Genomic DNA, 182,048 nt, shown 5'->3' with positions numbered 1-182,048 from the left:
AAGTAGCCGGTGCCGTAAGCGTCGCAGACGCGAACATATTCAACCGGTTCCGGCTCAGCAGCAACAATAGCGTCAGCTGCAAGAACCGGCGTCGATGCAGCAAATGCTGCTGCTGATGCGAGCAAAACCATTCTGATGTTCATTTACCAATCCATTCCTTTGTCGATCGGGGCTGACGTCTCGTCGGGTAGTCAATTTGAAGCCGGCCCAGTTTGAACAGCCATCTCGGCGTGCGGATCGATCGAACCGCCAAACCGTCATCACATAGAAGGCTCTATCAAGCAATTCTCGATACATGTGAGAGGGGTTCGCCGGAGCAACTTTCGCCAGCAACGTGATTTTTATACAACAATTTCAAATATTAAGCGAATAACGCACAAAAACGGCCTCGCAATGGAAACCTCCATCGCAAGCCGCACGCGCTTCGCCCCATCTCAAATTCTTCACCATCCGACCCCGTCGAACATTATGGTGAAGCATATAAATTCTACCGCCGACAAATGAACATATACACGGTAGCGGTGTAGAACATGGTGTTCTGAATTCGATATCAATGAGTCAAAATGATGACAAAGCGCTCACTGATGCCACAGATCATAGTCCCGCAATCGTTACCAGGCTATATATTTTTCCACTTTTTTGGTGAAATTGGAGCTTATTTTTGCGATTTTTCCGACTTTTCCCGCAGCCGACGCCGCATTCTTCTGAAAGCCGCATTTCGACGGCCATTGCGGCAAGCGGCCGAATCGCCTCAGACGGCCGGCCTTCCGGACGAGTTAGATGACTGCTGCCCAAGCTTCGAACGCAACCTGTTGGCGACACCCCTGGCGATCGCAGATCGCACACCCGAGCGTCAATCCTCGTTGGATTTGGCGTTCTCAAGAATCATGTAATCGAGCGGCAGCTGCGTCGAATACTTGATCTGCTCCATCGCAAAGGCGGAGGAGACGTCGCGAATCTCGATTTTCGCGATCATCCGCTTATAAAAGGCGTCATAGGCTGCAATGTCGGGCACGACGACTCGCAGGAGATAGTCGACATCACCGCTCATTCGATAGAATTCGACCACTTCGGGGAATTCGGCGACCACCTCGGAAAAGCGGCGCAGCCACTCGATCGAATGAGTAGCCGTGCGAATCGACACGAAGACCGTGACCTTGGTATTGACCTTCTCTGGATCGAGGATGGCGACCCGACGCTTGATGACGCCATCTTCCTCCATTTTCTGGATCCGCCGCCAGCATGGCGTCGTCGAAAGCCCCACCTTTTTGGCGAGGTCGGCAACGGCAAGCGTCGAATCTTCTTGCAGCAGACGCAGTATTTTTCGGTCGAGGCGGTCCATGCGCACGTCAGTCCTTTCGAATTATTTTCTTTGTATAACCCGATTCCGCGCGAGGAAAAGAATTTTGTTTCAGGAAAGTAGCACTTTCACCCGCTCCTGCAGGTAAGGAAGCAATTCGTGCTCGAACCAGGAATTGCGCTTCAGCCAGCCGCTGTTGCGCCAACTCGGATGCGGCAGCGGCAGCACCTCCGGCAGCCGGCCGGACAGGAGGCTCTCACGCCACGCCCGCACCGTCTCGGTCATATTGCCTCGTCCTTCGCCAGCCATATGCCAGGCCTGCGCATATTGGCCGATAACCAGCACCAGTTCGATCTGCGGCATCACCGACATTACTCTTTGCCGCCAGAACGGTGCACATTCGCGACGCGGCGGCAGGTCCGCGCCCTTGTCGTCGTAGCCGGGAAAGCAGAAGCCCATCGGCACGATGGCGAATCGCTTGCGGTCGTAGAAGCTTGCTCTGTCAACGCCGAGCCATGATCGCAGCCGGTCGCCCGAGGCATCGTCGAATGGGAGACCGCTCTCATGCACCCGAAGGCCAGGCGCCTGCCCGGCGATCAGAATACGTGCGCTCGACGAAATCACCGCCACCGGCCGCGGCTCGTGCGGCAGCCGGTGCTCAGGCCCTTTCGCCGGGGCGTCGCGGCAGATGCGACAGGCGGCAATTTCCCGCCGCAGATTTTCCAGCTTGGCTTCGTCGGTCATCGCTTTACTCCCACCCAACGATTCGCCCGATGAAGCGCAGCGCGTCGCTGTAACCGGTTTTCTGGCGGGCATGATCGCGCACATCGCGCGGCTGCTCGAAAGTCCCAGCCCACAGCCCCGCCTTCGCTCCCCTCGCCTCCATCTCTTCCCTGCCGTAACCACCATAGGAAACGGCCATGCCTCGGCGCACCATGTCGGCATTGATGTCGCCGCCCGTCCCACTCCGACAGACGACAAGCAACCTGTCGTAGCGGTCGCGCCGGTTGCCTTGGCAAAGCGTTCCCGATGCCCGCACCATCTCCTGCAGCGCCTCTCGCGCCAGGCGTCCGCAAGCCCAGGCCTTTCCAGCACGTTCGCAGCTCTGATCAAGCTCAGGCGCATCAATGCCTTCCAGGCGAAAGCGCTCCCTGCCCAATGTCAGGCTATCGCCATCGGCAGCATGAAAGGCGCCCGCACGCTTGATTGTTGCGCTATCGTTGATCTTGGCGGTAATCAGCGCCAGGAGGGCCAACAGGGCAAAAGCGGTCACGCCGTCACGAATCAGGCGCAGGCCCCGTGTCACGCTTTCGCCTCCTTAAAAAACAAATCCTTGGCAAAGATGGCAAACATCTTCTTAAGAATTGCCGGTTAAGCTCTTATCCACCCTGGGATGAAGTTTCAACGTGCACATGAGTACCGGCGTAAGCACATCGACCGACAAGATTATCGTCGACAGGTCGCGCAGCCACCGCAATAAGCCCGTTTCCAAGGCTGTGCGGCAGACGCGCGAACGCCTGCAGTCCGGTCACGCGTCCAATTCCGCCTTCGACCGTGACGTACTCAAGATGTATATAGCGTCAATGATGCAGGGCGCGACGATCATGCCGCTCTTCATCGTCATCATCACCGCACTCGGCGTCTATTTCACTCAAGATACCCAATTACTGTTATGGGCGCTGCTGACGCTCACCTGTCACGCCGGCAACATCCTGCTCGCCCGGCGCGCGCGCAGGCAGGAGATCACCTCCGAGAGCGCCCGCAAGTGGCGCCGGCTGCTGCTGCTCGGCCAATTCCTGGTCGGCTGCTGTTGGGCCGTGTTCGCGCTCCAGGGGTGCGACACCTGCGAGCCGTCGAGCTTCATTCTCTATAAGGGCGCAACATTGCTGATTGCGCTCTCCGTCACGGCGATGTCGAACTTCATGTTGACGCCAGCCGTGCTGGTCGCATTCGCACCGGCGGTCCTGGCGCTTGGCGCCAAGAGCGGTCTGTCACGCGACCTTCTCGAAATCAGCCTGACCGGGGTCTTCACCACCACTCTCCTCTTCTTCAACTACATCAGCGACCGGCTCTTCAAATCGAACCTCAGGATCCTCTCCTATCAGTCGGAGAAAGACGACCTGATCGCCGAACTGGAAGTAGCGAAATCGATGTCTGACGAGGCACGCCGCCGCGCCGAAGAGGCAAACCTCGCTAAGTCCCGTTTCCTTGCGTCCATGTCGCACGAGCTCAGGACTCCGCTGAATGCCATCCTCGGCTTCTCCGAGGTCATGTCGGCCGAAGTCATGGGCCCGCTTGCCAATCCGACCTACAAGGAATATGCCGGCGATATCCATCGTTCTGGCCAGCATCTGCTTGATCTGATAAACGAAATCCTCGACCTGTCGCGCATCGAGGCCGGCAAATACGAACTGAGCGAGGAAGCGATCTCGCTGCTCGATATCACCGAGGATTGCATTGGCATGGTCCAGTTGCGAGCCCGCGCCAAGAACATTGCCATTTCGGATCAATTTGAGCGGCAGCTGCCGGCTATCTGGGCGGACGAGAAGTCGATGCGCCAGGTAGTGCTCAACCTCCTCTCCAATGCCGTCAAGTTCACGCCCCAGGGAGGCGAGATCCACGTCAAGGTCGGCTGGACGGCCGGCGGCGGACAATACATCTCGATCAGGGACAACGGCCCCGGCATTCCGGAAGAAGAGATTCCCGTCGTCCTCTCGGCCTTCGGCCAAGGCTCGATCGCCATCAAGAGCGCCGAACAGGGTACCGGGCTCGGCCTGCCGATCGTGCAGGCGATCCTTGCCAAGCATGACGGACAATTCCTGCTGAAATCGAAGCTACGTGAGGGCACGGAGGTCATCGCCATCCTGCCTGCCAAGCGCGTGCTCCAGAGCCTTCCGGCCGTCGAAGAGGCTCAGCCTGTAGCGCGCAGGCGCAAGAGTTTCGCTTGATTCAGGTGAAAAACAGGTGCTTGCCGAGCACGAAACTCAGGTAGAGGCAGCAAGCGGCGATCATGCAGGCCACGGCGAAGGAGCCGAGATCCTTGGCATGTTTGCCGACGATCGAAATTTCCGGTGAAATCCGGTCGATCACCTCTTCGACAGCGGTATTCATCGCCTCCATCGAAAACAACCCGAGAAACAGCAAAACCGCGGCGACGATCTCACCGGCGGTGGCTCCCACCCACACCAGCGCCGCCATCGAAACGACGAAGAAACCGAGCTCCTGACGGAAGGCCGCCTCCTTCAGCACCCGCAGGAAGCCCGCCCAGGAATAACTGGCCGCGGCGATGAAATGCCGAAATCCGGTCTGCTTCGTCACCGCGGGCTTCGTCAATATCGATCCCCTAATGCTTGTTGCTCACACCTGCCTGGGCAAACGTCGCCATGCCGGAATGGCAGGCAGCCGCGGCTTTGACAATGCCGGCGGCCAACGCCGCCCCGGTGCCTTCTCCCAGCCGCATGCCGAGCGCCAAAAGCGGCGTCTTGCCGAGCATCTCGATCGCGCGCAGATGGCCGGGTTCGCTGGAGACATGGCCGATCAGGCAATGATCGAGCGCGGAGGGATTGGCGGCTTTCAGGATCGCCGCCGCGGCAGTTGCGACATAGCCGTCGATCAGCACCGGTATGCGCTCCATCCGGGCGGCTAGGATGGCGCCGGCCATCGCCGCAATCTCGCGGCCGCCAAGCCGACGCATGATCTCCAAGGGATCGTCGAGATGGTCGCTATGCAGTTCCACCGCTTTCTCCACCGCGGCGATCTTGCGCTCCAGCATCTCGCCTTCCGAACCGGTGCCGGGTCCCACCCAGTCTCGCGCCGATCCGCCATAGAGAGCATAGTTGATCGCTGCCGCAATGGTCGTATTGCCAATCCCCATCTCACCGATGCAAAGCAGATCTGTACCGCCGGCGATCGCCTCCATGCCGAAGGCCATGGTTGCGGCGCAATCACGCTCGGAAAGCGCCGCTTCCTCGGTGATGTCACCGGTGGGATAATCGAGAGCAAGATCGAAGACCTTCAGTCCGAGGTCGTGGGCAACGCAAATCTGATTGATCGCCGCGCCGCCGGCGGCAAAATTTTCGACCATCTGCTGCGTCACCGTTGCCGGAAAAGGCGTGATCCCTTGCCTGGTGACGCCGTGATTGCCGGCGAAAATAGCCACCAGCGGCCGGTTGACCGCAGGCTGGCGCCCAGTCCAGGCGGCAAGCCAGAAAGCAATCTCCTCGAGCCGTCCGAGCGCGCCCGGCGGCTTGGTCAACTGCGCGTCGCGTTCGCGCGCGGCCACCAGCGCGCGGGCATCCGGCCCCGGCAGGTCACGGAGCAGGGTACGGAAATCGTCGAACGGCAGGCCTGAAACGCTCATCTGTGCGGTTTTTCCTATGAATCGGCTGTTCTTGTTTTTTTGACGCAAATCAGCTTCTTTGCGGTGGCTTTCTCTTAGCGCCGGCGGACGTAGCGAACAACACCGAAAGCGCCGCAGCCCCTCCGGCAGAACGAAACAGAATGAAGATCAAGGACTATGCGGTCGATACCGCCCGCGCCGTCGCCTTTCTGAGCCGCCTTCCCATGCCGCCAGCGCTGTTCAAAGGCTATGACGGCAGGCTCGGCCGCCTGGTGCGTGCCTTTCCCGTTGCCGGCCTTGTCATTGGCTTCATCCCGGCGCTCGCCCTCCTTATCCTTTCGGGCATTCGTGCCGATCCACTTGTGGCGGCGCTGATCGCGCTTTCCGTCCAGGCTCTTGCCACTGGCGCGCTGCACGAAGATGGCTTGGCCGATACGGCCGACGGCATCGGCGGCGGCAAGAACCGCGAGCAAAGCCTCCTCATAATGAAGGACAGCCGGATCGGCACCTATGGCGCGATAGCGCTGATTCTTTCCTTCGCGGTCCGGGCGGCCGCACTCGCCGCCATTGTCCGCAATTCCTCGCCGCTCGCCGCAGCCCTTGCGGTTCCTGCCGTCGCAGCGCTGAGCCGCGGCGCTATCGCCTGGCACTGGCAACGGCTGCCGCCGGCAAAAGTCGATGGCGTGGCCGCCTCGACCGGCCAGCCGAATGAGGCGGCGATGCAGTTTGCGCTCGTTTCGGCCGGTCTGCTCGCCGCGCTTCTGATCTGGCCGGCATTCGGCCTGCAGCCGCTCGTCGCCAGCTTGCTCGCCAGCGGCGCTGCAGGATTTGCCTTCACCGCAGTCATCCGCCGCAAGCTTGCCGGCCACACAGGCGACACGCTGGGCGCGATGCAGCAGATTTGCGAAATCGCCACCCTTTGCGCCCTTGCCACGGCTCTTTGAAACTCCGATATATCCTCCATGCAAACACCCTGCATTCACGTCTGCTCCATGGTCTCGGCGACCGGATTTTGCGCCGGTTGCGGCCGCACCCTTCAGGAGATTGGTGGCTGGACGAACTATACCGATGCCGAGCGGCGCCGGATCATGGCACAGTTGCCGGCAAGGCTCGCGACCGCCGTTGCGAGGAGCCGGATGACAACGAACCCCGCCGAGCGGCCGGAGCGGCCTTTATGATTCGTTTCACTCTCTTCCTTGTCGTGATCGGCATCGGCCTTGCCGTTCTAATCCTCAACGATGACCGCGGCCGCATCCTCGGCATGCAAAGCGACGAGTTCGGCCGCTTCATTTACTTGCTGCCAATCGCGCTGATGCTGTCGGCCGGGGTCTGGGCAAGCAGGCGCAGCGTCGGTGAAACCATGCGGCAGATGATGATATGGCTGGTCATCATCCTGGCGCTTGTGACTGTCTATCTCTATCGGCAGGAGGCACTCGGAGTCGGCAATCGGGTGCTCGCCGGCCTCCTTCCCGGCCGCGCCGTCGTCGTCACGACGAGCGAAGGTGGCGAGGAAATCATTCTGCACAAGCTGTTGAACGGCCATTTCGAGGCCGAGGTCGATGTCAACGGCCAAACGGTCGAGATGCTCGTAGACACGGGCGCCAGCATGGTGGCGCTCTCGCACGAGGACGCCGAACGTATCGGCATCGATCTCACCCGCCTCACCTACTCGATGACCGTCATGACCGCTAACGGGCGAACCCGCGCAGCCCCGATCACGCTGGATCAGGTGTCGATCGGCCCGATCGTCCGCAACAATGTGGCAGCCACGGTCGCCGAGGACGGCCGGCTCGACCAGAGCCTGCTCGGCATGAGCTTCCTGGAAACGCTGGGTTCTTTGCAGATGCAGACTGATGAACTGCGCATGCGTGATTGAGCCGGCAGAATAAATCATCCCCCAGATCCGCTTTTAAACGGCTGTCCATCAGGAACACGGCACGCGAGTCGTCGATCGACAAGAGCTGCGAGGAGCGCTGCCGACAAGGCAAGCGATGCGGACGTCAGCAACATCACGAGCAGTGTCGGAACGGCCCCTGCCTCCCGGAGAAACAGCCCGGCGATCGAAGCGATCAGCGCTGCACCGGCGATCGACATCGCTGCGGCAAGGCCTGCGGCGGTGCCTGCGAGATCGGCCCGAACCGACATAACACCGAGATTGGCGGCGGGAAAGGGCAAGCCATTGCCGATACCGATGAACATACAGGGGCCGAAAAATGCCAGGACATGCGTGACGCCTGAGATCGACAGCGTCAGTCCCAGCAGCAGGCCGATGCACGTTGACAAGCGCGCAATGACGAGCGTGGTGCTGAGTGATTTCCCCCCGAGTCGGGCAGCGAGATAACTGCCCAGAATGAACCCTGCCGGAATCATTCCCATGAAGAGGCCCAGCTTCGCGCTTGATCCGCCGAGCGAGGAACTGACGGCCATGGATGCGCCTCCGAGGAAAACATAGAGAGTGCCGGTGGAGCAGGCCATGCACAGCGTATACGCCCAGAACCGCGATGAACTGAGAAGCTGCCTGTAGGAAGCAAAGTAATTGCCGCGCGGTCTCGATGCGAGTCCGGCGGTTTCCTTGAGCTCGCGCATTGACATGACGAGGATGGCTGCACCAAGGAGCGCAAGAGCGAGGAAGATCGCGCGCCACCCCAAGACTTCATCCAGAACACCGCCGAAACTCGGAGCGAGCATCGGCGCGATAGCCCATCCCATTGCCGCGTAGCCGATCCTGTTGGCGGCTCCGCGCTCACACGCCGTCTCCTTGATGGCGACGAGAGCGACGCAGAAGCAGGCGGCGATCGACGCCTGCATCACGCGGAACAATAGGAAGATGCCGATATTGGGAGCCAGCGCGCAGCCGATGGAGGCCACAATGAAGATGGAAACGGCGATCAGTGCGACTGGTCGACGCCCGTAGTGATCCGACATCGCGCCCGCAACGATTTCCGTCAGGGCATTGATGATCGCATAGCCCGCAATCGAAAGATTGACGACCGCGAAATCGGCCTGGAACGTAGCTGCGATATTTGGCAGCGCCGGCAGATATATATTGATCGGCAACACGGAGAGCGCCGTCAGCAGAAGAAGGATCGTGCGCCTGGGCGCCGGGGTCGAAGTGGGGCGGTTGCCTGAAGTCTGCGCAGAATCGTAGCGTGACATGGTCTCGTCCGGTCTTGTCAGGAAGATTGTGGGAATCTGACGAGGCGCAGCGCAAATTCAGGGCACAAAAAAAGCCCCGTCAGGAGCTCGATTTACCGCGCATGGGGCTGCTCGCCGGATGGTTACACCATCCTGCCCATGCGCTCTATCACCACGACATGAACCGTTGCGATCTTCATGGTCGTACAGCTAGACGGAAACCCGAACCTCGTCAACGCTAGGTTTCCGGCACCCCTGAAAATAGCCCAATGCCGCTTTACGGCGGCGACCTGATCTGTCACCTTCAAACGCAATAACAAGACCACAAAGAGCAAAAAGAAACTCCTAGTCTGGTGGCACCCAGCATGTTCGACCGGCATTCGCTTGAAGCGAAAGCCTTGACCCATGGGTGCGACAGGAGTTTCGCCATGAATTCATTCTGGCCGATCATGGTCGGCGGCATTCTGCCCGCCATTTTCTGGGGCATCACCGCCATCTTTCAGAAGCAGAGTGCCACGGCCGCGACCGGCTCCGCCATTTATATGATCGCCTTCGGTTCGGCCTGCGCACTCGCAGGCCTGATCGCCGCCCTGATCTGGCGCCCCGCGCCCTGGACCGCCGAGGGCCTTGGTTTTGCCGCCACGGGAGGCGCCTGCTTCGCCGCAGGCACCGGCCTCATCAGCTTCGCGCTCTTTGCTTACGGCATTCCGGTGTCGAAACTCGCTCCGATCTGGAGCTGCAACGTGCTGGTGACGCTGGCAATCGCTGCCGTCTATCTAGGCGAAGCCTCCGAACTGAACATGGTCAAGCTTGCCATAGGCACCCTCCTCATCCTGTTAGGCGCGCTGCTCGTCAGCAGCGCGTGAGCGTAATCAGTAAGAGATTAGAACTTCACCGATCCGCTGGCGTCGCCTTACAACCAGCAGAGTCGTGATACCAGAGTCAGCCTCACCCGACAAAATATCGACAGTAGCTCGCCGACCGGAGAACTCTACCCGCGATCGCGAGTTCTGAAAGGAGCAAGGATTCGGCGAGCAATAAATGCTCAATCCACCATTCGCCCCTGAGCCCGAATGCAATGTGATAGCAAGATTGATGGTGGGATCGCTTTGATCGGCGAGGCTGCCCGACCAAGCATCGCTGAGCAATCTTGATGTTGAAATTGCGGCGCTCGTTTGGGACCGCTTCAGTTGCGCAGCCGATATCCTGTCTTGAAGATCCAGCCGAGCGTTCCCAGACAGATTGCCAGGAACACGGTGATCATCGCCAGGCTGATCGCCGGGTTGACATCAGCAATCCCGTAAAAGCTCCAACGGAAACCGCTGACGAGGTAGAGCACCGGGTTGAAGTGGCTGACCGCCTGCCAGAAGGGCGGCAGCATGTTGACCGAGTAAAAACTGCCGCCGAGGAATGTCAGCGGCGGGACCACAAGCATGGGAATGAGGTTCAGCTGCTCGAAATTGCCGGCCCAGATGCCAATCATGAAGCCGAACAGGCTGAAGGTGATAGCCGTCAGCAGGAAGAACAGGATCATCATGAAGGGATGCTCGATCCGGACGTCGACGAAGAGATTGGCGGTCAAGAGAATGATGACGCCGATGATCAGGCCTTTGGTTGCCGCCGCCCCGACGTAACCGAGCAGGATCTCCGTCATCGCCACGGGGGCCGACAACACCTCGTAGATCGTGCCGGTGAATTTCGGGAAGTAAATGCCGAAGGAGCCGTTGCTGATGCACTGGCCGAGCAGCGTCAGCATGATGAGACCAGGCGTGATGAAGGCGCCGTAAGAGACGCCCTCCACTTCCTGGATGCGCGAGCCGATAGCGGCGCCGAAGACGATGAAATAGAGCGAGGTCGAGATGACGGGCGAGATGACGCTCTGCAGCAGGGTACGGCGCGTGCGCGCCATCTCGAAGAAATAGATGGATTTGACCGCTTCGAAGTTCATTTTTCCGCTCCCACCAACGCCACGAAGATATCCTCGAGCGAACTCTGCCGCGTCGAGAGATCCTTGAAATGGATATTGTTCTCGCCCAGTCGGGTCAGCAGCGTTGGGATGCTTTCCTGCTCGTTATCAGCGTCGAAATCATAGGTGAGGCGGCTGCCGTCCGCTTCCAGCGTCAGACCGTTGTCGGCAAAACAGTCCGGCAGCCGCCTCAGCGGTTCCACCAGATCGAGTATGAGCTGCTTCCGGCCGAGCTTCGCCATCAGCGCCGCCTTGTCCTCGACCAGCAGCAGCTCGCCGCCGTTGATGACACCGACGCGGTCGGCGATTTCCTCGGCCTCTTCGATGTAATGGGTAGTCAGGATGATGGTGACGCCAGAAGCCCGAAGTTCTTCGACAACGCGCCACATATCCTTGCGCAGCGTCACGTCGACGCCGGCTGTGGGCTCATCGAGGAAAAGGATATTCGGCTCATGGGAGAGCGCCTTGGCGATCAGCACCCGTCTTTTCATGCCGCCGGAGAGCTGGCGCAGCGTATTGTCCTTCTTGTCCCAAAGCGAGAGCGCCCGTAGCACCTTCTCGATATGCGCTGGATTGGCTTTCTTGCCATGTAGCCCGCGCGAAAAACTCACCGTGTTGAACACCGTTTCGAACTGATCAGTGGTCAGTTCCTGCGGCACCAGTCCGATCATCGAGCGCGTGGCGCGGAAATCCTTGACGACGTCGTGGCCGGCCACCACTACCCGGCCGCCGCTCGGATTGGCGATGCCGCAGATGATCGAGATCAGGGTCGTCTTGCCGGCGCCGTTCGGTCCGAGCAGAGCCAGGATCTCGCCCTTCTCGACGTCGAGGTTGACGCCTTTCAGGGCCTCGAAGCCGTTGGCATAAGTTTTGGTCAGGTTCTGAACGGAAATAATGGGGGCCATGCAGGTCTCTTGCAGATTCTCGAAGTATTTCGGCCCGCTATATAGTCTCTCTGTGACGCTTTGACATCCTTCGGGAACGTGAACACTGCATTCACGCCCCGCCAACACAGTGGCCTTCGTCCAGTCGATCGCCCACTGACAAGCCTCCCATAGCCGACTTACGATTGTCATTACATCACGTCGATCCTCCCTGAAAAGAAAGGTAGCGGCCGGCTCCGGATGTCATCATCCGGTGATATTCATGCTCGATAAGAGAGCCGAGGCAAGCAACCGGTATCCGCCCCGCCGCCCATTCCTTTGCGGAGCCGTTTTCCGGCGTTCTCATTGCGCCCTTTTCCGCTGCCTCGGCATGTAATGAAAGTTATTGTCAGTCACCAACTGCTTGGAACCGGCCAGTATCCCCGTCCAGCCGCGTTCGTCTTAGCCGGCCTCTGCGCCGGCTTTCTTTTTGTGTCGCCGTTGAGGCGGTGGGCGACCTCGTCCCTCGAAGCCCCTGCCGGGCACCTCATAGACTGCATCGAAAAATCGATAAATGCTCTCAGGATGAGGCCGGAGGGAGGTCGCGCTTCCACGCCGGAAGGCGCAGCTCGGGCCAAATAACACCGGATTTTGCGCAACGGCGTTATGCTGGCCCTAACGACACAGCACAACAATCAGCCCTCATCATGAGGCGCCCCGCAGGGGCCCTGAAGGACGAGGGCGGGTGGAGGCGGCAGGCGCCACCCCTCACAATTCATCATAATTGAACCAGTCGAAATCCGCCGCCTTCCCCCGCCCAGACGTATCGAAGGCGAACACGCCGGCAAAGGCGCCGGTGAAGGAGCCATGCTCCCCGCGCCCGCCCTCGTCGGAAATCACGCCGGCATCGAGGGCCGGGCCGATCGGTTGCCAGGCGCCTTTGCCTTCCGTCTGCCAGAAGAATTGCAGGTCGTTTTCCCGGATTTCCATCGCAAGCTGGACGCGACCGTCGGCGGGAATTGCCACGCCGCTTCCGGCCGGGAAGCTGAGGCGGCCGTTCGGATAGTCGCCGTTGCAGGAAAGGATGGTGACGCAGCGGCCGAGCGTTTCGTGCAGCGTCACTGCGACGGCGTGGAACTTGTGGCGATTGTAATAATGCGTCAGCCCCGCGACCTGCTGGTAGGTGTCAGGCGAGAATTCGATCACGGTTTCGGCGCGGAAACTATGATGCTCCTGCCGACGCGCGACCAGCGACTGCTCGAACCAGGAGCCTATGCTCTCGCGCCCTATTAGCCTGAGATGGCCGGGACGGTCCGTCAGGCTGAAGATGCGGCCGTGTTCGGGGGTGCGCAGCCACTGGAAATCGGCTGGCAGCTTGCCCCCGTCGAAATTGTATTCGCTGCGCATCGGCTTTTCCGCTGGCACGGCGCCAAAGAGACCCGGCACATCTACATCTGGCACCGAAGTGCCGTTTTCGAGATAGAGCCAATCGTCGCGCCAGACGCATCTCTGCAAAGAGGTTTCGCGCCCCAGCGTGCAGCGCCGCTTCGGCGGCAGCGGCCGGCCGCAAAGATGGGTGTGATAGGCCTCGCCGTCTGGTGTTTCGACATATTGCCCGTGCCCTGCCCGCTGCAGCACGGCGCCGGGATGATCCTTCGAGGTAATGAGATGCATGTTCGGATGCAGCTCATAAGGCCCTTCGATCCCGCGCGAGCGGGCCATGGTGACGGCATGGTCGTAGCCGGTGCCGCCCTCGGCGGTGGTCAGATAGTACCAGCCGTTCTTCTTGAAGAGATGCGGGCCTTCGACGAGGCCGAGCGGGCTGCCGGCAAAGATGTTTTTGATCGGCCCTTTCAGCGCCTTCGCCAGCGGGTCCCATTCCTGCAGTAGGATGCCGTCGAAGGCCGGCGATTTCGGCGAACCGCCATAACTTTCGGTACGGTGGTTCCACTGCATGTTGACGAACCATTTGCGCCCGTCCTCGTCGTGGAAAAGCGACGGATCGAAACCGGAGGAATTGACATAGATCGGCTCGGACCATTCGCCCTCGATCGAGGGCGCAGTGACGATATAATTATGAGCATCCTTGAAATTACCGTCGAAGCGCTTGACGTCGGTATAGACCAGCCAAAACTGCCCGTCGGCATGGGAAAGGCACGGCGCCCAGATGCCGCAGCTGTCAGGGTTGCCGCGCATATCGAGCTGAGAGGCGCGCTCAAGAGGCCGGCGCACGAGGGTCCAGTTCACCAGATCCCGCGAATGGTGGATCTGTACGCCCGGATACCACTCGAACGTGGAGGTGGCGATGTAATAATCGTCGCCGACGCGGCAGATCGACGGATCGGGATTGAACCCGGGCAGGATGGGATTGCGGATCATGGCGGCTCCTCCTCGATTGTTGCCTGTGGTACGTACGTCAAATGGGAGCGGGCTACAGCACCAACTTGCCCCCCTCATTCCTGTGCTCGTCAGCCGCCGCGCCTCTGCGCGGCGAAATGAGTGCATTCAACCCAAGGATTTGGGCTATCTGGATCCCTATGACATCCCTCGGACGCCTCCGAGGACAGAGATGAGGGAGGATGTGGCAGCGTACTGCCCCAAACTCCCAATCTGCCTCTCCTAATCCCGCTCCGCCGACTTTGCCCAGAGATTGATATCAGCCTCTTTCGCATAGACATCAATCTGCGCAAGCTCCCCCGCACTGAACTCGAGATTATCGAGCGCCTTGACGCAATCGACGATCTGCGACGAGCGGCTGGCGCCGATCAGCGCTGAAGTTACGCGCCCACCGCGCAGCACCCAGGCAATCGCCATCTGCGCCAGCGTTTGGCCACGCCTTTCCGCAATCTCGTTCAGCTTGCGAATATTGTCGATGATGGAGGGGCGGATGAAGTCGCGCTTGAGGAAGTGGTTCTGTGCCGCGCGGCTGTCTTCGGGAATGCCGCCGAGATATTTCGACGTAAGCATGCCCTGAGCCAGCGGCGAGAATACGATCGAGCCCATGCCCACGTCAGCAAGCGTGTCAAGCAGCCTGTCGTCCTCGACCCACCGGTTGAGCATCGAGTAGCTCGGCTGGTGGATCAGGCACGGCGTGCCAAGATCCTTGAGAATGGCGGCGGCTTCGCGAGTGCGCTGTGAGTTATAGGAGGAGATGCCAACATAGAGCGCCCGGCCTGAGCGAACGATATGGTCGAGCGCACCACAGGTCTCCTCGAGCGGCGTCTCGGGATCGAAGCGGTGCGAATAGAAGATGTCGACATAGTCGAGACCCATGCGCTTCAGGCTCTGGTCGCAGGAGGCGATCAAGTATTTGCGGCTGCCCCATTCGCCGTAAGGACCTGACCACATGTTGTAGCCGGCTTTCGAGGAGATGATCAGTTCGTCGCGTAGGCCAGAGAATTCTGTCCGCAGGATCTCGCCAAAGGCGGTCTCTGCGCTGCCGGGAGGCGGGCCGTAATTGTTGGCAAGGTCGAAATGGGTGATGCCGAGATCGAAAGCCGTGCGGCACATGTCGATCTTTCGGTCATGCGGCGTGTCACCGCCGAAATTGTGCCAGAGGCCGAGGGAGACGGCCGGCAGCTTCAGGCCGGAGCGGCCCGTGCGGTTATATTTCATTTTCGAATAACGGTCTGCGGCCGGTTGCCAGCTCATGGAAGTCTCCTTCATCGAATATCAGCGTCGTCGGCATGCGACGTCCTCGGCTCACGAAAGCGCCGACACCTGCCCCTCATCCACCTGCCGGCACCTTCTCCCGGCGAGCGGGGAAAAGGCAAGTGCAGTAGCCTCCGTTCCCCACCACCTCTTGCATGGCAAGTCCCCTCGCCCCGTTCACGGGGAGAGGGTTGGGGTGAGGGGCAACCATCGGCAAAACCGGACCACAGTGACGCGAGGCCGACATGACGAAACTAATGGAGCAAGCGCGCCAATACGGCAAGCGCAGGCGCGCTTTCTCCGCTACCTCAACAGTGCCTGCGCCTCTTCGATGCCAAGCGCGGCCGGCTGGGTGCAAGTCGTCGTCAGGTCGATGAACCGCCCCTCCTCACCAGACTTCAGAATCGAAGTCATGACATCGACGCCGTGCAGGGTGCGATCAAGCGAGCAGCGCGCATCACGGCCCTCGATCAGCGACATTGCCATATCGGCAAGGCCGGCGGTGCGGTAATTGGCGCGCGAGCCGCTCGGACTTTCCTGGTTGATCTTGCCGAAGGGATGCTCCCAGGCCTCGAGCGGCTTGATGTCCTTGTCGCGGCCACTTGCCTCGACGGTGCCCCCGAAGAAGTTCGGGTCCGGCACGTAGAGCGAGCCCTCGGTGCCGTAGAGCTCCATATTGGCATGTCGGTGAGACCACACATCCCAGCTCGCCGATAGCGTCACGGTGGCGCCATTGACGAATTCGAGCAATGCCTGGATCGTCGTCGGCGTCTTGACGGGAATGATCTCACCGTGGCGCGGCTGGCTGGTGATCGTACGGGTCGGCGAGGCCATCGAGGTCATGGCGCCGACGCGCTTCACCGGGCCGATCAGGTTGATCAGGTTGGCGATGTAATAGGGGCCGAGATCGAGGATCGGGCCGCCGCCCGGCAGAAAGAAGAAGTCCGGGTTCGGATGCCACATCTCCATGCCGGGGCTCATCACATAGCAAGCGCCCGAAGTGATCCGGCCGATACCGCCATCGTCGACGAACTTGCGGGCGAGCTGATGGGCGCCGCCGAGGAAAGTGTCCGGCGCGCAGCCGACGGCAAGATTCTTCGCCTTTGCGATGCGGCGAAGCTCCTCGCCCTGCTCCAGCGAAAGCACCAGCGGCTTTTCCGAATAGACGTGTTTTCCGGCTTCGAGGATAGCCTTCGATACCGGAAAATGCGCATCCGGGATCGTCAGATTGACGACGACGTCGATCTCGTCATTGGCGAGAAGCGCGTCGATCGTCTGTGCCCTGACGCCATATTCCTTGGCGCGGGCCTCGGCGGCCTGCACGTTGATATCGGCGCAGGCCAGCACCTTCAGCCCCTTGAAGAGCGGTGCAAGCGAGAAATAGGTGGTGGAGATGTTGCCGCATCCGATGATGCCAACGCCAAGTTCCCTGGTCATGATGTGCCTCAATAGGTCTTGAAGGATGCAATCGAGCGGCTGATATTGCGGTCGATATCTCTTGGGTTGTCATGTTCGACGACGAAGTGCTTCGCCTTGGTGGCCCGCAGTGCAGTGATCAGCTTGGCCCACTCGACCTTGCCGTGGCCGACATCGGCCCAGCCATCCTCATCCTTCGCTTCGCCGGCCGGCGCAATGTCCTTGACGTGAACCGAGGTGATGCGCGAGCCGAGTTTCTCAATCCAGGCGAAGGGATCGGCGTCGCCGCGGATAACCCAGGCGATATCGGCTTCCCAGGAAATGTCAGGCGCGCCTTCGAAGATGCGCTCGATCGGCAGCGAGCCGTCTGCCAGCTTGACGAACTCGAAATCATGGTTGTGCCAGCCGAACTCGTAGCCGGCGTCCTTGTAAGGCTTGCTCATCTCCTGCAGGCGCTTGCCGAAGGCAGTCCAGCCGGCGGCGTCGGAAGGGCGCTGGTCGGCCGCCAGATGCGGCGCATAGATCGAATCCATGCCCAGGATCTTGGCGATGTTTAGCGATTTCTGAACTTCCTTCTCCAGGAAATCGGGACTGAAATGGCCGCTCGCCATGACGAGGCCGTTCTTGTCCAGCTCGGCGCGAAGGCTCTTCAGGCCGGCATCATCGAGATCGGCATAGATGCCGCCGAAGCCCTCGACTTCCGCATAGCCCGCCTTGCCAAGCTTTTCGAAAATCGCCGAATAGGGCTGAAAATTACGTGCGCTGTAGAGCTGGTAGCTGAGTTTCGTCATTATGTTCTCCTTGGGCCTCGTGCCCACGCTTGGGAAGGATCAATCCGCCGATTGGCAGGAATGCAGGTCGTAGAACCGGAAGTCCGGCAGCTTGCCGCGTTCGAGCTGATGTGCTGGGGTGAAGGTGATGCGGCGGCTTTCGCCGGCCGCAAGATCGAAGGCGTTGTCGGAATATTTGCCGTCCGTCTCGCTCTCGATCATCACGAAGAGCGCAAGTCCCTTTGCGGTGACGTTGATATCGATGGCGCCGCTTGCCTCGACATATTCATGGGTGACCATCAGCCCTGCGGGCGCGAGCTCCAGGGCTTTGTAGGTGCCGTTGACGTGATGCCCCTCGCCGCCCATGCCGTTCGAGGCAGTGAAACGCCAGGCGAGCAGCGTTCCCTCGGCGATATCGGACACATCGATCGTCGCAGCCGTCACCGCCGCATCCGGCGAGCAGACCGCCTGCACATCTTTCAGGTGCTTCCGCTCGCCCTTCATCGTGAGAACCGAGATCGAAAGATCGACGCTGACATCGGCGAGAGTATCGTTGACCAGCGAGAAGCGGATCTTCTTGCCGTCCTCGGAAGGAATGGCGGCGACCGCCACCGGCTGGAAGAAGCGTTTGACGAGGTAATGCATCGCCTTCCAGCGCCCGCCATAATCGAGGCTCGACCAGGAGGCGACCGGCCAGGTATCATTGAGCTGCCAGTAGATCGTACCCATGCAATGAGGCTTCAGCGAGCGCCAATACTCCGCTGCCGTCTTGATCGCCAGGCCCTGCTGGATCTGGGAGAGATAGACGAAGTTCGGGAAATCCTTGGGGAAACGGAAATAGCGGAACATCGTGCCGGCGATGCGTTCATTGCCGCCGGCATTCTTCTGGTGCAGTTCCATGACGGGAGAAGCGATATTCATATCCTTCTCCTCGGCATAGGTCCTGATGACAGGCAGCGAGGTATAGGACTGGAAGCCGAATTCCGAGCAGAAGCGCGGACGCACCGAGCGGTAATTGTCGAACGACTTGTTCTCGTGCCAGACCGACCAGTAGTGCATGTCGCCGGAGCCGTCGGCGTGCCAGGCATCGCCGAAATCAAGGTATCCTGAAGCCGGGCTCGACGGCCACCAGAGCGCGCCGGGCAACGCCTTCTTCACCGCCTGCTCGATCGTCCGGTTGAGGCGATCATAGGAGACGAGATAGCGGTCGCGGTCCTTCCTTGATTCTTCGAACCAGGTGAGAGCGCCCACAAGCTCGTTGTCACCGCACCAGAGCGCGATGGAGGGATGGGAAGATAGCCGGCGCACCTGGTAATCCACCTCGATTGCCACATTGCCGAGAAAGTCCTCGGTCGAGGGGTAAAGGTTGCAGGCGAACATGAAGTCCTGCCAGACCAGGAGGCCGAGCCGGTCGCAAAGATCGTAGAAATAATCCTGCTCGTAGAAACCGCCGCCCCAGACGCGGATCATGTTCATATTGGCGGCCTTCGCCGATTGCAGCAGATCCTCCGTCTTCTCGGGCGAAGACAGCGAATAGAGCGCGTCGGCGGGAATCCAATTGGCGCCGCGGCAGAAGATCTCGCGGCCGTTGACCTTGAAGGCGAAACGGGCGCCTGAAGCATCCGGGGTGGTGATCAGATCGATGGTGCGAAGGCCGATCTGCTTCGTCACCACCTCGTCGGACAGCTCGACGGAAAGCGTATAGAGCGCCTGCTCACCGCTGCCGGAAGGCCACCAGAGGCGCGGCTCGTCAATATGGAAGAGATAGTTGACATCAGTCTCGCCCTTGACGCCGACGTCGAGGCGGACGCGCTCGCCGTCGAGATCGAAATAGACCTGGGCAACGCCGGCATGTTTCGCAAACAGGCTGGCGGTGACCGTCAGGTCGACCGAGCCGTCATTATTGTGGACCTGGCGGGTGACGACATGTTCGATGCGCGCCGTCTCGAGCTTCTTCAGCGCAATCGTGCCGTAGAGGCCTAACGGCGCAATGGCGATATTCCAGTCCCAGCCGAAATGGCATTGCGGCTTGCGCAGCATATTGCCGTCGGGGATCGGCGAATTGCCGGTGCTGTAGGGAACATAGAAGGGCTGCTGCTTCTGCCGTTCAGCGCCGACACCGGGATTGGAGGCGAAGACGATGCGGATGACATTGTCGCCCGATTTCAGCATGCTGGAAACATCAGGCCGGTAGCGGCGGAAGCTGTTGTCGGCTTCGAGCGCCAGGAAGCCGTTGATATAGACGCTGCCCACCGTGTCGAGATAGTCGATATCAAGATACCAGTCGCCTTCGACCTCCTGCAGTGTGAAGCTGCGCTCGACCGCCCATTCGCGCTGCGCTACCCACTGCACTTTCTCCTCATTGCGGCCGAAATAGGGATCGGGGATGAGCCCTGCCCTGTGCAGCGCCGTGTGCACGTCGCCGGGCAATGTGATGGTGCTCTTGATCTCGCCGTCGACGGAGGTGAGCTGCCACGAACCGGAAAGGTCAATGCTGGAGGGGGTTGTTTGTTGCGTCACGATTTCATTTCCGATTTGCATTTTGAAATGGACGGCGCATGACCGCGGTCCGGTATTTGTCGGTCGTCATGACCGCTTCCCCTCCGTCACGCTCGGGCTTGACCCGAGCATCCACACGACATTCGCCAGCAGCCGCGGCATGGATCCTCGGGTCAAGCCCGAGAATGACGGAGCGCGGAGGTGGCCTCTTCCCAAGCGCGCGCAGATCTGGGTGAAGCGCCGGTCGAATTCATATAAACAGCCTTGCAGCAAGCAGGCAGCGCCATCTCGGACCCCGCCCGCGAAGAATTCCTCTAAAGACGCAGCTCGCTCTCCGCATCGAAGACCGAAGCCAGCGCCATGTCGAAACTGAGCTTCACCTTGGCTCCGACGTTGAAGCGTCGCGCGCCGTTGACGCGGACCGACATCGTGTGGCCGGCATGTTTCAGCCACAGAAGATTGTCCGCGCCCATCGGCTCCTCGATATCGACGGTGGCGTCATGTTCTTCGCCGCCGGCATTCTCGTTGACCTTGATGTGTTCGGGGCGAACGCCGAGCACCACCTTGCGGCCGGGCTGCAGCGTCTCGCCGGCATCATAGGCGTCGAGCGAGAAATTGACGCCGTTGGCCGTAAAGGCGATCCCGTCACCGGTTTTGATGAGCTCGCCGCGCAGAAAATTCATCGACGGCGAGCCGATGAAGCCGGCGACGAAGAGATTACGCGGCCGGTTGTAGATCGTCGTCGGATCGTCGAGCTGCTGGATGATGCCGCTCTTCATGATGGCGATGCGGTCGGCAAGCGTCAGCGCCTCGATCTGGTCGTGGGTGACGTAGATCATCGTATTCTGCAGCGACTGGTGCAGGCGCTTGATTTCGACGCGAAGTTCCGAGCGCAGTTTGGCGTCGAGGTTGGACAGCGGCTCGTCGAACAGGAAGACGTCGACATCGCGCACCAGCGCCCGGCCGATCGCCACGCGCTGGCGCTGGCCGCCTGATAGTTCGGCTGGCTTGCGCTTCAGGAGCGGCTGGATCTGCAGGATCTCGGCCGCGCGTGCCACGCGCTTGTCGATCTCGGCCTGCGGCACTTTGGCGACGCGAAGGCCGAAGGAGAGGTTCTTCTCGACGGTCATCTGCGGATAGAGCGCGTAGGATTGAAAGACCATGCCGATCCCGCGGTCCTTCGGCTCCTCCCAGGTGACGTTCTTGCCCTTGATAAAGATTTGGCCTTCCGAAGCGTCGAGCAGGCCCGCGATGCAGTTGAGCAAGGTCGACTTGCCACAGCCGGACGATCCCAGCAGTACCAGGAATTCGCCATCATTGATCTCAAGGTTGAGATCCTTCAGCACGCTGACCGATCCAAAGTTCAGCGAGAGATCTTTGATCGAGACGCTCGAATTGGAGACAGTTGAATTCATGTTCATGTGATCACCCCTTCACTGCGCCGGCGGCGATGCCGCGAACGAAAAGTCGCCCGGAGACGAAATAGACGATCAGCGGCACCAGGCCGGTGAGGATCGTTGCTGCCATGTTGACGTTGTATTCCTTCACGCCCTGGACGGAATTAACGATGTTGTTGAGCTGCACCGTCATCGGATAGGTATCCGGCCGTGTGAAGACGACGCCGAACAGGAAATCGTTCCAGATGCCCGTGACCTGCAGGATCATCGCCACGACGAAGATCGGCAGCGACATCGGCATCATGATCTTCAGGAAGATCTGCCAGAAGCCCGCCCCGTCGACACGCGCGGCCTTGAACAGCTCCTCCGGCAGCGACACGAAGTAGTTGCGGAAGAGCAGCGTCAGGATCGGCATGCCGAAGATCGAATGGACGATGACGAGGCCGGTCAGGGTGCCGTAGATGCCGATTTCACGCAGGATGATGACGATCGGATAGATCATCACCTGATAGGGAATGAACGCCCCGATGATCAGGATGGAGAAGAAGAGCTCCGAACCCTTGAAGCGCCAGTTCGCCAGTGCATAGCCGTTCACCGAAGCGATGGCGATCGAGATGATGACCGACGGCACCGTGATGCGCACGGAGTTCCAGAAACCACGCGACAGGCCGTCGCAATTGAGGCCGGTGCAAGCCTCCGCCCAGGCCTTCACCCAGGGTTGGAAGGTGATTTCCATCGGCGGCGAGAAGATATTCCCAAGGCGGATTTCCGGCATGCCCTTGAGCGAGGTGACGACCATCACATAGAGCGGCAGCAAGTAATAGAGCGCTGCAACCGTCAGCGTACCGTAGAGGATGATGTTGCGCGCAGACAGCCTCGGGCGCGGCTTCGGGCCGCTCGGGCCGTCGCCAAGTCTCTGCGCGACCGCATCGATACCGGCTGCGGTGGTGTTGAGGGTTCCGATATTAGCCACGCTTGCGCCCTCCTCCGAATTCCAGATAGGCCCACGGAACGATGATGATCGCAACCGTGACCAGCATCATGGTCGATGCGGCGAAGCCCTGCCCCAGATTCTGCGCCTGGAACATGTAGTCATAGACGTATTTGGCCGGCACTTCCGAGGCGATACCCGGACCGCCCGATGTCTGCGCCACGACGAGGTCGTAAACCTTGACGATGCCGGAGGCGATGATGACGATCGTCGTGATGAAGACCGGCCGCATCATCGGGATGACGATGAGGAGATATGTCTTCCACATCGGAATGCCGTCGACGCGCGCAGCCTTCCAGATATCCTCGTCGATGCCGCGCAGGCCGGCTAGCATCAGGCACATGACCAACCCCGTTCCCTGCCACAGCGCCGCAATCAGAATGCCGTAGATAACGATCTCGGGCGTATAGAGCGGATTGAAGGTGAAGCTCGTCCAGCCGAGCGAACGCACCACCGACTGAATGCCGAAATCCGGGTTCAGAACCCATTGCCAGACGAGCCCCGTTACGATGAAGGACAAGGCGAAAGGATAAAGGAAGATGGTGCGAAAGGTATTTTCGAACCGGATCTTCTGGTCCATAAGCGCAGCGAGCAGGAAGCCGATGACCAGGCTGAAGATCAGCGAGAGGATGCCGTAGAGCGCAAGATTCTCGATCGCTGTCACCCAGCGCGGCGCGGCCCAGAGGCGCTCGTACTGATCGAAACCGACGAAGCTCAACCGCGGCAGGAGCTTCGAATTGGTGAAGGAATAAAATACCGTCCAGAGTGTGCCGCCGACAAAAATCACCAGCGCTGTCAGGATCATCGGGATGGACGCAATCTTGGCGTTCAGATTGCGCAGTAACTTGTTTGGCCGGCCTGCTTGCGCTTGACCCGTCATGAACGCTTCTCCTCAAATGGCAGCTGCGGCCGGTGACGGCCGTTTTTCATCCCGTCCGGCGATCTGCCGGGAATACCGGCAAGACCATCCGGGAAGATCCGGCTCCGAGGAGCCGGATCGCCAGGACAGCAAGTCTGCCGATCAGTCGGCCGAAGAGATGATTTCGGCGAAACGCTTCTGGGCGTCTTCCGGCGTCATCGACGGATTGGCGAAGAATTCGGAGAAGAGGTCTTCCTTCTGCTTCTGGCTGTCGGCCGAAAGCAGCTGGTCGGTGCCCTGGATCACGTTGCCCTTCGCGAGGATGTCGAGACCCTTCTTCATGCAATCATTGGCGGCGGCGAGGTCAACGTCACCGCGCACCGGCAGCGAACCCTTCTTCAGGTTGAAGGCAACCTGGGTCTTGGGATCGAGCAAGGTCTTGGCAAGCACCGCCTGCGCCTTGGACTTCTCCTCGTCCTTCAGCAACGGGAAGTAGAAGGCGTCGCCGCCAGTCGAAATGATCTCGTTGACGCCGAGGCCCGGCAGGCAGGTGTAATCAGTGCCGGCCTTCTGGCCCGCAAGCGCGAATTCGCCCTGCGCCCAGTCACCCATGATCTGGCCGCCAGCCTTGCCTGTTATGACGAGATTGGTCGCCTGGTTCCAATCCTGAACATTGCTGCCCTTGGACATGCGGCGGGCATCGTCGGCAGCCTTGAAGACCTTGGCGATCTCAGGACCGGCAGCAGCTTCGGCGTCCTTGTCCTTGAAGACCTTGTTGAAAGTGTCCTTGCCGGCGATCGCGACCATCAGCACGTCGAAGGCGCCTGCGGCCTGCCACGGCTGGCCGCCCACGGCAAGCGGGATGATGCCCGCCTTTTCGAGAGCCGGAGCAGCGGCGACGAACTCGTCCCAGTTCTTCGGAACCTCGACGCCGGCCTTCTTGAAGGCAGCGTTCGAAAGCCAGAGCCACTGCCAGGAGTGGATATTGACGGGAGCGCAATAGATCTTGCCATCGATGGTGCACGAATCGAGCAGGCTCGACGGACGAATGATGTCCTTCCACTTCTCGGCGGTTGCGACATCGGTCAGGTCGCGCATCAGGCCGGCCTGAACGAGTTCCTCGGCCTGGCGGCCATGGTTGAACTGGGTGGCACCCATAGGGTCGCCGCCGGTGATGCGGCTGATCATGATCGGACGCGCCGTGCCGCCGGAACCGGCGATGGCACCGTCCACCCAGTGATTGCCGCTGGCGTCGAACGCCTTTGCCAGCTCGGCGACAGCTGCGGATTCGCCGCCGGATGTCCACCAATGCGTGACTTCGAGATCGGTTGCGCTGGCGGCGCTGAGCGGAAGTGCTGCTGAAGCGGCAAGCATGGCCGCCATCATACGGATTTTCATGAGTTCTCCTCCCTCACTGAAACGTTGCCGGAAAAACTTAGATCAATCGATTTTCCGACGCAACTGCCCGCTTGGAAATTTTTCTTTAACGAACCGATTTGCTACTTGTAATAGTGTCCAGCAGCGCCGCCACATCCCTTACACCAGCGATCGGTTTGGTTTCTCGGCTTACACGCCTTTTGGTCAATATGTTGAAAGAACGCGAATTTTTTTTATACTCTGCCTGACAGACCACGCTACCCGCCTCGCAACTGCAGAAAAACGCGGCTAAAACCACGGATTCAACCTGGGCGGACGATGCTGCACCGCCTATAAGAAAAAATGCTCGACATTTCTACTGTATCGTTACAGATTACATCCTTCAGGGAGGCGCGATTTTGGCAGGCGGCGGGCTTACGGCGCCTGGAAAAGCCTCTATAAGCGAGACCAATTCGCGCGAGGCAGGCCTACAGGGATGGAAAACAAGGGAAATTTCGGACAGGCGACGTCGACGGCGGTGACACGCGAGCGCCCTACATTGAAGACGATCGCCTTCATGACTGGCCTTGGCGTAACGACGGTATCGCGCGCGCTGAAGGATGCGCCGGATATCGGCGCCGAGACCAAGGAGCGGGTGCGCATGGTCGCTCGCCAGCTCGGTTATCAGCCTAACAGAGCGGGCGTGCGCCTGCGCACCGGCAAGACCAACGTCATCGCCCTCGTCCTGAGCATCGACGAGGAGATCATGGGCTTCTCGAGTCAGATGGTTTTCGGCATATCGGAAGTGCTGTCCGGCACACCTTATCATATCGTGGTCACGCCGCATTCCCACAGCAAGGATCCGATGCTGCCGGTGCGCTATATCCTCGAAACCGGCTCGGCCGACGGCGTCATCATATCGCGCATCGAGCCGGACGATCCGCGCGTGCGGCTCCTGTCCGAGCGCGGCATGCCCTTCGCCACGCATGGCCGCACCGATGCCGGCCTCACGCACCCGTTCCATGATTTCGACAACGAGGCTTTCGCCCATCAGGCGGTGGAGCGGCTCGTCAGGCGCGGCCGGCGCCGCATCGCGCTGCTGCAGCCGCCGAGCAAACTCACCTATTACGCGCATATCCGCATTGGCTTTCAGACCGGCCTGCACGATTATGGCGCCGAGGAAGTGCCGCTGCGCGTCAATACCGACGCACCGCTCGCCGACATCCGTGACGTCGTCGAAGTGATGATGCGCTCGGCCAATGCGCCGGATGGAATCGTCTGCTCGGCCGGCAGCGCGGCGATCGCCGTCAATGCCGGCATCGAAGCCGCCGGCAAGGCGCTGGGCCGCGATCTCGACATGGTCTCCAAACAATCTGTGCCGATTCTGAACTGGATCCGGCCCGAGATCATCACCGCCCAGGAAGACGTGCGCCAAGCTGGCCGCGAAATGGCCAAAGCGGTAATCGCCCGCATCGACGGCGTCGAACCGGAACTGCTGCAGAGCATCAGCCAACCGATCTGGCCGGAGAACGGCAGGTAGGACGGCACGATAGATGCCTATTCTGCCGTCGGCGCCCCCCGCCGCGTGATGGCATGGAATAGACTCTCAACGACCTCGAGCGCAAACCTTCATCCCACAGCTGTGCGAGTTTGATGGCCGGCTTGTCTTACAGCCTCTAGCTAGCGGGCAGACGCCCTGCCCTCGGCTTGGCAGTTTGGCATCGGCTCAAAAAAAGCCAAGATTGCCGGCCATCTCACGAACGAACCGTGGGGATATCGACAGAATGCAGCAGAGCAGCGTGCCCTATTTCAGCCAATGGGAAACGCCCGGCATGACGCTGCCGGTGCTTGCCGAAGGGCCGCAGGCGCTGCTCAGCGATCCGCTCTGGCGCCATTCGGGAGCCGCGACCATCGAAGAATATGCGCGATGGGCGGTGAATGTCTGCGGCATGGCCTGCCTGAAGATGATACTTGCCGCCCGCGGCGAAATCCATCCGACGCTCGAGCTTGCCCGCGCTTGCACAGTCTATGGCGGCTATGTGGTCAACGAGATCGACGCCTCGATCAAGGGGCTCATCTATGCGCCCTTCGTGCGCTTCGTGAGCGACCATTTCGGGCTTGCCGCCGAGACGATGACCGCAGTTCAGACATCGACCATTCCCGATCTCCTGTCGAAGCGGCGCTTTTTCATCGCCTCGGTGCATTCAGCCATCCGCTGGCCGGAGCGCGAGCCGCCGTCGAAGGGGGACCATCTGGTGCTGGTGACGGCAGCAAGCAACGAGACGATCCGCTTCCACAACCCATCCGGCCATGACGAGGCAAGCCAGGCCGATGTCATTCTTCCGCTTGCCGTCTTCGACCGCTTCTTCGCCAATCGAGGCATATCGGTCGACGTCTGACCTTCCAACCCGATCCCTCCGGAGGTTCGCATGACCCCTTCCCAAACCAAGCTGCGCATCGCCGTGCTCTTCGGCGGACGCTCGGCCGAACACGAAGTTTCCGTGCTCTCGGCAACCAATGTCATGAGCGCGCTTACGCCAGAGAAATACGACGCCATCCCCGTTTTCATCACCCGCGAGGGGCAGTGGCTGCTGAGCAGTTTCGTGGACGGCGTCCTGGCGACACCTTCATCTGGCACGGAAGTCTGCCTTGTGCCGGGCGGCCGAGGACGAGCGATGGCAATCCCCGCCCGTGGCACGCCATATGAACTGGTGAGGATCGACGTCCTATTCCCCGTGCTGCACGGCCCGCACGGCGAAGACGGATCGGTGCAGGGTATGGCGGAGGTTGCCCGCGTGCCACTCGCCGGCTGCGGCATCCTCGGCTCGGCCGCCGCGCTGGACAAGGATATCGCTAAGCGTCTGCTGCGGGCGGCCGGCCTGCCGGTGGCGCGCGCGGTGGCGATCCGCGAAGGTGTCGTCCCTTCGCTGACCGACCTTGAAAGCGAGCTTGGACTGCCGCTCTTCATCAAGCCGGCGCGCCAAGGATCGTCGGTCGGCGTCGCCAAGGTCCACGCGAACCAGGAATTCGCGCCCGCCCTTGCAGAGGCCTTCCGTCACGATCGCACATTGCTTGCGGAGGAATTCATTGCGGGCCGCGAGATCGAATTCAGCGTGCTGGAGGATCCAGCGGGAGAACTTTTCGTCTCCCGGCCGGGCGAGATCGTTCCGGCGGAAAGCCACGGCTTCTACAATTACGACGCAAAATATGTCGATGAGAACGGCGCGGCGCTGAAAGTGCCGGCCGACCTGCCGGCCGAAGTCGAGGCGGCCATGCGCGACACGGCCGCCAAAGCCTTCCGGGCTATCGGCTGCGACGGAATGGCGCGCGTCGACTTCTTTCTGACGTCAGATATGCGCTTCGTCATCAACGAGCTCAACACCATTCCCGGCTTCACTGATATCAGCATGTATTCCAAGGCGATGGCGGCAAGCGGCGTCAGCTATCCCGAAATTATCGACCGCCTGGTGGAACACGGCATGGCGCGCTCCCGCCGGGCAGATTAGGGCATGGGCAGGTTATTTCGGTATGTTACCGCGGCGGAAAAGCAACACTGCTTTCGGAGCTTGGCCGCCGCAACCATACGATTATCGAAGAACCCAGCCGGCGGATCGTCAAGCAGGAGCCGGCGAGCGATGGAGCAGCCCTGCCCTGGGTCGACATGGTTGCCTTCGCCCGCCGCGCAACCGAGATGGCAATTGCCGACCACGCGGCAGCGCGCGAAAAAGCCGCTTGATATTTTCGACCGCGGCTTGATCGATGCCGCCTCGGCGCTCCAGCACCTGACCGGCGAACCGGTCCTGGAAAGATTGAGCACCGTCCATCGCCATAACAGAAGCGTCTTTCTCACCCGCGATGGCCCGAGATCTACATGACCGACCCTGAGCGCCGCCATTGCTTCGAAGAGGCCGTAGCCGAATATGAGCGGCTCACCGCCACCTATCCGACACTTGGCTACGACATTGTCGCGCTGCCGAAGATCCCGGTCGCAGAGCGGGCCAATTTTATCCTGGATCGCCTGGAGGCGAAGTAGGCGCCCCTCCGGGGCGGACGGATCTCATCGCCGCCGAAAGACACACCACTGAAACGATTGCCTGCCGCCGCCGGGCGTCATGTGCTCCTCTCGCCACTCCCGCTCCAACGAAAAGGCGGAACCAAATTCCGCCGCCAGGGCGGCTGCATCGTAACGCTGGACCGGCAGACCGCTGCACCGCTCCGGCCCATCGGTTGCGAAGGTGGCGATGATCACAGCGCTGCCTGGCGCCGTGCCTGTTTCCAGGGCCCGACGGTAGGCGAGCCGCTGCTCCGGCTCGGTAAGGAAGTGAAAAACGGCGCGGTCGTGCCAAACATCGTAGCGGCGTTCAGGTCTCCATTTGGTGACATCGGTCACCAGCCAGGCGATACGGGTTGCATCACCCCGCAAGCGCGCCTTGGCGACATCAAGCGCCGGCGCAGAAATATCGAGAACGGCCAGGTCGGACCATCCACGCTCGACCAGGCGGTCGACAAGGCTCGACGCGCCGCCGCCGACATCGATCAGCGCGGCCGTAACCGGCAGATGCAGCTCGCCAAGCGCCCTGAGTGAAGGCTCCGGCGTCGGCTGATACCAGCTGACGCTGTCGGCGGCCTTCGTGCGGTATACCTCGTCCCAATGTTCCTGTTGCGTGGCCGTCATCCGCTAACCCCATCTCTTGCAGCGTCCGATCCTGACCTATCAACATGTAAGCATCGAAACGTCTACCACAACCGTCTTGCGGCCTGCGCGCATGGTTTCAGGAAGCAAGGTGACGATAGACGAGATCGGCGGGATCGGTTCGAGGCGCAGCGGGATCGAGACGCGCCCCCAGGCGCTCCGCAACAGCGATCGAGGCTGCGTTTCCGGGTGCGATATAGCTGACAAGCGACGACTGCTTGAGCGTCGCGAAGGCCCAGCCGCGCAGCGCGAAGGCTGCTTCCGTCGCATAGCCTCGCCCCTCGTGCCCCTCATAAACGAACCATCCCAGCTCCTTTTCCGGGAAGAGCGGCCCATGATTGATCCCAACCTGGCCGACGCATTCGCTGGTTTCCGAAAGATCGATCATCAGCGCCCCATGGCCGAAAAGCTGCCAGAGAGCGACGTCATGACAGAACATCCCCCACGCCGCCCTCACATCGAACGGGCCGCCCATTCCGGCAGAGCGTGGCGAAGCCATCAGCCGAGCATAGGCGGGGAAATCGCTGATGTCGGGCAGTCGGAGCGTCAGGCGTTCGGTCCGGATTGTAATCGCGCCCATTTCGGACATGTCGTCACCCTTTACCGCTAGTCTTCGAACGCCGGAGCGAATCGCAGCGTCCCGCTCGGCGCCGCCCCCCGAAAGACAATTCGCTGCACGAACCGCGTATTGAGATCGTGATATGTCAGTTGCCCGTCGCTGCTGAAGCCGGCACCGCTGTAGACCTCTGGATTGCCGATCAGCGCGCATCCGCTCGCGCCCATCGCCTTCAGCAATGCAAGTCCCTTTGCCATCAGCGCCCTGCCGATGCCCTGCCTCTGTCTCTCCGGCGCCACGGAAATCGGACCGAGCCCAAACCAGCCGTCATGCACGCCGTTGATCGTCACCGGCGAAAACGCGACATGCCCCAGGATCTCGCCATCCTCTTCGGCGACCAGCGATATCGCCAGATCGCCGCTCAAGCGAAGCTTCCGGATGATCTCCGCCTCCGTACCCTCGCTGTAGGGCATGGGCTTGAAGGCAGCCGAGGTCACATTCTGAATCGCTTCGATATCTGCCGGCGTCTCGTATCGGACGAGCATTCCTGTAGTCCTCCGGAACGATCTTCAGATGCTATGAAGGGAAAGCCAAAAATCAACAAGCCAACTTGCTCAAACAGAAACAACACAGTTGTTGGCCTAGGCAACGCACCTCACGAAAAAAGCCCGACGCAACGGCCGGGCTTTCTCTCCATCTCCTCTGCGGATCTCAGAACGTCGCAGCACCGCTGCCCCAGGGGCCATGATGAAAATCCTTACCATCGAGGCGGTCGAAGCCGTGGGCGCCGAAGAAGTCGCGCTGGGCCTGGATGAGGTTTGCGGTTCCCCTGCCCTGGCGGTAGGCGTCGAAATAGGTGAGCGCCGAGGTGAGCGCGGGCACCGGCAGGCCGGCTGCGACAGCGGCGGTCACGACGCGGCGGAGCGCCGGAATCGATTCCTTGACCATGGCCGAGAAGGCCGGCGTGACAATGAGGTTCGCCGCATCAGGCGCGTCGGTGAAGGCCTTGGTGATCTCGTCGAGGAACTGCGAGCGGATGATGCAGCCGGCGCGCCAAATCTTCGCGATAACAGGCATCGGGAGCGACCAGTTGAACTCCTTCGAGGCTTCCGCCATCACGGCAAAGCCCTGCGCATAGGCGCCGATCTTGCCGGCAAACAGCGCCAGTTCCAGATCCCTGTTGAGCTCTGCGCCGTAGGCGGTCGGGAAAGCGTTGCCCAGACTTCCGAAGATCTTCTCGGCGGCCTCGCGCTGCGACTTCATCGAAGAGAGGCTGCGGGCGGCGACTGCGGCTTCGATCGCCGTTGCCGGAATTCCCATATTCTGCGCCTCGATCGCCGACCACTTGCCGGTGCCCTTCTGGCCTGCTTTGTCGAGGATCATGTCGACCATCGGGCCGCCGGCGACCGGATCGGTCGCCGCAAGCACCTTCTCGGAGATCTCGATCAGGTAGGAGTTCAGCCTGCCTTTGTTCCACTCGCCGAAAATGCCGGAGATTTCGGCGGCGCTCTTGCCGAGTCCATCGCGCAGGATGCCGTAGATTTCGGCGATCATCTGCATGTCGGCATATTCGATGCCGTTATGAATGGTCTTGACGAAATGGCCGGCGCCGTCATTGCCGAGCCAGGCGACGCAGGGCTCGTCATTGTAGCGGGCGGCAATCGAGGTCAGCACCTTCTCGACGCGCTTCCAGGATTCCTCGGTACCGCCGACCATGATCGAAGGCCCATGGCGGGCGCCTTCCTCGCCGCCGGAAACCCCCATGCCGATGAAGGTGAGTTCCGTATCCTTGAGGCGATCGAAGCGGGCGACGGTGTCGCGGAAATTGGCGTTGCCGGCATCGATCATAATGTCGCCCTTGGTCAGATGCGGGCGCAATGCCTCCATCTGCTGGTCGACGGCATCGCCGGCCTTGATCATGATGATGATCGGGCGCGGCGGCCGGATGGCATCGACGAACTCCTCGATCGTCTTGCAGGGAATGATCTGCTTCTTGAGATCGCCGGCGCTTTCGTAGAATTCGTCGGTTTTCTCAGGCGTGCGGTTGAAGACCGCGATTTTATTGCCTTTCTCCGCGATGTTGAGCGCCAGGTTGGAGCCCATGACCGCAAGGCCGATCAGTCCGATTTCTGCCTTTTCCACGACAAACCTCCGATGTGTCATTTGGACCGGTGTTGTGGCACTGTCTCGCTCAAACGGCAAGTCCAGCGAGGGTCTAATCGGTTCGCAAAAGCCAATGAATTGCGGCTTCGGTGCCCAACTTGTCCGACAACATGCAATTACAGACTGATCCGGACGCCGCAATTCTCGCGCAGTCACCCGCGACGCCCTATCTCATGTTATCATGCGTACCTCGGGAGATGTCGCTTGGTTTCGAAGAGACGAAAAGACAGGGCGCTGCTTGCGGCCCGCGCCGGCCGCTACCGCGAATGTGCGCCGCCGCCGACGCTGCGGCGCCATTTCAACCGCCTGTGGTCCAATACTCTCTGCGACGGGCCGCCCCCAGTTGTGGCGATTGTGCCGGACGGCTATTGCGATCTGCTTTGGATGGACAACCGGCTGGTCGTCGCCGGCCCCGACAGAACGGCGACCTTTCCTGTCATCCGGCCCGGCTCGACGGTTATCGGGGCGCGTTTTGCCCCGGGCGCGGCGGCATCCTGGCTGAAGACGCCGCTCTCGGCGCTGGTCGGCCTCTCCGTGCCGCTTGCCGATATCGGCCGAAAGGAGACGAGCGATTTCGAGGCGCGACTGCGGGATTGCCCGGATCCCGCAGCCACCGCGTCGCTGTTTGGCCGCTTGCTCGAGGAGGCCGCGCGAAATGAGGAGGAGCCAGCCCGCGACGCCGCCGTGGTCTTCGCCGCCGTCGACAGCGGCCGCCCGGCCACCGGCCTGCCCGACCGGCTCGGCATCAGCGAAAGGCAGCTGCGCCGCCGCTGCCACCACCATTTCGGCTACGGCGCAAAGACCCTGGAACGCATCCGCCGGTTCCAGCGTTTCCTCGACCTCTGCCGCAGCGCGGACACAATGCCACTTGCACGCATCGCTCTTGAAGCCGGCTTTGCCGACCAGGCTCATATGACGCGCGAGGTTGGGGACCTCTCCACGCTGACCCCCGCGATCATCCTCGACCAGCTCGGTATGCGGGAAGACTCTGGCTGACCGTTTTGTTCAAGACGCTGCCGGCTGGCCCTATTATTTCAGGGAAACCAAGGACAAGGACCTGCAAGCCATGGCCACAATGCCTGCAAAAATCATCCACCAGTCGATCGAGCGCGACTGGCGCGACGTCTACGACTTCGCCGGCAAGCCGGAGAACATGCCGCTCTGGGCCTCCGGCCTTGCCACCGGCTTCGAACCGGATGGCGCCGACTGGATCGCCCACGGTCCGCTCGGCACCATCAAGGTAAGCTTTGTTCCGGTCAATGAATTCGGCGTGATCGACCATACGGTGACGATCGAATCCGGGCTCAGGGTTTATAATGCCCTACGCATCGTGCCAAACGGCGATGGCTGCGAGGTCATGTTCACGCTACTGCGCCTGCCCGGCATGACAGATGAGCAGTTTGCTGCCGATGCCGCGCATATCGAGAAGGATCTCGTCATGCTGAAAACCCTGATGGAGAGATAGATGGCTGAAAACTCCGAACACAACGACCGCCGTATCGATTATGTCGAATTCAACGTCTCCGACATCGCTGCCGCCAAAGCCTTTTACGGCTCGGCCTTCGGCTGGCGTTTCACCGATTACGGCCCGAATTACTGCGAATTTGACGATGGGAGGCTGAAAGGCGGCTTCACCGATTTCGGCCCCGTCCGTCCGGGCGGCCCGCTCGTGGTCGTCTATGCCAGGGATCTGGAAGAAGTGCTGACCTCGGTCGAACGTGCCGGCGGTACGATCTGCCGGCCGATCACCGATTTTCCCGGCGGCCGCCGCTTCCATTTTCTCGACCGCGACGGCTATGAGCTCGCCGTCTGGGCGACGGCATAAGTTAGGGCCTTTCCTGGTCAGATTGAATCATTCTGTTGGCTCAAACGGAGTCGGATGGTCGACCGGCCGGCGCGCGTCGTAGCCCACTTCTACGGCCAAGCCGGCCGGTCGATCAGCCGGCCCGTTTCAGTTAACCTCCCGCAGATTTGCGTGGCGAATCTGCACGACCCCAGAATCCGCGGACGCACTTGTCGCTTCGCCTCGGTGAAGCGGTGCGGCCGGTGGGCCGGGCATCTCTAGCCAGGATCAAAGGCGATCGGCTCGAACGTACCTGGGGTATGCCCGTCGCCAATCGCCTTTGCCCTGACGAAAACCTGCTCCGGCAGAATGCTTCAATCTGACAGGAAAGGCTCTAGACTACCGATCCATCACGATCATAGCGCCGATGATTGTGCCGCCCGCATCGCGCAACGGCGACATGCGACAACGCACCTGCCGCGATGCCCCCTCGCCGGCTGCACGCTTGTAGGTGTAGTCGAGCGCCTCGCCGGCAAAACACGCGTCCAGCTTATGCTTGGCGCATTCGGCAAAACGTTTCTCGCCGATGAATTCGGAGAGGTGACGCCCAATCAGTTCCATCGGCTTCCTACCGAGATGGGCGCTGTTGGCCGCATTGGAATAGAGGTAGCGGTAGTCTCTGGTCAGCACTGCCACCCGATCCGGCAGGCTTTCGAGGATTGCCGCGTTGAGGAAGTGGCCGTTGTCGGTGTCGGGCACGTAGGCTGCCGGCGGGTCGATGCGGATATCCTGCGGCGAAGGCACCCGCCAGTCCGGCCCATGCGTGCCGAAATAGCGGTCGAGCAGGTAGGAAAGCACCGCCGTATGTTCTCGGACGCTGGCGCTGTCGTCGGCGTCCCGAGCGACAAGATGGCTGACGAATTGCAGCTGCATGTAGACTTCGAGCAGATTGCCCGCCCGGCACGCAAGGATCGCCTCGACCAGCGGCTCGACATGACGGTCGAGCGACATGACGCGCTGATCGTCGCCCCGGCGTATGGCTTCCTCTATTTGCGCGCATCGCAAGGAAAAGGCTCGAAAAAGCTCCAGCAAGACGCCTCCCACTCCCATTGTCCCAAGTGGCGTGTCCGAAATTGACGCGGCTGCATTTTTCCAAGATGCGCCTTAAGGTAGATATCATTCTCGCACTGGTGGTGACGGCTAACATGAAGTTTACTCGGTTTCAATCCGAGAGCACCTGCCGCTTTTCACCGCTGATAAATAAGGGTGTGCTTTTCAAGGCGCGAGAGTCTTTTTGATCTGCCAGCGGTCGTGATACCAGAGCCACTGTTCCGGATATTCCCGCACCCAGCTTTCCACCTTGTCGTTTAGGAGCTGGGCAGCCGCCGGCAGGTCGAGATTGCCTTTGGCGTCGCGCGGCATCTCCAGCCGCGGCTCGATTTCCAGCCGATAGCGATTCCCCGGCAGGCGGATGCAGCGCGCCGGATAGACCTCGCAATCGAACTGGCGCACCAGCTTCGGCAGCAACGGATTTGTCTTCACCTCACGCCCGAAGAAGGTGCCCTTCAGCCCCTTGCCGAATTTCTGGTCGACGAGCACGCCCACCCCCTGGCCCGCTTCCAGCTGGCGCGCGAGCGCGAAGGAGGAGCCGGCATGCGAAGGCACCAGCTTGCCCATGCGCGCGCTGCGGAAATCGAACACCTTTTTGGCGATATAGGGATTGTTCGGCGGCCGGAAAAGCACCGTCACATGCAGCCCGAAGGCTGCACCTGCCACCGGCAGCAGCTCGAAATTGGCCGTATGTCCCGTGAAAACGATGAAGGGCCGCGGGTTGTCACGCAGATCGAGGAAAATCGGAATGCCCGACACCTCAACCCTGCCCGGCTCGGGTTTTTCGGGATCGTAGTCGAACAGCTGGTCGAGGAAGACATATTCGGCTGCGAGCCGACCCATATTTCCCCAGCTGCCTAGAGCGATCTCCTCGATCTCGGCGTCGCTCTTCTCAGGGAAGGCATTGCGCAGATTGACGAGCATCAGCCTATGGCGACGGGTCCGACGGCCGAGGCGGCGCATCGCCTTGTCTGCAAAGCGAATCGCACCATCGGCGGGAAACAGCTTCAATATGTTCAGGAAGCCGAACATCGCCTGCGCCACCAGCCATTGCTGGAAATTCCTGAGCGCCAGAACGATCCGGGTGATGATCAGCTTCACGTGAGCTCAATCCATCTTGAGGATGATCTTGCCGAAGATTTGACGCGATTCCATCCGCTCCAGCGCCCGGTCGATATCATTGAAGCCGACTTCTGTGTCGATGACGGGATGAACGAGCCCACGGCCCATCTTCTGCATCGCGTTGGCCATATTCTCCATGCGGCAACCGAAAGAGCCGAACAGCTTCAATTGCTGTTGAAACAGCATCATCAGGTTCATTTCTGTGGAAACGCCCGAGGTTGAGCCGCAGGTGACGAGACGCCCGCCACGCTTCATGCAGAGCATCGAACCTGCCCAGGTATCCTTGCCGACATGTTCGAAGACGACATCGACGCCCTTCTTCTTCGTGAGCTTGCGCACCACACCTTCGAAGCGGTCAGTTCGATAGTTGATGACGTGATCGGCGCCGAGCGCCTTGGCCTTCTCGATCTTGTCGTCGGAACCGACCGTGGTGATGACGGTGCAGCCGATCTTCTTGGCGAGCTGGATCGCTGCCGTGCCGATGCCGGAGCCACCGGCATGGACGAGGATCGTTTCGCCGGGTTCGAGTCTGGCATTGTCGAACAGCATGTGCTCGACGGTGCCAAAGGTGACGGGCGCCAACGCCGCGCCGATCGCATCGACCCCGGGAGGAGCCGGCACCAGCAGGCGCGCCGGCAGATTGACCTTTTCCTGCGCGAAACCGTCGAGATGGAAACCGTGCACGCCGGAGACATGTTCGCAGAGATTGTCGCGGCCCTCGCGGCAGGGTCGGCAGAGACCGCAGGTGCGCGCACCATAGATCGAGACGAGCTGACCCGGCAGCACATTGGCGACACCCGGCCCGATCGCGTCGACGACCCCGGAAGCCTCAGCGCCGATCACGAGCGGCATCTTGCGCTTGGCGAAAGCCATGCCGCGCCAGCCCCAAACGTCGATATGGTTGAGGGCCACCGCCTTGACGCGCAGCGTCACCTCGCCTGCAGCAGGTGCATCCGGCTCCGGCAGGTCGGTGATCTCAAGCTTGCGGTCGTCGATCAGTTGCAAAGCGCGCATGGCAAAATCCCTCGCCTCGAAGGCGTTTTTCTTGTCATCAAAATTGTCGGGAACCGCTTAAGCCGGTTCGAGCGCCATGACAAGGCTGGCATTCTGCCCGCCGAAGCCGAAGGAGTTGGAAAGCACAGCCGAAACCTGGGCTTCCCGCTTCTTGTTCGGCACGACATCGAGCACGATCGACGGATCGGGATTGGTGTAGTTGATCGTCGGCGGCAGCGTGCCTGTCAGCATCGTCTGCAGCGAGAACACTGCCTCAACCGCACCGGCCGCCGTCAGCGTATGTCCGATCATCGACTTGTTCGACGACACCGGAATGCCGACGAGCCGTTCGCCGAAGACGGCTGACATCGCGCCATATTCCATCTTGTCGTTCTCAGGCGTCGATGTGCCGTGCGCATTGATATAGCCGATGCCGCTCTCGTCGATGCCGGCATCGGCAAGAGCCGCGCGGATCGTTGCGATGGCCGGACCGCCATCGGGCGAGGACCGGGTGCGGTGGAAGCTGTCGGCCTTGTCGCCGGCGCCCTTCATGATACCGAGCACCTTGGCGCCGCGGGCAACCGCCGCTTCCAGCGATTCCAGCACCAGGGTCGCCGCGCCCTCGGCAATGACAAAACCGTCGCGATCCTTGCTGAAGGGCTTGGAAGCCTTGGTCGGCGGGTCGTTCTGGGTCGAAAGGGCCGACAGAAGAGAGAAGCGGATCAGCGCTTCGGCGCTCAGCGAGCCGTCGGTCGCGACGGTCAGAGCCCGATCGGTGCGGCCCTGGCGGATCGCCTCAATGCCGAGCTGGATGGCGGTGACCCCGGAAGCACAGGCCGTCGACAATGTCACGGGAAGGCCACGTGTGCCGAACCGGTCGGCAAGGCGCTCGGAAATCGCGCCGAACAGCGCCGCCTCGTGGAAGGCCGGGTCGGGCCGCTGGCGCAGCGCCGTCAGGAAGCGCTCATAGGCGTCGCCCGGATGGTCGGCAGCCGGCGAGCGGTCTGCGAGTTCGAAACGAGCGCTCCATTCGGGCTCGATCGGCGGCGCGGCAAGAAACAGCGGACCATTGAAATCGCCCGAGAGACCGGCATCGGCCAATGCTTCGATGGTCGTCTCGCGCGCAAAGGCATAGGAGCGCTCGACGGCATTCGGCACCGGAATCTCGATGAAATCGACTGTGCCGGCGATCCGTGTCGATAGGCCTTCTGTAGGAAAACGGTTGATCGCGTGGATACCGGAGGTGCCGGAGGAAAGGGCCGCCCAGTTGTCCTTCAGACCTTGGCCGAGCGAAGTGATGATGCCCATGCCGGTCACTGCAACGATCGGCCGGCCGAGATGATCCTTGTAAGCGGAAGCTGTCATATCTCTCTCCTCACGCCTCTGCGGAAAGAACGGCGACACCCTCGCCGCGCTGATGTCCGACCGTTGTTACGACGGCTGCCTTCGTACCCGCCTTCATCGGCGCTTCGTGGGCTGTATCGAAGGGCGGAACCTTGGCCTTGGCATCGATGGCAAGGGCTGCGAGCGCCAGCCCGAGCGGAAACTGCGCCTCGATGGTGTGGCCGGAAATACCGCCGAAGCCGCGGATCGCAGCACCCGCAAGCTGATGTTCCAGCACCGCCTTCTCGCGGGCGGCGATCTCGTGCATGCCGGTCGAGCCGGAGAAGATCGCCGTGCTCTCTGCCGGGAGCTCCGCGGCGGGCTTCAACAGCCGCTCCATCCGCGCTTCGAAATTACCGGCGCCGCGATTGCCGCGATCGCCTTCGACAGCGCTGATCGTCGCATAGATGTGCGCGCCACGCTCTTCCGCATGCTTGCGCGATTCCAGCACCAGGAAGGCGCCGGCGGAACCGGTGATCATGCCGCCGCCCTCAAGGCTGGAGCGCGACCAGAGCGGCGCCCATTCGCCGCGCGTATGCGCGCCAACCGCTTCGGTGAGCAGGATCATATCGGGACGCTCGGCAGCAAAGGCGCCCCCAACTAGCGCATGGGTCGATTCGCCGGAGCGGATGCGCCAGAAGGCTGTCTCAACGGCGGAAACGCCTGACGCTTCCTCGCCCATGAAGGTGCGCGAGGAGCCCGTGACCTTGTGAACAATGGATATGTTGCCGGCAAGCAGGTTGGAAAGCTGCGCTAGAAAGAGCGTCGGCCTCAGTTCCGTCGTCAGCTTCTCATTAAGCAGCAGCTCGCGATCGTTGCGCTTCAGACCCTCGTCGACGATCAGCGTGTCGACGTTGATGTCGCGCTCGCCGCCGCCGGCGGCCACGATCATGTCCATCGTGCCGCAGGCCTCGATATTGTCCTTGAAGCCGGCATCGTCGAGCGCAAGACCCGCGGCGAAGACGCCGATGCGCTGCCAGTTCTCCATCTGGCGCTGGTCGCCGCGCTTTGCGATCTGCTGCGACCAGTCGATCTCGGGCAGCGGATGCACCGGATAGGGTTTGAATTTCTCGGTCTCGACGATTGCCGTCGGGGCACGCTCGGCAGAAAGCAGCGCAATATGCGCGTCCCTTCCGACGCCCTGACAGGTGACGATGCCGACGCCTGAAATGACGACGTCGTTTGCAGCCTTGTTCATCCAACCACTCCCTGCGCTGCGATCGCGTCGAGAAGCCCGACCTCGCCGGCGCGTTTTTTTACGATATCGCCGAGCGGAACCTCGCTGAAGGGCATGGTGCGCAGTTTCAGCTGCGCATCGCAGACCTTCTTGCCGCCGCTGGTGATCTTGGCCTTGGTGACCGCGAAACCCGAACCGTCGTGTTCCAGCACCGCCTCGATGTCGAGCACGGCCTCCGGTTCAACGAAAGTGCGCATCTTGGCGCCGTCGACCGACATCAAGAAGGGCATGGCGGCAAAATCGGTGGCGGCAAGCACCAGCATCCCGGAGGCCTGCGCCATAGTCTCGATCAAGAGCACGCCGGGAACGAGCGGCATGCCGGGAAAATGGCCCTCGAAAACGGGGCTCTTGGCCGGCACGACGGAGCGCGCCGTAAGCGTACCCTTCTTCAGGTCCACCGCCTGAACGCGGTCAATCATCTGGAAATATTCCAGCAGCATTCGGATCCTCCGGCCCGACGAGCCATCTCCGCCCGCCGGTGACGCCTACTTAGAGCAATTCCGGGAAAAGTGCGAAGAGGTTTCGCAGGAATTGCGTAAGAACAGAACCGCAGAACGGTTCGGGCGATTCATCATGAATCTGAACCGATCTAGGAACGAAACCGCCCGGCCGCCATGGTCAGGGCGGCAGGGCGTTCAAAAAACACTGATATGTCGCTCAGGCCTTGGCTGCTTTGAGCTCGTCGATCTTCGCGCAGAGGTTCTTCAGCACGAAATATTCTTCCGTGGAAACCTTGCCTTCGTTGACCTCCTGCGTCCACTTTTCGAGCGGAATCTTGATGCCGAATTCCTTGTCGATCGCAAAGACGATGTCGAGAAAATCGAGGCTGTCGATACCGAGGTCGTCGATCGTATGGCTCTCCGGCGTGATCGTGGCGCGATCGATCTCGCTGGTTTCTGCAATAATGTCGGCAACTTTATCGAATGTAGCGGTCACGCGCTGTACCTCATGAAATGACGATTTAAACCCCCTCATAGCAAATCCTTTTCAAAAGCCAATGCTTTCGTCCGGGCGTCGCGGCAATTTGACAACAAGGTGTTGCCTAAACAGCAATGGAACGCCGGCGAGCGCGCGCGCCGAAAATAGGGCATGTGGCGCAAAACCATGCCTCGATTTCTGCAGGAATAGCATGCGTCAAGACAAATACCTCCAGAGCGGCGAGCGGACTCCCAACGATGTAAGGGGATGGCGAGGCGGAGGAATAGTTTCGCCGACGGGACGAAAGCCATCGAATCAGGCGTGTGGACGCAGAATTCGCTTGTCCGACATCCGCATCGGTCTTTGATCTGAATCAAATAATGCGCGCCGGCATTTGATATTCATCAAGCTCTGCCGGAAGAGATCGCGATCGCGTTCCGGCATGTCCGGTTTTTTGAAGGATCACGACGATGGACGTCGCCAGCAGTGAGATTTTCGAAACAGGCACGCCCGTCGCATGTCGTTCCTGTCAGGCGCGTCACGGTGTCGTCTGCGGCGCCTTGTCGAACGCCCAGCTGAAGGAGCTCAACCGCCACTCCCTGCGCCGCAAGATCGAGGCGGGCTCGGAGATCATTGCGCAAGGACCGGAGTGCTCTTTTTATTCAAACATCATGCGCGGGGTGGTGAAGCTCTGCAAGATGATGCCGGACGGACGCCAGCAGATCGTCGGGCTGCAGTTCGCTCCCGATTTCGTCGGCAGACCCTTCGTGCGCGAAAGCACACTGTCGGCGGAGGCGGCAACCGACGCCGAAATTTGTGTCTTCCCGCGCAACCTGCTCGACCGCATGATTGCAGAGACGCCGGAGCTGCAGCGCAGGCTGCACGATCAGGCGCTCAATGAGCTGGACGCCGCACGCGAATGGATGCTGACGCTCGGCCGCCGCACGGCGGAGGAGAAGGTTGCAAGCCTGCTCCACCTCATCGCAACCCATGCAGAGCCGCAAACGGCCATCAGCACGGCCTTCGACCTACCGCTGTCGCGCGCAGAAATCGCCGATTTTCTCGGGCTGACGATCGAAACTGTCAGCCGGCAGATGACCAGGCTGCGCAAGCGAGGTGTCATCCTGATCGAGAACTCCAGACATATTGTCGTTCCCGATCTGGATGAGCTGGAAAGGATCAGCGCGTAACGCAATCAAAGGTCGAACTCGGATTCAGGCGCTGATCCGGGATCAGCGCCTGATAACGACACGGGTATTAGCAAGGCCTGCCTGCCGCGCCAGTGAGAAGAACTCTGCCGCATTATCGGGATGCAGGCGAACGCAGCCATGCGAGGCCGGCGTGCCGAGCCGCTTAAGATCGAAAGTGGCATGAACGGCATAACCACCGTTGAAAAACACTGCGTAAGGCATCGGCGCATTGTCGTATTTGCGGGAGCGATGGTTGCGCGACAGCCATTTTGCGCTCCAGGAGCCAGTCGGCGTGACATAGCCATTGCGCGCGGTTGAAACCTTCCAGCGATACTTGACGAAGCCGTTCTCGGTGACGGTCATCGTCTGTTTGCCGATGCTGATATTCGCAACCAGCGTTGCCGCCTCAGCCGCAACCGGAGAAAACTGCAGCAATAAACTTGCGGCTGCGGCCACAACAATCGTCTTCATGATAACCCCTCTTCGCGCCCGCGCAGTTGGATTGCGCCCTCACGACAGAGAGACTACGACGATACTTATTATATAGCTTTAATCCGAATGGTAATCACAGTTCTAACCGGCAGAAACAGGCGTTAAGCGCCGCAGGAGCATAGCTCGCCTCACTGAAGTTTGCTCGCCGCCGGGGTCTGCTTGAGCTTCTGGTAGGCCTTGTTCATCTTTTCGCGGATGGAAGCCATGGTGCCGAGATTATGGCCGCAGGCCGCGCAGGTTATGATGTCGGTCTCGCGGATCTCGGGCCGCTCGAATTTCATCTTGGTGCTTTTGCACTTTGGGCACGGTAGTTCAACCTGAACTGTCATCGCTCTGCTTCCGGTCTGATGGATGTGAGGCGTTTCGCATAAACGTTTGCGACGGGACTGTCCACCGGGCGTGAGTGATGCCGCAAGCCCCTCACAGGAAGCACAAAAACAATCCGAACGTCACGCCGGTGAGCACCATGCAGCTCGCCTGAAACACCGAGACGCCATCCTCGATGTCGCCGGAGGTCGCTACATCGCGGCCGGAATTGTTGATCATCGGCTCGGTCACGAGTACGCCGCCATAGATGCGTGGTCCGGCGAGCTGGACATTCAGTGCGCCGGCCATTGCCGCTTCCGGCCGGCCGGAATTCGGCGAACGGTGCAGGCCGCCGTCACGCATCGCGACCCGGATCGCCTCGCGGCAGGCGCTGGTGCCGCGCCGGATCCAGGCGCCGGCGGCAATCAGCAGGATGGATAAACGCGCAGCCGGCCAGTTGGCGACGTCGTCGAGCCGGGCGGCGGCCCAGCCGAAATCGATATATTTCTCCGATCTGTGGCCGATCATCGAATCCGCCGTGTTCAGCATCTTGTAAGCGAAAAGCCCGGGCAGGCCGAAGATGGCATACCAGAGTGCAGGCGCCACAACGCCATCGGAGAAATTCTCGGCAAGGCTTTCGATCGCTGCGCGGCAGACGCCGGGCTCATCCAGCGTCTCGGGATCGCGCCCGACAATGCGGGAGACGGCGGCCCGCCCACCGATAAGCCCCTCCTCACGCAAGGCGACAGCAACGGCGGCGACATGATCGGCAAGGCTCTTCTGCGCCAGGAAGATCGCCACCAGTCCGGTTTCCAGCAGGATGCCGGCGAGGCCGAACAGCGCGAAAAACCGGCCGAACACGAAGCCTGCCGCCAAGGCCAGCAACAGCAGCGCCAGGATGGCAGCAACACCATTCATCCGTCGCTGATGGCCCGTGAGGCTTGAAGGATTGAGCTGCCCATCGGCATAGGAGATTGCCACTCCGAAAATCGCGACAGGATGCGGCACTCGTGACCAGAGCCATTGCGGATCGCCGACGATCCGGTCGAGCAGCAGCGCCAGAAGCAGCACGAGTAGGTTTTGGTCGATCGTCATCGCTCAAATCTCTGAAGGACTTCGCCAAGCCGCAGGTCCGCCGCCGGGCCCGGCGTAAGCCCGAAACGCAGCCATGCGGGCGCATAGTCGAACTTGCGGACCAGAATATGATGCCGGCCGAGATGCGTGTAAATGTCGCTCGCCCTCGCATGGTCGACAAGGGCAAACAACGCCGTCCTCCCTGCGACCTGCAGCCCGACTCCGGTCAGCACCGAATGCAGCGCGGCGGCGCGCTCATCGATAAGCCGGCGGATGGGAGAAACGTCCGAACGCAGCAGCGAGCCTGCTATGGAAAGGGCCGGCCCTGAGACTGCCCAGGGTCCGAGCCATTCCTCGAAACGTTTGAGAATGTCTTCATGCGCAATCGCAAAACCGAGGCGCAGGCCGGCGAGCCCGAAAAACTTGCCGAAGGAGCGGAAGATCACCAGATTTGAGAGCCTCTGCATGTTGCCTGCGAGACTGAGTGCCGGAACAGCATCGCCGAAGGCTTCATCGACGACGAGAAGTCCATTTGCAGCCTTCATCCTGTCATGCAGGCCAATGAGCGTTTCGACCGGCCATGTCCGCCCATCGGGATTGTTCGGATTCACGACAACGGCAAGCCGATGCCGGGCCCCGATCGCAGCGACATCACCGACCGTATCGACGGCAAAACCCGCCGAAATAAAAGCGCGTGTATACTCGCCATAGGTCGGCGCCACGACCGCGACCCTGTTGTCCACCATGGCGACTTTGCCATCCGTTCGGGCGCCCCCACCCTCTGTGAGTAATCGCGGCAGAAGTTGGATCACCGATTGCGTGCCAGGCACCGGAAGCGGCAGGATTTTGCCGCTCCCGTAGTAATCGCCCGCCGCCCGCCTTGCCTCATCGACCAGATAGCTGTCCGGCAGGCGGTGCCAAGCCTTTTTCGGGATTTCCGGCAGAGCGGTTGGGCATGGATTGATGCCGGTGGAAAGGTCGAGCCAGTCCTCCGGCCTGCCGCCAAAGGTGGCAGCAGCAGCGGTAATGCCGCCGCCATGGAAGATCGGCGCGCTCACGCGGAGATCCCGGCGAGATCGATCAGATGCATGTAGGAACCCGACACCTGCCCGCGCCGGAGCCCCGCCTGGCCGAGATCGGTCCCGAGCGCATCCCGGACCTGAAACAGCCGCTCGCCCCGGCCCTCCGAAATGAGGGTGGAATAGTGGAACTCATGCGCCGTCATCGCCCGCTGAAAGATCGCGCCGTCGAGCGGCATGACGTGACGGTAACCGAGATGGCGTTTGCGCGCGGCATAGCTGGTGACGACGGGTAGCAGGCCGAGCATCTCGTGGCGCTTGCCCTCTGCATCGATCAGGCCTTCGCCGAGCACCATATAGCCGCCGCACTCGCCATAGATCCGGATGCCCCGCGCCGCCGCATCGAGAAGGCCGGCGCGGAAAGTCGGCGCCTGTGAGAGCTTGCCGGCATGCAGCTCAGGATAGCCGCCGGGCAAATAGATCGCATCCGCATCGGCAGCGGGCGCCTCGTCGGCGAGCGGCGAGAAGAAGGAAATCGCAGCCCCCCGCCGCCGCCAGCCAAGCAGCATGTGCTCATAGGAAAAGGCGAAAGCAATATCGCGGGCCACCGCAATGCGACTGCCGAGCGGCGGTAGGCGATCGATATTGGCGGCCGACGGCCGGTTGAGGCCCTGCCTGGCGATTCGCAGCAGAAACTCGAAATTGCATTCCTCGGAGACGGCATCCGCCGCATGCTCGATGAAACCTTCGAGGCTTGCGTGCTCACCGGCCTGAACAAGCCCGAGATGGCGATCCGGCAAGGCAAGCGCCTTGTCGCTGCCGATCACGGCGATCACGGGCATGCGGATCGCCTCGAGCGCCTGACGCAGCATCGCCTCGTGCCGTTCGCTGCCGACCTTGTTGAGGATAACGCCGGCAACGCGGACATCGGCGCGGAAGCCGGCAAAACCGGCAACCAGCGGCGCGACCGACTGCGACATGCGTGAGGCGTCGATGACCAGCACCACGGAAAGGCCGAGCTGGGCGGCCAGATCCGCCGCCGTCCCCTTGCCGTCGGCCGCTCCGTCGAACAGCCCCATCATCGCCTCGATGACGAGAATGCGGTCGCCGGAGCGGTGTAGCGTGGCATTGGCCGAAATCAACTCCGACCGCATCGCCCAGGGGTCGAAATTCAGGCAGGGCGTGCCGCTCGCCGCCGCATGGAAGGCGGGATCGATATAGTCGGGGCCGGCCTTGCCAGGCGCGACCGCTATGCCCCGCCGACGCAAGGCTCTGAGCAGGCCGAGCGTCACCGTCGTCTTGCCGGCACCGGAGGAAGGAGCTGCAATCAGGAGGCCGCTCATGCCAGCACCTGGCCGGACTGGCGGAATGGATCGGGTTGCAGGCGCCGCCCGGCGAGAGCGCCGAGCCAGTCGAGTGAGGCTCGGAGCCGCACCACCTCGCCGACGACGACCACCGCCGGCGGCTCGAGCCCGGAGGCGGTGACAGCCTCGGTCGCCTGCCCAAGCGTCGTCTCCAGCACCTGCTGCGCCCCGGTCGCCGCATTGCAGACAAAAGCCACGGGCTCGGACGGCGAGCGGCCCGACGCAATGAGGTTGGCACTGATCTGGGCGATATGCTTCATCGCCATGTACATGACGATCACGGGCGACCCCTTGCCGATCGCTTCCCAGTCTATTCGATCAGGTACGATACCGGAGGAATCATGGCCGGTGAGAAACGTCACCGTATGATTGACCTCGCGATGCGTCACCGGAATGCCGGCATAGGCAAGCCCGCCGATACCGGCGGTGATGCCGGGCACGATGCGGAAGGGTATATTATGCTCGACCAGCGTCAGCGCCTCTTCGCCGCCGCGGCCGAAGACGAAGGGATCGCCACCCTTCAACCGCAGCACCCGCTTGCCGGCACGCGCCAACTCCACCAGCCGCAGCGAAATATCGCGCTGTTTCGCCGAGGGCTTGCCGCCGCGTTTGCCGGCATATTCGAGTTCGGCGCCGGGGTGCGCGAGCCTAAGACAGTCCTCCTTGACCAGCGCGTCATGGACGATCACATCGGCCTCGGCGAGCCCCTTGGCGGCCAGGAGCGTCAGCAGGCCCGGATCACCCGGACCGGCCCCGACGAGCCAGACGCTGCCCGGCTCCAAGGCCGGCAAATGGGAGAATGTGCTATTAAACATTTTGTTGATCTAGGCCCAGCAAGGACCAAGGTCAACGCCGCCTGCAGCACCTCACTTGAAGTTGCTGAGATGAGGATGAATCAATTTGTAAACAAGCGGATTCGAGATCGCAGCAAAGCGCCGCAACAACATGAATGTATTATGACATCGTCCAAACGAGACCGCCTACAGCACGGAGTGCTAACAGAGTCGTCCAACTCCCCCTCGTGATGCTCGGGCTTGTCCCGAGCATCTGCGGCGGCCGCACCGAAACCTAGGCGCAAGACCGAGTGTGACGCCACGAAAAAAGCAAGCCGAAAGTTGACGCCTGCTGCAATCAGCCTGCGAGGCACTCAGCCGCGAAGCAGCGTACCGCGGATCAGGTTGAGGACCTTTTCCGACTCGATGCCGGTGGTGACGATATGGCTCGGCAGGCCATCCCAATCGCCCGGCGGGAACCGGCGACCGTCCGGCTTGACGATCGTCTGGCCATCGGCAATGCCGCCGCAGACGACACGCACCGCACCCGATATGGACGAGAACAGCTCCGGCGCCACAACGTAGACTGCGGCGCAGCTGTCATGCACCATCATGCCGTCCTCGACCGCATGCTTGTAAAAGTCGATGTAGGACTGGGAGAGTGCATCGAGCAGTTTCACGGCACCATCTCCCTCGGTCGCCATCCTGCCGAGATAACTGCGGCTCATGGTGGTGATCGAGGTGACGTCGAGGCCGATGACGGCCACCTTCCAAGGCGCGGTCATGACGATGTCGGCGGCTTCGGGATCCCCGTGAATATTGGCCTCGGCGACCGGCGAGACATTGCCGGGTACATAGAAATTGCCACCCATGATGACGACGTCCTTGACCAGGGTCGCAATCTCGGGATCCACCTTCAACGCCATCGCCAGATTAGTCATCCGCCCCACCGCGACCAGGCGCACCTCGCCTGGATGGGCGCGCACGGTGTCGATGATAAAGCGGTGCGCCGGGCGCGGATCTAGCGGCAAGTCGATCGTCTTTGGTACCTCGATATCGCCGAGGCCGTTGTCGCCATGCACCATGGAAGGCCATTCCCGCTCGGCGCGCGTGGCGTCGATGGTGACGCCGGCGCCTTTGGCGACGGGCGCCGGAATGTTCCATTCGCGTTTGAGGAAGAGTGCATTGCGCGTCGTCGTCTCGACCGATGCATTGCCGAAGACTGTGGTGATGCCGATCAGATCGATTTCGGGGTGGCGATGCAGGAAGAGAAGCGCCATGGCGTCGTCAACGCCCGGGTCAGTGTCATAAATGACCTTGTGCATGATATGTCCTCTAGATGTGAATCGCGAGGCTGCCGGTTGGCGCCGCGAATTGCCGCCACCATAGCGACGATCAGGCTTTCCGCAACCCGCCGCGGGCGACGGCCGCCGTCGCCCGCGGCGATTTGATTTTGCCAAGCACCAATTCGGCATCGTCGCCGATCGCCGCAAGCGCTGCGGCTTCCGCAACGCCATGGCAGCCGACGCGAGCAAAGACGACAGCCGATGGGTTTTTAAGCCGCGGCGTTTCCCGCTCCAGCCGCGGCGCGTCGAAAAATACGACCGGCACGGCAAAATGCCTGACGACCGCCAGGATTGCCGCCTCCTGCCGCCGGCTGCCGATGGAAGCAATGGCGGCGAGCTCGTCCGCACCGATCCCGACCGCCTCGAGCGCCTCGACGGCGAGCGCCAACACCTCCGCAGGCGGCGTCCCGCGCTCGCAGCCAAGCCCGAGCACATGGCGTCTTGCCGTGCCGAAAGAAATGTCGCTCATGGAAGCAGCCGAATGTGCCCTTGCTCTGTCCTTGCAGCCATTGCAGCTTGGAGAGGGAAATGCAACAAGACCGGCTGAAAGACCTTCTGGAATAGTATCTTGCCTGATATTGCCCTCCATCTGCTTCTGCTGCTCTGCGCGGCTGCCTTCTTTGCCGGTTTCGTCGATGCAATTGCCGGCGGCGGCGGTCTCATCACCGTTCCCGCCATGCTGATCGCCGGCATTCCGCCGCTGCAGACGCTCGGGACCAACAAGGTGCAATCGATCTTCGGCGCCGCGTCCGCCACGCTCGCCTATGCCCGCAAGGGCCATGTGGAGCTTGCCGAACAGCTGCCGATGGCGCTCATGGCCGTCATGGGCGGCGCTCTTGGCGCCGCTCTTGCCACGATCGTACCCGGACAGGTGCTTCAAGCGATCATGCCGGTGCTGCTGCTGGCGATCGCGATCTTCTTTGCCGTCAAGCCAAATCTCAATGACCTCGACAAACACCGACTCATCACGCCCTTCGCATTCGGCTTGACGCTGGTGCCCGCCATCGGCTTCTACGACGGCGTCTTCGGCCCCGGCACTGGTTCTTTTTTCATGCTCGCCTTCGTCACGCTCGCCGGCTTCGGCGTGTTGAAGGCAACCGCCCATACCAAGCTTCTCAATTTCGGCTCCAATTTCGGCGCGCTGATCGTCTTTGCAAGCTTCGGCGCGATCCTCTGGAAGATCGGCCTGTTAATGGGCGTCTGCCAGTTCCTCGGCGCACAAGTGGGCTCACGGCTCGCCATGCGCATCGGCGCAAAGCTGATCAAGCCGTTGCTCGTAATCGTCTGCGTCGCTTTGGCGGTTAAGCTGCTCGCCGATCCCACAAATCCGCTGCGGGTTTGGCTTGGTATCTGAGCCAGCGCCCGACCGTCTTCCATTACCTCGGGCGTAATTGATAGGGTGCACCGCTTCCCACATGATCGACCTGCCCGGCACTGACGGGCGATCAAAAGGAGATGGACCCGATGAATGATGCAAAGAACAAAGCCGAGCGCTACCTCGCCATCTGGAACGAGACGGATGGCGCTCGCCGCCGCGCCCTCATCGCCGAGAGCTGGGCGGAAGCAGCCACATATGTCGATCCGCTGATGCGCGGCGAAGGTCGTGAGCAGATCAATGCGCTGGTCGAGGCCGTGCAAAACCGCTTCCCCGGCTTCCGCTTCGAACTGATCGGCGCGGCCGACGGCTATGGCGATAATCTGCGCTTTTCCTGGGGGCTCGGGCCTGAAAACGGCGAAGCGGTGATCAAGGGCACGGATTTCGCCGAACTTGACGGCGGCAAGCTGAAATCCGTGCGCGGCTTCATCGACCAATTGCCGGCAGCCGCCGGATGACGCCGGCCGCCCGCTCTCTCGGAGATTACCTGCGCGAATGGCGTCAGCGCCGGCGCATGAGCCAACTCGACCTGGCGCTGGAGGCGGAGATCTCGCAACGGCATCTGAGCTTCATCGAAAGCGGGCGCGCGACACCCAGCCGCGAAATGCTGCTGCATCTTGCCGAACGGCTGGAAGTGCCGCTCCGCGAAAGAAACCCGCTGCTGCTGGCGGCGGGTTTTGCCCCCATTTTTGCCGAACGCAAGCTTGATGATCCTGCCCTTGAGGCGGCGCGGCGCGCCGTCGACATGGTGCTGAAGGGGCACGAGCCGTTCCCGGCGCTGGCCGTCGACCGCCACTGGACCCTCGTCACGGCCAACGCCGCCATCGCTCCCTTGCTCTCAGGCATTGTCGATCAGTCGCTGCTCACGCCGCCCGTCAATGTCCTGCGCATCAGCCTGCACCCGCAGGGATTGGCGTCACATATCGTCAATCACTCTGAGTGGCGCAGCCACCTCCTCGACAGGTTGCGTCAGCAGATAGCGGCCTCGGGCGATCCCATCCTGGAAACGCTGTTGAAGGAGCTGCGGTCCTATCCGGTTTCGGAACGGCCCGGCGAAAACCACCCCGACTATGCCGGTATCGCAGTTCCTCTCCGGCTTTCGACCAAAGCTGGGCTCCTATCGCTAATCTCAACAACGACTGTCTTCGGCACGCCTGTCGATATCACCTTGTCGGAACTTGCGGTCGAATCCTTCTTTCCGGCGGATGAGGAAACGGCCGCGATCCTGCGCAGCCAGGGCTCAGCTGACGGCTTTAAAACTCCACGCCCGCCTGGCCCTTGATGCCGGAGCGGAAGGGGTGTTTGACGAGTTCCATCTCCGTCACCAGATCGGCGATCTCGATCAGTTCCTCCTTGGCGTTGCGCCCCGTCAGCACGACATGCGTCATATGAGGCTTTTCGCTCTTCAGGAAGGCGACGACCTCGTTGATGTCGAGATAGTCGTAGCGCAGCGCGATGTTGATCTCATCGAGCAGCACCATGGAATTGCGTTCGTCGCGGATCAGCTCCTTGGCCTTGTCCCAGGCGGCCGAGGCGGCTGCGATGTCGCGGGCGCGATCCTGCGTCTCCCAGGTGAACCCCTCACCCATGGTGTGGAACTGGCAGAGATCGGAAAAATGCTTTTTGATCAGGTCGCGCTCGCCGGTCCACATTGCGCCCTTGATGAACTGCACGACGGCTGACGGCTTGCCATGCGCGATGTGGCGGAAGATCATGCCGAAGGCTGCCGACGATTTGCCCTTGCCCTTGCCGGTATGGACGATGACCAGGCCCTTGCCATCGGTCTTCGTCGCCATGATCTTGTCGCGCGCGGCCTTCTTCTTCGCCATCTTCTCGGCGTGGCTCACATCGTCCTTGCCGCCTGGGTCGTTGTCCGTGGTCTCGTCGCTCATCGATGCACCTCATTCAGTTGTGTGGCGGTCAGGTCGAACCGGGCCGAATTGCTGCGCGGCGTCCAAAGGCCGCGGTCGATCGCTTCTCCGAGCCGCTCCCTCATCTCGTCGAATGCCGCCGGGTTCTTCTCGATCATGAAGCTGCGCACGGCCGGATCGGCGACGAAGGCCTGATAGACCGCGTCGAAATGATGCGCACCGACCGCGCCCGTCGTCGCCGCGAAGGCGAAGAGATAATCGACGGTGGCGGCGATCTCGGCTGCTCCCTTGTAGCCGTGGCGCATGACGCCCGATATCCATTTCGGATTGACGACTCGGCCGCGCACGACGCGGCCGATTTCCTCTTCGAGCGAACGGATCACTGGCCGTTCGGGCCTGGAGTGATCGTTATGATAGATTGCAGGCCGCGTGCCTGCGAGCTGTTCGGCCGCCGCCGCCATGCCGCCCTCGAACTGGTAATAGTCGTCGCTGTCGAGCAGATCGTGCTCGCGATTGTCCTGGTTCTGGATGACGGCCTGCAGCGAGCGCAGCCGTTCCTCGAACAGACCGCGCTCGGCCCTGCCCTCCCCACCGGCGCCATAGGCATAGGAGCCCCAGACAAGATAGGCTTCGGCGAGATCGGCTCGCCGCTCCCAGCCCTTCTCGTCGATCAGCGCCTGCAGGCCCGCACCGTAGGCGCCGGGTTTCGAGCCGAAAACGCGGTAGCCCGCCCGCCGTCTCGCGGACGCGGCGTCGAGACCGGCGGCGGCAAGGCTTGCCGCCTCGCCGCGCATACGCACAGCGATCGGATTATCGACCTCATCCTCGTCGAGCGCGCCAACAGCCCGGATCGCCTTGTCGAACAGCGCGATCTGCTCCGGAAAAGCATCGCGAAAGAAGCCGGATATGCGCAGCGTCACATCCACCCGCGGTCGCCCGAGCGACGCCGGCGGTATGATCTCGTAGCCGGTAACGCGGCGCGAACTCATGTCCCAGAGCGGCTTGACACCGATCAGCGCCAGCGCCTGGGCGATATCGTCACCGCCGGTGCGCATGTTCGACGTGCCCCAGGCCGTCAGCCCGAAGGAAACCGGCCATTCGCCGTGATCCTGCACATAGCGGCGCACCACCAATTCGGCCGATTTCTTGCCCAGTTCATAGGCCGCTGGCGTAGGCACCGCGCGGCTGTCGACCGAATAGAAATTTCGGCCCGTCGGCAGCACGTCCGACCGGCCGCGGGTCGGGGCACCGGAGGGGCCGGGGGCGACGAAGCGGCCGTCGAGTCCTTTGAGAAGCCCATCGATCTCGGCGCGGCCGCAGGCGAGGATGGAGGGTTTGAGATGAGTTTCAATCTCGGAGAGTACCGATCTGGTTTGGGACCAGAGAGGCGGGCATTCCATCTCGCCGAAAACGAACTTCGCGGCGAGCAATTCGATGCGTTCGACGGTATCGCCGTTGGTTCGCCAGGGGGCGTCGAGAATATCTGCTAGGATTGCCGGTTTAGGGCGAGCCCAGGCGGTGGCCATGTCGCAATCGAGAGGGTCGAAGATGGAGGCTCCCCCCTCTGTCCTGCTGAACATCTCCCCCACAAGGTGGGAGGTCGGGGATGAGAGGTCTCGCTCCATCTCCTCCGCCGAAGGTGAGGCATTCTCCAACGCTTCTTTTGTACCAAGCCCAAGCGACTTGCCGATCTCCCCCCTTGTGGGGGAGATGTCCGGCAGGGCAGAGGGGGGTATCGCGGGCACCACGCTCAATCCCGCGTCCGCAGCAATCGCCCGCTGCAAACTCGCATCCCCGCCCTCTCCCAGCCCGCGCGGGACCCGCGCCAACGCCACGGTCAAGTCTGTAAGCAGCCGCCCCTGCGGCGAAACGCCGAACACATGCAGCCCATCGCGGATCTGCATTTCCTTGAGATCGCAGAGATAGGCGTCGAGCTTCTTCAGCGCCTCACCTTCGCTCTCGCCTTTCGCAATCCCCGCATCGCGGTCGAGGCCGATATCGGTCACAAGGTCGAGAATCTGCCGGCTGAGCAATCGGATGCGGCGAGGGTCGCCGCCCGAGGCTTCGTAATATTCGTCGACAAGCGCCTCCAGGTCCTTGAGCGGCCCGTAACTTTCGGCCCGCGTCAAAGGTGGCGTCAGGTGGTCGATGATGACCGCGCCAGTTCGGCGCTTGGCCTGCGTGCCCTCGCCCGGATCGTTGACGATGAAGGGATAGAGATGCGGTAGCGGCCCGAGGATTGCCTCGGGATAACAATCTTCCGAAAGCGCCAGCGCCTTGCCCGGCAGCCATTCGAGATTGCCGTGTTTGCCCATGTGAATGACCGCATGCGCGCCGAATTCGCCGCGCAGGAAGGCATAGAAGGCAAGATACCCGTGCGGCGGCACGAGATCCGGCGAATGATAGCTTTCCTTGGGGTCGATATTGTACCCGCGCGCCGGCTGGATGCCGACGAGGACGCCGCCGAAGCGGGCAAAAGGCAGGGCGAAGCCGCCACCGCAAAAATAGGGATCGTCTTCGGGATCGCCCCAGCGATCCGCCACCTCATCCTGAATCTTTTTGGGAAGAGATCCCAGGAAACCTTTGTAGTGACTCTGCGAAAGCGTCTCGCGGATAACCCTGCCGTCGTGCCCGGAATTGGTCGGCCCCTCCATCAGATGCCGGATCAGCGCGTCGCCGTCGGCCGGGGCATCGGCGACCGGATAGCCCGCCGCCGCCATCGCGCGCAACACCTCAATGCTGCCGGCTGGCGTGTCAAGGCCGACGCCGTTGCCGAGCCGGCCGTCGCGGTTCGGATAGTTCGCCATTACGAGGGCGATGCGCCGGCTATGGGCCCGCGTGCGACGCAGCCGCATCCAGTTGGCGGCGAGTCCCGCCGTATAGCGCACCCGGCCCGCATCGGGCACGTTTGCAACGATAGTGGTCTCGACCGCCGCATCGTAGCGGGCCGCCGTCTTGAAGGAGATTGCCCGCGCCAACACGCGCCCGTCGACTTCAGGCAGCGCCACATTCATGCCGAGATCGCGCGCCGACAGGCCCTGAGACGAAGCCTCCCAGGCTTCCTTCGACGAGGCCGACAGGACCGCCTGCAGCACGATGGCGTCATTCGCCTCCAGCACCGTCGGTTGCCGGTCCGCGCCCGGTGCAGAGACCGCAAAGCCCGTTGTGTTGATGACGACATCGGGTTTCAACGCCGAAAACACGCTCTCGAGAATGCCTGTCGAAACGGGATCCTTCAGGCTATAGGCAAAGACCGGCAGCGGCCGCAGGCCAAGTGCGGCCAGGGCCTCGACCAGCGCCTCGACCGGCTCGGTCTCGCCGCTCTGGACGAGGGCACGGTAGAAGCTGATGGCGACGATGGGGGGCGTGGGTTCGAATTCCACCTCTTCTGTTGAGCTTGGGGTACCCCCCTCTGTCGATGACGGTGCTGTCACCCGCCGCCACTCCTCGACACCAATCGCCCCTCGCTCCGGCCACCAGATCCCCGCCTTCATCAAGGGCACTGCCGGCGCCGGCTTCTCCGCGCCCGACAGCATCGCCGAGGCATAAGCAAGGAAGCTCCGCGTATTGGTATCGCCGCCCTCGATCAGATAGGCCCAGAGCCCATTGAGATCCTCAAGCGCTACATTCGAAAACGGCGCCAGCCCGGCGTCCGGCTTCGCATCCCCAGGCAATGCCGCAATCAGTGCACCGTTGCGAGCGGCAACGGAGTGCAGCGCCTCCAGCGCATAATCGAAATAGCTGGCGCCGCCGAGCGCACGCACCACAATCAGCTTGGCGTGCCGGGCCGTTCGTTCGACATAGGTATCGATCGACATCGGATGCTTGAGGCTCATCAGATTCGCGAGCCTCAGCGAATGAGGCATCCCCTCACACCCGCGATAGGCGGCCGCGATCGCGGCAAGTTCGGTGTCGGCAGCCGAAAGGAACAGGATATCGCCCGGCGACTGTCCGAGGTCGATTGCCTCCTCGCCGTCGCTGATCGTTCCCTGCTGGGCCAGAAGCAGATGCATCTGTTATCCCTGAACGAGCGCTTCGATGGCCTTGCGCACCGCGTCCTGATTTATCTCGTGCAAGCCGATGACGACAAGGCGCGTACGGCGCGCCTCGCCCGGTGCCCAGGCGCGGTCGAAATACTGGTCGATGCGGCTGCCGACGGCCTGCAGCTGCAGGCGCATGGGCTTGCCCGAGACGTCGATGAAGCCCTTGAGGCGCAGCACGTCGTGCTCGGCGATGATCCCTTTCAGCTTCTCGACAAAGCCTTGCGGATCGGAAACAGCGCCGAGTTCGACAACGAAGCTGTCGAACTCGTCGTGATCATGCGGCGCTCCCTCCTCGTGCTCCAGCTCGTGATGGGACTTGCGGTTGGCGATATCGTCTTCCGTGCCGATGCCGAGACCGAGCAACACGCCTGCCGGCACCTCGCCATTCCTGGCCTCGATCATGACCGGCCTGCGGGCAATGCGGGAGGCGACTTCGCTCTTCACGCGGCCGAGGCCATCTTCATCGATCAGGTCGGTCTTGTTGAGGACGATGAGATCGGCGCATGTGAGCTGGTCTTCGAACAGCTCCTCGATCGGGCTCTCATGATCGAGCGAGTCGTCGTCGTTGCGCGCCGCCTCGACCGCATCGTGATCGTCGGCGAAACGACCGGCGGCAACGGCCGCGCTGTCGACAACGGTGATGACGCCGTCGACGGTCACTTGCGTACGGATATCGGGCCAGTTGAAAGCGGCGACCAGCGGCTGCGGCAGGGCGAGGCCGGAGGTTTCGATGACGATATGGTCGGGCCTCTGTTCGCGTTCCAGGAGCTTCGTCATAGTCGGAATGAAATCGTCGGCGACGGTGCAGCAGATACAGCCATTGGTGAGTTCGATAATGTCGTCCTCGGTGCAATTCTCTGCGCCGCAGCCCTTCAGCACCTCCCCATCAACGCCGAGATCGCCGAACTCGTTGATGATGAGCGCAATCTTTTTGCCGCCGGCATTGGTGAGCAGGTTGCGGATCATCGTCGTCTTGCCGGCGCCGAGGAAGCCGGTGATGACGGTTGCGGGGATTTTCTGCTGGTTCATACACTTAACCCTTCATTTTCAGCGGCAGACCAGCCGCGATGAAATAAACTTCGACGGCCTTCGCCGCGATCATTTGGTGCAGCCGGCCGGCATGGTCGCGAAAATCCCGCGCCATGCGATTCTCGGGCACGATGCCGAGGCCGACTTCATTGGAAACGATAACGAGCTGCGCCTTCGCCTGCGGCAACCAGGCGGCAAGCGCAGCAGCCTGAACCGCAATATCACGCCCGTCCATCATCAGATTGGTAAGCCAGAGCGTCAGGCAATCGACCAGGATCGCCCTACCCTCGCCATCGATAGCCGCAAGTCGCTCGGCAAGCGCCAGCGGCTCCTCATGCGTGATCCAAGAGGGGCCGCGATCGTCCTTATGCTGGTCGATACGCGCCTGCATCTCGTCGTCCCAGGCACGGCCGGTCGCGATATAATGGCGCTCGAGGCCGGTGGAAATGACGAGATTTTCGGCAAATCGGGATTTGCCGGAGCGGGCGCCGCCGAGGATGAGGGTGGCGGTCATGCTCGGACGCTCCTGCGAGAGAAGGTGGGGCGGCTCCACATCCCTCTTCTCCCCAGCGGGGAGAAGGTGTCGGCAGGCGGTTGAGGGGGTGAGCGGCGAAGCCGTGAATGCGCCGAGCGCAAGCGAAGAGCAAAAGGACGGAGGTGCTGCGTGGCCCCCTCATCCGACCCGTCGGGCCACCTTCTCCCCACTGGGGAGAAGGGGAAACCCGTACGCGCCGCCGAAGGCAGCGCCGAATTCGATCGTTCAGCCAAAACAACCTCCGTGCTGGCAGCGAGCAATGCGCCCAAATTGGGCATTATGCCCGGCACCGATGGCAGGTCTCCTGGCTCGCGGGTATCGGCACGATCGGGACGACCGTTTCCGGTCGCCCCTGATTGTACCGGCGGATCTGCCTCGCCTTCCCGGCTGCATCGATGAAAAGGTGGACGATTCGTAGATATAGAGGCGTCCGACCCCGGTTGATCACCATGCATATCCAGTGGCTTTTCCGGCATCTCGTCCGTTCCGCCCGCCCCCACCCTTGCAGGCTGCCAACGGAAAGTCTCGATGCCGGATGGAAGACCCTGACCGCTCTACAGTCGCGGGGTCGGCTGTGATGAAGGCGCCCGGTTTGGGTCCGCCCCGTCACATTCCCTTTTCATCCGGAAAGCGTAACGCGGATCCGGAACCATCCGTTATGTCAGGATGGTTAGGCAAGCCGGGAGATGAAGTCAACCGACCTTCGCCGCCACCCCGGGGCTGAATCACGTGAATGTCCAAAGCCAATGCGACTGACTTTACCGAAAATGTCGTCTTTAATCAGAGACTTACGTCGTGAATATTTGATCGGCCCGCCGGCTTTTCGCCGCAATTCCATCGCAAGCGGACTGCGTTGTCGCCCTTGACCGGGTCTCTCCCGCCTAGTTGTCTGGCCATGCTTATGAAATTGGATCGGCGCCGCCTGCGGGCGCTGCGTGTTTTCTTCGACCCCGGGCGGCTGCGCGCGCTGACCCGCCGCAGCGATGTCGGCCTGTCGCTGGCGGGCGCTGTCGTCGGCATCGCCTCTGGGCTTGCCGTCACAGGGATGAGCCTGGTTTCCAACGAGCTGCACCAGCTGATCTTCGGGCATATCGGACGATGAGAGGCTGAGCTCCTCGCTGATCGACGACAAGCTGCTGCTGCTCACAGCTCCTGTGATAGGCGGCCTCTTGCTCGGCCTCTTGCTCTTTGTACTGGCGAAACGGCGCAAGAAGCCGATGGTCGACCCGATCGAGGCCAATGCGCTGCATGGCGGCCGCCTGTCACTCACCGACAGCATCATCGTGGCCGTGCAGAATCTGATCTCGAATGGCTTCGGCGCCTCCGTCGGCCTGGAGGCGGGTTATACCCAGCTCGCCGCAGGCATCGCCTCCAAATTCGGCCTGAAGCTGCAGCTCCGCCGCTCGGACCTACGCATCCTCGTCGGCTGCGGCGCGGCCGGCGCTATCGCTGCCGCGTTCAACGCGCCGCTGACCGGCGCCTTCTATGCCTTTGAGCTGATCATCGGCACCTATGCGATCGTCTCACTGACACCGGTCGTCGTCTCCGCCCTCGTGTCCACCCTAGTCGCGCGATTGCTTGCCGAGGGGGATTTCACCATCGATATCGGCAGCTTCGGCTCGGTCGTGCCGGCCGATTACATCCCGGCACTGCTGCTCGGCGTCTTCTGCGCCGGCGTTGGCATCCTCCTCATGCAGGGCGTGGCATTCGTCGAGGAGCTTGCCCGCAAAAGCTCGATTGCCCCGCCCTTCCGCCCGGCGCTCGGCGGCATCATCGTCGGACTCTTGGCAATGGCCTCGCCGCAGGTGCTTTCGGCCGGCCACGGCGCGCTGCATCTCAACCTTTCCCGCGACGTGGCGATCCCGGCCCTGATCGGTCTCTTCCTCCTGAAATCCCTTGCCTCGGCAATCTCGATCGGCTCCGGATTCAGGGGCGGTCTGTTCTTCGCCTCGCTGTTTATGGGCGCCCTGCTCGGCAAGCTCTTTGCTTATTGCGGCCCCTATTTCGCCGATGCGACGTTGACGCCGGTCATTTATGCGGTGGTCGGCATGAGTTCGCTTGCTGTCGCCGTCATTGGCGGGCCGCTGACGATGACGTTCCTGGCGCTCGAGATCACCGGCGATTTCCCGATCACGGCACTGGTTCTTGCTGCCGTCATCACCTCCTCGCTCGTCGTGCGCTCGACCTTCGGCTACTCCTTCGCCACATGGCGTTTCCATCTGCGCGGCGAGAGCATCCGCAGCGCTCACGACGTCGGCTGGATCCGCAATCTGACGGTAAACAAGCTGATGCGCGCCGACGTGAAAACGGCAAGGGCCGATATCTCGCTGGACGACTTCAAGAAAGCCTTCCCGATCGGCTCGACCCAGCGCGTCATTCTCGTCGAGGAGAACGACAAATATGCTGGGCTCGTACAAGTCCCGGAGATCTACGCCAACCCGACCGACGTTCAGGACGAGGGCCAGACGCTTGCCGATTTCGTCCGCTATCGCAATGATTTCCTGCAGCCGCAGATGAACGCTAGGCAAGCGGCGGCGATCTTCGACAAGAGCGAAAGCGAAGCGCTCGCAGTCGTCAACAACCTGGTCGAACGCAAGGTGGTCGGCCAGCTCAGCGAAAGCCATACACTGCGCCGCTACAGCGAAGAACTCGACCGCCGCCGCCGCGAGGTGTCGGGCGAAATCTGACCGGACGCTGACGCATCGGCGTAGTTTTATAGCGGTAGACGCACGGCGCTCTATGAGGCGCGGCCAGCAAGCTTGAAGACGTCGGCTCTCTTCGAAACGCCGCGCAGCTCGAAAGACCCGAGATAGTCGCAGGGCACGGCACAGGTTGCTGCGAAGCTCTCCGACAGCAGCAACGGCTGCTCAAGCGTTCCGCACAGCTTTTCAAGCCGCGACGCCTCGTTGACGGCCCTGCCGATCACGGTAAAGTCCAATCGCCCCTGGGCGCCGACATTTCCGTAGAAAACCTCGCCGAGATGCAAGACGACATCAATCCCGATATCGGGGCCGCCATTCAGCGTCCGCTCGCGATTGAGCTTCTCGTTTGCCCTCAACAGGTTCTGCGCCGAAGCCAATGCGGCCCTGCAGGCCTTTTGCGGATCCTCGGCCTCCGTCGGAAAGATTGCCAGCACGCTGTCGCCCATGAACTTGAGGATCTCGCCGGAATTTTCCTCGACATGCCGGTCGATCAGCTCGAAATGCTCATTAAGAAAGCCGACGATCTCTCCTGGCTGATAAACCTCGGTCAGCGCCGTGAAGTTGCGGAGGTCCGCAATAAGGATGGCGGCATCGATTGATCCGCCCATGCCTCTGCGGGTTTCTCCGGCAAGGATGCGTGCGCTGGTCCTGGCGCCGGTATAGACGGCGAGGATATCGGTCGCGGTCTTCGAAACCGCCACGCGGTAAGCGGCAAGCCCCAGCGCCGGGAACAGTCCGTCGATGATCGCCAGCTGATCATCCGAAAATCCGCCCGCAGCGTCACTCGTCAGAGAGAAACCGAGCCCCCTCAGCGCGACTTCCTTCAGGAACTCGAAAAGATTGATCACGTGGTCCGTGCCGCCGGCAAGCGCAAATTCGTAAAGCTCGGCATAGTGGAGACCCTCGCCTTTCGCCAGGTTCCACCGCCCCGTTTTCTCACCGCGGTTCAGAAGATAGAATATCGGCGTCTTCTCGAAATTGCGCTCGGTCTCGCTGCCGTGCTCCGCATTCTCGAGAACTGTCTCACCGCCCCGCATGAAATTGGCCGCGATGCCGCGATACATAGGATGCAGGGACGGCATGCGAATGCTCGCCCGCCAGATCGGAAACCCGTCCGCAATCAGCCGTTCACACAGGCCGGCGACGAGATCGCCAATATGCTCGCTCGTGATTCCCTGCTCTATAATCCACTGAATATGATCTTTAATTTTCCAAACTCCGCGAGGATCAACAACCATTCATTAGCCTGCTTCGGATCGCGATACTACTCCTAGGCGAAATATTGATGCGATACGACCGTGAGACCTCCTCTTCCCTCGAAGCTCCGAACTTCGGCTACGCACTCCAGGGCGAGCCCCTCTCGGACTTCTGATCGACGGCCAAATCCGGCACTCTCAAATGGCTCCTACCGCGAGCTTCTTCAACACACCTCACCTGAGACGCGAAGCCGCAGCCGGCTGTTGCAGGTCCGGCCTCCGGCAGCTAACCAACCAGCTCGGCCAGCCAGCGCGGGTCGAGGGAACGTTGCAATTCACAGGCGATTTCATCGAGCGCCTGCTCCACGCCCTGACGATAATTCCCCCGCTCGCCCGAGAGCCCAAAGCTCTCCAGCAGCCGGGCGCGGTAGGCGTCGCTGCCGAAGAGCCCGTGCAGGTAGGTGCCCATGATCCTGCCGTCGGCCGACAGCGCCCCGTCGGGGGCGCCGTCAACGATCGCTGAAGGCCTGATACAGTCCGGACCGCGGGTGATGCCGAGATGGATCTGGTAGCCGGCAAGCGGCGCGTCATATTCTGTCGAGCGGGCCTCGCTATTGCGTACGGTCTTCTCAGGCGCCATCTCGGTTTCGACATCGAGAAGCCCGAGCCCCGGCGTCTCCAGCGCACCGCCCTCGAGCGCAAGCGGGTCGTGCACCGTGCGGCCGAGCATCTGATAGCCGCCGCAAATGCCGATCACCCGGCCGCCGCGTCTTACATGCATCTGGAGATCCCGGTCCCAGCCCTGGGCCCTCAGATCGGCGAGATCTGAAATCGTCGATTTCGAACCTGGCAGGATCACGAGACCGGCATCGGCAGGCAGCCGCTCTCCCGCTCGCACGAAAGCCAGTTCGACATCCGCCTCCGCACGCAGCGGATCGAGATCGTCGAAATTCGCGATGCGCGGCAGCACCGGCACGGCGATCTTCAGCGCCCCGGTCCCGGCCCTTGCCAGCCGTTCGAGCACGACGGAGTCCTCGGCCGGCAGACGCGCGGCCCCTGAAAGCCACGGCACGACGCCGAAGCATGGCCAGCCGGTGAAGCGTTCGATGGCGCGGATGCCGTCGTCGAACAGCGAAACGTCGCCGCGGAACTTGTTGATGATATAGCCCGAAATCATCGCCCGATCGGCCTCGCCGAGGATCGCATGCGTTCCGACCAGCGAGGCGATGACGCCGCCGCGATCGATATCGCCGACGAGCACGACGGGCACGCGCGCCTTCGTCGCAAAACCCATATTGGCGATGTCGCCGGCCCTGAGATTGATCTCTGCCGGCGAGCCGGCCCCCTCGACGACGACGAGGTCAGCGCCGGCAGACACCTTTTCGAAACTATCGAGCACGGCGCCGAGCAGTTGCGGCTTCAGCCGCTGATAATCCCGTCCCTTCGCCTGCCCGAACACCCTGCCCTGTACGATGATCTGGCTGCCGCTTTCCGATTGCGGCTTGAGCAGCACCGGGTTCATATGCACCGAGGACGGCGTGCGGGCGGCGAGCGACTGGAGCCATTGTGCCCGGCCGATCTCGCCGCCGTCATCGGCGACCGCAGCGTTGTTCGACATATTCTGCGGCTTGAACGGCCGCACGGTGAGCCCGGCATTGGCCGCCAGCCGGCAGAGACCCGCCACCAATACGGTCTTGCCGACATCCGAGCCGGTTCCCTGCAGCATGATCGCTCTTGCCATGGCGGCCGCCTTTCGTTGAGGCGAGGCCTACAATGGCCGCCGATCCCGGGTCAAGACTTCGAACATTCTCGCGAAAGCGCGAAAACCGCGCATGGCCATGGCTCTGCGCGGTTTGCCGAAAACTCAGGCGTCTTCGCCCCTACACGGCGAAGCTCGCTTTCTCCGGTACGCACTACCTGAACCGGAAAAGCAGCGGTCGTTGCCGCCACGCCCCAACTGATAACGGCACATTCTTACCGGAGAGTTATTGAAGGCTTACGCAAAGGTTAATTTTGACTTTTTTTGATAAGCTCGGCGGAATTTCTGCCGCCATTGCACCGGAGTTCGCGGACGGCGTCTATTTTCGATCTGCGGAATTTCTGCCACGGACTAAATTCTTCGAATTCAATAATTTAGTAACGCAACCATGCGCGGAAGACGGTTGATTTCTGCGAGCGAACGCGTAGGCTCCGATAGAATGCGCCATTGCTATAAATGGTCTGCAACGAGCTGCCGGAGACGGTGAACGGGAAAACGGCTGTCGTGGTATCGCCGCCAGGCATTTCCTTCAGGCGCCGGAAATTTGTCGGCGAGTGCCGGCAGCACGTTGCCTAAAAGAATTTGGGGAAGACGATGAAGACGCTTTTGATTTCGGCCGTCTTTGCCGCGGCTCTTTTCAGCACGACCGCGCCGGCCGAAGCCGCCGAATGCGGCAGGGTTTCGATCGCCGAGATGAAATGGGCCTCGGCCGCCATTGCGGCAAACTTCGACAAGATCATCCTCGAAAAAGGCTACGGCTGCTCAGTCACCATCGTCGATGGCGATACCCTTCCGACCTTCGCCTCGATGAATGAGAAAGGCACCCCCGATATCGCCTCGGAATACTGGATCAATTCCGTCAGAGCCCTGCTTGATCAGGCAGTCAATAGCGGTCGGCTGGTGCAGGGTGCTGAGATACTCGCTGATGGTGCGGTCGAGGGTTGGTTTATCCCCAAATTCATTGCCGACGCCAATCCCGATATTCGCTCGGTCGAGGACGCGCTGAAGCATCCGGAGCTCTTCCCTGCCGAAGATGATCCGTCGAAAGGCGCGGTTTACAACTGTCCCGCCGACTGGAGCTGCCAGATATCGACCACCAATCTCTTCAAGGCCCTCGCCGCCGACAAAAAAGGATTCGAACTTGTCGAGACCGGCAGTCCTCAGCGGCTCGATGCCTCGATTGCCCGAGCTTTCGACAAGAAGATCGGCTGGCTCGGTTATTACTGGGCGCCGACCGCCATCCTCGGCAAATACGACATGACGCGGCTGAGCTTCGGCGTCAGTCATAACAAGACTGAATGGGACCGCTGCACTGCGGTTGCCGGCTGTGCCAGGCCCCAGCTCAATTCCTATCCGGTCTCACGCGCCTTCACGCTGATGACGCGGTCTTTCGCCAGCCGCGCCGGTCCTGTGATGACCTATCTCAAGACCCGCAAATGGGACAATCAGACGATCAACCAGGTGCTCGCTTGGCAGGATGAAAATAGCGAAAGCAACGAGGACGCCGCGATTTATTTCCTGCGCAATTACGAGAACCTATGGATGAAATGGGTGCCGGTCGATGTAGCCGAGAAAGTCAAAGCGAGCTTATAACGGCAGTAGCGCCAACGACCGGACGATTCGCATGATAGGCAACCTTCCCTTCCCCGACCGCGATACTGTCGCGGAAAAGCTAGCCGCCCTGTCGGATGCCGATAAGTCGTATCTGGCCCTGCTCATGGAAAACGGCGCTCAGGACGACAACCTGCTCGCCGGCCTGCGACGCCATCTCGACCTCGCCGCGGCATCGCGTTTCCTGAACTCGCTGAAGCTCGAAAACCTTGGATTGTGGCTTGGGACCCAGGCGCCGGATCGCCTGCAGATACGGCTGATGGAAACCGCTCGCTCGAGCCAGCATCCCGCCTACCAGGTCTTCCGGATCGGTTTCAGCCGATCCGGCGGCCTCGAAAAGGCGTATCCTCCGGCGCCTTGATCCGGCCCCGGATGGCCTGTTCGGTCCGGCAAAGCTGCCAGCCGTTACTTCTTCGCCGCGCGGTCGACGGAGCGACCGGCATCCTGCGTGGCGTTGACGGCGCTCGCCGTATCCTTTCCGATGCCGCGGATCGTATTGCCGCAGGAGGAAAGAGCGAGAAGAACCATGAAGGCTGCGGCAATTTTGGCCGTTGTCGTCATTTCGAATATCCTTGTTTGAAATCAACCCCGAACGGCACTCATGCCATCCGCGCCGATAACGCACAAGGTAACAAAAGGTTCAGTCGCTGGGGACGGCCTCAGGCGGCAACCGCCTTCGCTCTCTCGGCAAAAGCGCTGCGGATGCTGTCGGCTACCGTCTCGATCGGCCCCGACATCTGCGAGGCAGTCAGCAGGCGGATATCGAAGGAGCCGAGCTCCGGCAGCCCTTCCTGCAGGCCGAGGATCGTCATGTCCTCGCTGACATAGGAGAGCGGCAACGGCGCGATGGCGAGATCGGAGAGCACGGCGGCGCGTTGCGCCATCGTATGGCCGCTGAGATAGGCGACGCGATAAGGCCGCTTGTTGCGTTCGAGTTGGGCGAGCGCCTCCTGGCGCCAGATGCAGCCATCCTCCCAGATCGAGATCGGCAGCGGGTCGCGCCGATGCGCCGAACCGCACCTTGCGCCTGCCCAGACCAGCCGCTCACGAAACACAATTTCGCCACCGGTCGGAAACGGCCGCGTCGCGCAATTGATCAACGCAAGATCGAGCCGCTGCTCCTCCATGCGCTTCTTCAGCCCGACGCTCATATCGATCGTCACGTCGACCATGATGCCGGGATAGCTTTCGGCAAAGCTCTTCAGAATTCTCGGCAGCAGCCGCTCGCCGATATCCTCCGGCGCGCCTAGCCTGACTACACCTGTAAGTTCCGGCATAATGAAGCGCGATACGGCTTCGTTCGACAACGCAAGAATGTTGCGGGCGTAGGAGAGCAGCATCTCGCCGTGGCGCGTCAGCGTCACCGAGCGTGCGTCGCGCAAAAACAGTGTCGCGCCGAGCTGTTCCTCGAGCTTCTTGATTTGCATCGACACTGCTGACGGCGTGCGGAATACCGCTTCGGCGGCGGTGGAAAAATTGCCCGTCTCGGCGATGGCGACGAAGGTGCGCAGCACATCGTTGTCGAGCAAAGGAATGGGACGGCGAAAGGGAAGGCTCATCGTCGCATCTTTCAATTTTTCTGATCTTTAACCGCATATCATTTTGTTTGATTGAATGTCAATCGCTCCCATAGTCTGCGTATCGGAAACAAGCGCAGCAAAGGAGGCTGGACATGGCGCAATCAAGCACCTGGAATATCCTACAAGCCCTTTCCGCATTCAAGTCGCGCCGGCGCAGGGATGCGAATCACGAACATGCGCTCCGGGAATTGAAGCGATTTCCGTCGCACCTGCTGGCTGACTGCCAGCGTGAATTAGAATTGCCTTACCTGAGCACGGCCCCTGGGCCGAAGCGGGTCCTGAGGATCGTAGGACCGTCGTACCGCGCCTAACCGTGGCTCAGACCCCACGGATCAGCTTGAAGGCTATAATCCACATCGTCGCAGCGACGAGCGTTTCAAGCATCCGCCAGGACGAGGGCTTGGAGAAGATCGGCCGCAGCCATGTTGCGCCATATCCAAGCGAAAAGAAGAACAGGAAGGAGCCCGTCACCGCGCCTAAGGCAAAGGAAGCCTGCTCCCCAGGATAGCGCGTCGAGATCGTACCGAGCAGCACCACTGTGTCGAGATACACATGCGGATTGAGCCATGTTAGCGCGAGGCAAGTCACAAGCGTCCGGGAAAAGCTTGCCGTTTCAGCCTCCGCCGCTGTGAGCGCAGCGGATGACCGCAAGGCGGAATAGAGGCTCTTGGCTCCGTACCATGCCAGAAACGTCGCTCCCCCATAGCGCATGACCGGATCGAGCCAAGGTAGCAATCCGGCGATCCGCTGCAGGCTGGTCACGCCGAGCACGATCAATGCGGCGTCGGAGAGGGCGCATGCCAGGCAGACGGCGAAGACATGTTCATTGCGCAGCCCCTGGCGAAGGATGAAGGCGTTCTGAGCGCCGATCGCGACTATCAGGCTGAGCCCCATCATCAGACCCGTGGCATAAACAGAGAAATTCATCGTCTTCGGCAACCACTCTCAAGCTCAATGAAGTTGCGGTATCGCCTGAAAATGGATTAGTCTAATTAATCTGCCTTATCTTGATTAAGCGAAACTAACTCATGCTTGACTATCCCGCTCTGCGCGCCGTCGCAACCGTGGTCCAAACCGGCAGCTTCGAGAGGGCGGCGACCCTGTTGAACGTGACGCCTTCGGCGGTCTCGCAGCGTGTGAAGCAACTCGAAGAACGCCTTGGCGTCATCCTGATCGCCAGAGGCACCCCGTGTACGGCGACCGAAAAAGGAGAATGGCTCTGTCGTCACATCGAGAATGTCGGCATGCTGGAAGCCGAGCTTTTCGGGCAGTTGCCGGCTCTTGTCGATCCAGACGAGCCACGCCAAAGGGTGACACTTCAAATCGCGACCAATGCCGACAGCCTCGGCACATGGTTCGTGGAGGCCATGTCGAATTTCTCCAAGACCTCGTCCTATCTACTGAATGTCGCTGTCGACGACCAGGATCACACCGCCGAATGGCTGCAGCGAGGACGCGTGATCGCAGCCGTCACAAGCCTGGAGAAGCCGATCCGAGGATGCCGGCGTTTCGCCCTCGGAACTCTGCGTTACAACGCCACCGCAACACCTGATTTTGTCGCACGCCACTTTCCAGACGGCGTGACGTCGGAGGCGATCCGCAACGCTCCCGCCCTGACCTTCAACCAGAAGGACAGGCTTCAGAGCAGCTGGGTAAGGCAAACCTTCGGCCAGGACTTGGACTACCCCACACACTGGCTACCCTCGCCGCAAAGCTTCGTCGAGGCCACCCTTTCAGGTATGGGATGGGGAATGAACCCGACCCAGCTCACCCGCGATCACCTCGCATCGGGACGGCTGGTCGAGCTAGTCGCAGACACGCCGCTTGACGTCCCGCTCTACTGGCAGATAAACCGCCTCGCCGCCGATCGCCTGGCGGAGTTGACACGTGAAGTCGTCGCCGTGGCTAAGCGCCGTCTTTGAGCCGTCAGGAACCCTGTTCACAATGTCTCGGTGGAGCGGCGACACCAGGTCGTGCGGCGTTGAGATCTGCTCTAGGAAATGGCGATAATCTCCAGCTCCCGGCCACCTGCCTCCACCACATCGCCGACAGCCTTGCCCATCATAAGCCGCGCCACCGGGGAGACGTAGGAAATCGATCCCGCCTTGGGATCTGCCTCGTCTTCTCCGACGAGCCGATAAGTCTGCACGCGTCCGTCGTCCCGGCTGAAAGTGACCGTGCTGCCAAAGGCAACCACCTCGGCTGACGCAGGGTCAGGCATGAGCTGGGCTGTGCGAAGTCTGGCCGATAAGTATCGGAGATCACGTAAAGGATTGGCAGCTTGGCGCCGCCGTTCATTTACGTCTTCGATGGTGCTCGCAGCGTCATAGGCCGCGCGCGCCTGCTGAAACTGCAGTTCAAGAGCCTTCAACCCGGCTTCCGTGACGAGGTTCGGATGCGGCGAAATTGGCCGGTCCGGCAACAGCGTTTCCGAAGCGGTTTCGAAACTCTCTTCCTTGGTGAAGGCAACGGCCAATCAATAACTCCGTTTTAGATGTGCCACGCGCTCTTTTGGTTGGTGCGATAGCCCGGTCTGGAACATCCATACACCCATGACCGGCAAACCGCCAATCTTGCCGTATTGCCGACGTCTGCGGCCGGGCTTCCGGAACGTCCTGGCCGACATCGCGTTATCTGATCCGGATGTACTGCAGCGCAGGAGGATCGAATGCCCCGCCGGCAGCGAAGGAGCTGCGAAACAGTCAGGATCAGACCATGCCTTCGTTCCTGACGGAAGCGATGCCGCTGACGCCAGGCTGGTGGGAGATCGCCTTGCGGATCTTACTGACGGTGATCGCGGGCGGCCTCATCGGCCTCGATCGCGAGCGCGGCGGTCACGCGGCGGGCTTCAGGACCACGATCCTGGTGGCTCTTGCCGCCTGCCTGGCGATGATCCAAGCAAATCTCCTTCTGTCGACCTACGGAAAAACCTTTAGTTATTTCACGCAGATGGACGTGCTGCGCTTTCCGCTCGGCATTCTCACAGGCGTAGGTTTTATCGGCGGCGGAGCGATCCTGAGACGCGGCGACATGATGACCGGCGTCACCACGGCGGCAACCATGTGGTTCATGACGGTCGTAGGTCTCTGCTTCGGCGGCGGCCAGATCCTGACCGGCATGGCGGCGACCTTGGTCGCCTTCATCGTCTTGTCGCCAATGAAGCAGCTGGATATGTGGCTGCGCTCCGAACAGAAGGCCACGCTCGTCATCCATAGCTCCGAAGCCGATCTGCCTGATTTGTCGGAGGTGCTTGGACCGCTCGGTTGCGTTGCCCGGTTCGTTTCTTTTGGGCAAACCAGCGAGGGCCGCCCCGGCGTCACGTTTGAACTGCGATGGATGGCCAAGGACCAAGACGCCTCCGCCCGCGCGATTTTCGATGCTCTTTCAGAGGCCTATCAAGTCGCAGGATTTTCCATGCATTCGACGTCGGCATAGCGTCTCACAGGCTCTTGCACGATCATTTGGAGACATGCTCGGGTTTGCCCTTGGTCTTGGTCGACGCGAATTCCTCGAGCTGTTTTTCACTCATGGATTCTTCCATCTGCTTCGAAGCGCCCCTGAGTTCTTTCTTGGGCGTTTCCCCGCGTTTGGCTGAAAGTGCGGCGCCTGCCGCCTTCTGCTGGGCCTTCGATTTGGCTGGCATATTCGACCTCCTCTCCTCCGGATGAACCATTGCCGGCGTCAAAGCTTCCTGAGTTCCTCAGGCTTGTGCGCGGCTCGCTTTCCGGATTTATCACTCTCGACGATATATTGCGGGTTCTCCGCCGACGCCTTCACTATATGACCCTTGATCTTCGTCCGGCTGGCCTGTTTCCTGATGACCCTGCCTTCGGTTTTTCCCTGACTGGTGTCCCAGCTGACTTCATCGCCCTTCTCAAATTGTCGTGTCATGGGTGCTCCGTTCAGGAGGAGGCTGCGGCCTGAGCCGCAGCCTGCACTCCTCAATTGATGGTGGCCCATTGGCTGCGGACATCCCGGGCATTCTTCGATAGGTGAACATGGGCGTCGACGTGATCGACCCAATCGAGCGGAATGAGGTGGTGTTTGCCGTCCTCCGAGTCGGTCTTCGTCAGCTTGATGCGGGTCGGACCGTCGAGGTGATCCACCGTTCCGACATGAGTGCCGTCGGCCGTCAGGACTTCCATATGTTCACGGATCTGGTCTGCGGAAATCATCATTTCCTCCTTTGCGTCACTGGCAGTTACCAGGCGGCAACGGCGTGGGGGAAACATGGTTCCAAAGCTTTTTGCCGCACGCTCACGGACATGACGACTCTCTCTATGGGCCGTCGACATTCGGTTTGAGAGCGGCCTGATGCGGCCTGTTTCCTTCCTCAGGCGGCCATAGAACCGCCGACAGGAGCAGCGCGTAGGTCAAGGCTGCCGCGACGTAGGCAATCCGGCTCGCGAAGGATTCCGCGGCGCTACCCGGCAGCGGAGAGACACCAAGACCGAACAGAATAAGGAATATGGTTAGGACACCCGCGAACACCCGAGCGTCCTTCGAGCGAGCGGCAGCGCGTCCTCCAATGAGCAGGGCGACGACCAGCAGGATGAGGAAAATCGAGAGAAGGCTTGGGCGCAGCAATAGCGCTGCATAAGCAACGGAGGCCAGCACGCCGCCGCAGAAATTGACGAACACCAATCCAATCGCCGCCCGCGCGCTTGCGGCAACGTCCAGCTGCCCGAGCAGCGACGCCACGGTTATGGGAATGACTGCCGCGGCGCTCAGATTGTCGCTCGTCAGACACATGACGACGGACGACAGAAGGATGAAAGCATTTGCCAAAGCCCGAAGCAAGGCCGGCCGCCGTTGTTCAACTGCGGCCGCTTCGCTCCCGGGAGAGACCGGTTCGGGAAAGATCGCATGGGCGAGCCACATGAGAGCCGTGCCCGACAAAACCCCCGCAACCAGGACCGACAGGATCGAACTCGCGAGTTCCTTGTTCAGGATGCCGAGGAGGGGCACGATGATCGACACGACGAGCACGAGGAAAACAGCTGGCCCTCCCCGTCCCGCCGACTGTAGCGCGAAACACGCAAAATAAGTGAGCCCAAGGATCAGCAGGAAAGGCATCGGACGCTCGCCGAGCAGGTCGGTCAACGCCATCATCGCTATACCGGCAAAGAGAATGACCAGCGCTGCGCCGATGGTCTTGCCAGGTGGCATGGGCCGCGAACTTCCAAGGAGAAACTGAGCAGCAAAGAGCGGACCGAGGAAGGGCAGGACAGCACCGGCATGGACTGCCAAGGTGAAGCCGACTGAGACTGCGAAGGCGACCCGCAGCCCTTTGCGTTTCTGCTCTCCGTCAGCTGACATAGGTCAGCACCGACATGAGACGGATCCACAGCGATCCCCAGGCATTGGTGACCGGGTTGTCGCCCGTGTAGATGACGACGATCGCCTGAGAGCCGTAGCGTACCCCGCCCTTCGGCCGCTGCCCCTCCTCGAAGTTCAGCCGGACAGGAAACCGCTGCGGCTCCTGGACCCAGCCGCTGTCGTTGCGGATCGTGGGCAATCCGGTACTCGGGTCGGTGCTGCCTTGCGATACCCCGAACCCGACGCTCTCGACCGTTGCCGGGAATAACCGGCCGGGAAGTGCGTCGAAGAGGATGTCCGCTCTGTTGCCGACGGCGACCTTCTCCAGGCTGTTTTCCTTGAATGCCGCATTGATCCAGATGGTGCCGGCATCGATGAAGGTCATTGCCGGCTGGCCCACCGAGACGACCTTGCCGATGGTGAGCTGAAGATTGGTGACAACACCGGCTGACGGTGCCCGGACGGTCGTCCGCACCAGATCGAGCCGGGCCTTTTCCAATCCGGCAAGGGCTGCACGCAATTGTGGATTGTCGTTACCGGACGGGCCGAGTTGCTCCTTGGCCTTGACAAGGTCGGCTTGCGCCCCCGACACCGAAGCCTCGGCCTGATCATAAGCGGACTTGGCCGCATCGAACCGGGCCTTGGAAAAAACCCCGCGCTTCACCAACTCGGTCGCCCGGGCATACTGATCGCGCAGATTGTCTCGGTCGGCCTCGATCTGAACGAGCTTGGCCTGTGCCGCATCGACGGCCGCGGTCGACGCCCCGATCGATTGGCCGACGCTTGCAAGCGCTGCTTCGGCTTCGCTGACGGCGAGCTCGTAACGTTCGGGATCGATCCTAAAGAGAACCTGATCGGGCTCGACGCGCGAATTGTCGGCGACCCCGACTTCCACGACTCGACCGGTGACCTCGGGTGCGATGCCAACGATGTAGGCCTGGACCTGCGCTTGCGACGTCGACGGTGTACGCCGCTCCATGAAAATGGAGAGGACGAACAGAGCCATCGCCAGCAGTACGACCGCGAGAGCTATGCTGCGCAATGGATTCCGGGGTGTTGAGGAGATGACAGGCTCATCCATATTTTCGGAAACCACGGCAAGATCCTTCGAAAGCGTTGGTGAAGCATGATTTTAAGCGCCAGCTGTCTGTCGCGATGGTCGTGACCGAACGGGTGGGGCGCAAGTAAGTAACCGTAACATACGCCTGCCCATGACTGGCCTTCGGATCGACCGCATAGATCAGCGGGCGGGTGGCGGCGTCGAAGCGATGTCGAGCGCGCCTTCTATCTCCTTGAGAAGCTCTGCGATCAGTTCTCGGTACTCGGCAATGCGCTCGACACGCTTCGGATCGGCTGAGACGCTCCATTTTTCCACCGCCAGTCCGGCGTCGGCAAAGTCCCTGCAGATTTCCCGAAAGTCCTCACTGCGGGCGGCAAGAACATCGATCGCCTTGGCCCTGGCCGGAAAATGCCGACGGACCGCTGCCACGCCTTCGTCCATGGTTCGCTCCTGACCGAATATGTGACGCCGCCACTGCAGCGTGTGCCGGCTCCCGATCTTCATGGACGACGACCGGTTCGAGGAGTATGTTACTGTTACATACAGTCTGGCAGTGATGTGACTCAACGGGGGATTGGGGACAGACATGCTGACGTCTATGCCGCCAGAAGGGTCTGCGGCGCCCTTTCCTTCAGAGTCGGGGCCTCAAGCGCACGACATCACGAGACAACTGGAGCGCGTTATATCCAGTCCTGAATTTCCTGGCGTTGGCCGCGCCGCAGCTTTTCTCCGCTATGTCGTCTCTGAGACCCTCGCCGGTCGAGGCAACCGGATCAAAGCCTATTCCATTGCGATCGAAGTATTCGGCCGGGATACCGGCTTCACCCAGGACGATCCAGTTGTCAGGATCGAGGCAGGACGCCTGCGACGATCGCTCGAGCGCTATTATCTGGTTGCCGGCCAGCATGATCCAATACGGATTGATATTCCGAAGGGCGGTTATGTCCCCACCTTCACCTGGTCCTGCCCAGCCTCTGCCGACACGCGCAACGAAGATGTGGAAGCGCTGCCCTCTCCGGCCCGCCCCGGACGCTGGGAGCGGGCGAGACAAGTTTTGTTGCTAGGCGCTATTGCCGTCACCATGCTTGCTCTTTCACTCTATTGGCTGGCAGCATTGCCTACAGCCTCTTCGCTCCAAAGGGCTGCAAGTCCATCGCCCGATCGTCCGGCCCTGGTGGTGGCTCCCTTTGCCAATCTTGGCGAAGGGCCCGAGGCGCAGCTCTACAGTGCCGGCCTGACAGAAGAACTGATGACCGTCCTCCCGCGGTTCAAGGAGATCAAAGTCTTCGGCCGCGAGACCTCCCGATCTCTTCCGGCGGATGTGCGGGCATCGGAAATCCGGGCGGAATTCGGCGCGCGCTATCTGCTGACCGGCGGTGTACGAACTTCGGGCCAGCGTCTTCGCGTAACCGCCAGGCTGCTCGACACATCGGACGGCGAAATCCTCTGGTCGGAGAACTACGACAAGGATCTCGCGTCGGGAGACCTCTTTGCGATCCAGACGGACGTTGCCAGAAAGGTCGCGACCGCCATCGCCCAGCCGTATGGGGTGATGGCACAGGTTGACGCCGCCAGTCCGCCCCCGGACGACCTCGGTGCGTATGAGTGCACGCTGCGCTTCTACGCCTACCGTTCGGAACTGAGCGCTGAAGCGCATTCGCGAGTGCGCAGTTGCCTTGAGAGCGCGATAGCTCGATTTCCGAACTATGCGACCGCCTGGGCGATGCTATCGATCGTCTACCTCGACGAGGACAGGTACAGGTTCAATTCGACGCGAAACAAGGAGGCAACCATAGAGCATGCGCTCGGTGCTGCCAGGCGAGCGACACAGCTCGATCCGAGCAATACGAGAGGCCTTCAGGCGCTGATGACGACGCTGTTCTTCGACAGGCAGCTCCCCGAGTCCTTGCGCGTGGGAGAACAGGCCCTGGCCACGAACCCCAACGACACCGAACTGATGGGCGAGTTCGGAACGCGGCTGGCAATGGGTGGCCAATGGCGGCGCGGAGCAGCTCTCCTTGATGAGGCCATCGCGCTCAATCCCGGCGGCGGCGGCTTCTACCATGGGACACGCGCACTGGCGGCTTACATGCTCCACGACAATCACACTGCCCTGCTGCAGATCAGACAGGCGAACATGCAGAAGTTCCCGCTCTTCCATGTCGTGGCTGCCATCATCTATGCCGAGGCCGGCATGATGGAGGACGCGCGGCGGGAGGGGGAGGTTTTCGTCGCCATGCGGCCTGACTTCCTGCCGAACATTGCAACGGAACTTGCAATACGCAACATTCAGCCTGACGATCGGGACCGTCTGATCCGCGGTCTTCGCAAGGCAGGACTGACGGTCCCCGATCCTGACAAATTGGCGTCATCCGTCACCGGCATCTCCGAACTGCAGCCCCGCTGATACTGTCTCCTCGCCGTAACATACCAGATCATACGGGTAAGCCATCTCATCTTCGCATAGTCTGACCTACAAGCCGCAGTGATCGCCGCGGCTCATTTGGGCGACCTGCAGGGCTTTGGGACAAGCTCTTAACCGGCACAGGCAAGTGGCGGCGGCACGTGACGCGGCGAGCCTGATCCTTTCCGCCAACGGTTCGGGGAGGTTCGCCAAATCGGGATGGACAATGGTTGTGCTGTCTAGGATCCGCACGATAGTGCCTTTTTCCGCGGGGGCCGCCCTGGCCTCCCTTCTTCTCTGCGCCTCGATTGCCATAGCGCAAAGCCCGACGCCTGTGGACCCGCAGCCTGAAAGCGTCCAGCGCTTCATCGCAATGTTCTCGGATCCTGACGTCCAGCGCTTCCTGCAGCAGCAGTCGCAGGCCGCCAGGCATGTGCCGGCACCACCCCTGGAAGTGCCGAACCGCGACCCCTCTTTTTCCGAATTCACGATGCGGTTCCGCGCCCACGCTTCCGCCCTTCTCGGCGCGGTGAATTCCTTTCCCCTGGAGGCGACCCGAGCCTGGGCCATCGTCGAAGCGGACATTCGGGCAAACGGCGGGACGCGGCCGATTCTCCTGATCGCCGCCTTCGTCGCCGCTGGGCTGGCCGCTCAATGGCTGTTCTGGTGGGTCAGCGTCGGCTGGCGCAGATGGATGTCGCGCGCCTCCTACGGGACCATATCGGGAAGAGTTGTCGCATTGGCGGCAAGATTTCTGTGGGCGGGATGTTACGTCCTTTCCTTCGGCCTCGGCAGCATCGGCTTTTTCCTGCTGTTCCAATGGCCGCCCGTCATCAGGGAGATCGTCGTCGGATACCTCTTGGCGACCGTCATCTTCCGTCTGGGGAGCGCCCTTTTCGAGGTTTTCCTGACACCGCGGGCCGAAGAAGAGGGCGGGTTTCGGGTCGTCCCGCTCGCTCGGGATGCCGCCTGCCACTGGGCGAAACGGCTGGCCTATCTCGTCGGCTGGTATGCCTTCGGATGGGTGACCATCCGCCTGCTCGACACGTTAGGCTTTTCCCTTCCGGCCCGGCAGCTGGCCGCCTATTGCCTCGGCCTCGTCCTTCTCTTGATCGTCATTGAAGCCGTATGGAGACGTCCGTCCCGATCGCCTTCCAGCCAAACCAGCCGAATCGGCGTGAGGGCCCGCAACTGGCTCTGGACGTCCTATTTCTTTGCCGCCTGGCTGCTATGGGTAGTCGGTGCCATGCGGCTGTTCTGGATAGCGGTGGTCGGTGCCGCCCTACCCGCCGCCATCGCCCTTACCAAGGCGTCGGTCGACAATATCTTGCGGTCTCCCGCAACCGAGGAGGATGGTCATAAGCGAAGCACCGTCGTCTCCGTGGTCGTCGAACGCGGCATCAGAGCCGCACTGATCGTCGCAGCCATCGTCCTGCTTGCGCAGGCGCTGGACGTCCGGTTGACTGAGATGACGATGCAAGATTCTCCCCTTCTGCGACTCGTGCGTGGCCTCCTCAGCGCCGGGATCATTCTCATGATCGTCGACCTGGCTTGGAACCTCGTGGCAGTCCTGATCGATCGCAAGCTCGGCGACACCGAGGCGGTCCTCGAAGCCGGAAGCGATCGGGAGCGGCGGCGCTTGCGCATCAGGACCCTTCTGCCGATCCTTCGCAATTTCCTGATGATCCTCTTCGTCGCAATCGCGATCATGATGGCCTTGTCGTCCCTCGGTATCGAAATCGGCCCGTTGATCGCAGGTGCAGGAGTAGTTGGCGTCGCAATCGGCTTCGGGGCGCAGACCGTGGTCAAGGACGTCATTAGCGGAGTGTTCTACCTGCTCGATGATGCCTTCCGCGTGGGCGAATACATCCAGAGCGGCAGTTACAAGGGCACCGTCGAGTCGTTCAGTTTGCGATCCGTCAAGCTCAGGCACCACCGCGGAGCGGTCTTCATCGTCCCCTTCAGCGAGCTCGGAGCGATCCAGAACATGAGCCGCGATTGGGTGATCGAGAAGATGACGATCACTGTCACCTACGATTCCGATATCGAGAAGGCACGCAAGATAATCAAGAAGATAGGCCTGGAATTGTTCGAGGATCCGGAGTTCAAAGCAACGACCATCGAGCCCCTGAAAATGCAGGGGATTGATAGCCTCGGCGACTCCGGTCTGCTCCTGCGAATGAAGGTCATGACCCTTCCAGGCCAGCAGTTCACGCTGAAGCGGCGGGCACTCCGAATGATCCATGAGGCGTTCCATGAAAACGGCATCAAGCTCGCCGTGCCGACTGTCCAGGTCTCCGGCGGAAACGGCGACGCCGTCGGCGCCGCCGCCCAGCAGACGATCGCGGCGCACAATGTAGCGATAGCCGCGGGTCCGGCCTGAACGGACGTGGCCTGAGACACGGAGAATAGGAGGAAACGAGATGAAGATCCTGGTCATCCTGACACACATGCTTTCAACACTTGCGGTGTTGATGATGGTTTGCGCGCCCCTTCTCATTCCGACGACTGTCGAGGCTCGTCGAGGCGTGGCTGCATGCGGTCCGAGAGGCTGTGGTGCGGCCGCCTGCGGACCGCGCGGATGCGCTGCAGTCGGACGCACCCGTCCGGCCTATCGTCCTGTCGTTCGACCGCCCGTGCAGCGTGGAGTCGTGGTCATCACTCCTCGTCGCTACTGGCGTCCCGGCACTGCCATCGCCGCAGGCGCCGCCATCGGTTTCGTTACGGGCGCTGCGGCCGTTTCATTGGCAGGTACGCCACCTCAATCCGGACAATGCTGGTACTACACCACACCCGCCAAAACCACGGGGTTCTGGGACGTATGCCCCCGCTGAACGAAGCACAAAAGGCCCCTTTTTTGCTCCCTGCCTTGTGGCCTTCCCCTATAGGGGGAGCCGCCCCTATTTCGCGTTAAATTTTCAGAGGGTAGGTTCATGGATTTCACAGTCATCGATGCCGCACTTGTCGGAAAACTTCTTCTGCTCCTTCTGATCGGTTTGGGACCAAAGATCGCCCTCGTGCCGTTCCTGGAAAAGACCCATGCCTTCGACACCGAGACCAAAGCTCGCATTGGCCGCCGTATGGTTCTGATCGCCGTGGTCACGGCCCTGATTCTGTTCGCGACCGGCGCACTGCTGATGCGGCTCCTCCACATTACGGGCGGAGCGGTCGCGGTCGCCGGCGGCATCATCCTCGCGCTGATCGCGATCAAGATGGCATCGGGACCAACGGAAAGACCGCACGACGAAGTTGCAGCTCCGCTCGACCCGGACAAGCTGGCCGTATTTCCGCTTGCGGTCCCGTACCTGCTCAATCCTGTCGGCATCACCATCATCATCATCGCCTCTGGCGAAGTCGTCTCGGTCGCCAGCGCCATGCTCGTCATTGCCCTGATCCTGATCGTCGGTGCGTTCGATTATCTGGTATTCACCAATACCGATAAGCTTGCCAAGCACATGAAGCCTGCCAGCATGATCGTCTCGGAGGTCGTCTTCGGCATTCTGCTGACCGCAGTCGCAGTCCAACTGATCGTCGTCGGGCTCAGCAACCTCGGAATCATCGCCCCGCCCGCAGCCCATTAGATGCAGACGGCCCAGACCCGGACCGCACAATTTCCTTTGTGAAGCTCGGTCATGAGTGGTCGATAAGATTTAAATGAACCGTCATGCCGTCACCCCTCGAACGGGAGAACCCCTCCCGCGGCATGCAACTCCTCGAGAGTATCAACGTCGATCAGAGCCGCCTCTCCGATTTCCACCTCGACGCGGGGTACATCATGACCATCAATCAAAAGGCGCGCGCCAACGTCACCCTTGAGATCCTGAATGAGATCCTGCAACCATTCGCGACGGCGCGCACCACATGACTGCCGCCATTCTTGCGAAAAGCGTCGATCAGTAGATTGAGATGCAGATCCGTTATCGCAGGCATGTCGGCGAGCGCTATCATGATGCCGTCCGGCCGATCCTTTTGCGCACGTGCCACTCCGACCCGTAAGGATGCCGCCATGCCCGATGCGTAGTCCTCGTTGCGCACCACCTCGACTGGCAGATCACAGATCGCCTTCAGCACTTCGTCATGCCTGTGGCCGGTGACGACGTAAACGCGGGAACATTGGCAGGATAATACGTTAAGGACGGACTTTCGAACCAGAGGGACGCCGTCGAAAGTGGCAAGGAGCTTGTGATTCTCTCCTTTGCCCATTCGACTTGATCTCCCTGCCGCTAGGATGACGACGGCAACAGGGAGAGCTGGAATGATCCCGGTACCCATTAGTTCCACATGGATATGGTTCGGCATGTCCGCTCCGTTTGGGTTTATCGGGAGTGAGGGCAAGGCCCGAACGCTCAGCGCCGGGCTAGGACGTAGTGCATCCGTTTAAGAAGATTAGATGTCGTTCGTCGCTAAACCCATCTGTCTGGTTCATAAATCCGTGAACTCGCCCCGCTGCCCCCTGGTCCTCCGAGGCCTTGAACTGGCGCTACAGGGCTCGCGCGCTGGTTCGTAAGACTTGCCGGGCTGCCGTCGCTTCCCAAGAGGTGCAGCCATGAGACCAGGGTCGGGCGGCGCTGAGATCATTCAATATCGTTGATGCTATCCATAAGCTCTATTCGTTTGAATGATGAGTGCCCGACGCCCATATTAACAGCGTGGACATGGACGAGCCTCCCATCGGCGACCATGCCTCTGACCCAGGAAAGGAACTGGATAATGACCACGCTCACCTATCGGGGTGGTGGCAAGACCCTCACCTCCGGCGAAGGCCGCTTCGATCTGGGCCACTACGCCCATAAGTTGATGCTTGCCTGGACGCGCTGGCGGACCGCCCGTGAAATTGAAGCCATGCCCTTTGACGTCCGCAAGGACATCGGCTGGCCGAGCACCGACGACAGCAAACACCGGACCATGTAATGAATGCGACATTCCTCCCGAGATGAGGGCGGCGTCTGCCTCGCGCAACGCCGCCTTTTTCATCCCCGCTGTGCCGTTCCCAACCGTCTTCGATCCCGAATTTCAGTCGTCTAAAAGCCTGTCCTCCTCCCAGGCCGGCGATTTGACCGGTCAAATTCCGGTCAATGTCGCATATTTGCTCTTCCCGGCCGCATTTTTCCATGCCACTGTCGCTTTTAGGACATCGGCGCGACGCATTCCGCGCAACGAATATGTCATCACCCCTCGAGCATGGATTTCGCTATGAACAGGATGCAGATCAAGAAGCGCTCACTGGTCTTCTTTATGGTACCGCAATTCACCATGCTGCCCTTTTCGGCAGCGGTGGACACCTTGCGCATCGCCAACCGCATGCTCGGCTATCAGGCCTATACCTGGCGGCTCGCCTCGGTCGACGGAGAGAAGGTCTATTCCTCCTGCGGCATCGGCATCGAGGCGAACTCCTCGCTTGCCGAGGAGCGCCGCCATCTTGGCGGCGAAAACCGTCCCGGCATGGTGCTCGTCTGTTCCGGCATCGATATCGAGGAATTCAACAATAAATCCGTCAATGCCTGGCTGCGTGAATGCTACAATCGCGGCGTCGCCGTCGGCAGCCTCTGTACGGGCGCGCATGTGCTGGCACAGGCCGGCCTTCTGAACGGCAAGCGTTGCGCCATCCACTGGGAGAACCTGCCCGGCTTTTCCGAAGCCTTTCCGCAGGCGGAGGTCTATGCCGATCTCTACGAGGTCGACGGCAATCTCTATACCTGTGCCGGCGGCACCGCCTCGCTCGACATGATGCTGAACCTGATCGGCGAGGATTTCGGTGAAAGCCTCGTCAACCGCATCTGTGAACAGCACCTGACCGACCGCGTGCGCAACCCGCACGACCGCCAGCGCCTGCCGCTGCGCGCCCGCCTCGGCGTGCAGAACGCCAAGGTGCTGTCGATCATCGAGCTGATGGAAGGCAATCTCGCCGAGCCGCTGTCGCTGATCGAGATCGCCGATGGCGCCGGTCTCTCCCGCCGCCAGATCGAACGGCTGTTCCGCCAGGAGATGGGCCGTTCGCCGGCGCGCTACTATCTGGAGATTCGCCTTGACCGCGCGCGCCACCTGCTGGTGCAGTCCTCGATGCCCGTCGTCGAGGTCGCCGTCGCCTGCGGCTTCGTCTCGGCCTCGCATTTTTCCAAGTGTTATCGCGAACTCTACCACCGCTCGCCGCAGCAGGAACGCGCCGAGCGCAAGTTGACGATGGCGACGTCAAGACAGGCGGTCGCGGCGTAGGCCGCTACGGTGAGAGGCGGCCATCAGTGCGAACGAGGGAGCCTTGACGTAAGGCGAAGCAACACGGCAAGCAGCTCTACTGCGCCGCCTCCTCCGTCATCTTGGCGTCGGAGTAGACCTGGTTACGGCCGCGATGCTTGGCCATATAGAGGAATTGGTCAGCGGCATTCAGGTAGTTTTCGAAAGTTTCGTAGCTGCCGATCTCGGCGATGCCAATCGAGATTGTGACGCCGAGTTCCTCGTCGTCGGCCGTTACCTTCAGCCGCGAAATATCCGAGCGGATCTCGTCGCAGAGCTTGGTGGCGGCGGCCGAATCCATCTGCGGAAAGAGGATGGCGAACTCCTCGCCACCGAGGCGCGACAGCAGGTTGTCGCTGCCATCGAAGATCGTGAACAGCCTGTTTGCGACTGCCTTCAGCACCTTGTCGCCGATCTCGTGCCCGTATGTGTCGTTCAGCCGCTTGAAATGGTCGATATCGAGAATGGCAACCGAACTCGGCACTTTCAGCCGCAGGCACTCGTTCACCAGCTTTGGACCGTTATCGTAGAAATAGCGGCGGTTATAGAGGCCGGTGAGATAGTCGCAGGCGGCAGCCGCCCTCAACTGGCGCATCTGCGCCAGTGTTTCCGCATTGTTGGCGATGCGGCATTGCAGCTCCTCGGCCACGAAGGGCCGGTAGACGAAGTCGCTGGCGCCGGCCTTGAGGAAACTCGCGGACAGCATGCGATCGTTGGATGAGGAAACGCCGATGACGCGCAGCCGGTCCGATCCGAAGCGGTGTCGGATGCGCCGCGTGAGCTCGTAACCGCTCATATCGGGCATGTGATGATCAGTGACGACGAGTTCGATATCGCTATAGGCTTCGAGCGCAGCCAGCGCCTCGAGCCCTGAGCTTGCCTCGACGACGAGATATTGCTGCGCCTTCAAGAGGTCGACAAGAACCTGGCGTGCCGAGACGACATCGTCGACGACGAGGACCCGCGTTTTCCGGTTGGAGATCGCGCGGCGTACCGTGGCGACGAGGTTGTCGAGCGCGAACTCGTTATCCTTCAACACGTAATCGATAACATTGCGCTCCAAGATCTTGTTGCGCGTGTTGAGATCGAATGTCGCGGTGAAGACGATCGCAGGAATATCATGCTCGATCGTACAGTCGAGCGCCTCGCCATAGGGCGAATCCGGAAGGTTGAGGTCGACGACGGCCATGGTGTAGCCGTGACCGTCCTCGGCGAGTTCCCTGCGAAGCGCCTTCAGCGACGAGCAGGATTTGACGGCAAGGCCGAGTTCGGTTTGGAACCGGTGGCAGAGCACGGCGGAAAACATCCGGGAATCTTCAACCAGGAGTATTTTGAGCCCGCCGGAGCGTAGCCCGATGCCATCCCGCTGAAAATCCGCTTGAAATGCCACAGCCGCTATTCCCCCCAGCGCCCAACGGGCTCGACTCGGCCCTCCCCCCGGCGGGGCGGACGATAACCGAGAGGCCTGTGCGCGTGAAGAGCACAAATAATGACGTTACTTGTAATTGCAAAAATTCGATGATGGTCCTTGACCATCCTCTCCGCCCCCGTGGCAAGACCGATGCTGGAAGAGCCCTCAGGCAACCGCCCGCTCCCTGCGCATCGATTGAATTTGCAGCAGCGTGTCGAGGTTCTGATTGACGCGGCAATAGAACTCCTCGTCGATGAAGGGGCGCAACATGAAATCATTGCCGCCAGCTTTCAGGAACCGTGCCGAAAGCAGTCGGTTCGAGGAGGAGGAAACGCCGATGATGCGCAGCTCATGCGAGCCGATATTGGCGCGAATTCGCCGCGTCAGTTCGAATCCGTCAATATCAGGCATGTTGTAGTCGGTGATCATCAGGCCGATATCGCGATTGGCCTTCAGAATCTCCAGTGCCTTGCTGCCGCTCTCGGCGACGCTGACCCGGAAGTTATAGCGCTTCAGCCGGCTCGACAGCAGAGCGCGAGCCGTCGCGCTGTCGTCGACGATCAACACGTGATGGCGATGATTGGTCAGGAACCGGCAGATCGATTCCGCCAGAAGATCGACGGCGAAGATGTTGTCCTTGAGGATATAGTCGACAATGTCCTTGGCCATTAGCTTGTCGCGCATACTATCGTGGAATGTGCCGGTGAAGACGATGGTGGGAATGGAAAGATCGACCAGATATTCAAGCGCTTCGCCGTTTTCGGCACCGGGCAGATTGATGTTCGAGATCGCCAGCGTGATTGGATCGGACGATTTGTCGTAAGAAAACTGCAGGTCCTCGAAGTTGCGGCAGATCTCGACATCTATGTCGAACAATTCCTTGAGGCGCTTGCTGATCATCGAGGTGAATACGTTTGAATCTTCCGCGACAATAATGCGCGCGCCGGCAAACATCTCTCCGGAATATTGCATCCCCGAAATACCCAAAAAAGCCATTGGTAAGCCTTTAATAAAAAATCCGTCCCCAACTCAAACTGATACATCAATTGATTTGACTAATTGTTAATCAGCACCGGGGATGGGAAACGAAGAAGTGGCCAGGCGGAACCCTTTCCGGTTTCTCGCAGATATGATTAAGAAACGAGAAGCGCGGCATTCTTGGCATTGAAGAAGCTTTCGCCGACAACGTTGGCAGATCTCCTCCGGCAAGATTATAAAAGCGCTACCGGCCGCCCCAGCAGCAGAGGTCCGCCATGATCGGATCTGATAGTGTGATCGAATGGCTTCTTGATTCCGATCCGGCGATCCGCTGGCAGGTGATGCGCGACCTCATCGACGCTCCGGAGCGGGAATGGATGGCCGAGCGGGCCAAAGTGGAAACCCAAGGCTGGGGCGCGAAGCTCCTCTCCTTTCAGGACGAAGACGGGCTATGGGCGGGTGGCGCCTTTCTGCCCGCCGAATTCGATCCGCATGAATGGCGCGAGCACGGCCAGCCTTGGACGGCCACGACATTTTCGCTGTCGCAACTGCGAGAGTTCGGTCTCGACCCGTCATCGGAACGCGCCAGGCGCACCGTCGCGTTGATCGGCGCCAACGCCCGCTGGGAAGAAGGCGGCCAACCCTATTGGGAGGGAGAGGTCGAGGAATGCATCAACGGCCGGACCGTGGCAGACGGCGCCTATTTTGGCATCGACGTCTCCTCCATCGTCGAGAGGCTTACCGGCGAGCGCCTCGACGACGGCGGCTGGAACTGCGAACAAGCCCGCGGTTCTTTTCGCTCCTCCTTCGCCAGCACTATCAACGTGCTGGAAGGCTTGCTGGAATTCGAAAGATCGACTGGCGGCACGCCACGGTCCCGCAAGGCGCGCAGCACGGGTGAGAACTTCCTGCTTGAACGCAACCTATTTCGCCGCCTCGGCACCGGCGAACCGGCAGACGAAAGGTTCCTGCGCTTCCTCCACCCCAACCGCTGGCGCTACGACATCTTGCGTGCGCTCGATTATTTCAGGTCAGGCGCCATCCTGACCGGCACCGCCCCCGATCCGCGGCTCCGCGACGCGATAGACCATCTCTGTTCTAGGCGTTTGGAGGACGGCCGATGGCCGATCGACTGGCGCCTGCCGGGACGCGTCTGGTTCCATGTGGACGAGGAGCAAGGTCAGCCTTCGCGCTGGATAACGCTGCGGGCGATGCGGGTGCTCAGATGGTGGGATATTCAAGCATCAAACAGAGCCTGACCGCAAATCCAGCGACGGCAAAAATCGCCCACGGCGTCTCGCCGATTTCGGGCTAATTGACGACACCGTGCAGAGCATTGAATAGAAACCAAGGGTTGGGCTTATGCGATCCTAGGCGCAGCAACGGCTCCCCGCCGCCGACGGACTGCAGCAGCCGACGACCTTCCTGTCCTCATGGGCGAGCCAGCGATCGCGCGGCTTGCAGCTTGCTGGCCGCGGCGAAAGCGAAACATGGATGGCGCCGGAACGCAAGATTGGCATCCCCGCACGATAGAGCTGTATCGGCCGGACGCCGTCGCTGACTTCGAAAGTGAGCTTGGCGTTGCCGTCCAACTCCACATGTTCAGTCACCTTTCGGATGATCGCGTGAACTTTGCCGGCCGACATGTGCGTGCGCTGGTCTTCATCGATATCCCAAAGCTGAATGAAAATTTCCATCCATGCTTCTGGATTGGCGCCGCAATCCAGCGCCGCGAATTGGCCCGCCTTCACCTCGGTGACATGATAGCCAGGCTTCACCGCCCGGCCTTCGTAATGGAAAACCAGCGGCGCCTCCTTGTCGTGGGAGAGCGCATTAAGCAGCAGACCGAGGCTGATTTCGTCCGCCTGACTTTTATCGTTGTCGATTGCACTCATCTGCGCTAATCCTCGTTTCAACGATTCAAGGATTATTGAAATATGGATCAACGTCAAGCCCTCGCCGCATTCGGCGCCCTGTCGCAGGAAACGCGCCTTCACATCATCCGCATGCTCGTCGTCTCGGGCCCTGACGGAATGGCGGCGGGCTCCATCGCCGAAAGGGCGGAGGTTTCGCCGTCCAACGTCTCCTTCCACCTGAAGGAGCTGGAGCGATCCGGGCTGATTACCCAGCAGCGTGAATCGCGCTCGATCATCTACACCGCCAACTACGATGCGCTCGGCGGCCTGATCCGTTTCCTGATGGAGGATTGTTGCGGCGGAAACGCGGAAATCTGCGCGCCCGCCGCCGTAGTTGTTGCATGCTGTGCACCTGCAACCAAGGAGGGACTGCAATGACCACTGACCGCGCTTATAACGTGCTCTTTCTTTGCACCGCCAATTCTTCCCGCTCGATTATGGCCGAATCCATCCTGGAGGCGGAAGGCAAGGGCCGGTTCAAGGCCCATTCAGCCGGCAGCCAGCCGAAAGGCGAGGTCAATCCTCTGGCCCTGAAGGAGCTGCAGGCATTGGGTTACCCCGCGACCGGCTTCCGATTTAAGAGTTGGGACGAGTTCGCCAAGCCCGGCGCACCACAGATGGACTTCATCTTCACCGTCTGCGACACCGCCCACGGCGAAGCCTGTCCCGTCTGGATCGGCCATCCGATGACCGCTCACTGGGGCGTCGAGGATCCGGCCGCCGTCGAGGGCAGCGACGTCGAGAAGGGCCGCGTCTTCGCCCAGGCCGCCCGCTTCCTCAAGAACCGGATCATGGCCTTCCTCAGCCTGCCCTTGTCGTCGATCGACAAGCTGGCGCTGGAGCAGCATTTGCACCAGATCGGCGCGATGGAAGGCACAACCGCAAAACCGGCAGGGGCTGGCTGATGGCGTCGTTCGATCTGCCGCGCCGGCTGGTCGCAGAGGCCTTCGGCACCGCCATGCTGGTCGCAACGGTCGTCGGATCGGGCATCATGGCGACATCATTGACCGAGGATGTCGGCCTCGCCCTCCTCGGAAATACGCTTGCGACCGGAGCGATCCTGGTTGTGCTGATCACCGTCCTTGGACCGATCTCCGGCGCCCATTTCAATCCGGCCGTCTCACTGATCTTCGCCATGTCGCGTTCCCTGCCGAAACGCGAGCTCGGCGGCTATGTGCTGGCGCAGATCGCCGGAGGCGTGGCAGGGACGATCGCCGCTCACCTGATGTTTGCACTCCCGCTTCTGGAGATGTCGAGCAAGGTCCGCACCGGCGGCCCGCAATGGTTTTCCGAGGGTATCGCGACCTTCGGCCTCGTCTCGGTCATTCTCGCCGGTATCCGCTTCGAGCAGAAGGCAGTTCCATGGCTGGTCGGGCTTTACATTACCGCCGCCTACTGGTTCACCGCCTCGACCTCCTTCGCCAATCCGGCGGTTGCTCTCGCCCGCTCCCTGACCGACACCTTCTCCGGCATTCGCCCGGTCGATCTCCCGGGTTTCTGGATCGCCGAAATCATCGGCGCGGTTGCTGCTCTCTTCCTGTTCACCTGGCTGCTGCAGCCAGCCGAAACATCCTCATCAACCCTGCCATCAGAGGCGAAGCTATGAACGTCACCATCTATCACAATCCGGGCTGCGGCACGTCGCGCAACACTCTGGCGATGATCCGCAATGCCGGCATCGAGCCTGATATCATCGAATATGTTAAGAACCCGCCATCGCGCGAGGAATTGGCGAAAATGATAGTCGATGCCGGCCTCACGGTGCGCCAGGCCATCCGCGAGAAAGATACGCCCTATGCCGAACTCGGCCTCGACAATCCTGATTTGACCGACGATCAACTTCTCGACGCCATGCTGGCGCAGCCAATCCTGATCAACCGGCCCTTCGTCGTCACGCCGCTCGGCACACGCCTTTCGCGACCGTCCGAGGTGGTCCTGGAAATCCTGCCGGAGACGCACAAGGGCCCATTCACAAAGGAAGACGGCGAAAAGGTGCTCGATGCCGAAGGCAAGCGCGTTGTCTGACCTCCCGGCCGCCTCGCCGGCGCATCTTCGCCAGCCGGATTTGGCGGCTCTGCGGCCGCCCTTCTCCACCCACAAGCCGCGCATCCTCATCCTCTACGGCTCACTCAGGGCCGTGTCCTACAGCCGCCTCCTGGCGTATGAGGCATCACGGCTGCTCGAGCACTTGGGCTGTGAGGTGCGGATCTTCGATCCCGAGGGCCTTCCCCTTCCCGACGGAGCTCCGGTCACCCATCCGCAGGTGCAGGAACTGCGCGAGCTCTCAGCCTGGTCTGAGGGCCAGATCTGGGTCAGCCCTGAGAGACATGGGGCGATGAGTGGAATCATGAAGGCGCAAATTGACTGGATACCGCTGTCGGTGGGTTCGGTCCGGCCGACACAAGGCAAGACGCTTGCCGTCATGCAGGTATCCGGCGGGTCGCAGTCGTTTAATGCAGTGAACCAGATGCGAGTCCTCGGCCGATGGATGCGGATGATCACCATCCCCAACCAGTCATCGGTGGCGAAGGCTTTTCAGGAGTTCGACAGCGATGGGCGCATGAAACCCTCATCCTTTTACGACCGCGTCGTGGACGTCTGCGAGGAACTGGTGAAATTCACATGGCTGACACGTGACGCCTCGGCTTATCTCACCGACCGCTACAGCGAGCGCAGGGAAGAGGCCGACAAGCTCGAGCGGCGCGTGGGCCTCAAGTCCATATGACGCCCGCCGCTTTCGAACATCCGCCCGTTGCCGCCATCCTCGCCCTCGGCCTCACACAGATCATCGGCTACGGCACCCTCTATTACAGCTTCAGCATCCTCGCACCGGACATGGCGCGCGGCCTCGACTGGTCACAGGAATGGATCTTCGGGGCACTATCTGCGGCATTGCTGATCGGCGGCCTGGTTGCGCCGGCCATGGGCAAATGGATCGATCGCTTCGGCGCGGGCAGAGTCATGACCTCAGGTTCGGCCATCGCAGCAGCCGCGCTTGCCGCCTGCGCCCTCGCTCCCGGCAAAATCGCTTTCGTGATAGCCTTGATCGCCATCGAAACAGCTTCGAACCTGGTGCAATACGCCGCAGCCTTCGCCCTGCTCGTTCAGATCCAGCCGCAATTGGCCCAGCGCAGCATCACCTATCTCACGCTGATCGGCGGTTTCGCCTCGACCATCTTCTGGCCGATTACCACGACGCTGCACGCCCATCTCTCATGGCAGAACGTCTACTTCATCTTTGCCGCGCTCAATCTCCTGGTCTGTCTTCCCATTCATGCCTGGCTGGCGCACAGCGCCGGCGATACCGGCACGCGCGAGAAGGCCGGCGCAACGAGGCGTGTCGAACCGGGCCTTCCCGCCGCGGCACGCACGCCGGCCTTCGTTCTGATGGTGACCGGCTTTGCACTGGAAAGTTTCGTCAATGCCGCCCTTCTTGTTCACATGGTGCCTGTCATGTCGGCGCATGGACTTGGCGCCACGGCCGTCATGGTCGGCACGCTTTTTGGCCCGTCGCAGGTGCTGAGCCGCTTCATCAACATGGTCCTAGGCGGCGGCCTGCCGCAGCTGACGCTAGCCATCACTTCCGCAATGCTGCTACCGACGGCCCTTGTCATTCTCCTCGTCACGGCGCCATCGATTGCCGGTGCATTGGTCTTCGCCGTAATATTCGGTCTCGGCTCCGGCCTCAGCAGCATCGTGCAAGGAGTGCTGCCGTTGGCGCTCTTCGGAAGCGACGGCTATGGGCAGCGGCAGGGAAAGGTGATATCGGCTCGCCTCGTGGTTTCCTCGACGGCGCCGTTCGCGCTCGCCTTCCTGATAGGAAATGTCGGCATATCCTGGTCGTTGACGATCACTGCGATGCTTGGCACCGTGGCCGTAGCGGCATTCCTCGCCATCCGGCGACTGATGCGGACATCGGCGCCGGCGGAAGTGGCTCTGGCACGCGGAGAACCGTAGCCTGACAAGTCCCTATCCTATTTGACCACCGCCGAGCCTTTGACGATATCGATGGTCTCCCCGCCATCGAGCCCGATGCGGTCGCCGTCCGGCGTCGTCATGAAACAGCCGGAAGAGCAGAGATTTTCGGAAGCGCCGGCATCAACCACGACTTCGACGCGCTGTCCGCCCTCGGTGATGACGAGGACCACGGCGGCAACGTCGGTGTTGGTGACGGATGCCGCATCGACCGCGGGCGCGGCAAGCAGCGGGACAAGCAGAACGGCAGCAAATCTTGCCATCATGTGCGGCGGCGCGGGTGCGCCCTCCCCTCAAACGATCGGTGCTGCCCTCGGCAGCAATCCCGATGTAAGGGATCATGCACACAGACCTGTGAATGATGGCTGAACGAGCCGTTCAGCTCTCCGCCGTCCGCCCGCGAAGTTGCCGCACCGGCCGATCCTCTTCCTCCATCGGCCTATCCCTAGGAGCCTCCTGGCCCTCCTTCCGCTCCTTGCGTGCATTGGGAAGGCTGGGCGCGGCGTCACGATGGATGGTAAGGTCGCTCTGCGGCAGCGGGATCTCGATACCTTCAGCTTTGAAGCGCTTGAGGATTTCGATCCTCAAATTGTTTCGAACCGCCATGCCGTCGCCCATGTCGGCGAGAAAGAAGCGCAGCTCGAAATCCAACGAATACGGGCCAAAACGGAGGAATTCGACGTGAGGCTCCGGATTGCGCATGATGAGCGGCACCTTGGCCGTCAACTCCAGCAGTATATCCATCACCTGCTGCGGATCGGCGTTGTAGCTAACCGAAACCGGGATTTCCGAGCGACCGATCTTGTTGCGATGCGTCCAGTTGCCGACGAGGCCGTTGATCAGTTCCGAATTCGGCACGATGATCGCCTGTTTACGAAAAGTCTCGATCTCGGTGGCGCGAACCGAGATCCGCTTGACAATGCCTTCGGCAGTGCCTGACACGACATGATCGCCGACCTTGAAAGGCCGCTCGACCAGGAGGATCAGGCCCGAGACGAAGTTGGAGACGATGTTCTGCAGGCCGAAACCGATACCGACCGACAGTGCCGAGGCGACCAGCGCGAAGCTCGACAAATCGATGCCAGCGGCGGAGACGCCAATGATCGCGGCAATGCCGACGCCGAGATAGCCGATGCCTGTTTTTACCGAATTGCGCACGCCGAGATCGACATGGCTTCGTGCCATCACGTTGCCATCGAGCCAGCGCTGCAGCCAGCGCGTCAAGAGGTAGACGCCAGCAAACAGCAAGATGCCGGTGCAGATGCCGAGCAGCGAGATGCTGATGCCGCCGAGCTTGACCTCGGTAAACAGTCGGAAGGCGATAAGCTGCAGATCCTGCACATGAAAGCCCCAGAGCAGCAGGATCAGCGGAATACCGACGAGCAGCGCCACCGCATAGATGGCCAGGCCGACGAGCAGGCCGACCTGATCGATCGCCACCGGACCGAGGTTGAAGCGCCTCGTCAGGAAGCGAGCGAAGAAAGTGTCGCCAAAGCTTTCCTGCCGCGAGATCGCTTTGCCGGAGAGCAGGCCGACATACATGGTGGCGACAACAGCCCCGGTGATGATGAGCTGCGTGGCGACGAAACGGGCAAGCCCGACGTAGCCGGCAAGCGCCGTGACGATCAAAGCGGCGCCGACGACACGCAGGATGATCGCCATGCCGCGTGGCCAATGTCTGCCCGGCGCGTCGGGATCACCGCTTCTCGCCAGCATCGGCTTGCTGAAGGAGACGGCAATCAGAATGATGCCGATGATCAGCGCAGCGATCAGGCTCCGGACTACGGTCAGTACCAGCGGCGAGCCCATCGCCTCGCTGACGGTGCCGAAGAGATAGTCGAGACCGTTGACGACAGCCATTGCCGATAGGCAGTAGCCGATCGAGCGGGCGCCGAGATTGGAAAGCTTGACGAGCCGCCAGCGCGGTTCCTGCGGCGCGAAGATGGCGTTGACGAAGCGGCCGACGAAATAGACGAGGCCGATCGTTCCGAACAGCGCGCCGATGACAGGCGCAATGTCCGGCCGCAAAACATTGAAATTATTGAGGAAGAAGAAGGAGGTGACGAGCAGCACCGCAAGCGCCAGCGTGCGGATCAAGGTCGACCAGAAGGCGATCGACAGCCGGCCGATATAGGATGGATTCTCGACTGTCTCGTCGCGGCGCAGATAGGAGCCGAACAGCCGGTAGCTGCCGGAAAGCAGGATAAGCGCGGAGGCGAGCGAAAGGAAAATCGCCACAAATAGAGGGAAGCGCTTGAACTTCCAGACGAAGGAGGCCCAGCTCGCTAGAGCCTGCGAAAATTCGCTGATCTCGTGCACGAAGGCGCTTGCGGCATCGTCGAGTACCGAGACAGAAATTTCCGTGCGCCTGAAAAGCGTATCGGCGAACAGCTGCCGCCGCATCGCGATGATCTCGTTCATGAGCTTAGTCACCGCGATCGACAGGTTTTCGGCGTCTTCGGTCACCGCGTTGATCTGCGCGCGCTCGGCGGCAAGCGCGTTGCGCTCGTCCGTGACAATCTGCGCCTCGGGCGGTTGTCCCTCCTTCGGCGGCTCGCCGATTTCGGTCAGCCGGTTCCTGATCTGGTCGAAACGCGGCCTCAGGTTGACCGAGATGGTGATGACGGCGCGGCTGAGCTCGTCGGCCTTGGCCGCAAGCCCGACCAGCGCATCGTCATTATCGGCATTCTGCTTGACGCTTTCCTGAAGCGAGGCAAGCTGGGTCTTCGCCTTCTCAATCTCCTTCGCCGCCTGCGCCGATGGCGTATCGGCAAGCGGCGCCTCTGCCGTTGCCGCCTGCGGCTGCGGTTCCTGCGCGAGGGCTGCTGCGCTCTCGAAATGCGCGCCGGCGAGCGTCAGCGTCACGAAAAGAACGGTGCAAAGGAGGATTGATCTCAGCCGCAAAAAGGCCTCCGGAAAAGGTTGTCGTCGAAATTGAATGCTCGCTTTTCGTCGCAAAGAAAGGCGACACAAAGGCGGAAGATGCCTAAGGCGCCTTGCGCCGCGCTTGTTCCGGCGCTGAGGTCACGTCCCGAAACCGCTGCGCCCTCGAGCGACGCACTCAGAAGCCGGCGCCGGGCTTTGAGAGATAATCGAGCTCCGCGGCCGTCGATTCCCGCCCGAGCATGGCGTTGCGGTGAGGAAAACGCCCATAGGCGGCGATCACGTCGCGGTGGCGGACCGCATAGTCCAGATATTCCTCGTCGCCGAGCGCAGTGAACAGGGCCACCGAACGCTCCTGCTCGTCGAGATTCTCGGCATGTTCGAACGGCAGATAGAAGAAAGTCCGGCACGCAAGTTCCACCGCCTGGTCGGCGCCTGCGGCTAGCGCGAGCTTGGCTTCTCGAAGCGCCAGCCCGTCAGTAGCAATGGCTAGTCCGGTGCCGCGATAGATATTGCGGGGGAACTGATCGAGCACGATGACAGCCGCCAGCCGGCTCACCGGGTCGGCCCGCCATTCGTCACCGACGCCTGCGGCAAGCGCCAGATGCGTGTCGCGGAAAACATCGCGGATCTCGACATCGAGTTCCGGGGTTGCGCGAAACCACAGGTCCCGACCGCATCGGACGAACCAGAAATCATAGACTTCCCGAGGTGTGCGGATGGCCGTCATTTTTTTGCCTCCCGTAGCGTTAGGATTGATGATGCGATTTCTGCAAGATGTTGTCGAATAAGAGACAGCTGGCACCGATAGCCGTTCATCCGGCTGCCGCCAACCTTCTTTCCTGGCGGGAGGTCATGGTAAGGCGGATAAGGACTGTGAGGCACGACCTTCATCGTTACTCTTCCCGCCTACTTCCCCTCATGCAACGAAAATACCAGCGTCGCCCTCGTTCCGTCATGCTCGGGATCATAAGCGAAATCCGATTGCAAACTCGCGGCCATGGCCGTCAGGATGCGCGTGCCGAGGCCGGTTCCGCGGGCCGGGCCTGACGGATCGAAGCCGGAACCATCATCCTCGACGATGACACGCACCGCCTCTTCCGTTTGGTCGACCAGGACGCGGATCTCGCCCGAGACGCTGTCCGGATAGGCATATTTGAAAGCATTGGTGACGAGCTCACTGACGATCAACCCAAGCGTGATCACCTTATCAGTCGCCAGATTGACCGGTTTTGCAGTCAGCATGATACGGTGCGGCCGCTTGTCATCGCGCATCGAAGCTTCAAGCTCGGTCAGGAGACTGTTCAGATATTCATCGACCTGCACGGAGCCGACCTGCCGCTTGGTATACAGGCGGCGATGCACGCTGGCGATGGCGTTAATGCGCATCTGAGTTTCGTGCAGGGCGTCGATCGCCACCTGATCCTTGGTCATGGAGGATTGCATGCGGATCAGCGCGCCGACGAGGCCCAGGCTGTTGGCAATGCGGTGATTGACTTCGGCAAGCAGCATCTCCGCAAGATCGCGCTGCTGGCGGATTACCTCCTGCGCATGCGCCGTCTCCCGACGAAACCGCGCCCGCTCCAATGCCTGTTCGAGCGTGGCGGCGAGCAGATCGAAATAGTCGGCCGAAACTCCCTTCAGCATGTAATCGTCGGCACCCGCCTTCAGCGCCGCGACTGCGATGCTGGTGTCGTCCGAACCGGTTGCGTAGATGACTGGAGGATGATCCCCCAGTGCCGTGATGGAGGTCAGGATATCGAGCCCGGTCTCGCCGCCCAGCAGATGATCGAGCACTACGGCGTCGATGCCGCCTTTGCCAAGCCGCGCAAGGCCGGCAGCACCACTCTGCGCCCACTCGACGGAAAAGCCGCGCCGCGCGAGGTTCTTCTGCATCAGGAGGGCAAGCCCCTCGTCGTCGTCGATATAGAGGATGTGGATCAGGGCATCCGCATCGCCGCTAGAACTGCTCATTCCGTCTCCCAGCGTTTTCTCTAAGCAACGACTGCTCGCAAGCGTCCGAGTCGTCGGCATGCAATGTCGTATTGCATTGACCGTCTGAGGTAAACAGCGCTCAGCCCTCGCTCTTGTCGCAGGCGGCGGAATGCAGGACGTCGAAAACGGCATTGCGGGAGTCGGAAATGCGAAAATGAGCGCTATCAACCGCGAGCCGCCCGCATAGCTCCCGCGGCGTTAAGTTTTCTGGAATTTCCGATGGCCGGAAACTTCGGCGCCCGCCTCTTTCGGCAATTGCAGGAAGCGCAGCGACGAAACGATGCCGATCGCACCGATCACGACGAAGGCCCAGCGGAAATCGGCCAGCACGGGATTGCCGGCACCTCTCAGAGCAGAGGAAATATTGAGCACGGCGGCGGCCACTGCGACGCCGAGCAGCATAGACACCTGCTGCAGCATACTCGACAGCGTCGAGGCCGAGCTTCGCTGCGCCGGGCCGATATCGGCAAAGGCGAGCGTGTTCAGCGCCGTGAACTCCATCGACCGCGACAGGCCGGCGAGAAAAAGCAGCGCATGGATGAAAAACGGCGGCGTGTCAGGCGTCAGGAAGCCGCAGGCGACGATCGAAAGCGCCGCAATCAACCCATTGAGTCCCAGAACGGTGCGGAAGCCGAAGAAGCGCAGCAGCGGCGTCGTCACTGCCTTCATGCTGAAGTTGCCGAGAAAATAGACGAGCAGATAGGCGCCGGCGGAAATCGAGCTCAGCCCGAAGCCGAGCTGGAACAACAGAGGCAGCAGGAACGGCGTCGCGTTGATCGCCGTCCGGCAGGCCGTGCCCGCCGAGAGCGTCGACATTGAAAAGGTCTGGACTCGAAAGGCCGAGAGATCAAGCAGCGGATTGTCGACGGCAAGGAAATGCCGTGTCGCCATGGCGGATAGTACGATGCCGGCCGCCAGCATCGAGATGACGAGCCACAGCCCGCCTTCCCATGTGACCGAAAGCTCAAGCGCGGCGAGCAGGAAAGTCAGACCCGTCGCGCTCAGGATGAAGCCTGGCATATCGAGCCGGCCGGGATCTGCCTCGCGCTGTTCCGGCACAAAGCGCAGCACGAGCCCCATGCCGACAATACCGATCGGGATGTTGATCAGGAAATTCCAATGCCAGCTGGCATAGGTGGTGATAAAGCCGCCGAGCACTGGGCCGACCACGGGCGCCGTCAGCGCGGGCCAGGTGATCAGCGCGATGGCCTGGACGAGTTCGGACTTGCGGGCGTTCTTCAGCACGATGATACGCCCCACCGGCGTCATCAGCGCACTGCCCGCCCCCTGCAGCGCACGCCACAACACGAATTCCATAAGGCTGCCGGAGAGCCCGCAGAATAGCGAGGCGCCAGTGAAGACGCCGATCGACATCAGAAAGACGCGACGGGCGCCGAAGCGGTCACCGAGCCAGCCTGACAGCGGAATGAAGGCCGCCATCGTCAGCATATAGACGGTGATGCCGAGGCTCATCGACACCGGCTGCACGCCGAAGCTTGCCGCCATCTGCGGCAACGAGGTGGCGACGATAGTGCCGTCGAGGATCTGCATGAAGAAGGAAACCGCGACGACCAAAGCCACGATCTTCGCCTGACGGCCGCCTGCGGCCTCTTGCTCGTTCTTGCTCATCTCTGCTGTGGTCATCGATCTGCCAATGGAAATCCGGTGTCGCGACAGGGAACGGGAGGAAGCCGATCAGTGATCTGCCGCGCGAGGGACGCGCGGAAATAAAACCGCGCCCTGGCTGAATACGCCCGTTGCATCGGGGCGGAAAGGCTAAATCTCGCACTATGCTGGAATATTCCAATACGCCCGACAGGGGCAGACGCAAAGAAAAAGGCCCCGCCGGAGCGAGGCCGAGTTTGCACCGCTCCGGGGAAAATACGGGAGCGGCGAACGGTCCATATCGCGCCATCCATATTGCAGCGAGGCCTGATATCGCTGCATCGGTACGGTCAGGAAAAAATTTTCTGAAACGTGCGGAAATTCCCCTAAACAGCCGGCCCTCTCGCTCCGACTTTGCGCTGCAACCTGTGCAATGCAGCAACGATTGCCGCTTGCATTGTTTATAAAACCGTCTATCACTAAACATATTGCTAAACATGATGATTGAGGAGTTCATGTGAGCATTTTCTGAAACGGGTGAACATGCGACGCCGGTGGGGAGCCGGCTTGGTTCTGGGAGGAACTCATGCAGAAAACATCGAAAGCCCTTTTGGGGCTAGCCGCGGCATTCGTCATGTCGTCGGCATTGCCCAATCTCGCCAAAGCCGATGAACTGACGCTCTGCTGGGCCGCATGGGACCCTGCCAATGCGCTCGTCGAGCTGTCGAAGGACTTCACGGCCAAGACTGGCACGCAGATGAAGTTCGAATTCGTTCCCTGGACGAGTTATGCCGACCGCTTCCTCAACGAGCTGAATTCCCACGGCAAGCTCTGCGACCTCATCATCGGCGACAGCCAGTGGATCGGCGGCGCCGCCGAGAACGGCCATTACGTCAAGCTGAACGACTTCTTCGACAAGGAAGGCATCAAGATGGATGACTTCGTGCCGGCAACGGTCGTCGGCTATTCGGAATGGCCGAAGAATACCCCGAACTACTGGGCGCTGCCCGCCATGGGCGATGTCGTCGGCTGGACCTATCGCAAGGATTGGTTCGAGAAGCCGGAACTGCAGAAGGAATTCAAGGCGAAATACGGCCACGACCTCGCAGCCCCGAAGACCTATGACGAACTGAAGCAGATCGCCGAGTTCTTCCAGAAGCGTGAGATCGACGGCAAGACTGTCTACGGCGCCTCGATCTATACCGAGCGCGGCTCCGAAGGCATCACCATGGGCGTCACCAACGTTCTCTACGACTGGGGCTTCCAGTACGACAATCCGAAGAAGCCCTACGAGATGGAAGGCTTCGTGAATTCGGACGACGCGGTCAAGGGCCTCGAATTCTACAAGTCGCTCTATGACTGCTGCACGCCGCCCGGCAGTTCCAACGTCTACATGGTCGAATCCGCCGACGCCTTCAAATCCGGCCAGGTTGCCATGCAGATGAACTTCGCCTTCACCTGGCCCGGCCTCCACAAGGATGAGAAGGTCGGCGGCGACAGGATCGGCTTCTTCCCCAATCCGGCGGAGAAGGCGCATTTCGCCCAGCTCGGCGGACAAGGCATCTCAGTGGTCTCCTATTCCGACAAGCGCGACGCCGCCCTGCAGTACATCAAGTGGTTCGCACAGCCCGACGTACAGGCCAAGTGGTGGGAACTCGGCGGCTTCTCCTGCCTAAATTCGGTCGTCAACGCGCCTGATTTCGCCAAGAGCCAGCCCTATGCCCAGGCCTTCCTGGACTCGATGGCAATCGTCAAGGACTTCTGGGCCGAGCCAAGCTACGCCTCGCTGCTGCAGGCCATGCAGAAGCGCGTCCATAACTACGTCGTGGCCGGCAATGGCACTGCCAAGGAAGCGCTCGACGGCCTGGTGAAGGACTGGAGCGACGTCTTCAAGGACGACGGCAAAATCTAGTGCCCGAAGGGACTGGGATCCCTCTGCGCGCCATCCTAACCAGGATGGCGGCCCGGATCGGCAGACGAACCGGGCCGCCGGATCTTTCATATTCCAAAAGATCGGGTGAAAACTTGACCATTTCCCATTCCTCCATCGTGGAGAAAGCGGCCGACGCGACAGCAAGGGCAACGCCCGCCTCGCTCGCCCGGCGCGTCCGCGGCCTCTCCGACAGGGCGATTGCCTGGCTGTTCATAACGCCTGCCATCACCCTGCTCCTGGCGATCAACATCTTCCCGCTCATCTGGGCGGTCTATCTCTCCTTCACCAATTACCGCGCCAACCGGCCGAATGCGCCAGTCCAGGGCGTCGGCCTAGGAAATTACGAACGCGTTCTCAACGATCCCGATATATGGCAGGCGATGCAGACCACCGCCCATTTCGTCTTCTGGACGATCCTGCTGCAGACGGTGATCGGTTTTGCGCTCGCTTACCTGATCGACCGCAAGTTTCGCGGCCATGCCTTCTGGACGACGATCATCCTGATCCCGATGATGCTGTCGCCGGCCGTGGTCGGTAACTTCTGGCGCTTTCTCTACGAGCCGCAGATCGGCCTCTTCGCCTATGCCGTCTCGCTGGTGTCGGGCATTCCGACATCCGAAGTGCAGATGCTCGGCAATGTCTCGCTGGCGCCTTGGGCGATCATCATCGTCGATACCTGGATGTGGACGCCCTATGTGATGCTGATCTGCCTCGCCGGGCTGCGCTCGATTCCCGACTATATCTACGAGGCGGCCGAGGTCGATCGTGCATCGCCCTGGCGCCAGTTCTGGTCGATCACCGTGCCGATGGCCCTGCCCTTCATCATGCTCGCGGTGCTTTTCCGCGGCATCGAGAATTTCAAGATGTTCGACATGGTGACGCTGCTGACCGGCGGGGGGCCGGGCTCGGTCACCGAGGTCGCCTCGATCACGTTGAAGCGCGCCGCCTTCGAAAGCTGGGCGACCGGCCGGGCCTCGGCCTTCGCCATCGTTCTCTTCGTCGCGGTGTTCGGGCTCGCCAACATCTACGTCAAGGCATTGAACAAGGTGAAGCAAAGATGAGCGCCGCCAACTCCGCCCATTCGGTCGTCGAGCCGAGCCTCAACAGCAAGCGCATCGCCGGCACGATCGTCGTGCTCTATGCGCTGATCACCCTCATCCCGCTCGTCTGGATCTTCCTGACCAGCATCAAATCGCCGCCGGATTCGATCAGCTATCCCCCGAAGATCGTCTTCACGCCGTCGCTCGAAGGCTACTGCAACCTCTTCACCACGCGCACGCGGCAGACACCCGACTATATCGCCGCGCTGCCGGCGCCGGTCGGCACCTGCGATGAGGTGACCCGCAAACGCAACATGGTGATCGCGGGTCCGTCGAACTTCCTGCCGCGGTTCGTCAACTCGCTGGTCATTGCTTTCGGCTCCACTTTCCTGGCTGTCTTCCTGGGCACGCTCGCCGCCTACGGCTTCTCCCGCTTCAGGGTGCCGCTCGCCGACGACCTGCTGTTCTTCATCCTGTCGACGCGCATGATGCCGCCCATCGCCGTCGCCATCCCGATCTATTTGATGTATCGCGAGCTCGGCCTGTCGGACACGGCGCTCGGCATGATCCTGCTCTATACCGCCGTTAACGTCTCGCTCGCCGTCTGGCTGCTCAAGGGCTTCATCGACGAGATCCCGCGCGAATACGAGGAAGCGGCGATGATCGACGGCTATTCGAGGCTGCAGGCCTTCCGCAAGGTCGTGCTGCCGCAGGCGACCACCGGTATCGCCGCTACCTCGATCTTTTGCTTGATCTTCGCGTGGAACGAATATGCCTTCGCCGCCCTTCTGACGTCGGGCGAGGCCCAGACCGCGCCACCCTTCATTCCGACAATCATCGGTGAAGGCGGGCAGGATTGGCCCGCCGTCGCCGCCGGCACGACGATCTTCCTGATCCCGATCCTCGTTTTCACCATTCTCCTGCGCAAGCAACTGCTGCGCGGCATCACCTTCGGAGCCGTCCGCAAATGAGCCACCTGATCGAAACACGCACCCGCACCCCTGCCCGCCCGAAACGGCCGTTCTTCCTGCGCCGCGGTCCGATGGAAAACATCGCCACGGTGCTGATCGGGCTCGGTTTTCTGATGCTGTTCCAGCCCTTCCTGCTGGTGCTCTACACCTATTCGCTGGTGATCCTGCTCGTGGGCACCTTCATGTTCATCATCGTCTCGAAATTCCCGGAGTGAACCATGGCGGACATCCGGATCGAAAATCTTCGCAAGGAATTCGGCAGCTTCGTGGCCGTTCAGGATTCGAGCTTCACCGTTCATGATGGCGAGTTCCTGGCGTTGCTCGGACCTTCCGGCTGCGGCAAGACAACGACGCTTCGCATGATCGCCGGCCTGGAGTTGCCCAGCAGCGGCAAGATCCATCTCGACGGTGAGGACGTCACCTTCAATCGCGCCAGCGCCCGCGACATCGCCTTCGTCTTCCAGCTCTTTGCGCTCTACCCGCATATGAATGTGCGCAAAAACATCGGCTTCCCGCTGCTGTCGCAGGGCATGCCCAAGGCCGAGATCCGTCAGCGCGTCGAAGAGACCGCCCGTCTGCTGCAGATCGATCATATTCTCAACCGCTCGGTCTCGGGCCTTGCCGGCGGCGACCGGCAGCGCGTGGCGCTCGGCCGCGCCATCGTCCGCCGCCCGAAATGCTTCCTGATGGACGAGCCGCTTGGCACGCTCGACGCCGAGTTTCGCGAGATCATGGTCCACGAGTTGCGCGAACTGCACAACCGTATCCATGCCACCACCGTCTACGTCACCCACGACCAGCACGAGGCGATGGCGATGGCCGACAAGATCGCCGTGATGAACCACGGCGTCATCGAGCAGTTCGGCACGCCGCAGGAAATCTACGCCAAGCCGGCGACCATGTATGTCGCCGATTTCATCGGATCGCCGCCGATGAACTTCATGCGCTTCACCTCCGGCCTGAAGAGCGGCGACAGATCCATCCTGCTCGACGGTGTTCATGTAGCGGTTCCGGAGATCCATGAGGACATGGCCGAGAGCGAACTGGCGCTCGGTGTCAGGCCGGAACACATCCGCTTCAGCGACGCCTCGCCCCTTCGCGGCGCCGTCTACGGCAGCGAATATCTCGGCACCAATCAGGTTGTAGCAGTGGAAACCCCGGGCGGCCTGATCAAGGCCCGCGTTCCCGCCAACCGCAGCTTCCGGATCGGCGAGACCGTCGGTCTCGAATTCAACCCGGCGAACCTCGCGCTCTTCGACTGCGTCTCGGGCCGCGCGGTGCCATCCCAGCTCTATCAGGAGACCCGGCATGGCTGATGTCGTCCTCAGAAATCTCAGCAAGCGCTTCGGCGACACCCAGGCTCTTGATGAGCTCGATCTTTTTATCCGCGACGGCGAATTCGTCGTGCTGCTCGGTCCCACAGGCGCCGGCAAGACCACGACGCTCAGGCTGATCGCCGGCCTCGAAAGACCCGACAGCGGCCGCATCGAGATCGGCGGCCGCAATGTCGCGGCGGAAGCGCCGGCCGGGCGCGATGTCGCCTTCGTCTTCCAGCAATATTCGCTCTATCCGCACATGACAGTTTACGAGAACCTCGCCTTCCCGCTGAAGGCGCCGGTGCGCAAGCTGAGCGCGGAGGAGATCGACCGGCGCGTGCGCGAGGTCGCACGCATGGTCCGCATCGACCACAAGCTGGAAAACCGCTCGACCAGGCTCTCCGGCGGCGAGATGCAGCGCGTCGCGATCGGCCGGGCGCTGGTGCGCCGGCCGGCGATCTATCTGATGGACGAGCCGCTCTCCTCGCTCGACGCCAAGCTGCGCGCCGAACTGCGCCTGGAGCTGAAGCGCATCCAGAAGGAGCTTGGCTCGACGCTGCTCTATGTCACCCACGACCAGGTCGAAGCCATGACCATGGCCGATCGCATCGGCATCGTCGCCGAGGGCCGGCTGCTGCAGGTGGGAACGCCGCGCGAGATCTACGGCAATCCCGCCAACCTGCATGTCGCCGCCCGCCTCGGCCAGCCGCACATCAACCTTCTGCCGGCGGACCTGCTGCCCGGCGGCCGTCCGCCCTCCGGCACCAAAACCGTCGGCGCGCGCACCGAACATCTCGATATCGCCGTCGGCAAGGATGCCAATGCCGAGGTCGATTGGATCGAGCATCTCGGCGACCAGAACCATCTGCATATCAGGGCCGGCAATCACAAGCTCGTCACACTCGCGGATCCATATCTGGCGATCGCGCCGGGCGACCGGATCAGCCTGACGCTGCGCGATCCGCTTTATTTCGATGCGGCTGGACAGCGGCTATCGTGACCGGCAAACAAAATGATGATGGCATAAAAAACAAAGGGACGGGTCTCAATCGATGAAACACTTCTTCAACCGCAGGGAAACCATCGTCACCGAAGCTCTGGACGGCCTGCTTCTGACGACGAGCAGCGGCCGTCTCGCCCGTCTTGACAGCTTTCCCGACATCAAGGTGATCCTGCGCGCCGACTGGGACAAGTCCGAGGTGGCGATCATCTCGGGCGGCGGCGCCGGCCATGAACCGTCCCATGCCGGCTTCGTCGGTAAGGGCATGCTGACGGCGGCCGTCTCCGGCGAGATCTTCGCCTCGCCCAGCGTCGATGCGGTGCTGACGGCGATCCGCGCCGTGACCGGCCCAAAGGGCGCCCTGCTGATCGTCAAGAACTATACCGGCGACCGCCTGAATTTCGGTCTCGCCGCCGAAAAGGCGCGCGCCGAGGGCTTCGATGTCGAAATGGTCATCGTGGCCGACGACATCGCCATCCCCGGCATCAACCAGCCGCGCGGCGTCGCCGGCACGCTGTTCGTACACAAGATCGCCGGCTATCACGCCGAAAGGGGCGAGGACCTCAAGACGGTCGCGGCCCATGCCGCGGCTGCAGCCGGCGATATCGTCTCGCTCGGCATGTCGCTCTCCACCTGCAGCGTGCCCGGACAGGCGCACGAGGATCGCCTCGGGGCCGATGAAGGCGAACTCGGCCTCGGCATCCATGGCGAACCCGGCGCCGAGCGCATCGCGCTCCAGCCGGTCGCCGACATCGTCGCCACCATGGCGGCGCGCCTGACCCCGGCCATGCGCGAAGGAGCAAACCACGCCCTCCTCGTCAACAATCTCGGCGCCGTGCCGCCGCTCGAAATGACCGTCATCGCCAAGACAGTGCTGTCCTCGCCGCTTGGCCGCCACATCAGGCTGATCGTCGGCCCGGCGCCGATGATGACCGCGCTTAACATGAACGGCTTCTCGCTGTCGCTGATCCGGCTGGATGCCGCGCGAGAAGCGGCGCTGACGGCAGAGGTCGAGCCGCATGCCTGGATGCCGGCCGTCGAACGCCAGGAGATCAGGGTCATCCCTGCGCCGAGGACGGCGGCCCCCCTGAACGGCGCGGCCACACCAGGCGAGAACAGCCGTAACCGACGCCTGATCACGGCACTCTGCGAGCACCTGATCGCGCAGGAGAACGAGCTCAACCGGCTGGACGGCCGCGTCGGCGATGGCGATACCGGCTCGACGGTGGCCGCAGGCGCCCGTAGCGTGCTTGCCCGCCTCGACACGCTGCCGCTCGATAAGCCAGCGGCAACGCTTGCCTCGCTCGGCGATATCCTCGGCACCAGCATGGGTGGTTCGAGCGGCGTGCTGCTGTCGATCTTCTTCACCGCTGCGGCAAAAGCGATGGCCGATAAAGCCGATATTTCAGCGGCTCTTCTTGCCGGGCTCGACAGGATGACGTTCTATGGAGGAGCAGGCGTCGGCGATCGGACGATGGTCGATGCGCTGTCGCCTGCCCTGCAGGCGCTTGCGTCAGGCGATATCGCTGCCGCGGCAAGGGCAGCGGCATCAGGCGCGGAGTCGACAAAGACGATGACGAAGGCGAGAGCCGGACGCGCCTCCTATGTCGGCGAAAGCGACCTTGCGGGTGTCGCGGACCCCGGCGCGGTCGCGGTTGCCGGCGCGTTCGGCGTGGCGGCAAGCCTCGCCTGACCGGGTAAATTTCGAAAGCCCCCAGGAGAGAGGGCGACAGGGAGGAAGGCAGTGCAGGTGGAACCGGTGCTTGTGGCGGGACTGATCGAAGTGTGCCGCGCGACAATCGCGGAAAACGCCGATCACCTCTGCGCACTCGATCGCGCCATCGGCGATGGCGATCACGGAACCAATATGCGGCGCGGCTGCGAGGCGGTGAGCGCCGAGGGCGAAAGCCTGTCCAGCTTGCCCTTCCCCGAGGCGGTGGAAAAGATCGGCCTGACGCTGGTGATGAATGTCGGCGGAGCGGCCGGCCCGCTATACGGCACGCTGCTGATCGAGATCGGCCGCGAGCTTCGCAAAAATGAGGAGAGGGCCGATTTTTCCCTGGTGCTGAAACAGGCGATTGACGCCGTGGCAAGGCGCGGGCGGTCACACGCCGGCGACAAGACCTTGCTCGACGTACTCTATCCCGTCCATGCCGCGCTGGCGAAGCGGTCACCGCTCAGTGACGTCGCTCGCAAGGCCGAGTGGTCCGCCGACAGGACCGCCGCGATGAAGGCGATGCGCGGACGCGCCGCCTATCTCGGCGACCGGTCGATCGGCCATGTCGATCCCGGCGCGTCGAGCTGCGCGCTGCTGACCACTGCGATCTGCCGCTATCTCGGGGAGCACCGCCCCCAATGAATGAAAGGACCGGCATGAATGGAAAGACCGCAAATGTGGGCATTGTGATCGTCTCCCACTCACCGCTGGTGGCAAGGGGCATCGCCGACATGGTGCGACAGATGGTCGGCGACTGTGTGCCGCTCGCCTGGTCGGGCGGCAACGTCCATGGCGAGCTCGGCACCGATGCCGGCGGTATTCTGAAGGCGATCGAGGCCGCCTGGTCCGATGCCGGCGTCGCCGTCTTCGTCGATCTCGGCGGTGCCGAGACCAACAGCGAGATGGCGATCGAAATGCTGGGCCTTCCCCGGTCGGCCCGCGTCTCCATCTGCAACGCGCCGCTCGTCGAAGGCGCCGTCATCGCCGCCGCCGAAGCCTCGGGGGGCGCGTCGCTCGCCAAGGTCGTCGCCACAGCCGAGGAACTGTCCCCCTGATGACGAACCGATGGCGTATTGAGAAACAGGAGCCTGATCCTTTGCACGTGAATTGCCAGACGGAGGTGGAAGTCAAGCACGGCGTTGGGCTGCATGCCCGCCCCTCCGTCACCTTCACACGACTTGCCAAGTCCTTCCCCTGCTCGATCGAGATCGCCGTCAACGGCAGCGACGTCTGGCTGAACGGCAAGAGCATCATCAAGGTCATGGGCGCGCGCATCCGCAAAGGCTCGATCCTCCGGATACGGGCGGACGGCATTCTCGCCGAAGAGGCGATCCGCGCGCTCAAGGAACTCATCGAGCGCAATTTCGATGAGGAAACGAAACATGGCAGAACCGCTTAGGCTGAAAGCAAAGAGCGCGTCCCCGGGCATCGCATCCGGCCCGGCCTTTCTCGCCGAGGAGCCGAAGGCTGTTTCCACGCCCGCCGGCGGCTACGGCGCGCTTGAGAAGGCAATCCATATCTCGATCGGCGAACTCGAGCGGCTCGCCGAGGGCGCCGATGCCGAAAGCCGCGATATCATCGATTTCCAGATCGAGGTGCTGCGCGATCCGACGATCGCGGAAGCAACAGGCGCGCGCATGCAAGCCGAGGAGAATGTCGTCTTCGCCTGGATCGCCACGCTCGACGCCTATATCGGCGAACTCGAAGCAGCCGACGAGGAACCGATGCGCGCGCGCGCCGTCGATATTCTCGACATCAAGAACCGCGTGCTCGGCGCGCTGGCCGGCACCCCGGTCGCCGATTTCCCGCCCGGTTCGGTCTTCGTCGGCAAGGATATGGAGCCGAGCCGCTTCCTCGCTCATGACTGGTCGAAGGGCGGCGGTATCGCGCTGTTCGCAGGCAGCGCCGCCGGCCACGTCGCTTTGCTCGCCCGGGCGAAATCGGTGCCGATGGTGGTCGGCACAGGCCGTTTTTCAGCAGCGGACGGCGATCCCGTCGGCGTCGATGGCGACGCCGGCGCCGTCATCCTCAAGGCGGGCGGCATGCTGATCCCGCCGCTCGCGCCAGCCGGCGACACCAAGCTTGAAAGCGGCGAGCTGCGCACGACGGACGGCGTACCGATTCTCATCTCCATCAACATCAACGATCCCGCCGAGATCGATGCGCTCGATCCGGCAACGGCGGGCGTCGGGCTGATGCGCTCGGAATTCTCAGTCACCTCGATCGCCGATGCCGCCAATGAGGAACGGCAGCTGGCGATCTATCGCCGCGTGCTGGAGCAGGCTGGCCAAAAGCCGGTGACCATAAGGATGCTGGATATCGGCGGCGACAAGCCGCTTGCCGGCCTCGAAGACCCGCCGGCTCTCGAGCCGGGCCTGCGCGGCGTCCGGCTGCTGCTTGCCCGGCCGGAAATCGCCCGCGTCCAGGCCCGCGCCCTGCTGCGCGCCGCCGTCTTCGGCAAGCTCTCGGTAATGCTGCCGATGGTGAGCTTTCCCGAAGAGGTCGACAGGATGCGCGAACTGTTCCGCGAGGAAGCCGAAAAGCTCGGCCGCCGCGCCCTGCAGCACCGGATGCCGCCGATCGGCATGATGGTGGAAGTGCCATCGGCCGCATTGATGCTCGACACCTTCGCATCCGCGGCCTTCTTCTCCTTCGGAACCAACGATCTGACGCAATATCTCGCCGCCTCGCACCGGGACGGCAACGAGGTCGATGCCGGCAAGGTGGCACCAGCCGTGCTCCGGCTGATCGAGCAGGCGGTAAAACTTGCCGGCGGCAAACCCCTCAGCATCTGCGGCGACATGGCCGGCGATCCCCGCTATCTCCCGGAGTTGCTTGCTGCCGGTCTCCGGCATTTTTCCGTGGCGCCCGCCCATCGTCCCGCGATAAGATCGGCGATCATCGGCCTCAACGCCGATGGCACCAGGGCAGCCGGAGAGTAGGATGGCGCGTGAAGACACCGAAGACGCCATAATCGCCTACAAGTCCATTCTGGCGCAGATCATCGACAACAGGCCGTCCGGCACGCGCCAGCGCCTGGCGACGGCGCTCGGCAAGCACCGCAGCTTCGTCACCCAGATCACCAGTCCGACCTATGCGACGCCGCTGCCGGCGCGCCATCTCGCGACGATCGTGCGCGTCTGCCACTTCAGCGCCGCCGAGGAAGAACGCTTTCTCGAAGCATATCAGGCCGCCCATCCCGGCAAGCTGCCGGATCTCGGCCATTCCGAGAAATTGCGGCACCTTTCGCTGATGGTGCCCGACTTCGGCGACGACAGGAAAAACCGCCTCCTGGAAGAGGCGATCTCCGATCTCGTGCAGAAGATCGTCGCGATATCGCGGGCGAGCGAGCAGTGAAGCGTGAGCGGGCTGACGTAGCGTGATGCCTTTGGCCTTGGGAGAGGCTTGATGAAAAAGTTCATGAACACCGCGGAAACCATGGTCGCCGAAAGCGTCGAAGGCTTCGTGCGCGCCCATGAGACCTTCGTGGTGTTCGGGACCGAGCGCAAATGCGTCCGCCGCCGCCATCTCACATCAGGCAAGGTGGGGCTGATATCCGGCGGCGGCGCCGGCCACGAGCCGATGCATATAGGCTTCGTCGGTCAGGGTATGCTGGATGCCGCCTGCGTTGGACATATCTTCACCTCGCCGACGCCGAGCCAGATTATTGCCGCCATCGAAGAGGCCGATACCGGCGCCGGGTGCCTGCTCCTGGTCAAGAATTACGACGGCGACCTGATGAATTTCGAAATGGCGATCGAGATGGCCGGTGACCGCCACAGCCTCGACATGATCGTCGTCAGCGACGATATCGAGACATCGAGATCAGGCGAAGGCCGCGGCCGGCGCGGCGTCGCGGGAACACTGATTGTTGAAAAGATCCTGGGTGCCGCCGCCGAAGGCGGCATGCCCCTCGCCGAACTGAAGCAGCTTGGCGAGGGGCTGAACACCCGCATCCGCTCGATGGGAGTCGCGCTGAACGGCGTGACGGTGCCGCAGACCGAGCGCACGACGTTTTCGCTCGAACCCGACGAGATGGAAATGGGCGTCGGCATTCACGGCGAACCTGGCCATTACACGCAGCCCTTCGCCGCCGCCAACGCCATCATCATGCGTCTCTGCGAGACGATTATCGCCGACATAGCGGTGACGCCGGGCGCCCGGGCGCTTCTCTTCGTCAACGGCCTCGGCGGCACGCCGCCTGCTGAACTCTATCTCGCCTATGCCGGCGCCCGCCGTTTCATCGAGGAGAAAGCCATCCCGATCGAGCGCTCGCTTGTCGGAACCTACGTTACCTCGCTCGACATGCAGGGACTGTCCGTCACCCTCGCCTTGCTGACCGACGAGGAGATCGCACTCTGGGATGCGCCGGTGGCGACGGCGGCTTTGCGCTGGCCGTGACAGCCTCCAACAACTCAAATGTAGAGCGGCGCCATCATCCGCCAGGCGCCGGCGCGATGGGCGCGGCCGTCCCAGACGTGCAACTGATGGCGAATGTCCTTTTCGGCAAGCAGCCGGCTGAGATAGCGGTTGTTATCGAGGAAAGGATCGGCCTCCCCGATGGCCAGCACAATGTCGATCTCGCGCAGCCTCTCGAGCCGCCAGTCGGCGCCGAGACCGGGCAGGAAGTGCGTCGGAGTGTGAAAATAGACGCTGTCGTCGTAATAGCCGTCGAACAGGTCGCCGAAGGATTCCACCTTCATCGTGAGGTCGTAGCGGCCGGAAAAGGCGACGAGCTTGCGGAATAGGTGCGGATGGCGGAAGACGAGGCTGGCGGCCTGGAAGGCGCCGAGGCTGCATCCATGCACGATGGTGCAGTCATGCGCGTTCTTCGCCGCCATCAGTGGCAGCACCTCGTGGAGGATATAATCCTCCAGCACTGCATGCCGGCGGATGCGCTCGGCCGGATGATGGTGGAGCCCGTAGAGGCTGTCGGCGGCTAGGCCTTCGATGCAATAGAGCTGGATATGCCCGGCCTGCAACTTATCGCTAAGGCTCGCCACCAGGCCAAGCTGCTCATATTCGAAGAAGCGCCCTTCCCGCGTCGGAAAAACCAGCACCTTGGCGCCGGCATGGCCGAACACCAGCATCTCCATGTCTCGATAGAGCCGCTGACTGTACCAGCGCAGATATTCGCGGTTCATGGCACCCTGAAGAACTGTCCGATCTTGTTGCGGAGAACCGCCTCTTGCTCAGCACTTCCAGGGTAATCGAAATGGCCGGCGTCCAGGATGAAGATTTCATTATATTTTCGTATCGCATTTGCGACAGCAAACTGGCATGGCGGCGCGACCGAGGGGTCGAAAAGTGCCACCGCCGTCAGCATCGGCACCTCGATCCGCCGCGCCGCGGTCGCTGCGTCGTAGAAGCGCAGCGTCTCCAGCACGTTTCCGTGGTCGACCTGATATTCCTGCACCGATCGCGCGCTGCCGACAGTCGGCAGCTTCAACCGCAGCGGCTGGTGGCCGAAGCTCGGAAGCGCCAGATGTCCGCGATCGATGCGCTCGTCAAAGGCGATCGCCATCGCCCCGACGCCCCCGCCGAAGCTGATGCCGCTATAGCCGGTGCGGCCGGAGAGCCAGGGATAGACCGTAACAAGCGTCGAGACGGCAAGCCAGATATCCTCGACGCAGCCGCCGATGATATAGGCGTCTCGCTTATCGATATCGTGCAGCACATGCCAGGACGGGTTCTGAGAAATCGGCGGATGGCTGCTCAGCGACAGCCCGCGGCAGCAGGGAAAGATCACGGCCGTTTCCGTGATCGGCAGATCAAAATCAGGCTGATCTCGCCCGCCATACCCATGCCCGACCACCAGACCTCGCCTCACTTGCCCCTGGCGCGGCAGCAGTAGCCAGCCGCCGATCTTGAACGCGCCGGTGGAGCAATAGACGAGATCGAGCACGTGCCAGTCGGGGTGGCTGAGCTTGCTGAGCGAAAGCGCCGGCTGCGGATCGACCGCCAGCGCCTTCAGATACCGCGCCTCCCAGAACGCATCGAAACCCTCAGGCTCCTCCGGCGGCTCGATCGCCAAAAGCTCTTGAAGACGCATGCCGTAGGTCGGGTCGAAGGCGAAGGGATGTGTCTTGGGAATGCTCATCCATGCTTTGTCGCGTGAAAGGCCCGGCTGTGCAAGCCTTGCCGCTACTGACCGGAGGTCATTGGAATCGTGAACACTACCAGACTGAGCATCCCGTATCTGGCACCCAACCCTGCATATGTGCGTCAGGCTGCGGCCCCCGCCGCCTCCAGGATCAGCCGGCTGATTTCGTCAGGATGAGAGATCAGCGAGAGATGGCTGGCCTTCACCTCGATGGTCTTTGCCCCCATGCGCTTGGCCATGAAGCGTTCGAGATCGGGATTGATCGTCCTGTCCTCGGTCGAAACCGCATACCAGCTTGGCTTGGAGCGCCATGCGGCCTCCGTCGTCTTGCCTGATAGCAGCGCCTTCTGGAACGGCTGCTGCACGGCATAGAGCACCCTGGCCTTGGCTTCCGGCAGATCGCCTGCAAAATCCCTGAGAAAGGCGGCTTCGCTCAACCGGCCCTCGTCACCGTCGAAGACTATGCCCGCAGAGGCCGGCGGCGCCGGATAGGTCTTGGCGAGCGCAGTATAATCTTCGCCGGCATCCGGCGCGCGAGCCGCGACATAGACCAGCGCCGAGACGTTCTGGTGAACGCCGGTCTCGGTCACGAGCATGCCGGCGAAGGAATGACCGACGAGCACGGTCGGACCGTCCTGCCGGTCAAGCACCCGCTTTACCGCTGACGCCGCTTCGGGCAGCGTCGTCAGCGAATTCTGCACCGCCGTCGCATTCAGGCCGGCCGCCTGCAGCCGTGCGATCACCTCGGTCCAGCAGGAACCGTCGGCAAATAGCCCATGCGCCAGCACGACATTGCGCGCTTTGACGGGAGCTGATGTCGCGGCCATGCCACGGCTGGAAAGAAGAGTGGCCGCAGCGCCGGCAACGAGAGCGGCCGAAAAAACCCGTCTGTTCATCATCATGATCTGGTTTCCTTAGGTGTTGGGACTGTTTGAAAGGTCGAGAACATGGGGCCGAAGCACTGATGGCACTCGGCGAAAATCGCCGCTCGATGACATTCTGATCGACGACATTGTGATCGATGACATCGTGTTGGAAGCGTTCATCGTAGACGCAAGACTTCGAGAGCCTGCTTCCGCATTCTAATTCGGCTCTGTGGTGGAACCGCGTATACAAAACTACCCCGACAGAGGATTTTTGTATTCCCATACTACACAATGTCAATTATTGGATACGTAACACCTTCGTGATATGGATAACGCATACAATCGTGACGTTCCAGCTTAAAGTTGCATACAGCAAGAGGTGTGGAGATCAGCAATGGCGAATGGTTTCGAAACCGAGGATGACGATGATCGTGCCCTCCTCTCCGACCGCATCCGCAATGCGCTGACCGACGAAATTGCCGCGGGGACGCTCGTGGCAGGTGCGGCGCTCGACGAACAGCAGCTCGCCGACCGTTTCGGCGCCTCCCGCACCCCGGTGCGCGAAGCGCTGCGCCAGCTTGCGGCCGGAGGACTCGTCGAGCTTCGCGCCCGCCGCGGCGGCGTGGTGACCAGGATGACGCCGGAGCGCATCATGGATATGTTCGAGACTGTGGCCGAGATCGAAGCCGTCTGCGTCCGCCTCGCCACCTACCGCATGACGCCGCTGGAACGCAGCCGCCTTATCGAACTGCACGAGCTCTCCCGCCCGATCGTCGAGTCCGGCGATTTCGACGCCTATGACAGCTTCAACCGCCAGTTCCACCAAACCATCTATCACGCCACCCACAATGGTTTTCTAGCCGAACAGGCGATCACCATCCGCAACCGCCTGAACGCCTTCCGCCGCACGCAGCTGCGACAAGGCGAGCGGCTGAGCCGCTCCCGCGACGAACACGAAGCCATCATGCAGGCGATCGCCGAAGGCGATGGCGAAATGGCCTCGCGGCGCATGCGCGCGCACATGCTTAACGCCGCCACCTCGCTTAGCCGTTTCATCGAGGCCAACAAGCCGGCATGACTATCCCTCAGGGAATCGGGCAATGGTATTTGTAATGAGCCATCGTGGTCATCAGCTCGTCGCCGGTCGCCTCGCGCATGCCGGGATTTTCCTCCAGGAAGGTGCACAGCGTATTACCGACTGCTTCCGCCGTGGTTCCCTCGGGAATACAGACGTTGATGCCGACGGCGATCGCAAAATGCGCCGAGTTCACCATCCTGCTGGGCTTGGGAGGGGCCTCGGCAAAAATGCGCCGGGCGAGAAACTCGTCACTATTCCATTTGTCCAGCCAACCCGCTGCATAACCCACAACGAACTCCCGGGACCCGCGGCAGTCGGAATAGAGAGCCTCACCGCCGGACAATCCGGCGGGAATCTTTGCTGAAGCCGTTGCCAACAAGGTGGCGATAAGAATGCCCGACATCACGTCTCCCCAAGTCTCAATGACGCGGAGCTTCGATCGGGAAAGTGTCGGAATTTAGCTTCAAACGTGTTATCTTTGGCGCCGCGTGCATAAGTAGAATTGAGCGGCGATTGGTGTGGCTTGCGAGCCCTTTGAGTGACGCCGTATGGTAAAGATGTCTCCCGCCTTCTCCCTTCATTCCTTTTGCTGGTCACCGGAATGAGGGAAGACAGGTTTGACTTTGCCCTGCACCGCGATCGCATACTCGACGTAGACTGCGGGCCCGGCTGGTTCTCGGCGGCAACGGCAGGTCTGCTGCCTCAGGAACTGCAGCTGACGCTTGCCGCCCTTTCATCCGGCATGGCTCGCCCGCTTCCGCGAAGCGATTGCCGATACCTTTCGGCAAGGCGACGGCGCTGTCGAGGTCAGCAGGCAAACCGGGCTGTTGATTAGCCGGAAGACGGCCTAATCGGCCCGCTGACGTTTCCAGCGACGATCGCCACTTGAATGCCATCGGGCAAGGACGATGGCCTTAGCCGTCGTAATGGCCTGAAAGAGCTGCCTCCGTCGACTTCACGACCACCGCGACATTGACGCCCTTGGTGACGACTGCGCCGGTCGCGCGGAGATCGGCTACCGTTTGAAGCCCGCCGGATTTCGGAGCAGCAAGAGGTTGAACGGTCCTGCTGTCGAGATCCGCCACCCAAAGATCATCTTCGCCCTCAATGCTGATAACGACCACTCTAGCCATGCTTTCCCCCTTCCAGTGATTGATACTTAAAATCCTGCTTTCTTCAGACCTTCACGATAAAGATCTTTATGCCATTGCTCTTTACTCGGAACGGACGACAGCCACTTATCCACATCGAAGTCCGGATTGGCTTCGCGAAATCTGCGCACGAACACCCGCGCTTTGTCCTGGCGGCCCAACATTGCGCAGCTTGCGGCTGACAGCCTGTCCGCCAGGCTGGGGTCCGCCATCTGGCTGATGTAATCCAGCGAAGCTTCGAATTCGCCAAGGGCGTAGTTTGCCCCCGCCGCGGTCCAGAAGTAGGTGTCGGGAGCGAGCGGGTTCAACTCTATCGCCCGCTCGATTTTTTTGAGAGCCATGGCCGGGAGCGAGCAATGAACCAGCGTATCCGCATAGTCGGCAATCACGTCGGCATAGTGCGGCGCAAGGTTCTCCGCCACTTCCATTGCCTCAGCGCTTTCATCGAACGCACCCTGCAAAAGCTTGGCCACGCCGAACTCGCGATACCCGTCGGCGAAGTCCGACCGCTTTTCGATCGCCTGCCTCGACGAGTTTTCCGCGGTTTTCAGCAATTCGATATCGCCTCGGGCGGTCAGCAGCCACTCCTTGGAATAGGTCCGCGCCACGGAGCTCAGCGCTGGCGCGAAATCGGGGCTGACGCTAAGCGCGGCTTTCATTTCCTTGCGCGCGCGCCTGAGGTTCGGAAGGGTCAGCCGCGCCAGATGCCGCCGGCCGACGAGGTAGCGATGATAAGCGACCGGGTTCAGATCTTCCCGAAGCGCTTCATGGCGCTCGATTTCGCTCGACACCGAAAGCGCGATCTGTCGGGCAACGGCTCTCCTGTCCTTCAATAGTTCCATGTGATCGAGACTGAATCTCTCGGCCCAGAGAATCTGGTTCTGGTCGAAAAAAATCAGCTGCGCGAACAAGGTCACCTCGTCGCCCACATTGCTGATCCGCGTGTCTAATATGTAGTTGACCCGCTGGCGTTCGAAGAAGGCCTTCTGCGTCTCCGTATGATGGCCGATCTGAACGGCCGAGTGCGGCGCTATGACTTGCAGACTGTTGAAGGCGCAGAAACCAATGGTGATGTCTTCCACCAGGGATGCGGCGAGAAAACCCGCCTCGGGCCGGCTTGATTGATTCCTCGGAAGAAGCAGCACCAGGCGCGGGATTTCGAGCCGGGTCGTTTCGGCTTCCAGGGAAAGGCCGGCTTCAAGCCTTTCTTTCGGAGGCGCTGCGGGATGCAGGGATCGTCCGTCATTGCCAACCGAGCCATCGCGCACTGCGATTCCGCGCAGAATGGAATTATGCCGTTTCTCGAAATGGTTCCGAAGGAGCTCGACCTCTTCCTCCGCCTGGAAGATCGGTATGAGCATCTTCAGCGTCTCCGGATCCTTAGGTTCCGTCTGAAACAGGATAACCGCCGCATTCTTCAGGAGTTCGGATTCCTTGCGCGAGCGCGCCAGCCCGGATGCTGCTCTCAACGTATGGACGAGAATCTCGATATGGCTGCTTTCCCGCTCCGCGAGCCAGCGTTGAAACTCGCGGCTATGGCAGTTGACGGGCCCCAAGAAGGGCTGGTTCATGAGCCTCACGACATGCTCCAGCCGAAGGAGCGGCTCGGCGTCCGCCTCCTTGCCTGGCAGCAGAAGATCGGAAGAAAGAGAGCTCCGCTCCAGCGAGACAAGATTGCCATGCAGCGAAATCAGAGCCACGCCGAGCTCGGCCTGACGGGCATTGATCCTCGAAATCACCTTTCGCAAGGTCGAAAGCGCCACGCCCTTGTCAGCCTCGCCCCAGAGGAAACGAGCCAAGGTCGATCGATCCGCTGACCCTTGATCGGCGGTCAACAAATAGGCAAGAAGCAGAAGCCCCTTCTCCGGGAAGGCGACCACGTTTCCGCCTCGGTCGACAAGCTGCAAGCTGCCGAAAGTCTTCAGAACGAAAGTCATTTTGCGTTTAAGTCACCACGTGATGCAATACGCGTGAAACCGGATGCGCGATCTGCAACAAAAGAAGACGCCAAGTCTATGCGGCCGGCACTCTGTCTTAACCTCCTCAGAAATTCAACAAACTTGTGCCGTGCAAACCTTGCCTTATCTCCAACTGAAGTTTCCGATGTCCGTCGCCGTCCGCTTTAGCGGCCCCCGCAGATGGAGCGCCGCTGCCTTCGTCTAGGCTCGCAGGTGGAGAAACGGCCCCGCCATCTCGCCAGTCGCGGCGACCGAGCGACCCTCAGACCTTCTCTTTCTTCCTGGTCTTTTCCTTGGGTTCCACCGGCGCATCGGGCGTCGGCGCCAAAAGCTTGCGCAGCGATGCGATCTTGTCCTTTACCAGCGGCCGGAAGCGCGTCGCACGATAGGGCATATCGGCCGCGCCGTAGCCCTCCGGCCCGTCATCGTTGCCGCGATGAATCTCCGCGAGCTTCACGCCGATGAAGGTGCCGTCGACATAATGCGTATATTCGCCGACCCAGCGGATCGTGTAGATCTCGCCCTTGCGGATGAGCTGGTCGATGCTGACATGCTTGAAAGTATCGTTGATGCAGACGACCTTCTGGCCGACATGGAACTCATAGCTCATGGATCAAACTCGCTAACGGCAATTCGCCTCGCCGCTCTATAGCGCGCCCAGGCGCCGGGATGAACCCCTTTCTGGAGTTGGCGGGCTTGCTCGGACGACCTGGGTCAGTTGCAATAGACCCTGCCGCTCTTGCGGGAGCGCAGGTCGAAGTGGAAATGGTTCCAGTGTTCCGGGTTGCTGCCCGGTCCGAGCACCGTGTTGAAATAGCGGCAGCTGTCGCTGCGAACGGCTTTCAAGAGCCGGCCCTCGCGGAAGGAGAAGAGCCCCTTCTTGCGCACGTCGATCGCGTGCCCGTTCTTCAGCACGAATTTGCCGACATCGATGGCGTTGCCGCGGGCATGTTCCGACATCGGATTATATCTCTGCCGGCTGTTGTTCATACGACGGCAGGAATAGCCACCCAGCGGCTGGATCGTCCTGATGCCGCTCCAGTAGCGATAGCGGGCTGACGGCGCCAGCTCGTTCTTCACCCATTTTGCGAAGGCAAGCGTCACCTGGCAGTTCAGCGTCACCGCCGGCTTCACGCCGATATTGCCGGAAAGCCCCTTTAGCGACACCGGATAAGGCACCTGGCAGGCCGGCCCTTGCGAGATCGGCGGCTTCTCATCGAAGAGCACGCCCATGCGCTTCAGCTCGCGTCGGCAGGCGAGCTCGGAAGCCGGCATGACGCTCGGGTCAACAGGTGCTGCGGGCTGGCTCATCATCGGATTGTTCGGCCGGAGCATCGCCATTTCCTCGGCCTCGTCCTCTTCAGGAACACGGGTCGGGGCCACGACGGGGCTGCCATCACTCCAGGTCGGCGCCCGGCTCATCTGCGCTTGTGCTGCCGGCAGCGGAATCGCCTGCGGCGCGGGCTGGTTCAGCTGGGTCGGTGTGTCGGTGCCGATGCCGTCGACGACGGGCTCGGTGGCGTTGCCTTCGGCGATTTGCTGTTGTTGCTCCTGCGCCAAACCGACGACCGGCTCGGCCCCGAGCTCGTCATCCATGTTGACGCCGCCGGAGGGGATGGCAAGGTTCTGCGTGCCGCCCCAATTCTCGGTCTGCTGGCCTGCCGCCATCGCTTCGTCGCTGTCGATCATCGGCAGCCGGCCGGACCGCCTGCCCGGCGCGGCGCGCGCAGCTTGGCCACTTCCGGCAAGGTTCGGCGTATCGAGATAATCAACGGATCCCTGGCTGCTGCCGACAGGCGCACCGGAAACGGGATAGGAGGCCTGACTCTCCACCGGCGGCATGCGCACTGCAGGCGCCATACGCGCGGCCGGCGCCCGCGCCGGCGAGATCGAACTGACCCTGGTGCCGTTGTCGACATTGGCCGGCGGCGTGAGCCCGTCACTGATCGAACAGGTCGTCAGCGCCGCCGAGAGCAGCACGGGCAGGAAGGCTCGCCGAGGAAAGGAAACAAACGCCATACTCTTATCGCTTCCGTAGGCCGGCCGCAGAGTGACCGAAAAAACTCGGTCCAATTTTAGTTAAAAACGGTGAATGAAAACTTACCGGCACAATCTGAAGGCGACGAAAATGAAAAAGGCCGGTCGCCCGGCCTCTGATTTCTGCTGCTTCTCACGCTGCCCGTGTGTATCTGGCCTCTGCCGGCCGCCCCGCCTCGCGCAAGCGGAAATTCGAAAGCAGCGCCTTCAGCTGGGTGCTTTCGTCGGCGAGCGTGCGGCTGGCCGCGGTCGTCTCCTCGACCATTGCCGCATTCTGCTGCGTCATCTGGTCCATGTGATTGACGGAGCTATTGATTTCGTTCAGTCCGGTTGACTGCTCGCGCGCCGCCGTCGCGATCGAGGAGACGTGATCGTTGACCTGGTTGACCAGCGCCTCGATCTCCAGCAGCGCGTCACCCGTCGAGCGCACCAGCGCAACCCCGCCCTCCACTTCGGCCGCCGAACTGCTGATCAGCGCCTTGATCTCCTTGGCCGCATTGGCGGAACGCTGGGCGAGTTCGCGCACTTCCTGGGCGACGACGGCAAAGCCGCGGCCCGCCTCGCCGGCTCGCGCAGCCTCGACGCCGGCGTTCAGCGCCAGAAGGTTCGTCTGGAAGGCAATCTCGTCGATGACGGAGATGATCTGGTTGATGCGGCTCGAGGACTCCTCGATCCGGCCCATCGCGGTCACGGCGTTGCGGACGATTTCGCCGGAGCGGCCGGCGCTCGCCTTGGTCTCGGCCACCATCTCGCGCGCCTCGTTGGCCCGCTCGGATGCGGTCTTTACCGTTGCGGTGATCTCGTCGAGCGCAGCCGCCGTCTCTTCGAGTGCCGCCGCCTGCTGTTCCGTGCGCTTCGACAGATTCCCCGTCGCCTCGCTGATGTGGGACGCGCTGTCGTTGACGACACGGCTTGATTCGGCGATCGCATGGATGACGCCGTTCAGCGCATCGACGGCGGCGTTGAAGTCGCTCCTGAGCTTGGCGTAGTCCTCGCCGATATCGCCGATCGAAACCGTCAGGTCGCCACCCGCCAGCTTTTCCAGGCCGACGCCGAGCGCTTGCATGGCATGGCTCTGCCGATCGGAGACGGAGCGCAGGCTCGCCTCGTTGCCGCGGCGCTCTTCTTCGATCTGCTGCTGTCTCTCGTCTTCCCGCGCGCGCAACGCACTGCGCTCGTCGACAGAGTCACGCAGCACCAGCAGCACCTTGGCCATCTGCCCGACCTCGTCGCGATACTCGCTTCCGGCAATCTCTACCGATGCCTCTTCGGCGGCAATCGCATGCATCGCTTTTTTCAGCCGGGCAATCGGCGCCGTCACGCTGCGCACGATGGCGAAGGCGATCGCGATTGTCGCTGCGGCGCCGATCAGGCAAGCCATAGCGGCCCAGATCACATTGTGACGATAGAGCGCTGCGAGGTCGTCCCCATAGACACCAGTTCCGACGATCCAGCCCCACGGCTCGAAACCGGCGACATAGGAATATTTCAGCACCGGCTCGTCAGCGCCCGGCTTCGGCCAGTAATAATCGACGAAGCCTTTGCCGTCCTTCTTCACCTTGTTGACGAACTCGACGAACAGGAACTTGCCTGTGGGGTCCTTCATCTGGGAGATATCAGTGCCGTTCAGCGCCGGCTTGATCGGGTGCATCACCATCTTGGGATGCATGTCGTTTATCCAGAAATAGCCGTCGGCGCCGTAGCGCATGGCGCCGATCACGTCCTTGGCGGCCGCCTGCGCCTGCTCGCGGGTCATCGTGCCCGCCTGTTCCATCTTGTAATATTTGTCGAAGATGCCGAGCGCCGTCGCATCCAACTGCGCCAGCCCTGCCTTCCGCTCCTCTTCCAGCTCCGAATAAGAGTAGTTCAGAAAGAAGACCATCGTCGCCGCCAGCACGGCAAGGCTAAATCCGACGAGGCAATAAAGGCGGGTAGAAATCTTGACGTTGCGCATGAGGTTCCCGGCGATTCTATAAGTGAGATCAGCCCCATTCTGCACCACCTGAATTACTGGAGCGTAAAGCTTAATTAGCTACCACTAAAATACCACTCGATTGAAGGGTGATTGTATATTAACCGACTGAAATTGAACAAAATTCGGATCGAGCCCGATACCACATTTCTTCAGCCGCTCCTTATTCCAGCTTGCCAAACAAAGTGATGCTCCTGCCTCTGCCGTCTTTTACAGCCTCCAACCTTTCCACTAGGGTGCTCATCAATGAATCGCCCGCCCTATGACAAACCCTAGATGGAGAGCCCTTGATGACCGACGCTGCCAAGCCGAGAGGCGAACTGACTTTGCGCACGCTCGCCATGCCAGGCGATGCCAATCCGGCCGGTGATATTTTCGGCGGCTGGGTCATGGCGCAGATGGACCTTGCATCGGGCATCCGCGCAGCCGAGCGAGCCAAGGGCCGAGTCGTCACCGCCGCCGTCAAGGAGATGGCCTTCGAGCTGCCGGTCAAGATCGGCGATACGCTGTCGGTTTACACCTATATCGAGCGTGTCGGCCGCACCTCCATCACGCTGATTGTGGAAGCATGGGCGCATCGCGCGCGTTATGCCAAGATGGAAAAGGTAACCGCCGGCACTTTCATCATGGTGGCATTGGATGAAGAGGGTAAACCCAAAGCAGTCCCTGCGGAGTGACAAACCTGAAGCCCAAGGGATAGAGGATGGAAACGGTCAGCTCTCCGGAGGTCTTCCTTCACATCAAGGTGGTGATGGGCATGGTCATCAGCCTCTCCCTTGCGAGGCTGCTCACCGGCGTTGCGGGCATTGTCCAGCATCCGGCCAAGGCGCGCGTCTATGCGGTCCACCTTGGCTGGGCGCTGTCCCTGTTCCTCTTCATCATCCATATCTGGTGGTGGGAGTACCGCCTGCAAGCTGTGCCCGCCATCGGCTTCGGCATCTATCTCTTCCTCATCTGCTTCTGCAGCCTGTTCTTCCTGCTCTGCGCCCTGCTCTTCCCGGCGAGTCTCGATGAATATGGCGGCTACGAGGAATATTTCTTTTCGCGGCGCAGATGGTTCTTCAGCATCCTCGGCCTGATCTATGCCGTCGATATTCTCGACACCGCGATCAAAGGGCCGGAGCGCATCCTCTCGCTCGGCTGGGAATATCCCGCCCGCAATATGATCTACATCCTCCTCTGCGCCATCGCCGCCTATACCGCCAACCGCCGCTTTCACACGACCTTCCTCATAGCGAACCTGCTCTATCAGGTCAGCTTCATCTTCCGCCTTTATGATGTATTGGAGTGAGGAGCGGTCGGGCGAAGCCCGAGCAATCGATCCAGTGAATCGATTGCAGCGACGAACGTCCTGAGCCCAAGCGAAGGACTGGGCAGCGGCAGAGCAGCACGATCTCTCCTCCCTCATGCCTGTGCTTGTCACAGCCATGAGGGAGGAGAGGCTAGCGTCACCCCTCACACCTTTAAAAACTGTGACCCCTTATCAAATCCCAACCCGGGAAAAATCTTCCCCGTCAGATCATCCACACCGACATCGAACTGCCGATAAAGCATCGCCGCCGCCACCTCGCGCACGTCGGCGGTCGGCATCAGGTCACGGTCGTCGAGCAATTGCCCGTCGCCGAGCCCCGGCCACTTGCCGAGGATGCGGCCACCGTTGATCGAGCCGCCTGCTATTAGCGCGCAGCCGCCGGTACCGTGGTCGGTGCCGCCGGAACCGTTCTGGCGGACGGTGCGGCCGAATTCTGTCATGGCGAGCACCACGGACTTACCCCAGACATCCGGCCCGAGCACCGTCTTCAACGTATTGATCGCCTGGGCGAGATCCTGCGCCGGCCGCTTGAACTGGCCGGCCTGGCCAATATGCGTGTCCCAGCCCGTGATCGAGAAACTGGCGATGCGGTAGTCGCCCTTCAGCATCTTGGCTGCGAGCGCAGCGACATCGGCGATCTTTTCCCCATGCTGGCCATCCGGCTCGATCATCATCGAGGCGGTGTCGGCCCGCGTCGCCTCGGCAAGGGCTTCGGCGAAGGGCGGATCGCCGGCATAGAGCCGCGCCAGAAACTGCATCTCGTCACGCGCCGGCGCCATGTTGGAATCCGACGCCCAGACGTCGACATTGTTCGGTCCGGAGAGAATGAGCTCCGTCGATGTATTAACATCAATGGCCTTGCGGGCCTCCGACCGCGGAATGACGGCGAGCGCCCGGTTCAGCCAGCCGGTCTTTTCCTCGGCAACATGTTCGCCGCCGGATTCCAGCATGTCCTGCCCGTCGAAATGGCTGCGCTGGTCGCGATAGGGCGTGGAGACCGCATTTACGAAGGCGAGCTCTCTGCTCTTCCAAAGCGGCATCAGTTCGGCGGCGGCGGGATTGAGGCCGAAATGCCCGTCCAGATCGAGAAGCCCGGTATCCGGCGTCAGTGCTAGGGTCGGCCTGAGCGCTGCAAAACCGGAATCGCCGTAAGGCTGCACCAGGTCGAGCCCGTCCATCGCGCCGCGCAGCACGATGGTGACGAAACGACTATCGCCCGGCATTGCCGCGAAAGTGACGGGCGTGAAGACGGGGGCAGCGGCAAGACAGCAGGCCGACGTCAGAAAGCCGCGGCGGGAAAGCAAAATCCGGTTCATGGCGAGCCTCCTATCGGCGGTTGAATTCCGGCGATGCCAGCACCAGCGTCAGGCCGCTGATCTTGTTCGGAGCCTGCGACACCACGCGCATCGTCTCGTCGCGCGCGGCATCGGCAAGCGTCGATCTCAGGAACGCGCGCGGATCGTCATCGCCGCCGAACTGCGCCGCAGCCCGCCTCGCCCAAGCCAGGCGTTCGGCGATCTGGCCGCCGGTGATCCAGGCGGAAAAGCCTTCCTCGAAACCGGCCGGGCTCGGCGGCTGCCAGGTCGGCTGCCCCATGTGCCTCAGCGCCCCTTGTCCCAACGCCCGCGCCGTCCGAAAGGACTTGAGCCGCTTCTCCCTCGCCTCGCCAGCAGGATCCGTCGTCACCGGCGACCCCGCCAGGCCAGGCGTATTCGCCGCCATGTCGCCCTTATCTGTGCCCTGCTGGTTGGCCGCCAGGAAGCTGCCGACGACACCGTTGACCGGGCCCGCATTCAGTGCCCTCAGACCCGCGACGACATAGTCGAACGGCTGGCGCGCCTTGGCGCCTTCGTTCTGCCAGGCAGCGGGATGGTCGAGCATGGCGGTGTAGACGGCGGTGAGATCGCCATCCGTCTTCTTCCAGGCCGCTTCCATATCCGAGACCATCCGCTCGTCGGGCTGATCGGAGACGAAGTGAATTGCGAGCTTGCGGCTGATATGCGCCGCTGTCTTCGGATGGACCGAAAGGTCGTCGAGCATGTCGAGATAATCGTCGCGCGAGCGCCGGCGCCCACCGTAGCTGACACCAAGCACCTCATGCGCACCGGGTTCGGAAATATTCGGCCGGAAGGCGATCTCCATCTCCTTACGGTCGATTGTGAGCCCCGTGAGCACCATGGCCGCAGCGGTGACATCCGCCTGTGTGTAGGCGCTGCCGGCGCCTAGCGTGTGCAGTTCCAGGAGTTCGCGGCCGAGATTTTCGTTCAGCCCCTTGTTGCGCTTGATGCCGCCAGCCGACTCGGGCCCGAGCGAATCCGCCTGGTCGAGATAGATCAACATGGCGGGATGCGCGATGGCGCTGCGCAGGAGATCGCCGAACCTGCCCGATATGAACGGCCGGATCGCCTCGGCCTCGTAGAGCGGCACGATAAGGCGCATCGGCAGGCTCTTGCTGGCGCTGGTGGAGAAATGATCGGTCCAGAAGGTCGAGAGCCGTTCGTAAAAGCCGTAGGGCGAAAGCACCGCCTGCATCAGCCGCAGATTCACATCGTGCTGGAACTGCTGCTGCGCCTGGCGCTGCACGGCTTTGCGCATCTCGCGCCGCGTCGGATCGTCCGTTACCGTCTTGGCATCTTCCCGCATCTGCTTCAACTGCGCCTGCAGGCTTAGGATCGCCCGGTGGCGCATGTCGGGGCCGCCGAGCGGAAAATCCGGTGTCGCCGACGCCCCTTTGGACAGCTGCCCGATCAGCTCATCCTTGCTTCGGGGCGCCGCCTCCCCCGGTCGAAAACCATAGCCGAACCGGATCGCCGCCATCGTCGGGAAAGAGAGGCTCATAGCCGATCACTCCTGATCACTTGATGGTGACAGGCTGACAGCCGATTGCGACGGCAATCTGTGGGAAATGCGGCGATATCGCGACATGGACGATTTGTAATTTACTGAAAAGGTTCAGTTTTATCGCTGAAGACGGAGGATGCTCGATTGCTGAGGTCCAACCCTTCCGGCTCTAGGCCGCCAAAATGGTGCAGAGTTAGAAGCCACGACAGCAATTCGAAAAGAAAGGCCGGCAACACCTGCCGCCAGCCTCTTTGACCGCCGGTAGAGCTAGATCCGCATGAAACGCGCCGATGGCGAGCGGCACCGGCCCCGGCGCATAGACCCGGAGCGGCGCAACGGGCACGGCGATCAGCGCGACCATAACAATCGCCCGCTCTTGGCCTTGGCGCACCTGACTAAATCACTTTGCCCCGGCACGCCCACGCCACCGACGCGAACGACCGCGGCCCATCGGGCTCGCCGGCCTCGTAAGCCGACCTGACGGCAGCATCAACCGCCCTGCGCTTCGTTGGCTCCAGCCCTGCCACATACCTGCCGAGCGGACCCTCGCCGGCTGCGATCGGTTCCCAATAGTCGTCGAAGGAATGATATTCCATCCGCACCAGGAGCGAGGTTTCCTCGACATCGGAAAGGCCCTGCGCGACGAAGGTCCGTTTCATTTCCCCCGGCCGCATCATCGGCTGGAAACAATATCTGCGGCGCAGCGGCAGCGCGTCGTCGTCGAGCATGACGGCCGTATCCCACATCATCCGCATGCCCGACATACCGCCGTAATGGTCCCAGACGGCGGCGGCGACCACGCCGCCGGGTCGGACGACGCGGGCCATCTCGGACACCGCCTTGCCCGTCTCCGGCACGAAGTGCAGCACCAGCAGCGACATCGCCCTGTCGAAACGGTCGTTCTCGAAAGGCAAGGCGCAGGCGTCCGCCTGTTGGATTGATATGCGTGGATCGGTATTGGCCCGCTTCGCCGCCTCGACGAAAACAGGCGAATAATCGATGGCGGCGATCTCCCGCGGGCCGGGTGTTTGCGCAAGCGTAAAAGCCAGGCTGCCGGTGCCGCAGCCGACATCGAGCACGCGATCGCCATCCTCCAGCCCAGTAAACTCGATGAGCATCGGAGCCAGCTTCCGGCTCCACCGGCCCATCAACCGCTCATAACCATCCGCACTTTCGACATGGAAACTCGACGGCATGGAAGCCTCCCCAAGGACGATGGCTCATTATGGACCCGCCGTCGGCGGCCGCAAGCGGATAGTCGCTGTCGGCTGCCGGATCTTTCCCTCCCTCATCCTCGGCCCCGCGCCGAGGATATGCCGCCCGTCAACTGCCGGGAGCGCGTCATGCACGTCGTCTACCCAGCAGCCGCCACCTGTCGCCCCTGGTCAAGGCCTTCATCGAACTGGCCACTACGTGGCTGAACGCGGGACCAGGCCTCGCAGTGGTATTGCGATAAATCCGCACCACTTCCTTCACTGAACGAGAAACTCCGGTCCGGTGCTCCGCGACGTCAGCTTGAGCCGACGACTTTGAGGTTGACTTGTCGGCCAGACGCTTGGTCCTTGCCACCCAAAGGGTCAGAAGACAGCGTTCTTGCCTTCGTAATCTCTACGCAGGGACTGCGCTCGCGAAAGCGCGCTGGCGATCCTCTCGTCGGTGAAGGGCTTGGCGATCACATCGAGAGCGCCTTCGATGCCGTTTCCGACGCTTTCCGGACTGCCGGTGACGAAGATCACGTCGACGCCGTGGCGATCGATCAGCCGGCGCGCGAGCTGCGCGCCGCTCAAACCGTCGGCAAGGCCGAGATCGACCAGTGCGACATCGCTTCTCTGAGCATAGGCGAGCGCCTGCTCGATTGTCGAAACCGGCCCGACAGTCTGGTGGCCAGCATCCTGCGCGATGCGCTCGAGTTCCATGGCAATGATGTTCTCGTCTTCAACGATCAGGACTTTCATGGATCTTCCTCCTCCCATGGGCAAGCGGGCCGCCGGGCACACCGACGGCAACCGCTACAACGCAACTTGCCCTCGAAAGTTTCCGAGGTAAAAGGAATGCGTGTCGAAATGATAACTGATTTCCTCGTGTCATCGGCGCTACCGTTCGATGCTGCCATTGCGCCGGATCTTCCGTTGCAGGAGCAGGATGCCATAGAGCAGCGCTTCGGCCGTCGGCGGACAGCCGGGAACATAGATGTCGACCGGCACCACGCGGTCGCAGCCGCGCACGACGGAATAGGAATAATGGTAGTAGCCGCCGCCATTGGCGCAGGAGCCCATGGAGATGACGTAGCGCGGTTCCGGCATCTGGTCATAGACCTTGCGCAGCGCAGGCGCCATCTTGTTGCACAGTGTGCCCGCGACGATCATCAGGTCCGACTGCCTTGGGCTTCCGCGCGGGGCGACGCCGAAGCGCTCGACATCGTAGCGCGGCATGGACATCTGCATCATTTCGATGGCGCAGCAGGCAAGGCCGAAGGTCATCCACATCAGCGAGCCCGTGCGCGCCCAGGTGATGAGTTCGTCGGTGCTGGTGACGAGAAAACCCTTGTCGGCAAGCTCGGCATTGATGGTGCCCATCATCGGGTCGCCCTGCCACTGTTCGCCCGGGAACTGAAAATTGCCGGGCGTCGGCTGCGGTTGCGTGAAGCGCGGCATCGTCTTCTCCTGTGAGCCGACCTCAAACACAGTCCAGACGACAAAGTTCCAGCGGCGGCCGCCTGGTACGATAACGGACTCGCGTTTCCTGGTATGTGTTCTAGGATGCGGCGCTCACGGTGAAGGGATCGCCCCACCAGATCTAGTCCTTGTCCAGGAACCAGTTGATGGCGGCGTCGCTCCGGCGTCGGGAAAGCGGCAGTTTCCGAACGGAATGAATGCGGCTGATCCCTCCCTCGCCAGCCGCAGCGCCTTTTCGGCATGCGCCGCGCGAGGCGCGGGAAGCAACATCAAAACAACGCGTGCAGTCTGGTCATCAGCCCCTCAGCGTTGCCGGGCACTATGCATGGTCAGTGGCCGGCAAGGCAACCGGAGCCATTTCAGATCCGCTGACCTCTCTCCATCGTCACGCCAACTCTCCAGTCCAGCACGCTCGGCTAGGTTCAGGATCGCGCCTTTGCGCTTTCCTCCCGGAACGCCGCCTCGCCGGCATCGGAGACCTCGACCCACTTCTTGTCGGGCTCGGCGTCGGCAACGTAACTGTCGTGCCAGTTCCACCATTTGTAGGTAGCCGTCTGCGGATAGCCCGCAGGCGAATCTTCCCAGACTTCCTGGCGTCCGAGCGGCGTGATGTCGAGATAGTTCCAGGTGCCGCCCATCTGCTCGTCGCCTCGGTTGTTGACGAAATAGGTGCGGAAGATGCGCTCGCCGTCGCGGTAGAAGACATTCGTGCCGTGCCATTCGTCGACACCGAAATCCTTATCGAAATCGTCGGTGATTGTCACCCACGGCATCGTCCAGCCCATCTGCTCCTTCAGCCTCGCTATGTCGGCTTGCGGCGCGCGGGAGGCGAAGACCAGAGTCGTATCGCGGGCGTTGAGATGGGCGACATGGGCGACCTGATCGGCCACCATCGAGCAACCGCGGCAGGCATGCTCCGGCCAGCCGAAGACCCCAGGTTCGAAAAAGGCGCGATAGACGATAAGCTGGTGACGGCCTTCGAACAGGTCGTGAAGGCTGAGCCTGCCCTGCGGCGCTTCGAAAGCATATTGCCTTTCGACAGCCATCCACGGCATCCGCCGCCGCTCGGCGGCGAGCGCGTCGCGGGCACGTGTATGCGCCTTTTCTTTCGCGAGAAGCTGCCTGTGAGCCGCGTCCCAAGCCTCCTGCGACACGACAGGCGGCCTCTGCATGGCCTGTCCGCTCTTTCCATTCCCGGCAGTTGCAGTCATCGCTTGAATCTCCTCATTGGCGCGAGTTCCCGCGCCTCCTGTTCGAAAGCCGATGCATCGTGCATCGGTCCGACATAGTTTCGCATCGGACATCGAACAGTGGGAGTAACAACTGTGTCTGTTATCCCACGGCCAACGCAGTTGGTCCGTAGGCCAACGCACTTGGTCCGTAGGCCGACGCAACGGCTCCGCCCGTGGCTATGAAACCTCCTCAACCAACACAACAGTTGCCAAAACCTACTTAGTGACGGAAGATTCACCACGGCCATTGGATCGTGCGACATGACGACAGAATCCACCTTCTCAGAGCAGGCAAGACACGGCAGCGCCAGGATCTGCCGCGGCTGTTGGGATCAGATGCATATGCCGATCCCGATCGGCGGGCCGCTCGCGCTCCCCTTCCGCGCCCTCGGCATCACCCGCAGCAAGATGAACCCCGATATCTGCACGATCTGCGAGCGCTCCTTCCAATATGTGAAGAAGCAGCGCCAGATCACCGTCGACGCCACTATCCTGTTCGCCGACATAAGGGGCTTTACCGATCTTTCGGAACGCATCGAGGCAGTGCGCTTGAGCGAAATCGTCAGCCTGTTCCAGGATCGCTGCGCCCAGGCGATCTGGGCGCACGACGGCATTGTCAACAAGCAGATGGGCGACGGCCTGATGGCGATCTTCAATTTCCCGATCATCCGCAAGGATCACGCCAGTGCGGCGATCGGCGCCGCCAGGGAGATCCAGCGGAACTGCGCTGCGGCGCTAGGCGGGCTGGCGCTTGACTCCCTGCCAGGCCGCACCCTGGGCGTCGGCGTCGGCATCCATTCCGGCGAGGTCCAGATCGGCGAATTCTCGAGCTTCCGCAGCGATTTCACCGCGATCGGCGGCGTCGTCAACCAGGCCGCAAGGCTCGAATCCCAGGCGGCTGCCGGCGAGATTCTGATCTCGGCCGAAACAGCCGCGAAGGCTCCCGAACTCGCGGCAGACGCCGAAACGCGAATGCTGACGCTGAAGGGCATCGAACAGCCGGTGCAGGCAAGCGTTCTGGTCAAGCGCTGAGTGACGGCGATCGCGGCCTTCTCAAAGGATCATCCCGCCGCCGATCGGCGTAGCATTGATCTTCGTCTTCAGGAAACCGCCGGGCGGGCCTAACCGCTTCGGCGGCCTGCCACAGGCCATGGGTTTCGGCCAGGCGATTGGAAGCTATTTCAAGAACTACGTGAATTTCAGCGGCAGAGCGGGCCGATCGGAATTCTGGTACCCGACGCTCTTCGTCTTTCTCGTCGCCATCGTTTTGTATGTCGTGGATCGGAGCGGAACCTTGAACCTGATCTGGTGGCTGGCTACGTTTCTTCCGTCGATCGCCATGGCCGCCCGACGCCTTCACGACAGCAACCGCAGCGGATGGTGGCAGCTTCTTGCACTGTTATTTCCCATTGGATCGGTTGTCGTCCTCGCATGGTACTGCAGGGCGTCGACAGTGGAGGACTCCAGAGAAGCCGTCTTCGCTTAAGCAAATGTGAGAATGGATCTCGCGGGCAAAAGCGCTGCCTTCGCTGACACGGCCTATCCGTTGCGCAGACTGCGGAATGCGCAGTCCGCTTCCAACGCCAAGCATTTCCTGAGCGTAGACCGGTGCCCTGACTCGATCTCAATGCAATCAGCCGGGCAGCTTGCAGCCCTTGCTCATGCCGGCGGACTGCATAGCCGAGACCTTGCCTTTGGACGCTGCAATTTCCCCTTCCTTGTCTCCGCCGGCGACGCTGCCGATTGGAACGCCGACGAGGAAGACGCCGAACGCATCGCCGTTCGCTGCGCTGATCTGCTGCTTGGAGAGATCGTCGAGCTTGGCCTTCTCTTTCTTGAGCTCGACGGCGAGCGCCTCGCAGCTGAGGTTGGTATAGGCGGCCATCGGTATATCAACCTGTACGATGGCGTCAGGACGTTTGGCGCAGCCGGCCAGTGCCGCGACCGCCACGAGTACAATAATGATCTTTTTCATGAATGGTCCCCAGTTCCCGCGGCAGCTGTAACATTGCCGCCCGCATTGCGGGAGATCAGTAAGCCTTCAACCACAGACTTTTATCCGCGGGGCATGCATTGCCGGAGATGGATCAAGGCTGCGGACCATGCTTTTAAGGAATCGATGGCTCGCGCGCCCTAAGCTCGCTGCCGATCGACCATTTCGATGGATTGGACACGTCCAGTGATATTCCTTCCGACGGCCGCTGTGTGAGGGATCGCTGGTTTTGACGGCGCCCGGACGGTAGCTGGCGAGGCCGGCAAATGTCCCGCGTCTGCCTAGTACTTCATGTTCCGCAGTTCCGGAAAATCATAGTACCGCAGTCGCTTATCGTGGCAGCGATCATCGTTCCTTCTTAGGTACAGTATCATGTCGTGTTGCAAGCCCAGGCCGATATAGGACCAGTTCGGGTTGCTGCGTTCCGTCGTGCGCGTGCAATAGGCATATATCTGCTTTTCCGGATTAAGCAGAACCACGCTGGAAATCTCGGCCTTTACGAAGTTCCCCGGCTTAATCGTTCCCCGCAGAGCGTCGACGTACTCGTGTCGGACGGAGCTGGACGGCGGGCGCTGCGAATCTGCTACTGATTGCGGTGCCGGAGCTTGGCAGCCCGCCAGAGCCATCAGGGCAGCGTAAGCAAGGGATCTAAACTTCATTCAGTTGATCTCGCTTTATCAATGGTCGACAGATGGGATTTAAAGAAGCTGGTATAAGCCTGTGCTTCGCGGCTCCACCCTCTCAGGCCGCGCAGATCCGAGCCGCGGCTCAACGAGCTCTTGAACGGCGACGCGGCCGAAGCCCTTGTCCTGCGTCAGGTCTTCATGCCGGTCAGCTCAGGAAACGGGTAGTAGCGCAGCCGCTTGTCCTTGCAACGATAGTCATTCGCCGTTGCGCCGAGGATTTGGCCTTCCGTAAAGGAGACGCCGAGATAGGCCCAGTCGCCCCAGCTGCGCTTGGGCACCACCCGCACACAATAAGCATAGATCTTCTTCTCGGGCTCGAGCAGCACCACGCTTGAAATCCGCGCCCAGACGACTTCGCCCGCTTCGTGTCTATAACTTCTCTTGAATACGATATCGATGAAGTTCTGCCTGATGTCACTGGAGGGAGGACGCTGGGAATCTGCAACGGATTGCGAAACGGGGGCGTTGCAGCCCGCCAGCATCAGCAGGGCTGCGCAAGCAAGGACTTTTATTTTCATTCAGATGAATCTCCAAAGAATCGAGCGCGACAACGCTGCGAATTCTACAAACACAACGGGAACAATATTTGCAATACATGAAAATAGACATTGTCGACGCCGCGCATGTGGCCGCGTCAATCCATCTATACCGGACGATCTGAAGAGGAATTTGCACCCCCTTCCCCATCATCATTGATCGAGACGCCAGCTTCCAGCGCCGCAAGGATAAAAGCCTGCCGCACCGTTTCAGCCGGCATGCGTCCGGCAAGCCAGGCACGGCAGAAGTCGATCGCCCTCTGCTGATGGACGCCGCCATTCACCGGCCAGTCGGTGACGAGTGCGTAAAGCGCATCCTGCGGTGAGCGGAGAACCAGCCGTTCGCCGGTATCAAGATCGATAGAGATCGGTTTTTTCCAGAAGGCGGAATGGTCGCTAATGGCAGTCGCACCTGACGCTGAGATGACATAGGACTAACTGCTGAAGGCCGATGCCGGTTCCAGTGCGGACCGAAGGAAGGCCCTGTGGCTCCGCGGAGGCGTCGAATGGCAAGACGGGCGCTCCGGCCGCCGCCATAAGAATTGTTGAGCCAATCCGAATGATTCATTCGTTTCCCTTTTGTACTCTTTGCCTCTTCCCTTTCGCGCTGACTCTCTCCATATTCGCGCCATGGCCAGATCTCCGAAAAAATCTTCGCCCTCGAATGGTTTCGAGGAAGCCCCGCAATCGTCCTTCGAAGGCGCCCCGCTCTCCGGCTCCGTCGCCGATTGGGTGAGGCAGCTTGAGGCCGATGCCGAAGCATCCGGCGTCGAGAGCCAGCGTGAGATTGCCTCCAAGGCTGGCAAGCACCGGAAGAAGGTGGAGAACGCGGCGCGCAAGCATTCGGAGGCCGTCAGCGTCAACAAGAAGGCGACCGTCGGCAAGACGGCCCGCGGCGTCTCGATCGGCGGTTCCTCCGACCCGAAGACGCGGGCCGCCGCCGGTCTCAACCCGGTGGCCGGCCTCGACATCTCGTTGGAGGATGCCGGCAGTTTGGCGCCTGGCGGCGTCACCGCCACGGTGGAGGCGCTGTCGAAGCTGATCGAAAGCGGCAACCCGCTGCACAAGAACGGCAAGATCTGGACGCCGCACCGCCCTGCCCGCCCGGACAAATCCGAAGGCGGCATCACCATCCGCATGGCTTCGGAATACAAGCCGGCCGGCGACCAGCCGACGGCGATCCGCGACCTCGTCGAGGGCCTGCAGAGCGGCGAGCGCAGCCAAGTGCTGCTCGGCGTCACTGGCTCGGGCAAGACCTTCACCATGGCCAAGGTGATCGAGGAGACGCAGCGCCCGGCTGTCATCCTGGCGCCGAACAAAACGCTGGCCGCCCAGCTCTATTCCGAATTCAAGAACTTCTTCCCCGACAATGCGGTGGAATATTTCGTTTCCTATTACGATTACTACCAGCCGGAAGCCTATGTGCCGCGCTCCGACACCTATATCGAGAAGGAAAGCTCGATCAACGAGCAGATCGACCGCATGCGCCACTCGGCAACGCGCTCGCTGCTCGAACGTGACGATTGCATCATCGTCGCCTCGGTCTCCTGCATCTACGGTATCGGCTCGGTCGAGACCTATACGGCGATGACCTTCCAGATGTCGGTTGGCGACCGGCTGGACCAGCGCCAGCTGCTGGCCGATCTCGTCGCCCAGCAATATAAACGCCGCGACATGGATTTCACCCGCGGCTCCTTCCGCGTGCGCGGCGATACGATCGAAATCTTCCCTGCCCACCTCGAGGATGCCGCCTGGCGCATCTCGATGTTCGGCGACGAGATCGACGCCATCACCGAATTCGACCCGCTGACCGGCCAGAAGACCGGCGACCTGAAATCGGTGAAGATCTACGCCAATTCGCACTATGTCACCCCGCGCCCGACGCTGAACGGCGCCATCAAGGCGATCAAGGAGGAGCTGCGGCTGCGCCTCGCCGAGCTTGAGAAGGCCGGCCGCCTGCTGGAGGCCCAGCGCCTGGAGCAGCGCACCCGCTACGATATCGAGATGCTGGAAGCCACAGGCTCCTGCCAGGGCATCGAGAACTATTCGCGCTATCTCACCGGCCGCGATCCCGGCGATCCGCCGCCGACGCTGTTCGAATATATCCCCGACAACGCCATCGTCTTCATCGACGAGAGCCATGTCACCGTGCCGCAGATCGGCGGCATGTATCGCGGCGACTTCCGCCGCAAGGCGACGCTGGCCGAATATGGTTTCCGGCTGCCCTCCTGCATGGACAACCGGCCGCTGCGCTTCGAGGAATGGGACGCCATGCGCCCCGACACAATCGCCGTTTCGGCCACACCAGGCAGCTGGGAGATGGAACAATCCGGCGGCGTCTTCGCCGAACAGGTTATCCGCCCGACGGGGCTGATCGACCCGCCGGTCGAAGTCCGCTCGGCCCGCACCCAGGTCGATGACGTGCTCGGCGAGATCCGCGAAACCGCCGCCAAGGGCTACCGCACCCTCTGCACCGTGCTGACCAAGCGCATGGCCGAGGACCTGACCGAATATCTGCATGAGCAGGGCGTGCGTGTGCGCTACATGCACTCGGATATCGACACGCTGGAGCGTATCGAGATCATCCGCGACCTGCGCCTCGGCGCCTTCGACGTGCTGGTCGGCATCAACCTGCTGCGCGAGGGCCTCGACATTCCCGAATGCGGCTTCGTCGCCATCCTCGACGCCGACAAGGAAGGCTTCCTGCGCTCCGAGACGTCGCTGATCCAGACGATCGGCCGCGCCGCGCGAAACGTCGACGGCAAGGTCATCCTCTATGCCGATCAGATCACCGGCTCCATGCAGCGCGCCATGGACGAGACCGCGCGCCGCCGCGAAAAGCAGATGGCCTATAACCTCGAAAACGGGATCACGCCGGAATCCGTCAAGGCCAAGATCTCCGACATCCTCGACAGCGTCTACGAGCGCGACCACGTCCGCGCCGACATCTCGGGCGTCTCCGGCAAAGGCTTCGCCGACGGCGGCAACCTCGTCGGCAACAACCTTCAGGCCCATCTCAACGCACTCGAAAAGAGCATGCGCGACGCCGCCGCCGACCTCGACTTCGAAAAAGCCGCCCGCCTGCGCGACGAAATCAAACGCCTCAAAGCCGCCGAGCTGGCTGTCATGGACGATCCGATGGCGAGAGAGGAAGCGCGCAACCAGGAGGGCGGCAAGAGGAGCGGAAAAGCTAGCCGCGAGTCGATCTCCCCCCTTGTGGGGGAGATGTCTGGCAGGACAGAGGGGGGTGCTACACGCACCTACTTCGCCAAACCAGAACTTGACGAAATGGGCCGCCACGTCGCCACCCCCGCCGGAGAAGGCAAGAGCCTCTTCCGCCGCAACACGCTCGACGAAATGACCGTCGGCCGCACGGAAAAACCGGTGATCGGCCACGTGCCGGAGAAGCCGGACGCCGCCAAGGGCACGAAGCGGTTCTCACCGCTGCTCGAAGGCCAGCCGGAACGCGACGACGGCGTCAGGCCGGTGGTTCGCGGCCGGGTTGGCGCCGGGAGCTATGAGGAGCCCGGCGAGCAGAAGCGCAAGGGGCGGACAAAGGGGAAGACCGGGCGGCCGGGGCGTTGAGGCTTAGATCGCTCCCCCTTGACCGTAGCTCTCTATGCGCTGTCCATAAATCTCGTTCATCTGCTTCAGGAAAATTGTCTGCCCCCCGTAACTGGGGTGACGCACACAAAGATTTCGAAGTGCCAAACGCTGCGTCCAGACGGCAGCGTCATTGCCGATAGCAATGAGATTTCTCACCGGGAACGAAGTGCAGAGTTCCTCCAGAAAACTAAATCCCAGTTCCGCTTCAGAGCGAGTGTGCTGGCGATTTGACATCGGCTTGCCACTTTCGTGAGGATGTAGAGGAAATACATTCCACGTCAGGATCGGTATGTTCACGGCGGTGAGCACTCGATACACGCTCGCCGCCGTTCTCTCTTTCACCGGAGGACCATGCGTGGATCGCTCGAGCGAAAAAACTTTAAGGTGGAAAGCATAGAGTTCCAAACTATGTTCGTCGGTGAGAGCAAGACCTGTCCTTCTACCGCCTCTATAGCCCAAATCCCGACCCACCCAGACATCAATCTCACCGGCAGCGCCCAACGCGCACAGGATGCGCAGCAAATTCTGTCGTCTGATTAAAGGTGCTGATCGTCGATCAAATATCTCACATGTATCTGCATAAGGATTGAAGCAGTTCTCCAGCTTTACAGCTGCGATCCGCTCTACGAAGGTCTCAACCTGGCCCATTTGATTTGTTCCCAACCAAATAGTTCGCCTATGAATCCACGCTCGTTCCGCGACAGCTGCCAAGACAGGATTTCCGCTCCAAGCTCTTCTGATATCTGTGAACGGTGGCCGTGCCCCTTTAGGCACCAAATGCAATAACTCACCTGGCAACTCAATCGCGTCCGTACGTGAATACATTGCTGGTAATTACTCGGTCGGTCCTACCATACCCGACAGCGCGGGGCGAGCGACCTCAGCCAACCGATCCTGATGGACAACCGCCCTCTCCCACCTTCCTCCTCACCTATACACAATCCTCGCCTCCCCCTTCACCAGCGCAAAATAAATCCGCTCCACCCGACAGGCCGCACTCCTGGCACTCGCCTCGTACCCCGCCGCCGGCCAGCCGCGGCGCGGGCTGCCGTCGGCGGCGAGCAGCCAGTACCAGCGCTCGTCGGAGCCGGTGAGATTGATCTTGAAGATCCGCCCCATGCAGGTTTCGCCGTCGAAGCCGATGAAATCGTCGCCCGGTTTTTCCTTCCAGGCGTGGCGCCATTTGCCCCTTGGCCTCTCGCCGCTGACAATCACCTCCCAGTCCTTCCAGCCGTTATAGTTCGATCGCGCCGTCAGCGACCCGTCATAGGTCTTCGGGTCGAACTCCATACAGGCTTCCAGGAAAACGGCGACGGCCTCGCACACGGTTCTCCACGCCTGGTCGTCGCGCCAGGTCAGCCTGTAGGCGAGTTCATCGGAGACGTTCCGCAGCGCCCCGGCGATGGCGGAAGCTACTGCTTCCCTCTTCACCGGCAGGCCGTTCGCTTTGATGTTGAGATAGGTGCAGAGGAATGCTGCTACCTCGTTGGCGATCGCATCGATGACATCAGGCTTTCGGCGTTTGCCGATCTCATAGCCGCCGAAGTCCCGGATCCGGCGCTGCGTCTGTCTGCGAAGGGCATTGTTGAGGAACGACCTTAACAGCGTTCCGACATCGTCTTGCATGCGTTGTCCTCTCCTCGTGAGGATGTGTTTGCCGCATAGTTTCGTGAAGGGCTCCCGCCCGAGCCGGTGAAAATGAGAGCAATTCCGGAGGCAAGACCGCCACCCCTTGCCTGGCTTGCCCTAGAGCAGCGCCGGCTCCGGATCGTCCTCGACTTCCTCGAGGATCTCGGGCCCGTCATTCCTGGGCGAGCCGACGCCCCGTCCGATCGTCCATATCGTCATCAGCTCGGCCGGGAAAGGCCTCATCAGATCGTTCGGATCCGGCTCCGGCGACAGCCAGCGTTCATAATCCTCGCGATGCAGGATGACGGGCATGCGGTCATGGATCTCAGCCATCATCTCGTTCGACTCGCAGGTGACGATGGCGAAGTTGCGCATCGAAATGCCGTTCTCATCTTTCCAGCTTTCCCAGATGCCGGCGAGCGCGAAGGCAGAGCCGTCCTTCATCGCGATCGCATAGGGCTGCTTGTTCTTGCCCGTGCCATGAATGTCCTTCCACTCGAAGAAGCCGTTGATCGGCACGAGGCACCGGCGCGAACGATATGCCGCGCGAAACATGCCAGTAGAAGCGATGGTCTCGCAGCGGACATTGACGGGCGGCGGCCGGCCGCCTGATTTGGCCCAGGAGGGCAGCAGGCCCCAGCGTGCCGACACGAAGATGGGACCCGATGTATCCGGCTCGCGCACGATATCCCTGACGATGATGGGATAATCCTGCGACGGTGCGCCGTTCCACCGGGGAAAGCGATTTCCAAGCCCGTCGATATCCCCGCCCTTCACGGCAAAGGGAAAATTGCTAATGAGTTCCTCAAGCGATGTCCTGAAGAATATGCGTCCGCACATGCCCTTTTCTCCGCCGGTGGAGTACTGGATGTTCCGATTATGTTCTCAGTCACAAGGGTGTCAACGAAGCTTCAGTTGCGCCCTTGCGGAAATGCCCGCCGCTCACCTCGACCCGCGAGGAATTGCGGCGGGCCGCACGCGCCAATATCCTGGAGGAAATGAGCAAGATCCGTGAAGATCGCATTGACGGTGGGATGATCGCCTATTATGTCGAGGACAACCCGCCGCTGACGGACGGCTTCTGCGCAATGGCCGAGAAGAATTTTCCCGATGATGCCTTCCTGACCCAGCGTCAGCGCGACGACGTTGCCCCGATCGAGCGGAATGCGCCGCCCCGCTCGTCATCACCCGGCGGCGGATCGATATGGCCAAGCAGCCTGGCGTCGATTTTCTCTTCGACATGGCCCTTGAATGCCGCGAGAGTCGGCTGGTCGTCGTCGCGGAATGAGCCCGCGACGCCCGTCCTCGATTACCGATGAAGGAAGCACCCCAATGCTGGAACTCCGCATCGACCCCTTCCCCTCCGCCGTCGAACTTAGCTCCCTCTGGTCCGCCGCCTGGGACGCCCTCGCCCCGCGCGACTTCACCCCTATCCTCTCCCGCAGCCTCGCCCATATCGGCGCCTACCACGACGACAGGCTCGTCGGCTTCGTCAACGTCGCCTGGGATGGCGGCATCCATGCCTTCCTCCTCGACACATCGGTTCATCCCGACGTGCGCAGGCAAGGCATCGCCACGCGGCTGGTCCGGGAGGCGACAAGGGTTGCGCAGGAGCGCGGCGCCGAATGGCTGCATGTCGATTTCGAGCCGCACCTCACAGGCTTCTACCACGCCTGCGGTTTCACGCCGACGAAGGCGGGACTCATCAAGCTCGCGTAACGCCTCCCGCGCCGGAAGCCGGAATAAGTCTAGCCACCACCAACCTGCGATAGTGGGGCGGGCGGTCGCGCGACGCAGCACTCCCGAAGAGACGGCCGAAAACACAACTTTTGCGAGAGACCACCGCCCGAGTATGAAAAGATAATGCTATTTAGAAGACCAAAGTATGGCTTTGAGTTCTCAAAATAAAATTCGCTTTCCGCAATATGTCATCCTTAGTTTTTCATTAAAAATGCTAGAAAATACACAATTCTGCATTGAAAACTTAATCTTGGGTTGGCATAGATCCATGAGGAGTTGTCATCCGCTGAGCAATAAAACAGCTCTCTCGGGCATGTCTCATATTGCCGAGTACAACGCATCTTTTGGGGAAAGATATTTTATATGGCCTTGAATATTCTGGACACGAACGGCGCCACAGTTACCAAGACCGGAGCTGAGTTCGAAGCCTACGATGTCATCCGCGACTCCGAAGCCGATCCTTCCGCTCCTGTCTCCCTCACTGTTTCCGATTCGTCCGTGGCGGATCTGGCCGACGAGCTGGGCTCGGTTTCCGCGAACGTAACCGGCACAAGCGGCGACAACACGATCACAACGGGCGCCGGCAACGATATGATTTCGGGCGGCGACGGCGCGGACACGCTGAGCGGCGGCAACGGCGATGACACGATCTACGGCGATGCCGGCAACGACAAACTGATCGGCGGTGATGGCAACGACAGAATCACTGATGGTGGTTTTGGCTTTGTGCTCGGACCTGATGGCAGCCTCCAGCCGGAAATCGTCGATATTGACGGCGGCGACGGCGACGACTTGATAACCATTGAGAGATTCGCTCCACTGATATCGGGAACCATCGATGGCGGTGCCGGGATCGATACGTTGCGAGTATCGGCGCTCCGCGACCTGACGATCAAGAATGTTGAAGTGCTTGAACTCGCCGATTTCCAAGTGAGCGGTTCGAGCGCGCAGTTCGAAAGCTTCGACAAGATCGCCAGGTCAAGCGATCCGGTCTTTAGTTATGACCCCTCATTGATTGTGACGGACAGCGCCCACCTCGATCTTTCCGACGAACTGGGGATTCTCGACACTCTTGTCAGGGGCTTCTCCGGCATCGACGTCAAAACTGGCGATGGCAACGACGAGCTCAGGGGCAGCGCCGTAAACGACATTCTCGACGGCGGTGGCGGCAACGACCTCATCAATGGCAACGACGGCAATGACAGGTTGACCGGTGGCGATGGCAGCGACACCATCGATGGCGGCGCCGGGGTCGACATGGCGGTTTTCTCTGGCAATTTCGCGAATTACTCCCTTGCGTCAGAAGACGGCAGCTATGTTGTCACGAGCGTACTTGAGGGCACGGACAGACTGACGGACGTCGAACTCGCGCGCTTTGCCGATGGCGTCTACGATTTCGCCACGCAGACTTTCGCGGTCAACAGCACCGAGCCGCCTACTGCTTTGAATATCCTCGAGACGCACGGCGTCACGATTACCAAGACCGGCGCCGAGTTCGAAGCTTACGACGTCATCCGCGACTCCGAGATCAACCCTCTCGTCCCTGTCAAGCTGGTCATCTCGGATTCCGGCACGGTAGACCTTTCCGACGAACTGGGCTCAGGCTCCGCCAATATCACCGGCTCAGGCGGCGACAATGCGATCACCACAGGCGCCGGCAACGACAACATCAATTGCGGTGACGGCAATGACACGCTGAGCGGCGGGGCCGGAAACGATCAGCTTCATGGTGGCGATGGCCATGACACGCTGAATGGCGGTGACGGCAATGACCAGCTCTGGGGCGACATCGGAAATGACATCATCAGAGGCGGCGCGGGTAACGATACGATCTCGGATGGTGAGCTTTTTGGCCTTGTCTCCGAAGTGGTTGATATCGATGCGGGCGACGGTAACGATGCCATAACTCTCGAGACATTCGCTTCAATGAATTCCGGAACGATCGATGGCGGCGCCGGGATCGATACGTTGCAGGTAACCTCGCTCCAGGGCCTGACGGTCAAGAACGTCGAGATTCTTGAAACGGCCGGATGGTCGGTTGCCGGATCGAGCGCGCAGTTCGAAAGCTTCGACAAGATCGTCTGGTCGACTGATCCGTTCGGCGATTTCCGCGCTTCGGTGTCCCTGACGGACAGTGCCCATCTCGATCTTTCCGACGAGCTCGGAGATCTCGGATCTTTCATCGCCGGCGACGCCTTCGGCATCGATGTCAAGACCGGCAGCGGCGGCGACGACTTTACCGGCACCGGCGGCAACGACATTTTCGACGGCAGCGGCGGCAACGACGTCCTCAACGGCAATGCCGGCGATGACAAACTGACCGGCGGCGCCGGCGACGATGCCATCGACGGCGGTGCCGGCATCGACACCGCGATCTTCTCAGGCCACTTCGCCACTTATTCCCTCGCTTTGAACGATGGCGATTACATTCTGACCAGCGCCGACCAAGGCACGGACACGCTGAAAGATATCGAGTTCGCGCGTTTTGCCGATGGCATCTACGATTTTGCCACGGAAACCTTCACGTCCAACAACTCTGCCCCAACCAACGTCCAGCTTTCGAAAACCGCCCTATCCGAGGATACTCCGATTTGGACCACCGTTGGTCTGCTCAGCGCCAAGGACGCCGACGGCGATCCCCTCACCTACACGCTGCTCGACGGCGCCGGCGATCACTTCCGGCTGAAAGGCAACCGCGTCGTCACCTCGAAGGCGCTGGACTACGAGACAGCCAAGTCGCACACGATCAAGGTGGCCGTCTCCGATGGCAAGGTGACCGTCGAAAAGGACATCACGATCAGCGTGCTCGACGTCAACGAGGCACCGGTCAACCAGGCGCCGATCAAGCTCTCCTTCTCGCGCAGCTCGATCTCCGAGAATGTCGCGATCGGCACCTCGGTCGGCCTTCTCTCCGCCGTCGATCCGGAAGGCGGCACGGTGAAGTGGCGGCTGACCGATGATGCCGACGGCATCTTCAAGCTCGTCGGCAACAAGATCCAGACGAAGGCCGCGATCGACTACGAAAGCACCCACAGTCTGACCTTCACGGCCGAAGCTTATGACGCGGCCGGAAACACTACCAGCCACGATTTCACGCTGGCTGTGAAGGACGTCTTCGAGCTGTCGTCTTCCAGCCTGCTGCACGACTCTTTGATCTAATCGCGGCAGGATCGTTGCCGGGCGCCGAGATGCGTCATGATCGACTTTCAGCGCCGGTGGGGCTTGCGGTCCCGCAAGCCCCACCGGCGGTAATTTCTAGGCGATTGCTGAAAGGACCGGCGGGGATGGCGAGGCCGCTGGCGACGTCGGCCACCGCAGAAAATCCCGCTCCACCTCGACGCTTGTTTCGACTATCATTCTCTGCTCATCGGAGGAGAGCCTGCATGCGTCTACCCACCATCATCCTCGGCCTTGCTATCTCGGCGTTCGCGGCCCTGCCCGCCTTGGCGGAGACCTACAAGACGCCGAAGGCGCTGCTCAAGGCGCTTTACAGCTACGACACCGACAGGAGCGATGCCGAAGCGCCCTCGCCCTATTCGATCTTCTTTTCAGACCATCTGAACAAGCTTCTCCAGGCCGATCTCGACAACACGCCCGAGGGCGATGTCGGCGCGGTCGATTTCGATCCCGTTATTGCGGGCCAGGACGGGGAGGCAAGCAATGTTAGGATCGGACAGCCGATCCTGTTGGACGACAAGGCCGAGGTGGAAGTACAGTTCGACAACGGCAAGGAGGTGACGCTCTTCTACAGCTTGGTGCGCGAGCATGGCGGCTGGAAGGTCGACGACATCGCCGATCAGCAGGGCGATAATCCCTGGAGCCTGAGTGCACTGCTCGGGGATGCGCAGTAAAACGGCAGGCGCCAGAAGAGAGCCCTCATCGTGAGGAGACCCAAGGGGGCGTCTCGAACCACAAGGGTGGGCGCACAACTCCTTACCTGCAATCCGCACAGCCCCTCTGCAGAATCAAAGGCAATGGCACCGGTGGCCGCCCCCGTCCTTCGAGGCTTCGCCCTAAGGCTACGCATCTCGCGATGAGGGCGGAGCAATAACGGCGCCCGGAACACCGGAGGCAGGCTCTGCGATCCTCTTCACCATGAGGGCTGATTGATATGGCCTGCGCTCCGACCGCAGCTCCGCAAAATCCATGCGCGGCCACCTGAAGCGCGCCTCATCCCGTTTCGACACGGAATCCCGCTATGGCACATCGGCGCAACGATCTGCTAAGTTTTCGTCAAGTATCTGAATCTTCGGCATTTCCTGTCACGACAATGGCCATGCCACAATAATGTCGCTTGCCTTTTGACCGAAATGATGGCACCAATCCACCTACTCGGGCATTTGCATGCCGGTGACTGGACTGATGTGGTATCTCTTCCTTCACGGAAGGGGCGCGGGAATACCCGCCTGCGTAGACGTTCTTTCCCCGTACGTGACTTCTCCGACTGACCCTTCGTCCCAACGATTCGGGGCGAAAGCTAAAGCCGTCCGCTTCCTCTCGGGGGCGCGGATACTACACAGACTAAGGGAAAAGGACGCTCCCAATGGCCACCAAAGGCACCGTAAAATTCTTCAACCAGGACAAGGGTTTTGGTTTCATCACGCCGGACGGCGGCGCAAAGGACGTTTTCGTCCACATTTCTGCGCTGCAGGCTTCTGGCATCCAGTCGCTGCGCGAAGGCCAGCAGGTTACCTTCGACACCGAGCCGGACCGCATGGGCAAGGGCCCGAAGGCTGTCAACATCTCGGCTTCGTAAGCTAGATTATCGCTTCGGCGGCAGGAACGGCGCTCCGAAAGGGGCGCCGTTTTTGTTGCGGCGCTTGTATTTGTCGATCGCACGGCCAGGTGTTATATGCGCCCCTAATGATGATCTCGTCCGACGGGCGATGCAGCGCCGGCATTGAGGCGCAACGGCTACAAGGAACAATGGACCGTCGATGACTGCTAAGAGGCCGATATTCGCGGTGGCACCGATGATCGATAGGACCGACAATCCTTAAAAGCAAAGCGTTCCGCCGGCATGTTGTATGCATTGTTGTAGCGGACCGGCGCTATGCAGAAAAATGCCATGATCTTCCTCGATCTCTTCTGTGAGACACGGCCTCTCCACCCGGCGCTAATGCTCCGCTTTGCCTCTCACGGGGCCGCCAGCGCGCTTCATCGATAAAGGCCGGGGATTATGCCCCGGAGAGAACATTGCGTGCGTGGGGCCGTGTCTTTGGGCGGCACCCGGAAACTTCGGCAAGCTTACCGACGCCATCTTCGGTCAAGTCCATTTCCAACGGCATGTCCGACACCAAAGCCTCACGATTTCGATTTCCGCCAGCCGGCAGCCCAAGCTTCAAATTCCGAGCAGAACCACCGTTCTCCATACTGCGGACTGATCTTGGTCTGTGCGTAGTATTTCTGCCCCGGCACGTGGAAGATGCGCTCGCCCGTCTCGATCGAGACGTTGCCCTTGATCCTGCATGATAGACCGGAGCCGCCAGGAGCGCTCCATGAGGCCAGCATGTCGCTCGCGGTCCAGCCGCCCGCCGCACCAAAAGCGACCGCGCCGATGACCAGACCCGGCGCCCTTAGCAGCACCGATTTTTTCTGCGGAACACGATAGCCCGGACGCATGCCCCATTCCCCCATGCGCGAAGATCGTAACCGCGTTGCCGCACGGCGAACATCTCTCCAAAAGGGGTATCTCGATCATTCCAACCTGCCGGGTGATCCTGGTGCCGATCGGTATTTCAGGCGCTCATGCGGTCGTCGGTAGTCACGCCGACGACCTTTCAAATATTCAGTGGAGAGTAGCGAGTTGGCGGGTCACCTCGCATCCGCTTTCGTCTATAACAAAATTGATTTTGCTTTGGGGACTTTGTTTGGTCGAGAAAGTCGCAGCATCAAAACCTTTCCGCATCTTGAGCTTGGACGGCGGCGGCGCCAAAGGGTTCTACACCCTTGGCGTATTGGCCGAGGTTGAAGCGGCGCTTGGTGCGCCCTTGTGTGAGCGTTTTGACCTGATCTACGGCACCAGCACTGGCTCGATCATCGGAACGCTGCTTGCCATTGGCAAATCAGTTGCAGACGTCCATGAGCTTTACAAAGAGCATGTCCCAACCGTCATGAGACCTTGGCTTCCTAGCCAAAAGACTGCCAAGCTGACGGAGCTGGCCGAAGCAATTTTCGAGGACGATGGGTTCGACAAGGTGAAGACTGGCATCGGTATAGTCGCTACTAACTGGCTTCTTGAGACACCGATGATTTTCAAGGCTGACAACGGACAGGCACATGGGCGGCAGGCCAGCTTCGTCCCCGGTTTCGGCTGCAAGCTGCGGGATGCCGTCCAGGCGTCATGTTCGGCATATCCTTTTTTTTCGCGCAAGGTCATCACAACCTCGAAAGGAAATAGGGTTGAGCTTGGGGACGGTGGCTTTTGCGCTAACAATCCGTCACTTTACGCAATCGCGGACGCGGTGGAAGCATTCAAAATCCCGCGGCCTGACATCGCGCTTCTAAGCATCGGCGTCGGTGTCTATCCCTCGCCAAAAAAGGTGACATTCAGTCCATCTTGGACGTTGAACAAGCTTCCTTCTGTTCGGCTCCTTCAGAAGGTGCTGGAGATCAACACTCAGTCAATGGACCAACTTCGCAAAGTGCTGTTCAGCGATGTGCGGACGGTGCGGATCAATGACACGTTTTCTCAACCCGAGATGGCGACAGATCTGCTGGAGCATGATTTGACGAAGCTCAATCTTTTGCATCAACGGGGCGAGCAGTCGTATGCGGCGCAGGAACAATGCGTCCTACAGCTTTTCACCTGACAGGAGAGCAGATGGCTATTCCGGAAGCGCAACTGGAAACTTGGGCAGCCATAGGCGCTCAGGTAACGTCCAAAGATACATATGCCGACATCAAGGCCGTTCTCGAACACGCTGACGCTCCATTCCGGTCACGCCAGCCATGCGTGTTTCTGCAGGGTTCCTACGGCAACGATACCAACGTGCGGACCGAAAGCGACGTGGATATCGTCATCCGCATGGACTCGGTCTTCTATTATGACATTAGCGCGTTGAGTGCAGATGATCACAAGGCCTTCACACGTGACCATCCACCCTCGGAGTACAGATTACAGGAGTTTAAGGCAGAAGTGGTCCAATGGCTGGTTGCCAACTACTCCTCTGATGTTGATGTGGGCAACAAGGCTGTCACAATAGCCGCTCGCGGAAACCGGCGAAAAGCCGACGTGCTTATCTCGGCGAAACATAAGCGGTTCTATTATGCTGGGTTTATGGGTACGGATAGCGTTGAGGGAGTGAAGTTCCTTACCAGGAACGGCCAGTGGATTGTCAATTACCCCCAGCTTCACTCCACGAACCTGACAACTCGCCACCAGGCGACCAACAACTGGCTCAAGCCCGCGGCACGCATTCTCAAGAATATGCGAAGCCGCGCGACTGAAGCTGGGATACTGTCCACGGGGGTGGCACCTTCATATTATATCGAAGGACTTCTCTACAACGTGCCAGTCCATCTCTTTGGCAAAAGTTATGCCGATACGGTCTGGAACTGCCTGAACTGGCTGTTACAGGTGGATAAAAGCGAGTTTCGTTGCGCAAATGAACAGCACACTCTTCTCGCTGCCGACTCCTCCGTTTCATGGCATCCTGACCACTGTCGCGCGTTTCTTGACGGCCTTGCTGCATTCTGGAACACATGGCCTTAACCGCGAACCATCTGCCCGCACCTAGTTTTTGAGCGGGGTGGCCTCAGTAGTGCAGCGGCAAGAATTCGCTCCAACCAGACCGGCTTCGAAGAAGGAAGATGATCGCCCGCAGCGCCACATCATCAGTACCGGCGGCAAGGCGGAGCAGATAGCCGACACGAGCGGATTCCAGTTTTGCGGCGCCGACGTCCAACTCGCGGCGAAAGCGTCGCCTCAGGGTTCTCGGATCGAACTTCCGGGCGCGGCCGAGGAAACGACCCGACGGCTCGACGCCACAATCGCGTCACTGGCATTAGTAGCAATATTTGGACGCTATCCGTTGCACCAATCGTGGGGCCGCCTCGGGCTCCATGTCCTGGCAAAGCCTTCCTGCAGCAGCTTCTTGCCGATCTCTTCCCCGTTCATTCTGTAGATGTTGACGAGCGGTCGGTGCGACGGCGTATGGTCCGTCGCGCCGCTAAAGACGACGCGCAATCCCTTTTTAGCCAGAAGCTCTTTCAGCCTGCCCTTGGCGATCAGCGCCAGCTTCCGTTCCTTGAGGCACTTCGCGTGCGATCCGATCTCCGGCGTGTCGATGCCCGAGACGAACGGGATACCTTCCCCCAGCAGTCGCATGTTTTGCCCATCGCATTTCACGGTGTCGCCATCGACAGCCGTCAGTGATGCGCATAGGATCAAACCGGCAATCAATTCGGCGCCCCCATTTCCGCAGCCTCGAGCTTCCGTCTCAGAGCCTGTTCCTGCTCGTAAGTTTTGTGGGGGAAGTGCTCCCAGCACCACCATCGAACCGGAATCGCCTTCGAGGGGCTATTGCCGAATCCTCCCCATTCCTTGCAGCCAGGCTCCTCACAATAATGTTCAAAGTGCACATTGGCGCCGGGTGCCGATGAGTGGTTTGTAATGCTCATGCGGCCACCGCCTCAGGCGCCAGAAGGATTAGCTGGTCATCGCGCAACGGCCGCTGCAATTTGCGGGCCTGCTCCCACGGCGCCGTCAGCCAGGCTTCGATCTCATCGCTATTCGTAAGAATGGCCGGCATAGCCTTCTGATGGATCGGCTCCACAACTCCGTTGGGCTCGGTGGTCAGAAACCCAAACAGGTCATTGACGGTGAGGCCTTCCTTTACCTTACGCACGCTCTCCCATTGCGGCACCCAGATCCCGGCAAAGAACATGAGGGGATGGCTTGGGTCGGCGGCAAACCAGGCGTTTGGCGTCCGACCGCCTTCAGGCTTATTCGCTGGATCCGGCTCGGCAAAGGAGGTGAACGGCACGACGCAGCGGAACTCGACACCCTGCCAGCGCTTCCAGTGCTTGCTCTCGACGTTGCGGACGTTAGTTGTCCCACCATCCGGCTCCATCTTTAGGAGCTGCTGGAAGTCCACCTCCTTGCCCTTCTTCCTGAGACCATCAGCTCGCTTCGTGGCTGCCTGGTATATCGCCTGAGACGAACTCGGCAGACCCCACCGCACATAGGCCAGCTCTCGGCCGGCTGGCGTGTTGCGGACGATCGGCGCCCTGTAGTCGGGCCAAAACTCGGTGATAGGCTCCATGTTGCCGGTGCTGTCGATCATAGCCCGCGTGATTGAGCGGATGGCATCCTGGTTGCTCAGCATCCGATAGAGATTGCACACATTTCCCTCCCTCGGCGTCCATGCGCCCTTTCGGTCCACTTCGTCTGTATCGATGAATTGACCGCGCCAGCGGTCCCTAAAGCGGCATGCAGCTTCGCGGGTTGCGAAGCAGAAAACAAGGTATTGATCCCACTCAACGGAAGCAGGATAGGATCTGGAAGCGGGATCATAGGCCAACGCAGAGATCAGGACTTCACCCCTGCCGCGGACATCATAGGCATGATCTCCGGAATGATAGTTCCCCCACCATAGGGCGACATGATGGGGAAGGTGAGCATCCAGGCGCCATCGGGCGATCGGATTGTCGCGTCGCGAGGCCATTCTACAGCACTCCGTCTTCCCATATCGGCTTCTTGACCGTGCTGATCCGGACCAAGCGGCGCACGGTGAGCTTGCCGATCTCCGATCCCCAGATTTGGACGACCTTCAGGTTCATATAATCTCCGCGGTTGCAGCGCTCGCAGTGGAAACGGCCGGCCAGACGGTCGAGGCTCACGTTCGTTGTCAATTGCAGCAGGTCGCGCGGAAAGAAACGGTATGTCCTCCGACAGAATTGACATGTGACCTCCAGCAATTGACCGGCTTCAGCCGCGTCGCGCAGGCTCCACCCCCGCAACTTTTTGGCTTCGTTCATTTCCGGCATTGTCAGTCTCGATCGTAACTCGGCCGCCAACCGCGGGTGATGCCTCGGCCCATGGCGCCTTCCGTCAATACGAGCTGCCAGCGAAGGTGACGGATGTCTGCCAGGAGGGTTCCAATGGCCGCTTGTGCATCGCCTTTGTGATAAGCAAGCACCTCTGCGATCTCATCATCAACCATGGCTTCGCCGATCGGCTGCTCGCGCATTCCGTGCTCCATACTCAGTTTTCAGATTGGCGGCCGCCTCGCCGATGTTCTTATTATGTTCTCATCGTCAGACGAGTCAATAATCATTCTAGGCAAATTGCTTTTTAAGATGTTGCTGCTGAACTGCGGGCATGACAAAGCCGCCTCGCAAGCCTTCCAAGCCGCTGCTCGGTGAGACCGAAGCGCCGGTCCGCAGCCGCCCGCGTAAGAAGCGTGACCCGGCCCAGCATCAGCTTACCCTCGACCCCATGCCGGCACGCATCGACCCGTGTTTGGCGTTGCTGAAGCCGAGGCCGCCGAAAGGCCGGCAATGGGCGTTCGAGGTCAAATGGGACGGGTATCGCCTAGCCATTCATATTGAACCCAAGGGCGTCCGGGTTCTGACCCGTGGCGGCCATGACTGGACGGAACGATTTCCTGCCATCGCCGCCCAGGCAAAGCGCCTTCCTGTTTCGACTGCGATACTGGATGGCGAGGCCGTCGTGTTCGATGAGCTGGGGCGATCGGATTTCGGCAAGCTTCAGCAGTCGCTCGGCGGCCGTGGCGGAAAGCGGACATCGTGGGAATCGGTCCTGATGGCTTTCGACGTTCTCTACCTCGATGGCCATGACCTCACCGAGACAGAGCTCACCGCGCGGCGCCATCTCCTCGAGGGGATAGTGCCGGCCGGCGGGGAGGAAGCTATTCGCCTCTCCGAGGAGATCGAAGCGGACGGTGACAAGCTCTTTCGCATTGCCTGCGAGCATGGGCTTGAGGGCATCATCGCCAAAGACCGGAACAGCACGTATCGCGGCGGGCGCGGTGGCGAATGGCAGAAGATCAAATGCGTCCAGAGCGACGGCTTCGCCATTGTTGGCTATCAGAGGTCCAACTCGGCGTTCGGGAATATCGGCGCGCTCCTGTTGGCCGCGCGGAGGGAGGGCCAGCTGGTCTATGTCGGATCGGTCGGAACCGGATTCAACGCGAGCGAGGCGCTGAAACTTCGCGCTGCGATGGACAAGCTTAAGGTGCCGGCGCCTACGGTGAAATATTCCGGTGGGCGCAAAAACCTGATCTGGCTCAAGCCTACACTCGTCGCCGAGATCGAATACCGAGGCTGGACGCACGACGGCAAGCTGCGCCACCCCTCATACAAGGGGTTGCGCGACGAGCAGGACAATGCGGCGATCTCTCGGATTGCCGACGGCGACGGCGACTAGCGATTGTTCCGCAGAGTCGCTTACCTGTTTATGTACGTCGATTTGGAAGGCTCGACGCTCACCTGACTTCGCGTGAAGTCATACTTGTGCAGAAATGCCTGAACGAACGCTGCCGGCGTCTTGTTATTGGGGCCAATTATTACCTTTTTGACGAAAACGCCCAGGTCCTCACCGGTCATCTTCAGCGTCTCATAAGGTACTAGAATGTTCCCCCTCGAAAAATAGTCACAATCCTCGGCCGGCTTCGATGAAAGCAGCCGCCACTCCTGCTCCTCCTCGAACCCGGGGTTCTTCATGGCGTACAGGAGATTTCCCGAGTATTCGTCGATGCCATCGGTCAGCTCGCGACCACCATCGATTTGGCGGCTGGCTATTTCTTTGATCATGGCATCTTGCTTTTCCCGCGAGTACTCAACTTTCACAAATCGTCTCCGGAACGACTGCAATGCCGCCCCGCTGAAACCGATGCAAAAACCACGACCATCATCCGCGTAGCCGCGCCACTGGCTTAGCCGATCTGCCGCCTCGCTCAAACAGAAGCCAAGGGTCGGCCCCCTGCCAAAGAGCCGTTCATACAGGCCAGGCAGCTTAGTGTGGATGTCCAGGCCACGCGATTGGAATTCCTGCGCAAGAAGATCCCAATACCATTGACCCTCTGAGCTATCATTCGAGCAATTCAACGCCGAGAGGCGTATTGATCTTGACTCGATGATTCTAAAAAAGCTCTCGTTAGAGCAATAGTGGTAAAGGACGGAAGGGGCGCCTTCGTACTTTTCCGGCTTCAAAATGTCTGCGGTCAAATCGTCAAACGACAATTTCATCTCCCTCGAATAGTGCTGCGGACGGTCCTTTGGTGTGCATTGCGACTCAATTAGACTTCGTCCTCTTGTCTGACATAGAAAAAAACAGATGGCTAACCTCTTCGTTAGCCTTTTTGCCCTTCAGCTATAGTGCGGCCCATGCACTCCCATCGACGTCACATCTTCGTCCATTTCATGCACAGGCAGATAGGTGTTCTTCTCCAGCCACTCCCTGACGATGAACCTGACGGTATCGTTGCGCGTCTTGCCGAACTCGCCAGACAGATCCCGGAGGGCTTCTTCAATGTCGGCGTCGAAAGCGATTGAGCCGGAGTTGCGCAATAGCAGGGCTGCGCGACGAAGCATTATCTGAAGGTCGGGCCGGGAGACATCCGCGATGCGGTCGGCGGCGTCTTCGAGGAGGGTAGCGGTGTCTGGCGTGGTCATGCGGGGCCTTTAGTCATGTGTCGCCGGTCGATGCGACAGGTTGCCAGGGCACGGTTCTACCCTGGTATACCGGATAAATCTTCCACGCCACGGCACGACCAACCTTTGGGTCTGAGCCGTCGAAAGTTGCTAGTAGGATGCGCAAAGCCTGTTGGGCCCGCTCCTCGCTGGAAAAAGGCCCCTGATGCACGGAACTGCCGGCATCATCCTTCACCGCCACCCGATAGCCTTTCGCTTTACCTTGTTTCATATGAGCGTCCGTCGAACGATGCCAGGATAGGCGTTCTCAGTGAACGTCCTCGCGGGAGAGTCCAATATCGGCGGCTGTAGCCCCTTAATGTTTCCGTCTGGAACATTAACCGGCTTCCCTTTGGTTGCTACCTCACCCCGCTCTTGCCCCGCGTCATACCCCTCCCCAAACCAAAGCCTGGGAAGGGTGGACAAGAAGCAAGATTAAGCCATCCAGCTGCCGCTTCGATTGATGTTAGGTGGGTTAAAATGACCGCTGTGTTCGGCGAAGCCGCAAGAATGGCATTTCCATTGGGTCAAGCCATTGCCGGAGCCGAGATTATGCAGGAGCGATTTGGTGTTTTTGTTGTAGCAGTTCGCACATATCTTGTGCGGAGGTTCGCCATTCTCCATTCCGGCCTTTACCCGATACGCAAAAATACCCGGTGGAAGTTGCTCCAGCTCGTAACGCTTCTTCTCGCTCTCCCATGTTTCGAACCGAGCCAGATCTTTTTCAAGATCGCCTATTCTGTTAACAAGCGCCGCTTGAGCGGCTTGCGCGGACAGAATTTCGTTTTGCAGATTTATCACCGCTAAGTTCCGGTCAACAGAGTTGTCCATGTCTTTTACGGTCTTGGCGATTTCGAAGGCGGTTTTAACCGCGCCGAGGCCCGCGATGGTTTCAGCTATCATTTCGACTATTCCTGTGATTAAGCACAGGACGGCTTGACGACTCTGCCCACGGGCTTAAAGTCTGAATTGCGTTCATATCGAGCCGTCCGATGGTTTGGTTACGTTAATGGCGGCGAACTTCCGATTCGCCGCCATTTCCATAGGAACGTGTTCCGCTCGATTCCCGCAAGGGTGGGGATGCATCATACCCACAATTCACCAGGCGGCATTTGTTCTTCCCTTTTGGAAACAGCTAAGTGCAGCGTCTTGTGATCGTCGCCTACGACGAGCGTTTACGAGACGGTGCGGCATGCTGCACCTTTTGCCGGCTTCGCATGGCGGAGATAGTTTTCTCTAATTTGAAAGGTGCATATTTTTGTACGCTCTATATCGATCCATCCCAGATCCAGAAGTCATCATCGCAATGGAGCCGGAAGAGCTCGCTGCAAAAATCCTTTTTCTGCTTCAATCGCAGCAGCAAAATATCAGCCCCCACAATCTTGAGAATGAGGTCTACAACTCGACCGGCTCAGCCTATCCGCAACACAGCTGGGACGAGGTTGGGCAGGCTATGCGGGAGGCGTTCGCGTGGCTGGTCGCGCAAGGCTTGCTCGTGCCGGCACGAGGGCAATTTAGTGGTAGCGGTTGGATGATGCTAAGTCGCCGTGCTCGCGCCTTTGCAGATGAAGGAGATTTCCAAGCATATCGCGATGCGAAGATGCTGGACAAAGAAGGGCTTCATGCTCGAATCTCCGCTCCAGTATGGCAGGCATTTGTAAGGGGCGAGTATGATGTTGCCGTCTTCCAAGCCATGAAAGCCGTAGAGGTGGCGGTGAAAGAGGCTTCCGGTCTTACAGAATTGTTAGGCGTCAGGTTGATGAGAACCGCATTCCACCCCCAGACCGGCCCATTGGCCGACATGACGGTTGACGAGGGCGAGAGGGATGCGCGTATGAATCTCTTTGTTGGAGCTATCGGTTCCTATAAAAACCCTCAATCGCACCGAGACGTGAACTTGGACAATCCCCGCGAGGCGATCGAGATAATCATGCTGGCAAATCACCTTCTCCGTATCATTGACGTCCACCGCCAACAGCAAGGTTAGCGGTAACGGTCTTTATTGGCCCAGCGCGACGCCGGAGGAGGCGCGAACTTCGTCCAACCAAAACGAGATCGCATGACGAACTGGAGCGCCCTGAGAGCGATAGCGCCCTTGCCGCCCGCAAGGTCGAAAAGCCGCAGAGCGAGCGAGCATTCGAACTTAGATGCGCCGCGGCGTAACTCCGCTCCGTAACGCCGCCGCAGCGTCTTCTCGCTGATGGCGAGGACGTAGCAGATTTCCGACTGCCGCACTCCCCTAGAAGCCAACAGCTCAACGACACGGCGGTCAGTTGGGCTAGGGCTATGCGGCGGTCGTCCGGAGGTCTTTTTAGCCATTTCCATCTATGGGCGGGAAAAACTTCACCTGTAGTTTTCTGGCGCGAGAAAAAAATCCCTCCGTGTAAGGCGCGCGGGTCCGGCGGCTGCGGTCATCTTCGGATCGGACCTCCCCCCCTTCTGCACGCCTGCGTGTCACTGGAGCGTCGCGCTCGGTGCGTCACGTTCAGCGAAATACTGCAAGAGCGCATGCAGGAGGAGGTCGCGCTCACGCTTATCCGGTGCGCGGCCGAAGTGGCAGGTAAAGGCGATAGCGGCGTTCAAGGCGGTGACGGCTATCTCTTCCCGCTGCTGATGGTTGGTCATCGCCGTCACCTCCCTGATGCCTTCGGCCGGGCGGATTTCGCCGCCAACTGCCAGATGCTCGGATCGCTGCCGGGTACGACGCCTTCCGGCGTATCCGCGAGCGCGATCCACATTGCGCCATCTGAAGTGACGACCGAGCCTTTCCTGTATGGCAAAGCCCGCTGCCAGATGCCGGCGTAGCGGACGCCGCCAGCTTCGAGCTGCTCAATCCGGGCAGAGAGTGCCGTCAGTTTTGCCCCTGTAGCGGCGGTCGTGGCGGCGATGAGCGCGTGAACACACCTGGTACTTAAGGGCCTTCGAAGTTCCTCGGGTGAGTAGGCGGCATTCAGACCGGCTCTGATCTCGGCCGCACGCGCTGCAATTAAAGCGAGTTCCTCTTCGTGCTCATCCGTCATTTCTAAGCCCTTCTAGCAACTCCTCGATCTCGGTGCCCGACATAGTGCCGCGTTGAGCTAGGACAAAAGCCAGCTTCTCGATCGTTTGGCGATGGTCGATAACGAAGCGTGCTGCGAGAGCAGAAAGCGCGCAGCACATGTCATTGGGATCGTCGGCCCACGACCCCAAAAACACTGAATGCTCCAGGAGCTGTTGATCCGATTTCGACATCCCGGTGTTAGGCGCCGCAGCTTGGCCGGATAGCGCCGCGACCGCGTATGCTACGGCGAGACCTCCGTGATGACGACCCTGTTCTAGATAGTCGCCGGGCGGCTCGAGAGTAACCTCACCGTCAGCTGATGCCCGGCGGACGCGAATTCCATGCAGGAGCGCCGCGACGCAATGCGCGGCCTCATGGACAACAACTTCGCTCAAATTCCGATCGCTCATTTTCCTAGTGTAGCAAACCTCCGGCACGTGAGACGTTATGCGTCAGCATCGGGGCGGCAGAGGACCTGGATTATCCTATTGAGCCCGCGCCGCAATGTTTCGTCATCGTCGGCGTCGAGCGGGCTTAGAATCTTCAACCGTTCCAGCGCGGCGGTGAGTTCGACCTCGTCGATCTCAATTTGAAGCACACGACGGCCGGCTTTTTTCCGTGCTCGGTAGCGTCGCTGGCGCGCTCTGGAAGACTTGGCACCTACTGTCACCGACGCTGTCCCCAAAAGCGGTTTTTGATAACAAGGGAATCGTCCGCGGCCATGCTGCCCCTCGTTTTGCCGCGCCGGAATGTTTCCACGCTCTCCAATGAGGGGCGGGTCACGGTGTTCCACACTCTCCCTCTATAAAGGGAGAGAAGAGTGTGGTGGACACCTACCCGCATGGCGGTCGTCCATGAAAACGAAGACTGTGGAAGAGTGTGGAAGCCCATTTCATCCAGCCCTAAAAAACTTCGTATCTCTTCCGGTACGGCCGTCTTTGCGCTCGACGATGCTGATCTGGTCGCTGTGCATCCAGGCTGAGATAATCGAGCGCACCTTCCGCCTTCCGGCCTTCTGCATTGCCGTGAGATCGCGAAGCAGCTTTCCCCTACCGATATCGACGCCGATGATCTCAGCGACGAGGTACCCGCCCCAATCACCGGCACGGTGGTCATAGCGGAACTCGCTGCTCCGAAACGCCGTACGGACCTGTTCGAGATGCTGGACGGTAACACCATCGAACGGCCGCTCCTCCTCAGCGCGCACGAAGCGACCATCTTCCCAGCGCAACGGGATTGCCTCGCTTAGCTTCGAGTAGTTAGACTTCTTCGGCGTCAGGTAGCGCGCGTCGGGATCGACTTCTTGATCGTCATCGCCACTGTTCGAGTTGCGCTTGGTGGTGAGATAAAGCCGCGACCGCATGGCGTTATTCCAGCCAGTAGAACCGGACATTCCTGAGCCGCTGCTCATCCCCGATAAAGAGGGATGCGCTAAAATCAGCACGTGCATTTCGAAATCAATTGCCAGCCCACGCAGGAGACCGATGCAGGCAATCGCGGCGTTGCGGTTTACCTCGTTGACCTGGAATAGGTTGGCAAGCGGGTCGAGGATCAGCAGCTTTGGTCGGACCTTCTCACATGCCTTACGGAGCCGGGAGAATGTCTCGGTCGGCTTTGCGCGTCCCTTCTCCTCGGTCGCCAGCACCACGTCATGACCGGCGCAATGGAGGAACGCCAGGGTCTCGTCCAGGCTGTGCAGGTCGATCCCTTCCCCTTCGCAGATGCCGGCGAGCCGGATGTGCACCTCATCGCGGTCATCTTCGGCGCTCAGGAATAAGACCCGTCCATGACGCAGTATATCGAAGCCGAGCCATTGCAGGTCGGCGGAGGCTGTCGCGACGGCAAGCTGCAAGGCTAGCAGGGTCTTTCCGACGCCGCCGTCGCCGCTCAATCCTGTCACGCTACGCATCGGGAAGAAGAAACCGCTGTCGAGAAACTTACGGGCAGGAACCGCACCGTCGAACGCCGAAACGAACTCCGGTTCCATCGGATCATGGACATGCTGGGCTTCGCGTTCGAGATCGATGATGGTGCGGTGGTTCATGACTGACTGCCTCCACGAAACCATTGATCCCAATCTTTATGTCCCAGCGGCGGCTGGAGGATACGTGCTTCACGGCCGGCATCGTGCCAGCGGGCGACGGCGGCAAGCGCCGCATCACGGCCAGGCTCGTCACGATCAGCGAAAACCGTCAGGGCCTCCATCCAGGGCAATAGCGGGAAGGTCCGCATCGTTGCCGTACCACAGGTGACCCAGATCGGCCGCCAGCCGGTCGCGGCAAGCGCAAGCCCTTTCTCAACGCCTTCGGTAATCCCGACTCCGCCGAGGCTTAGGTCTTCGAAGAGCTTAACGACCTGCCCGCTCGACGGCCCGAGCACCAGCTTGCGTCGGTCACCGTCATAGCGATCGAGGCGGATGCGGAAGATCGCCGTCGGCTCGGCCCCAAGACCGGGATCATTTTCGATTGGCGAGAAGCGCGCAAGCAGCGTCGGCACGCGCTCGCCGCTGAACGGGCAATGTGGATGATACCGAAAGACCGGCAGCTGATCGCTGGATAGAGGCGGCAGTCCGCGATGTCGGAAGTACGCAACGACCGGCGGCGCTCGCGGGTCCTCCCCTTCGCGCCAGAGGCGGCGCACAAGAGCGATGCGGGATGCTTCATCACGGTCGTCGCATGGCCGCTTTGGGGTGTGAAAAGCGGGTGCCTCTTGCCGCCCCTTTCCTGGCTCCCATGCGGGCAGGCCGAGGCGTTCGCGCACATGGTCCTTACAGGCTTGCCAATGATCGCCTGAAAAACTGTAAACCCGGAGGTCGGCGCCGTCGAACCAGACGCTAAGAGATCGATCCTTCGCCCCGTGGCCCGGACCAGGACAGCTGACATGGCCGTTCCGGCCGAGTTCGCCGCCCAGCCGCTTCGCAAGATCGTGAAGATTCATTTGGGGCCTCCCCGTCCTTGCCAACGGCGGTAGGCGTCGATCTGGTCTAGATAGGGCCGGCTGCTATCGAACAGAGGCTGATCAGGAGGCGAAGCAGGGCGCGGTTCCGGCATGTCCTCCGGGTCGAAGGCTGGGATGATAGCTTCCAGGTCCTGGGCGATCTGCGGCCAAAGTTCTTGCGTCTCCTCCTCCAAAGCCTCGGCTCCAGCTTGGAAGGCATCCTTCAACTCGTCGTAGCGGCGCTGAATGTCGGCGATGTCGTAATTCTTCAGGACCTCGCCTTCGACCCGTCTTATCTCCCGCCAATGACGGAAGTTCACCTCGGCAACACGGGAGGGAAGGGTCGTGTCGATGTAGCGACAGACCTCGTTTTCAACGATCCTCGCCAATTCGCCGGGGTGCAGCGCCTCCAGAGCGTCCAGCTCGGTCGCGCCTTCACCGAACCGCTTCTCGAACTTCGCCGCTCGGCGTTCGGTCTTCTTCAACGGTGTGCGGGGGAGCCGGTATTGTTCACATTGCTCGGGCGTCAAAACGACGGGGTCGAGCGTCACGTCCAGATCGAGGTCCGCTTCGCGAATCCAGAACTCGATCTTGCGGGCAAGGGCGACCGGCATGCTGCGACCACCAGGGTCAAAGTCGGAAACGTACAAAATTCGCGTCGGCCTGCCATCCGAGATAGCTCGCTCCACGGCGTGCCGCGCCAAGATCTCCGATGTCTCGCCGGTGCCGGAAACGAGGTTGAACCCAAGCCGCCTCGCCAACGGCACGAGGACATCATTCTGAGTGGATTTCTCAACCCAGACTTCGACAAGGTAGGGTTGAGCCACGGTAAGATCATGGACAAATACCCCCGGCGGCGAGACGTCATTGGTTGGGGTATGATAGGTCAAGTCCGCCTGATATTCGCCGGCAACGAACGCCCAAGGCTGTCGAGTTCCCGGATTGGACGCATTGATGATCGGCGGATCATTGCGATGATCGGCGAGCGCCCCGTCCGGGATAAGTCGAAGGTAGCGTGCCGACAGCGAAGCCGAAAGAAGGGTCTTCCAGTCGTTTTCAGTGTTGAGATACTGCGCACCATTTGGTTTCAGGATCGGCTGTTCCTGAGAGATGATGCTGTAATGCAGTCGTCGCAGATGGCTCCCAGCCTGAAAGCCCAAGGACTGCCACAAGCTTGCGAACCATTGCGCCTCGGCCACACGGCTCGGCCGTTGGACGTAGAACGGATCGTTGTCGGGACTGAGGGCAATCAGGTCTTCACGGCGGCAGCCGATTTCATCAGCCAGTGCACCGATGGTCGCATATTCAATCCGCATGGCCGGAAACCTCCAGCCCGCGCCGGCGGCACTCGGCTATGAGCGCTTCGGTGGTGGCTTTCGAAAGCATTCGCTCGACCATGGAGCCGCCCATTGGTGCAGGTTCGGCTTGCTGGACGGTCATCGTGGCGACGGTGCCGTGCCGGGTGATGAATGTCCGTTCACCGGGGAAATCCCCAGTGATCTCAGATCGCACCTTGGCGACGGTCTTGTGATCGACCGCGCATCGCTTGCCGATCTCCCGGTCGGACCACTTCGACCACTCCGGGTCCCGCAGCATAGCCAGCACCGAGCGGCGCTTATCCGCGATGGTGCGCCTGAGACCGTGGTTCGCGTTGGCGCCGACGGCTATGAGCATTGCCTCGCGCTTGCCGCCGTCACGAACGTCGGCATTGATTGTTTCTCTGCCAAGGGTCCTGCTTGCCTCGATCCGATGGAAGCCGTCACCGGGCCAGTAACCTTCGCCATCGAAGAACAGGATCACAGGCGGGAATTCCGCCCCGGCGTCCATTGCCTCGGCATAGTCGGCGACGACGGCCGGATCGATCCCAGCCTCCCGCATCTGGAGACCGGGGTCTTGACGTATCAATGAAAGGGGGACCTCGGTCATCGCCGTCTCCCGTCGCCGCTCATGGCGACGATCTCGGCGGCTCCGGAAAGTCGCGGCCGATCGCAGCCAGATGGCAGGCGGGCAAAATCGCGAAGGACAGAGCCTACCGACTCGCCCCGCTCGACGGCCTGAAGCGCTTCTAAAACCGGGCGAGCGCCGCAATTCGCCAAATGGCGGGCAAGATCGAGTTCGGATTGAATTTCAAATTGGGTGAGATTAGCCTTCTCGATGTCCAACCGCCGTACTGGTGAGACGATCGAGTGAGGGCCGCACGCTGACGCAACGTGCGGCCCTCGCCGCATCTGTTGCGTCATGATTCACGCGATGCCTCCTGCTCTTTGCGGGGCGGAGGCGCGCGCTTGGCGGCCTTTTCCCGCGCCTGCTGGTACGCGACCTTGGCTTCGCGATCCTTCTCGTCAAAGTCCCAGATGCGCGTTCTGGCCTTTGACTCAAGCCAGCGATCGACGTCTTCGACCCGATAGCGGACGGCATGGCCGATCTTGAGGTATTCCGGGCCATCGCCTGTTTGGCGCGCGTGATTCAACCAGGATACGGACTTACCGGTTCGTTTGGCGGTTTGTGGGGTATCGAGGAGCATGAATGCTTTCCCTTGCAATCTGAGCCGCCCAATTGCGGCGCGCTGCAAGGAGATGCATCACGTGTTATGTGAGGCTAAACCGGCCTAGCCCACAAATTTGCCGATCGCGGCGACCGCCGTGAGAATTTCGTCGGCGCTGTATTCGAGGTCGCGCATCTCAGACATCACCGCTTCGAAGTTCTCCTTCGAGCCGCCTGGAATGCGTTTGCCGCCACGGCTTAGGTTATCCCGGAATTTTCGGATCGTTCCGTTGTCAATGCCGGATACCTTGGCGACTGCAGCGAGCGCTTCAGGCAAGTTCATGCCGTGTTTGATCTTCAGGGTCGTGACAGCTGCGGCCGCATAAGCGAGCGCAAATTTTTCTCCACTCCCCTTCGGAGTACCTGTCACCCCGTCCGCACGTCGTCGCGCGAGCAGTGTGGCGTCAACATTTGCCAGTACCATCGCTTCGATTGGATCGATCAGGCGCCGTTCAAAGCCCGTCGCTTGCAAATAGTGCCTGAACGCTATTAGCGCCCCGTACTGCCAATCATCCGCACCGGAATCGAAGCGCTTGCGGATTGTTTCCAGCGCCTCGCGCAGCTTCACCACCGGATCATTCTCGTCGGTCATGCCGGCCTCCATTTCCAGCCGGAAAACTTGTCGTCGCGTTCCCGAATGTGGCCGTATCTCTGGAGGGACGCCCAGGATCGATGGCCGGATACGAGTGCGACGTGCGGAATGTTCCAGCCCGCCTCGAAGAGTCGGGAAACGCCTTCGTGACGTAGATCATGGAAGTGCAGATCCTCGATGCCCAGCAGCTTGCATGCCCGAGTGAAGGCCGCACCGATAGCATCGGTCGTGAAGGGGAAGATCGTGTCGCCACCCCTTGGCTGGCGTGCCAATACCGCCTCCGCTTCCGGCGGCAATTCGCACCACACATCGTTGCCGCGCTTGGCACCTGGGTTTTTCATATCTCGGACCAGAACGCGGGCAGAGTGCTTGTCGGTCGCGGCTTCATAATCAGTCCATCGAAGCCGCGTTATCTCTTCCATGCGCCGCGTCGAGAACAAGGCAAAGAGCACGATGTCGACCATCGGCGCCGAACGAGGCGCTCGCTGCTGGCGTTCCCCGAAGTGGTTGAGCAGGCAATCCAACTCGGTGAGGCTAGGACGCCTGTCTCGCTTGTTGGACTTGGCAATTGCCTGCTGCTTCCGTAGAACGAAAACCGCGTCCGACATCGCCTCCGGGTCCAACGGATAACCCCATGCCTTTTTGGCGATGGCGAAGACGCTGGCGAGATGCGAAATGTAATTATTGATCGTAGACGGCCCAGGATTAGTCAGTCCGGTTACCGTGCTGATAGTCCGGGCAAATGCGACGATGTCTTCGCTGCTGACATTGGCACAGGCCATCCCGGCGATCGCATGGCGCTGAATGGCCGCAAGGCACGCGGCCTTTGTCCTACCTATCTCGCCACCATATTCCTCGGTATAGCGGCCAATAGCGTCGCCGACGGTCCGTGTTGGCCCAGTAGCGGCTCGGAAGATTTTCGGATTGTCGAGCTCGGCCTCACGCTGGCGAATCCATGCCCTCGCGGTCTTGTGGTCACGGAAGGTGCGGTTTTCGCGAACAGTATGGCCGTCCTGCCGCTTCGCAATCTGCGCTAGATATGAGGGTTTTCCATCTTTGCGAGGTCTGGTAACTATGGTGCCCATTGAGATACAACATTGCCCTGACATGTTCCAACAATGTTGTTAGCAGTACAACAAAGCCCTGCAAAACACAACAAAACAGCGCAACGGTCTACAACATATGAAATCCGACAAATCCGCCAGTTTCTATGAAAAAGCCCGGAAATCAGGGGCTCTGGCAATAGCAGTTGCACCTATGATCGACTGGACGGATCGGCATTGCCGCTATTTCCACCGCCAGATCAGCCGCCAGGCGCTGCTTTATACCGAGATGGTGGTGGCTGACGCGATCATCCACGGACCGCGGGAACGCCTGCTCGGCCATGACGCCGCCGAGCATCCGCTTGCGCTGCAGCTCGGCGGTTCTGACCCGGCCAAACTCGCCGAGGCGGTGAAGCTCGCCGAACCCTATGGCTATGACGAAATCAACCTCAATGTCGGCTGCCCCTCCGACCGTGTGCAATCGGGTACCTTCGGCGCATGCCTGATGCTGACGCCGGAGACGGTGGCCGAATGCGTCGCGGCAATGAAGGCGGTCGCGACCGTGCCCGTGACGGTGAAATGCCGGATCGGCGTCGACCAGCAGGAGCCGGAAGAGGCCCTGCCAGCACTTATTGGTCGCGTGCTCGATGCCGGCGCCGACGCGATCTGGATCCATGCGCGCAAGGCCTGGCTGAAGGGCTTGAGCCCGAAAGAGAACCGCGAGATCCCGCCGCTCGACTACGAGATCGTCTACCGGATGAAACAGCGCTGGCCCGATGTGTTCATCGGCATCAACGGCGGCGTCCGCACGCTCGACGAGGCCGAAACTCATCTCGCCCATGTTGATGGTGTCATGCTCGGCCGGGCCGCCTATCAGAATGCCGCGATACTTTCCGACGTCGACCGCCGCTTCTTCGGCGCGCCGGTGGCCGAACCCGACTGGCAGACTCTGTGCGACCGGATGATGGCCTATGCCGAGCGCCATATCGCCGCCGGCGGCCGGCTGCAGCACGTGGCTCGCCACATGGTCGGCCTCTTCACCGGCCTGCCCGGTGCACGGCGCTATCGCCAGATCCTCTCCACCGACGCGGCAAAAAGCGGCGCCGGACCGGAAGTGCTGGCGGCCGCCTTTGCGGCGGTGGATTTTTCCGGAATGGAGCCGCACGCGGTCAGCGCCTGACGTAAGGGACGTGGGCTCTGCTTTCGCAAAGCATGTAAGCCATGCCGGCGCCGTAGAGCGCGTCTTCTGGGATGGCCAGTCGCGGTCACGCGCTCATTCGGTAAGTCGCGGCCGCCCGCAACTCTCCATGGCAATGATCATCATGACCGCGGCATCGGCAGCAATACCTTCTTCTCGATCCGGCCGGCCACTGAGAACACCATAATCTCCGTCTCTTTGCCGATCCTGCTGCCATCCATCAACCTGACGATATCGTCAACGCCGCCGACTGGGTTGGCGTCGATGGCGAGGATGTAATCGCCCTCCTGCAGCCCGCCCTTCGCCGCCGGGCCTTCCGGTTCGACACGCCGGATGCGAACGGAAGTCGTCTGAACCGTACCCGCCGCAAGCGCTACCCTGCGCGGCAGCACGATCGTGTCGCCTGATATACCTATGAAGGCGCGCCTGACCTGGCCGTAACGAAGAATCTCCGACACCACGAAATTGGCCGTGTTCGATGCAACGGCAAAGGCGATGCTCTGTGCGCCCTGAATGACGGCCGTGTTGACGCCGATGACCTCACCGCCGGAAGACACCAGCGGCCCGCCCGAATTGCCAGGATTGAGCGCGGCATCCGTCTGGATGACATCCTCCATCAGCCGGCCGCTCGCCGCCCGCATCGACCGGCCGAGCGCCGACACGATACCGGCAGTGACGGTCCACTCGAAGCCCAGCGGATTTCCGATCGCGACCGCAATATGGCCCCTGCGCAGACGCTGGGAATCGCCGAGCCTCGCCCAGGCCCCGGTGCTGGCATTGGCGCGAATAAGAGCGATATCGGTATCGACATCCCGGCCGAGCACCCGGCCTTCGGTGATGAATCCATCAGGCGTCGTTATGCGAACAACCCTGGCGTCGTCCACGACATGGCTGTTGGTAATGATCAGGCCATCGGGCGAGACGGCAAAGCCCGATCCATGCCCCTGCCTGCCTCCGACCCGCTCGATCCGGCTGACCGCCGGGCCGACCGTGTCGACTGCTGCTGCGATCGATTGCGAATAGCCATCGATCAGCGCCCCGTCGTTCTGGGGCGTTATGTCCTTGTCCATGTAACCCATGATCTGATCCTCGGGCGGCGGATGGTCATCCAGCCGCTGGCGAAGCGATCGCGGTTGCGATCGTCGCTAGTGGAGTTGTTGTCAAGGATTAGATGGTTGGGTGTTGATCAACGTTCAAGTGAGCGCCAGCGCTCTGTATCCGGCACAACATGATGGAAGCGAACCACACCTAGCCGAACGTATAGATTGAACCAACAGGAATAAAGTGGCTCATTAGCTCCGCCGCCTTCACTGCGCCATGACGAACCGGCCAAGGAAAACCAGCAGCCGAGGTTCCGGATCAGGAATGTTGCGGCGCGCAGCAGCCGGGCAAGCCTCGCATTGACCGGTTAAAAAGGGCACCGAGCGTCGTAGAAACGATCATGCAAAATTCTGTCATATCAATAGAATAAAACGGGGCATTCAATAAGTACATCATCATTCCATTCCAACCCCAAGACGTCACAGCGCTCGCGGCGCTGCCCATCCCACTTGTAGCAGTATTTTCAATCCACCCAACCCCCAGGAGCCATGAGATGAACACAGTCACAACCAAGGACGGCGTTGAGATTTTCTATAAGGATTGGGGGCCGAAGAGCGCCCAGCCTATCATGTTCCATCACGGCTGGCCGTTGAGCTCCGACGACTGGGACGCGCAGATGCTGTACTTTCTCGATAAGGGCTATCGCGTCGTTGCCCATGATCGGCGTGGCCACGGTCGCTCGACCCAAGTCGGCGACGGCCATGACATGAATCATTATGCCGCCGACGCCGCAGCCGTCGTCGAGCATCTCGATCTCAGGAACACCGTCCATGTCGGCCATTCCACCGGCGGCGGCGAGGCGACCCACTATGTCGCCCGCCACGGCCAGCCGCAAGGCCGGGTCGCCAAGCTCGTCATTATCGGCGCCGTACCGCCCATTATGGTGAAAACCGAAGCCAACCCCGGCGGCCTGCCGATCGAAGTCTTCGACGACCTGCGCAGGCAGCTCGCGGCCAACCGCGCCCAGTTCTATCATGATCTGCCGGCCGGTCCGTTCTACAGCTTTAACCGGCCGGGTGCGAAAGTTTCGGAGCCGGTTATCAACAATTGGTGGCGTCAAGGTATGATCGGGGGCGCCAAGGCGCATTACGACGGTATCAAGGCCTTCTCGGAAACCGACTTCACCGAGGACCTGAAGATCATCACCGTGCCGACCCTGGTCATGCATGGCGACGACGACCAGATCGTGCCGATCGCCGACTCCGCGCTGCTTTCGTCCAAGCTCCTGCAGAATGCTACGCTCAAGGTCTATGAGAAATTCCCGCACGGCATGTGCACGACGCATGCCGATATCATAAACCCCGACATCCTGGCCTTTATCAAGGGCTGATCCTACCTCTCGTCGGGCGCTGACGAGGTGCCCGCCGACTGCGCCGCTTCCGGCAAAAACCGTTTTATCATGAAACCGTTTTCGTCGATTTGCGTTTAGCGGCCATGAAAAGAGAACGTGAACCCTCATCAAAGGCTTACCGGCAGGACCGTTTCGAAAATACCGAGCGAGCCGCAAAGGAAACCATCGAGGCGGAGCAGCGGGCTCGGCGGGAAAAAACCAAACGGCTGAAAGAACTGCGCCTGTCGCAGCAGGGCGGCAAGGATCCCGCGGTCAAATAGATCTGCTCACGCCTTCCGTCAGGCCGTGGCGCCATCGGTTTCAACTGCTCCCGGTCCGTGTCTTGCCGCGGGTCTCATATTGTTTTGATTTCGGACGTTCGCCCATCTTGCAGAGCAAAGGCTGCGAAATTATCTTCTTGCACAATAGCGATTCACGGCATCCAAGGGGCTGATTGCGATGTCAGACAAGCTGTTCAGCACGCGTGACGAACCACTCGCCTCCGAAGATCTCGATATTTGCAGGCGTGTGCATGAAGCCCTGTGCAGCGGGCTCGATATTGACAGATCAGGCGGACAAGCCGATCGTCTCGGCGCCTTGATCATTGAGCTTTATCGGCAGGGTGTGCATGATGAAGACCAGCTTCGCCTGCTTGCCGGCGGCAAGCGAGTCTGATGGCGCGCATCAGACCCTACTCCCCTTGATCCTCTTCACGATCGATTTGGCCCGGTGCCTCAGAGGCCGTTCGCCTCTGTGCTCGTCGCTGCCGAGGTTTCGGTTGGATCGATAGTCGGGTCGGACTCGGTCGTTCCGGATACTTCTTCTGTGCTGTCGGTGTCGGCCTCCGGTGTTTCCGCAGTCGCCGCGGGATCTGTCGTCTCGCTCCCAGCAACGGTATCGCCGGTCTCGGTTTCCGTTGCAGGGGTCTCCACCGCCTGCGCCGCTATGGTCTCCCGCATCCGGTCAATCGTGCCAACAGCCGTTCCGACGCCGAGTGTATCCTTTGCCCAGCCCAGAGCTTCCGGAGTGACCGTGCCTGTCTTGGTCGCGGCAGCAAGCGCTGCCGACAGCGCCGCATCACCGAGCAGCGGATCGTCGGCTGGCGGAGCAACGCCATTGGTCAGCTCATATTGAGCGTAAGCGGTACTGAACGCCGCGATCGCAGCCATGCGCGGATCCGCAGTCTTCATAAGCGCATGGAAATTACGCTTCAAGGAATTGAGACCGGCAAGCTGCGCCGCAGGTTTCTTCGCCACCTTTTTTTCCGCGAGCGATTTGACGGCAGTCTGCTTCTTGGCAGCGCCCTTGGTGGTCACAGCCTGCTTGGTCGTATTTGCCTTGCCTGTCTTGCCGGTGGACTTATTTGAGTTGCTGCCGTTTTCAGCCTTTCCTCGTGAGCTGGAGTTTCCCTTCCCGCCGCCGCTGCTATGGCTGCCGCCGCCATTCCCGCCGCCATTTCCGCCTCCATTCCCGCCACCGCCACCGCCGCCACCGCCACCGCCACCGCCACCACCGCCGCCGCCGTTGCCGCCGCCACCACCGCCCTTTGCGAAGGCAGGTGAAGTATCGGTAAAGACGATGTTGAGGGGCGCAAGCGCCAGCGTCGTGGACAGACAGAGAAGGCCGATAATTCTGGAGAGCTGCATAGTAGTCTTTCTGACATTAAGGATGACACCGATGTCAGGCATTGAAGCACCGGTTCCATAAGAACCAGTTTAGTATCTACTTGCAATTTGAACTTCTTGCCGAATTCCGGCACGGTTGGACGTCGTTGGCCGAGAGTCAGTAGTTCTTCCTCGATCACCCCTCCGGCGCGGGCAAGGACCCCTGCCGCGTGCGAGACTGCCTGGGCGTCCCGGCCGCAGAGCCGATTGCGTTAGCGAAGACGCACATAGATCCGCGTCCTCCCGTTCCAGAATGAACTTTTTTCCCAGATCCGCGCTATTTCTAGCCGCATGCGTGACTCAAGGTGAATGACATGAACAGGTTCGCCATCATTGCCCTGTCGATAGCGACGGCCTTCTCCGGAACGCCCGCTGCGGCAGGCCCGGCTTTTGTGCCCAACCCGGTTCAATCGGGGGCCGAGCCGGCGCCGGCAAATACTGATGCCCGGATCATGACGTCGGTTGCAGCAGGTTCTCGATTGTCTGCTCCCGCTACGGCGATCGCCGCAGATATTACGGTAACCGGCGCTACTATCGCGACCGCCACTATTATCGGGGCGACCGCTATGGCTGGGACCGCCGCTATGACCGCAGGTGGCGGCGCCACGACAATACCGGCGCTATCATAGGTGGCCTTGCGGCAGGCGCCATCATCGGCGGCATCATTGCTTCGCAGCCGCGCGCCTATCATTCGCGCGCCTACAGCTCCCATGCCGAATATTGCTATAGCCGCTATCGGTCCTACCGCGCCTGGGACAACACCTATCAGCCGTACTACGGCCCGCGCCGTCAGTGCCGCTAATCCGATCCCGAACTCGGTCGGCCCGCATGAAGATGCGGGGCTTTTTGATGCGAGATGACCACGTCGAGTGTTTCGCCGTTACTCCGCAATATCGGCCGAGCGCTCGGTCAATGGGCAGCCGCCGGCTTCGGCTTCTTCTCGGTCCATTGCGGCGGCGCGCCGTATTTTGCCGCCACCGCCCCGACCAACCCTGGCTCGCGACCAAAGGCATCGCAGGCGACATATTTCGGTTTTCCGCCGAGCCAGGATTTCATCCGCTGGCGCGAGGGAAGCCGAAGGTCCAATCCCTTCGGCTCCTTGCCCGAAACCAGCATGCGGGAAAAGTCGCTGCTGAATTTCGCGGCAAGGCCATAAGCGTCACCGACCTCGGAAACGCGCGGGTTGTTCTGCAGCGAGTTCGCGCCCCGCGCCCAGACCATCGCCGCGCGCTGCGCACCCGATTTGTCCACGGCCTCGGCCTCCACCGCCAGCCCGCCGAGGCCGACCGGCAGCCGCGGCACGCCCACCGGCAGCGCTAAGCCGGTGCCGACGGTCACCACGGTCGAAACGCCCGCCATCGTCTTGTTGGTCGGCACGATGTCGGTGACAACTGAGCGGATCGTCAGATCCGCCTGCTGGCCTGGCGCCACCATCTGGTACCGGTCGCTGAGCGAAATGCAGAGTGCCCGGTCGAGCGCATTGGAGACCATCGCCCGGTCGGCAAGCGACTTGACGCGCGACGCGGCGCTGAAGGCGAAACTTGTCGGCTCGATTGCGACCGTCTTTATCGGAGCGAGACTGAGACCATCGACATAGACGCGCGATTTCGACAGCTTGCCTTTTGCGGGGCCGAGATGTGAGTATGATGTCAACGTCCCGCTCTCCTTGAGCGGGACCGAGCTGCAGCCGGCCGCAGCCACGGCAAGCGCCAGCGGCAGGGCCAGGGAAAAAGCTCTGGAAACCGCTTTTGGGAAAAATGAAATTGATCGATTGCTGCGCACGCTGTCTGGCCTCCGTCGCCGATGATTGCGGGTGAACCTGGCGGCCAAGAATTGCCGCAGCATTACATCTTTCCCCGGCGCGCAGGCCGTCGGAACAGGCTTATCCGAGCCGGATCACCACCTCGGTGCCGGCAGCACGGCTCTCGATATGGACTTCGCCGCCATGGTTCAGCACGATCTGCTTGACGAGGCTGAGGCCGAGCCCCGCCCCCTTGCTCTTCGGGGTGACGCGGTAGAAGGGCTCGAACACTAGGTCCCGATGCTCGGCAGCAATGCCCGGCCCCTCATCTGCGACGCTAATCCGCCCGCCGCCGGCAGCCGACACCGACACCGTAATCATGCCGCTGCCGCCGCCATGGTCGATGGAATTGCGCACCAGATTGCTGACCGCCCGCGGCAGTGCCGAAGGACTGCCCTGGCGATTCAGGCTCGCGACCTCACTCTGGAACGAGATCTGGTAGCCCCCACCGATTGCAATCGGCGCGAGATCGGCCACTACACCACGGGCGATTGCGACGAGATCGACGGTCTCATGCAGATCGGTCGCCTGGTCGTTGCGCTCGAAGTCGAGCAGTTGTTCGGCTGTCTCGGCGAGACGCGCGACGTCGTCGAGCAATCGCCGCCGGTTCTGCCCCTCCGCTGTTCCATCGATCCGCGTCTGCATGATCGCAATCGGCGTTCTCAGCTCGTGCGCCGCATCGATCAGGAAGTGCTGCCGTTTGCGGTGCTCATTTTCCAACCGGTCGAGCGCCTCATTGAATGCGATCACCAGCGGAGCGACCTCCCTCGGAATGCCATCCAGCGGCAGGCGCGCATCGTAGCGGCGCGGCTCGATCTCCGATGCCTTGCGAGCGGCCTCGCTGACGCTGGCGAGGCCTCGCCCCACGATCCTGGGAACGGCTAGAAAAACCGCGGGCAAGGCGATGGCGAGGAGTGGGATATAGATCGGATAAGCGATACCCATCAGCATAAAGACAGGCCAGCCCTTGTCCGCGACACCGCCGAAGAGCACCCGCAGTTGGCCGATCGCGGTCTCGACGCTCTCGACTGAAGCGATCTCATCCGTGCCGTCCGATCCCCTGATATCGGCCCCTTCGAATAAATGAGTCAGAGGTGCAAGTTCACTATAGGCCGCGGGGATGGCGCCGTAGGAGACAAAAGAACCGTTCGTCGTGGCAGCGACATACCACAGCCCGTCATACTCTTGCTTGAGCGCTTCAAGTTCCGGCGTATCCTCTATTTCAAGCCGTCCTTCGGAATCGAGCGCAACGGCTGGAGCCAGCACGGCGGTGATATGGTCCTCCAATGCGACATTCGGCGAGAGGATTGACGCGGCGTAGAAGCAGAGCCCTATGATGACGGCCGTCACCACGGCGACGAAGACGAGGCTCAGTTGCCAGCTGAGCCGCCACCAGAGCGAGGGATTGGCGTTTCCCGTCCCGGTCATCACTCTTCCCTAAGGAGATAGCCGACGCCGCGAATGTTGTGGATCGAAACCCCCGCACCGGCATCGGAAAGTCGCTTGCGCAGCCGCGATATGTGCGCGTCAAGCGCGTTCGACTGGATTTCTTCTTCATAATTGTAGACCGCCGCCTCCAACGTCGAGCGAAGAACGGTCTTCTCCTTGCGCTTGGAGAGGGCCGCGAGCACCAGAAGCTCACGCCGGGGCAGATCGAGCGGCACATCGCCGACGGAAACGCTCAGATGCAGCGGGTCAATTACCATACGCCCGGCAGTGATCTTGAGCTCCGAGAGGTTTGGTGAGCGGCGTAGCACGGCCCTCAGCCGCGCCATGAGCTCCTCGACCAGAAACGGCTTGCCGAGATAATCGTCGGCGCCGAGATCTAACCCTTCCACCCGCTGCTTCGGCTCGTTCAGCGCCGTCAGCACGATAATCGGAGTGTCCTTGCCCGTGCGCCTGAGCTCAGGAATGAAGCGCAGCCCCTCGCCATCGGGCAGGCGCCGGTCGAGCAGGATCGCGTCATAGTGGTTCTGCCGCGTCAGCTCAACGGCATCGCCCAGATGCAGCGTGTGGTCGGTTACGATCCCATGCTTACCAAGCGCCACAGACAGCGCCCCGGCCAGTTCCCTCTCATCCTCGATCAACAGAATCCGCATCGCCCACCATTCCTTGCGCCCCGGTTTCGGCCGCAAGGGTTGCAGCAACATTGCGGAACTTGAAAGGCAGCCTGTCATGCTGCTGCAATTGTTGCGTCGCAGGTTCGGGCATCACAAGTGAGGACGACAAAAATGCCCCACCTCAAATCCATCCTCCGCATCCTCGAAACCTATCTCCTCTCCGCCTTCATCCTTGCCAGCATGCTGGCGGGGCCGCTGGTTCTATTGTTCGTGAGGTAAAGATGCGGAGACTATTCATGCGCCACTGGCGGTCATTCATTCCCATTTCCGATAAGGCGATGGGGCATTTCAATTGCGCCATCCCCTCGTGGACAAAGGCTGTCGATAGTTTGCTGGCAATTTGGAGCTCGCAAGGTGAATTGATCCGAATGCCACGCAGGCGTGCCCACTAGACCGAGAACCGTTTTGACGTTTATGGTTCGCCTGCGGCGCCCGCTTTGAGCTCGCAACTTGCGATAAGGAGAAGAAGGAGGCGGCATGGCTCCCGATCCTACGGGTTACATTCGTGGAAACGACCTCATCCTGAAGCGTACATTTCGCGCCCCCATTGATGACGTATGGACAAGCCTGACGAGTTCCAAACACACCGCGCTCTGGTTCGGTGGTTGGGAAGGCGACTCCGGCCCAGGAAAGGTCGTGCGCCTGCAATTGCGTTATGAAGAAGGTCAACCGTGGACGAACTTGATGATCGAGGAGTGCGAGGCACCTCGGCGTCTGGTCGTCACGATGAAGGACGACTATGGCGAGTGGCGCATCGAACTGACGTTGACACAGACGAACGACAAGACCGAGTTGCGCTTCGTGCAGCCCCTGAGCGACCGGAAAGCCGCGGGCGACATAGCGCCGGGCTGGGAGTACTATCTCGACATGCTGGTCGCCGCACGCGAAGGCAAGACGCTGCCGTCCTTCGAGGATTATTACCCCTCACAAAAGGCACACTACCTAGCGTTCACGGACGACTGATTGACTGCGGACTTGATATTCGAGGCTCTATTTGGAGGCCGCTTTGGACGAACGAATCGGCTTGATAGATTAGCGTTGAGCGGCAATCAGTCCGCTCACGTTCACTGAGCGTGGGCGCGGTAGCCGACCTGCCAGCGAATATTGACCCCATTTTGTGGGTAATCAGGATGGCGCGGAAGCGAGCGCATTGGCTGAACGCTCCAGCGCTGGCAGAGAGCGGACCCTACGAGCGCCAAATGCAGACACGCCTCTAACCGCCTTGGCGCGAACCCTTCCACTCCCAATGCGCAGTTTCATAGTCCATTCGGCCGCTCCTGCTCGCCATTCTTGTCAGCGCACCGTCAGGCCCCCGCCGCCATCCTCTCCCGCACCTCCAGAAACGCCGCCGTCAGCCGCGCCAGCACCGGCGAAGTCACAGTTCCGTTCGCCCCACCGATCGGATCGGCGATGTGGATTCGCCGGAGATCCTCCATGAATTCGTCCCATAGCGGCTGCCCGCCCTCTTCGAGAAGCTGCGCGCGAATGCTCAGATCCTCGCTCACCGGCAGGTGCCGCCTTCCCCAGGCGCCGATCATGGCGAAGAGCGGAACGAGCTGGATCGCCGGCTCCGTCAGGCTATAGATTGCTTTCTGGCTATGGCTCGGATCGTCGCGCTTGCTGATGAAGCCGAGCGAAAGAAGCCGCTTCAGCCGGGCCGCCAAGATATTGGAGGCGATCCCCTCCTCCGAATGATTGAGCAGATCGCGGAAATGCCGTCGGTTGCCGAACATGATGTCGCGGATGATAATCAGACTCCATCGGTCGCCCAGCACTTCCATCGTCAGGTTGATCGGGCAGCCGGACCGCAATTCTATATCCACTGGCGTCTCCTGTAAAAACCAGTTGCATAATAGGAGCACTCGTGAGAGAACACAACTAGTTTCAGATAGCAATCAGATGGAGGAAGGCATGTCCAAGGTGCGTGTCGCAGGATTTTCAGTTTCTGTGGATGGTTTCGGCGCAGGGCCGGAGCAAAGCCTGAATGATCCGCTCGGAAAGCGAGGGCCGGAACTGTTTCAGTGGTTCTTCCACACACGCACCTTCCGCGCGATGATGGGCAAGGACGATGGTTCGTCGGGCATCGACGAGGATTATGCGTCCCGTGCCATGGCCAATTTCGGAGCCTTCATTCTCGGGCGCAACATGTTCGGCCCGATCCGCGGCGAGTGGCCCGACGATGCCTGGAAGGGCTGGTGGGGTCCGAACCCGCCTTATCACGCCCCCACCTATATCCTCACCCATTATCCACGCGAACCGCTCGTCATGGAGGGCGGCACCACCTTCCATTTCGTCACCGGCGGCATTCATGAGGCGCTCGATCAGGCGAAGGCGGCGGCCGGCGATAAGGATGTGAAGATCGGCGGCGGGGTGGCGACCGTCCGTCAATATCTGCAGGCAGGTCTGATCGACGAGCTGCATTTCGCCGTCTCGCCCGTCGTGCTCGGCAAGGGCGAGGCGATGTTTGCAGACATCGATCTTCCTGCGCTGGGCTTCCGCGTCACCGAGCATGTCGCCAGCGAAAAGGCCACACATATCGTACTGGCGAAATAACCGCGCCGCCGGTTCAATCCGGCCACCTCTCCGTCGTAAGCGGCGTCGGAAGCACACTCATCCGGCACCAGGACGAGCCGGCTGTCCTGCATATGCGCGAGAACGTGCCCTGGGATGAGACAGGCCCACCGACCGGGGTCGCGCATTATAGCAGACGCTCGTCCGTGCGGATCGAGCGGAGCCCGGCCGAGCAGAAGTCTTACGGGTTAGCCCGGAATGACGACGCGGGGAGTTCAGAGGGCCCGTCCGCTTGCCATCGCCTTTTTCGGCATTCGCCTTCTGCGACACCGCCTATCCAGACTGCGCAGAACATAATGCTCAGCACTCCTGTTCCTCGACCTGTCGTGAAGTAAACATGTCCAAATAGCTTTGGCATTGCTGCAGAATGAGCGTAGAGTAAGCGTCATCGGCCCATCGGATCATTGGCAAGACCGCTTGAGAGACCATCGTGTTCTAGCCGCCTTATAGAGGGTACGAAGATGCTCTTGTCGTTTATTTCACTCGACGACAGCGAAATAACCATCGTCACCGACGCCGTTCGGCAATGGTGCTGCGAGAAAAAGCTTGACATCGACAGCATCGAAGGGCGCCGCGCCATCGCCGCTGCCGTAGACCTCGTTCAAATGAATCTCGCCCGGGACAGACTTCTTGCCGAACTGTCGAAGCAGTTGGACCACCGCTAGATATCGAAATCTGTCCATCATCTCTGCCGCACACATAGCCGTAACAGGTGTTGGATTGAGACGTCGGCGGATCAAGGAAGGCTTCTCATCCGCCGAGTTGCGGTCCACTATCAGGGTTTCACCCTGTCCCGCCGCATTAGAGCTTTTCAAGGTTGGCAACGAACATGTCGACCATGGCCTCGGCATAGGCTTCGATATCCTCCAAACTTCTGGGAATCTCGGAGAACTGTTTGCCCACGGTGGCGAGGGTCGTAACGATCAGGTCTCCGGCAAACGCCCGGCTTGCCTCCGTTACCGACGGCAGCACCTCCTGCATGAACAGCCCGAAAATCCGATCTCCTGACGCCCTCGCCGCCTGCGCCTCCGGCGCATCCCGTTAGAGCGGCGCGGCGTCGTGAAGCGCCTCCGCATCGCCGCTTCCTCACACTCGGAGCGAAGAAAGGCGTGAACAAGGATGCGCAGCCGTTCGAAGGGCGGAAAGGGACTCTATCGTGACATCCTGGAACTGGTGGAGGACCGCCTGAGGCCGGGTGCCCTCATCCTCGCCGACAATGCCGACCTCCCCCCCGCATATCTCGTCCGCGTTCTCTCCCCACCGCAGGATAGCTCTCGCTCTGCCGTCCGATGGTTATGCGCAACAGCAATGAAACCGCACGCTTCCTACGATTACTTGGCCTTCAGGCGCCGCGACCATCCGGAGTGCCCTTTCCGGCTGTCGCCCGATTGGATATTGTCGCCGTCCATTGTTCATGAATGAGAGGTTTGCTTGTGAGTGTCGGTCTGATTGCCCTCCTTGATGATGTCGCTACGCTTGCAAAGGCGGCCGCCGCTTCTCTGGACGACGTGGTCGCCCACGCGGGCAGAGCCGGTGCCAAAGCCGCCGGCGTCGTGATCGACGACGCAGCCGTCACGCCGCGTTATGTGACCGGCCTTGCTGCCGCGCGCGAACTGCCGATCATCGCGAAGATCGCCATCGGTTCCCTCAAGAACAAACTTCTGTTCCTCCTGCCGGCCGCACTCGTCCTCAGCCTTCTCGTGCCGCAGGCTGTGACGCCGCTGCTCATGCTCGGCGGGCTCTACCTCTGCTATGAAGGGGCCGAAAAGGTCTATGAACTCGTCATGCCGCACGCAGCCCATGCCCACGAGAATGCGCTCGAGACGATCAGCATCGATCCCAAGACCTTTGAGGACGAGAAGGTGGCGAGCGCCATCAGAACCGATTTCATCCTCTCGGCCGAGATCATGGCGATCACCCTTGGCTCCCTGTCTGAGTCCGGCCTAGCGATGCAGGCGCTGGTTCTCGCCCTGGTCGGCATTATGATCACCGCCGCTGTCTACGGTGTCGTCGCCTTGATCGTGAAGGCTGACGATTTCGGCCTCTGGCTTGCCCAACGCTCTTCCTCCGCTCCGGGAAGCACGTTCTTGCGCATGCTCGGGCGCGGCCTGGTGCAGGGCATGCCCTACCTTCTCAAGGTGCTTGGCCTCATCGGGACGGCGGCGATGATCTGGGTCGGCGGCGGCATCATCGTCCACGGTGCCGAAAGCTTCGGCTTTGCCTGGCTGAGCCATCTTCTTCACGATGCCGGGGAACGCGCCGCGCATGCAATTCCGGCGGTTAGCGGCGTCATTTCCTGGCTGGTCCAGGCTGCCGGCTCGGGTCTTGTCGGCATCCTCCTCGGGGTCGCGACCATCCCGGTCGTCAGCCACGTCGTAGCGCCTGCATGGCGGTGGTGCGCAACGCGGCTGCGCAGGATGAGAACTGCATAGGCGAGCAGTACCAGGTGTTGTGACTATGCCATGCGCCGCGCAGGAGGCGTCGGGATGGCTCAGGCGCCGTCACCTGCCCCGCCGGGCGACGAAGCGCCTGCGCCGCGGCCCAATCAGATACTGCGGCCGACGCCGGCACCGTCAATGGTACACCTTTCGCATAAGCGCGTTGCGCCGCAAATGATCGCGTCCATGTTCTTCTCGGCCCAGTGAGTGAGTGCCGAAACGGTATCCGTGCCGCCGATTATGCCGCAGCGCTGAAAGCACAACTGCGGCACGCGGACGGCGGCTCGCCGGCGTCCGCGCCGCTTCAGCCTCCCCTTGGGCGCCCCGCAGCAGCCTCGAAGGACGAGGCCCACCGGCGGCATCCTATATGGCTGGTGCGATACATACGCGACCCTACCGCAACGGCAGTTCGAAACTCCGCTTCAGCGTTTCCATCGGCACGTCGGTCTTGACGCTGAGGACGCTCGGAATGCGCGTCAAGTGGTCGGCCTGGAAACGCCAGTAGCTGTGCAGGTCGGCAGTGACGATCCGAAGTACGGCATCACATTCTCCAGTCGTCAGGTAACATTCCATCACCTCGGGAAACCGCCTGACGGCCTCGGCAAACCGTAGTGTGACCTCCGCATCCTGCGTCTTGAACCAGACGCGGGCAAAAACCGTCAGCCCCGCCCCGACCTTTGCCGGATCCAGGACAGCGACATAGCGATCGATGATCCCGGCCTCTTCCAGAAGGCGCACCCGGCGCAGGCAGGGCGAGGGTGAGAGTCCTACCTCTCGTGCCAGCTCGACATTCGAAATGCGTCCGTCTCGCTGCAGCACGCGCAGAATACGGCGGTCGATCGCGTCCATCATGACCGGCATTTTATAGCTCACAATCGTCTCATAGTGGCATAATATGCCTCACTTTTGCAGTTTTTGGAGATCTTCGCAAGCTTCTTGCGCATGATTTGGCCTATCGTTCCACGCATCAATGTGGAGATGGCTGATGGCAGGAAACATAGAGAAGATCGTGCTCGCTTATTCGGGCGGGCTGGACACCTCGATCATCCTCAGGTGGTTGCAGGAAACTTACGGATGCGAGGTGGTGACCTTCACCGCCGATCTAGGCCAGGGTGAAGAGCTGGAACCAGCGCGGGCAAAGGCAGCAACGTTTGGAGCGAAGGACATCCGCATCGTTGATCTGCGTGAGGAATTCGTCCGCGACTTCGTCTTTCCGATGCTGCGGGCAAACGCGCTTTATGAGGGGCTGTATCTCCTTGGCAGTTCGATCGCGCGGCCGCTGATCGCCAAGCATCTTGTCGCCATTGCCCGGGAGGTTGGCGCAGACGCTGTTGCCCATGGCGCAACGGGCAAGGGCAATGACCAGGTCCGCTTCGAGCTGGCCGTCAATGCGCTCGACCCTTCGATGAAGATCATTGCTCCCTGGCGTCAATGGAACATTCTTTCCCGCACGCAGCTTCTGGGATATGCCGAAAAGCATCGGATCCCCGTGCCGAGCGACAAGCTCGGCGAGGCGCCGTTCTCGATCGACGCCAACCTTCTACACACATCGACTGAAGGCAGAATTCTTGAAGATCCGGCAGAGGTCGCACCCGATCACATCTACCGGCGCACGGTCGATCCCATCCACGCTCCCGATGCCCCTGAGATCGTCACCATCGGCTTTGAGAGCGGTGATCCGATTTCTCTGGACGGCAAGGCGATGAGACCGGCAGTCTTGTTGACCGAACTCAACGAAATAGGCGGCCGGCATGGCATCGGGCGGCTCGATCTGGTTGAAAATCGCTTTATCGGGATGAAGTCGAGAGGCGTATATGAGACACCGGGAGGAACGATCCTGCTTGCCGCACATCGCGGGATTGAATCCATCACGCTCGATCGCGCCGCCGCACATCTGAAGGATGAGATCATGCCGCGCTACGCCGAGCTGATCTACAACGGCTTCTGGTTCGCACCCGAGCGGGAGATGCTGCAGGCCCTAGTCGACCGAAGTCAGGCCTTCGTCAGCGGTGAAGTGACGGTGAGGCTCTATAAGGGAAGCGCCTCGGTCATCTCTCGCACCTCGCCTTACTCACTCTATTGCGCCGACCTCGCCACCTTCGAGGAAAGCTCCATCGCCTACGATCATCATGATGCCGAAGGCTTCATCAGGCTCAACGGACTGCGGCTCAGGAGTTGGGCAGCTCGCAATAGGCAATGAGCGCCTGATTTACCTCAGCGGCGCCATCCTAAGCATCTGCAGATGCCCTCATCGAGGGCATCGTGGTCGACATCAACCCGATCGTGCTCGGCGAATTCCTCTGCGTCCCCGCGGCCGAACCACCTACTCCACGAGTGCACACCGAAACAATTCAAACGATTTTAAACAGCCCACCAAAAAGTTAATCGATTTTAATTCTATCCTTCAATTTTTCTTGTTGCGACGCAAAAGAATTTAGCCATTAATTTCCGCAGGTGCTAAGTAGGTTCGTTGGAGGAACTCGCATGACTGTGACATTTCCGCTGACCGAGAAGCGCGACGCGGAGGCGTTGCTGAAGCACTTGATGGTGCACAAACTCAGCTTTCCCGGAAACTGCGTCGTTTCGCTCAAGGCGCACGTTGCCCATGTCTCATCCTCTCATACAACAGCACTCGGCACCGCCCGTACTGCCTGGTAGATTGACGTCCCCAGCTTCGATTGGATGGTAAAGGGAAAGGTTTGCCCTTGAGGCATCCTCGCCCGTTCATCTGGCGGTATTCCTGCTCTGCCCTGGGGAAGAGGAAGGAAGGCAGAACACAGCCTCAGCGTTTCATGAATGATCGAATGCCAATCGCGGCCGACAGTCATTGCTGTGCCGGCAGAAATTCCTATTCTGGGCGCCGCCGATGGCGAGGAAAAGCCGGGTTACCGGCCGCACGATAGGAATTTGGGTCCCATCATGACTGCTCTGACACCAATCCCTTATCTCAAACAAGGCGTGCTCGCAGCGGCCATGATGCTGGCGGCAATGACGACATCCCTGCATCAAGCGCATGCCGAACCGTGCGAAGCGGAAACTTTCGAAGAGGCGGCATACGTCGTCTGCACTCTGGGAGAGGGAAAATCCGACCTGCGCCTGTTCTGGAAAGGCCCCGATGGCGAACCATACCGCAGTTTTTCAAGCCTTGCCGAAACCGTTCGCTCCGAAGGGAAAACGCTAGCCTTGGCTGTCAACGCCGGAATGTATCGGGCTGATTTCTCGCCGATGGGACTATATGTCGAGAACGCCATGGAATTGAAACCTGCCAATACGGCAGAGGCCGGAGGCTCTGCCGGTCAGGTTCCGAATTTCTACAAAAAGCCGAACGGCGTGTTCTTTCTTGGTGAAGCAGGCGCCGGCATACTTCCGACCGATGAATTTCTGACGCGCGCCCCGAAAGTGCGGTTCGCCACGCAGTCCGGCCCAATGCTCGTCATCGCCGGCAAGCTGAACCCGATCTTCATCGTCGGGTCGACAGACCGAACCCGCCGAAGCGGCGTCGGCATCTGCGCAAGCGGCGCGGTGCGTTTCGCGATCAGCGAAGACAGTGTCAATTTCCACGATTTCGCGCGACTCTTCCGCGACCAACTGAAATGTCCCGACGCCTTGTTTCTCGATGGTGGACGTGGTGTTGGACTCTTCTATCCGCCACTGGGTCGCAACGACCGCTCCTGGCACGGCGGTTACGGCCCGATCTTCGGGCTTGTGGAATAGACACGAGGGATTCCGCTTTCATCGGGCTACGTGATCCGTCAGCCGGGACAGTGCGAGGAAAGCGATATATTGATGGCAATTGCGGTCGCTGCGCGATTGAGGCAGGATGCGGCGCTTGAACCAGGAATTGAACTTACGTTCATGCTGACGGGCTCATGTCATTGCGGCAAGGCGGGCTGGACACTAGAAGGCGATCCGGGTTCGATCACCGCGTGCAACTGCACCCTCTGCCGGCGCTACGGCACGCTCTGGGCCTATGATTACGAAGGAGAGCGTATCGCGCTCACCGGCCAGACGGCCTCCTATACCCGCTCCGGCAGGGAGGCGTCGTCTCTTGAAATCTTGTTCTGCCCATCCTGCGCCTGCGTCTTGAGCTGGCGCGGTCTGCGCCTGCAAAAGGACGGCCGCCGCCGCATGGCCGTCAACATACGGCTTGCGCCGCCGGAGCTCGTCGCTGATCTCCCCATCGATCATTTCGACGGGCTGGAAACATTCGAAGACCTTCCCTCCGACGGGCGCTGCGTACGCGATCTCTGGTTCTGACAGCCTGGCTTCTGTCGGCTTAGGCAGGCAATGGCGCCTCAGCCGCGCCGGGCCGCCTCGATCGCTGCGACATCGATCTTTCTCATCGTCATCATCGCGTCAAAAGCACGCTTTGCCTGGTCACCACCGGCCGAGAGTGCTTCGGAGAGGACGCGCGGCGTGATCTGCCAGGACAAGCCCCACTTGTCCTTGCACCAGCCACACTCGCTTTCCTGGCCGCCATTGCCGACGATGGCATTCCAATAGCGATCAGTTTCTTCCTGATCCTCCGTGGCGATCTGAAACGAGAAGGCTTCGCTGTGCTTGAATGCAGGACCGCCGTTCAGACCGATGCAAGCGACACCCGCAACGGTGAATTCAACAACCAGCACATCTCCCTGCTTGCCGTCAGGATAGTCTCCCGGCGCACGCGTGACGGCTCCCACTGCACTGTCCAGGAAAGTCGCTGCATAAAAGCGGGCGGCATCCTCCGCGTCTTTGTCGTACCATAGGCAGATCGTGTTCTTTGCCATTGCGTGGTCCTTCCCTCTTGGTTTGCAATTCCCACTCAAATAAGAGGCAGACCGCCTTTCTCCAGCCCGTGCAGGCTATTTCCGCGGAAGGCCCTGTTCGGTTGGTCCACCCGCAATACGACCCGGTGATACGCTGCCACAGCGCAGCCGAAACGTGCAGACCGCGGACGGCGTCGACGACAGGCGGGTCCCGGCACCCGACATCCATTAAAACAAAGATCTGGAACCATCGCTTGAATCAAATTCCGAACGACACGCTTTCTGTGTCCTCGCCGCAAAAAGCGTGTCAGACTGACCAACCTGCGCATCTTCTGCGCGCCAATCGAAAGGGCCGAAGCCATGCACAAGTTCACCGTTACCCTCACGCGCGAGATTGAGGCCGATACCGCCGAGGAGGCGGCCTTGCTTGTGTACCAGGAACTTTCAAGAGGACCCGTCCCTGACAGTTACTCGGTCGCCGACGAGACGAAGGAGACTAGAGAGATTAAGCTGGACAGGAACAAAGCTGACGAATTCGCCAGCATCGATCACACCGCCGATCCCGGCAACTGGTAGGAGCCAGACATCCAAGCGAAGGGGGCTTGGCATGAGCAATATGGTCGGTATGGCGGCAGAAGGGCGGAACAGCCAGAGTGAACAGCGGCTTGAAGCACGTTCTTGAATCAAACCCTAAGCATGGCCTGGTTCGGTGGGGCTGCACCGCGACTTCACCTCTACCTCAACGCGCACCAGCGCCGGTGAGGCTGACCCCTGAGATGCTGCCGTGGCGATGACCTGCACGAAAAGAAAGACCTGAAGCCCCCGACGCAAAGCCTACACCGACGCACCCAACCTATCGAGGATCGCCGAGGCGACGACTTCGGTTCCGGCGAGACCTACGGAGCAGAACAGCGTTATTTCCTCCGGCGATCTCCGCAGCATGAGGAATGCGATGGGATGGCGCGCCGCAACAGCAGAAACAGATATCGCGCCCAAGCAAAAGAGTCTCACCCTGAGGTGAACGCAGGGGCCGCGAAGAGCAAGGTGGGCGCTCCCCCTGTGAGTGCAAGGCGCACTGCGGCATTTCACTACCTTTGCAAAACCTCGACCGCGCCGCGACGGCCTAACCCACTAGCCGCCGCGCCATCATCACATCGTCGATCTCCCTCCCATCCTCCAGCACGGCGCCGGGAACGCGGCCAATCTCAACAAAACCCTGCCGCTCGTAGAAACGCATCGCCCCGGGGTTTTCGGCATTGACGAACAGTTCCAGCTGCCGGATGCCAATATCACGCGCATGCTCGGAAATCGCCTTGAGAAGCCTGACGGCAAGGCCCGTTCCGCGCAGCTTGGCTCGGACATAGACCATGACGATCGTGGCGCGGTGGGCCATCTTGCTCGACCGCTGCCGAAACAGGCCCATGATGCCGACGGGTTCGCCGTCCTGAAAGGCAAGGAAAACCGGCTCCTTCAGCCGATTGCGCCACTCCTCGAGAGACAGGTTTTCCCAGTCTTCGTAGCGGCTGGCAAAGGAGGCCGGCTCAGCGCGAAGCGCTTCCAGGCGGATATGCCGAAAAGCCTGCACTTCATCTGCCCCTATGAGCCTAATCGTCACGCCGTCCGCCTTCATCGCGACCTCCCGGAATACTGGAGATATGTCATCGCAGTTGGCTGCAGTGGATGCAATTGGGAAAGCGTCGGGTTCGGATTCTGTTGTCCCGTCGCGGCGCGCCAAGGCTCGAGAGAACCTCGTCCCTGTACGTTTGGTTGCGGAGGATGCGCGTTTCAGGATGAGCTTGGATGGATGTGCTATGGGTCACCCCCTCTGTCCTGTCGGACGTCTCCCCCACAAGAGTGGAGATTGGCAAGAGGCTGCAGCACCGTTCCCTCGCTGTCGTAGCGAAACAATCATACGACGGTTGGTTGGGGAAACCATCGCCCAGCCGATCTCCCTGCTTGTGGGGAGATGCCCGGCAGGACAAAAGGAGAGCCACACGGTAAGCCAGTAAAGGAAAAAGCCTCAAGAGACCCTCATCCTTAGGTGCCCCAAAGAAGCCTCGAAGAACGAGGCAGGCGCGCCCTCCGTCGTCAAAACACAAGGGCGATACCATCCACCATCACTGCGCCGGAGTTCCCACCCGGCCGCCCTTGCGGACAGTCGGCTCGCCGGTTGGGCGGAGATCCCATTGATCGGTGCGGACGGCTGGTTCTTGGGTTGGCCGCTGGTCACTCGCCCTCGCCGGCGGCTCGCGAGTCGATCGCACGACCAGATCATCCGGCTGCTCTGCCGGTTCGAAGGTCGCCTGATCGTTCGGCCTCTCCATCTGGAACGGCGCGATCTGATGGATGACGACGAGAAGAACTATCCCGACCGCCGAGCACACGAGCGCATAGAGAATGAAATATTTCAGTGCATATCCCTCGCTGATCGACAGAGCGGCCTTGACAGCAGCGCGAATGATATTTCGCACATCATTGATGGATACTTCCAGAGAAGGCAATAGATTTTAGCGCAGCCTGGTAAATTTCAGAAATGAACAGCATAGAATAAACAGTTATTGGCGAAAAATGCGCAACATCTCCCGTAATGCTGGATTTATCTTCAATATCCCTACAAATGGCGGGACCCTGGCGGTAGCAGCTCAACCTCGCCTGTACCGCATCCGGAAGTCATGGGGGCTGCAGCCCTCTCGCTCGTGGAAGACACGCGAGAAATAGAAAGGATCGGCGACACCGACCATGGCGGCGACGGTTTCGATCTTTTCGTCGGTGGTGGCGAGCAGTTGCTTGGCCCGGTCCATGCGCGCCCGAAGCTGGAAGTCCTTGGGCGACATGCCCGTTTCGGCAATGAATTTCCGCCGCAGCGTGGCCGGCGATATGCCGTACTCGGCGGCAAAAGCCGCAAGGTCGAGCGGCCGCAGCGCCCTGCCCCTGAGCGTCTCGATGAGATCGCCGGTCGCCGTCGCACTCTCGCGAGCAGCAGCGGCGCCCGCCTGCCGCGCAGCCGCGATCACGATGCGATGCAGCGCCAATGCCGCGGAGGCCCGGCCGAGATGGCTGTCGTCGATGAGATCGGCATGAAGCTGCCCGAAGAGCCGCGCCATCTCCTCGATATGGCGCAGCGCGACGAGCGGATGGCGCTCGGCGATCAGCCGCATCCGCACGAAATCGCGGGTGAACGAGCCCTCGAACAGCGCCCAGCGTTCGTCCCAGCCGGCTTCGTCAGGCCCATAGGAATGGAGCCGGTTCGGAAACAGCCAGAAGAGCGCCGGCCCAACCACGCGCTGGCGGCCGCCGGCGGCGGTTTCGAGAAATCCCTGTCCGCGCTCC

General features: G+C 60.9%; 191 protein-coding genes, 8 pseudogenes and 1 riboswitch (1 of these 200 cut by a window edge). Of the genes and pseudogenes, 80 read left to right on the top strand and 119 right to left on the bottom strand.

Features of this window, described 5'->3' with window-relative positions:
* From FFR93_RS12805 to FFR93_RS12790, 4 genes are all read right to left on the bottom strand, one after another.
* Positions 1 to 143: porin (locus tag FFR93_RS12805; protein ID WP_170960099.1), on the bottom strand; the 143-nt coding region annotated here is incomplete at its 3' end.
* Between the two features lie 710 nt (positions 144 to 853).
* On the bottom strand, positions 854 to 1,342 hold the full coding sequence (locus FFR93_RS12800; RefSeq protein ID WP_004678404.1) for an Lrp/AsnC family transcriptional regulator: 489 nt from the start codon (positions 1,340 to 1,342) through the stop codon (positions 854 to 856).
* A 69-nt stretch (positions 1,343 to 1,411) separates the two neighbouring features.
* Positions 1,412 to 2,044: a uracil-DNA glycosylase family protein gene (locus tag FFR93_RS12795; protein ID WP_138393470.1), complete on the bottom strand. Its 633-nt coding sequence runs from the start codon at positions 2,042 to 2,044 to the stop codon at positions 1,412 to 1,414.
* Between the two features lie 4 nt (positions 2,045 to 2,048).
* A complete protein-coding gene (locus FFR93_RS12790; protein ID WP_138393469.1) occupies positions 2,049 to 2,606 on the bottom strand; it encodes a thermonuclease family protein in 558 nt (185 codons plus the stop codon).
* A gap of 106 nt (positions 2,607 to 2,712) precedes the next feature.
* On the opposite strand from FFR93_RS12790, the gene FFR93_RS12785 reads away from it, so the two are divergent.
* A complete protein-coding gene (locus tag FFR93_RS12785) occupies positions 2,713 to 4,248 on the top strand; it encodes a HAMP domain-containing sensor histidine kinase (RefSeq protein ID WP_064712684.1) in 1,536 nt (511 codons plus the stop codon).
* A 1-nt stretch (position 4,249) separates the two neighbouring features.
* Here the strand turns inward: FFR93_RS12785 and FFR93_RS12780 are convergent, their stop codons facing one another.
* Entirely contained in the window at positions 4,250 to 4,633 is a 384-nt protein-coding gene (locus FFR93_RS12780) for a diacylglycerol kinase (protein ID WP_064705234.1), read from the bottom strand.
* Positions 4,634 to 4,643: 10 nt separating this feature from the next.
* A complete protein-coding gene (cobT, locus tag FFR93_RS12775; RefSeq protein WP_064705235.1) occupies positions 4,644 to 5,660 on the bottom strand; it encodes a nicotinate-nucleotide--dimethylbenzimidazole phosphoribosyltransferase in 1,017 nt (338 codons plus the stop codon).
* Between the two features lie 140 nt (positions 5,661 to 5,800).
* On the opposite strand from cobT, the gene FFR93_RS12770 reads away from it, so the two are divergent.
* Genes FFR93_RS12770 through FFR93_RS12760 form a run of 3 tightly spaced genes read left to right on the top strand, consistent with a single transcriptional unit; the run spans position 5,801 to position 7,515 of the window.
* Positions 5,801 to 6,583, top strand: a complete 783-nt coding sequence (locus FFR93_RS12770; protein ID WP_138393468.1) for an adenosylcobinamide-GDP ribazoletransferase — start codon at positions 5,801 to 5,803, stop codon at positions 6,581 to 6,583.
* An 18-nt stretch (positions 6,584 to 6,601) separates the two neighbouring features.
* Positions 6,602 to 6,817: a DUF1289 domain-containing protein gene (locus FFR93_RS12765; protein ID WP_064705237.1), complete on the top strand. Its 216-nt coding sequence runs from the start codon at positions 6,602 to 6,604 to the stop codon at positions 6,815 to 6,817.
* Positions 6,814 to 7,515 (top strand): TIGR02281 family clan AA aspartic protease, encoded by a 702-nt coding sequence (locus FFR93_RS12760; RefSeq protein ID WP_138393467.1) that lies wholly within the window; start codon positions 6,814 to 6,816, stop codon positions 7,513 to 7,515. Before FFR93_RS12765 ends, FFR93_RS12760 begins: the two co-directional genes overlap by 4 nt.
* Positions 7,516 to 7,529: 14 nt before the next feature.
* Here FFR93_RS12760 and FFR93_RS12755 read toward each other — a convergent pair whose 3' ends face one another.
* The gene (locus FFR93_RS12755) at positions 7,530 to 8,795 is read right to left on the bottom strand and encodes an MFS transporter (RefSeq protein WP_138393466.1); all 1,266 of its coding nucleotides are present in this window, start codon (positions 8,793 to 8,795) and stop codon (positions 7,530 to 7,532) included.
* A 407-nt stretch (positions 8,796 to 9,202) separates the two neighbouring features.
* On the opposite strand from FFR93_RS12755, the gene FFR93_RS12745 reads away from it, so the two are divergent.
* The gene (locus tag FFR93_RS12745) at positions 9,203 to 9,640 is read left to right on the top strand and encodes an EamA family transporter (RefSeq protein WP_138393464.1); all 438 of its coding nucleotides are present in this window, start codon (positions 9,203 to 9,205) and stop codon (positions 9,638 to 9,640) included.
* Positions 9,641 to 9,960: 320 nt separating this feature from the next.
* On the opposite strand, the gene FFR93_RS12735 is transcribed toward FFR93_RS12745, so the two are convergent.
* The 11 genes from FFR93_RS12735 to FFR93_RS12685 form a co-directional block, all read right to left on the bottom strand.
* Positions 9,961 to 10,722, bottom strand: a complete 762-nt coding sequence (locus tag FFR93_RS12735) for an ABC transporter permease (RefSeq protein WP_064705242.1) — start codon at positions 10,720 to 10,722, stop codon at positions 9,961 to 9,963.
* Positions 10,719 to 11,645 (bottom strand): ABC transporter ATP-binding protein, encoded by a 927-nt coding sequence (locus FFR93_RS12730; protein ID WP_064705243.1) that lies wholly within the window; start codon positions 11,643 to 11,645, stop codon positions 10,719 to 10,721. Before FFR93_RS12730 ends, FFR93_RS12735 begins: the two co-directional genes overlap by 4 nt.
* Before the next feature lie 726 nt (positions 11,646 to 12,371).
* Positions 12,372 to 13,982 carry a glycoside hydrolase family 43 protein gene (locus FFR93_RS12725; protein WP_064705244.1) on the bottom strand — a complete coding sequence of 537 codons (1,611 nt, stop codon included), beginning with the start codon at positions 13,980 to 13,982 and terminating at the stop codon, positions 12,372 to 12,374.
* A gap of 240 nt (positions 13,983 to 14,222) precedes the next feature.
* Positions 14,223 to 15,254, bottom strand: coding sequence for an L-glyceraldehyde 3-phosphate reductase (gene mgrA / locus FFR93_RS12720; protein WP_064705245.1), 1,032 nt, complete (start codon positions 15,252 to 15,254; stop codon positions 14,223 to 14,225).
* A gap of 303 nt (positions 15,255 to 15,557) precedes the next feature.
* Positions 15,558 to 16,691, bottom strand: coding sequence for a Gfo/Idh/MocA family oxidoreductase (locus FFR93_RS12715; RefSeq protein ID WP_064705246.1), 1,134 nt, complete (start codon positions 16,689 to 16,691; stop codon positions 15,558 to 15,560).
* 8 nt (positions 16,692 to 16,699) lie between these two features.
* Positions 16,700 to 17,461 carry a sugar phosphate isomerase/epimerase gene (locus tag FFR93_RS12710; protein WP_138393463.1) on the bottom strand — a complete coding sequence of 254 codons (762 nt, stop codon included), beginning with the start codon at positions 17,459 to 17,461 and terminating at the stop codon, positions 16,700 to 16,702.
* Positions 17,462 to 17,500: 39 nt separating this feature from the next.
* Positions 17,501 to 19,981: a glycoside hydrolase family 2 protein gene (locus FFR93_RS12705; protein WP_138393462.1), complete on the bottom strand. Its 2,481-nt coding sequence runs from the start codon at positions 19,979 to 19,981 to the stop codon at positions 17,501 to 17,503.
* Positions 19,982 to 20,253: 272 nt separating this feature from the next.
* On the bottom strand, positions 20,254 to 21,360 hold the full coding sequence (locus tag FFR93_RS12700; RefSeq protein ID WP_064705249.1) for an ABC transporter ATP-binding protein: 1,107 nt from the start codon (positions 21,358 to 21,360) through the stop codon (positions 20,254 to 20,256).
* A gap of 4 nt (positions 21,361 to 21,364) precedes the next feature.
* Complete coding sequence (locus tag FFR93_RS12695; RefSeq protein ID WP_138393461.1) at positions 21,365 to 22,309, bottom strand: carbohydrate ABC transporter permease; 945 nt, start codon at positions 22,307 to 22,309, stop codon at positions 21,365 to 21,367.
* Entirely contained in the window at positions 22,302 to 23,207 is a 906-nt protein-coding gene (locus FFR93_RS12690) for a sugar ABC transporter permease (RefSeq protein WP_064705251.1), read from the bottom strand. Before FFR93_RS12690 ends, FFR93_RS12695 begins: the two co-directional genes overlap by 8 nt.
* A 141-nt stretch (positions 23,208 to 23,348) precedes the next feature.
* Positions 23,349 to 24,584: an ABC transporter substrate-binding protein gene (locus FFR93_RS12685; protein WP_064705252.1), complete on the bottom strand. Its 1,236-nt coding sequence runs from the start codon at positions 24,582 to 24,584 to the stop codon at positions 23,349 to 23,351.
* 454 nt (positions 24,585 to 25,038) lie between these two features.
* Here FFR93_RS12685 and FFR93_RS12680 point away from each other — a divergent pair, with 454 nt between their 5' ends.
* The 4 genes and pseudogenes from FFR93_RS12680 to FFR93_RS12665 all read left to right on the top strand — a co-directional run bounded on the left by FFR93_RS12680 (position 25,039) and on the right by FFR93_RS12665 (position 28,575).
* Entirely contained in the window at positions 25,039 to 26,082 is a 1,044-nt protein-coding gene (locus FFR93_RS12680; protein WP_064705253.1) for a LacI family transcriptional regulator, read from the top strand.
* A 244-nt stretch (positions 26,083 to 26,326) separates the two neighbouring features.
* On the top strand, positions 26,327 to 26,941 hold the full coding sequence (locus FFR93_RS12675) for a hypothetical protein (RefSeq protein WP_138393460.1): 615 nt from the start codon (positions 26,327 to 26,329) through the stop codon (positions 26,939 to 26,941).
* A gap of 30 nt (positions 26,942 to 26,971) precedes the next feature.
* Complete coding sequence (locus FFR93_RS12670) at positions 26,972 to 28,048, top strand: D-alanine--D-alanine ligase family protein (protein WP_138393459.1); 1,077 nt, start codon at positions 26,972 to 26,974, stop codon at positions 28,046 to 28,048.
* Positions 28,049 to 28,062: 14 nt separating this feature from the next.
* Positions 28,063 to 28,575: pseudogene (locus FFR93_RS12665) on the top strand (AAA family ATPase).
* 24 nt (positions 28,576 to 28,599) lie between these two features.
* Here the strand turns inward: FFR93_RS12665 and FFR93_RS12660 are convergent.
* The 4 genes from FFR93_RS12660 to gndA all read right to left on the bottom strand — a co-directional run bounded on the left by FFR93_RS12660 (position 28,600) and on the right by gndA (position 31,954).
* Positions 28,600 to 29,217, bottom strand: a complete 618-nt coding sequence (locus tag FFR93_RS12660) for a class I SAM-dependent methyltransferase (protein ID WP_138393458.1) — start codon at positions 29,215 to 29,217, stop codon at positions 28,600 to 28,602.
* 97 nt (positions 29,218 to 29,314) lie between these two features.
* A complete protein-coding gene (locus FFR93_RS12655; protein ID WP_064712697.1) occupies positions 29,315 to 29,824 on the bottom strand; it encodes a GNAT family N-acetyltransferase in 510 nt (169 codons plus the stop codon).
* Between the two features lie 17 nt (positions 29,825 to 29,841).
* Positions 29,842 to 30,336, bottom strand: coding sequence for an N-acetyltransferase (locus FFR93_RS12650; RefSeq protein WP_138393457.1), 495 nt, complete (start codon positions 30,334 to 30,336; stop codon positions 29,842 to 29,844).
* Between the two features lie 166 nt (positions 30,337 to 30,502).
* Positions 30,503 to 31,954, bottom strand: a complete 1,452-nt coding sequence (gene gndA / locus FFR93_RS12645; RefSeq protein WP_171049168.1) for an NADP-dependent phosphogluconate dehydrogenase — start codon at positions 31,952 to 31,954, stop codon at positions 30,503 to 30,505.
* 204 nt (positions 31,955 to 32,158) lie between these two features.
* On the opposite strand from gndA, the gene FFR93_RS12640 reads away from it, so the two are divergent.
* From FFR93_RS12640 to FFR93_RS12630, 3 genes are all read left to right on the top strand, one after another.
* Positions 32,159 to 32,950, top strand: a complete 792-nt coding sequence (locus tag FFR93_RS12640; protein WP_138393455.1) for a helix-turn-helix domain-containing protein — start codon at positions 32,159 to 32,161, stop codon at positions 32,948 to 32,950.
* Between the two features lie 70 nt (positions 32,951 to 33,020).
* Complete coding sequence (locus tag FFR93_RS12635) at positions 33,021 to 33,419, top strand: hypothetical protein (RefSeq protein ID WP_064705261.1); 399 nt, start codon at positions 33,021 to 33,023, stop codon at positions 33,417 to 33,419.
* The gene (locus FFR93_RS12630) at positions 33,420 to 33,779 is read left to right on the top strand and encodes a VOC family protein (RefSeq protein ID WP_011425727.1); all 360 of its coding nucleotides are present in this window, start codon (positions 33,420 to 33,422) and stop codon (positions 33,777 to 33,779) included.
* 357 nt (positions 33,780 to 34,136) lie between these two features.
* Here the strand turns inward: FFR93_RS12630 and FFR93_RS12615 are convergent, their stop codons facing one another.
* The 7 genes from FFR93_RS12615 to FFR93_RS12585 form a co-directional block, all read right to left on the bottom strand.
* A complete protein-coding gene (locus FFR93_RS12615) occupies positions 34,137 to 34,829 on the bottom strand; it encodes a PAS domain-containing protein (protein WP_171049167.1) in 693 nt (230 codons plus the stop codon).
* A gap of 183 nt (positions 34,830 to 35,012) precedes the next feature.
* On the bottom strand, positions 35,013 to 35,948 hold the full coding sequence (locus FFR93_RS12610; protein ID WP_138393453.1) for a lipid A biosynthesis lauroyl acyltransferase: 936 nt from the start codon (positions 35,946 to 35,948) through the stop codon (positions 35,013 to 35,015).
* 6 nt (positions 35,949 to 35,954) lie between these two features.
* Positions 35,955 to 36,983 (bottom strand): zinc-binding dehydrogenase, encoded by a 1,029-nt coding sequence (locus FFR93_RS12605; RefSeq protein WP_138393452.1) that lies wholly within the window; start codon positions 36,981 to 36,983, stop codon positions 35,955 to 35,957.
* Positions 36,984 to 37,040: 57 nt separating this feature from the next.
* Complete coding sequence (locus FFR93_RS12600) at positions 37,041 to 38,327, bottom strand: beta-ketoacyl-ACP synthase (protein WP_138393451.1); 1,287 nt, start codon at positions 38,325 to 38,327, stop codon at positions 37,041 to 37,043.
* 10 nt (positions 38,328 to 38,337) lie between these two features.
* Positions 38,338 to 39,543: a beta-ketoacyl-ACP synthase gene (locus tag FFR93_RS12595; protein WP_138393450.1), complete on the bottom strand. Its 1,206-nt coding sequence runs from the start codon at positions 39,541 to 39,543 to the stop codon at positions 38,338 to 38,340.
* Positions 39,540 to 40,022, bottom strand: coding sequence for a 3-hydroxyacyl-ACP dehydratase FabZ family protein (locus FFR93_RS12590; protein ID WP_138393449.1), 483 nt, complete (start codon positions 40,020 to 40,022; stop codon positions 39,540 to 39,542). The genes FFR93_RS12595 and FFR93_RS12590 overlap by 4 nt, the downstream gene beginning before the upstream one ends.
* A gap of 217 nt (positions 40,023 to 40,239) precedes the next feature.
* Positions 40,240 to 40,518, bottom strand: a complete 279-nt coding sequence (locus FFR93_RS12585) for an acyl carrier protein (RefSeq protein WP_003540486.1) — start codon at positions 40,516 to 40,518, stop codon at positions 40,240 to 40,242.
* Positions 40,519 to 40,970: 452 nt separating this feature from the next.
* On the opposite strand from FFR93_RS12585, the gene FFR93_RS12580 reads away from it, so the two are divergent.
* The gene (locus tag FFR93_RS12580) at positions 40,971 to 41,690 is read left to right on the top strand and encodes a Crp/Fnr family transcriptional regulator (RefSeq protein WP_138393448.1); all 720 of its coding nucleotides are present in this window, start codon (positions 40,971 to 40,973) and stop codon (positions 41,688 to 41,690) included.
* Between the two features lie 42 nt (positions 41,691 to 41,732).
* Here the strand turns inward: FFR93_RS12580 and FFR93_RS12575 are convergent, their stop codons facing one another.
* The 8 genes from FFR93_RS12575 to FFR93_RS12540 all read right to left on the bottom strand — a co-directional run bounded on the left by FFR93_RS12575 (position 41,733) and on the right by FFR93_RS12540 (position 48,533).
* A complete protein-coding gene (locus tag FFR93_RS12575) occupies positions 41,733 to 42,161 on the bottom strand; it encodes a L,D-transpeptidase (RefSeq protein WP_064705269.1) in 429 nt (142 codons plus the stop codon).
* A gap of 149 nt (positions 42,162 to 42,310) precedes the next feature.
* Positions 42,311 to 42,511: a hypothetical protein gene (locus FFR93_RS12570; RefSeq protein WP_064712704.1), complete on the bottom strand. Its 201-nt coding sequence runs from the start codon at positions 42,509 to 42,511 to the stop codon at positions 42,311 to 42,313.
* Positions 42,512 to 42,602: 91 nt separating this feature from the next.
* A complete protein-coding gene (gene cbiB, locus FFR93_RS12565; protein WP_138393447.1) occupies positions 42,603 to 43,583 on the bottom strand; it encodes an adenosylcobinamide-phosphate synthase CbiB in 981 nt (326 codons plus the stop codon).
* On the bottom strand, positions 43,580 to 44,620 hold the full coding sequence (gene cobD / locus FFR93_RS12560) for a threonine-phosphate decarboxylase CobD (protein WP_138393446.1): 1,041 nt from the start codon (positions 44,618 to 44,620) through the stop codon (positions 43,580 to 43,582). Before cobD ends, cbiB begins: the two co-directional genes overlap by 4 nt.
* Positions 44,617 to 45,924, bottom strand: coding sequence for a cobyrinate a,c-diamide synthase (locus FFR93_RS12555; protein ID WP_138393445.1), 1,308 nt, complete (start codon positions 45,922 to 45,924; stop codon positions 44,617 to 44,619). The genes cobD and FFR93_RS12555 overlap by 4 nt, the downstream gene beginning before the upstream one ends.
* The gene (cobA, locus tag FFR93_RS12550; protein ID WP_138393444.1) at positions 45,921 to 46,760 is read right to left on the bottom strand and encodes a uroporphyrinogen-III C-methyltransferase; all 840 of its coding nucleotides are present in this window, start codon (positions 46,758 to 46,760) and stop codon (positions 45,921 to 45,923) included. The genes FFR93_RS12555 and cobA overlap by 4 nt, the downstream gene beginning before the upstream one ends.
* Positions 46,761 to 47,092: 332 nt before the next feature.
* Positions 47,093 to 48,043: a nucleoside hydrolase gene (locus FFR93_RS12545; protein ID WP_138393443.1), complete on the bottom strand. Its 951-nt coding sequence runs from the start codon at positions 48,041 to 48,043 to the stop codon at positions 47,093 to 47,095.
* 70 nt (positions 48,044 to 48,113) lie between these two features.
* The gene (locus FFR93_RS12540; RefSeq protein ID WP_138393442.1) at positions 48,114 to 48,533 is read right to left on the bottom strand and encodes a cobalamin biosynthesis protein; all 420 of its coding nucleotides are present in this window, start codon (positions 48,531 to 48,533) and stop codon (positions 48,114 to 48,116) included.
* Positions 48,534 to 48,632: 99 nt separating this feature from the next.
* Here FFR93_RS12540 and FFR93_RS12535 point away from each other — a divergent pair, with 99 nt between their 5' ends.
* From FFR93_RS12535 to FFR93_RS12525, 3 genes are all read left to right on the top strand, one after another.
* Entirely contained in the window at positions 48,633 to 49,418 is a 786-nt protein-coding gene (locus FFR93_RS12535; protein WP_138393441.1) for a TSUP family transporter, read from the top strand.
* 110 nt (positions 49,419 to 49,528) lie between these two features.
* Positions 49,529 to 49,897, top strand: coding sequence for a nuclear transport factor 2 family protein (locus FFR93_RS12530; RefSeq protein WP_138393440.1), 369 nt, complete (start codon positions 49,529 to 49,531; stop codon positions 49,895 to 49,897).
* Positions 49,894 to 50,721, top strand: coding sequence for a helix-turn-helix transcriptional regulator (locus FFR93_RS12525; protein ID WP_064705279.1), 828 nt, complete (start codon positions 49,894 to 49,896; stop codon positions 50,719 to 50,721). The genes FFR93_RS12530 and FFR93_RS12525 overlap by 4 nt, the downstream gene beginning before the upstream one ends.
* On the opposite strand, the gene cobO is transcribed toward FFR93_RS12525, so the two are convergent.
* The 4 genes from cobO to cobU are packed head-to-tail and all read right to left on the bottom strand — an operon-like array spanning position 50,693 to position 56,896.
* Complete coding sequence (gene cobO, locus FFR93_RS12520) at positions 50,693 to 51,331, bottom strand: cob(I)yrinic acid a,c-diamide adenosyltransferase (protein ID WP_138393439.1); 639 nt, start codon at positions 51,329 to 51,331, stop codon at positions 50,693 to 50,695. The two genes, FFR93_RS12525 and cobO, sit on opposite strands and share 29 nt — an antisense overlap.
* Positions 51,328 to 55,323: a cobaltochelatase subunit CobN gene (gene cobN / locus FFR93_RS12515; RefSeq protein WP_138393438.1), complete on the bottom strand. Its 3,996-nt coding sequence runs from the start codon at positions 55,321 to 55,323 to the stop codon at positions 51,328 to 51,330. The genes cobO and cobN overlap by 4 nt, the downstream gene beginning before the upstream one ends.
* Before the next feature lie 3 nt (positions 55,324 to 55,326).
* Positions 55,327 to 56,382, bottom strand: a complete 1,056-nt coding sequence (gene cobW, locus FFR93_RS12510; RefSeq protein WP_138393437.1) for a cobalamin biosynthesis protein CobW — start codon at positions 56,380 to 56,382, stop codon at positions 55,327 to 55,329.
* 4 nt (positions 56,383 to 56,386) lie between these two features.
* A complete protein-coding gene (gene cobU / locus FFR93_RS12505) occupies positions 56,387 to 56,896 on the bottom strand; it encodes a bifunctional adenosylcobinamide kinase/adenosylcobinamide-phosphate guanylyltransferase (protein ID WP_064706093.1) in 510 nt (169 codons plus the stop codon).
* A 297-nt stretch (positions 56,897 to 57,193) separates the two neighbouring features.
* A riboswitch (cobalamin riboswitch) is annotated at positions 57,194 to 57,586 on the bottom strand.
* Positions 57,587 to 57,812: 226 nt separating this feature from the next.
* Here cobU and FFR93_RS12500 point away from each other — a divergent pair.
* Positions 57,813 to 59,604: pseudogene (locus tag FFR93_RS12500) on the top strand (chloride channel protein).
* Between the two features lie 50 nt (positions 59,605 to 59,654).
* Here FFR93_RS12500 and FFR93_RS12495 read toward each other — a convergent pair.
* Both FFR93_RS12495 and FFR93_RS12490 read right to left on the bottom strand, forming a co-directional pair.
* Positions 59,655 to 60,857, bottom strand: coding sequence for an adenylate/guanylate cyclase domain-containing protein (locus FFR93_RS12495; RefSeq protein WP_246661303.1), 1,203 nt, complete (start codon positions 60,855 to 60,857; stop codon positions 59,655 to 59,657).
* Between the two features lie 244 nt (positions 60,858 to 61,101).
* Entirely contained in the window at positions 61,102 to 62,556 is a 1,455-nt protein-coding gene (locus FFR93_RS12490) for a cobyric acid synthase (protein ID WP_138393436.1), read from the bottom strand.
* Between the two features lie 612 nt (positions 62,557 to 63,168).
* Between FFR93_RS12490 and FFR93_RS12485 the strand changes: the two genes are divergently transcribed.
* Positions 63,169 to 64,167, top strand: a complete 999-nt coding sequence (locus FFR93_RS12485; RefSeq protein ID WP_138393435.1) for a glycine betaine ABC transporter substrate-binding protein — start codon at positions 63,169 to 63,171, stop codon at positions 64,165 to 64,167.
* 31 nt (positions 64,168 to 64,198) lie between these two features.
* Positions 64,199 to 64,546, top strand: a complete 348-nt coding sequence (locus tag FFR93_RS12480; protein ID WP_138393434.1) for a hypothetical protein — start codon at positions 64,199 to 64,201, stop codon at positions 64,544 to 64,546.
* 44 nt (positions 64,547 to 64,590) lie between these two features.
* Here FFR93_RS12480 and FFR93_RS12475 read toward each other — a convergent pair whose 3' ends face one another.
* On the bottom strand, positions 64,591 to 64,746 hold the full coding sequence (locus FFR93_RS12475) for an entericidin A/B family lipoprotein (RefSeq protein WP_010034675.1): 156 nt from the start codon (positions 64,744 to 64,746) through the stop codon (positions 64,591 to 64,593).
* Positions 64,747 to 64,844: 98 nt separating this feature from the next.
* Positions 64,845 to 65,744 (bottom strand): LysR family transcriptional regulator, encoded by a 900-nt coding sequence (locus FFR93_RS12470; protein WP_138393433.1) that lies wholly within the window; start codon positions 65,742 to 65,744, stop codon positions 64,845 to 64,847.
* Between the two features lie 113 nt (positions 65,745 to 65,857).
* On the opposite strand from FFR93_RS12470, the gene FFR93_RS41425 reads away from it, so the two are divergent.
* Entirely contained in the window at positions 65,858 to 66,076 is a 219-nt protein-coding gene (locus FFR93_RS41425; RefSeq protein ID WP_138393432.1) for a hypothetical protein, read from the top strand.
* 7 nt (positions 66,077 to 66,083) lie between these two features.
* Here FFR93_RS41425 and FFR93_RS12460 read toward each other — a convergent pair whose 3' ends face one another.
* Positions 66,084 to 66,692, bottom strand: coding sequence for a LysE/ArgO family amino acid transporter (locus FFR93_RS12460; RefSeq protein WP_138393431.1), 609 nt, complete (start codon positions 66,690 to 66,692; stop codon positions 66,084 to 66,086).
* 101 nt (positions 66,693 to 66,793) lie between these two features.
* On the opposite strand from FFR93_RS12460, the gene FFR93_RS12455 reads away from it, so the two are divergent.
* Positions 66,794 to 67,687 carry a LysR family transcriptional regulator ArgP gene (locus tag FFR93_RS12455; RefSeq protein WP_138393430.1) on the top strand — a complete coding sequence of 298 codons (894 nt, stop codon included), beginning with the start codon at positions 66,794 to 66,796 and terminating at the stop codon, positions 67,685 to 67,687.
* A gap of 71 nt (positions 67,688 to 67,758) precedes the next feature.
* On the opposite strand, the gene greA is transcribed toward FFR93_RS12455, so the two are convergent.
* Positions 67,759 to 68,241 (bottom strand): transcription elongation factor GreA, encoded by a 483-nt coding sequence (gene greA / locus FFR93_RS12450; RefSeq protein WP_064705290.1) that lies wholly within the window; start codon positions 68,239 to 68,241, stop codon positions 67,759 to 67,761.
* Between the two features lie 239 nt (positions 68,242 to 68,480).
* Here greA and FFR93_RS12445 point away from each other — a divergent pair, with 239 nt between their 5' ends.
* On the top strand, positions 68,481 to 69,200 hold the full coding sequence (locus tag FFR93_RS12445) for an MgtC/SapB family protein (RefSeq protein WP_138393429.1): 720 nt from the start codon (positions 68,481 to 68,483) through the stop codon (positions 69,198 to 69,200).
* Positions 69,201 to 69,222: 22 nt separating this feature from the next.
* Here FFR93_RS12445 and FFR93_RS12440 read toward each other — a convergent pair whose 3' ends face one another.
* From FFR93_RS12440 to FFR93_RS12415, 6 genes are all read right to left on the bottom strand, one after another.
* The gene (locus FFR93_RS12440) at positions 69,223 to 69,408 is read right to left on the bottom strand and encodes a DUF3008 family protein (RefSeq protein WP_020921551.1); all 186 of its coding nucleotides are present in this window, start codon (positions 69,406 to 69,408) and stop codon (positions 69,223 to 69,225) included.
* A 38-nt stretch (positions 69,409 to 69,446) separates the two neighbouring features.
* Positions 69,447 to 69,656: a DUF2945 domain-containing protein gene (locus tag FFR93_RS12435; RefSeq protein WP_138393428.1), complete on the bottom strand. Its 210-nt coding sequence runs from the start codon at positions 69,654 to 69,656 to the stop codon at positions 69,447 to 69,449.
* A 50-nt stretch (positions 69,657 to 69,706) separates the two neighbouring features.
* Positions 69,707 to 69,940 (bottom strand): DUF2171 domain-containing protein, encoded by a 234-nt coding sequence (locus FFR93_RS12430; RefSeq protein WP_003564293.1) that lies wholly within the window; start codon positions 69,938 to 69,940, stop codon positions 69,707 to 69,709.
* A gap of 103 nt (positions 69,941 to 70,043) precedes the next feature.
* Entirely contained in the window at positions 70,044 to 71,084 is a 1,041-nt protein-coding gene (locus FFR93_RS12425; RefSeq protein ID WP_138393427.1) for a DUF2955 domain-containing protein, read from the bottom strand.
* Positions 71,074 to 72,180, bottom strand: a complete 1,107-nt coding sequence (locus FFR93_RS12420; protein WP_171049166.1) for an HlyD family secretion protein — start codon at positions 72,178 to 72,180, stop codon at positions 71,074 to 71,076. Before FFR93_RS12420 ends, FFR93_RS12425 begins: the two co-directional genes overlap by 11 nt.
* A 144-nt stretch (positions 72,181 to 72,324) precedes the next feature.
* Positions 72,325 to 72,585, bottom strand: coding sequence for a hypothetical protein (locus FFR93_RS12415; protein ID WP_064705297.1), 261 nt, complete (start codon positions 72,583 to 72,585; stop codon positions 72,325 to 72,327).
* Positions 72,586 to 72,730: 145 nt separating this feature from the next.
* On the opposite strand from FFR93_RS12415, the gene FFR93_RS12410 reads away from it, so the two are divergent.
* From FFR93_RS12410 to FFR93_RS12395, 4 genes are all read left to right on the top strand, one after another.
* On the top strand, positions 72,731 to 74,551 hold the full coding sequence (locus tag FFR93_RS12410) for a hypothetical protein (RefSeq protein WP_064705298.1): 1,821 nt from the start codon (positions 72,731 to 72,733) through the stop codon (positions 74,549 to 74,551).
* A gap of 223 nt (positions 74,552 to 74,774) precedes the next feature.
* On the top strand, positions 74,775 to 76,931 hold the full coding sequence (locus tag FFR93_RS12405) for a mechanosensitive ion channel family protein (protein WP_138393426.1): 2,157 nt from the start codon (positions 74,775 to 74,777) through the stop codon (positions 76,929 to 76,931).
* 40 nt (positions 76,932 to 76,971) lie between these two features.
* On the top strand, positions 76,972 to 77,382 hold the full coding sequence (locus tag FFR93_RS12400; RefSeq protein WP_138393425.1) for a hypothetical protein: 411 nt from the start codon (positions 76,972 to 76,974) through the stop codon (positions 77,380 to 77,382).
* 99 nt (positions 77,383 to 77,481) lie between these two features.
* Entirely contained in the window at positions 77,482 to 78,129 is a 648-nt protein-coding gene (locus tag FFR93_RS12395) for a MarC family protein (RefSeq protein WP_064712721.1), read from the top strand.
* A 205-nt stretch (positions 78,130 to 78,334) separates the two neighbouring features.
* Here the strand turns inward: FFR93_RS12395 and FFR93_RS12390 are convergent, their stop codons facing one another.
* The gene (locus FFR93_RS12390) at positions 78,335 to 78,847 is read right to left on the bottom strand and encodes a nucleotidyltransferase family protein (protein ID WP_348640322.1); all 513 of its coding nucleotides are present in this window, start codon (positions 78,845 to 78,847) and stop codon (positions 78,335 to 78,337) included.
* 411 nt (positions 78,848 to 79,258) lie between these two features.
* Between FFR93_RS12390 and FFR93_RS12385 the strand changes: the two genes are divergently transcribed.
* The gene (locus FFR93_RS12385) at positions 79,259 to 79,459 is read left to right on the top strand and encodes a hypothetical protein (protein ID WP_064705301.1); all 201 of its coding nucleotides are present in this window, start codon (positions 79,259 to 79,261) and stop codon (positions 79,457 to 79,459) included.
* Between the two features lie 282 nt (positions 79,460 to 79,741).
* Positions 79,742 to 80,761, top strand: coding sequence for a GlxA family transcriptional regulator (locus FFR93_RS42055; protein ID WP_064705303.1), 1,020 nt, complete (start codon positions 79,742 to 79,744; stop codon positions 80,759 to 80,761).
* A gap of 76 nt (positions 80,762 to 80,837) precedes the next feature.
* On the opposite strand, the gene FFR93_RS12375 is transcribed toward FFR93_RS42055, so the two are convergent.
* A complete protein-coding gene (locus tag FFR93_RS12375) occupies positions 80,838 to 82,169 on the bottom strand; it encodes a diguanylate cyclase (RefSeq protein ID WP_064712726.1) in 1,332 nt (443 codons plus the stop codon).
* Positions 82,170 to 82,355: 186 nt separating this feature from the next.
* On the bottom strand, positions 82,356 to 83,186 hold the full coding sequence (locus FFR93_RS12370; RefSeq protein ID WP_064705305.1) for a response regulator: 831 nt from the start codon (positions 83,184 to 83,186) through the stop codon (positions 82,356 to 82,358).
* A 257-nt stretch (positions 83,187 to 83,443) separates the two neighbouring features.
* Between FFR93_RS12370 and FFR93_RS12365 the strand changes: the two genes are divergently transcribed.
* Positions 83,444 to 84,427 carry a squalene cyclase gene (locus tag FFR93_RS12365; protein WP_138393424.1) on the top strand — a complete coding sequence of 328 codons (984 nt, stop codon included), beginning with the start codon at positions 83,444 to 83,446 and terminating at the stop codon, positions 84,425 to 84,427.
* A gap of 111 nt (positions 84,428 to 84,538) precedes the next feature.
* On the opposite strand, the gene FFR93_RS12360 is transcribed toward FFR93_RS12365, so the two are convergent.
* A complete protein-coding gene (locus tag FFR93_RS12360; RefSeq protein ID WP_138393423.1) occupies positions 84,539 to 85,063 on the bottom strand; it encodes a DUF6428 family protein in 525 nt (174 codons plus the stop codon).
* 42 nt (positions 85,064 to 85,105) lie between these two features.
* Here FFR93_RS12360 and FFR93_RS12355 point away from each other — a divergent pair, with 42 nt between their 5' ends.
* Genes FFR93_RS12355 through arsK form a run of 6 tightly spaced genes read left to right on the top strand, consistent with a single transcriptional unit; the run spans position 85,106 to position 89,041 of the window.
* Complete coding sequence (locus FFR93_RS12355) at positions 85,106 to 85,462, top strand: metalloregulator ArsR/SmtB family transcription factor (RefSeq protein ID WP_138393422.1); 357 nt, start codon at positions 85,106 to 85,108, stop codon at positions 85,460 to 85,462.
* On the top strand, positions 85,459 to 85,989 hold the full coding sequence (locus tag FFR93_RS12350) for an arsenate reductase ArsC (RefSeq protein WP_138393421.1): 531 nt from the start codon (positions 85,459 to 85,461) through the stop codon (positions 85,987 to 85,989). The genes FFR93_RS12355 and FFR93_RS12350 overlap by 4 nt, the downstream gene beginning before the upstream one ends.
* Complete coding sequence (locus FFR93_RS12345) at positions 85,989 to 86,690, top strand: MIP/aquaporin family protein (RefSeq protein ID WP_138393420.1); 702 nt, start codon at positions 85,989 to 85,991, stop codon at positions 86,688 to 86,690. The genes FFR93_RS12350 and FFR93_RS12345 overlap by 1 nt, the downstream gene beginning before the upstream one ends.
* On the top strand, positions 86,687 to 87,109 hold the full coding sequence (arsC, locus tag FFR93_RS12340) for an arsenate reductase (glutaredoxin) (RefSeq protein WP_138393419.1): 423 nt from the start codon (positions 86,687 to 86,689) through the stop codon (positions 87,107 to 87,109). Before FFR93_RS12345 ends, arsC begins: the two co-directional genes overlap by 4 nt.
* Positions 87,084 to 87,809 (top strand): arsenical resistance protein ArsH, encoded by a 726-nt coding sequence (gene arsH, locus FFR93_RS12335; RefSeq protein ID WP_171049165.1) that lies wholly within the window; start codon positions 87,084 to 87,086, stop codon positions 87,807 to 87,809. The genes arsC and arsH overlap by 26 nt, the downstream gene beginning before the upstream one ends.
* Entirely contained in the window at positions 87,806 to 89,041 is a 1,236-nt protein-coding gene (gene arsK, locus FFR93_RS12330; RefSeq protein ID WP_138393417.1) for an arsenite efflux MFS transporter ArsK, read from the top strand. Before arsH ends, arsK begins: the two co-directional genes overlap by 4 nt.
* Positions 89,042 to 89,058: 17 nt before the next feature.
* On the opposite strand, the gene FFR93_RS12325 is transcribed toward arsK, so the two are convergent.
* The 5 genes from FFR93_RS12325 to FFR93_RS12305 form a co-directional block, all read right to left on the bottom strand.
* Positions 89,059 to 89,325, bottom strand: coding sequence for a hypothetical protein (locus tag FFR93_RS12325; RefSeq protein WP_138393416.1), 267 nt, complete (start codon positions 89,323 to 89,325; stop codon positions 89,059 to 89,061).
* 112 nt (positions 89,326 to 89,437) lie between these two features.
* On the bottom strand, positions 89,438 to 91,963 hold the full coding sequence (locus tag FFR93_RS12320; RefSeq protein ID WP_138393415.1) for a mechanosensitive ion channel family protein: 2,526 nt from the start codon (positions 91,961 to 91,963) through the stop codon (positions 89,438 to 89,440).
* Positions 91,964 to 92,120: 157 nt separating this feature from the next.
* Positions 92,121 to 92,672 carry a DUF924 family protein gene (locus tag FFR93_RS12315; RefSeq protein WP_138393414.1) on the bottom strand — a complete coding sequence of 184 codons (552 nt, stop codon included), beginning with the start codon at positions 92,670 to 92,672 and terminating at the stop codon, positions 92,121 to 92,123.
* A gap of 179 nt (positions 92,673 to 92,851) precedes the next feature.
* Positions 92,852 to 93,916 (bottom strand): histidine kinase dimerization/phosphoacceptor domain -containing protein, encoded by a 1,065-nt coding sequence (locus FFR93_RS12310; RefSeq protein ID WP_064705316.1) that lies wholly within the window; start codon positions 93,914 to 93,916, stop codon positions 92,852 to 92,854.
* A 219-nt stretch (positions 93,917 to 94,135) separates the two neighbouring features.
* Entirely contained in the window at positions 94,136 to 95,581 is a 1,446-nt protein-coding gene (locus tag FFR93_RS12305; protein WP_138393413.1) for an MFS transporter, read from the bottom strand.
* 547 nt (positions 95,582 to 96,128) lie between these two features.
* On the opposite strand from FFR93_RS12305, the gene FFR93_RS12300 reads away from it, so the two are divergent.
* From FFR93_RS12300 to FFR93_RS12240, 13 genes are all read left to right on the top strand, one after another.
* Complete coding sequence (locus tag FFR93_RS12300; protein WP_064705318.1) at positions 96,129 to 97,454, top strand: ABC transporter substrate-binding protein; 1,326 nt, start codon at positions 96,129 to 96,131, stop codon at positions 97,452 to 97,454.
* A gap of 113 nt (positions 97,455 to 97,567) precedes the next feature.
* A complete protein-coding gene (locus tag FFR93_RS12295) occupies positions 97,568 to 98,536 on the top strand; it encodes a sugar ABC transporter permease (RefSeq protein WP_138393412.1) in 969 nt (322 codons plus the stop codon).
* Positions 98,533 to 99,486, top strand: a complete 954-nt coding sequence (locus FFR93_RS12290) for a carbohydrate ABC transporter permease (protein ID WP_064705319.1) — start codon at positions 98,533 to 98,535, stop codon at positions 99,484 to 99,486. Before FFR93_RS12295 ends, FFR93_RS12290 begins: the two co-directional genes overlap by 4 nt.
* Positions 99,483 to 99,701: a hypothetical protein gene (locus tag FFR93_RS12285; RefSeq protein WP_138393411.1), complete on the top strand. Its 219-nt coding sequence runs from the start codon at positions 99,483 to 99,485 to the stop codon at positions 99,699 to 99,701. Before FFR93_RS12290 ends, FFR93_RS12285 begins: the two co-directional genes overlap by 4 nt.
* Before the next feature lie 3 nt (positions 99,702 to 99,704).
* Entirely contained in the window at positions 99,705 to 100,802 is a 1,098-nt protein-coding gene (locus FFR93_RS12280) for an ABC transporter ATP-binding protein (RefSeq protein WP_138393410.1), read from the top strand.
* A complete protein-coding gene (locus FFR93_RS12275) occupies positions 100,795 to 101,802 on the top strand; it encodes an ABC transporter ATP-binding protein (RefSeq protein WP_138393409.1) in 1,008 nt (335 codons plus the stop codon). The genes FFR93_RS12280 and FFR93_RS12275 overlap by 8 nt, the downstream gene beginning before the upstream one ends.
* Before the next feature lie 52 nt (positions 101,803 to 101,854).
* Positions 101,855 to 103,495 (top strand): dihydroxyacetone kinase subunit DhaK, encoded by a 1,641-nt coding sequence (locus FFR93_RS12270; protein WP_138393408.1) that lies wholly within the window; start codon positions 101,855 to 101,857, stop codon positions 103,493 to 103,495.
* A gap of 51 nt (positions 103,496 to 103,546) precedes the next feature.
* Entirely contained in the window at positions 103,547 to 104,161 is a 615-nt protein-coding gene (gene dhaL / locus FFR93_RS12265) for a dihydroxyacetone kinase subunit DhaL (RefSeq protein WP_064705324.1), read from the top strand.
* Positions 104,162 to 104,175: 14 nt separating this feature from the next.
* Complete coding sequence (dhaM, locus tag FFR93_RS12260) at positions 104,176 to 104,574, top strand: dihydroxyacetone kinase phosphoryl donor subunit DhaM (protein WP_138393496.1); 399 nt, start codon at positions 104,176 to 104,178, stop codon at positions 104,572 to 104,574.
* Positions 104,574 to 104,918: an HPr family phosphocarrier protein gene (locus tag FFR93_RS12255; protein ID WP_138393407.1), complete on the top strand. Its 345-nt coding sequence runs from the start codon at positions 104,574 to 104,576 to the stop codon at positions 104,916 to 104,918. Before dhaM ends, FFR93_RS12255 begins: the two co-directional genes overlap by 1 nt.
* Entirely contained in the window at positions 104,902 to 106,461 is a 1,560-nt protein-coding gene (locus FFR93_RS12250) for a putative PEP-binding protein (RefSeq protein ID WP_138393406.1), read from the top strand. Before FFR93_RS12255 ends, FFR93_RS12250 begins: the two co-directional genes overlap by 17 nt.
* A 1-nt stretch (position 106,462) precedes the next feature.
* On the top strand, positions 106,463 to 106,876 hold the full coding sequence (locus FFR93_RS12245) for a hypothetical protein (RefSeq protein ID WP_138393405.1): 414 nt from the start codon (positions 106,463 to 106,465) through the stop codon (positions 106,874 to 106,876).
* 51 nt (positions 106,877 to 106,927) lie between these two features.
* Complete coding sequence (locus tag FFR93_RS12240; RefSeq protein ID WP_138393404.1) at positions 106,928 to 107,920, top strand: dihydroxyacetone kinase subunit DhaK; 993 nt, start codon at positions 106,928 to 106,930, stop codon at positions 107,918 to 107,920.
* Between the two features lie 14 nt (positions 107,921 to 107,934).
* Here the strand turns inward: FFR93_RS12240 and FFR93_RS12235 are convergent, their stop codons facing one another.
* From FFR93_RS12235 to FFR93_RS12225, 3 genes are all read right to left on the bottom strand, one after another.
* The gene (locus FFR93_RS12235; RefSeq protein ID WP_138393403.1) at positions 107,935 to 108,663 is read right to left on the bottom strand and encodes an alpha/beta hydrolase-fold protein; all 729 of its coding nucleotides are present in this window, start codon (positions 108,661 to 108,663) and stop codon (positions 107,935 to 107,937) included.
* Positions 108,660 to 109,619, bottom strand: coding sequence for an acetylxylan esterase (locus FFR93_RS12230; RefSeq protein ID WP_138393402.1), 960 nt, complete (start codon positions 109,617 to 109,619; stop codon positions 108,660 to 108,662). Before FFR93_RS12230 ends, FFR93_RS12235 begins: the two co-directional genes overlap by 4 nt.
* 125 nt (positions 109,620 to 109,744) lie before the next feature.
* Positions 109,745 to 110,524 carry an alpha/beta hydrolase gene (locus FFR93_RS12225; RefSeq protein ID WP_138393401.1) on the bottom strand — a complete coding sequence of 260 codons (780 nt, stop codon included), beginning with the start codon at positions 110,522 to 110,524 and terminating at the stop codon, positions 109,745 to 109,747.
* Between the two features lie 358 nt (positions 110,525 to 110,882).
* On the opposite strand from FFR93_RS12225, the gene FFR93_RS12220 reads away from it, so the two are divergent.
* Positions 110,883 to 111,566, top strand: coding sequence for a GntR family transcriptional regulator (locus FFR93_RS12220; protein ID WP_064712751.1), 684 nt, complete (start codon positions 110,883 to 110,885; stop codon positions 111,564 to 111,566).
* A gap of 7 nt (positions 111,567 to 111,573) precedes the next feature.
* Here the strand turns inward: FFR93_RS12220 and FFR93_RS12215 are convergent, their stop codons facing one another.
* Positions 111,574 to 111,969 (bottom strand): hypothetical protein, encoded by a 396-nt coding sequence (locus tag FFR93_RS12215; RefSeq protein WP_064712752.1) that lies wholly within the window; start codon positions 111,967 to 111,969, stop codon positions 111,574 to 111,576.
* Positions 111,970 to 112,203: 234 nt separating this feature from the next.
* Here FFR93_RS12215 and FFR93_RS41405 point away from each other — a divergent pair.
* A pseudogene (locus FFR93_RS41405) lies at positions 112,204 to 112,311 on the top strand (SAM-dependent methyltransferase); the annotation flags it as partial.
* 169 nt (positions 112,312 to 112,480) lie between these two features.
* Here the strand turns inward: FFR93_RS41405 and FFR93_RS12205 are convergent.
* From FFR93_RS12205 to FFR93_RS12185, 5 genes are all read right to left on the bottom strand, one after another.
* Positions 112,481 to 112,699: a hypothetical protein gene (locus FFR93_RS12205; protein ID WP_064712753.1), complete on the bottom strand. Its 219-nt coding sequence runs from the start codon at positions 112,697 to 112,699 to the stop codon at positions 112,481 to 112,483.
* A 26-nt stretch (positions 112,700 to 112,725) separates the two neighbouring features.
* Complete coding sequence (locus tag FFR93_RS12200; protein WP_064712754.1) at positions 112,726 to 114,654, bottom strand: hypothetical protein; 1,929 nt, start codon at positions 114,652 to 114,654, stop codon at positions 112,726 to 112,728.
* 283 nt (positions 114,655 to 114,937) lie between these two features.
* Complete coding sequence (locus FFR93_RS12195; protein ID WP_008535048.1) at positions 114,938 to 115,285, bottom strand: hypothetical protein; 348 nt, start codon at positions 115,283 to 115,285, stop codon at positions 114,938 to 114,940.
* 104 nt (positions 115,286 to 115,389) lie between these two features.
* Entirely contained in the window at positions 115,390 to 116,694 is a 1,305-nt protein-coding gene (locus FFR93_RS12190; RefSeq protein WP_138393400.1) for an extensin family protein, read from the bottom strand.
* Positions 116,695 to 116,845: 151 nt separating this feature from the next.
* Positions 116,846 to 118,666: a methyl-accepting chemotaxis protein gene (locus tag FFR93_RS12185; RefSeq protein ID WP_138393399.1), complete on the bottom strand. Its 1,821-nt coding sequence runs from the start codon at positions 118,664 to 118,666 to the stop codon at positions 116,846 to 116,848.
* Between the two features lie 308 nt (positions 118,667 to 118,974).
* Here FFR93_RS12185 and FFR93_RS12180 point away from each other — a divergent pair, with 308 nt between their 5' ends.
* The gene (locus FFR93_RS12180; RefSeq protein WP_138393398.1) at positions 118,975 to 119,361 is read left to right on the top strand and encodes an acyl-CoA thioesterase; all 387 of its coding nucleotides are present in this window, start codon (positions 118,975 to 118,977) and stop codon (positions 119,359 to 119,361) included.
* Between the two features lie 26 nt (positions 119,362 to 119,387).
* On the top strand, positions 119,388 to 119,975 hold the full coding sequence (locus FFR93_RS12175) for a hypothetical protein (protein WP_064705338.1): 588 nt from the start codon (positions 119,388 to 119,390) through the stop codon (positions 119,973 to 119,975).
* Positions 119,976 to 120,139: 164 nt separating this feature from the next.
* On the opposite strand, the gene FFR93_RS12170 is transcribed toward FFR93_RS12175, so the two are convergent.
* The 6 genes from FFR93_RS12170 to FFR93_RS12130 all read right to left on the bottom strand — a co-directional run bounded on the left by FFR93_RS12170 (position 120,140) and on the right by FFR93_RS12130 (position 126,723).
* Positions 120,140 to 121,312, bottom strand: a complete 1,173-nt coding sequence (locus FFR93_RS12170) for a DUF1501 domain-containing protein (RefSeq protein WP_138393397.1) — start codon at positions 121,310 to 121,312, stop codon at positions 120,140 to 120,142.
* Between the two features lie 10 nt (positions 121,313 to 121,322).
* Positions 121,323 to 122,834: a DUF1800 domain-containing protein gene (locus tag FFR93_RS12165; protein WP_138393396.1), complete on the bottom strand. Its 1,512-nt coding sequence runs from the start codon at positions 122,832 to 122,834 to the stop codon at positions 121,323 to 121,325.
* 398 nt (positions 122,835 to 123,232) lie between these two features.
* The gene (locus FFR93_RS12155) at positions 123,233 to 124,033 is read right to left on the bottom strand and encodes a class I SAM-dependent methyltransferase (RefSeq protein ID WP_064712758.1); all 801 of its coding nucleotides are present in this window, start codon (positions 124,031 to 124,033) and stop codon (positions 123,233 to 123,235) included.
* A gap of 381 nt (positions 124,034 to 124,414) precedes the next feature.
* Positions 124,415 to 124,792: a response regulator gene (locus FFR93_RS12145; RefSeq protein ID WP_064705342.1), complete on the bottom strand. Its 378-nt coding sequence runs from the start codon at positions 124,790 to 124,792 to the stop codon at positions 124,415 to 124,417.
* Positions 124,793 to 124,930: 138 nt separating this feature from the next.
* Entirely contained in the window at positions 124,931 to 125,491 is a 561-nt protein-coding gene (locus tag FFR93_RS12140) for an NADH-quinone oxidoreductase subunit B (RefSeq protein ID WP_064705343.1), read from the bottom strand.
* A gap of 443 nt (positions 125,492 to 125,934) precedes the next feature.
* Positions 125,935 to 126,723 carry a DUF899 domain-containing protein gene (locus FFR93_RS12130; protein ID WP_138393394.1) on the bottom strand — a complete coding sequence of 263 codons (789 nt, stop codon included), beginning with the start codon at positions 126,721 to 126,723 and terminating at the stop codon, positions 125,935 to 125,937.
* Between the two features lie 282 nt (positions 126,724 to 127,005).
* On the opposite strand from FFR93_RS12130, the gene FFR93_RS12125 reads away from it, so the two are divergent.
* Entirely contained in the window at positions 127,006 to 127,776 is a 771-nt protein-coding gene (locus FFR93_RS12125) for an adenylate/guanylate cyclase domain-containing protein (protein ID WP_138393393.1), read from the top strand.
* A gap of 28 nt (positions 127,777 to 127,804) precedes the next feature.
* On the top strand, positions 127,805 to 128,230 hold the full coding sequence (locus FFR93_RS12120) for a DUF805 domain-containing protein (protein ID WP_138393392.1): 426 nt from the start codon (positions 127,805 to 127,807) through the stop codon (positions 128,228 to 128,230).
* Between the two features lie 147 nt (positions 128,231 to 128,377).
* Here the strand turns inward: FFR93_RS12120 and FFR93_RS12115 are convergent, their stop codons facing one another.
* The gene (locus FFR93_RS12115) at positions 128,378 to 128,719 is read right to left on the bottom strand and encodes a membrane lipoprotein lipid attachment site-containing protein (protein WP_138393391.1); all 342 of its coding nucleotides are present in this window, start codon (positions 128,717 to 128,719) and stop codon (positions 128,378 to 128,380) included.
* 167 nt (positions 128,720 to 128,886) lie between these two features.
* Here FFR93_RS12115 and FFR93_RS12110 point away from each other — a divergent pair.
* Positions 128,887 to 128,970, top strand: a pseudogene (locus FFR93_RS12110) (GFA family protein); the annotation flags it as partial.
* 48 nt (positions 128,971 to 129,018) lie between these two features.
* On the opposite strand, the gene FFR93_RS41400 reads toward FFR93_RS12110, so the two are convergent.
* From FFR93_RS41400 to FFR93_RS12095, 3 genes are all read right to left on the bottom strand, one after another.
* Positions 129,019 to 129,396, bottom strand: coding sequence for a hypothetical protein (locus FFR93_RS41400; RefSeq protein WP_138393390.1), 378 nt, complete (start codon positions 129,394 to 129,396; stop codon positions 129,019 to 129,021).
* Positions 129,397 to 129,551: 155 nt separating this feature from the next.
* The gene (locus FFR93_RS12100; protein WP_064705348.1) at positions 129,552 to 129,941 is read right to left on the bottom strand and encodes a hypothetical protein; all 390 of its coding nucleotides are present in this window, start codon (positions 129,939 to 129,941) and stop codon (positions 129,552 to 129,554) included.
* 125 nt (positions 129,942 to 130,066) lie between these two features.
* Positions 130,067 to 130,297 (bottom strand): DUF982 domain-containing protein, encoded by a 231-nt coding sequence (locus FFR93_RS12095; RefSeq protein ID WP_246569423.1) that lies wholly within the window; start codon positions 130,295 to 130,297, stop codon positions 130,067 to 130,069.
* A 292-nt stretch (positions 130,298 to 130,589) separates the two neighbouring features.
* Between FFR93_RS12095 and uvrB the strand changes: the two genes are divergently transcribed.
* Complete coding sequence (gene uvrB / locus FFR93_RS12090; RefSeq protein ID WP_138393389.1) at positions 130,590 to 133,544, top strand: excinuclease ABC subunit UvrB; 2,955 nt, start codon at positions 130,590 to 130,592, stop codon at positions 133,542 to 133,544.
* A gap of 3 nt (positions 133,545 to 133,547) precedes the next feature.
* Here the strand turns inward: uvrB and FFR93_RS12085 are convergent, their stop codons facing one another.
* The 3 genes from FFR93_RS12085 to FFR93_RS12075 all read right to left on the bottom strand — a co-directional run bounded on the left by FFR93_RS12085 (position 133,548) and on the right by FFR93_RS12075 (position 136,034).
* The gene (locus FFR93_RS12085; RefSeq protein ID WP_138393388.1) at positions 133,548 to 134,213 is read right to left on the bottom strand and encodes a uracil-DNA glycosylase; all 666 of its coding nucleotides are present in this window, start codon (positions 134,211 to 134,213) and stop codon (positions 133,548 to 133,550) included.
* 279 nt (positions 134,214 to 134,492) lie between these two features.
* A complete protein-coding gene (locus tag FFR93_RS12080; protein WP_138393387.1) occupies positions 134,493 to 135,191 on the bottom strand; it encodes a hypothetical protein in 699 nt (232 codons plus the stop codon).
* Positions 135,192 to 135,311: 120 nt separating this feature from the next.
* Positions 135,312 to 136,034 (bottom strand): SOS response-associated peptidase, encoded by a 723-nt coding sequence (locus tag FFR93_RS12075; RefSeq protein WP_138393386.1) that lies wholly within the window; start codon positions 136,032 to 136,034, stop codon positions 135,312 to 135,314.
* Between the two features lie 158 nt (positions 136,035 to 136,192).
* Between FFR93_RS12075 and FFR93_RS12070 the strand changes: the two genes are divergently transcribed.
* The 5 genes from FFR93_RS12070 (at position 136,193) to FFR93_RS12050 (ending at position 141,690) form a co-directional block, all read left to right on the top strand.
* The gene (locus tag FFR93_RS12070) at positions 136,193 to 136,513 is read left to right on the top strand and encodes a hypothetical protein (protein WP_138393385.1); all 321 of its coding nucleotides are present in this window, start codon (positions 136,193 to 136,195) and stop codon (positions 136,511 to 136,513) included.
* A 13-nt stretch (positions 136,514 to 136,526) separates the two neighbouring features.
* Complete coding sequence (locus tag FFR93_RS12065; protein WP_138393384.1) at positions 136,527 to 136,913, top strand: GNAT family N-acetyltransferase; 387 nt, start codon at positions 136,527 to 136,529, stop codon at positions 136,911 to 136,913.
* Positions 136,914 to 137,297: 384 nt separating this feature from the next.
* A complete protein-coding gene (locus FFR93_RS12060) occupies positions 137,298 to 140,093 on the top strand; it encodes a metal-binding protein (protein WP_138393383.1) in 2,796 nt (931 codons plus the stop codon).
* Between the two features lie 224 nt (positions 140,094 to 140,317).
* On the top strand, positions 140,318 to 140,785 hold the full coding sequence (locus FFR93_RS12055) for a DUF3828 domain-containing protein (protein ID WP_138393382.1): 468 nt from the start codon (positions 140,318 to 140,320) through the stop codon (positions 140,783 to 140,785).
* A gap of 692 nt (positions 140,786 to 141,477) precedes the next feature.
* On the top strand, positions 141,478 to 141,690 hold the full coding sequence (locus FFR93_RS12050; RefSeq protein ID WP_003540801.1) for a cold-shock protein: 213 nt from the start codon (positions 141,478 to 141,480) through the stop codon (positions 141,688 to 141,690).
* Positions 141,691 to 142,238: 548 nt separating this feature from the next.
* Here FFR93_RS12050 and FFR93_RS12045 read toward each other — a convergent pair.
* The gene (locus FFR93_RS12045) at positions 142,239 to 142,556 is read right to left on the bottom strand and encodes a succinoglycan biosynthesis protein exoi (protein WP_138393381.1); all 318 of its coding nucleotides are present in this window, start codon (positions 142,554 to 142,556) and stop codon (positions 142,239 to 142,241) included.
* A gap of 35 nt (positions 142,557 to 142,591) precedes the next feature.
* Between FFR93_RS12045 and FFR93_RS12040 the strand changes: the two genes are divergently transcribed.
* Both FFR93_RS12040 and FFR93_RS12035 read left to right on the top strand, forming a co-directional pair.
* Complete coding sequence (locus FFR93_RS12040) at positions 142,592 to 143,746, top strand: patatin-like phospholipase family protein (protein ID WP_246661302.1); 1,155 nt, start codon at positions 142,592 to 142,594, stop codon at positions 143,744 to 143,746.
* Positions 143,747 to 143,757: 11 nt separating this feature from the next.
* The gene (locus FFR93_RS12035; RefSeq protein WP_138393380.1) at positions 143,758 to 144,648 is read left to right on the top strand and encodes a nucleotidyltransferase; all 891 of its coding nucleotides are present in this window, start codon (positions 143,758 to 143,760) and stop codon (positions 144,646 to 144,648) included.
* Between the two features lie 312 nt (positions 144,649 to 144,960).
* Here the strand turns inward: FFR93_RS12035 and FFR93_RS12030 are convergent, their stop codons facing one another.
* From FFR93_RS12030 to FFR93_RS12010, 5 genes are read right to left on the bottom strand one after another with little or no spacing between them, the layout of a single operon-like run.
* Positions 144,961 to 145,338: a thermonuclease family protein gene (locus tag FFR93_RS12030; RefSeq protein ID WP_138393379.1), complete on the bottom strand. Its 378-nt coding sequence runs from the start codon at positions 145,336 to 145,338 to the stop codon at positions 144,961 to 144,963.
* Positions 145,335 to 145,556, bottom strand: coding sequence for a hypothetical protein (locus FFR93_RS41395; RefSeq protein WP_138393378.1), 222 nt, complete (start codon positions 145,554 to 145,556; stop codon positions 145,335 to 145,337). Before FFR93_RS41395 ends, FFR93_RS12030 begins: the two co-directional genes overlap by 4 nt.
* A complete protein-coding gene (locus FFR93_RS12020; protein WP_138393377.1) occupies positions 145,553 to 146,602 on the bottom strand; it encodes an SOS response-associated peptidase family protein in 1,050 nt (349 codons plus the stop codon). Before FFR93_RS12020 ends, FFR93_RS41395 begins: the two co-directional genes overlap by 4 nt.
* Before the next feature lies 1 nt (position 146,603).
* The gene (locus tag FFR93_RS12015) at positions 146,604 to 146,915 is read right to left on the bottom strand and encodes a hypothetical protein (RefSeq protein ID WP_246661301.1); all 312 of its coding nucleotides are present in this window, start codon (positions 146,913 to 146,915) and stop codon (positions 146,604 to 146,606) included.
* Between the two features lie 11 nt (positions 146,916 to 146,926).
* The gene (locus FFR93_RS12010) at positions 146,927 to 147,127 is read right to left on the bottom strand and encodes a hypothetical protein (protein WP_138393375.1); all 201 of its coding nucleotides are present in this window, start codon (positions 147,125 to 147,127) and stop codon (positions 146,927 to 146,929) included.
* A gap of 131 nt (positions 147,128 to 147,258) precedes the next feature.
* On the opposite strand from FFR93_RS12010, the gene ligD reads away from it, so the two are divergent.
* Entirely contained in the window at positions 147,259 to 148,326 is a 1,068-nt protein-coding gene (gene ligD, locus FFR93_RS12005; protein ID WP_138393374.1) for a non-homologous end-joining DNA ligase, read from the top strand.
* A gap of 20 nt (positions 148,327 to 148,346) precedes the next feature.
* Here ligD and FFR93_RS12000 read toward each other — a convergent pair whose 3' ends face one another.
* From FFR93_RS12000 to FFR93_RS11985, 4 genes are all read right to left on the bottom strand, one after another.
* Complete coding sequence (locus tag FFR93_RS12000) at positions 148,347 to 149,141, bottom strand: DUF2971 domain-containing protein (RefSeq protein ID WP_171049164.1); 795 nt, start codon at positions 149,139 to 149,141, stop codon at positions 148,347 to 148,349.
* A 126-nt stretch (positions 149,142 to 149,267) separates the two neighbouring features.
* On the bottom strand, positions 149,268 to 149,573 hold the full coding sequence (locus FFR93_RS11995; RefSeq protein WP_138393372.1) for a CopG family transcriptional regulator: 306 nt from the start codon (positions 149,571 to 149,573) through the stop codon (positions 149,268 to 149,270).
* 13 nt (positions 149,574 to 149,586) lie between these two features.
* On the bottom strand, positions 149,587 to 149,823 hold the full coding sequence (locus FFR93_RS11990; protein ID WP_138393371.1) for a hypothetical protein: 237 nt from the start codon (positions 149,821 to 149,823) through the stop codon (positions 149,587 to 149,589).
* Between the two features lie 203 nt (positions 149,824 to 150,026).
* Positions 150,027 to 150,494 carry a hypothetical protein gene (locus tag FFR93_RS11985; protein WP_138393370.1) on the bottom strand — a complete coding sequence of 156 codons (468 nt, stop codon included), beginning with the start codon at positions 150,492 to 150,494 and terminating at the stop codon, positions 150,027 to 150,029.
* Positions 150,495 to 150,897: 403 nt separating this feature from the next.
* Here FFR93_RS11985 and FFR93_RS11980 point away from each other — a divergent pair, with 403 nt between their 5' ends.
* Positions 150,898 to 151,578, top strand: a complete 681-nt coding sequence (locus FFR93_RS11980; protein ID WP_138393369.1) for a TIGR02391 family protein — start codon at positions 150,898 to 150,900, stop codon at positions 151,576 to 151,578.
* On the opposite strand, the gene FFR93_RS11975 is transcribed toward FFR93_RS11980, so the two are convergent.
* The 12 genes from FFR93_RS11975 to FFR93_RS11925 form a co-directional block, all read right to left on the bottom strand.
* The gene (locus FFR93_RS11975) at positions 151,575 to 151,826 is read right to left on the bottom strand and encodes a hypothetical protein (RefSeq protein ID WP_246661300.1); all 252 of its coding nucleotides are present in this window, start codon (positions 151,824 to 151,826) and stop codon (positions 151,575 to 151,577) included. The genes FFR93_RS11980 and FFR93_RS11975 overlap by 4 nt on opposite strands.
* A 219-nt stretch (positions 151,827 to 152,045) precedes the next feature.
* Positions 152,046 to 152,216: a hypothetical protein gene (locus FFR93_RS40830; RefSeq protein WP_171049163.1), complete on the bottom strand. Its 171-nt coding sequence runs from the start codon at positions 152,214 to 152,216 to the stop codon at positions 152,046 to 152,048.
* Between the two features lie 5 nt (positions 152,217 to 152,221).
* Complete coding sequence (locus FFR93_RS11970; protein ID WP_138393367.1) at positions 152,222 to 152,611, bottom strand: transposase; 390 nt, start codon at positions 152,609 to 152,611, stop codon at positions 152,222 to 152,224.
* Positions 152,601 to 153,026, bottom strand: a complete 426-nt coding sequence (locus FFR93_RS11965) for a hypothetical protein (RefSeq protein ID WP_246661299.1) — start codon at positions 153,024 to 153,026, stop codon at positions 152,601 to 152,603. The genes FFR93_RS11970 and FFR93_RS11965 overlap by 11 nt, the downstream gene beginning before the upstream one ends.
* A gap of 50 nt (positions 153,027 to 153,076) precedes the next feature.
* On the bottom strand, positions 153,077 to 153,301 hold the full coding sequence (locus FFR93_RS11960; protein ID WP_138393365.1) for a hypothetical protein: 225 nt from the start codon (positions 153,299 to 153,301) through the stop codon (positions 153,077 to 153,079).
* 222 nt (positions 153,302 to 153,523) lie between these two features.
* The gene (locus FFR93_RS11955) at positions 153,524 to 154,675 is read right to left on the bottom strand and encodes an AAA family ATPase (protein ID WP_138393364.1); all 1,152 of its coding nucleotides are present in this window, start codon (positions 154,673 to 154,675) and stop codon (positions 153,524 to 153,526) included.
* Entirely contained in the window at positions 154,672 to 155,568 is an 897-nt protein-coding gene (locus FFR93_RS11950) for a toprim domain-containing protein (protein WP_138393363.1), read from the bottom strand. The genes FFR93_RS11955 and FFR93_RS11950 overlap by 4 nt, the downstream gene beginning before the upstream one ends.
* Positions 155,565 to 156,884 carry a hypothetical protein gene (locus FFR93_RS11945; RefSeq protein WP_138393362.1) on the bottom strand — a complete coding sequence of 440 codons (1,320 nt, stop codon included), beginning with the start codon at positions 156,882 to 156,884 and terminating at the stop codon, positions 155,565 to 155,567. Before FFR93_RS11945 ends, FFR93_RS11950 begins: the two co-directional genes overlap by 4 nt.
* Positions 156,874 to 157,494 (bottom strand): ParB/RepB/Spo0J family partition protein, encoded by a 621-nt coding sequence (locus tag FFR93_RS11940; protein ID WP_138393361.1) that lies wholly within the window; start codon positions 157,492 to 157,494, stop codon positions 156,874 to 156,876. The genes FFR93_RS11945 and FFR93_RS11940 overlap by 11 nt, the downstream gene beginning before the upstream one ends.
* A gap of 310 nt (positions 157,495 to 157,804) precedes the next feature.
* A complete protein-coding gene (locus FFR93_RS11935; protein WP_138393360.1) occupies positions 157,805 to 158,092 on the bottom strand; it encodes a helix-turn-helix domain-containing protein in 288 nt (95 codons plus the stop codon).
* 84 nt (positions 158,093 to 158,176) lie between these two features.
* Positions 158,177 to 158,704, bottom strand: a complete 528-nt coding sequence (locus FFR93_RS11930) for a hypothetical protein (RefSeq protein ID WP_138393359.1) — start codon at positions 158,702 to 158,704, stop codon at positions 158,177 to 158,179.
* Positions 158,701 to 159,789 carry a site-specific integrase gene (locus FFR93_RS11925; protein ID WP_138393358.1) on the bottom strand — a complete coding sequence of 363 codons (1,089 nt, stop codon included), beginning with the start codon at positions 159,787 to 159,789 and terminating at the stop codon, positions 158,701 to 158,703. The genes FFR93_RS11930 and FFR93_RS11925 overlap by 4 nt, the downstream gene beginning before the upstream one ends.
* A 97-nt stretch (positions 159,790 to 159,886) precedes the next feature.
* Here FFR93_RS11925 and dusA point away from each other — a divergent pair, with 97 nt between their 5' ends.
* Entirely contained in the window at positions 159,887 to 160,927 is a 1,041-nt protein-coding gene (gene dusA / locus FFR93_RS11920; RefSeq protein ID WP_138393357.1) for a tRNA dihydrouridine(20/20a) synthase DusA, read from the top strand.
* Between the two features lie 140 nt (positions 160,928 to 161,067).
* Here dusA and FFR93_RS11915 read toward each other — a convergent pair whose 3' ends face one another.
* Positions 161,068 to 162,024 carry a trypsin-like peptidase domain-containing protein gene (locus tag FFR93_RS11915; protein WP_138393356.1) on the bottom strand — a complete coding sequence of 319 codons (957 nt, stop codon included), beginning with the start codon at positions 162,022 to 162,024 and terminating at the stop codon, positions 161,068 to 161,070.
* A 515-nt stretch (positions 162,025 to 162,539) separates the two neighbouring features.
* On the opposite strand from FFR93_RS11915, the gene FFR93_RS11910 reads away from it, so the two are divergent.
* From FFR93_RS11910 to FFR93_RS11905, 3 genes are all read left to right on the top strand, one after another.
* On the top strand, positions 162,540 to 163,376 hold the full coding sequence (locus FFR93_RS11910) for an alpha/beta hydrolase (RefSeq protein WP_138393355.1): 837 nt from the start codon (positions 162,540 to 162,542) through the stop codon (positions 163,374 to 163,376).
* Positions 163,377 to 163,480: 104 nt separating this feature from the next.
* Positions 163,481 to 163,657: a hypothetical protein gene (locus tag FFR93_RS40825; protein WP_171049162.1), complete on the top strand. Its 177-nt coding sequence runs from the start codon at positions 163,481 to 163,483 to the stop codon at positions 163,655 to 163,657.
* 178 nt (positions 163,658 to 163,835) lie between these two features.
* Positions 163,836 to 164,051, top strand: coding sequence for a hypothetical protein (locus tag FFR93_RS11905; RefSeq protein ID WP_064705359.1), 216 nt, complete (start codon positions 163,836 to 163,838; stop codon positions 164,049 to 164,051).
* Between the two features lie 59 nt (positions 164,052 to 164,110).
* On the opposite strand, the gene FFR93_RS40820 is transcribed toward FFR93_RS11905, so the two are convergent.
* Positions 164,111 to 165,022: a hypothetical protein gene (locus FFR93_RS40820; RefSeq protein WP_171049174.1), complete on the bottom strand. Its 912-nt coding sequence runs from the start codon at positions 165,020 to 165,022 to the stop codon at positions 164,111 to 164,113.
* 332 nt (positions 165,023 to 165,354) lie between these two features.
* Between FFR93_RS40820 and FFR93_RS11890 the strand changes: the two are divergent.
* Positions 165,355 to 165,842 (top strand): annotated as a pseudogene (locus FFR93_RS11890) (BA14K family protein).
* A 107-nt stretch (positions 165,843 to 165,949) separates the two neighbouring features.
* On the opposite strand, the gene FFR93_RS11885 reads toward FFR93_RS11890, so the two are convergent.
* The 3 genes from FFR93_RS11885 to FFR93_RS11875 are packed head-to-tail and all read right to left on the bottom strand — an operon-like array spanning position 165,950 to position 168,940.
* The gene (locus tag FFR93_RS11885) at positions 165,950 to 166,885 is read right to left on the bottom strand and encodes a DUF3313 domain-containing protein (RefSeq protein ID WP_138393353.1); all 936 of its coding nucleotides are present in this window, start codon (positions 166,883 to 166,885) and stop codon (positions 165,950 to 165,952) included.
* 37 nt (positions 166,886 to 166,922) lie between these two features.
* Complete coding sequence (locus tag FFR93_RS11880; protein ID WP_138393352.1) at positions 166,923 to 168,269, bottom strand: HAMP domain-containing sensor histidine kinase; 1,347 nt, start codon at positions 168,267 to 168,269, stop codon at positions 166,923 to 166,925.
* A complete protein-coding gene (locus FFR93_RS11875) occupies positions 168,269 to 168,940 on the bottom strand; it encodes a response regulator transcription factor (protein WP_138393351.1) in 672 nt (223 codons plus the stop codon). The genes FFR93_RS11880 and FFR93_RS11875 overlap by 1 nt, the downstream gene beginning before the upstream one ends.
* A gap of 498 nt (positions 168,941 to 169,438) precedes the next feature.
* Between FFR93_RS11875 and FFR93_RS11870 the strand changes: the two genes are divergently transcribed.
* Entirely contained in the window at positions 169,439 to 169,924 is a 486-nt protein-coding gene (locus tag FFR93_RS11870) for an SRPBCC family protein (RefSeq protein ID WP_138393350.1), read from the top strand.
* Between the two features lie 341 nt (positions 169,925 to 170,265).
* Here FFR93_RS11870 and FFR93_RS11865 read toward each other — a convergent pair whose 3' ends face one another.
* Complete coding sequence (locus FFR93_RS11865) at positions 170,266 to 170,784, bottom strand: helix-turn-helix domain-containing protein (RefSeq protein WP_138393349.1); 519 nt, start codon at positions 170,782 to 170,784, stop codon at positions 170,266 to 170,268.
* Positions 170,785 to 170,872: 88 nt separating this feature from the next.
* Here FFR93_RS11865 and FFR93_RS11860 point away from each other — a divergent pair, with 88 nt between their 5' ends.
* Positions 170,873 to 171,514, top strand: a complete 642-nt coding sequence (locus FFR93_RS11860; RefSeq protein WP_138393348.1) for a dihydrofolate reductase family protein — start codon at positions 170,873 to 170,875, stop codon at positions 171,512 to 171,514.
* 479 nt (positions 171,515 to 171,993) lie between these two features.
* Complete coding sequence (locus tag FFR93_RS41390) at positions 171,994 to 172,197, top strand: hypothetical protein (protein ID WP_138393347.1); 204 nt, start codon at positions 171,994 to 171,996, stop codon at positions 172,195 to 172,197.
* Between the two features lie 136 nt (positions 172,198 to 172,333).
* Here FFR93_RS41390 and FFR93_RS11850 read toward each other — a convergent pair.
* A pseudogene (locus FFR93_RS11850) lies at positions 172,334 to 172,674 on the bottom strand (TetR/AcrR family transcriptional regulator); the annotation flags it as partial.
* Between FFR93_RS11850 and FFR93_RS41385 the strand changes: the two are divergent.
* A pseudogene (locus tag FFR93_RS41385) lies at positions 172,670 to 172,792 on the top strand (O-methyltransferase); the annotation flags it as partial. The pseudogenes FFR93_RS11850 and FFR93_RS41385 overlap by 5 nt on opposite strands.
* A gap of 173 nt (positions 172,793 to 172,965) precedes the next feature.
* The gene (locus tag FFR93_RS11840) at positions 172,966 to 173,964 is read left to right on the top strand and encodes a DUF808 domain-containing protein (protein ID WP_138393346.1); all 999 of its coding nucleotides are present in this window, start codon (positions 172,966 to 172,968) and stop codon (positions 173,962 to 173,964) included.
* 399 nt (positions 173,965 to 174,363) lie between these two features.
* Here FFR93_RS11840 and FFR93_RS11830 read toward each other — a convergent pair whose 3' ends face one another.
* Positions 174,364 to 174,831 (bottom strand): Lrp/AsnC family transcriptional regulator, encoded by a 468-nt coding sequence (locus FFR93_RS11830; protein ID WP_138393493.1) that lies wholly within the window; start codon positions 174,829 to 174,831, stop codon positions 174,364 to 174,366.
* A gap of 124 nt (positions 174,832 to 174,955) precedes the next feature.
* Between FFR93_RS11830 and FFR93_RS11825 the strand changes: the two genes are divergently transcribed.
* From FFR93_RS11825 to FFR93_RS11815, 4 genes are all read left to right on the top strand, one after another.
* Positions 174,956 to 176,170 (top strand): argininosuccinate synthase, encoded by a 1,215-nt coding sequence (locus FFR93_RS11825; RefSeq protein ID WP_138393345.1) that lies wholly within the window; start codon positions 174,956 to 174,958, stop codon positions 176,168 to 176,170.
* A 284-nt stretch (positions 176,171 to 176,454) separates the two neighbouring features.
* On the top strand, positions 176,455 to 176,628 hold the full coding sequence (locus FFR93_RS40810) for a hypothetical protein (protein ID WP_167358937.1): 174 nt from the start codon (positions 176,455 to 176,457) through the stop codon (positions 176,626 to 176,628).
* A 279-nt stretch (positions 176,629 to 176,907) separates the two neighbouring features.
* Positions 176,908 to 177,684 carry a phosphodiester glycosidase family protein gene (locus tag FFR93_RS11820; protein WP_171049173.1) on the top strand — a complete coding sequence of 259 codons (777 nt, stop codon included), beginning with the start codon at positions 176,908 to 176,910 and terminating at the stop codon, positions 177,682 to 177,684.
* A 141-nt stretch (positions 177,685 to 177,825) separates the two neighbouring features.
* Positions 177,826 to 178,227 carry a GFA family protein gene (locus FFR93_RS11815; protein ID WP_064705368.1) on the top strand — a complete coding sequence of 134 codons (402 nt, stop codon included), beginning with the start codon at positions 177,826 to 177,828 and terminating at the stop codon, positions 178,225 to 178,227.
* A 38-nt stretch (positions 178,228 to 178,265) separates the two neighbouring features.
* On the opposite strand, the gene FFR93_RS11810 is transcribed toward FFR93_RS11815, so the two are convergent.
* Positions 178,266 to 178,739, bottom strand: a complete 474-nt coding sequence (locus FFR93_RS11810; protein WP_138393343.1) for a VOC family protein — start codon at positions 178,737 to 178,739, stop codon at positions 178,266 to 178,268.
* Positions 178,740 to 179,078: 339 nt separating this feature from the next.
* Here FFR93_RS11810 and FFR93_RS11805 point away from each other — a divergent pair, with 339 nt between their 5' ends.
* Positions 179,079 to 179,294, top strand: a complete 216-nt coding sequence (locus tag FFR93_RS11805) for a hypothetical protein (protein WP_064705370.1) — start codon at positions 179,079 to 179,081, stop codon at positions 179,292 to 179,294.
* 258 nt (positions 179,295 to 179,552) lie between these two features.
* On the opposite strand, the pseudogene FFR93_RS41380 reads toward FFR93_RS11805, so the two are convergent.
* The 4 genes and pseudogenes from FFR93_RS41380 to FFR93_RS11785 all read right to left on the bottom strand — a co-directional run.
* Positions 179,553 to 179,654: pseudogene (locus tag FFR93_RS41380) on the bottom strand (ornithine cyclodeaminase family protein); the annotation flags it as partial.
* A gap of 187 nt (positions 179,655 to 179,841) precedes the next feature.
* A complete protein-coding gene (locus FFR93_RS11795; RefSeq protein ID WP_138393342.1) occupies positions 179,842 to 180,348 on the bottom strand; it encodes a GNAT family N-acetyltransferase in 507 nt (168 codons plus the stop codon).
* 487 nt (positions 180,349 to 180,835) lie between these two features.
* Positions 180,836 to 181,189 carry a hypothetical protein gene (locus tag FFR93_RS11790; RefSeq protein WP_245296670.1) on the bottom strand — a complete coding sequence of 118 codons (354 nt, stop codon included), beginning with the start codon at positions 181,187 to 181,189 and terminating at the stop codon, positions 180,836 to 180,838.
* Between the two features lie 171 nt (positions 181,190 to 181,360).
* Positions 181,361 to 182,048 carry the 3' portion of an AraC family transcriptional regulator gene (locus FFR93_RS11785; protein WP_138393341.1) on the bottom strand. It continues 134 nt past the right edge of the window, so only the last 688 of its 822 coding nucleotides appear in the window; its start codon lies off the right edge, out of view; the stop codon is at positions 181,361 to 181,363.

The sequence above is a fragment of the Rhizobium sp. MHM7A genome (assembly GCF_005862215.1).
Lineage (GTDB): Bacteria > Pseudomonadota > Alphaproteobacteria > Rhizobiales > Rhizobiaceae > Rhizobium > Rhizobium bangladeshense.
Note: the sequence above shows the minus strand (reverse complement) of the source record. Positions and strands in the feature narration are given on the sequence as shown.

Coding starts and splice junctions, on each gene's coding strand:
- ligD (WP_138393374.1), top strand. CDS start 147,259: ATGACAAAGCCGCCTCGCAAGCCTTCCAAGCCGCTGCTCGGTGAGACC.
- FFR93_RS12345 (WP_138393420.1), top strand. CDS start 85,989: ATGGCGTCGTTCGATCTGCCGCGCCGGCTGGTCGCAGAGGCCTTCGGC.
- FFR93_RS12605 (WP_138393452.1), bottom strand. CDS start 36,983: ATGCGCGCTTTGCAACTGATCGACGACCGCAAGCTTGAGATCACCGAC.
- FFR93_RS12020 (WP_138393377.1), bottom strand. CDS start 146,602: ATGGCCTCGCGACGCGACAATCCGATCGCCCGATGGCGCCTGGATGCT.
- FFR93_RS12165 (WP_138393396.1), bottom strand. CDS start 122,834: ATGAGCCTCTCTTTCCCGACGATGGCGGCGATCCGGTTCGGCTATGGT.
- FFR93_RS12400 (WP_138393425.1), top strand. CDS start 76,972: ATGAAGATCCTGGTCATCCTGACACACATGCTTTCAACACTTGCGGTG.
- FFR93_RS12555 (WP_138393445.1), bottom strand. CDS start 45,924: ATGAGCGGCCTCCTGATTGCAGCTCCTTCCTCCGGTGCCGGCAAGACG.
- FFR93_RS11985 (WP_138393370.1), bottom strand. CDS start 150,494: ATGATAGCTGAAACCATCGCGGGCCTCGGCGCGGTTAAAACCGCCTTC.
- FFR93_RS11815 (WP_064705368.1), top strand. CDS start 177,826: ATGCTGACGGGCTCATGTCATTGCGGCAAGGCGGGCTGGACACTAGAA.
- FFR93_RS12735 (WP_064705242.1), bottom strand. CDS start 10,722: ATGAACTTCGAAGCGGTCAAATCCATCTATTTCTTCGAGATGGCGCGC.
- FFR93_RS12145 (WP_064705342.1), bottom strand. CDS start 124,792: ATGAAAGTCCTGATCGTTGAAGACGAGAACATCATTGCCATGGAACTC.
- FFR93_RS12590 (WP_138393449.1), bottom strand. CDS start 40,022: ATGCTGCTGGAATATTTCCAGATGATTGACCGCGTTCAGGCGGTGGAC.
- arsH (WP_171049165.1), top strand. CDS start 87,084: ATGCCGAAGGCAAGCGCGTTGTCTGACCTCCCGGCCGCCTCGCCGGCG.
- FFR93_RS12390 (WP_348640322.1), bottom strand. CDS start 78,847: ATGCCGAACCATATCCATGTGGAACTAATGGGTACCGGGATCATTCCA.
- FFR93_RS12635 (WP_064705261.1), top strand. CDS start 33,021: ATGGCCACAATGCCTGCAAAAATCATCCACCAGTCGATCGAGCGCGAC.
- FFR93_RS12270 (WP_138393408.1), top strand. CDS start 101,855: ATGAAACACTTCTTCAACCGCAGGGAAACCATCGTCACCGAAGCTCTG.
- FFR93_RS12680 (WP_064705253.1), top strand. CDS start 25,039: ATGGAAAACAAGGGAAATTTCGGACAGGCGACGTCGACGGCGGTGACA.
- FFR93_RS12065 (WP_138393384.1), top strand. CDS start 136,527: ATGCTGGAACTCCGCATCGACCCCTTCCCCTCCGCCGTCGAACTTAGC.
- FFR93_RS12115 (WP_138393391.1), bottom strand. CDS start 128,719: ATGAAAAAGATCATTATTGTACTCGTGGCGGTCGCGGCACTGGCCGGC.
- FFR93_RS12630 (WP_011425727.1), top strand. CDS start 33,420: ATGGCTGAAAACTCCGAACACAACGACCGCCGTATCGATTATGTCGAA.
- FFR93_RS11880 (WP_138393352.1), bottom strand. CDS start 168,269: ATGACCGGGACGGGAAACGCCAATCCCTCGCTCTGGTGGCGGCTCAGC.
- FFR93_RS40830 (WP_171049163.1), bottom strand. CDS start 152,216: ATGACCAACCATCAGCAGCGGGAAGAGATAGCCGTCACCGCCTTGAAC.
- FFR93_RS12660 (WP_138393458.1), bottom strand. CDS start 29,217: ATGACGGCCACGCAACAGGAACATTGGGACGAGGTATACCGCACGAAG.
- FFR93_RS11935 (WP_138393360.1), bottom strand. CDS start 158,092: ATGCTCCTCGATACCCCACAAACCGCCAAACGAACCGGTAAGTCCGTA.
- FFR93_RS12600 (WP_138393451.1), bottom strand. CDS start 38,327: ATGACAGCTTCCGCTTACAAGGATCATCTCGGCCGGCCGATCGTTGCA.
- FFR93_RS12475 (WP_010034675.1), bottom strand. CDS start 64,746: ATGACGACAACGGCCAAAATTGCCGCAGCCTTCATGGTTCTTCTCGCT.
- FFR93_RS12700 (WP_064705249.1), bottom strand. CDS start 21,360: ATGAACATGAATTCAACTGTCTCCAATTCGAGCGTCTCGATCAAAGAT.
- FFR93_RS12290 (WP_064705319.1), top strand. CDS start 98,533: ATGAGCGCCGCCAACTCCGCCCATTCGGTCGTCGAGCCGAGCCTCAAC.
- FFR93_RS11930 (WP_138393359.1), bottom strand. CDS start 158,704: ATGACCGACGAGAATGATCCGGTGGTGAAGCTGCGCGAGGCGCTGGAA.
- gndA (WP_171049168.1), bottom strand. CDS start 31,954: ATGACACATCGGAGGTTTGTCGTGGAAAAGGCAGAAATCGGACTGATC.
- FFR93_RS11860 (WP_138393348.1), top strand. CDS start 170,873: ATGTCCAAGGTGCGTGTCGCAGGATTTTCAGTTTCTGTGGATGGTTTC.
- arsK (WP_138393417.1), top strand. CDS start 87,806: ATGACGCCCGCCGCTTTCGAACATCCGCCCGTTGCCGCCATCCTCGCC.
- FFR93_RS11910 (WP_138393355.1), top strand. CDS start 162,540: ATGAACACAGTCACAACCAAGGACGGCGTTGAGATTTTCTATAAGGAT.
- FFR93_RS12675 (WP_138393460.1), top strand. CDS start 26,327: ATGCAGCAGAGCAGCGTGCCCTATTTCAGCCAATGGGAAACGCCCGGC.
- FFR93_RS12685 (WP_064705252.1), bottom strand. CDS start 24,584: ATGAAAATCCGTATGATGGCGGCCATGCTTGCCGCTTCAGCAGCACTT.
- FFR93_RS12540 (WP_138393442.1), bottom strand. CDS start 48,533: ATGAGCGACATTTCTTTCGGCACGGCAAGACGCCATGTGCTCGGGCTT.
- FFR93_RS11905 (WP_064705359.1), top strand. CDS start 163,836: ATGTCAGACAAGCTGTTCAGCACGCGTGACGAACCACTCGCCTCCGAA.
- FFR93_RS12350 (WP_138393421.1), top strand. CDS start 85,459: ATGACCACTGACCGCGCTTATAACGTGCTCTTTCTTTGCACCGCCAAT.
- FFR93_RS40810 (WP_167358937.1), top strand. CDS start 176,455: ATGACTGTGACATTTCCGCTGACCGAGAAGCGCGACGCGGAGGCGTTG.
- FFR93_RS12405 (WP_138393426.1), top strand. CDS start 74,775: ATGGTTGTGCTGTCTAGGATCCGCACGATAGTGCCTTTTTCCGCGGGG.
- FFR93_RS12370 (WP_064705305.1), bottom strand. CDS start 83,186: ATGGCTTTTTTGGGTATTTCGGGGATGCAATATTCCGGAGAGATGTTT.
- FFR93_RS12315 (WP_138393414.1), bottom strand. CDS start 92,672: ATGACGGCCATCCGCACACCTCGGGAAGTCTATGATTTCTGGTTCGTC.
- FFR93_RS40825 (WP_171049162.1), top strand. CDS start 163,481: ATGAAAAGAGAACGTGAACCCTCATCAAAGGCTTACCGGCAGGACCGT.
- FFR93_RS12050 (WP_003540801.1), top strand. CDS start 141,478: ATGGCCACCAAAGGCACCGTAAAATTCTTCAACCAGGACAAGGGTTTT.
- FFR93_RS12075 (WP_138393386.1), bottom strand. CDS start 136,034: ATGTGCGGACGCATATTCTTCAGGACATCGCTTGAGGAACTCATTAGC.
- FFR93_RS12205 (WP_064712753.1), bottom strand. CDS start 112,699: ATGGCTAGAGTGGTCGTTATCAGCATTGAGGGCGAAGATGATCTTTGG.
- FFR93_RS12070 (WP_138393385.1), top strand. CDS start 136,193: ATGAGCAAGATCCGTGAAGATCGCATTGACGGTGGGATGATCGCCTAT.
- FFR93_RS12325 (WP_138393416.1), bottom strand. CDS start 89,325: ATGATGGCAAGATTTGCTGCCGTTCTGCTTGTCCCGCTGCTTGCCGCG.
- FFR93_RS12250 (WP_138393406.1), top strand. CDS start 104,902: ATGGCAGAACCGCTTAGGCTGAAAGCAAAGAGCGCGTCCCCGGGCATC.
- FFR93_RS11825 (WP_138393345.1), top strand. CDS start 174,956: ATGGCAGGAAACATAGAGAAGATCGTGCTCGCTTATTCGGGCGGGCTG.
- FFR93_RS12770 (WP_138393468.1), top strand. CDS start 5,801: ATGAAGATCAAGGACTATGCGGTCGATACCGCCCGCGCCGTCGCCTTT.
- FFR93_RS12355 (WP_138393422.1), top strand. CDS start 85,106: ATGGATCAACGTCAAGCCCTCGCCGCATTCGGCGCCCTGTCGCAGGAA.
- cobO (WP_138393439.1), bottom strand. CDS start 51,331: ATGAGCGACGAGACCACGGACAACGACCCAGGCGGCAAGGACGATGTG.
- FFR93_RS12235 (WP_138393403.1), bottom strand. CDS start 108,663: ATGAACCGCGAATATCTGCGCTGGTACAGTCAGCGGCTCTATCGAGAC.
- FFR93_RS12800 (WP_004678404.1), bottom strand. CDS start 1,342: ATGGACCGCCTCGACCGAAAAATACTGCGTCTGCTGCAAGAAGATTCG.
- FFR93_RS12705 (WP_138393462.1), bottom strand. CDS start 19,981: ATGCAAATCGGAAATGAAATCGTGACGCAACAAACAACCCCCTCCAGC.
- FFR93_RS12170 (WP_138393397.1), bottom strand. CDS start 121,312: ATGAACCGGATTTTGCTTTCCCGCCGCGGCTTTCTGACGTCGGCCTGC.
- FFR93_RS12060 (WP_138393383.1), top strand. CDS start 137,298: ATGGCCTTGAATATTCTGGACACGAACGGCGCCACAGTTACCAAGACC.
- dhaM (WP_138393496.1), top strand. CDS start 104,176: ATGAATGGAAAGACCGCAAATGTGGGCATTGTGATCGTCTCCCACTCA.
- FFR93_RS12395 (WP_064712721.1), top strand. CDS start 77,482: ATGGATTTCACAGTCATCGATGCCGCACTTGTCGGAAAACTTCTTCTG.
- FFR93_RS41395 (WP_138393378.1), bottom strand. CDS start 145,556: ATGAGCATTACAAACCACTCATCGGCACCCGGCGCCAATGTGCACTTT.
- FFR93_RS12595 (WP_138393450.1), bottom strand. CDS start 39,543: ATGAACAAGGCTGCAAACGACGTCGTCATTTCAGGCGTCGGCATCGTC.
- FFR93_RS12650 (WP_138393457.1), bottom strand. CDS start 30,336: ATGCTCGTCCGATACGAGACGCCGGCAGATATCGAAGCGATTCAGAAT.
- FFR93_RS12760 (WP_138393467.1), top strand. CDS start 6,814: ATGATTCGTTTCACTCTCTTCCTTGTCGTGATCGGCATCGGCCTTGCC.
- FFR93_RS12765 (WP_064705237.1), top strand. CDS start 6,602: ATGCAAACACCCTGCATTCACGTCTGCTCCATGGTCTCGGCGACCGGA.
- FFR93_RS12305 (WP_138393413.1), bottom strand. CDS start 95,581: ATGACCACAGCAGAGATGAGCAAGAACGAGCAAGAGGCCGCAGGCGGC.
- FFR93_RS12300 (WP_064705318.1), top strand. CDS start 96,129: ATGCAGAAAACATCGAAAGCCCTTTTGGGGCTAGCCGCGGCATTCGTC.
- FFR93_RS11970 (WP_138393367.1), bottom strand. CDS start 152,611: ATGACGGATGAGCACGAAGAGGAACTCGCTTTAATTGCAGCGCGTGCG.
- FFR93_RS11995 (WP_138393372.1), bottom strand. CDS start 149,573: ATGACCACGCCAGACACCGCTACCCTCCTCGAAGACGCCGCCGACCGC.
- FFR93_RS12430 (WP_003564293.1), bottom strand. CDS start 69,940: ATGATTTCCGCAGACCAGATCCGTGAACATATGGAAGTCCTGACGGCC.
- FFR93_RS12485 (WP_138393435.1), top strand. CDS start 63,169: ATGAAGACGCTTTTGATTTCGGCCGTCTTTGCCGCGGCTCTTTTCAGC.
- cobU (WP_064706093.1), bottom strand. CDS start 56,896: ATGACCGCCACCCTCATCCTCGGCGGCGCCCGCTCCGGCAAATCCCGA.
- FFR93_RS12530 (WP_138393440.1), top strand. CDS start 49,529: ATGAATGATGCAAAGAACAAAGCCGAGCGCTACCTCGCCATCTGGAAC.
- cobA (WP_138393444.1), bottom strand. CDS start 46,760: ATGTTTAATAGCACATTCTCCCATTTGCCGGCCTTGGAGCCGGGCAGC.
- FFR93_RS41425 (WP_138393432.1), top strand. CDS start 65,858: ATGGCGCAATCAAGCACCTGGAATATCCTACAAGCCCTTTCCGCATTC.
- FFR93_RS12015 (WP_246661301.1), bottom strand. CDS start 146,915: ATGAACGAAGCCAAAAAGTTGCGGGGGTGGAGCCTGCGCGACGCGGCT.
- FFR93_RS12285 (WP_138393411.1), top strand. CDS start 99,483: ATGAGCCACCTGATCGAAACACGCACCCGCACCCCTGCCCGCCCGAAA.
- FFR93_RS12725 (WP_064705244.1), bottom strand. CDS start 13,982: ATGATCCGCAATCCCATCCTGCCCGGGTTCAATCCCGATCCGTCGATC.
- uvrB (WP_138393389.1), top strand. CDS start 130,590: ATGGCCAGATCTCCGAAAAAATCTTCGCCCTCGAATGGTTTCGAGGAA.
- FFR93_RS11795 (WP_138393342.1), bottom strand. CDS start 180,348: ATGAAGGCGGACGGCGTGACGATTAGGCTCATAGGGGCAGATGAAGTG.
- FFR93_RS12360 (WP_138393423.1), bottom strand. CDS start 85,063: ATGAGTGCAATCGACAACGATAAAAGTCAGGCGGACGAAATCAGCCTC.
- FFR93_RS12140 (WP_064705343.1), bottom strand. CDS start 125,491: ATGCCGCGCTTCACGCAACCGCAGCCGACGCCCGGCAATTTTCAGTTC.
- FFR93_RS12785 (WP_064712684.1), top strand. CDS start 2,713: ATGAGTACCGGCGTAAGCACATCGACCGACAAGATTATCGTCGACAGG.
- FFR93_RS12425 (WP_138393427.1), bottom strand. CDS start 71,084: ATGTCAGCTGACGGAGAGCAGAAACGCAAAGGGCTGCGGGTCGCCTTC.
- FFR93_RS12365 (WP_138393424.1), top strand. CDS start 83,444: ATGATCGGATCTGATAGTGTGATCGAATGGCTTCTTGATTCCGATCCG.
- FFR93_RS12575 (WP_064705269.1), bottom strand. CDS start 42,161: ATGAAGACGATTGTTGTGGCCGCAGCCGCAAGTTTATTGCTGCAGTTT.
- arsC (WP_138393419.1), top strand. CDS start 86,687: ATGAACGTCACCATCTATCACAATCCGGGCTGCGGCACGTCGCGCAAC.
- FFR93_RS41400 (WP_138393390.1), bottom strand. CDS start 129,396: ATGAAGTTTAGATCCCTTGCTTACGCTGCCCTGATGGCTCTGGCGGGC.
- FFR93_RS11940 (WP_138393361.1), bottom strand. CDS start 157,494: ATGACCGAGGTCCCCCTTTCATTGATACGTCAAGACCCCGGTCTCCAG.
- FFR93_RS12130 (WP_138393394.1), bottom strand. CDS start 126,723: ATGACTGCAACTGCCGGGAATGGAAAGAGCGGACAGGCCATGCAGAGG.
- FFR93_RS12125 (WP_138393393.1), top strand. CDS start 127,006: ATGACGACAGAATCCACCTTCTCAGAGCAGGCAAGACACGGCAGCGCC.
- FFR93_RS11830 (WP_138393493.1), bottom strand. CDS start 174,831: ATGCCGGTCATGATGGACGCGATCGACCGCCGTATTCTGCGCGTGCTG.
- FFR93_RS12175 (WP_064705338.1), top strand. CDS start 119,388: ATGGAAACGGTCAGCTCTCCGGAGGTCTTCCTTCACATCAAGGTGGTG.
- FFR93_RS12230 (WP_138393402.1), bottom strand. CDS start 109,619: ATGAGCATTCCCAAGACACATCCCTTCGCCTTCGACCCGACCTACGGC.
- FFR93_RS12460 (WP_138393431.1), bottom strand. CDS start 66,692: ATGAATTTCTCTGTTTATGCCACGGGTCTGATGATGGGGCTCAGCCTG.
- FFR93_RS11870 (WP_138393350.1), top strand. CDS start 169,439: ATGGCTCCCGATCCTACGGGTTACATTCGTGGAAACGACCTCATCCTG.
- FFR93_RS12795 (WP_138393470.1), bottom strand. CDS start 2,044: ATGACCGACGAAGCCAAGCTGGAAAATCTGCGGCGGGAAATTGCCGCC.
- dusA (WP_138393357.1), top strand. CDS start 159,887: ATGAAATCCGACAAATCCGCCAGTTTCTATGAAAAAGCCCGGAAATCA.
- FFR93_RS12435 (WP_138393428.1), bottom strand. CDS start 69,656: ATGACACGACAATTTGAGAAGGGCGATGAAGTCAGCTGGGACACCAGT.
- FFR93_RS12255 (WP_138393407.1), top strand. CDS start 104,574: ATGACGAACCGATGGCGTATTGAGAAACAGGAGCCTGATCCTTTGCAC.
- FFR93_RS12195 (WP_008535048.1), bottom strand. CDS start 115,285: ATGAGCTATGAGTTCCATGTCGGCCAGAAGGTCGTCTGCATCAACGAT.
- mgrA (WP_064705245.1), bottom strand. CDS start 15,254: ATGAGCTGGCAACCGGCCGCAGACCGTTATTCGAAAATGAAATATAAC.
- FFR93_RS12010 (WP_138393375.1), bottom strand. CDS start 147,127: ATGCGCGAGCAGCCGATCGGCGAAGCCATGGTTGATGATGAGATCGCA.
- FFR93_RS12410 (WP_064705298.1), top strand. CDS start 72,731: ATGCTGACGTCTATGCCGCCAGAAGGGTCTGCGGCGCCCTTTCCTTCA.
- cobT (WP_064705235.1), bottom strand. CDS start 5,660: ATGAGCGTTTCAGGCCTGCCGTTCGACGATTTCCGTACCCTGCTCCGT.
- FFR93_RS12240 (WP_138393404.1), top strand. CDS start 106,928: ATGAAAAAGTTCATGAACACCGCGGAAACCATGGTCGCCGAAAGCGTC.
- FFR93_RS12490 (WP_138393436.1), bottom strand. CDS start 62,556: ATGGCAAGAGCGATCATGCTGCAGGGAACCGGCTCGGATGTCGGCAAG.
- FFR93_RS12385 (WP_064705301.1), top strand. CDS start 79,259: ATGACCACGCTCACCTATCGGGGTGGTGGCAAGACCCTCACCTCCGGC.
- FFR93_RS12225 (WP_138393401.1), bottom strand. CDS start 110,524: ATGATGATGAACAGACGGGTTTTTTCGGCCGCTCTCGTTGCCGGCGCT.
- FFR93_RS12100 (WP_064705348.1), bottom strand. CDS start 129,941: ATGAAAATAAAAGTCCTTGCTTGCGCAGCCCTGCTGATGCTGGCGGGC.
- FFR93_RS12715 (WP_064705246.1), bottom strand. CDS start 16,691: ATGACCAGGGAACTTGGCGTTGGCATCATCGGATGCGGCAACATCTCC.
- FFR93_RS12495 (WP_246661303.1), bottom strand. CDS start 60,857: ATGGTTGTTGATCCTCGCGGAGTTTGGAAAATTAAAGATCATATTCAG.
- FFR93_RS12710 (WP_138393463.1), bottom strand. CDS start 17,461: ATGACGAAACTCAGCTACCAGCTCTACAGCGCACGTAATTTTCAGCCC.
- FFR93_RS12180 (WP_138393398.1), top strand. CDS start 118,975: ATGACCGACGCTGCCAAGCCGAGAGGCGAACTGACTTTGCGCACGCTC.
- FFR93_RS12525 (WP_064705279.1), top strand. CDS start 49,894: ATGACGCCGGCCGCCCGCTCTCTCGGAGATTACCTGCGCGAATGGCGT.
- FFR93_RS12185 (WP_138393399.1), bottom strand. CDS start 118,666: ATGCGCAACGTCAAGATTTCTACCCGCCTTTATTGCCTCGTCGGATTT.
- FFR93_RS11885 (WP_138393353.1), bottom strand. CDS start 166,885: ATGCTGCGGCAATTCTTGGCCGCCAGGTTCACCCGCAATCATCGGCGA.
- FFR93_RS42055 (WP_064705303.1), top strand. CDS start 79,742: ATGAACAGGATGCAGATCAAGAAGCGCTCACTGGTCTTCTTTATGGTA.
- FFR93_RS40820 (WP_171049174.1), bottom strand. CDS start 165,022: ATGCAGCTCTCCAGAATTATCGGCCTTCTCTGTCTGTCCACGACGCTG.
- cbiB (WP_138393447.1), bottom strand. CDS start 43,583: ATGACGATCGACCAAAACCTACTCGTGCTGCTTCTGGCGCTGCTGCTC.
- cobN (WP_138393438.1), bottom strand. CDS start 55,323: ATGCATCTGCTTCTGGCCCAGCAGGGAACGATCAGCGACGGCGAGGAG.
- FFR93_RS12440 (WP_020921551.1), bottom strand. CDS start 69,408: ATGCCAGCCAAATCGAAGGCCCAGCAGAAGGCGGCAGGCGCCGCACTT.
- FFR93_RS12455 (WP_138393430.1), top strand. CDS start 66,794: ATGCTTGACTATCCCGCTCTGCGCGCCGTCGCAACCGTGGTCCAAACC.
- FFR93_RS12655 (WP_064712697.1), bottom strand. CDS start 29,824: ATGTCCGAAATGGGCGCGATTACAATCCGGACCGAACGCCTGACGCTC.
- FFR93_RS12570 (WP_064712704.1), bottom strand. CDS start 42,511: ATGACAGTTCAGGTTGAACTACCGTGCCCAAAGTGCAAAAGCACCAAG.
- FFR93_RS12275 (WP_138393409.1), top strand. CDS start 100,795: ATGGCTGATGTCGTCCTCAGAAATCTCAGCAAGCGCTTCGGCGACACC.
- FFR93_RS11980 (WP_138393369.1), top strand. CDS start 150,898: ATGGAGCCGGAAGAGCTCGCTGCAAAAATCCTTTTTCTGCTTCAATCG.
- FFR93_RS12190 (WP_138393400.1), bottom strand. CDS start 116,694: ATGGCGTTTGTTTCCTTTCCTCGGCGAGCCTTCCTGCCCGTGCTGCTC.
- FFR93_RS11810 (WP_138393343.1), bottom strand. CDS start 178,739: ATGGCAAAGAACACGATCTGCCTATGGTACGACAAAGACGCGGAGGAT.
- FFR93_RS12280 (WP_138393410.1), top strand. CDS start 99,705: ATGGCGGACATCCGGATCGAAAATCTTCGCAAGGAATTCGGCAGCTTC.
- FFR93_RS12745 (WP_138393464.1), top strand. CDS start 9,203: ATGAATTCATTCTGGCCGATCATGGTCGGCGGCATTCTGCCCGCCATT.
- FFR93_RS12055 (WP_138393382.1), top strand. CDS start 140,318: ATGCGTCTACCCACCATCATCCTCGGCCTTGCTATCTCGGCGTTCGCG.
- FFR93_RS12035 (WP_138393380.1), top strand. CDS start 143,758: ATGGCTATTCCGGAAGCGCAACTGGAAACTTGGGCAGCCATAGGCGCT.
- FFR93_RS11805 (WP_064705370.1), top strand. CDS start 179,079: ATGCACAAGTTCACCGTTACCCTCACGCGCGAGATTGAGGCCGATACC.
- FFR93_RS12155 (WP_064712758.1), bottom strand. CDS start 124,033: ATGCCGTCGAGTTTCCATGTCGAAAGTGCGGATGGTTATGAGCGGTTG.
- FFR93_RS11925 (WP_138393358.1), bottom strand. CDS start 159,789: ATGGGCACCATAGTTACCAGACCTCGCAAAGATGGAAAACCCTCATAT.
- FFR93_RS12480 (WP_138393434.1), top strand. CDS start 64,199: ATGATAGGCAACCTTCCCTTCCCCGACCGCGATACTGTCGCGGAAAAG.
- FFR93_RS12445 (WP_138393429.1), top strand. CDS start 68,481: ATGCCTTCGTTCCTGACGGAAGCGATGCCGCTGACGCCAGGCTGGTGG.
- FFR93_RS12470 (WP_138393433.1), bottom strand. CDS start 65,744: ATGAGCCTTCCCTTTCGCCGTCCCATTCCTTTGCTCGACAACGATGTG.
- cobW (WP_138393437.1), bottom strand. CDS start 56,382: ATGAACCAGCAGAAAATCCCCGCAACCGTCATCACCGGCTTCCTCGGC.
- FFR93_RS11915 (WP_138393356.1), bottom strand. CDS start 162,024: ATGGGTTACATGGACAAGGACATAACGCCCCAGAACGACGGGGCGCTG.
- FFR93_RS12245 (WP_138393405.1), top strand. CDS start 106,463: ATGGCGCGTGAAGACACCGAAGACGCCATAATCGCCTACAAGTCCATT.
- FFR93_RS12310 (WP_064705316.1), bottom strand. CDS start 93,916: ATGAGCAGTTCTAGCGGCGATGCGGATGCCCTGATCCACATCCTCTAT.
- FFR93_RS11955 (WP_138393364.1), bottom strand. CDS start 154,675: ATGAACCACCGCACCATCATCGATCTCGAACGCGAAGCCCAGCATGTC.
- FFR93_RS12755 (WP_138393466.1), bottom strand. CDS start 8,795: ATGTCACGCTACGATTCTGCGCAGACTTCAGGCAACCGCCCCACTTCG.
- FFR93_RS41390 (WP_138393347.1), top strand. CDS start 171,994: ATGCTCTTGTCGTTTATTTCACTCGACGACAGCGAAATAACCATCGTC.
- FFR93_RS12415 (WP_064705297.1), bottom strand. CDS start 72,585: ATGGACGAAGGCGTGGCAGCGGTCCGTCGGCATTTTCCGGCCAGGGCC.
- FFR93_RS12080 (WP_138393387.1), bottom strand. CDS start 135,191: ATGCAAGACGATGTCGGAACGCTGTTAAGGTCGTTCCTCAACAATGCC.
- FFR93_RS11945 (WP_138393362.1), bottom strand. CDS start 156,884: ATGCGGATTGAATATGCGACCATCGGTGCACTGGCTGATGAAATCGGC.
- FFR93_RS12085 (WP_138393388.1), bottom strand. CDS start 134,213: ATGGGCCAGGTTGAGACCTTCGTAGAGCGGATCGCAGCTGTAAAGCTG.
- FFR93_RS12200 (WP_064712754.1), bottom strand. CDS start 114,654: ATGACTTTCGTTCTGAAGACTTTCGGCAGCTTGCAGCTTGTCGACCGA.
- FFR93_RS12580 (WP_138393448.1), top strand. CDS start 40,971: ATGGACGTCGCCAGCAGTGAGATTTTCGAAACAGGCACGCCCGTCGCA.
- FFR93_RS12690 (WP_064705251.1), bottom strand. CDS start 23,207: ATGACGGGTCAAGCGCAAGCAGGCCGGCCAAACAAGTTACTGCGCAAT.
- FFR93_RS11950 (WP_138393363.1), bottom strand. CDS start 155,568: ATGAATCTTCACGATCTTGCGAAGCGGCTGGGCGGCGAACTCGGCCGG.
- FFR93_RS12220 (WP_064712751.1), top strand. CDS start 110,883: ATGGCGAATGGTTTCGAAACCGAGGATGACGATGATCGTGCCCTCCTC.
- FFR93_RS12730 (WP_064705243.1), bottom strand. CDS start 11,645: ATGGCCCCCATTATTTCCGTTCAGAACCTGACCAAAACTTATGCCAAC.
- FFR93_RS12215 (WP_064712752.1), bottom strand. CDS start 111,969: ATGTCGGGCATTCTTATCGCCACCTTGTTGGCAACGGCTTCAGCAAAG.
- FFR93_RS12545 (WP_138393443.1), bottom strand. CDS start 48,043: ATGCACAAGGTCATTTATGACACTGACCCGGGCGTTGACGACGCCATG.
- FFR93_RS11990 (WP_138393371.1), bottom strand. CDS start 149,823: ATGAAACAAGGTAAAGCGAAAGGCTATCGGGTGGCGGTGAAGGATGAT.
- FFR93_RS12670 (WP_138393459.1), top strand. CDS start 26,972: ATGACCCCTTCCCAAACCAAGCTGCGCATCGCCGTGCTCTTCGGCGGA.
- FFR93_RS11875 (WP_138393351.1), bottom strand. CDS start 168,940: ATGCGGATTCTGTTGATCGAGGATGAGAGGGAACTGGCCGGGGCGCTG.
- FFR93_RS12045 (WP_138393381.1), bottom strand. CDS start 142,556: ATGCGTCCGGGCTATCGTGTTCCGCAGAAAAAATCGGTGCTGCTAAGG.